Genomic DNA, 230686 nt, shown 5'->3' with positions numbered 1-230686 from the left:
GCTATTCTGGCAACTGTGTGTGCGGTGCCGGTGCCACTGCTGTTGCCACTCATGGTGGATGAAGTCCTGCTGGATGAGCCTGGCCCAACAGTCGGTTTCATCGAGCAATTTACACCGGAACAGTGGCATGGGCCGGTGCTGTTTATTACCGCGGTGTTGCTTTTCACCCTGATTCTGCGTGTGTTGTCACTGATTCTCAACGTCGCACAGTCACGTTATTTCACACTGATTGCCAAACGCATCACCTTCCGCATCCGCCATAAACTGATCAAACGCCTTGGCCGTATCGCTATCAGTGAATACGAAACCCGCGGCAGCGCTGGGATTGCCTCTCACTTTGTGACCGACATTGAGGTTATCGACAATTTTATCGGCAACACCATCAGCCGTTTTATTGTGGCAGTGCTCAGCATTTTCGGTACGGCCATTATTCTGCTATTTCTGCATTGGCAACTGGCTTTGTTAATCCTGTTTATGAACCCACTGGTCATTTATTTCACCATGGTGGTAGGCAAGCATGTCAAAGCCCTCAAGAAAAAAGAAAATTCAGCTTTTGAGATTTTTCAGCAGAGCCTGACCGAGACCCTGGATGCCGTACAGCAGATCCGCACCGCCAACCGTGAAAAACACTATCTGCGCCGGGTGATTGATAATGCCCGCGATGTGCGTCAGCATGCCTCCGAGTTTGCCTGGAAAAGTGATGCTGCCAATCGGTTTTCCTTCGTGATCTTCCTGTTTGGTTTTGATGTCTTCCGTGCTGTCAGCATGTTTATGGTGGTCTTTTCCGATCTGTCCATCGGTCAGATGTTTGCGGTATTCGGCTACCTCTGGTTCATGATGAGTCCGGTACAGGAGATCCTGAATATCCAGTATTCCTTCTATGCCGCTGGTGCCGCAGTGGGTCGACTGAATAGCCTGTTCTCAATGCGGGAAGAGGAACGCTATCCCGATAAAATCAATCCCTTTGTGCCGGGTCAGGCCAGCAGTATCCGGATTGAGGATCTGCACTTCAAATATGACGACAACAACAAAGTGCTCAACGGCGTCTCACTCAATATCAAAGCCGGTGAAAAAGTGGCGCTGGTCGGTGCCAGTGGTGCCGGTAAATCAACGCTGGTCAATGTCCTGCTGGGCTTGTATCCGGCTGACAAAGGCATGGTCTACTTCAACGATGTTGCAGTCAGTGATATCGGCCTGGAAACCGTGCGCGAACATGTTGCAACCGTTCTGCAGGCACCTGCACTCTTCAACGACAGCGTGCGTCAGAACATCACCATGGGCCGTAATTATTCTGATGAAGCGGTATGGGAAGCAATAAAGATAGCCCAACTGGAAGATGTTATTGTTGCCATGCCCAAGAAGCTTGACACCATTATCGGTCGCGCGGGGGTCAAACTTTCCGGGGGCCAGCGGCAACGTCTGGCGATTGCCAGGATGGCATTGATCAACCCTTGTGTGGTGGTGTTGGACGAGGCGACATCGGCGCTCGACAGCGAAACCGAATACCACCTGCATATGGCACTGGAGCAGTATCTACAGGACCGTACGACCATCATTATCGCTCACCGTCTCAGTGCAGTCCGCCAGGCCGATCGCGTCGTGGTGTTTGATGGCGGCGACATTATCGCCGAAGGTTCACATGACTCTCTGATTCAGCAGGATGGCCTCTATCAGAAACTCTACGCTCAACAGGTTTGAATTTTTGGATTTGATTGAACCACAGAGGACACAGAGATAGTTGGTATTGTCTGAGCCACGATGTGTGCTGCTGTATCTCTGTCCACAGATTACGCCGATTTTTCCAGTGAGACTTTCGAATCTGTGCTAATCAGCGAAATCTGCGGATAACTCTGTCAAAAGTATAGCCGAAGCCCGCGCATTCCCTGCTATTAATCTCTGTGTCTTCTGTGCCTCTGTGATGACTCACTCACAAACTCAGCGACGCTTGAGCTGCTCGACATCTCTCACAGCACCTTTGGCCGCCGAGGTGGTCAGTGCTGCATAAGCCTGCAGTGCGAGGCTGACGGTGCGTTCACGCGCTACCGGTTTCCAGGCATTTTCACCACGGGCTTCCATCTTGGCACGGCGATGAGCCAGCTCTTCATCGGTGAGATCCACATTGATTTTACGGTTCGGAATATCGATAAGGATCATATCGCCCTCTTCCACCAGACCGATATTGCCACCTTCCGCCGCTTCCGGCGAAGCGTGACCAATTGACAGGCCCGAAGTACCGCCGGAAAAACGACCATCGGTCAGCAAGGCACAGGCTTTCCCCAAACCTTTGGACTTGAGGTAACTGGTCGGATACAGCATTTCCTGCATGCCTGGACCGCCTTTGGGGCCTTCGTAGCGGATCAGAACGACATCCCCTTCTTTAATCGCGCCACCGAGAATACCGGCAACCGCAGCGTCCTGAGACTCGAAAATTCTGGCAGGACCGGAGAAAGTCAGGATTGACTCATCAACACCGGCAGTTTTGACGATGCAGCCGTCTTCAGCCAGATTGCCGTACAGAACCGCAAGACCACCATCCTGACTATAGGCATGTTCGACATCACGGATACAGCCGTTTTCACGATCCAGATCCAGTTCCGGCCAGCGGCAATCCTGGCTAAAGGCAACCTGAGTGGGGATGCCTGCCGGGCCGGCAAGATAACGCAGTAAAGCCGGTTCGTGCTGGGTCCGCTTCACATCCCACTGAGCCAGACCGTCGGCCATGGTTTTGCTATGAACCGTCGGCACATCGGTATGCAACAGTCCGCCCGCCGCCAGCTCACCCAGAATAGACACCACCCCACCGGCACGGTGCACATCTTCCATATGATACTTATTGGTTGCCGGGGCGACTTTACATAGATTCGGAATCTTGCGTGACATCCGATCGATATCGGCCATGCTGAAATCCACCTCGGCTTCATGGGCTGCCGCAAGCAGGTGCAAAACGGTATTCGTTGAGCCGCCCATCGCGATATCGAGGGCTATCGCATTTTCAAATGCGGACTTGCTGGCGATCGCACGCGGCAATACATCGTCCTCATCGTTTTCGTAATAGCGCTTGGCCAGGTCAACAATGCGGCGTCCAGCTTCCAGGAACAGCGCTTCACGATCGGCATGGGTCGCCAGTAGCGAACCATTACCCGGCAGCGACAGGCCCAACGCTTCGGTCAGACAGTTCATTGAGTTGGCAGTGAACATGCCGGAGCAGGAACCGCAGGTCGGGCAGGCGCTACGTTCGACCTGGGCGACATCTTCGTCACTGACCTTATCATCGGCCGCCTGCACCATGGCATCAACCAGATCCAGTTTGACGTCTTTACCCGCCAGCTTGGTTTTACCGGCCTCCATCGGACCGCCGGAGACAAAAATCACCGGAATATTGAGACGCATCGCCGCCATCAACATACCCGGCGTGATCTTATCGCAGTTGGAAATACACACCAGCGCATCGGCACAGTGGGCATTAACCATGTATTCCACCGAGTCGGCGATAATGTCACGTGATGGCAGACTGTAAAGCATGCCACTGTGGCCCATGGCGATACCGTCATCCACCGCAATGGTGTTGAACTCTTTGGCGACACCGCCGACGCTTTCGATTTCGCGGGCGACCAGTTGCCCCAGATCTTTCAGATGAACATGGCCCGGTACAAACTGCGTAAATGAGTTGGCAATGGCGATAATCGGTTTGTTGAAATCATCGTCTTTCATTCCCGTCGCCCGCCATAAAGCACGGGCACCCGCCATATTGCGGCCGGCAGTGGACGTTTTAGAACGATATTGAGGCATGCTGAACACTCCAAAAATCTGAAATCCAACGCGAAATGCTATGATCGCGCCTTGTTGCTAGTATCAGTTAATCGACAAATTTTACACGACACTTGGCAAGCGTGCCGAGTCTGCGATAAAAAGAAGCTTATGAACGACGCGCAACCCAATAATAACCATCAGAACCTGGCGACCACGACCAGTTGGTTTCGTACGGCTGCGCCCTATATCCACGCCCACCGCGGTGCCACATTTGTTATTGCTTTTGATGGAGAGACCATTGACAGCGACGGCTTCGATCCGCTGCTGCATGATATCGCCATTCTCAGCAGCCTGGGCATCAAACTGGTGCTGGCTTATGGCGCGCGTCCACAAATAGAGGCCCAGTGCGAGCAGCAAAACATCAATGTGCACTACCACCGGGGCTTACGTGTCACCGACGATACCAGCCTCAAGATCGCCAAGGCCGTGATTGGCAAGCTGCGTCTGGATATTGAGTCCAAACTGTCTTTTGGTCTGCCGCATACCCCGATGGCTGACGCCCGCATCCGCTGCACCAGCGGCAACCTGGTCACAGCCCGTCCTGCAGGGATCATCGATGGCATCGATCTGGGCCATACCGGCGAAGTGCGCCGTGTTGATGTTGATGGCATCAACCAGCAACTGGAACTCGGCAATATCGTACTGCTACCCCCACTGGGATTTTCATTAACTGGTGAAGTCTTCAATCTATCCTCGGAAGCCATTGCGACTGCGGTCGCAGTATCTTTGCATGCTGACAAACTGATTTTTATCGGCTCAAGTAATCGTGACTTACCGAGAGAAATGATGCTGAGTCAAGCTCGGAACAATCTAGATGCACACCCATCATTATCAGCCGCAGTCAAAGCCTGTGAGTCCGGGGTTCGTCGCGTGCATCTGTTAGACAGAGCCCAGGATGGTGCTTTGCTGCAGGAGCTGTTCAGCCGTGATGGTGCCGGCACGCTGCTGTCTGCGACTTCGTTTGAGACAACCCGCCAGGCCAGTATTGAAGATGTCGGCGGCATTCTGGAATTACTGCAGCCACTCGAGGCCAACGGCACCCTGGTGAAACGTTCAAGGGAGTTGCTGGAGCGCGAAATTGGTCATTTCACGGTGATGGAACGTGATGGCACCGTCGTCGCCTGTGCCGCGTTATATCCTTATCCTGAAAATAAGATGGCGGAACTGGCTTGTCTGGCGGTGTCCGGCAGTTATCAAAGCAAGGGCAGAGGTAAACAGCTACTGGACTCCCTGGAACAAAGCGCATTGCACGCCGGCATTGAATCGCTCTATGTACTCACCACACAGACTGCGCACTGGTTTCTCGAGCATGGTTTTAAACCCGCTGAGATTGGTGATCTGCCGGTGGCTAAACAGGCTCTTTACAATTATCAGCGTAATTCGCGGGTCTTTCGCAAACGCCTGGCCTAGCCGCCCGTTTTCTGCCCGCGATTGGCACGACGTCGATATTCCGGGAACAGAATCGGTGCGAACTCATGCAGGGCTCGCTCGTACACCCGACGCTTGAAAAACACAATTTCTTCCACCGGGGTCCAATAATCAACCCAGCGCCAGTCATCAAATTCCGGTTTTTCATGCAGGTCAAGACGGACATCGTCTTCATCACCGGTAAAACGCATCAAAAACCAGCGTTGCTTCTGGCCGATACAGAGCGGTTTATTGCCATAACGAAGATAACGCTTGGGCAAACGATAGCGCAGCCAGCCACGGGTTGCAGCGAGCAGTTCAACATGTTCCGGTGACAAACCGACTTCCTCCATCAGTTCACGGTAAGCCGCCTGTTCCGGCGTTTCATGCGCTTTTATGCCACCCTGAGGAAACTGCCATGAATCATGTTGCGCACGCTGTGCCCACAGCACCTGGTTGTCTTCATTGCAGAGTATGATCCCCACATTAGGCCTGAAGCCATCTTTATCAATCACGACGAAAGTCTCTGACTGGCTGAGCCTTTAGTTTAACTCAGCAGGTTAATCTCAATTACAGCTTAGATTAGTAAAAGCACCGTCAGGTTGCAACGCATTTTGGCTTACAATAGAGACTCATTTGCTTCAAAACGGAGACAGGTTACTCATTATGGCGTTGGCAATTTTTGATTTGGATAACACCCTGCTGGGTGGCGACAGCGACTTTTTGTGGGGGCGTTATCTTTGCGAGAACGGTATCGTCGACGAAGCGGCTTATCGCCGTGCCAACGAACATTATTACCAGCAGTATCTGGAGGGCAGTCTGGATATCTACGAATTCCTGGAATTCGTGTTTAAACCGCTGGCCAGTCACGATATGCAGACCCTGGAAGGCTGGCGTGAAGCTTATCTGGAACAGAAGATCAAACCCATCCTGCAGCCTGCAGCTGAGGCGCTGGTAGACAAACATCGCAAGCAGGGCGATACCTTGCTGATCATCACAGCAACCAACAGCTTTCTTACCACCCCGATTGCGCAGATGATGGGCATTGACAACCTGATCGCCACTGACCCTGAAATCGTCAACGGTCGTTTCAGCGGCCGTGTTGCCGGTCAGCCTTCATTTCAGCACGGAAAGGTCGAGCGTTTGCGCCAATGGCTTCAAAGCCGTGAGGAAGAACTGAATGACAGCATTTTTTACAGTGACTCGCATAATGATCTGCCCCTGCTGGAACTGGTGGATACGCCAGTAGCGGTCGACCCCGATCCGAAACTGCAGGCAGTCGCCCAACAACGCGGCTGGCAAATTCTGAGCCTCAGATGATGCAGAATTAGAGGCAGCGCCCGTTGCGGTTTATTGTTACAATTTATCGTTTTTTAATACTGATAATCAGGCCTTCAATATGGAATGGGAAGTTGTAATAGGGCTGGAAATTCATACCCAGCTTGCCACCAAAAGCAAGATTTTCTCGGGTGCGCCCACTGCTTACGGTGCCGCCCCTAACACCCAGGCTTGCGCCGTTGACCTCGGCCTGCCGGGCGTATTACCGGTACTCAATGAGCAAGCAGTGACTATGGCGATTAAATTCGGTCTGGCGGTCGATGCCGAGATTGCTGATCGCTCCGTGTTCGCCCGCAAAAATTACTTCTACCCCGACCTGCCCAAAGGCTACCAAATCAGTCAGTATGAACTACCCGTTGTCGGCAAGGGGTCAATCAGCATTGAGCTGGAAGACGGCACTGAAAAAGTCATCGGCATCACCCGTGCCCATCTGGAAGAAGATGCCGGTAAATCCCTGCATGAAGATTTTCATGGCGAAACCGGTATCGATCTGAACCGGGCGGGGACACCGTTGCTGGAAATTGTCTCTGAACCGGATATGCGCAGTGCCAAAGAAGCCGTGGCCTATATGAAAAAAATTCATTCATTGGTGCGGTACCTGGAGATCTGTGACGGCAACATGCAGGAAGGCTCTTTCCGCTGCGATGCCAATGTGTCGATTCGCCCCAAAGGCCAGGAAAAATTCGGCACCCGTACTGAACTTAAAAACATCAACTCATTCCGCAACGTTGAACGTGCCATCAATTATGAGATTGAACGCCAGATCGATGTGCTGGAAGGCGGCGGTGAGGTTATTCAGGAAACCCGTCTTTACGACGCTGATAAAAATGAAACCCGCTCCATGCGTAGCAAGGAAGAAGCGAATGACTACCGCTATTTCCCCGATCCTGACCTGTTACCATTAGTCGTCGACAAAGCACTTATCGACGCTGTCCGCGCTACATTGCCGGAACTACCAAATGAAAAACGGGATCGCTTTGTCAATGAACTGGGTCTATCGATGTACGATGCCTCAGTGCTGACCAGCAGTCGTGACCTTGCCGATTATTACGAATCCGTATTGAAAGCAACTGGCGGTAAAGACCCCAAACAATGTGCCAACTGGGTCATTGTTGAACTCTCCGGCGCCCTTAACAAAGCGGGTCTCGATATCACTGAATCACCGGTCAGTGCTGAACAACTGGCGGGTGTACTGCAACGCATTGCTGACAACACCATCTCCGGAAAAATAGCGAAAAGCGTCTTCGAGGCTTTATGGAAAGGCGAAGGTAAAGATGCTGATGCCATTATCGAAGCTCAAGGCCTGAAACAAGTAACAGACACCGGTGCCATTGAAAGTATGATCGATGAGGTACTGGCTAATAACCCGGATCAGGTACAACAATACCGCGACGGTAAGGAGCAGTTATTGGGTTATTTTGTAGGGCAGGTGATGAAAACATCCAAAGGTAAAGCAAACCCTGCTCAGGTTAATGAAATCCTGAAGAAAAAACTGGCAGGGTAATACCGATCAGGTTGAGATACAGCACAAGCCGCAGAAATAATTGCGGCTTTTTGCTTTTTTAGCACATGATATTTTGTGAACTTTTTCACATTTTTGATGGCGGACTATTTCCCCATCCGGATTGAACTGATGTAGTATCAATCGTTGGTTTAATAACGCTACTTGTTCCGGCGCAGGATGCGTCGCCTATACGGAGCCAGATTCGCTTACTCATGAAGTTTGAACAGGAACACCTCCCCGCCAAGACAGGCATTAACAAACTGCCTTCCTCCTCACCTTTGCCGGATGCAAACTGGGTCTTGGTTTTCGGTTCAGTAAATCGGTTTAATGAACGCGGATTTGCCAAAAACCTGAGAAAACGTTACCCCGACGCACAAATCATCGGCTGCACCACCTCAGGTGAAATCACCGGTGATGGCGTTTATGACGATAGCATTCATATCACTGCCATGAAATGGGAGCGGAGTACACTGCGCTTCATTTCCAAGCCGGTAAACAGCATGGAACAATCCCATGCACTGGGTGCTCAGATCGCCGGTGAGCTGAAAATGGATGATCTTAAGGGCGTTTTCGTACTCAGCGACGGTCTTAATGTGAATGGCTCCGAACTGGTGGAAGGCCTGCAGGAAGTCCTGCCTAACATTCCGATCACTGGCGGACTGGCGGGAGATGACGCCAAGTTCGCTAAAACGTTGCTGATCAATAACGATAAAATTCAAGATCGCGTTGTGATTGCGGTCGGCATCTATGGGGAAGATGCCATTGTCACCAGTGGTGCACTGGGTGGCTGGAAACCTTATGGCCCACCCCGCCAGATCACCCGTTCCAATAAAAATGTAGTCTACGAACTCGACAACAAGCCCGCCCTGCCGCTTTATAAGATGTATATCGGCTATTACGCCAATGAACTGCCCGCTTCGGGACTCAACTTTCCTTTTGCCATCATGGATGAGAAAAATGTCAACGTTATCCGTACTTTGCTGTCAGTGAATGAGAAAGATAACAGCCTGACTTTTGCCGGCAATATTGATCAGGGCGCCACGGTGCGGTTTCTCAAATCCGATCATGACAGCCTGGTAATGGGGGCCAGTGAAGCGGCACGTCAGATTCTGCAGAAAGACGTCAATATCAACGACAAGGCTTTGGCTATCTGCGTCAGTTGTGTCGGCCGTAAGCTGGTGATGGAAGCCCAGGTTGCAGATGAAGTGTTTGCCGTTCAACGTTTGCTGGGTATGCAGACCGGCATTACCGGTTTCTACTCCAATGGTGAAATCTGCTCCGGGGAAGATGATAGCCACAGTCAGTTACATAACCAGACAATGACTATCGCCTACCTCAGTGAGCACAACGCTTAGGCCAGTTCTCTTGCGGCGGCCAGCAGCGCCAGCCGGGCAATAACCCCATAGGCATAAAAGCGGTTGGGCTCGGAGTCCGGCTGTTCATTCTGATCCGGGGTAATACAGGACTGAGCAAAGGCCAGTGGCTCAAAGTGCATACCCGGCGCATTGAGGTTCTCATCTGCACCGCGGCCAGTGTGTACTCGGTAGAAACCGCCGATAACGAAGTGATCCATCATGTAAATAACCGGTTCCGCCACGGCCTGTTCATCCCCCAGCGTTTCAAAGGTGTAGACCCCTTCCTGTACCAGCACATTATCAACCACCAGTCCCTCTTTGGCTGATGACATTTTATTGCGCTGTTTACGGTTGAGATTATAGATGTCATCAGGACTTTTTACCGTCATGATACCCATGCCATAAGTCCCGGAATCGGCTTTAACGACGACAAAGGGATCCCGGTCTATATTATATTCACGATATTTACTGCGAATCGACATCAGCAAGTTATCAATATTTCGCGCCAGGCATTCCAGCCCGGCTTTCTCCTTAAAATTCACCTCGCCACATTGCAGGGTCAATGGCGAAATCAGCCAGGGGTCAATATCAATCTGCTGAGCGAATTCCTTGGCCACATTACTGTAATGACTGAAGTGATGGGACTTTTTACGTGTCGACCAGCCGGCATGAAGCGGGGGCATAATTTCCTGTTCCAGTCCTTCCAGAATCGCCGGCCGTCCTGCTGAGAGATCGTTATTCAACAACACAAGACAAGGAGAAAAATCATCCACTGCCACCCTGTTGCCTTTTCTGACCAGGGGTTCCAGCAGACATTGCTTACCGGAGGGAAGATCCACCGTCACAGGCTCGGTAATATCATCCCGCAGGCTCCCAATTCGGGCCTCCAGCCCAGCTTTCTGAAAAATGTCTCGCAGCGTTTCCAGGCTTTCCAGATAGAACAGGTTACGGGTATGGTTTTCCGCCACGATTAACACCCGTTTAGCGGTCGGACATGCTCGCTCCACGGCTGACTGGGCAGCCTGAATCGACAATGGAATAAACGACGCGTTGAGATTATTAAAACCGGCTGGAAACAGATTTGTATCCACTGGCGCCAGTTTGAAACCGGCATTTCGCAGGTCGACGGAAGCATAAAACGGTGACGGTGTTTTCAGCCATTGTTCGCGCAGCCAGGTTTCGACTTGGGTCTGTTTCTCAAGCAGATGAGACTCCAGCTGCAGCAGTGGGCCGTTGAGGGCAGTGATCAGGTGCGGAACGCCAGTGGTCATAATCTATCTCGCTGTTGAGGGATGGCAGGTTGCTTCATAAGCACTGTCTATACTGTGAGATGGGACACAGTTTGCATTTTTCAAGTGATACATACTCGTTGGTCGTTTAAATTCAGGCCATGGCGCGACGAAAACAGGCTGTTTTACATCACTAGCCTGCGGACTAAAAATCGGTTATCTTCGTTCCTCAGGGCTTAACCAAGAACTAGAATGACGACTTTATCAGGTAATGCATGACCGTGAGCGAGAACCAATCTGAATTTTCCGGCCTGAAGGTCATGGTGATTGATGACAGCAACACCATTCGTCGAACAGCAGAAACCTTATTAAAAAAAGCAGGCTGTGATGTATTGACGGCAGACAATGGTTTTGAAGCTTTGCCGATCATCAGCGCCAATCATCCTGATATTCTGTTTATTGATATTATGATGCCTCGCCTGGATGGATACCAGACCTGCGCTTTGGTGAAAAACAATCCCAAGTTCAGGGACATTCCCGTCATCATGCTTTCCAGTAAGGATGGTCTGTTTGATCGGGCAAAAGGACGTGTCGTCGGTGCAGAGCAGTATCTCACCAAACCGTTCACCAGAGATGATCTGCTGGGAGCCATCCGTAAACATTCGCTTGAAAAACACCAGGACGCTGAATAGCTTATGGCACGGATTCTAATAGCTGATGACTCACCCACGGAAGTCTACGTTTTACAGAAAATGCTGGAAAAAAACGGCCATGAGGTGCTGGTTGCCGAAGATGGCGAGCAGGCTGTGGCTCAAAGCCTCCAGCACCAGCCTGATCTGATACTCATGGATGTGGTCATGCCCAATCTGAATGGTTTTCAGGCCACCCGTAAACTGACTAAAGACCCAGAGACAAGCCACATTCCGGTCGTGATTGTGTCATCCAAAAATCAAGAAACAGACAAAATGTGGGGGCTGCGCCAGGGCGCCCGGGGTTATCTCGGTAAACCGGTGACTGAGCAGGACTTAATGCAGCAAATTAACGCGCTGTTGGGGCAGTGATCATGGCTGTATTACAGACGCCTGAAGACATCATCTCATTGCTGCATGACATGGAGCGTCGCAGCAGACAGAGAGCGGCGGGGCTGGGTCAGCAGGACCCGGCAGGACAAAGCTGGACGGCTATCGCTTTTCGTATCGGCTCACGCCATTTTGTCACCCCGCTGAATGAGACACGTGAGGTTTTTCCAGTACCTGAACAAATAACGCCGGTACCGAAGTCCCAACGCTGGGTTTTCGGTATCGTCAATCTCCGTGGTGAATTGCTGCCGGTTTTTGATCTCAATCAGTTTCTGCATGACAAAGCATTCAAACTGAATAAACGCAGCCGGATTATTGTAATTAATGACAGCGACACTATCAGTGGCGTGGCAGTGGATGAGGTATTCGGACTGAAACATTTTCAGCAGCAGCCTGCCCCCCTCCCCGCAGCAGAAACCACTGAACTCGCCCCGTATCTGACCGGGATGATTCACCAGCAGGAGATCGACTGGCAGGTGTTCAGTTTCAGGCATCTGATCAGTGACCCCCGTTTTCTCAATGCCGCCGCCTAACCATTGATATCAGGATTAAGGTTTATGACATCCACCAGCAAGCTCTTTTTCTCTTCCCTGATGCGCAGACAAAACTGGCTCAATCTGTTTTTTGTGATCGTCTTCAGTGTCGTCACCCTCGGCGGCTTGTGGCTGATAGCCAGTGGCCAGTATCAGGCTTATTACGACAATATCCTGCATCTCAGTATTGCGGTGGCGGTGGCCTTTGTATTGACGCTTGTCGCAGTGGTCAGACTCAGTTTCCCGTCAATCCGGTCACTGAAGACCGCAATGGACGAAATGGAATTGCAGAATCGCCACAACCAGGATGCCATCCTGCGGCTACTGGATGAGATGGGTGACCTGGCTGACGGTGACCTGACTGTCAGTGCCACCGTGACTGAAGATATTACCGGCGCGATTGCCGATTCGGTGAACTACACCATCGACGCCCTCCGCAGCCTGGTTGAACAGATCAACTCAACCACGCTGCAGGTGGCTTCCGCCGCGCAGGAAACCCAGGCCACTGCTTTGCACCTGACTGACGCCAGTGAACATCAGGCTCAACAGATTACTGAAGTCAGCTCGGCCATCACCCAGATGGCCGGTTCGATCGAACAGGTATCGGAAAATGCCAGTCAGTCCTCCGAAGTAGCGAAACAATCGGTATCGCTGGCGGTACAGGGTAATACTGCGGTTAAGAAAGCGATTCGGGGCATGGATACGATTCGCGAGCAGATTCAGGAAACCTCAAAACGAATTAAACGTCTGGGCGAGAGTTCGCAGCAGATCGGTGACATTGTCGAACTGATCAACGACATCGCCGAGCAAACCAATATTCTGTCTCTGAATGCTGCCATCCAGGCTGCGATGGCGGGTGAAGCCGGTCGCGGTTTTGCCGTGGTGGCGGACGAGGTTCAGCGCCTGGCTGAACGTTCCAGTAATGCGACCCGTCAGATCGATGCGCTGGTAAAAACCATTCAGAGCGATACCAGTGAAGCCATCGCCTCCATGGAGCAGAGCACCTCCGAAGTCGTCTCCGGTGCCAAACTGTCACAGGATGCCGGCACCTCACTGGAACAGATTGAAGCGGTTTCTCAGCAACTTGCCGAGCTTATCAATAACATCACCGCCAATGCCAAGCAGCAGGCCACAGCGGCTGTCAGTACCTCTGAAAATATGAACGTGATTCAGGAAATCACCATGCAGACCTCAACAGGCACAAATGAGAGTGCCGCTGCAATCGGCCGTCTGCTGGATCTTACCAATGAACTGCGTAAGTCGGTTTCCGGCTTTAAACTGCCACAGTAAAGTGACAAGGCGGGGGCACCAGCGACCATGGCTCAATTAATCAAAGGCAACTACAACGCTTTGATGTGGCTGCAAACGGAACTGCAGCAGTCACTGACACATGCCTTGAATGCCATGAATAACTTCATCGATGGTGAGGGGGACACCAAGACACTGTCCGACTGTATTGAAGCTTTGTACCAGGTCAAAGGGACGCTCGATATGGTGAATATCAGTGGTGCCGGGATGCTTGCTGATGAAATGCAGCACACCGTGATGGCCCTGCGTGATAACAAAGTGAGCAATAAGAGTCAGGCTGAAGACTCGCTGGTTCGTTCTTTGTTACTACTACCCAACTATCTCAAGTTACTGAGTGATGATTTTGAGGATCATCCCCTGTCCCTGCTCGATAGCATTAATGACCTTCGTCAAGCCCGCGGTGCGTCAGCCATAACTGAAGACTCGCTGTTCAAGCCGCTGCTGACTCAGCCACTCCCCGACAGTATTGCACCCAGCCCAAACCGGAGACTGCCTGAAATTGCGATAGAAAAGCATAAGCTGGGACATGCATTCCAAGTTATGCTGCTGAACTGGCTGCGAAAACAGGATGCAGAAAGTCTGAGGAACATGCGCGGCGTCGTTCACTATCTCCGCCTGGCCTGTCGGGAAGAAAAAACCACCTTACTCTGGTGGGCTGCCGAAGCACTTATTGAAGCCATTGAACATCAGGGACTGCAGTCTGACGCAGCGGTGAAGCAGTTACTGGGTAAACTGGTCGCACCGATAAAAACACAGTCTGAGCAGAATGAAGCGGCGTTGTTAGCGCAATTTCCAACCGATCTGGTCAATCTTCTGTTGCGCTCTGTCGCCCATGCAAACAGTCACGGTCCACAGGTCACGTTACTCAAGACCACTTTCCATCTGCATTTCTTTGACCAGAAGCAGAAAATCTATGGCATGAGCGACAATGCACTTGGCGATGCTCATCTGGCCTTACTGGAACAGTTGGACGATCTGAAAATCCAAATCAATCAACAGCAATCAGATCAAACAACCGACCATAGTCACCTCGACATGATTCTGCAGCAACTGCAGAGCATGACAGATACGCTGGCTTTGCTCGCTGAGTATGAGGCCAGCAACCTGCTTCATCATCAGGCGGAACAAATTCAGGCTTTGCTGGATGGGGGGCGTCAAGCTGACGAGATGATGTTGTCAGACATGGCGGATGCACTGTTGCAGGTCGAACAATTCCTGCAGTCCTCCACTCAGGCGGATATCAGCGATAAGCTGCGTGAAACAGTCATCAACGAATGCCTGCTGGAAATGGCCAATATCAAAGAAACCTTAACCTTGATGAGCCAAGCCCAGCGACACCCGGATGAGTTGGGAGAAACAGCGCGCCAGTTGCAACTGATCATCAGCAGTCTGGAAATGCTCAACTATCCCGAGGCTGCCCAAATACTTCGACGGGCTGGAGACAAGATTGATCAGCAAAGTGAGAGCCGCGAAGCCTTCACACCCGCACAGTTAGACCAGCTTGCCGAGATTCTGGCCTGCTGTGATATGTATATGGAAGGGATTCGTCATCATGGCTATGCTGAAAACAATTATCTTGATGATGCTGTAGAAAAGCTCGCCAACTTTGATCAGGCTGAATGGGATCAAGGTAGCTCTGTTCTCCCTGCCGAGGCACCTGCAACAGAAACAGACCCGTCACTGCAGGAGATGGATTCCTTACTTGCTGATGAAGACAGCTCCCTGCTGTTTGACAGTGAACCCGCTGATGATGTCCCTGCAGACGATTTGACAGAAAATAAAACGGCGTTATCAGAGCCGGCCTCATGGCAATTAGCTGACGGAATTGATCCTGAAATCGCTGAAGTTTTTGTTGAAGAAGCAAGAGAAGTACTGGCTGAGTTGGACACATTGATGCCTCAGTGGCTCGAGCATGATGACCCCGAGGTACTCAGTGATATCCGTCGACATTTCCACACCCTCAAGGGCAGTGGACGCATGGCTGGTGCCACGGTTATCGGTGAACTGGCATGGTCTGTAGAACAAGTATTGAACCATGTTCTGGATGGCACACGGCCGGAAACGGCTGAGGTAAAGCATCTGACCTCAGAGGCTCAGCAAATCATCCCGGCATTGCTCGAACGTTTCACCCGTGGTGATAACACGCTGCCCACAGAAGTCGAAGCGCTGCATACACTCAAAGACCGTTGTCTGGCCAATAAAATCACTGAACCAGTCAGTACGGGAGACGAGACCACCATCTCCCATCAAGATGAACACCTTTCCTGGCCAGAAACGGCTGCTGAAGAAATTGAACTTATCGACCAGGAAGAAGAACTCGTCATTATCGAACCAGACACGGATCCAACCCTGGTCGAGTTTGATCTCTCCAACTACCAGCAGACGGCGGAAACAGATAAGGAACACAAAAAACCCGACCGCTTCCACATTGAAACTGAGGTTCTCACCAGTGTAGAGCGATATATTCGATCACAAGCGAAGTCCGCTGATTCACAAACAACGCAGTATAAAACGCTCACAGGTGTTGAAAGCTATATTCAGCGCCTGCAACCGGAAACCGGCGTCGCGCGCTATTTGCGCCAACAAAAAGATGATGAGAAACCAGGTCCTGCTCCGGCGCCATCGTCGGCAAAACCATTCACTGCGGCATTCAAACCACTGACCTCTGTCGACCGCTACCTGATTAACCAGGCAAAACAAGGCTCAGCAAGCAGCGTGGATCGTTATCTCGCGATGCAGGATGCACATCTGGAGGCAGATACAGTAGCCCAGCAGGAAGACCATGAGTTGCTGCAAATTTTCGCTGCTGAAGCAGCACAACATATCCTGACCCTGCGCCAGGGACTCGAAGATATCGTTTTTTCCCGTCAAATCACCAAACCCATTCTAAGAGCCGTGCACTCCCTGAAAGGGTGCGCCAACATTGCCGGCATCAAGCCAATGGGCATCACTGCCAGTGAGCTGGATAGTGTCATGAAACAACTCCATGCTCAGGACGCGGTGCTTGACGGTGAGCAACTGCAGAATTTGAGTTTCATTGTCGAACAGTTGGATCAACTGCTGCTCAGTATCACTGAAGACCAGCCTGAACCCGACATTCGCGCCTTGTCAGCCGCTGTCAGTGAGCTCAAACCCAGCGACGAGTCCACCGCTGCCAGTCCGATCATTGATCCGGAATTTCTCGTGGTCTTCCTAGAGGAAACCGACGAGTTACTGGATGCCTACACCAGACAATTAGCGCACTGGCAGCAACAACCTGATGATCAGGACAATCTGAGGGCCCTGGATAAGACCCTCTATGACCTGGAGCAGTCAGCGCAACAAGCAGAGCAACAGCATATTGCTCGGGTTTATGCCGCTCTTTCACGGTTGATTAAGCAACAGCACCCCCAGGCGGATGGTCTCAACAACCTGCTTGAGCTGGGTTATGAGCAGTTAAATCAACATATTGAGAACCTGATTCAGAACAAACCAGACACTTCTGATTTCGACTTTTCTGCCCGTGTAGACAACTATCTTGCAGCCCAGTCAACACCACGACACACCCTGTCGGAAATGGATGTCGACGAAAATGACTTTGTCATTCCCGCAGATGTGGACCCTGAACTACTGGACGCCTTCAGTGAAGAAGCCGCTGAATTACTGACCTCCAGTGGCCAGGCCATCAAAGCCTGGCATCTGAATCATGACAGTGCGGTAGATCCGCTTCAGTTACAGCGGGATCTGCACACCCTGAAGGGGGGCGCACGACTCACTGGTATTACACCGATGGCTGATCTGACCCATCAGATGGAAGCCCTGGTGATCGCCGTCACTGACCACAAAGTCGCCGCCGATGAAGACTTCTTTGATTTGCTGCAACGTTGCCAGGACAAACTCAGTGAAATGCAGGAGCAACTGGCTCAGGGCTTATCACTGCAAACCGCCCTGTCACTGATAAAAGAAATCAGCTGGCGCACTGAAGGTGCTGTTCTGGATATTGATGACAGACCGTTACCGGAACCGGAAAAAGTCTCAAGCGCTACAGTGGTTCCTGAGCCACCTACAATGGCGCCTGAACTAGACTCATCGGTGGCGAAACCAGCATCTCAGCATGTGGAACAGGTTCGCGTGCGTGCCGATTTACTTGATTACCTGACTAACTTTGCCGGTGAAGTCAGTATCTCCCGTGACCGGGTCACCCAGCAGCATACCGCCATGCGCCAGCAATTACAGGAGATGGAAGAAACCGTCACCCGGCTGCATGATCAATTGCGCAAACTGGAGATTGAAACTGAAACCCAGATCCTGTTTCGTTATGAAGATGAGCGCCTGAAACAGGATTCAGACTTCGACCCACTGGAACTCGACCGTTTTTCAATGATCCAGCAACTATCCCGAGGCCTGACTGAGAGTGTCATCGATTTGAATGACATCAGCCGCTCGATGGATATGCTGGTTAAAGAAACCGATGCCATTTTATTACAACAGTCTCGCTTGAATGCCGACCTGCAGGCAGGTTTGATGGCTACACGGCTGTTACCTTTCAGTGCCGTCGCTCCCAGACTGGAGCGTATTGTCAGACAGACTGCGACTGAACTCGATAAAAAAGCCGACCTCATCATACGGGGTGCGGAACTGGAGATAGACAGGACCATTCTGGATCGACTGGTTGCCCCGCTGGAGCACATATTACGTAATGCCATCGCCCATGGTATTGAGGCTACCGGTGTTCGCCTCGCTAACGGTAAACCTGAGCATGGCCGATTAGAGATTGTGATCAACCGCGAGGGCTCAGAAATGGTTATCACCGTCGTCGATGACGGCCAGGGCGTGGATGTAGACAGAGTTCGTCAGAAGGCGCTGGAATCAGACCTTATCAATGATGACGACAGTCTGTCTGACGATGAACTCATCCAGCTGATTCTGACCTCCGGTTTCAGCACGGCAGATAATATCTCCCAGTTGTCCGGCCGTGGCGTTGGCATGGATGTGGTCAGTAACGAAATTCGGGGGCTCAAAGGCCGTCTTGGTATCCAGTCCCAGCGAGGCAAAGGCACAGAGTTTGTGATTCGGCTACCGCTGACGCTGTCAGTCATCCAGGCATTGCTGGTGAAAGTGCAGGACGAACAATATGCCGTGCCCTTGGGCAGCGTTAACGCCGGTGAACGGATTAGTGTCCGTGACATTAAGCTGATGCTGGGCACGCATGATCCCAAATACAGTTTCCAGGGCGAGCAGTACGACTTCATTCCACTTGCCTCTCTGCTGGACAAGCCTTTGAGCTTGCCTGCGAATCTCAAGCATCAGTTACCGCTGTTGTTGTTCCGCTCAGGGGAGATAAGGGTTGCTCTCCTGGTGGATAGTATTCTCAGTAACCGCGAAATCGTCATTAAATCTGTGGGCCGCCAGCTTGGAACTATTTCTGCGCTCAATGGCGCAACGATTCTGGGTGATGGCCGGGTCGTGTTCATTCTTGATATTCCGGCCTTGATTGAAAACGCCAGGGAGCTGCACCTCGACAATAATGATGCCGTTAACCTTGAGCGTGAATTAGCGCAAATTCAGGAGCAGGCGCCAATGGCGATGGTGGTTGACGACTCCATCACGATGCGCAAAGCCACCGGTAACCTGCTGAAACGGCTTGGCTTTGAAGTTCTCACCGCACGTGATGGCGTCGATGCGCTATCGCAATTGCATGAACAAAAACCGGATATCATTCTGCTGGATGTCGAAATGCCGCGGATGGATGGCTTTGAGTTCGCATCGATCGTCCGGAATGATGCGCAGTTCCGTCATCTACCGATTATCATGATCACTTCCCGCACCGGTCAGAAACATCGTGAGCGAGCCTTGCAGATTGGTGTTAATGCCTACCTGGGCAAGCCCTACCAGGAAGAAGAACTGGTCAGCCAGATGCAGACACTGCTGGGGCAGCAGCGTTTTCCCGGACCGCATAAGTAACCGCAGGGGCAGATATGACCGCACAACCAGAACAAGCACAGTTCGTTCACTGCATGTTAATTCCACTTCAACAGCACTATCTGCTACTGCCCAACAGCAGCATTTCGGAAGTGATACCCCGCACCGGCATCGTACAGGAACTAGCCGGCGACGCTAGCTGGCTAAGCTTTATTGACTGGCAGCAGCAGCGGCTGCCCCTGGTCTACCTGGAAACGCTATTGACCGATGGTGTTGAAACACAATCTGCCGGTAACAAACTCTGCATCATCAATGGCATCAATCCGGATGCCGACATTGAATTTTATGCCATTCCCTGCTCAGGCTCTCCGCAATTGATAACCCTTAACCAGGCAGCGTTGCATCTGACGCAGGATAGTAATAATTCACCCTATCTGCATTGTCAGATCAAAATCAGTAACAAAGTGGCACTGATTCCCAACCTCGATCAAATTGAGGCCAGTATCCGCGATCAGCAAGGCTGACTCGGTCTGCAAATTTCTCCGTGATTTGTGATCAGATCCTGCTGCTTTTTACCCGGATCATGGTTTAAGATAGCGGCATGCGATGGACTAAAACACTGTGGTTTTATCTTGCCTTTCTGGCACTGTCACCGATTGCTATGGCGGACAGCCAGGCACAGTTGGAAAAACAGCGTCAAACCTTCCAATTCGCACTGAAAGCGCTGCAGACAAATCAGGTTTCACTATTCCGACAATTCCACGAGCAGCTGGATGGCTATCCCCTGCAGGGCTATCTGCAATATCTGTATCTCCGGCACCGGCTGGAGCAGGTTTCAATAGAAGAAATAGAGACTTTTCTGGCGCAGGAAAAAGACAGCTTTTATGCAGAACGTCTGAGAGCTTTCTGGCTGGACCGACTCGCTAAACAACAACGCTGGCAGCGTTACCTGCAGTTTTATCAGGCGCCGCAATCAGCGGAACGTGAGTGCTACCGGCTACAGGCCCTGCTGGCAACCGGTCAGACAGAGAAGGCCTTCGAACTGACACCAGCGATGTGGCTGGTTCCCCATTCTCAGCACAAAGCCTGTGACCCGGTATTTTCCCGTTGGCAACAGGCTGGCTTATTGAGTGAAGACCTGCGCCACCAGCGCTTTATGCTGGCGCTGCGTGATAATCAGTTTTCCATTGCCAATTACCTGGCCCGCACAGGACCTCAGGCAAACAGAGAACTGGCCTGGGTAGCGCGCTGGAAAACCATCCACAACAATCCTATTGAATTACTCAGACAATTACCGGCGACAGCCCCGGCTGATAATACTGTCAGTCTGGCCCGAGATGAGGCGCTGTCACGCGAGATTATTGTTCATGGTCTGACCCGACTGGCGCGGCGTTCGCCTGAAAAGGCCTTCGAACAGTGGCAGCAACTACGCGATCATTATCAGTTCAGCCAGCAGGACCAGATTGAAGTACGCCGAGCTATCGGGACCTGGGCTGCTCTGAACCGTGATGACAGAGCACTGATTTACTTCGGTAATATCCCTGGCGGTGAATGGCAGGCCCGCGCAGCCATCTGGCAGCAGGACTGGCGCGCAGCGATTAAAGCTATCAAGCAGATGAATATTGACGAACAGGCTTCTACGCGCTGGCAGTACTGGCTGGGCCGCAGTCAGGCAGGCCTGGGCCAGAAGGACGCGGCCAGCGAAACTTTTGCTGCCATTGTCGGCCAGCGTGACTATTATTCTTTCCTGGCTTCCGATGAACTGGCAAAACCCTATGCTATGAATCATCGGCCAATCGCGGTCTCAGCAGCGATTCTTCAAGATTTCCGGCAACAACCGTCAGTCCAGCGTCTGCATGAGTTTTATCTGCAGGACATGATGCTGGAGGCGCGTCGGGAAGCCTATTATCAATCTCAGCGCCGGAGCGATGCCGAATTACAGATGCTGGCAACGATCACCCACGAGTGGGGCTGGCACAACCAGACCATTGCGCTGCTGGGAAAAGCGCAATACTGGGATGCACTGGACCTGCGCTTCCCGGTCATTTTCGACAAAGCCATTAATCAGGCTGGACAAAACACGGGGCTGGATCCTTCCTGGCTTCTGGCGATTGCCCGTCAGGAGAGTGCCTTCAACCCCACGGCCCGCTCCCATGCCGGTGCATTGGGTCTGATGCAACTGATGCCGGACACCGGACGACTTATTTCCAAGCTGATCAACCGGCCGTTGAAGCAACTGGAAGAACTCTATCATCCGGAACGTAACATTGAACTCGGCAGTGCCTATCTCAAACGTATGCTGGATGAAAATCAGCGTAACCCCGTGCTTGCTACTGCCGCCTACAATGCAGGTCCACATCGGGTCAGTCGCTGGTTGCCTTCTGAACGCCTGGATGCCACTATCTGGGCAGAGAATATTCCGTTCAACGAGACCCGTCACTACGTTCAGACAGTGATGAGTTACGCAGCCATTTTTGATAACCAGAGAAACCAGGCCATTAAACCGTTGTCAGAACGTATGCCTGCAATTAAACCTAAAACACCTTAGACTGTGGTTATGCAATGCTTTCTCGTCGGCGGCTGTGTCCGTGACAAACTATTGGGGTTACCGGTTAAAGATCACGACTGGGTCGTAGTCGGAGCGGATCCCCAGACCATGCTCACCCATGGCTTTCGGCCTGTGGGCAGGGATTTCCCCGTATTTCTGCATCCGCAAACCCAGGAAGAATATGCCCTCGCGCGAACCGAGCGTAAGTCCGGGCGCGGTTACCATGGTTTCAGTTTTCATGCCGCCCCGGATGTAACGCTGGAACAGGACTTGGCACGTCGTGATATAACGATTAACGCCATCGCTGAAGATGAAAACGGCAACATTATTGATCCATTTAATGGGCAACGGGATCTACAACAGCGCGTTCTGCGTCATGTCTCACCTGCCTTTGTCGAAGACCCGGTAAGAGTGCTTAGAATCGCCCGCTTTGCGGCCCGCTTTAACTTTACAATCGCAGATGAAACCAAGGACTTAATCGCTCAAATGATAGCCGATGGTGAACTGGCCTATCTGGTGCCGGAGCGCGTCTGGCAGGAATTATCCAAAGCCCTGTTAACCGATAAGCCTTCGTTGTTCTTCACCACACTGCGCGAAGTCGGTGCCCTGAAAGAGCTGTTTCCCGAAGTCGATGCCTTGTTTGGTGTCCCGCAGAATCCTAAATGGCATCCGGAAGTCGATACCGGCGTACATGTGATGATGGTGATCGACCAGGCAGCCCGACTGAGTGATGATCTTGCGGTACGATTCTCAGCCATGTGTCACGATCTGGGTAAAGGCCAGACACCGGCTGATATTCTGCCCAGCCACAAGGGGCACGAAGCGACCAGCATCAGATTGACCCGCGACTTATGTGACAGGCTGAGAGTGCCGAAAGAAACCCGTAATCTCGCCGTCAAAGTCGCTGAGTTTCATACCGATGTACATCTGTTGTTTGAACTCGATGCCGAGCGTGTACTGTATGTGCTCGAAGGCATCGACAGCTTCCGCCGTCCGGAACGCTTTCAACAATATCTGCTGGCCGGCGAGGCCGATTTCCGAGGCCGGCCTGGCTATGAAGATGCCCCCATGCCTGAGGGTAACGCTTTCCAGGCTTGTTATGAGGCTGCCGCCGCTGTATCCGCCACTGAATTTATCGAAGCCGGTCTCTCAGGTATTGCCATTGGTGAGGCGATTCGTCGAAAACGTATTGAAAAAATTGCGCAAACACTCGATGAATATCGTCCCGCAGCCTGATCCGGGTGACTGAAAAACCTGTATTAATAGGGGCTTGCATAATTACAGGGCGGCCCCATATCACGTATAATCCGATTATTTTTTCGACTTTAATTTAGGACTTATCATGAGCAGTGAACTCTCAGCCAACTGGACCAGCGTTAACGCTGCCTGCCAGCCGCTGGTCGATGCATTGATTGCCGATGCACAGGCCCTTAACCTGGAAATCAGCACACTGGATAACGGCACCCGCATCGTCGATGCCGGAATCAACTGCAAGGGCGGTCTGGAAGCCGGCCGCCGCATTGGTGAAATCTGCATGGGGGGCTTAGGCACGGCCACACTGGGTACCAACAGTGGCTTTGATAACTGGCCCTGGTCCGTCAATGTTCACGCTAAAACCCCTGTCCTGAGTTGTCTCGGCAGTCAGTATGCTGGCTGGAGTCTGTCGCATAAAAGCGAAGACAGTAAGTTTTTTGCCCTCGGTAGCGGTCCCGGCCGTGCGCTGGCTGCACGAGAAGAACTATTCAAGGAGTTCGGCTATCAGGATAAAGCCGACGCCACCGTTATCGTTCTGGAAGTCGACAGCTTTCCACCCGTCGAAGTGGCTGAAAAAGTGGCTGATAACTGCGGTATCAAAGCAGAAAACCTGACCTTTATTCTGACCCCGACCTCCAGCCTGGCCGGTGTCATGCAAATCGCGATTCGTGTGCTGGAAGTCGCCATGCATAAAGCGCATGAACTGCATTTCCCGCTGGAAAAAATCGTCGATGGTTATGGTGTCACCCCCGTCGCACCACCGGGCGGCGATTTCATGACCGCGATGGGCCGTACCAATGATGCCATTCTGTTTGGTGGCCAGGTGCATCTGTTTGTTGATGCCACGGATGAGGAAGCCAAAGCGTTAGCTGAGAAAATGCCCAGCAACACTTCTTCGGATTATGGCCGGCCCTTCGCTGAGATCTTTAAATCCTATGAATATGACTTTTTCAAAATTGATGGCAGCCTGTTCAGTCCCGGCAAAGTCATTGTCACCAATGCCAATACGGGCAAAAGTTTCACTGCAGGTGAACTGAATCACGAACTGCTTAACCAGTCATTCGGCCTGTAAATTCATGAGCGCGCGCCGCGTCGTCATTTTCAACGATACCCACGGTTGGCACAGTGATCAGTTAACCACTGCGCTGGGCCGGCTGGGTATCGAGGCGATGCTGACCGATCTGGCGGAGTGCCGTATTGACCTGGATGCGCCGACCGGTCTTTCTATACCCGGTTTTGACAATGAACTGCCGGCTGCAGCCATTGTTCGGGGAATTGCTCCCGGTTTCCTGGAGCAAATCACGCTGCGTATGGATGTACTCCATACACTGGCAGAACTCGGCGTACCCGTGCTGAACCCGGCGACTGCGATAGAACATACCGTCGATAAAGCCCGTACTTCACTTCGCCTCCACCTGGCTGGGCTTGCGACACCGCGTACCTGGGCCTGTGAAAATGCAGACAGCGCCAGAACCCTTGTTGAGCGAGAACTGGCAGCCGGTGAGTTACTGGTGATGAAACCGCTGTTCGGTTGTCAGGGCAAGGGTATTGCACTGATAGAGACACTGTCTCAGTTTGAACAACAGGCAGCGGTGGGGGGCGCTTTTTACCTGCAGCAGTATGTTGCGCCTGAAATACCCGGTGCCTGGCAGGACTGGCGTCTGCTGGTCATTGATGGTGAAGTCTGCGCCGCGATGTCACGTCGCGCCAATCACTGGATTACCAATTTTGCGCAGGGTGCCAGCTGTTTCGCAACGCCGGTTTCTGAAGAAATGCGCCAGTTAGCCATCCATGCTACTGCCGCGGTGCAGGCCGATTATGCCGGGGTTGATCTGATCCGCGGTCCTGAAGGCCAATTCACCGTGCTGGAAGTCAATAGTGTTCCGGCCTGGAAAGGTCTTTACCAGGCGACAGGTGCCGATATCGCTGGCACACTGGCCCAGGCCGTCAATCAGCGTATAACGGCGGGATTAGCCTCTAACCATGCTGTCTGAATCGGAGATAGCTGATTCCGTATTCTGGGCTTGTGAGAAAGAGGTCCGCGCGCCCAAACCAGGTAACGTCAATTGCTTCAGCGACGGCCACAATATGGCGGTTGATGACTTCATCCGCAGTGCCCGCGCCATTGCACCGGTAATGGCCCAGCCGGGACTCACCGTGGGAGCGAGAATCCTGGCTGCAATAACAGCGACCCGACAAGTGGTTGATTGTAATACCAATCTGGGCATAGTGCTGCTATTTGCCCCCCTGTGTTGCGCCGTCGAACAATCTGAGACGTTTGATGATCTGACTGACAAGCTCAGAACCACACTGCAGAACCTGACTGTGGAAGATGCCAGATTAACTTATCAGGCTATCCGAATGGCTGAGGCGGGTGGCCTGGGCCGACACCAGGAACAGGATATTAGCGGAGATCCCAGTGTTACTCTGCTGCAAGCCATGAAAATGGCTGCGGAGCGGGATCAAATAGCCTTGCAATATGTGAGCAATTTCAGCACATTATGGGAAATTGGATTGCCGGGATTGACAAGCGCGCTGAATTCTGGGGAAAGTGTTGAATGGGCAGCGGCTTTCGCGTATCTTAAGTTGTTATCAGAGCTTCCCGACAGCTTGATATGTCGCAAGCAATCTAGGGAACAGGCAATTGCAGTGACAAAAAAGGCAAAACAACTTGTTTTTGAAATGAATAAAAACAGTACGTTAAATGCTTATTCAAATCAGCTCACTGCTTGGGATAAAGAATTAAAGCAGAATGCCATTAATCCGGGAACTACCGCCGACCTTGTCGCGGCCACGCTGTTGCTTCATGCATTTCAGCGCCGGCTTTCTGCTAATCGAATTTCAGTACCATGATGCATCCAGCGGACGGCACTGAGCAGGTGATACGTTCCTTTATTACGTATAAACCCTTCCTTGCCAGCAAGGAGGGAAAAAAATGAGCCTTTTTGACAATTTTTTTGGAACAGGAAAATATAACATGCCAGTTATCGATCGCGTACTTGTAGGTGAATCCCTGGTCATCGAAGACGGTGACCTGGACAACGTCTCACACATCGACCTGATCATGGGCCCACGTGGCTCAGCAGCAGAAGATGCTTTCTGCCGCACTCTGACCGACCAGAAACAAGGTGTTAACGGTCTGTTGGCTGTAGTCACACCTAACCTGATGGTTAAACCTGCTACCGTCATGTTCAACAAAGTCACCATCAAGAACATGAAGCAAGCGGTTCAAATGTTCGGTCCTGCCCAGCGTGGTGTTTCAATGGCTGTAGCTGAGTGCGTTGAAGATGGCACCATTCCTGCCGGTGAAGCTGACGATGTCTTTATCTGCGTTGGTGTCTTCATTTCACCAACCGCTGACAGTGACGAAAAAATCCAGGATTGGAACTACCGTGCCACGAAAGAAGCAATCAAGCGTGCGGTTGCCCGTGAGCCGAAAGCGGCTGACGTCGTTGCACAATACAGATCAACTGAACACCCATTCGGTGCCAAGTAAGTTCTGAACCGTGATGGCCGCCCTTCTCTGGAAGGGCGGTTTCACTTTATTGCATCAGACGTTTCATCGTCTGCAGGTTGATAGCGCCATTATGCAACGCGCTGGCGACAAGTACGCCTGCGGCACCAGATTGTTGTGCCTTGATTAAATCGGCTTCATTGCGGATGCCGCCCGCCAGATACCACGCCACCTCCGGGGCTTTTGACCGCTGTGCCTGTAACCATTCCAAATCCGGCCCCAACTTGGATCCCACTCTGTCCAGGTTCATCAGAATCACGTTTTTCGGCCATAGTCTCGGCTCTGTGAATAAATCCGCCTTGCCCAGATTAGACTGATTTTTTCTATCGAGAGACAGAATCAAACAGGCGTCCCCTCCCCCCTGAGTCAGCATGCTTGAATCAGCCAATGTCTCACTGCCCGCCACCATGCGCAGATTATTAATCTGACTACATGCGGATAATGCCGTTAACTGCCTAATACCGCTATCAATCCAGAACTCTATCTGAGGGAACGACCGGCACAATGATTCATAGAAGTCCATGCGCTGTTTTCCCTCTTCAATCGCGTCCAGATCGGCAATGTACAGTTGCTGAAAAGGCAGACATTTCTGCAAATCACTGATGACTTCAGCAGGGGTAACTGAATTGGTTAATAAAGATTTCAGGGCGGGATATTGCTGACGGTTGCCTCCCCGGGCGTGAACGACACGACCGCCACGAATATCAATCACCGGTATAATCTGCAGCATCTGCTTCTTTCTTGTTTATAGGGTGCCATCACCGCCCGGTTGTCAGACCAAGAGGTCCTAACAGTATTGATGACGGTGTTTATCTACGAACATCTTACCAGTGGCGCATTGGCTGGTGAGACTCTTTCACCCTCACTGATGAAAGAGGGTGACGCCATGTTAACAGCGATCTGTCGTGATCTGACGGCACTGGGCTGTCAACTTACCATCATGCGTGATAGCCGTCTGCCACCCTGCAAAGCCACAGACGCCAGCCTATCTGTTTTGTCCGTCGACAGCCAACAACGTTACCGTCAGATATGGCAACAATCCCTGGATCAACATCAGCAGTTTATCGTTATTGCGCCGGAGACGGATGGTCTGCTTGAGAAACTGGTCAGACAGTTGGAAGAGAGAGATAAAGTGCACTTCGGCTGCCGGGCATCAATCATTGCCCTGTGCACTGACAAGCTTGAGTGTAGTCGATGGTTAACACAGCAAGGGGTAGTCACGCCTGAATCCGTCAAAGCGTCTGACTGGTCATATCAGGCCCGGCCCGAAGCGTCTGACTGGATTATCAAACCCAGGGATGGGGCCGGCTGTGAACAAACATTCAGGATGACCACCAATGAAATCAGATCCTATCTCAACTCACTTTCCACCGCTGAACTTGATAAGCAAATTGTTCAGCCTTTTATTGCCGGCATGGCGCTGAGTCTGAGCCTGTTTGTTACGGAAACGGATATCACCGTTTTATCGGTGAACCGTCAGCACATTAACCAATCTAACCATGCGTTAAAACTGAATCACTGCGAAGCCGGCCGTGAGGATCTCATTGAACCCGCCGCAGTTCGGCAGCTTACGCAGCAGATACATGCTACGATGCCCGGACTGTGGGGGTTTGTCGGTGTTGATCTGGTCAAAACTGCTGATGCACTCTGGCTGATTGAGATTAATCCACGGCTGACAGCTTCTTATGCCGAGTTATCGCTGATACAGACTGCGAATCCGGCACAACAGTTAATGCCCTATCTGAAAGAGGACTAAATTGAAACAACCCGGTTATTGCGGATGGGATATCGGCGGTGCACATCTTAAAGTGGCCCGCTGTGATAAAAATGGCCAACTGGAACAGGTTATTCAGCTCCCTTGTGCTTTATGGCGAGGTATTGAAGAACTGCAACTGTCGATGCAACAGGCTTTACGACGCCTCGACTGTGATCGCGATATTCATGCCATCACGATGACGGGGGAGTTGGTAGATGCTTTCCCCCACCGCCGTGCGGGGGTGAGTGCAATTATCGATAGTGTTTCGCAGATTTTGCCAGCCTCAAACTGCCAGATTTACGCTGCTGAGCAAGGTTGGTTAACGCCTGAGCAGGCTAAAATCGATTGGCAGGCTGTCGCATCAATGAACTGGATTGCCAGTGCCGATTTTGCAGCCAGTCAGGTGGAAAGCGGCTTATTCATTGATATCGGCAGTACCACCTGCGATCTCGTGCCAATTTCTTCACACCAGGTCCATCCTTTGGGCCTGACTGATCATCAGCGACAGATCAGTGGCAGCCTGGTCTATACTGGTGCCATCCGCACACCGTTAATGTCGCTGGCGACCGAAGCGCCGTTAAATGGCACCCGGGTCAGGCTTGCCGCAGAGTGGTTCGCCAGCACCGCTGACATCTGGCTATTGCTGGATAAACTCGATGGTGCTGAGATTCAGGATAGTAGCGCTGACGGCACCCCGTGGACAGCCGAGTTGTCTCGCCAGCGTCTGGCCAGAATGCTCGCTGCCGATGCCGACAATGCCAGTGCCCCAACCTGGGATCTGATAGCGCAATGGTTTGCAGAGAAACAGTTACAGCATATTACCGAGGCCTGTCTTCAAGTCATGACCCTCTATCCGCTGAACAATGACAGCCCCATAATCGGTGCCGGTGTCGGTCGCTTTATCTCAGAAATCCTGTCAGCACGCTTGAACCGGCCCTATATCGATTTTGCCAGTCTGTGTCAGTCCCAGTCTGCTGCCGCCGACCATGCACCGGCCGCCGCACTCGCCCTTCTGGCAGCGAAGCAGTTATCGTAAAATAATCAGATGAGCCAGACACTTCCACCGCTTTGTGTTGAACTGCCCTATCCTGGTGACAGCGAGCGCTATTTTCGTCAATTGCGTCAGCGTCACTGGCCGGTGATACTGGATAGCGCAAATACATCCCTGCCCGCCGGGCGCTATGACATCATCGCTGCCGACCCTTTTATTACACTCGAGTGCCGTGGCAATCAAACCCGGATTGTCAGCGCTACCGGTGCCCGGCTCAGTAACGAGGATCCTTTTCTACTGCTGGATGATCTACTCAAAAAATATCACCAGCCTCGCAGTGAATTGCCTTTTGCCGGTGGCGCTATCGGTTATTTCGGCTACGACCTGGGTCGACGCATTGAGGACTTGCCCTCAACCGCACTTGATGCAGAAGCCATCCCGGATATGGCCGTGGGAATCTATGACTGGGCTATTATCACCGATCATCAACAGCAGCGCTGCTGGCTGGCCAGCTTTGCCCAGGATCCACAAACACCAGAAAAATGGCCTGAACTGCTTGCTCAGCTGACAGATGATGAAGCGACGACAGAACAAGATAAATTATTCAGAGTCCGGGGTGAACTGCGCTGCAACCTCGATCAACAGGCATACAAACAGGCTTTTGAGCGAATTCAACATTACATTACCGAAGGCGACTGTTATCAGGTTAACCTGGCCAAGCGGTTTGAGATAGCGGCAGAGGGTGATGCCTGGTATGCCTATCAGCGCTTGAGACAAGAAAATGCAGCCCCGTTTTCTGCTTATTTCGATACCGGATCGCTAGCCATCATGAGTTCCTCTCCGGAGCGCCTGCTTCAGGTCCATGACGGGCAGGTTGAAACTAAACCGATCAAGGGTACCCGCCCCCGCCATCTGAGCGATAAGCGCAAAGATCAGGCACTCGCTGACGATTTACAAAACAGTATCAAGGATCGTGCAGAAAACCTGATGATCGTCGATTTGCTGCGTAATGATCTGGGTAAGGTCTGTAAGGCGGGCAGTATTCGTGTTCCCAGGCCGTTTGCGCTGGAAAGTTTTGCCACCGTACATCACCTGGTCAGTACGATCACCGGTACTCTGGCTGAGGATCAATCTGCTGCCACCTTGTTAAGAGCCTGCTTTCCCGGGGGCTCCATCACCGGTGCCCCCAAGCTGCGGGCTATGCAGATCATTGAAGAGCTGGAACCCAACCGCCGTGGCGTTTATTGTGGCAGCATCGGCTATATCGGTTTTGACGGTAACATGGACAGCAATATCACGATTCGCACGCTGGTGTTCAGCGACAACAGGCTGCGTTTCTGGGCCGGGGGTGGTATCGTTAAAGATTCGCAGGCTGAGGCAGAATATCAGGAAGTACATGATAAGGCTGCAGCCATGCTGCATTTAATCGAAGGCTTACGCTGATTATGCGGATTATTAAACTGGGCGGCAGCCTGTTTCATACGCCGGAATTGAGACAGTGGCTCGAGTTGCTGGACCGTGCCAGCCAAAATGAAGCCGTTGTCATCGTACCCGGTGGCGGTCCTTTTGCCGATGAAGTCCGTCATGCCCAGCGACTGCATCGTTTCAGTGACAGTGCTGCCCATCATATGGCGCTGCTGGCCATGGCACAGTTCGGTCTGCTGCTTGCCGATCTGGCGCCAAACAGTCAGGCTTTTTATTATCCCCAGCACCACGTTAGTGAACTTGAGCATGGTCTGCATGTGTGGCTGCCTGATCGTTCACTGTTGACGATGTCAGACATTGCCCACAGCTGGGACATCAGTTCTGACAGCCTGGCTTTATGGCTTTCGCAACAGCTGGAGGCCGATGAACTCATTATGATCAAGCGCTCCACCGTCGTCTCCAGTCGTATTCAGGCGCTGATTCAACATGGTGTGCTGGATAAAGGGTTCACCACCCTGTATCAGCGCCACCCTATTCACACCCAGTTATTTCATTTTCAACAACAGGCTTTATTTCCCGATAAAGGCCTGATTCTGCAATGAGTCAGCTACTGGCTGCGCACCAGGCCAACGATCTTTTATCGGCATTACTGCAGCATCAGCCTATCGATGATGTCTGCACCAAACCTTATTATCATGATTTGCTGGCCGAAGCTGAGCGTATGTTATCTGTGGATAAAGCTGCCCACATGACTGCCGACCTTGCCCCATACAGCCTGCTGGGCATGCAGCTCGCCGCCATGCACCGGGGTAATTTATTGTCAGCGGAACTGTATCCTGAACTCCGGCAGGCCGAAAGCTATACGCTTAACTGGCTAAAGTCCTGTTTTGGGATGCCCTACGGCCATTTCAGTCACGGCGGCAGTGATAATAATCTTCAGGCGCTATGGCAGGCGCGTGATAGTGCCGAAATCGATAGCAAAATCGTGTATGCCAGTCGCGCGCGGCATTACTCTGTTGATAAAGCCTGTCGCATTCTGGGACTCAAACTTGAGCTTATCGCCACTGATGCCGATGATCGGATAGATGTCTCATCCCTTGAACAGGCCTGCAGGCAGGCTGCACCAGTCGCTATTGTTCTGACAGCGGGGACCAGCCTTATCGGGGCGCTCGACCCTTTACAACCGGTGGCAGACATTGCGGCTCGCTATCAATGCTGGCTGCATCTGGATGCAGCCTGGGGCGGTGCGTTGTTAATGCTGCCGGAACAACGAGAATCACTCCATCATCTGGCACGACTCGACAGTCTGGGCTTTGACCCGCACAAGTCTCTGTTTCAGCCGCGTCCCTGTAGTGTCTATCTGAGCCGTCATCTTCCGGCAGAGCGTCGTCAGACTGACTACCTGGATTCAGCTCCCACAGGTCGTGTCACCGGCTCTTACGGTGCCGAACTGTTTCTATCTCTATGGTTAAATTTGAAAGTGCTGGGGGAGGACTGGTTCTATCAACAAACGCGGTTGCGGCTGCAACATGCCCAACGCTTTGCCACCTTGCTGGCAACGCAGCAGGTCAAAACCTGGAACGGTGGTAGCGGTATTGTCTGCTTTGCTGCTCAAGGACAGGGGTTCGATGACCTGGTTGTTGAAGGTGTGCTATCAAAGGCCAGGATTCTTCAGCAAACAGTTTACCGCGCCGTATTTGCCAGTTATCAGACCCAATCCACCACGCTGTTCAGGGCGCTACCCCTTTCTCTTTGATTTGTTTCTGCACACTGTCGAGACGTCGCAGCCAGGTTGGAATCGTGTTTAATGGTGCCGGCCACTGGTTGCTGGCCGTTAAAGCGGCCTTTCTGGTGGGATATACACCATAAACCAGTACATGCCAGGGTTTGTTATTCCGCAAACTGGTAAAGGTCGCTACATCGCCTGAAAGCGCATATTTCTCGATAAATTCCTCCACCTCAGCGGCATCCCAGGCTCCCATCAACTGGAAGGTATAATGATTCGCCTTTTGTTGCAGTATCCAGTCTTTATTGTGGATTGAGCTTGATGCTTTACTGGCTTGCTCTGGCTGCGGAGACTTCTCAGCAGCAATGACCCGTTGATCGGAACCAGCCATTGCTGATTTTTGTTCTTCAGTCTGCTCACGCCCCACCGCCTCAGTAGGTGCAGAGGATGTCACTCCGGTCTCGGTCTCGGTCTCGGTCTCGGTCTCGGTCTCGGTCTCGGTCTCGGTCTCGGTCTCGGTCTCGGTCTCGGTCTCGGTCTCGGTCTCGGTCTCGGCAACAGTCTGACCAGTCGGAGGAATCTCTGCCAGCAGATCAGCCAGTTCCTGTCTTGGATTATCCTGTGACAAGGTCTCACCCTCACCTACAATTACGGTGGCAAGCTCGTCCTCCTGAGCCAGTGGCGGCAGAATCACTTCCTCTTCGACCGACTCAGACTTATCTATCCAGCTATTGATTTGCTGCTGAAAAATCAATGCCGCGAGGATAATCAGCCCCAGTATAATCACGACAGACCAGCGACCGACTTGCCGGAACTGAGCAGGCATGGTTATCGGTAACCTGGATTTAGGCGCGGTGCCCAGTAACTGCTGGTGAGCCAGTTGATTGATCTTAGCGGGGTTGCCGGCCGACTGGCGATAAAAGCGCTGCAATTCACGACTGCTGAACGGTATTTCCCCCTGATAACCGGCAGCCTTAAGGCGTTGCAGCAGATAGGACTCAACCTCTCTGGGCTCAAGCGCCGGCATATCGAGTTTTTGCAGTGTCAGGTCAGGAACAGATGCCACGGTTGTCTGCGTGGTGATAATACCCTGCCAGAGTGGCTGTTGCTCTTCCCCCTGCCAACTGAACCAGTCAGATAACATGAGCTTAACCGGTTCCGACTGTAATTCAATATCCTCAACCAGTAAAACCGGAACGATATTAACGCGTCGCAGCTGTGCCAGACGTTGTTTTATCAACGCTTCGCAAGCCGCCTCGTCGTAGCTGGTCTCAGCCTGTAAATCAGCCAGTAGAGACTGACATTGGGAGAGCTTGCTACCGCTGGCGGGCAATAGACAAAACTGTATATCGGCAGCGGCATGGCGCTGAAGCTGAGTGAGCAGGGTGGTTTTACCCATACCCTGATCTGCCTGAAGCAAAATCGGTGTCGTGGTGGCCCGCAGCAGATGCTGTATCAACAGACGCCGCTGTTTAATATGACTGCCATCAAAAAACGCGCCGTCCGGAGTGTGCTGGGTAAACGGTGAGTGCGTTAATGCCAGCCTGTTGATATAGGCGGGTTCCGCAGACGTTGCCGTTAACTCACCCATGGCAGTCGTTCATCTCCTAGCCCTGAAAATGTGTCAGCGTTTGCTGTAACTCAGCAGGATCATAATCATCGCTGATAACCGCCTGGCCAATGCCTTTCAGCAAAACCAGACGAATGACCCCATCCTGTACTTTTTTATCAACGGCCATTAAATCCATAAACTGTTGGGCGGTCATCCCCTGAGGTCCATTGACTGGTAGGCCGGCCTGTTTAAAGATCGTTTCTATCCGGCTCAGCTCATCTGTTTGTAACCAACCCATTCTGACAGACAAATCAGCCGCCATCAGCATACCTGTCGCAATGGCTTCACCATGCAGCCAGTTTCCATAACCCATGCCCGTCTCAATCGCATGACCAAAGGTATGCCCCAGATTCAACAAGGCCCTGACGCCCTGTTCGGTCTCATCTTTGGCAACGACATCCGCCTTATCCTGGCAGGAGCGTTCAATCGCGTAGGCCAACGCTTTGGGATCGCGATCTTTGAGTTGTTCAATATTCGCTTCCAGCCATTCAAAAAAGTCGTAGTCACTGATAAGACCATACTTGATGACTTCGGCAATACCGGAGGCCAGTTGGCGGTCATCCAGGGTGTTGAGCGTGCTGGTATCAGCGATAACACATTGAGGCTGATAAAAGGCCCCTATCATATTTTTGCCCAATGGATGATTCACCGCTGTTTTACCACCGACAGAAGAGTCGACCTGTGATAACAGCGTCGTCGGTACCTGAATAAACGGCACGCCACGCTGGTAACAGGCTGCCGCAAAACCGGCCATGTCACCGATCACACCCCCGCCCAGTGCAATGATGGTGACCTGTCGCGAAAACCGCTCACTCAACAGTTTATCGTAAACCTGATTCAGCACATCCAGCGTCTTATAAGCTTCGCCATCGGGCAAAATCACGGCTTCGCAGTGATAATCAGACAGCTGACTTTTCACCTTCTCCAGATATAGCGGCGCAATGGTGTCATTGGTAACAATCAGCACCTCTTTCCGTTTGATATGTTTTTGCAGCAATGCCGGTTGTGAGAGTAAATCTTCACCTATGTAAATCGGGTAACTGCGGTCTGCCAGGGCAACGTTCAGCGTTTTCATAAGTTTGATTTAGCTTTTCCTGTTTTTTTCAGTTTCTTGATCACATCATTCACCGTGTGCTGAATCGACTGATCACTGGTTTTTAACACAATATCGGCCACATCGCGATAGAGCGGGTCGCGTTTGGCGAGCAGTTCTTCAATTTGTTTGCGTCGATCGCCGGTCTGCAGCAAAGGTCGCTTCTTATCGCGTGCGGTACGACGATAGAGCTGTTCAGGCGTGGCTGAGAGATAGATCACATGTCCACGCTGTTTCAGAAACGCACGGTTCTGTTCCGACAGGACGACACCACCACCGGTTGCCAGCACGATGTTTTCCATGCCACTCAACTCTTCTATCGCTCTGGCTTCACGTTCACGGAAACCGGCTTCACCTTCCATCTCAAAAATCCAGGAAATGGACACGCCTGTGCGTAGTTCTATCACCTTATCACTGTCATAAAACTTACGATGCAGCGCCTTGGCCAGTTGCCTGCCAATGGTAGACTTTCCTGCGCCCATGGGACCGACGAGGAATATGTTACCTGTTATCAATAGCCTGCCCTTAGATTATAGTTCATAAAAAAGCCGGATCTTCTGATCCGGCTTTTGTTGTTAGAAAGATCCTGCAGGAGATTTTAATACTGCAATCCCTCTTTCACAATTTTTGGTGTGACAAAGACCAGTAGTTCACGCTTTCGATCCTCCTTGGTCGTGTTTCGGAACAGAAAACCGACGTACGGCAGATCCCCAAAGAATGGCACCCGCTCAAGATTATCGTTTTTAGTCTGCTCATAGATACCGCCGAGCACGACTGTCTCTCCGTTATCTACCAATACCTGAGTTTTGACGCTCCGGGTATCAATACTGGGGACACCCAGAAAGACTTCACCGACCTCATCCTTACTGACTTCCAGATCCATCACAATACGGTCATCGGGGGTGATTTGCGGTGTCACATCCAGCTTCAATACAGCCTCTTTAAAGGAGACATTGGTCGCACCACTGGAAGTCGCTTCTTGATAAGGAATTTCAGTACCCTGCTCAATGGAAGCCTGCTTCTGATTGGCGGTAATAACCCGAGGAGAAGAAATGACTTCCCCTTTACCCTCTGCCTGCATTGCTGATAGTTCCAACTCCAGAATCATGCCTAGCGGCAATTTTGCCAAGGCAAGCCCGATAGAGCCGGCGGGGTTAGTCACTGGTAGGTTCACATTCAAATCATTACCCACAACACTATCAGCTCTGATTTGGTCGCTATTATTGGGATTCAGATCCAAACCATCCAAGCTGCCGGATGTTCCCGCCCCCAATGTATTACTCTGGGCAGAAGTGCCAAACCTGACACCCAATTCCTTATTAAAATCATTGTTGGCAATAACAATACGCGACTCGATCAGTACCTGTCTGACTGGTTTGTCGAGTTGTTCAATCACCTCACGAATTTCAACCAGACTGTCAGCCGTGTCCCTGATCAACATCGAGTTGGTACGCTGATCGATAGTAATATTCCCACGGGGTGACAAGAAACCTCTTTGATTGCCACCACCACTGCTACCGGAGCCACTGGAACTCAACAAAGTCGCAAGCTCAGTCGCTTTAGCAAACTTGATCTCAACAATTTCAGTGTAAAGGGGTTCCAGTTCGACCAATTGCTTCTGTGCTTCAAGTTCCTGCTTCTCGCGCGCGGCAATTTCTGCTGCCGGTGCCACCATCATCACGTTACCACTCTGGCGCATGCCGAGCCCTTTGGACTTCAGAATGATATCCAGTGCCTGATCCCAGGGCACATTTTTAAGTCGCAGTGTCAGATTACCTTTTACGGTATCGCTGGTAACCAGATTCATGCCGGTGAAGTCTGCGAGTAATTGCAGCACAGCACGTACTTCAATGTTCTGGAAATTCAAAGACAGTTTTTCACCGCTATAGCCAAACTGATCTCTTTCACCTGCCTGCGCCTGTTCGGGGAGCGGTTTGACCTCAACAACCAGTGTTTTTTCCGATTGATAGGCAAGATGCTCGTAACGCCCTGTGGTCACTAATGTCAGTTTTGAGGCATTTCCACTCGTTCCAGACTCGATATACTGAACAGGTGTGGCAAAATCAACGACATCCAGACGTCGGCGTAACTTTTCGGGTAAACCGACATTGGGTAATTCGACCACGATGTTTCCTTTATCCTCACGAACATCCATCGTGGCATTCTCATCGCTCAACTGGACGATAACACGGGCCTCGCCGTTTTCACCTCGGCGAAAATCGATATCTGTCACATCAGTCGTCATATCAGAAGCGGCGGCTGTCGATGCGCGGGCAGCCTGCGATCCCTCAATGGTAACGACTAACTGATTGCCTTGCTGACTGACAGAATAGGGAGCTTTTTGCAGCAGACTGATGACCATACGGGTTCTATCACCGGCTTCAACGGCAGAAATGCTGCGAGTCATACCGATATTGACCTGCTTGGTTCGCTCACTCAGGCGGTTTTTAACATTAGCGAAGTCAAAAACAATTCTGACAGGGTCATCAGTGGCAAAACTGTGGGGCTTTGTTTCCAATGGCTCTGAAAAAATGAGTTGTATTTTTGCTTTATTCCCCGGCAAAGAACTGTAGTTGAGCTCTCTGAGCTCATTTGCCGAAACGTTGAAGCTGAGTATCAGCAGCACTGAGAGAAGCAATCCCCACGCAGATTTGTGCACGATACCCGGAACCGACTGTCTTGTCTGCTTATTCATACTCATTCCGTCTTTGTAGGCCATGATATTCATTATTACTTAACCTCCACTGCCGCCACAGTGGTCTCTCTTTCGACAAAGCCACCATTACCATTGGGAACAATCTCCCTGAGCTCGAGGCTGGTATCACTGATAGCTGTGATCTCGCCGTAATTCAGCCCCATGTAGTTGCCCACCTGAACGCGATGGATCACACCATCAGGCGAGCGAATCAATGCCCATATCTGGTCCTGTTCCAGCGTGCCGACAAATTGCATTTCAGATAAGGCATATTGTTCCAGCACTTCTTTGCGTCGGTTCTCATCGGGGCGCAATCCGTTATCCTCGATTTCCCGGACCGGCTCTTCAGGCACATCAACCACCGTCGGGATGAATGGATCGCGTAAGTCTGCAGCGGCATAATCAAATGATTCGTAGGTCTTCATCACCGGTATCGGCGGGATGTCGGATTTTTGCTGTGCTTTGACGCGTGCGACATAGCTGTTGAGATCCTCTTTATCCTGCTGGCAACCGACGAGCGGGAGAAGAAACAGGAGAATGGCAAGAGTTTTAAATCGCTGAAGCATGGTCATATTCCTAATCACTCCCCGGAAAATCAGGACTCATCATCGAAGTAACGATAGGTTTTGGCCCTGATATCCATCGTCATCTTTCCGGTTTGCTCATTCAGCGGGCCCATTTTAATATCATGCATGGTCACAATCCTGGGTAGCGCGGCCACATCACTGACAAATTTGCCGAACTGATGATAAGTGCCGGTAACGGTCATATCCACGGGTAATTCAGCATAAAAATCGACAGCGCGCTCACCTTCGGGTTTGAATAGCTCAAATTCCAGGCCATTAATCAAACCTGTACGAGTGATATCGAGCAACAGTTCGGGCACTTCACTTTTTCTGGGTAATTGCTCCAGCATGGAAGCAAACATAACCCGCATCTCGGCCAGCTGTTCTTTGTAGGCTTCCAGATTAACGGCTTTGGCCTGCTTGGTTTCAAAGGTTTGTCTCAGCTCAACTTCTTTCTGCTCCAGGGTTTTCAGCTGTGCCTGTTTATCCTTAACGATGAAGTAATAACCACCGCCCCACACAAGCAGACAGAGAAGCAAAACAGCGACAATTTTGATGGCAACAGGCCATTCGCCACTTTCGTTGAAATCAAGCTCTGTGATTGATGACAGCTCCATGACTACTCTCCATCCTCTGCATCAGGGTTGGCTTCATTGACTTCCACGGTGAATTTGCGAATAGCATCATCGCGGCTGGATGTCCGTTTGATGACCTGCAGTCTGGATTCGCCATATTCATCGTTGGCGTCGACCTCCTGCATGAACACTGACACCCGTGCGTTGGATTGAGCCACACCATTAAAGCTGACAAGATTACCCTTGCGGGTCACCTGCTCGAGGTGCAGGCCATCCGGGACCAATCTGGGCAATGAATCAAAAACCTTAACGATCTTGGGACGGCTCTCCTGTAAATCCTGAATCACCTGCATACGGGCCAGCAATCTGGCTCGCTGAGCTTCCAGATCTTTGATCTCCTTGATTTTCTTATCGACTTTGGCAATTTCTGTTTCGAGGAAGCTGTTGCGCTGGTTCTGTTCATCGATCAGGCCATTAGCAAAAGAGACCACCAGAAACAGAATCAACGCGGCGAATATAAATGCCGCAACCAGGGCCAGATAGAACTGTTGCTGTCGTTCCTGACGACGCTCTTCACGCCATGGCAATAAGTTGATATGAGCCATTAGTCAAAACTCCTCATCGCCAATCCACAGGCAATCATCATCGAGGGAGCATCGTTGCTCAAAGCCTGTATTTTCACTCTCGAACCCAACACCATGTCAGAAAATGGATTGGCAACAGAGGTTGAGGTGCCGGTTTCATTTTCAATCATCTCCGCAACGCCTTTAATTGAGGCGCAGCCACCGGCAAGAATAATGTGGTCGATCGATTGGTATTGCGTGGATGCCGAGAAAAAGAATTGCAGGGCACGGGTCACCGTCATCGTCATTGAACGCTTGAAGGGTTCGAGCACTTTTGGCACATAATCTTCGGGCAGACTACCGTCTTTCTTGGCTTTACCTGCTTCCTGGTAAGATAAGCCGTAGTGACGCTCTATGTCCTCAGTAAGCATTTTTCCGCCGAAGGTCTGCTCTCGGGTAAATACGATTTTGCCATCAACCAGCACGTGTAATGTGGTGACTGTGGCACCGACATCTGCTACTGCAACGGTGAGCCCCTGACCATGATGCGGTAACTGCCTCGCAATCAATTCGAAAGCATTTTCCATGGTATAAGCTTCGACATCGACCAGTTTGGGTTTGAGGCCGGCCTTTTCGACGACCTCGGTACGGGCATCGACGTTTTCTCGCCTGGATGCTGCCAGCAACACATCGACAGCATCGACATCTGCAGCAGAGGTGCCCAGCACTTCAAAATCCAATCGAACTTCTTCCAGTGGATAGGGAATATAGTTTTCAGCCTCCAGCAGTACGTTTTCTTCCAATTCACGACCTGAGAGTGAGGCGGGGAAAGTGACTGTTTTAGTGATGGCTGAATTGGCTGAAACAGCGACGGCCGCTTCTTTGGCTTTGGTGCCTGAGCGCTTCACTGCTCGGCGAATGGCACCGGCAACTTCATCGCGGTTCTCGATACGGCTTTCGACAACAGCATTCACAGGGAGAGGTTCTACGGCGTAGGACTCAACGGTATACTTATCACCTTTTTTATTGAGCTCCAGTATCTTTACTACTGATGAACTGATGTCTATCCCTAGTAGCGGAGATTTTTTTCGTCCAAACATCTGTTGCCTCAATCCCAGTTGATTGTGTCGTGATCTGCTCACTTAGCACTGCTAGTTAAAGTAGTTTATTAAGATTACCCCGAATGTCAACATAAATCTCAATAAAACCAGCGCTTTGAACTCAACCACTGTTTTTCTCCCTGCCTTTATATATACTCTACTGACCTATTGATTGCGAATTTTTCATCACCATGTCCCGGATTTTCAGCACGCTTTTTAAGATTTTTGCCGCACTACTGATATTGTCTCTGATTGCTGCAGCTGTTCTTTACTTTTTTCTTGCTCCCAAATTGCCAGATACCCAGACTTTGAAACAAACCCAGTTTCAAATACCGCTGAGAATCTACAGCTCGGAAAATAAACTGATGGCGGAGTTCGGTGAAAAACGCCGGATTCCGGTCGAATACCAGGAAATTCCACAACAGATGATTGAGGCTTTTCTGGCCGCAGAGGATGATCGTTTTTATCAGCATCCCGGTGTCGATTATCAGGGCATTATCCGTGCTGTTTATTCGCTTTTGATGACTGGTGAAAAAACGCAGGGCGGTAGCACCATCACTATGCAGGTGGCACGAAATTTTTTCCTCTCCAGTGAAAAAACCTATCTGCGCAAGCTGAATGAGATCATTCTGGCACTGGAAATGGAACAGGTTCTGACTAAGGAAGAAATCCTGGCTCTCTACCTGAATAAAATCTATCTCGGCAACCGGGCTTATGGCGTCGGTGCCGCAGCCAATGTCTACTACGGCAGATCTATCAGCGAACTGACATTGCCTGAAATGGCCATGATCGCCGGTCTACCCAAAGCACCATCCCGGTTTAATCCAATCGCAAACCCGGAACGTGCCATGGTCCGGCGTAACTATGTGCTGAGAAGAATGTGGGAAGTAGGCTATATCAGCGAACAGGACTATGAAGAAGCAACACAGGCACCGGTCAGCGCGACCTATCATGGACGTGAGATTGAGGTTTATGCGCCTTATGTGGCCGAAATGGTTCGTACGCGGCTTATCGAAGAGTTCGGAGAAGACATCTATACCAGTGGTTTCAATGTGTATACCACCATCCGTGGTGACCAACAGCAGGCCGCCAACCATGCACTGCAGACTGCCCTGCTCGAATATGATCGTCGTCATGGTTACCGTGGACCCATCGCCGACATTGAGCTGGAAGACAATATAAGTGAAGACACACTGACTGAGAAACTCAATTCTTACGATAGTATTGGTCCACTCAAGCCCGCCATTGTCACGGCAATCAGCGATGACTCAGCAACGATTTTTATCAAAAAGCTGGGTTATCAGAATCTGACCCTGGGTTCGATGAAATGGGCACAGAAAAAACTCAGTACTAACAGCCGCGGCGCTGTACCTAAAAAAGTGAGCGACGTGCTGCAGCCCGGACATATCATCAGGGTAGAAAATAGAGAGAGCGAAAGCTGGCAACTGGCTCAGTTACCGGAAGCTGAAGGCGCACTGGTTGCGCTGGCACCACATGATGGCGCAGTAACGGCACTCACAGGTGGGTTTGATTATTTCAATAACAAATTCAACCGCGTCACCCAGTCCCGTCGTCAACCCGGCTCCGGCTTCAAACCGTTCATCTATTCGGCGGCACTGGAAAAAGGTTATACCGCAGCGAGTATTATCAACGATGCGCCCGTAGTGTTTGATGATCCGGGACTGGAAAATGTCTGGCGACCGGAAAATTATAGTGGTAAGTTCTTTGGCCCGACCCGCCTGCGAGAGGCACTGATCCATTCACGCAATCTGGTATCGATTCGTCTGCTGCGTGATATCGGGGCTGATTATGCCGTCGAATACGCTAAACAATTTGGCTTTGATGACACAATGCTGCACAAGAACCTGTCGCTGGCACTGGGTAGTGGCAGCGCTGCCCCCTGGGATATGGCCACTGCCTACGCAGCCTTGGCCAATGGCGGCTATAAAGTCGATCCTTATCTGATCCAGCGTGTTGAAAATGCTAACGGTGAAGTCGTTTTCCAGGCTGCCCCTAAAACCGTCTGTGAAACCTGTCAATTGACTGAGGTCACCATGGACAATGCCAGCTTTAGTGTCGCTGAGCGGGTCATGACGCCGCAAAACAACTTCATCATGAATTCTTTGCTGCGGGATGTCGTACGTTATGGGACGGGTCGCAAAGCAATGAGCCTGGGACGCAATGATTTGGCCGGTAAAACCGGGACAACCAACGATCAATTGGATGCGTGGTTTAATGGCTTCCATCCCGAGTTGGTGGCCGTAAGCTGGGTTGGTTTTGACCGTCCCCGCAGTCTCGGCCGTTATGAAACCGGTGGCCGTGCCGCGTTGCCAATGTGGATCGATTTTATGGAAGTGGCCCTGCAGGGGCTGCCAGAAGCCCCTCTGGAACAACCGATTGATATGGTCACTGTGAGAATTGACCCGGAAACAGGCCTGCTGGCACAACCCGGAGCCAGTGATGCAATCTACGAAACATTCCGCGAAGACTACGTACCAAAACAGCTTGCGCCATCTACCGGGACTGGCTATGCCGGTGATAATGGGAGTGCGCCGGTGATTGAGCTGTTCTGAGAATGCAGCAGAACCTTATCACCGGAATAATCACATAGAATGGCAGTAGCCGGGGCCGAACCGACGGCTTGTCATGCTCACGAGTGCTTAGCGAACTCGCTTGGCTAACTGACCATGCTGTAACTCCCCGCTCGGGTAGTCATCATTAAGCAGGCGAAGTTGCTGCATGGGGCTGTTGCTAATGCGTGAATGAGCCGCCCACTGCGTATAGCTGTCACCGCTATCTACTCTGACGACCTGAATTTTCAGCTCACGGGCCTTATCGAACTCATCTTCTCTGAGCGTATGCAGGCTGTTAATGGTGGACAGGAAACGGCCATCATAGTCGTTAAATTGACGGCTATTTTCAGTGGTAGCGAAAAAGATAAAGGCCTGATCGCGGAGATAGACGACGCCGATTCGCAACGGTTTATTCTGTTGAACAGTAATCCCGGTATAGCCCTCCAGACCGTGGCTGCCGATGGCCTGACCAGACCGTAAATCACTGACTTTGAGCCGTTGCTGGATAAACTGCTTAGGTGTGAGTTTACGATTGATATCGGTCGCGCCCATTTCCATAAACGCCTTACCTTCAGGCGCAATCGCCTGCAGACTATCCGGATTATTGTTGATATGCCAGCCTTCTGGAAAGGCCAGTGCAAAACGCATAGGCAGATGGTAAAACTCATTGTCCGAGCGTATACCCTGCGCTTCACTGTCACCGAAGGTCATGCCATCGATTTGCTGCAGGTAAGCTTCCCGGTTCACCTTCCCACCGCGAGCATCGATATATTGATCTGCCTCAGCCACGACCTGTTGCAGACGGGTATCGTTGTCCGGGTGGCTGGCAAACAGGCCGTGGTAACCCTGTGGCTCACGGCCCTGTTTCCGGGCTTCAGACTCAGCAAAAGTCTGCTGGTTTTTGAGTACGCTGATGACATCGATCATCGCATCGGGTGTATACCCGGCTTTGGCCAGATACTCAGCACCAAGACGATCCGACTCCAGCTCATGCTCGCGGCCATAACCACTGAGCAGCGCGCCGCCAAGAATATTGAAGACATTCTGGGATGCGGCACCACGCAGTTCCGGTAACAGGATGGCACCCAGCGTGTACCCCAGATTCGCAGCCTGGGCGGCGCTTTGCTGACGCACACCATGACGGGCAGTAACGTGACCTATCTCGTGGCCCAGCACAGCAGCCAGTTCTGCTTCAGAATTCAGGTAAGCCATCAGGCCGCGGGTGATATAGATATAACCACCAGGCAAGGCGAAAGCGTTGATGACCGGAGAGTCGAGTACGGTAAAACGGTAGACCAGATCATCGCGGTGACTGACCGCCGCCATTCTTTCACCAACAGACTGTACATAAGCCTGCAGTGCCTCATCCTCGTAACGCCCGTATTCAGCCATGATTTTGGGGTGATAGCTCCGCCCCATTTCCAGTTCAGTATCTTCACCGAACATAACGAAATCCTGTTCGCCGGTGACCGGATTAACAGCACAACCTGACAGGGCCAGAAACAACAAAGCCCCCACCAGCAGGCAGAGGCTCCGTATTCTGTCGTGTGTTGTACTGACTCGTACTGACACTAGATTCATGATCAAACCAATAAGTTTGATTCCGACAGAGATTATTTACCGTATTTCTGACGGAATTTGTCTACACGACCAGCCGTATCCAGCATTTTCTGTTTGCCGGTGTAGAACGGGTGGCATTCCGAACACACATCCAGAGTCAAGTCTGAAGTGCGTGTTGAGCGAGTTTTAAAGGTGTTACCACAGCTGCAGGTAACATTAATCTCGGTGTATTCTGGATGGATATCCGCTTTCATATCTGTACTCGTTAATGTGTGTTAGCTAAAAATCTCGCTCAAATCATCTAAGACGAGCTTCTGAACCGCGTTATTCTATAGATCATCCTGCCATCAGGCAAGTCTGATTGAGCGGATTTCAGCCTGGCTTTTGCGCAACCAGCATGGCCTGGTCTCGCCATCCCTGATTGAGATCTCCTAACAGCGACTCCTCCCGATACACCCTTAGTTTCAGACCCGCGAATAATGTCAGGAGTTCATTATCGGCTAACAGATAATCCGGGTTTGAGGGGCCGCGCTGATAAACCTTGTTCTGACAATAAGTCTGATAAAACACCAGGCCGCCCGGTCTTAACGCGGCGGTCAGTGCCGGAATCAGTTCCCTGCTGAGAAAATGACTGACGACCAGTACATCCAGGCTGTCTGGTTGGGGCACCTTGTGTTCAACATCGACGACTTGAACGCTGATTGACAAGCCACGCTCGGCGGCAATCGCTGACAATTTGTCGATCGCCACCGGTGAAATATCCCAACTCAATACATCCAGGCCGGCCTCTGCCATAAGCAGGCTGTTGGCGCCGAGACCGCAAGCCAGATCCATCGCCACACCTGAAGCTGGCAGTAAATGTCGATTTTGCTGCAATACCTCGGCCGCCTGTAAAGCGGGTGCCTCACGGTCGTGATAAATGCGATCCCATTTATCTCTGATGGTTGTCATCAGCGACGCCAGAATGCGGGGGTCAGCACGACCAGCAGGGTAAAGATTTCCAGTCGGCCCAGTAGCATCGCCATGCACAGCACCCATTTCGATGGTGCATTGATATCACCGAAATTGGCACCGACATCACCCAGACCCGGCCCCAAATTATTCAGACAGGCGGTCACTGCCGAGAAGGAAGTCACCACATCCAGCCCGGTCGACATCAAAAATAAATGCATGATGCTGAAACAGAATACGTACATCGCAAAAAAGCCCCACACTGCCCCCACCACCTTGGCTGGCAGCGCTTTACCGTTGACCTTGATCGCAAACACTGCGTTGGGATGAATCAGACGTAATACTTCACGATAGCCTTGTTTAAACAGCAGCATAATGCGAATGACCTTGATACCGCCACCGGTGGAAAACGCACAGCCGCCGATGTAACTTGCCATCAGCAGCAGGATTGGCAAAAAGCCCGGCCACAAATAATAGTCGGTGGTAGTAAAGCCTGCCGTGGTACCGATCGATACTGTCTGGAACACACCCTGATGGACCGCCGTCCATAAATCATCAAAAGTGCCGCTGAAGTAGAGGTAGCTCGAGGTCACCACCGAAATCACAGCCAGAATCGCAAGATAGGTACGAAGCTCCGAATCTTTCCAGTAATGCTTGATACTGCGATGTCGCCAGGCCAGAAAGTGCAGCGAGAAGTTCATACCTGAGATCAGCATGAAAGCGACCGTAATCATCTCAATCGTTGCGCTGTTGAAAAAGCCCATGCTGGCATCGTGCGTGGAAAAGCCGCCAATCGCGACGGTGGAAAAACTGTGCCCAATCGCATCAAACCAGCTCATGCCGGCCCAGCGGAAAGCCAGTGCGCAGGCAATGGTCAGCGACAGGTAGATGTACCAGAGCGCCTTGGCCGTTTCCGTGATCCGCGGCGTCAGCTTGGCATCTTTCATGGGGCCCGGCGTTTCAGCACGGTAGAGCTGCATGCCCCCGACGCCCAACAGAGGCAGAATCGCGACAGCAAGTACCACGATACCCATCCCGCCCAGCCACTGCAGAAACTGGCGGTAGAACAATACCGCTTTGGGCAGGGTATCAAGCCCTGTCAGCACTGTCGCTCCGGTGGTGGTCAGGCCCGACATCGACTCAAAGACCGCATCGGTAAATGACATTTTGGGCACTTCGGTCAGGAAGAATGGCAACGACCCGGACAGACCCAGCGCAATCCAGAACATCACCACAACAATAAAGCCATCACGGATTTTAAGTTCTTTACGGTGGTTACGCGCCGGCAACCAGAAACACAGACCAATGGTGAGCAGCATGATAAAAGCCGACAGGAAGGCTTGCATCGCTCCGTCCCCGTAATACCAGGACACCAATACCGGTGGCAGCATGGTCATGCTGAACAGAGACAGCAGGATCCCAAGAATGCGCTGAATAGTCAGAAATTGCATCGATTCGCTTTAGTCGGAATTTTTGTGACGATAATACGCCCACAATGACAACATCAACAATGACATGAGCCAGATTGGCCAGCGTTGCAGACTGACATAAGGTGTTTTCCCCTGTCTGGGCTGTACAGCCTGAGTCAATGTCGCCTGTTCAAACTGTGGGGTCTGGGCTTCAATCTCACCTTTGAAATTAACAAAGGCGGAAATGCCGTTGGTAGTCGCACGAACTAAAGGTCGGCCGGTCTCCAGCGCACGGCTGCGCGAAATCTGCAGGTGCTGGTGTGGTGCAAAGGAATCGCCGTACCAGGCATTATTGGTCGCATTCACCAACAGCGTGGCTTCCGGCACGGTCTGCAATACTTCCGTCGAGAACACATCCTCGTAGCAAATCGAGACACCGACTTTATGCCCGGCCGCTTGCAGCAATGGCTGTTTTTCCGGTCCCGGCACAAAGGCTGACATCGGCAGATCAAAGAAGGCGATCAGCCCGCGCAGCCACTCAAACGGCACATAATCGCCGAACGGCACCAGATGCCGCTTGTGATAGAAATCCTGCTCACTGCCCACTGACATCATACTGTTGTAATAACGAATCTTATCGTCATCACTGACCGGTAATCCCAACAGAATATCGGTCTGATGCTGCCGAGCTTCTTCGGCCAGCGGCTTGAGGTAAAAGTCTTCCAACTGATGGTAAAACGCCGGCAGGGCATTTTCCGGCCACACCACCAGGTCTGCATCCCAGTGCTGCTGGGTCAGAGTTTGATAGAGCACCAGCGTATTCACCAGTTGCTCCGGCTCCCATTTGATTTGCTGGGGAATATTGCCCTGGATAATGGCGGTGTCTATGGGCTCACCCAGCGGCTGTGTCCAGTTAATGTTTTTGAGAAATGGACCGGCTGACCAGAGTACGACCACTGGTAACAGCCATAACCATTGCCGTTGCCTAAACACCACCAGCAGCGCGCCGGCGGTCATCGCCAGTAACAGCGAGGCCCCACTGATACCGATGAGGGGGACATAGCCTGCCAGCGGCCCTTCAACCTGACTGACACCGGCTTCCAGCCAGGGAAACCCACTCAGGAACCAGCCTTTAAAAAGCTCAAAAACCAGCCAGCCGACAGGTAACAGTAACAGGGAATCTGATGCGGAAAAGGTGCCCGGACTGAGCTTTTTAAGCAGATAGCCCAACACAGCAAGATACAGCGACAGAAAAGCCACAAAAAGAAAAGTTAAAAGGCCTGCCAGAATCAGTCCGGACTGGCCAAAAACATGAATGGCGACAAAGATCCAGGAGACGCCCACACCGAACATGCCCAACCCAAACAGCCAGCCACGCCAGGCGGCCTGTTTGGCAGTGACCCCATCCCAGCTCAGGAACAGGAGCAGCAGACTGAGCAATGCCAGCGGATACAGAAAAAACGGCGCAAATGCCAACGGCATCAGGGCACCGGCGAGTAATGCCAACAGATTTCCTTTCCAGCCCTGCATGCTCAAACAGTTCCCCGTCTTATTCGGTTTCTGATTCGGTCTCTGGCTCTTCCGGCAGTATTTCCATCTTCATCAGATAAAGCCGACGGTTATCCGCCCGTAATACTGTGAACTGGAAAGAGCCGATAGTGATTTGTTCGCCGCGCTGTGGCAGATGGCCGAACTGGTTCATCACATAGCCGCCCACCGTATCGAAATCATCGTCACTCCACTGTGTATCAAAGTGCTCGTTGAATTCATCCACTGGTGTCAGCGCCTTGATGGTGTAGGTGTTTTCATTACGCTGCAGAATCGGTGTGTCATCATCAAAATCGTGCTCGTCTTCGATTTCACCGACAATCTGCTCCAACACGTTTTCAATCGTGACGATCCCGGCAACACCCCCATATTCGTCGACCACAATGGCCATATGATTACGGCGGGCGCGAAATTCACGCAGCAGCACGTTGAGACGCTTGCTTTCCGGAATAAAGACGGCCGGACGCAGCAGTTCACGCAGATCAAATTTGAAATCGCCACTACTGACCACGGCTGACAGCAGGTCTTTCGCCAGCAGAATACCAATCACGTCATCACGGTCATCATCGATCACCGGAAACCGCGAATGAGCGGTTTCAGTGACCAGTTTGAGCGTTTCTTCAGCGGGCGCATCGCGTGAAACCATGACCACCTGCGAGCGCGGGATCATGATGTCACGGGCCTGCATCTGCGAGACGCTGAGCGCGCCTTCAACAATAGATAAAGCTTCGGAATCGAGAATGTGGCGCTCGGAGGCGGAGCGGATCAGCTCGATCAATTGTTCCTGATCCTGAGGCTCCAGGAACAGGTTGCTTAATTTACGTACCCAGGACTGACTACTCGGTCGACCTTCACTCATGCGTGTTGTTCTCCCTGCCATGTATAGGGATTGATAATATTCAAGGTGTTTAAAATCTCAATTTCCAGCGCTTCCATGTGTTCGGCTTCCTCATCTTCAATATGGTCATAGCCCAACAGATGCAGACAGCCATGCACGACCATATGTGCCCAGTGGTCATTGACGGCCTTGTCTTGTTCTACCGCTTCTTTTTCCACCACCGGAGCACAGATCACCAGATCGCCGAGCAGTCTCGGATCCAGTTCTACAGGGGCCTCAAACGGGAAGGACAGCACATTGGTCGGGCCGTTTTTGCCACGATATTGCTGGTTCAGCTCCGCACTTTCCACTTCATCAACCAGACGAATACTGAGCTCACAATCCTGTTCGACTTCAGTCAATGCAGATTCAGCCCAGCGCTGGAATGCCTCTGCAGTGGGTATCTCAACCTCAGTCGCGGTTTGCAGATCCACCAGCACGGTCATGAGGGGCGATCCGCCTTGTCATAAGCCATGATGATTTTCTGGACCAGTTGATGACGCACCACATCCTTGGCCTGGAAGAAGGTAAAGCCAATACCGTCGACATCCTTCAAGACTTCAATCGCATGGCGCAGGCCGGATTTCTGATTGCCGGGCAGGTCAATCTGGGTAATGTCACCGGTAATGACCGCAGTGGAGTTATAGCCCATTCGGGTCAGGAACATCTTCATCTGCTCAATGGTAGTGTTCTGTGCTTCATCGAGAATAATAAAGGATTCATTCAGCGTGCGACCGCGCATGTAGGCAAGCGGCGCCACTTCAATGACGTTACGTTCCATCAGCTTGGCAACCCTTTCAAAGCCCAGCATTTCATACAAGGCATCAAACAAGGGCCGCAGATAGGGGTCGACTTTCTGTGCCAGATCCCCAGGCAGAAAGCCCAGTCGCTCACCTGCTTCCACTGCCGGTCTCACCAGCACGATACGACGGGCGAAATCGCGCTCCAGCGCTTCCACCGCGCAGGCGACGGCCAGGTAGGTTTTACCGGTACCGGCCGGACCGACACCAAAGTTGATGTCGTGGGTCATGATCCGGCGCAGATAGGCCTGCTGATTATCACCACGCGCCTTGATCAGGCCGCGTTTGGTTTTGATGATGACTTCTTTATCCGGCGCCGTGGCTGAGGAGGTATCCTCGCCGCCACTGTTACGGATCGCCAGATGAATCTGTTCCGGCATCAGTACATGCTGCGCCGTATCGGCATACAAATCATGAATGACGGTTTGCACCAGCAGCAGGACATCAGCCGGGCCGATGACCTGAAACTTAATCCCGCGATTATTGATCTCGACACCAAAGCCACGTTCGAGCATTCTGATGTGCTCATCCATATGGCCGCAAAGGTTGGCAAGACGGGGATTATCGGCGGGACTCAGTTCGAAGCTGACGCTATCGAGCGTATGAGTAGAGTTGGTCACAATGGAATTCCAAATGCTTATGCAGTCACGCTATCAGTTAGCAATTCACCACGCAAGGAGTTGCTGTGTGCCTCATTGATACGGACATCGACAAACTGTCCGACGAGGGAAGGATCGCCCGGGAAATTCACCACTCGGTTATTCTCGGTGCGGCCGGCCATATCACCGCCGCCACGATGGGCTTCACGTTCCACCAGAATTTTCTGGATGGTGCCGACCATGGAACGGGCATGCATGTCTTCCAGTTCACGCAGGCGGTCCTGCATGATCTGCAGACGTTCCTTTTTCACATCCTCGGGTACCGAATCGTGAAAAGCCGCTGCCGGCGTGCCGGGACGGGCGCTATAAATAAAGCTGAAAGAGTGATCGAATTCAACTTCGTTAATCAGGTCCATGGTGGCCTTGAAGTCTTCCTCGGTCTCATTGGGGAAGCCGACAATAAAGTCACTCGACATGCTGATGTCCGGACGAATTGCCTTAATCCGCTGGATTTTCTCCAGGTACTCTTTGGCGGTATGACCACGCTTCATCATGGTCAGAATGCGATCAGAACCCGACTGAACCGGCAGATGCAGATGATTGACCAGTTCCGGCACTTCAGCAAAAGCTTCAATCAGGCTGTCGGAAAACTCGACCGGATGCGAGGTGGTAAAGCGGATCCGCTCAATACCCTCAACCGCGGCGACATAATGAATCAATAGCGCCAGATCGGCGGTTTCCTCGCCTTCGATAATGCCCTGATAGGCATTGACGTTCTGGCCCAGCAAATTGATTTCGCACACGCCCTGCGCTGCCAGTTGGCGAATTTCACGCAGGATCGGGCCGACCGGACGGCTAACTTCCTCACCGCGGGTATAGGGCACGACACAGAAAGTACAGTACTTGCTGCAACCTTCCATCACCGACACAAAGGCAGTGGGACCATCGGCACGTGGCGCTGGCAGATTGTCGAACTTCTCGATTTCCGGGAAAGAGATATCAATGCTGGGCTTGCGGCTGATTTTGACCTCTTCCAGCATCGCCGGTAAGCGATGCAGGGTTTGCGGGCCGAAGATCAGGTCTACATACGGCGCACGCTGACGAATCGCCTCACCTTCCTGACTGGCGACGCAGCCACCGACCCCAATCACCAGATTGGGCTTTTTATCTTTCCAGCGCTTCCAGCGACCCAGTTGATGGAACACCTTTTCCTGCGCTTTTTCCCGAATCGAGCAGGTATTGAGCAGCAGCACATCAGCCTCTTCGGCGATGTCGGTCGGTTCCAGTTGGTGCGACGCCGCGAGCACCTCGGCCATCTTGTTCGAGTCGTACTCGTTCATCTGACAGCCGAAAGTTCGGATATAGAGTTTGCCAGCCATAAAATCGCTTACAGTCAAAGGGCGCACAGGATACTATTTTTCAGCCTTTTAGTATAGACAAGTGTTTGTTTTTACTAACAACAGCAAATATAGTGTTAAGCAATTGAATGACAAGGAAGTGAATCATGGCAATCAAGGATTGGCCTGCCGATGATCGCCCGCGTGAAAAGCTGCTCAGAGCCGGCGCGCCCAGCCTGTCGGATGCAGAGCTGCTGGCGATCTTTCTGCGCACCGGGGTCAGTGGTTTGTCCGCTGTCGATCTGGCAAGGCAATTACTGTCGGAGTTCGGTAGCCTGCGGGCTTTGCTGGAAGCCGATAAAAGCCGCTTCTGTCAGGGCCACGGCCTAGGCGAAGCCAAGTTTGTGCAATTACAGGCCGTCCTCGAAATGGGCCGGCGCCATCTGGAATCGACCTTAAGCCGCGGTGATGCTTTCACCGACTGCGCCACCACCCAGCTTTATCTGAAGCAGCGGCTGCGCCCCTATCCGTTTGAAGTGTTTGCCTGCCTGTATCTTGATAACCAGCACCGGCTTCTGCATTTTGAGGAACTGTTTCGCGGCACCATCGACGGGGCCAGCGTCTATCCTCGGGAAGTCGTGAAACAGGCGTTGCAACAAAATGCTGCAGCGGTGATTCTGGCCCACAATCACCCGTCAGGTGTCGCCGAGCCGAGTCAAGCCGATATTCAGATCACAAAGCGTATTCAGTCGGCACTGGGTTTGGTCGATATCCGGGTGTTGGACCACATTATCGTCGGCGATGGTGACACGACCTCACTGGCCCAGCAAGGTCAGTTATAAATGGCTGCTTTGTGCTGTGAGTGTCTGTTTTGCTTTGTGTTTTAACAAATACAATCCGAGTCCGCCCAACAACAGGGCAAACAAAAACAGGCCAATACTGACACCGGCCACCTGATGAAAACCGGTCTGCCAGAGTGACGCAATCACTGCCGCCAGCCAAGTGCTGTCCACCACCACCGTCATCAAAAGCAGCAATGCCGAGAGCACACAACTCCAGCCCAGGTAACATAAATAGCTACGGTTCATGTAGGCCAGTACTATCGACAGCAATAAAGTCATGCCAAAGCCCGTCATCACCCACTCGCCTCGGGCAGCAAGCTCTACAGGTAACACCCGCTCCATGAGAAAAGCCACGGCCGTGGCCGTGATCGACCCCATGGTTCCACCTAATGTCAGTCCGCGCATAATGCCACGAGTTCTGGCATAACCTGGTTGTTTTTGTCGTTTGGTCATCCAGAGTAAATTACCGGCAACAATCATCGTGCATACGCCAATTGCCAGCAGGAAATAAAGCAAACGCAAATCAAGCCCGGCGTAATTCGCCATATGCAAGCTGAACAGCAAATTGACGCCGTCAGTGAACAGGTTATGCTGCTGCGGGTTCATTGCTGTCGGGAAGCTGTCCGAAGACACCCGGTAAAATCGCTCAACGCTTCTGGCAAAGCTGCCGTTTTCCATTCCGGCAAAGCCAATAAGCGCACCTTGATCACCATAGTTCTGCATCGTAATGGTATGCACCGTCGCGTTGGCCTGTGACTCAACCTGTTTTAGCAACTGATCCAAATCGGGCATGGGTTCGGCCCGTTCAACCAGTTCAGGTTGATAGCTGGCAAAGCCCGCATCCTCCATCATTGTCTGCATGTCGCCTTGATACAGGGTGAGCATGGTGGTGACCTGAAAGATGATGCTCAGGTTAAACATAACCCCGGTCACAGCATACATCAGACCATAAGGCAGACTGATCACCCCGATCACGGTATGGATATCATTCATTTGCGATCGGGCAGTACTGTTATGTCGATACAGGAAAAAGTTTTTGACCAGGTTTTTGAGCTGAATCACCACACCGGTCATCACCAGCACTAAAAAGAAAAAGGTCACAATGCCGACAAGATACAAGCCCTGGGGCAGCTTGAGACTGAAGTGCAGTCGATTGAGAAAGTCTGCCAGCTGGAATGGCTCGGACTTTGACAGCGTCTCACCGCTGACCGGATCGACCATCAGATGCACATGATCGGCTTCATGCCCAGAGGTCTCCGGCAACGGCTCGCGCAATGGGATTTCCATCCAAAGATAGGGAGAGTGCTCACCAGGCAGATGCAACGACACGCTGTGACTGGCATCAAAATCATATTGTCCCAGCTTGTCTGCCACCACCTCATTGAGTGGTCGTTGTACCTCACTTTGAGTGAGTGGATAGTGTGGCATTGTGGCCCATCGCTGGACTTCAGGATGAAACAGTGTGATCGCACCGGACCAGAAAATAATAAACAGCGGCACCGAAATAATCAGGCCAACCCAGCCATGGGCTTCAACAGCATGACGGACAGTGCTGGCTTTCATGCAAAGACTCCAAGCATAAATGCACCGTTGATACTCAGCGAGATCAGTAACAACGGACCGCAAAACCACATGAGCCTGCCGATATGACTGGAACAATAAAAGACCGTCATTATCGCGCCCCAGAGCAGAATGCCGCCAACAAAACCGAGCAAGAGGTAGACTTCTCTATGCATTGGCAAAAGGTATGCCGTGTTAAGCATCAGACTGAGACTAAGAAACAGGCTGACAAAAAATCCCAGCAGTGTCTTAAGCCACATGGCTATCTCCCAGCAAAGCCATCAGCAGCATCAACACGGCCAATACCGGGCTTACTACAGAAAAACGGTTGCAATGCGGCATGATAATGGCCAGCAGAATCCAGACCACCATGACCACAACCATCACGATCAACCAGGCCGTCAGCCAGAGATAAATATGACTCAGCATCCATACCGCAAGCAATGTCGCAACAATGAAACTCAGCCAGGCCAGAGGCTTGGGAAGTGGGTGTGGTAATATCCGCTGTGGCTTTGCTGCACAGTAGACCGGCACACAACCCAGCCATGCCAGTTGTAAAGCAAGAATTTCTACGACCAGCAACATCTAGCTATGTTCACTCATCGTCCAGCGGTTTCTCTCTGAACACTTTGCGACCGGTAAACATGGCTGAGATCAGCCCATTACGCTCACGGCATTCAGTGATTATCACACCGAGCAGATGGAAAAAAATCAACGCTGCCAGCACAAAAAAGCCGTATTCATGGATTTCCTTGAATGGTGATCGGAAATCACGCATTGCTTTATAAGCTGCTTGGTTCACACCCACATCAGAGTAGGGTTTCACTTGATCCAGTGTCTCCGGGCTCTCCGCCACCCAGGATTTGAAATAGCTGCCAAAAGGCGGTTTATAAACATCAGTCCCACCCAGTACCAGCCCGGTGACAGCCATCGTAGTCAGCATGACAAACAGGATCGTCACCATCCAGCGCGCCAGCGGATTATGTCCCATAAAGCCGACCTCTTTACCCTGCTTCAGTCTTTCAAAGAAGGCGCGGCGTTGCTGTTTGTACTGCTGTCCCAGCGGCAGAATGGCCGACCAGCGGCTGAAGCGATTGCCGGCAAAGCCCATCACAATCCGCCACAGCAGGTTCAGCACAAACACATAGCCTACATAAACATGCCAGGTTTTCAGTAGAATTTTGCCGTCATCAGTGATGCCCAGCGCTTTACTGTTCATAATCACCAGACCGATCGCCATCAGCGTCAGCACTGCCAGTACATTAATCCAGTGAAACCAGCGGATACTACGATCCCACACTCGGTATGAAGTCAAAGATTCATGTTCTTTTGTCATTGAAAATTCCGATTTTATTTATCAACACGGCAGTATTCTCCACTCCAATTATGTAAAAACGGCGTAATATCCTGATGATGCTTTAGATGTTTTTGCCACCATGTTTTCAGATAACCCAGAACCAGTTCCGGACTTTTTTCTACTCTGGCTTTTTCACAAACTGATTTGAATTCCTCAATCACCTTGTTCATTTCCTGATCATAGGTCTCTATTTCTGGGTATTCGGTTGAGCGGAGTATGCCTTCCTCTGTTTTGTAATGAAACACCAGAAAACTTATCAAAATCTTAATCGTGGGTAACAAGTCTCTCAGCTCATGACCCTGTTGAATGAAGTAATGCAGGGTGTTGATGGTGGCCAGAACCCCGTGATGCTGCTCATCAATAATCGGTTCACCTTGTGTAAATGAATCCTGCCAGACGATATATAACGGACGTGACATGATTGACTCCTCCTGCTTGTCAGGTTTCAGTCGATTACACCGAGAAGGGATAGGCTATCGGGGGATGATATTCATAGCCTTCGACTTTAAAGTCATCCAGCGTGACCCAGGTCTCCAGATCCTGCAAGGTTTTGATTTCCGGATTGATATGGAGTTTGGGTGAAGGGAAAGGCTCACGCTTTAGCTGCACATCGCGCATCAGCTCCAACTGATCTTCGTAAATATGGGCGTTCACAATCTTATGATAAGCCTTTCCCGGTTTCAGGCCACTGATCTGTGCCATGATTTTAAGCAGGAAAAACACCTGCACCTGATTGAAGTTGAGCCCCAATGGCACATCACAGGAGCGCTGATAGGAAGTCAGGTACAAAGTATCACCCAGCACCGAAAAAGTATGGGTGTGCATGCAGGGACGCAGACACCCCATCTCAAACTCGCCAGGATTATAAAAAGTGAGGATCTCGCCTCGATCATCGATGCCCTGTTTCAGGTGATCGGCAATTTTCTGCAGTTGATCCAGGGTACTACCATCCGGTTTCTGCCAGCGGCGACCCTGCACACCATAAACCCGGCCCATATCATCCTCGCCCTGGCGATGCGGATTATTGAGCCAGTCGTCATTCTCATTGGCGTTAGCGTCCCAGGTTTTACAGCCAATCGCGCGGAAATCCGCCGCATTGTCATAACCTCTCAAATACCCCAACATCTCGGCAATGGCCGCTTTCCAATAGCTTTTGCGGGTGGTAATCAGGGGGAACTGGTTATGGGCGACATCATATTCGAGATCGGCATTGATCACCGTCAGGCAGCGTTTGCCGGTACGTTTATTTTCTACCCACTCACCTTCATCAATGATGCGTTGGCACAGTGCCAGGTACTGTTTCACAGGACTTCCCCAGTTGGTTCAAGATGCTGACGATTTTGGCATCAGCCCCGGCAGCAGACAAGCAGCAGATCAGGAAGAAAGATTGTACTTCTGCATTCGGTAGAGCAGCGTATCGCGGCTGATACCCAATAGGCGTGCAGCCTTGGAACGATTGCCAGCCGCCATTTCCAGCGCCTGCTCAATCAGATCCAGTTCTACCTGCGCCAGATCGATACCACTCGGCGGTAGTTTGAATTGATGCGCCGCGGCGGCATTCTCACCGCGCATTTCCAGCGGCAGTTGTTCCAGCTGAATGACTTGTCCGGGATTGAGCAATGTCATCCGCTGACACAAGTTTTCCAGTTCACGGACATTACCCGGCCATGCATAGCTTAGCAGGCACTGCTCGGCCTCGCGGCTGAGCCTGACCGGCCCGTTGCTGCCAGCAAACTCGCGCAGGTAATGTTTCAGCAATAAAACGATATCTTCTGCCCGAGACCTCAGTGGCGGCAAATCAATTGGCACCACCTGCAAGCGATAATACAGATCAGCCCGAAACTGACCCGATTTGACTTCAGTCGGCAAGTCGGCACTGGTCGCGGCCAGAATTCGCACGTCGGCGACGTGGAGACGATGACTACCCTGCAACTGACATTCACCGGCTTCCAGAAAACGCAGCACCTTGGCTTGTACCGATAAAGGCAAGGCATCGACTTCATCCAGGAAGACCGTCGAGCCCTCGGCAGCCAGCAGTCGGCCACGGAATGTCACCTGCCCCTCGGTATCACAGCGACCAAACAGATCGATTTCCACATCCTCGGTGGGCAGCGCAGCACAATTGATGGTGACCAGTTCCTGATCACGGCGGCGGCTTTGTTCATGCAAGGTCAGGGCAATCAGTTCCTTACCGGTGCCGGTCTCACCACTGATCAGGACACTGGCATCACTCAGGGCAATCATCGGCAAGGTTCGCAGGATATGCGTGATATCCGGGGACTGTCCCAGTATCTGCGGGAGCGTAGTCTGCTTCATGCCCTATTCGTCCTTTGCCAGCTGCGTGACCGGCGCATGAGGATTCTGTGATGAATGATGCTGATGAGCGGCACTGTCTGAATGGTGATCATGCACGCCCTCCAGCGGCCAGAGTAATGTCGCTATTGCCATCAGAATAATCAAGATGCCGGCGACTTGTCTTAATTTTTTAGAACGGGCGAGGGATGACAGCATGCCAGTAAACAGACCCGCGCCCATCACGGCAGGCAAGGTACCGGCACCGAAAGCCAGCATCACTAAACCGCCTTTGACCGGGTCCCCGGCCGTCGCGGCGACAGCGAGAGCGGCATAAACCAGACCACAAGGCAGCCAGCCCCAGACCATACCCAGTAAAAAAGCCTGTGAAAATGATCTTACCGGCAACAGTTTCTGACCAATCGGCTGCAGCAGACGCCATACCGGTGCACCCAGTTTTTCGGTGCGCGCGAATTTGGGAAACCAGCCGGCCAGATACAGGCCCATCGACACCATCACCATTACCGATAAAATCCGCAAAAACCAGTGCGCGTTGATTTGCGTCAGCGGTGAACTGAGCAGGCCAACAAGAACACCGGCCAGCCCGTAACTGAGTATGCGACCGATGTTGTAATTGAATACAAAAGGCAGCATCCGCCGCTGGCTCTCACGCACTTCCGCCGGCAAGCTCAGGGTCAGGGCACCAATCACCGACCCACACATGGCAATACAGTGAACCGTGCTGAAAAGTCCCAGCAGAAAAGCGGTGATGTAGGAACTGATAATGGCGTCCATGGTGAATCCGGCTTTAAGCAAATTCAGGCAAGGTTAGCATGCACTGAAAAACAAAGATTGTGTGATATGACACACCGGATCCGCAAATCCCGCAACTTTTGTCTGTCTATTTTTCATAGCATGGGCCAAAAAACCACGGAGAAACCCATGTTACGCAGTCAAGTTCTGCCTCTCAGCCTGCTTATCAGCACCCTGCTACCTGCCATTGCCAACGCCGAGCATGTGGCCTTGCCGGATATGTCAGTGACCACAACAGCAGGCGAACGCGTACCTTATGCCCTGCCGCAGAGCAGCCTCAGCTCAGCTGACAGTGGTGAATTATTCAAAAAACTGCCCGGCGCTAATATCAATCAGAACGGTCCGCTTACCAGCATCGTCCAGTATCGCGGCATGTATGCCGATCGGGTTAATGTACTGGTTGATGGCATGGCGCTGAGCGCTGCCGGGCCCAACCGGATGGATAGTCCTCTCGGCTATCTCCCCGCCACGCTGGTGGACAACATTTCGGTGTATCGGGGCATCGCGCCGGTCAGCAGCGGTATCGAAACTATCGGTGGTACAGTCAAAGCCGAATCAAAACAGGCTGATTACGGCAGTGGTGACAAGGTGGAAGTGCATGGCAGTCTGAACAGCCTGTATGCCAGCAATGGCGATACCCGCTCAGTCGGGGCGGTCGCCAGCCTCGCTAATCAACATCATCGCCTGCAACTGTCGGGCAGTATTGACCGTGCCCATGATCAGGAATTTGATGGCGGCGACATTATCCCGACTGAGGCCGAGCGTGACACACTGGGTCTGGCCTACGGATTCCGTCTGGATAATACCGAAATCGATTTTGATCTGAAGCATCTCGACACCGGCGAAACCGGCACCCCGGCCCTGCCGATGGATATCATGGTCATTCGCGGTGAAACCTTCAATACCGGAATTCGCCACACACTGAGTAACGGTGGTGAAATCACTGCCAGGCTGAACTATCAGGATGTCTATCACCGAATGGATAATTTCAGCCTGCGTCCACGCAATATGATGTTCCGTCAGAATGATACCGATGTGCTCGCCAAAGGCATTGAGCTGGGTTATAACCAGGGCGGCTGGGCATTTGGTTTTGATGCCGACAGTGCAGAACACAATGCCGATATTTCCGACCCGACTAATGTGATGTTCTTTGTCCATAATTTCAATGAGGTAGAGCGTGACAGGCTGAGCGCCTTTGCAGAATGGACCGGTGCCATCAATGACAATTGGCAAATGCAATCCGGTCTGCGTCTGACCCATGTCAAAATGGATGCCGGTAATGTCGACACCAATATGGGCGGTATGCCAGCGACGCTTGCCAACAACTTCAACAATAGTGACCGCAGTCAGGATGACACCCTGGCTGATATTGCCATGACCTTGACCCGCAGCCTGAGTTCATCCCTGGATCTGGAACTGGGTTTCGCCCGTAAAGAGCGAGCCCCCAGCTACCAGGAGCGCTACCTGTGGTTACCTTTGCAGGCCACATCCGGTCTCGCTGATGGTAAAACCTATGTTGGTAATGTTGAGCTTGATCCGGAAACCGCCTACCAGTTTGAGATAGGCGTTGATTGGCACACGTCTGAATTTGCTATTTCACCTCGTGTTTTCTATCACCACGTCAATGATTACATCCAGGGCGTGTCGGGTGGCCCGATGAACTCACTGGTCTTCAGTAATGTCGATGCCAAGCTTTACGGTATCGATACCAACTGGCTTTGGGCTTTGAGTGAACACTGGCAGCTTGATGGCACCGTCAGCTATGTCCGTGGCAAGCGTCGTGATACCAATGACAACCTGTACCGCATTGCACCACTGACCGCGAGAACACAACTAAGCTATATCGAACCTGACTGGCGCCTCGGTTTTGAGGCCGTGACCGTCGCGGAGCAAAACCAGGTGTCGTCTGAAAATGAAGAGGAAGCAACTTCGGGCTATGCCATTTTCAACCTGAGCGGTGAATATCAGCTGAGCCAATCTTTACAACTCCAGGGCGGTATAAACAATCTGCTCGACCACAAATATCGTAATCATCTGGGTGGTTATAATCAGGCCGGTGGCAACGAAGATATTGCTGTTGGCGAGCGTCTGCCAGGGTTGGGCCGCAGTGTCTATGTGGGCCTCAATCTGAACTGGTAATCAGGGCACCAGCTGTTCAAGTATCTGCTGATACGGCGCGAGTTGGAATACCGACTCGCGCTGCTCACCACGGTCAGTCACATAGCGAAAACTGATTTGGCCTGATGTGGACAGTTGCTGACTCAGGCTTTCGCCCGGATCAATCGGGAAATCGACGACTTCCGGCCGGCGATCCGCATGCAGAGTCTGATATTGATCGCGGTCCCAGCCCAACAGTTTCAAGACATCAGTCTGTGGCTGTCCGTTACCGCTCAAAGCCCATTCCGACGCTGACTGTTCATATTGATATACCACTTGCTGGGGCTTGGGTGCCGGCGCGCCGCAGGAGCGAAACCCCTGCTGGAGCTTGATGGGTTGATGACCATCGAGCTGCAGCACAATCAGTTCATGGCTGGCGAAACTCGCGGTCATCCGATCACTCAAAAACAAAGATCCCCAGACCTCACCGTCAGCCAGTCGCTGAATAGTCAGCAAATCACCATTTTCATGACGAATTTCGATAGCCGTGGGTTGCGCCGTGACGGACTGTCCCAGCAGCAGAAACAGGGTCAGAATCATAGCTTTCATAGCAGCCCTCCACATGTGTCTGTAAGACTGCCTGTCGCTCGAGGAGTTCGGGCTAGGCCACCACCAGCTTGAGATCAATTTTTTTCAGATGCTCTGCTTCATGTGCCAGATCCGCTTCGGTCAGTGGATGCTCCTTCAACCAGTCCTGAGGCAGCGTCAGGGTCAGCTTTTTACCCTCAATGCGCAGTTTGAGATAGGTATCGGCCCGTTCACTGCGACCACGGTTAAACACCATTGCCAGCCTCAACAAGACGGTCAGCCGTTCGGTGCTGAGTTGTAATTCATCCGGCAATTTCTTGATATGTTTTTTGGGAAAAGCGCGACGCTGACCACGCACCATCACCGACAACACCTGCTGTTCTTCACGGGAAAAGCCAGGCAGATCGGAGTGCCCCACCAGATAGGCCGAATGCTTGTGGAACTGATGATGGGAAATCGCTAGGCCCACTTCATGCAGCTTGCAGGCCCATTGCAGGCGGTGCAGCAGTTCTTCGTAATCCAGCTTCCATTCCCGCGCAACCTGTTCAAACAACTGGGTCGCCATCACCGTGACCCGTTCGGCGTGGGCTTCATCCACATCGTAGCGTCGTGCCAAAGCAACCACGGTGCGATCCCGTTCATCATCATGCTGAATCCGACCCAGCAAGTCATACAACAGCCCTTCACGCAGTGCCCCATCGGAAACGGTCATCTTTTCGATACCGAGGCGGTCAAAGGCAGCAGCCAGAATGCACAAGCCACCGGTAATGACTTTACTGCGCTCTTCGCTCAACCCCTGCAATCCGGCGGCATCGACACTGCCGGCATCGATCAGGTGTTGCACCATTTTCTGCAAGGCTTGACCGGTAATCACGCCATCATCAGCCCAGCCCTGCTCTTTACAAATATTGGCGACACAGCGAATCGTGCCTGAGGCACCGATCGCCTCGCTCCAACCGGCCTGGCGATAAGGACGCTGAATCGTACGGATTTGTCTTGCCGCGGCCAGCATCGCCCGCTGCATCGAACTGGCTGTGGTCAGCCCATCCGCAAAATATTTCTGTGAATAACTGACGCAGCCCATTTCCAGGCTTTCCCGCATCCGGCCCTGAAAGCCCTCACCGATAATAAATTCGGTACTGCCACCGCCGATATCCATCACCAGCCGGCGGCTATGATCAAAGGCCAGTGCATGGGCGACCCCCAGGTAAATCAGCCTTGCTTCCTCTTCACCGGTCACGATTTCAATCGGGTGACCCAGTGCCAGACGCGCCTGACGCAGAAAACGACGCGAGTTATGGGCAATACGTAGGGTATTAGTACCAACAACACGAACATCGCCGAACGGCAGATGGCGGATGCGTTCACCGAAACGCTCCAGGCAGGCCAGCGCCCGCTCCTGTGCTTCCAGCGACAGGTAATTATCCTTATCCAGCCCGGCGCGTAGCTGTACCATTTCGCGCAGGCGGTCGACCACCTGAAAATGGCCGTCGCGCAGGCGGGCGATAATCATATGAAAACTGTTGGAACCGAGATCGACCGCGGCGAGAACGTCGTGTGAATTCGGCTGTGGCGTAGATTCGTCTGTCATGTTCCGCCTATTCTGCCCCAGCAGCCTGATTGGAGACAATCATCTGGCAAAAAAAAGCCCGAATCAAACGATACGGGCCAAGCTGCCAGAGAGAAACTACAAGCATGAAATCAGTCGATGGGCTCACCCTTAACCACTTTTTCCGCCTTCTCAATACTGAGGTGGCGCACATCTTTACCTTCAACCAGGTAAATAATATGTTCACAAATGTTATTGGCATGGTCACCAATCCGCTCCAAGGAGCGCGCAGACCACATCATATCGACCACCCGCGAGACCTGGCGGGTATCTTCCATCATGTAGGTCATTAACTGACGCAGAATGCCCTCATATTCAGCGTCCACCTCGCGGTCTTCCTTGGCGACGCGCAGCGCCATTTCCACATCAAAACGGGCAAAAGCATCCAACGCATCCCGCAGCATGCCGCGGACATGATTACCCAGACTTTGCAATTCACGGTAATTCCGCTTAGGCCGGTCTTTTTCCGACAAGTTGATCGCCATTCTTGCGATCCGAACCGACTCATCGCCAATGCGTTCCAGATCGGTAATCGTTTTCTCGATACCGGTGACCAGACGCAAGTCGCTGGCGGTTGGCTGGCGCAGGGCGATGATCTGAATGCATTCCTCATCAATCGCGATTTCCATCTCATTGACCTGCTCGTCATAGGTAATGACTTCACGGGCCATTTCAGTATCGCCGGTCATCAGCGCTTCCATCGCATTGGCTACCTGCTGCTCCACCAGTCCGCCCATTGCCAGCACGCGGGAGCGAATATCCTGCAGTTCATTTTCGAACTGTTGCGAAATATGTTGGGAGGTATTGCTTACCATTTTCGTATCTCCTTGGCGCCGTGATTAACCGTAGCGACCAGTAATATAATCTTCAGTCTGTTTCTTAGCCGGGTTGGTAAACAACTCGTCAGTGGCGCCAAACTCAATCAGTTCACCCATGTACATAAAGGCAGTGTAATCAGACACCCGCGCGGCCTGTTGCATGTTGTGGGTCACGATGACGATAGTGTACTTCTCCTTAAGCTCATAAATGAGCTCTTCGATTTTCAGCGTCGACAGCGGGTCCAGCGCCGAAGCCGGTTCGTCGAGCAGCAGCACTTCCGGTTCGATCGCGATGGCGCGAGCAATCACCAGACGTTGCTGCTGACCACCCGACATACCCATCGCTGACTCGTGCAGACGGTCTTTAACCTCATCCCACAGCGCCGCGCCTTTCAGCGACTGCTCAACCACCTTATCCAGCGTGGCGCGGTCGTTGACGCCCTGCAAACGTAAACCATAGGCCACGTTTTCGTAAATCGACTTGGGAAATGGATTGGGTTTCTGGAACACCATCCCCACTTGACGGCGCAGATCAGCCACATTCACCGAAGGGGAGTTGATTTCCATACCATCAAGCACGAGTTGACCATCCATCTTCACCGTATCAATCAGATCGTTCATCCGGTTGAAACAGCGCAGCAGAGTCGACTTACCGCAACCACTGGGGCCGATAAAGGCGGTGACGCGGTTTTTCGGGATCTGCATGTTAATACCATGCAACGCCTGCTTGTCGCCGTAGAAAAGGTTGAAGTCTTTGACTTCCAGACAGACGGTTTCATCTGCCAGATTAACGCGTGGACCGCGTGACATTGATTCAATATCGATACCACGCGACACGTTTTTTTGTTGGTTGGCTGCTTGCATGGGTTTAACTCTCAGTTGATTTGTAGGTTTCACGCAGACGATTGCGAATACCAATCGCTGCCAGGTTCAACACGATGATAATCAGGACCAGCAGGAACGCGGTGGCATATACCAGTGGTCGTGCGGCTTCGACGTTCGGGCTCTGGAAGCCGACATCGTATATATGAAAGCCCAGGTGCATAAACTGTCTGTCCAGATGCAGATACGGGGCGATGTTATCGACAGCAAGAGCCGGGGCCAGTTTCACCACACCCACCATCATCAGTGGTGCCACCTCGCCGGCGGCACGGGCGACGGCCAGAATCAGACCGGTCATCATTGCCGGTGCGGCCATCGGCAACACGGTGCGCCACAAGGTTTCAGCTTTGGTGGCCCCCAGTGCCAGACTGCCCTCACGGATTGCACGCGGAATTCGTGACAGTCCCTCTTCGGTCGCCACGATAACCACCGGCACAGTCAGAATCGCTAGCGTCAGTGAGGCCCACAACAGGCCGGGCGAGCCGAAAGTCGGTGACGGTAATTTCGCCTGGAAGAAGATCTCATCGATGCTGCCACCGATAAAATAGACAAAGAACCCGAGACCGAATACCCCGTAAACAATCGACGGCACACCTGCCAGGTTATTCACCGCGATGCGAATCAGCCGCACAACCGGACCCTGCCTGGCATACTCTTTCAGATAAACGGCGGCGATAACACCGAAAGGTGTCACCAGAATCGACATGATGATCACCATCATCACGGTACCGAAAATGGCCGGGAAGATACCGCCTTCGGTGTTGGCTTCACGCGGCTCACCGGAGACAAATTCCCAGACATGGTGGAAATACTGGCCGAACTTCTCGCTAATGCCCATACCGTTGGGTTTATAGACGTGCACGATCTTGGCCAGCGGAATCTCGACCTCACGACCATCAGCCATCCGCACCATGATCTGATCACGGTTCATCGCTTGATACAGGTCGCTCAGTTCTTCGCGTAAGGTGGCATAGCGATCATTGAGCTGCTGTTTCTGCTCTTCCAATTCCTGGTAAGGCAGCGTGCCTTCCGGCACGTCATCCATCTGCAGGCGGCGTTTTTCCAGTCGGATTTCTTCCAGACCATGGTTAATCTGACCGATGTCGTCCTTTTCCAGCGTTTTGATCTGGCGCATCAGTTCATTGCTGCGCTCCAGCCGCTGCACAAATTCCTGGTAAGCACCCTCACCGCTGGCAACCACTTCGCCTTGCTGTTTGACGTTGACCAGATAGCCGTAGAAATTGCCCCATTCACGACGTTCGATCGCCATGATGCCCTCGGGATAACGGATATCACTGATCCAGGGGTCATTAATCCAGCGGAAATCCAACCCGAAATAGTCACGGTTACCGACTTTGAGCAGCGTCCGTTGGGCAAATTCCTGACCTTCAGGCAACTGAACACCGGACAGCGCCAGCCGGGCAGCCGGGACGGTTTCATGATCAATCCGCTCACCAATCAGGGTTTCGGCAGGCTGGCCCGGCTCCTGATAGCTCAACTCCATGATATCGGCAGGCCAGAAATGGCTCAGTCCACGCACCGCAATAAGCAATAGCAGTCCGACGACCATGACCAGACTGATGCTGACAGCGCCGGCATTGAGCCAGACCCACGGCTTGCCGCTGTTGAACCAGGTTTTGATTGATGAACGCTGAGACATTGTTTTATCCATTACAGGCTGCTGTATTTTTTACGCAAACGTTGACGGACTACTTCTGCCGCCGTGTTCAGTACGAAGGTGGCCATGAACAACACCAGCGCAGCCAGGAACAGCACCCGGTAGTGCGAGCTGTTGACTTCGGCTTCCGGCATTTCCACCGCGATATTGGCCGACAGGGCACGGAAGCCCTCGAATATATTAAAGTCCATGATGGGCGTGTTACCGGTTGCCATCAGTACGATCATGGTCTCACCGACCGCGCGGCCGAGACCAATCATTACTGCCGAGAAAATGCCCGGACTGGCGGTCAGCAAAACCACACGGGTCATGGTCTGCCAGGGCGTCGCACCCAGCGCCAGTGAGCCGATCGTCAAATGTTTAGGCACACCGAAGATGGCATCTTCAGTAATCGAGAAAATGGTCGGAATGACGGCAAAGCCCATGACGAGGCCCACCACCAGGGAGTTCCGCTGGTCAAAATCGATACCGATATCATTGAGGAACTGCGGCATATTGCCATCGAACAGCCACAGCTCAATGCTGGAACTCAGTGACATTGAAACGATACCCACCACAATCACAATCGGAATCAGAATCGCCGCTTCCCAACCGTCAGGAATCGCTTCACGCCAGCGCCGGGGCAGTTTGGTCCAGGCCCAGGCAGTGAGAATAATCATCAGCGGCAGCATAAACAGGATGGTAAACACCCCGGGCAGATTGTCCTCCACAATCGGCGCCAACCAGAGCCCGGCGAGAAAGCCCAGTATCACCGTTGGCAAGGCTTCCATGATTTCGATGGTCGGCTTGACGATAGAGCGCATCTTGGGTGACATGAAGTAAGCAGTAAAAATCGCGCCCATAATGGCCAGCGGCACCGCCACCAGCATCGCATAGAATGCCGCTTTGATGGTGCCGAAGGTCAGCGGTGTCAGACTGAATTTGGGCTCGAAGTCACTGCTGGCGGAGGAAGACTGCCAGATGTGTTCCGGCTCACTGCGGCTTTCATACCAGACTTTTTCCCATAGCGAGTGCCAGGAAATATCCGGATGTTCGTTATCGATATGAATCAGTTTCACCTGACCGTCAGCCGTCAGGCTGATCAGACCATTGGCCCGGGGCGACAGCCCTATGACTGCATCAGCACTTTCAAGCTGCGGCTCGACCAGGAGCGTGCGTTCGGCCGTGGTGTGATAAACCCCGAGTTTACCGGTGCTGTCCAGAGCCAGGAAACCTTTACGGGCCTGCTCCACCGCAATGGCAACAATGGCGGCTTGCTGGTCATTAAAGCTGCGCACATTGTGCAGAAAATAATTGTTGTCCTTGTCCCGTACCGGGAACCACTGATCAATCTGGCCATCACTACGACCCACCAGCACAGAAATACCGCCGGTCAGAAATTCCAGTGATGTGATACCGACGCCGGTCGGCACTGCTTTGACTTTTTGGACCAGTCGCGGACTCGCGATGTCCTGCACGTCATAAAAGTAAATAAAACCCTTATCATCAACGAAATAAAGTTCACGTTGATCGATATCCAGTTGCAGGTGAGTAATTCTGGCGGCACCGGTCGGGCTGATGGAGGCCGCTTTTTCTTTCAGTGTGAAGGCTGAAGGATCCAGAAAACTCGCTTCGCGGATCACCGATTTCAACACCACCCGCTGGTCAGCCGTCACTGCAGCAAACGTGGTCTGATCGTCATAACTTTGCACACTGAGCAGTTCCAGTGGCTGGCCCTGAGGGTCAACAACGACAAGCTCTTCTCCCAGAGGATATTCGATCAGCGGGATAATTTTACGTTGTGTGCCGGTGGGATAAGTAATCTTATAATCCTGGTTAAATACCAGTGCCGAACCATCTGTCATCCCATAAGCAAAGACACCCGTCACTGCTGCACCGGCCGCTGTAGAGGTAATCGCTTCGGGCCTCACCGGCAAGTCGACCTCGAGCATGGGATGACCGTTTTCAGCCTCGAAAAAGCGGGCGGTGCCATTGTCGCTCACTGACAGGGCGACATCGTTATATTCGTTCAGTGTCAGGAATTGAGTGGCGGTCTGCTCGGTCTGGTAAATCGTGCGGGTCTCGAGATCAGCGCCCTGAAACAAGGGCAGGACCACATACAACAGGTAAAAGAAAATCAGTACGATGGCAAGAATCACTGAAATGCCACCAAAACCGACGCCATATTTAGCCACTTTATCTTTGGTTTCGCGCCAGGCACGACGACGTTTGGCTATGGGTGAGTCGGCAGCCGGCAGCACGGTTTGATCATCAACGGTTTGTTCTTGCATCGAGCATTACCAGTGTTATGTGTTTTCCGAAACAATCCTCAAGCATCTGCAAGGCAAAGGCTTCAGGGTTATTATGACAGCAAAAACGCCCCGTGCTTTGACACACGGGGCGCTTCATCTGTCATATCAATACAGGCTTATTGGATTTTTTCCAGCGCCTTTTCTGCCACGCTGGCTGGCAGTGGCACGTAGCCATCTTTAACAACCACTTGCTGACCGACTTTAGACAGGACCATTTTGATGAACTCACGGTCAATCGGTGACATCGGCTTGTTAGGCGCTTTGTTCACATAAACCCACAGGAAACGGGCCATAGGGAACTGACCGCTGGCGGCATTTTCCGGCGTTGCCTCGATGAACGGTTGGCCTTCTTCTTTAGCCAGTGGCACCGCTTTCACGCCAGAGGTTTTATAACCGATACCGGAGTAACCGATACCATTCAGTGATTTGGTCACGCCCTGAACCACTGAAGCAGAACCCGGCTGCTCATTAACGCTGTTTTTGTAGTCACCTTTACACAGGGCGTTGTCTTTAAAGTAACCATAGGTACCGGATACCGAGTTACGACCATAGAGTTGAATCGCGCCCAGGTTTTCAATACCCAGTTGCCCCCAGTTGGTGACGTCTTCTGAATAACCACATTTACGGGTGGCGGAGAAAATCGCATCAACCTGTGGAATGGTCAGACCTTCAATTGGGTTGTCTTTGTGTACATAGACAGCCAGAGCGTCGATAGCGACTGGAATGGCAGTCGGTTTGTAGCCGAATTTTTCTTCAAACGCAGCCAGTTCCTTATCTTTCATCTGGCGGCTCATAGGGCCAAAGTTTGAAGTACCTTCAGTCAGAGCAGGCGGTGCAGTTGAAGAACCGGCAGCCTGAATCTGAATACTGACGTTAGGATATTCACGTTTGAATTCCTCAGCCCACAGTGTCATCAGGTTGGCCAGCGTGTCAGAACCAACGCTGGAGAGGTTACCTGAAATACCGCTGACTTTTTCATAGTCAGGCAGGTTGGCGTCAACGTCGGCAAATGTAACCGATGAGAATGCCATGGTGACGGCAGCACCCAGCAGGGCGATGTTTTTCTTGAACATGTTGTTCAGCTCCCAAGTTAAAAGAAAAATGCAACGTGTTTCACGTTTTGCGCTGGGAAAGTATGTATTTGGACTGTGACAAGGGTATGAAAGAAATGTGACAGTTGTATGACAACACGCTCAGAATCAAGCCAAGCTATTGTTAAACAGTAATTTTCTCAACCACGATGGTGGCTGGGAACCGGCATTTGAAACGCGTCCCCTGACCCAGCTCGCTGCTGATTTCGAGTCTGGCGCCGTGACGCTGCAGCACATGTTTGACGATCGCAAGCCCCAGACCGGTCCCCCCCTTGTCGTTACTGCGCCCTTTGTCAACACGGTAGAAACGTTCAGTGAGCCGTTCCAGATGGTGTTCGGCGATACCCTCACCCTCATCGGCGACTTCCAGACAGGCGCCCTCATCGTCAAGTCGCCAGCTGATATGAATCTGGCAATCCGCCGGCGTGTACTTGACGGCGTTGAACACCAGGTTGGAAATGGCGCTGCGGATTTCATCCACATCACAGACCAGCCAGCGTTCGGTATCCAGCTCAAGACTGATTTTGTGATCACGGTAATGCTCCAGTGAACGGGCATCTTCTATGATCGACTGCAGCAGTTTGCCGATATCGGTAGGGATCCGCCGCAATGCCTTTTCACCGGTCTCAAGCTGAGATAGCACCAGCAGATCTTTGATCATCAGATGCATACGCTCACTTTGCTGGCGCATTGCCGGTAAAGCAGCCCGCCACTGTTCGGGGTCGGTTTGGTCGGTGAAGGCTTCCAGATATCCGCGCAATACGGTCAGCGGGGTTTTGAGTTCATGCGAGACATTGGCCACAAAATCGCGGCGCATGCGCTGCAGCTTGATGGTTTGTGTGATGTCGCGTGCTATCAACAATCTGCCCGCCCCCATGTAACTCACCACTTTGAGTTCCAGTTGCATGGCTTCATCATGCGGTGATTTGACGGTCACCACATTACCCAACTTGAGCGGGTCTTCCAGTAAAGACTGAAATGCCGGATCGCGAATCAGATTGTTGATTCGGACGTTGTTATCTCGCGGCCAGCGTACGCCGAGCAGTTCACGCGCCGACTGATTGGCCCATTCGACTTCGCCATATTCCCCCAGCACCACGATCCCGTCGGGTAGCGCCGCCGTCGCCTGTTGGAAACGTTTCAGATAGCCGGTCAGCTTTTTCTTACGGTTGCTGTTCTGCTGGCGCATCTGCTCGATCTGACGGCAGACATCATCAATAACCCCCTCAGCACTGGGTGAACGGTTTTTCTTAGGTTTTTCCAGCCACTTTCTGAGCTTGTACCAGTTGTTCTGTAACCACAGCGCATAAATCAGGGCAGCCAGAAACATAAAAGTCATCATCTGGCCGAACAGCAGTCCACAGAAACCTGCCAGACTCAGTAGCGTCAACAGCCGCCAATTATCCCATTGCATCAGCGCCGCCGTTAATCCACTGAGAAACGATAACCTACACCACGGACCGTTTGTACCAGGTGATCATGCCCGCTGGGTTCCAGCGCTTTACGTAAACGTCGGATGTGGACATCGACGGTGCGCTCTTCGATATACACCGTGTCGCCCCAGACATAATCCAGTAACTGCGAGCGGCCGTAGGCACGCTCCGGGTTTTTCATAAAGAAATGTAGCAGACGAAACTCGGTTGGCCCCAATTCCACCCTTTTATCATTCACCGTGACACGGTGGCTTTTGGTATCCAGTACCAAATTGCTGAATTGAAGTTTCTGACCGTCTTCTGAGTCGGCGGGCTGACAGCGCCTTAACACCGCCTTGATACGGGCCATGAGCTCTGGTGGCGAGAAAGGTTTGTTGATGTAGTCATCAGCACCAACACCCAGCCCTTTGACCATGTCCTCACTCTCGCCCTTGGCAGTGAGCATAATGACAGGGATATTGGCCAGAAACTCATTGGCTCGCAGGCGGCGAATAAATTCAATGCCGTCGATCCCCGGCAGCATCCAGTCCAGCAGGATCATATCCGGCTGGTGCTGTTTCAGCGTTTCCAGCCCGGCTTCCCCGTCACCCACAGCCTCACAGGCAAAACCCGATGACTTGAGTGTGAAAGACAACATGTCCCGGATTGCAACGTCGTCCTCGACCACCAATATACTTGTTGCCATAGCCCTTTTTCCCAGTCTTTAAAATGACTGCTGCATGATACTAAGCCATTGTTACAGTTTGATAACAATAAGCTAACCCACTGATTTTAATTGCTTTACATGGGTGTAAGTCATAACTTAGCTGGCAATCCCCGACATCAGTGTGACGCTTTAGTGACAGCCAGATGACAGTCTCTCCAGCCACGATCAGGTCATCACCCCCCGGATGGTATAGAACAAAATGGCTGACAAGACGGCTGCTGACGGCACGGTAATCAGCCAGGCGGTGATAATTTTCTTCATCATATCGCGCTTGACGTAAAGGCTCTTCTTCTCTTTCTTGAGCGTTTTCTTGGCTTTTTTCAGCGTGCCTTTTTCTTCGTCAATGGCCCGATACAAATCAGTGATACGCTCATAATCGCTGACAGTTTTGTCTTTTTTCTCCATCAGCACATTGAGTTCACTGCGCAGGGCGCTGAGTAAGCGTTTTTCTTCCTTGATTTCACGCTCATCCTGTTCAATTTCGTCTTCCAGACTTTCCGCCCGTTCCAGCCATTCACGCAGGAACCCCACACCAAATACGGCGCCGATGGCAACATGGGTAGTACTGACCGGCAAACCCAGTTGACTGGCAATAATCACTGTTATCGCTGCCGCCATCGCTATAGAAAAAGCCCGCATCTGATCCAGTTCGGTGATTTCGCCGCCCACGGTACGGATAAGACGTGGCCCGTACAGTGCCAGACCCAGCGCGATACCCAAAGCACCTACGGCCATCACCCAGAATGGAATACCGGCCTCGGCAGTGATGCCACCGGTGATAATGGCATCATGAATTGCCGCCAGTGGCCCGATCGCATTCGCCACGTCATTGGCGCCGTGAGCAAAGCTCAACAAAGCCGCGGCAAAAATCAAAGGAATCGTAAACAGCACATTAACGCTGGCACGGTCATTGGTGAGCCGTGGCAAACGCTGTTTGACCGTTCGCTTGACCAGGAAATACACCAGTATGCCAATCACAAAGCCAATAATGAGTGCATCCACCATGCTGGGTTTGGAGCCGAAATCCATCCCCAGAGACAGGCTCTCATTGATAAAGCCCGTCAGACCCGGCCAGACTTTTTTCAAGCCCTTGATAACCAGATAGGTGACAAAAGCCCAGGCCATAATCGCGACATACACCGGCACCCATTTGGATGAAGCCGTGATCTTGTCATCCTGGAAGATGATGGTTTTTTTGATGGCATAAAGAAAGATAATGGCAATCACGCCGCCAATCACCGGTGAAATGACCCAGGAACTGGCAATTGCGCCCATCGTGCCCCAGTCCACAATGCTGAAACCAGCGGCGGCGATGCCGGCGCCCATGACACCGCCGACAATAGAGTGCGTCGTGGAAACCGGCGCCCGGGCAAAAGTAGCCAGGTTGAGCCACAGTGCCGCGGCCAGCAGCGCCGACATCATCGCCCAGACAAAGTCCTGCGTATTACCGCCAAAACCATTGATGTCGATGATGCCTTTCTTGACGGTGGAGACCACGTCACCCCCGGCGATAATGGCGCCGGCCGCCTCAAAAATCATTGCGATAATAATCGCACCGCCCATGGTCAGAGCTTTGGAGCCGACTGCCGGCCCCACATTGTTGGCAACATCATTGGCACCGATGTTCATCGCCATATAGGCACCAAACACGGTCGCCACGGCAAGAATCAGGCTGCTGGTGCCATCACCACTGATGTTGTAGCTGTAAACCAGCGCCAGCACCATGAACAGCAGGGCCAGGCCGATGCGCGTGAGTTCACCATGACTCTTTTTATAAGCTTGCTTTTCTAGCTGATGGATGTCTTTTATTTCCACATTAATACCGTCAGTTGCTTATCAAAAATGAGGCAATTATTGCAGCATTGTGACAACAGGCATACCCCGTAGGAGACGGATGTAACTTCACACTGCTAAGATTGTCTAGCTAAATACTGTGATGGCAAGCCCTGAAGAATGATGAAAAAATTTTTGCTTTTATGTCTGTTACTACTGGTTTCCAGCGCCCATGCGCGGACAGGATTTCTGGAAGGCCTGGGGCTGAGCCAGTCTGATGATGTCCCGCCACTGGTCGAAGAAGCCTTCCAGTTCAGCGCTGAAGTCAATGATGCCAACATCGTCATTGCACGCTGGCAGGTGATGGAGGGCAATTACCTCTACCGCGATAAATTACGTTTCGATATCGTCGGCAACGACAACGTCCACCTTGGCAACTTCATTTTGCCACCGGGTGAAAATAAAAACGATGAGACCTTCGGACTGGTCCAGGTTTACCATCACGATCTGGCACTCAAGCTGCCATTGGATCGCCCTCAGGCCGCACAGCAAGTGACACTCAAAGCCTATTTTCAGGGCTGCTCTGAAACGTTTGGTATTTGTTACCCGCCCAGTGTGCAACAGGTCAACCTCACCCTGCCGGTCGCAACAGAATCAAGCACCGAGCCGCTTACGCCTGTTCCAGCTGCCGAATCATCCAATTCAGCTGGTCACCCCCTCAGCGAACAGGATCGGCTGGCACAACGTCTGGCCGAGGACAATCTTATTCAGATTTTTATCGGCTTTCTGGGGTTGGGGCTGTTGTTAACTTTTACGCCCTGCGTGCTGCCAATGATTCCTATCCTGTCCAGTGTCATTGTCGGCGAAGGCGAGAAGATTACCACTCGCCGTGCTTTTGCTCTGTCTCTCATTTATGTACTGGCAATGTCAGTGACCTATACGGCTGCCGGTATACTCACCGGTCTACTCGGTGAAAACCTGCAGAGCCTGTTCCAGAATGCCTGGGTTATCAGCAGCTTCAGTCTGCTGTTTGTTCTACTCGCTATGTCAATGTTTGGTTTATACGACCTGCAGTTGCCTCATGCACTACAACACCGGCTGCATCAGCTGACTCATCGCCAGCAGGGTGGCAGCTTTATTGGTGTCGCCGTGATGGGTCTGCTGTCAGCGCTGATAGTGGGTCCCTGCCTGGCACCGCCACTGGCTGCCGCACTGATATTTATCGGTCAGCATGCTGACCCCTTCCTGGGCGGGCTGGCATTGTTCGCACTGAGTATCGGCATGGGCATACCGCTGCTGATTATCGGCACCTCTGCCGGTTCACTGCTACCACGAGCGGGGGACTGGATGAATGTGATCAAAGCCATCTTCGGTGTGTTGCTGCTGGGCCTCGCTATCTGGATGCTGGAACGTATTCTGCCCGGCTGGCTGACGCTGCTCTTGTGGGGTGGCCTGCTGATTGTCACCGCCGTCTACATGGGTGCACTCAACAGTCTGCAGATAGATGCCAGCGGCTGGAGCAAGCTTTACAAGGGTCTGGGGCTGATTCTGCTAATTTATGGTTCGCTGTTGATGGTCGGAGGAGCCAGTGGCAGTCAGAACCTCTGGCAGCCACTGCAGCTGACCGCAGCCAGCCCTTCAGTAACGGCGTCTCAACCTACTCAACTGATATTCAGTAGGGTAAATAATCTCAATGAGTTGCATAACCGACTGCAAAACACACAAAAGCCGGTCATGCTCGATTTCTACGCCGACTGGTGTACCGACTGTAAAACTATGGAAAAAACGACCTTCCGGGACCCGGCCGTGGTAGCGGCACTCGACGACTATCTTCTACTCAAGCTGGATATGACTGACAATACCGAAGCTCATCAGGCCATGCTTAAAGCCCTGAAGGTCTTCGGACCGCCCACCATGCTGTTTTACAACGCTGACGGCGAGGAGTGGCGGGATTACCGTTTAGTGGGCCATGTCAGCGCAGAAAAAATGCTGGAGCATCTGTCAAGCCTGCCCTGATGACAAGATCATGAAAATTTCAAGAAAGCAGCCATTTCGACGAAAATAGCGACAAAAGTCTGCCTTTTGTCCTGCTCAACTGGACATTAACCCCTTGCTGGTGCACAATTCGGCCTAATTGAATTTTGACCGCTTTGTAAGGATCGTCATGGCGAATATTCTTGTGCTGAACGGCCCCAATCTCAATCTGCTGGGGACGCGCGAGCCAGAACATTATGGTGCAGAGACCCTCGCTGATATCGAGGACCGTCTGCGCAGCATGGCGACGGAAGCCGGTCACCAGTTGGATTTTTTTCAGAGCAACGCTGAACATGCCCTTGTCGACAAACTGCATGAAAGCCGCCAGAACACCGACTTCATCCTGATAAATCCAGCCGCTTTTACTCACACCAGTGTGGCGCTTCGCGATGCTTTGGCCGCCATTGCCATACCGTTTATTGAAGTACACATCTCCAATGTTCACGCCCGCGAGTCATTCAGACAACATTCCTATCTGTCTGATATCGCCAGAGGCGTGATCTGCGGACTGGGTGCGCAGGGTTATGAACTGGCTCTGCAAGCCGCCATCAAACAACTCAACTGATAACTATTATTAAAGGTTAACGCATGGATATTCGCAAAATTAAGAAACTCATCGATCTTATTCAGGAATCCGATGTCGCCGAGATTGAAATTTCCGAAGGCGAAGAATCAGTACGCATCAGCCGTAATAGCTCCGTTGCTCCCCATTATGCCCCACCCGCTGCACCGCCACAGGTAGCGATGCCTGCCGCAGCGCCGGCACCCGCAGCCGCCGCTGAAACCGCAGCACAATCAGCGGCTTCTGAAGCCAAAGCGAATGAAGCCAATGCCGTACGCTCACCGATGGTGGGTACCTTCTACCGTTCTTCCTCGCCGGAAGCCGCCGCTTTTGTTGAAGTCGGCCAGAAAGTCGCCGCCGGTGACGTTATCTGTATTATCGAAGCCATGAAAATGTTCAACCAGATCGAAGCCGATCGTAGCGGTACCGTCACGGCTATCCTGGTCGAAAACGGTCATCCGGTTGAATTCGATGAGCCTCTGATCGTTATAGAATAACGGCCCGCCGCTCTCGGCACACTGCTCATCCTGAACTGTGGATTTGAACAAAATATGATCGATAAAATTGTTATTGCCAACCGGGGCGAAATTGCCCTGCGTATTCTTCGCGCGTGCTGGGAACTGGGTATAAAAACCGTAGCAGTTCACTCCAGTGTGGACCGCGATCTCAAACATGTGTTGCTGGCAGACGAAAGTGTCTGTATTGGCCCGGCCCCATCCAGTGACAGCTATCTGAATGTGCCGGCGATTATCAGTGCTGCTGAAATCACCGATGCCACCGCGATTCATCCGGGCTATGGTTTTCTCTCAGAGAATGCCGATTTCGCTGAAAGGGTCGAAGAAAGCGGCTTTATTTTCATTGGCCCACGTGCTGAGACCATTCGCCTCATGGGTGACAAAGTTTCTGCCATCAAAGCCATGAAAGAGGCTGGTGTGCCCTGTGTGCCCGGCTCTGACGGCCCGCTGGGCAACGATGATGCCACCAATCTGCGCCTGGCCCGTGAAATCGGCTACCCGATTATCATCAAAGCAGCCGGTGGTGGTGGCGGCCGCGGCATGCGGGAAGTGCACAGTGAAGCCCACCTGCTCAATGCCATTGCCCTGACCAAAAGCGAGGCCCGTGCCGCTTTCGGTAACGATATGGTCTACATGGAAAAATTCCTGGAGAACCCGCGCCACATCGAGTTCCAGGTATTGGCCGATCAGCATGGTAATGCCATCCACCTGGGTGAACGTGACTGCTCGATGCAGCGTCGCCACCAGAAAGTTGTGGAAGAATCACCGGCGCCGGGCATCACCCAGGAAATGCGTGACCGCATGGGTGCGATTTGTGCTGAAGCCTGTGTTCGCATCGGCTACCGTGGTGCCGGTACTTTCGAATTCCTGTATCAGGACGGCGAATTTTACTTCATTGAAATGAATACCCGTATCCAGGTGGAACATCCGGTCACTGAACGCGTCACCGATATTGACCTGGTTGCAGAACAGATCCGCATCGCTGCTGGTGAACCGCTGTCGATTAAACAGGATGATGTGGTGATGCGCGGTCATGCCATCGAGTGTCGTATTAATGCGGAAGATCCCCGTACCTTTATGCCCAGTCCGGGCAAGATCACGCATTATCATGCACCGGGCGGTGCCGGGATCCGTATGGACTCCCATATCTACAGCGGCTACAAAGTGCCACCCAACTATGATTCTCTGATTGGCAAACTGATTGCCTATGGTAAGGATCGTGATTCGGCGATTGCCCGCATGCAGACCGCGCTTAAAGAGATAGGCATTGAGGGCATCAAGACCAATGTCGAATTGCAACGTGACATCATGGACGACACCCACTTCCAGACTGGTGGCACCAACATCCACTACCTTGAAAAGAAACTGGGACTCTGATGGCCTGGGTTCAGTTTATCTGCCATACCGCTCCCGACAGCGCTGAAGCCCTATCTGAAGCATTGAGTGAGTGTGGCGCGGCAGCGGTGACCTTTGAGGATGATGCCGACCAGCCCATCTATGAACCGGATCCGGGTGAAACGCCCCTATGGGCCGATACCCGGTTGACCGCACTGTTTGACGCTGAAACCTCAGAACAATCTGTGCTCGATATGCTGACCACGCTGTTGCCGGAAGTGCCCAGGTTTCGTGTCGAGGCGGTCGAAGACAAGGACTGGGAACGGGAATGGATGGCCAATTTCCAGCCCATTCAGTTTGGCGACAGGCTCTGGATTGTTCCCAGCTGGCACAAAGCGCCGGATGAACAGGCTGTCAATATTCTGCTGGATCCGGGGCTGGCTTTCGGCACCGGTACGCATGCGACCACCGCCTTATGTCTGAACTGGCTGGATCAGGCCGATTTAAAAGGCAAATTTGTGATTGATTACGGCTGTGGCAGTGGCATCCTGGCAATCGCAGCAGCCTTACTGGGCGCTGAACGTGTGATTGGCGTCGACACCGACCCGCAGGCGCTGGAAGCCACGCGAGAGAATGCCCGTCGTAACGGCGTCGAAATCGAGGCTTACCTGCCGGGCAACTGCCCGGATGAACCCTGTGATCTGCTGCTGGCCAATATCCTTGCCGGCCCCCTGCAGAACCTGGCACCGCGCTTTGCCAACCTCTGCAAACCCGATACCCAGCTGGTGCTTTCGGGCATTCTGCAAAGCCAGGCAGATGAGGTTGCTGAAAGCTACGCACCCTGGTTCACGATGCAGCCAGCGGTAAGCCGTGAAGACTGGGTCAGACTGACCGGAGTCAGACATGCCATCTGAACTGATGATCGGCCCCTACAGCCTGCCCAACCGGCTTTTTCTGGCCCCCATGGCAGGCGTGACAGATCGCCCCTTCCGTCAGCTCTGCAGACGTTTGGGCGCAGGCATGGCCGTTTCCGAGATGATCACGGCCAACAAAGCCCTGTGGGCAAGTAAGAAATCTTTATTGCGGGCCAATCATGAAGGTGAACCGGAACCGCGTAGCGTCCAGATAGCCGGCGCCGATCCGCAAATGCTGGCGGAAGCGGCCCGGCACAATGTCGGCGAAGGCGCACACATCATCGACATCAACATGGGCTGCCCGGCGAAAAAGGTCTGCAATGTGATGGCCGGCTCTGCGCTGCTGCAGAATGAAAAGCTGGTCGCAGAGATTGTGACATCCGTGGTCAGTGCGGTGGATGTCCCGGTCACATTGAAAATACGCACCGGCTGGGATCGTGATAACCGCAATGGCGTCAGGATTGCCCGTATCGCCGAAGAGGCAGGTATTCAGGCACTGGCGGTGCACGGCCGTACCCGGGCTGATGCTTACAAAGGCGACGCTGAGTACGACACCATTGCAGAGATTAAATCCCGCGTTTCGATACCGGTGATTGCCAATGGCGATATTGATTCGCCGCAGAAAGCGGCAGCAGTATTGCAACAAACCGGGGCTGACGGCCTGATGATCGGTCGTGGTGCACAGGGTAATCCGTGGATATTTCGCCAGATCCTGCATTTTCTGGACCATGGCACGCTGCTACCCGATCCCGAAGTCACTGAAATTAAACAGGTCTTGATTGAGCACCTGCAAAACCTGTACGATTTTTACGGTGATTACACCGGTGTTCGCATGGCACGCAAACACATCGCCTGGTATAGCAAAGGCCTTCGCAATGGTAATGCTTTCCGCCAGGCAATGAATCAGTTTGAGCAGCCGCCACAACAGCTGCGATTCACCCGCGAATTTTTTGAGCAACTAGAACAACAACAGGACTCTCAAGCCGCATGACTAAACCATTAGCCAAAGATCCATCGACTTGCGCTGAATTGGGTGTTGCGGCCGAGCATACGACAGCACCACTCAGTGACTGCGTCTCCCAGGCCCTGGCTGACTACTTCGAGCAACTCGAAGGTCACCCTGCGGCCAACCTGTATGACATGCTGATGACCGAAGTCGAAGTGCCGTTATTGAAAGCGACACTGGCACACACTCATGGTAATCAAAGCCGGGCGGCCGAAATTCTCGGTATCAACCGCGGCACCCTGCGTAAAAAACTCAAGCTCTACGGCTTGTAAACACACATTTTCTTTAGCCTGGAACTTCTTTTTGATGAATAAGATCAAACGTGCTCTATTGAGCGTCTCCGACAAGACTGGTGTGCTTGAGCTGGCACAGGAACTGAACCGACTTGGTGTCGAGCTGCTGTCCACCGGCGGCACCGCCAAGTTGCTGAGTGAGGCCGGCCTGCCAGTCAAGGAAGTCTCTGAACATACCGGTTTCCCGGAAATGATGGCGGGACGTATCAAAACGCTGCATCCCAAAATCCATGGTGGTCTGCTGGGCCGTCGCGGTACCGATGATACTGTCATGCAACAACATGACATTGCGCCCATCGATCTGGTGGTCGTCAACCTGTATCCATTCGAAGCGACCATCGCCCGCGATGATTGCACGCTGCCCATGGCAATCGAAAATATTGATATCGGCGGTCCTACCATGCTGCGGGCTGCGGCAAAGAACCATGCCGATGTGACGGTACTGATCGACCCTGCCGATTACAGCCGCGTCCTTGAACAAATTGAAGCCAATGGCGGGGTCGATGATGCGACCCGTTTTGATCTGGCAGTGAAGACCTTCGAGCACACCGCGCATTACGACGGTGCGATTGCTAATTATCTGGGTAAACGGTCCGATAACGGGTATATGAATACTTTTCCGCGCACCTTCAACAGCCAGTTTAGCAAGAAGCAAACTATGCGCTACGGCGAAAACCCGCACCAGAAAGCGGCCTTTTATGTTGAAGGCGAACTGGAAAGTGGCACCATCAGCGCAGCAGTTCAGTTGCAGGGCAAAGAACTCTCCTACAACAATATCGCCGATACCGATGCCGCGCTGGAGTGTGTCAAAGCATTCCCGGAGTCGCCGGCCTGCGTGATCGTCAAGCATGCCAACCCCTGTGGCGTTGCTACCGCTGACAGCCTGCTGGCCGCTTACGACCTGGCCTTCCAGACTGACCCCACCTCGGCGTTTGGCGGCATTATCGCCTTCAACCGGCCACTGGATGCCGATACCGCCAAAGCCATTATAGAGCGTCAGTTCGTCGAGGTGATCATTGCCCCTTCAGTGGCAGAGGATGCCAGGGCAGTGGTGGCACAAAAAGCGAATGTGCGCCTGCTTGCCTGTGGTGAATTTGCTGAAAACCCGGCTGATAGTCTTGATTTCAAACGGGTTAATGGCGGCCTGCTGGTTCAGGATCGCGATGATGCGCTGGTGCACACCGATGAACTGAAAGTGGTAACAGAGACCGCACCGACCGATGAGCAAATGCAGGATCTGCTGTTTGCCTGGCGTGTGGCCAAGTTCGTCAAATCCAATGCTATTGTCTATGCCAAAAACCAACAGACCGTCGGTATCGGTGCCGGTCAGATGAGCCGTGTAGTGAGTAGTCGTATCGCTGGAATCAAAGCAGAAGACGCCGGTCTGGTGGTACCCGGTGCCGTGATGGCATCTGATGCCTTCTTCCCATTCCGTGACGGTCTTGATGCCGCTGCTGAAGCCGGCATTACAGCCGTGATTCAACCCGGTGGTTCAATGCGTGATGATGAAGTCATTGCCGCTGCCGATGAACACGGCATCGCTATGGTCTTCACAGGCATGCGCCACTTCAGACATTAACAGGCCAGCGGACAGTGGATCGGGTTCAGGCGCAGCGTTTTTTCCAGACGCATAACCACGAACGCATCCAACGTCTGCTTCAACTGGCACCGGCAAGGCACCGCCTGGTTCTGGAACTGCTGCCATTTCTGTTTCATCTCAATGCCAAACTACTGCCGGGGTATATTGACGAAGATACCCCGGCCGGTCTGATTGACTACCGGCCCGGCAAAATCACGCTGGATAGCGTCCGGCAACTTGAAAAAAATTTCCGTTACCGACAAAAGGCACTGCGACGCTATCCACTTCGTGGCCTCTATCTTATTCAACCGCACAGCCTGTTGCGTTACCCCAAGCATCCCCGATTCGGTCTGTGGCTGTTACACACTGATCTGCTCAAAGAAAATCAGCGTGCGCAGCTACAGCAAAAAGTCGACGCCGTTGCTCTCTGGGCGCGTGAAAACGGTATAGAACTCGATACCAAGCTATTGTCGGAAGCAGCTGTCGCCCGTGGTGCTCTGACAGCCTGGGAACGCGATCAACTCTACAGCGCCGGTCTGGTGCTGGCCGGCAGTCAGCCATACTGGTGGCTGACCAGTCCCGAAGAAGACCGGAACTATAGTGCCTCTGTCGAAAATATACGATCCCAACGTCTGCTCAGCCCGGTCAGCCTGATTGATTTTGGCGCTGTCGGCAGGTTTGATGCTCATAGCCTGTTTTATCAAGCCCGCAGTGTGATTAATGACAGCCTGCATGACGGTAACCAAGCGCTGTCACTGGCTTACCTGCGTCGCTGCCTGACAGCCCCTGATGATGCCGCACTGTCATCACGGTTAAAACAACAGATGTATCAGCAACAGACTGACACCGGCCGCATGGACCCGGGCTATCTCAAGTTGCTTTGCCTGCAACAGCAAACCGACTGGACTGAATGGCAACGTCTTTTTTATCTCGGCCAACCTGAGAGGCTGAGCAAACCGATCAGACAAGCCACACATCCCTGGCGGCGTCAGTTTATGGAAAATCGGGTCAGTGAATGGGGCTGGGATGCAGACAAGCTGAAACAGCTCGATGACAGTATTGATGACATTCTCCGTATAGATCACGATTACCAGGCTCTGGGTCGTTTGAGTGCCGAAGTAATCAACCTGCTCGCGGCGTTTTGCCATGAACAGCAGTTGGACGCAACTGAGGCTCTGCAGCAATTGAAGACCGGCCATCGTCTGCGCTATATGCCTGCCGTGAATCAGGTCGCGCTACTGCCTGCGCCGCTGAGACCGGACTCGGGGAACGAAAGTCTTTTCCTCACCCGTTTTCGTGATCACAATCAATGGTGTTTAAGTCGTCAGGCGATGCTGGCGCCGGGCGATGCCAAGCTATTTGAACATGAACACCTGCTGCAGGTATTGGCTTATGGGGTAGGGAACCGACTGATGAGCCGCAGCAACTGGCTCAGTGTTAATGATCAGCACGGAAAAGTCTCCACCAAGCTTGTCGTTGAGCTGTGTCAGCAACTCTGCCGCAGTCAACTGCCCGGGCTGGAACTCAATTTTGACGCTATCAATGCGGCTGAACAAGACCGGCTTGACAGCATCAATCTGTTTATCAATCTTGAGGCAGAAGCCGGAGACAAGCTCTCACAGCAAGGCCTGCAGTTATCAAGCAGACTCAACGACCCACTGAATTACAGCAGTTACCACCAGAGCCTGGTGACCTCACTGGAAGGCTTGCTAATTAGCCGTCTCGGTGCCTGCTACAGCTTTCAATTCCGAGGGCCACTGGCCGTCATGGCATTTCTGGAACACATGCTGGCCTGGCAACCGGATACCGACACGAGTTGGCACCGTTGGTGTCCGACACCGGTTTTCGGTCAAACTATCAGCCTGCGCCTGGATGATCTGATGAATCAAGTTATCAGCCATTACCACCGTTACCCAGACAGCGGCCGGTTTGTTCTGTCCATGGCTGACCGCCTCTACAGCCTGCAATGGCAACAACAACAGATTAATCTGCTCAAACAGCCGCTGTCACAGGACCTCTTGCAAACCCTGGCCAGTCGGCGTGACGGATTTGAAGCAGTCAGACTGGATCGCTATCTGGACAGGGACAGCCTGTTCAATAGCCTGCTGCAGTTCCAGTCACCGCAACGGATAAATGTGTTTATCTATCTCGAAAATAACACCATTACCTGTTATCTGCTGGATGAGTTCGCCAACCTGATTAAACTACCGTATCAGCATCTGACAGAGGCCACGCTGGTCGCCCACCTGCAACTGTTTCTGTCAGAAATTCGCCAACGCAATCAAGTCCCGCAACTGCGGTTTTATCATCTTAACCGGCAACACGCTCAATGGCGTGCCAGTCCAGTGGCCGTCACCAAGCAGGTCAGTACTTATCTGCCGGTCAAAGTCGCCATGAGCAGCACTGCCAACGATGCCCACTGCAGCATTATCTGCGGGCCCCAGCAGTTTGAAGGCACTGCCGATGATCCGGCATTGTTTGATCGGGTACGCCAACTGGTGCTGAACCTGCGAAGCCGTCATTCGCAATATCCGGTGTATCTCAATAGTCTTCAGTTTGCTGATGGTCGTTACTATCCAGCCGCTGTCTACATGCAGCAAAAACAACGCCTGGAGCAGCTTTTTAACCCTGTGTGAATCAGACGCAGCCGGTTTTTTGCTGTCTGCAGGCCAGCATAATTTGGGTATACTGTCGGTTTCTAGAGCAACGACAGAGCAAAGCATGATCAAAGTCGGAATTGTTGGCGGCACCGGTTACACCGGCGTGGAATTGCTGAGACTATTAGCCAACCATCCAGAAGTATCGCTGGAAGTCATCACTTCGCGCAGTGAGGCTGGCATGGCGGTCAGTGAATTATTCCCCAACCTGCGTGGCCATATCGATCTGACTTTCAGTGAGCCCGACCCGGCCGTGCTGGCCCAATGCGACGTGGTGTTTTTCGCCACTCCCCATACTGTGGCTATGGCGCTGGTGCCGGAGTTGATCAAACGCGATACCCGGGTGATAGATCTGTCAGCCGACTTTCGTCTCAAAGACCAGGCCGTCTGGGAACAATGGTACAACACGCCGCATACCTGTCCGGAACTGTTCGACAAAGCTGTTTACGGGCTGCCGGAACTCAACCGTGATCAGATTCGCACAGCCCAGCTTGTGGCTGTGCCCGGCTGTTATCCCACCGCGACGGAACTGGGTTTCCTGCCCCTGCTGGAAGCCGGCCTGATTAATCCCAAACAGCTTATCGCCGATGCCAAAACCGGTGTCAGCGGTGCCGGCCGCAAAGCCGTTATTCCGATGCTGATGGCGGAAACCAGTGGCAGCTTCAAGGCTTACGGCGTTTCCGGTCATCGACATCTGCCGGAGATCAAAGAAATACTGTCCGCCCATTGCGGTGAAGACGTGGATCTGACTTTTATCCCCCATCTGGTCCCGATGGTACGGGGTATTCATGCCACGCTGTACGGCAGACTTAATCAGGACGCGGATCTACAGACTTTATTTGAAGATCGCTACCGCGATGAGCCGTTTGTCGATGTGATGCCGGCAGGCAGTATGCCGGAAACCCGCAGTGTGAACGGCTCCAATGTCTGTCGTCTTGCGGTACATCAGCCACAGGGCAGCGATACCGTGGTGGTGCTGTCAGTTATCGACAATCTGGTCAAAGGTGCCTCGGGTCAGGCGATACATAACATGAATATCATGTTCGGTCTGAACGAAACTACCGGCATTAACGTTATCGCGACCATGCCCTGATGCTGGATCGTCCCTACGTTATTCATCACCGGCGCCCCTATCGCTGCCTTGTGCTGGCGGTGTTGGGTATTGTGCTGACTGCTGCAGCGATTCTGTTCTGGGGTCAGCAATGGCAGCAGAAACAACTTCAAAACCTGTCAGGGTTGAAGTCTCAGCATCAACAGATGCTGGCGGAGAATCAGCGGTTAACAGAAGAGAACCGCCAGTTGCAGGAGCAACTGATGGACATCAATCAAATGCAGGCGCTGCAGCAGGCTACTGATTCGCAATTGCAGACGGAATTGCAGTTATTGCAGGACAGGGTGATCGAACTCAATAAGGAACTGCTGTTCTATCAAAATATCACTCAAGGCGATGCCAGCAGTGAATTACAGGTGCGTGAACTGCATCTTCGGGCTGTCACTGACGACGCCACAGCCTATCTGTACCGGATTGTTCTGACTCAGGGTAAGCGAATCACCAAGTCCATTAAAGGTGATGTACTGATTACACTGAATCTGAAAGGAGACGGTGAAGCCCAGTCGCGACTGGTGGAGACCCAGGCGCTCAATATACGGCATGTGCAAGTGCTTGAAGGCACATTGAAATTAGCAGAGAATGAAACACCGGACAGTATTCGGGTCATGCTGAGACAGTCCGATAAAACCCTGACCGAGCGGACATTCAAGTGGGAAGTCACCACCTCCCCGGCATCATGAGGTAAATCATGTTCAACAAAAATAAAGCCAAGAAAAAGAAATCGACCAGTCGCATTGATACTTTGATCGGTCGGCACACACATATCAGAGGCGACATCAGTTTCAGTGGTGGCCTGCGCGTTGACGGCTCCATTGAAGGCAATATCAATGCTACCGGTGATGACACCTCGGTGCTGACGCTTAGTGATCACGGCAGTATTGATGGCGAAATCCGGGTGCCCAATATCATCATTAACGGCCAGGTCAATGGCAATGTGTTTGTGTCCAACCATGTGGAACTGGCACCCAAAGCCCGCATTAACGGTAATCTCTACTACCGTTTGCTGGAGATGGCGATGGGAAGTGAAGTGAACGGTCACTTAATCCGTGCCCAGGAAGAAGACACCGATATCCTGCAATTGGAGCATGAAGTGTTTGAAGAAGGTGCCGAATTTCATCTGGAACAGAAAGCAGAATCCTGATTGATTTTGCCTAAATCTTGACTAATTTAGTCAGAATTTGGATAATATTTGACCAGTAACTAAGCTAATTTTGGAGTGACTATATGACCAGCGAAATGCCCAGCCCTATTATCTTTACCGAGGCAGCGGCAGCTAAGGTCAGCGAATTGATCGCTGAAGAAGGCAACGATCAACTGAAACTGCGCGTATTCATCACTGGCGGTGGCTGCTCCGGCTTCCAGTATGGCTTTACTTTTGAAGAAGACGTCAGCGAAGAAGACACCCAGGTTGAAAAAGGCGGTGTCACCCTGCTGATTGACCCTGCCAGCTACCAGTATCTGGTTGGCGCGGAGATTGACTTTACTGATGGCATTGAAGGTTCACAGTTTGTCATCCGTAACCCGAATGCCACCACGACCTGCGGCTGTGGTTCCTCATTCTCACCCTGATACCCGGTCTGACAACAGACAATAAACCGGTGCGGCCTGACCTCACCGGTTTTTTTGTGCCAGCTGCCAGCAAATTGTGTGTCAGGCCATGGTTGGTTATGCTTGATTCAGGTCGCAGACGGAGAGACTGATGTTTTCCAAATGGCAATGGCTGTTAACCCAGCTGGGTAGAAAGTTATGGCTGCGTTCAGCGCTGTTCGCCTTACTGGCGGTATTCACCGCATTGATTGCCATCCCGGTCGAGCTCTTTATCAAAGACCCCTTCCCCTTCAGTATCGGTGCCGAATCTGTCGGCCAGATCCTCAATATCCTGGCTTCCAGCATGCTGGCCGTGACCACCTTCTCGCTGAGCGTGATGGTCTCTGCTTATACGGCTGCCAGTTCCAGCGCAACACCCCGCGCCACCAAACTGGTACGTCAGGACTCGACCACGCAGAATGTGCTGGCGACCTTTATCGGCTCCTTCCTGTTCAGTCTGGTCGGCATTATTGCCCTCAGTACCGATCTCTATGGTGATAACGGCCGCTTGATCCTGTTTGCCGTCACTATCGGCGTGGTAGTGATTATTGTGGTGACCATGTTGCGCTGGATTGAACATCTATCGATGCTGGGCCGGCTGGGTGAGACCACCAACCGGGTTGAGGAAGCCGCCAGTCGAGCAATACAACAACGCATCGATTACCCCTGTCTGGGGGCACGCCGACTCGACTGGGACAAGCTGCCCAACTACTTTGACAGGCAGATCTATCCGGCGCAGACCGGTTATATACAGCATATTGATATCAGCAGACTCAATCACTACGGTGAGCAGTATGATTCTGAAATTTCAGTGCTGACCGAGCCCGGTCAATTTATTCATCCGGCAGAAGCCATCGCCAGTTTTGAAGGTGAACTCACTGAAGAGATTGAAAATGCAGTCCGTTCCGCCTTTACCGTGGGCAATGAACGCTCCTTTGATCAGGATCCCCGTTTCGGTCTTTCCGTGCTGGCAGAGATCGCTTCCCGTGCGTTGTCGCCTGCCGTCAATGATCCGGGTACAGCCATTGATGTGATCAGCCGCACGGTACGGCTGTTATCACCCTGGCGAGAGCATGTACGCATAGAAGATGATGACGAAAAAATCGTCTATCCCCATGTTCGCGTTTCAGAAATTCAACTGGAAGGACTGTTTGAAGATGTGTTTTTGCCGATTGCCCGTGATGGTGCCGGCATGATCGAGATTCAGCTTCGTCTGCAGCGGACCCTGCTGGCGCTCAAGCGCCTCTGTCCCGACTGTTTTGCAGAGCAGGTTGAGCTCCATTCCAGACTGGCTTATGAGCGCGCTGAAATAGCACTCCAGCTGAATGCTGAAAAAACACGGCTCAAGCAAGTCGTCGACAAAATTCAGCAAAACTAATCAACGTCCATCACCGCTGTTTACATTAAAGTGCTGGCCCCCTAAAATGAATGAACGTTCATTCATTTTGAGTCTACTATGACGCAGCCCTCCCCCAAGGACAAACAGGAATTAATACTGCAGGCGACGCTGGAAATGCTATCGAGCAATGGCTTTCATGGTTTTTCGATGAAGCAGCTGGCCAACCGGGCCGGTGTTGCGACCGGGACGATCTACCTCTATTTCAAGGACCGTGAAGCGCTCATTGCCGAACTGCACAGTCGCATTATCGAAGCCTTTGCCGAAGCCGCTTTTGCCGATCACGATGGTGCCTTATCCCTAAAACAACGCTATCAGCGAATTTGCGCCAATATTTGGCATTTCTGCATCAATAACCGCGCAATTACCCTCAGCAAGGCACAGTTTGATCACCTGCCCACCGAGATCTTACGCAGCCAACGTCAGGCTGCCTGGCAGCAGTTCCAGCCCCTGCGCGACCTGTTTGCAGAAGGTCGGAGGCAGAAGCTGATCAAGGACTTACCTGATGATGTGCTCGGCAGCCTGAGTTTTGAACCCTATATGTACATGGCCAGTCAGCAATTGTTGGGCGTAATACAGGTGGATCAGACACAGTTGAATCAGATTATGGATGCATCCTGGGATGCAATTGCTACCGGTGCCGAGCAGGTCCGGAATTAGGAGAATGCAATGACTTTTAGTTTGAGAATGCCCCTGCTGATGACGTTGCTGGGGGCTTTACTACTCTCCGGCTGCGAACAGCAGGCTGAAACGCAGTCCAGCACACAAAAGCGGCCGCCAGCGGCGGTGAATGTGATGACACTGGCGCCACAGGCGGTCACCCTGACCAGTTCATTGCCGGCCCGCACCGTGGCCTACCGTAAAGCTGATGTCAGACCACAGGTGAGCGGCATCATCGAAAAGCGCCTGTTTGAGGAAGGCTCACAAATTGAAGCCGGCCAGCAACTGTATCAGATTGATCCTGCCTTGTTTGAGGCGGAACTGGCTAATGCCCGCGCCGAGCTTGCCCGCGCCGAAGCCGCTCTGAAAACCGCCGAAGCACGGAAAAGTCGTTATCAGAATCTGCTCGATGATAATGCTATCAGCCGCCAGGAGTATGATGACGCACTGGCGACTTTCCAGCAGGCCGAAGCCGAAATACAAGTTCGCCGGGCGATGCTCAAAACTGCCCAGACCAACCTCGATTACACCCGTGTCAATGCGCCGATCTCAGGCCGCATCGGCAAGTCCAATGTCACCGAAGGGGCACTGGTCACGGCACAGCAGTCAGAGGTGTTGGCGACCCTGCATCAACTGGATCCGATTTATATCGATATCTCCCAGCCTTCCCGTGCCCTGCTGGATCTGCGAAAAAAAGTCATTGATCGCGAGATTAACCAACAGTCAGCACCCACCGTGACACTGACTCTGGAAGACGGCAGCGTCTACCCGCATAAGGGCAAGCTGCAATTTGCCGAGGTCGATGTCGATCCCTCTACCGGTGATGTGGTGTTACGGGCGATCATGCCCAACCCGGATCAACTGCTACTGCCGGGCATGTTTGTCCGCGCAGAAATTACCGAAGGCCAGATCGATGCAGCCATTCTGGCGCCGCAAAAAGCAGTCAGCTTTAATCGTGAAGGCAAAGCGACCGCGTTTGTCGTGACTCAGAATAATAAGGTCGCGTCACGCGAACTGAATGTGGGTCGCGCGATTGACGGTCACTGGCTGGTCAAGTCCGGACTCAGTGACGGTGATCAAGTGATTGTGGCCGGGCTGCAGAAAATCGCGCCAGGCGCCAGGGTCAACATTGACCAACAGCTTGAGCAAACGCGAGTAGGCGGAGACTGATTATGGCGCGGTTTTTTATTGATCGTCCGGTTTTTGCCTGGGTTATCGCGATCCTGATCATGCTGTCCGGCTTACTGGCCATCTTTCAGTTGCCGGTCTCACAATACCCGGAAGTAGCACCGCCCTCGGTGGAAATACGTACCACCTATCCGGGTGCTTCAGCGGCGACAGTGGAAGATTCAGTGATACAGGTTCTGGAGCAGAATCTGACCGGTATCGACAATGTGTTGTACATGTCAGCCACCAGCGATTCCACTGGCATCGGTCAACTTACCATCACCTTTGAGGCTGGCACCGACCCGGATATTGCCCAGGTCCAGGTTCAGAACAAATTACAGTCTGCGATGCCGCTGCTGCCGCAGGAAGTTCAGGAGCAGGGCATTCGCGTGACTAAATCCAGCACCGGCTTTCTCATGGTGCTGGGCTTTGTATCTGCTGACGGTAGTATGGATCGCTACGATATCGCCGATTATGTTGGCGCCAACATTCAGGATCCGCTGAGCCGGGTCAACGGCGTCGGCCGGATTCAAATCTTCGGTTCACAGTATGCGATGCGGATCTGGCTCAATCCCCAGCAACTCAATCATTACAAGCTGACTACCGGTGATGTCGTGCTGGCGATCCGCGCTCAGAATGCCCAGATTGCCGCCGGTGAATTAGGCGGTTCGCCCGCGGTGGCTGATCAGCAGTTCAATGCCAATATCGTGGTTCAGACCCGGCTGGAAACACCGGAAGAGTTCAGCAATATTATCCTCAGGGTGAATCAGGATGGTTCCCGTGTCCGTCTGGGCGATGTCGCCCGGGTAGAACTGGGCGGTGAGAATTACCAGTACGAAACCGAATATAACAAGCAACCCGCTGCCGGTATTGGTATCAGCCTTGCCTCCGGCGCCAATGCGCTGGACACAGCAGCCAATGTCCGTGAGCGAATCAGCCAGTTAGACGACTTCTTCCCGCAAGGGCTGGAAGTCGTCTATCCCTATGACACTACCCCCTTTGTCAAACTGTCGATTGAGAGTGTGGTGCACACCCTGCTGGAAGCTATCGTACTGGTATTCCTGGTCATGTATCTGTTCCTGCAGAATTTCCGCGCTACGCTGATTCCCACCATCACCGTGCCGATCGTGCTTTTAGGCACATTCGCTGTGCTCTATGCCTTCGGTTATTCCATCAATACGCTGACCATGTTCGCGATGGTGCTGGCGATCGGTTTGCTGGTCGATGATGCCATTGTGGTAGTGGAAAACGTAGAGCGGGTCATGCACGAAGACCGCCTGTCGCCCAGAGAGGCAACACGTAAGTCGATGGATCAGATCACAGGCGCTTTAGTCGGTATTGCCCTGGTGGTATCGGCCGTGTTTATTCCGATGGCATTTTTCGGCGGTTCCACCGGTGTCATATACCGACAGTTTTCGATTGCTGTGGTCTCCGCCATGGCTCTGTCGGTCCTGGTGGCGCTGACGCTAACCCCCGCGCTGTGTGCAGCATTTCTCAAACCTAGTAATGAAGAACCAGAGGATCGCAAAGGCTTTTTCGGCTGGTTCAATCGCAATTTCAACCGCGCTTCGCATAGCTATCAGCGCAGTGTTGAGCACATGATTGGTCGAAGTGGCCGTTATATGCTGATTTATGTCGTGATAGTTGCGGTACTGGCGGTTCTGTTTACCCGGTTGCCCGGCTCTTTCCTGCCGGAAGAGGATCAGGGACTGATGTTCAACCAGATGGTGTTACCCCCCAACGCATCGATGGAGCGCTCTATTGAGGTAATGAACAAAGTCGAAGACTTTTATCTGGAACAGGAAAAAGACAATGTCGAGTCAGTATTCTCAGTGATTGGCTTCAGCTTCGGGGGGCGTGGTCAGAACAACGGCCTTGCCTTTATCAATATGAAAGACTGGAATGAGCGCACAGAACCCGAGCAGCACGTGCAGCAGGTGGCAGCCAGAGCAAATGCGTATTTTGCCGGCCTCAAAAATGCGATGGCTTTTGCTATTGCCCCCCCGCCTATCCGTGAACTGGGCAACGCCAGTGGTTTTGAAATGCAACTGCAGGATCTGGGTGGACTGGGTCATAAGGCCCTGATGGATGCGCGCAGTCAGTTACTGCAACTGGCAGCGCAGGAGCCGATGCTGACCGGCGTTCGCCATAATGGTCAGGACGATACACCGCAATTCAAACTGGATGTCGATCACACCAAAGCAGCCGCCTTTGGCGTCGATCTAAGCGATATCAACAATACCTTCAGCACCGCCTGGGCCTCAAGCTACGTCAATGACTTCATTGATCAAGGGCGTATCAAACGTGTCTACGTACAGGGCGATGCACCCTATCGGATGATGCCGGATGATGTGGGTGAATGGTATGTGCGTAATGATAACAATGAAATGGTATCACTGGCTTCGTTGACTGAAAGTCGCTGGATTTACGGCTCACCCCGGTTGGAGCGCTACAATGGCGTGTCTTCTGTCAACATTCAGGGTGAAGGTGCGCCCGGTGTCAGCTCAGGCGTTGCCATGCAGATTATGGAGAGACTGGTGTCGCAGTTACCTGAAGGCATTGGTTTCGAGTGGACCGGGCTGTCTTTACAGGAGCGCCAGTCCGGTGATCAAGCACCGCTACTCTACGCCGTGTCGATTCTGGTCGTCTTCCTCTGCCTGGCCGCCCTTTATGAAAGCTGGTCGGTCCCCTTCTCGGTCATGCTGGTGGTGCCACTCGGGGTGTTGGGGGCCGTTCTCTTTGCCTTGCTGCGCGACCTGTCCAATGATGTGTTTTTCCAGGTTGGGCTGCTGACGACGATTGGCCTGTCATCCAGAAACGCGATACTTATCGTCGAGTTCGCCAAATCTCTTTATGAGAAAGGCATGTCTCTCAACGAGGCGACGCTGGAAGCAGTGCGGATGCGGCTACGACCGATACTGATGACCTCACTGACCTTTATGCTGGGGGTCACACCACTGATGATTGCCGCCGGGGCCGGCTCCGCCAGTCAAAATGCGATTGGCACCGGCGTCTTCGGTGGTATTTTTACTGCGACAGTGCTGGCGGTATTCTTCATTCCGGTCTTCTTTGTGGTGGTCTTCAGCCTGGCCGAGCGACTCAGCCGCAAGCAAAACGACAGTGAAAGCGCAGAGGAGATAAGGGCATGAACAATATCACCAGACTCAGCGCAGCAGCCTGCCTGATGCTGCTTGCATCGGCCTGCTCAATGATCCCGGATTATCAGCGGCCGGAACCGGTTATTGACCTGGCGCAACAGACACACAGCGATACTGACAGCATGGTTGTGGCCGAACTCGGCTGGCAGGACTTTTACCGCGATAGTGCACTGCAACAATTGATTGAGATGGCATTGACGCAGAATCAAGCGCTAAAGGTAGACGCGCTGAGCGTGCAGCAACTGCAGCAGCAGTATCGGATACAGCGAGCGGCTCGCTTGCCTGCTGTCGATGCTCAGGGTGAAGCCAGCCGTAGCCGGACACCCGAATCTCTGAGTTTTGCAGGCAGAAGCGGTATCACTGAACAGTACAGCGTTGGCCTGGGTATAACCAGCTGGGAAATCGACTTTTTCGGCCGAATTGAAAGTCTTTCTGAATCCGCCCTGCAGCAATATTTTGCCAGTCGCACTGCACGAGACAGTGCCCAGCTCAGTCTGATTGCCGAAGTGGCTGACAGCTGGTTCAGCTGGCAGGCCGCGGAAGCGCAGACAGCACTGGCAACTGAAACCCGACAGGCACGTGAAGAGAGTTATCAGCTAATAAACAAACGCTTTGCTAATGGCCTCGCCTCCGAGCTGGATCTGAGACAGGCGGAAACCGCCGTGCATGAAGCTCGGATCCTTGAGGCGCAGTACCGCCAGCAGGCCAATCAGTTCTTTACCAGCCTCCAACTGTTAACAGGACAGAACCTGGATAAATCCCAGTGGCAGTCTGAATGGGGAAAAATCGGTCAGTTGCAGGATTTACCTGTCGACCTGGCTTCTGATGTGCTGTTGACACGTCCCGATGTATTGCAGGCGGAATATCAGATTAAGTCGGCCAATGCCGATATCGGTGCGGCACGCGCCGCCTTTTTCCCACGGATCAGTCTGACTGCCAGTCTGGGTCTTGCTGGCAGTACTCCGGCCCAGCTCAGTGACAGCGGCAGCCGCCAGTGGCAGATTGCACCACAGTTCACGCTACCTTTACTGGACTGGGGTGTGAACCAGGCCAATCTGGATGTCGCAGAATTACAGAAAGACATTACTATTGCCCAGTATCAGCAAGTGATACAGCAGGCCTTCAAAGAAGTCCGCGATGAAATGGAGGCCCGGATCACACTGGATGACCAGCTAAAAGCACAGCAGGATCTGACTAAGGCCACACAGCGCAGCCTGGCACTCGCCCGGTCCCGCTTCAATGCCGGCGTTGACAGCTATCTCGATGTGCTGGATGCACAGCGCAGCGCGATTAACAGTCAATTGAACCTGATTGATATTGATCTACAGCGACTGCGAAACCAGTTAACGCTGTTTAAAGCATTGGGTGGGGGCCTTTATGCTGATTCGGCAGAACTGTGAATTCAAAGGTTTGTTCTGATGAGAAATTTCTATTAATCTGGCACTGCATTACACAACAACAAGGAGAGAATAATGGGAGTAGAAGTAGGTGGGTTATTAGGTCTTATCTGGCTGATTATTGTTATCTGGGCCATTATCAAGGTAGCAAACAGTCCGGCCGGCGGCGGCGCTAAAGCATTGTGGATTTTGATTTTGCTGCTGTTCCCATTAGTTGGCCTGATTATCTGGTTCTTCCTTGGACCCAAGGGCTGAACCGGGCAACGAAAAAAGGGGCTTTACGCCCCTTTTTATTGTCTGGCTGTCAGGCCAGATGTTCCTTCAACAACCCGGGCTGACGCGCGGGGGTAAAGATTTCGATCCAGTAGCCATCCGGATCCTGTATGAAAGCAATACCCTTCATTTTTCCATCATTGGGCTTTTTCACAAACGGCACCCCCATTTTCTCGAAACGCTCGCAGGCCGCATCAATATCCGACACGGCGAAACCAATATGGCCGAAACCGCGCGGATCACTGTTGCCATTGTGATAACTGACTTCGTCCTTGTCTTCATCGCCCCAGTTATGGGTCAGTTCCAGCATCGCCGGCATGGCAAAGGTCTGCTTGATTCTCTCTTCATTGTCCTCAGAAATAGCTTCGGCCTGCTCCGGTGACAAAGCCGCCATAAAATAGAGCGTGAATTCCATCGCCGGGAAATCAAAGCGTTTAACCAGGGTCATGCCCATGACTTCACTGTAAAATTTCAGCGTGCGCTCGGGATCTTTAATCCGAAACATGGTTTGGTTGAACACAAAGTCATGGGTGGCTGGATCGTGGGTTTCACTCAGCCCCATGGCCTCGTCAAAATGTCTGCTCATATTTCTCTCCTTTTTGGTTTATCGCTTCGGCATCATCGCAACGGTGATTACAGCCAGCCTTTTCGCTTGAAATAGAAATAAGGCGCCATACCCGCAGCCACCATAAGACCGATAGCCAGCGGATAGCCGTATTGCCAGTCAAGCTCAGGCATGAACTCGAAATTCATGCCGTAGATACTGGCAATCAGCGTTGGCGGCAGGAAGACCACAGCGGCAATCGAAAAGGTTTTGATGATCTGCGCCTGACGGATGTTGATAAAACCCTGGGTTGAATCCATCAGAAAGTTGATTTTGTCGAACAGGAAACTGGTGTGGGTCATCAGTGTTTCCAGATCGCGACCGATTTCATAGAGCGTATCGCGCTGCTGCGATGGCTCCCGTAAATGCCGCAGCATAAACGAGATATCACGCTGGGTATCCATCAGACACAGGCGGATTTTGCCGTTACTGTCTTCCAGACGTGCCAGCTGACTGATAGCGGCTTCAAGATCGGCGGCTTCATCTTCCAGCACGGCGTGGCTGACCCGCTCCAGCTGATGATGAATATCCTCGATATTATCGGCGTGGTTTTCCACTTTCTGCTCAAACAGGGTCACCAGCAGTTCCGTCGGTGTTTCACAGCTGACCTGACCGCGACGGGCACGCATTCTCAGCAGGCGGAAATCACTGAGTTCACCGTCGCGAATTGCGATCAGTCGCTCGGGCTGCAGTACAAAGGCGACTGAAACCGTATGATGGCGACCTTCGGCCATGCCCAGAAACAGGGTATGCAGGTGGAGACCATCCTGATCGGTAAAACAGCGCGCCGAGGCTTCGATTTCCTCGACATCATCGACGTCCGGCAGCTCATCACTGAACAGTTTCGCCAGTAACGCACGCTCCTGCTCGTCCGGTTCAAGCGCATCAATCCAGTCCGCTGCCAGCAACTGGCTCTCCAGCCGCGACTCATCCAGTGGGATTTCCTGAATCAATCCATGCTCAATCTGATACAGACGTAACATTACAACTCCTGTCGGCGGTCAAAAGCTCAGCTTAGCGAGCTTATGTGATGTTTTGACGATCCTCAGCAGCTGTTATCGCAAAATAACGTCGGCTTTCCTGTCTGACGACGCCGGATAACAACAGAATACCTATCAGGTTGGGAATTGCCATGAGGCCGTTCATCAAATCAGAAAAATTCCAGACAAAGCTGAGCTCACGGGTGGCCCCGACCATCACCACCAATACAAACACCATCCGGAACACGATAATCGCGCGTTCATTGAACAGATACTCAATCGCTTTCTCGCCATAATAGCTCCAGCCTATCAGGGTGGAAAAAGCAAACAAAGCCGTTGCCACAGCAACGATTATCGTCCCAGTCTCACCCAGTGTTTGCGCAAAACTCAGACTGGTCAGAATGCCTGCACTAACCCCTTCGCGCCAGACATCGGCGGTGAGAATCACCAGTGCCGTGGCAGTGCAGACAACCAGGGTATCAATAAAAGTCTGGGTCATGGATACCAGCGCCTGTTTGACCGGGTCGCCGGTTCTGGCCGCCGCCGCGGCGATCGGTGCTGACCCCAGCCCGGATTCGTTGGAAAACACGCCGCGAGCCACCCCGTAACGAATCGCAGCTGCCACTGCCGCGCCGGCAAAACCACCACCGGCTGCGATGGGATTAAAGGCATGCCAGAAGATAAGACCGAATGCCTCTGGCACCTCACTGGCATTCATGGCAATAACCACCAGTGCCGCACCCAGATAAGTCACAATCATGAAGGGGACCAGCATCGAAGTGAAACGGCCAATCGAACGAATCCCGCCGATGAGTACCAGGCCGGTCAGTGCCATCAGGATGCCGCCGGTGAGCCAGTCAGCCATACCGAAGACTTCTTTCAATACCGCTGCCGCTGAGTTGGCCTGAGTCATATTGCCGATACCGAAAGCGGCACAGGCGGTGAACACGGCAAACAGCCAGCCCAGCCAGGGCAAACCTGCGCCCTTGGAAATGTAATACATCGGCCCGCCGCGCATGCCATTCTCGCCCTGTTCCCGGTATTTTACAGCCAGCAGCGCCTCGGCATATTTGGTCGCCATGCCCACCAGGCCGGTCACCCACATCCAGAATACAGCGCCGGGACCACCCAGCGTAATGGCGGTGGCTACACCGACGATATTGCCGATACCGACCGTGGCGGCAAGTGCGGTCGTCAACGCGGCAAAATGGCTGATATCGCCATGTCCTTTGAGATCCCTGTCAAAAACAAGTTTGAAAGCATGACCCAGGGCCCGGAACTGCAAGCCTTTGAGTATGAAAGTGAGATAGACGCCGGTGCCGACCAGCAGGATCAACATAGGTGGTCCCCAGACCCAGCCAGACAGGGTGGAGACCCATTGCGACAGCGTTTCCATAGCGTTTTCCTAAAGCGAGTACTGACTGAACTTATGTCAGTTGGCAGGCAGTGTCAAACTAGGGCGGCCAGCTGTAATGAGAAACTTATTGCGATGCAGAAAATGGAAATTAACCTGAAACCCTTTGTATACTTGTCCATGGCCTGCTCTACCGCCACTAATGGGCACAATTCTGGGCACAAATATTCAATATTGGTAAACAGTTTTAGCGGATAATAGTCATGATCATGACTGTTCTTTAGATGGCTCTAAACCAGTCAATTATTGAGCGGAATCTCTCAAATTGCTCCTCATCGAAGAGTGAGTCAGAAAATCCCTGCTTTACCTCATCACATGTATTTTTGTCATAACAGATACATGCTACAAAAGAATCACCTTGCTCTATATCCGTGGCATCAAATAACAGATCAAAAGCAATTAGATCTGAGATAGTGACCTGAGCTTTCCATATATGCTTAGGCATTGACTGAAGTAACAAACGATTCCTTTCCGCAGCACTCACACTTGAATTATTGAAAATATCCGTTTTAATTTCATTGATTGTTGATGCAAAAATGTCCCAAACAATATTTCTTCCAACAAATATCTGCTTCAAAAGTGAATCTATTTCAATCGCAAGGTCATGTATCTCACTGAAAGGTATTCTTATTTTCGGATTCAGTGGAACCAAAAGTAAGTCTGGGACAGCTCTAGCATTTTTAATAGTTGGTTGTCCATAACCTGAAGAAAGAGACCAGACATCTTTTATCAGCTGACCATTATTGACCCTCACCGATTGACCGTCATTTAACATACGTGAGAATGGTCCGACTTGATCGTCATGGACATAAAGTTTGTCTATGGCCGTGGCCTTCAAGTTAAAGTCTGCTCCTTGAAGACTTTTGGGATGAGCCGCATCATTCAGACTGTAACCAGTGACTGCAACAGCGTGTTTACCAATAAACTGCTGATGATCATCAACGATCCAAAAACCTAGAATTATTGGTATTTTTGCCTTGAGGTAAGCATATATAGTCCCGATAGTAATATGCTCATTTCCCGCTGCTACGTGATAAGGTTCAAGCCCAACATTTTTAATAGCTCTAGCCATCTCAATCGCATCTAATCCATTCGATGGAAAAGCTCTACTGTTTCTGGTCAAAGTTTCAGTAGCTGAATCTGTGATTTCAGAGGGTGAGGGTATTTTGTGGTGAAATAAAATTCCAGTACCTTGAAAAGCTGACCATAAAGCACTGGTTGCGCATGCTGCCACCACAGTATCTTGCTCTTGATAAGCTAGACTGTGTTTTACGCGTAGCTCCATGCCAAATAAGTTGGCACTGTACTCGCGTGTAATCGGGAAATAGCGTCTATTATCGTGTGGATATATCGTCAAGCAAGTTCTCCCTATAATAGTCCTTGGCAACGGCTTTAGGACTATAAACCCAAGATAATTATCTTGAAGAATTTTGGGAGTTAACTCGTTTTCAGTATTTTCAGGAGAGGTTATTAGACTATTGAAGCTTGCGTGTTCGAAAGTATTTCTAAAAAAATGTAATCTCGCACATCGCCGGTTATATCCTTGAAAACAGCGGACATAATACTTTATGAAGTCTTCTAAGTAGTCATGATCAACATATTCAGTTTCACAAACAATAGTTTTCGCACCAATGTTGCCAAAATAGCCATCTAGAAATGTTGTATGTGATTTGTTGAGTACAGTCTGAGTTGAAGCCTCAGTGTGAGCTGACAGTATTGCGACAAGATTGTCGATCGAGTATTTGTGAACCTCAAACACTAGTCATCCTTGCCTAGCATAGCTTCTAAACAAAACTATAGAGTGTATGGCTTTAACAGTGTATCTCTGTCAACAGAGCGTTGACGCTGAAGATCAGATGCAACCTCACGAGCACGCTCTAATACCTCACGGATCTGAGCTTGCTTTTCGTCAGTAAATTTATTCTGTGTATGTTGTTTCATATGTCTATTGTCGGCCGCTCCCCGCATTTCTTCCTCCATGTGAATACAGCACACAAAATCTTGCGTTATAAAGCCTACAAGTAAAATGCCGAGTATTATCTAACAATCTCGTCACATAAATCAAATCTCTCATAAGTGCAATTAAGATGTCAAAATCTTATAGAAGTTCAATGCGGTTAAATTTTTAATTGAACGCTCAATAATCAAACTTATACACCGAATGACTCCGTCATATGAGTTAGTTTTGCAGTTAGCTCATAACTGTACTTATAGCCTTGAGGCATTTTTTTTGCGCTAGGACCCGCGAAATTGACCCGATTTGCTCTATGAGCATTAATAAAACTATAAACCACTTCAGCAGCTTTTACTGGAGCAACCAGCTCGGCATCAATCAACTTGAAGGGCTTGTTCTTTTTCAGACAGATCTTCAGTGTCTCTCTCGTACCAGTTTTGGGTTCGCCCCAGTAAATAATTATGGTTGCATCCGAGTCTTCTACGTTAGCAACTGTGCGTCCACGATATCCCTGCGAATGATGTCTCTTCAGAACATACCTAGGATCCAAGGGCCCATCTTCTGCTTGGCCATCTTTGGGGCACCAGCCATCTATTTCAGCCCCTAGAGAAAGAGCAGCATCGAGCGCTCCCCGATCTACGCCAGTTTGACCACCTGATATGACAGTAATGCTTTTTGTCACCTTTTGCCTCCAAACGCTTTCATACAATGCCTTATGTTCGGACGTTTTTCCGGGCTTCCCTCGCGCGCGTGCGCGTATCTGTCCGATAGCTTGATTATTTCCATATATTGAAGGTCTCACAAAACTCTAGGGCCATCATTCTCCTATGCTCAGTCCAGTTAGAATATTCTTCCGAAATATAAGCATTACCAGAGAGAATCCTATAAGCCTTTACTTTAAGTGCTTCGAACTCAGCATTTACGTCTTCATCGGATGGTTCTTCTGGGTAGCAGCCGCTCCAAGCATCATCCCAGGATAATCGTTCCAAATTAATCCCTTTAACAATGCTTATGGCCTCTTCCCGGAGTTCATTCAATTGCTCTTCATTGAAGGAAAAATCGCCTTTAGTTATCCCAGCATCTAGCTGATAGTTATCCAACTCGGCCAGTATCTTTTCAAAAGATGGAGCTGATGATGGGCCAGTCGAGGCTTTATTTTCCTTCGTCATTACTTTATTCCCTACAAAAGTGATGGAGCTCATACCAGCCAAACCAGCTAAAGGGTCTTTAGCCAGTTTAGCTGGTGGTAGTATGCTATGAAAAGAAAACTGCCGGGTTAATTGAATATTCAGGCAATGGCGGTCTACCACCCATCTTTCCGATCGTTCTAATCTCAACACTAAGCCAGTTCTCATCCATTAAGATCTCGCATGCAGCCTCAACTTGCTGACGATCTTTTAGTCCATGCCACTGTTTGTCATAAACAGTCTTCGCAGTGAACCGATCGGGCAATAGCTTTTGAATGATCTTCTTCGACAATGTCATTGCAGCTTCATGTTCTGGACTCTCTGCCATTGCGTAAATACGCCTGGCATGACTTTCAAGATAATTGCACCATTCGACTGCTAATTCTGCGGATGACGCTGAAATATCCCCTGTGACTTTTCCATCAGCCAACTCAATACAGTGAAAAATCATTGCGAGGCTTGGCATTAACGAGCGGTATTTTCCGAGATGCTCAAGCATGAGGGGGTTATCCTCATTCTCGATTTTTTTAGTTTGCAACTCAGTGAGCCAATCATTGAATATTGATTGTGCATCGCTATCGAAGCGAAAATAAGGACGCCCATCATAATCATCCTGAGTTGCCCCGCATTGGCAAAAGTCCATTTCGGCTAACTTCAGCAGCAAATCATAAACACGTTGCTTTTGCTCCCTATTGGGCTTGCTATCCACCAGAACCCATCCCTTTGGCACATCAGGATAAACTGCAAGCTGAAGGCGTTGCATAAGGCCATCATTGTTACCTTTCAAAGCCTGATAAAGATAACGCTTCAACTTATCTGGCTGAATACCTCCCAATAGGCTGATGCAGATATTCTTGGCATCAGTCAGGCCTCGCGTGATTTTTATATCGGTATAGCTACCATTGCCATTCCAGCCTTCAAGATAATAAGCCCGCTCATCAGCATGATCCTCCCTATCCCACCGAGCGAGCAGTCCAGTAAGCTCATCACGAAAGACAAGAACTCCACCTTCATTTTCGTTTTGCAGCAAGGTCATCGCCTGGATGCTGGTTTCGTTCGTTTTGAATAAACGACGAGATGGCTCTGGGTTCTCAGATTTTTTCATCTGAGCGTATTCATGCTTCAAAGCTGCAACCAAATCTGGGTCTATAATGCCCGTTTTGCCTTTACCTTTTGCTAAATCAGTTAGGCGCTTTTCAATGTCCTTCAGTGCAGCATCATGAAACAATTTATCTGCTTCAAATTCAGACGTCTTCAACTCAAACTCTTCACCGTATATAGCTTGCACTTTGTCTAGCAAACCCATGGGCTCGGACATGCTTGGCGACTTGAGGACAACCGAAGGCCTCCCTATACACGCACCCCAGACATTGGGAATCACCTCCCAGTCATCACATTGTTTGGGCCTGACCGCACATCCGCTTCCAATCACACTGCTTATCACAACAATCGCTGACACAGTGGCGAAGTCTGCTGGGGTTTGCATCCTATAACTAACATCAGTAAGCCACGCCCTCAGAGACTCAGGAATAAGCTCCGGCAGCATTGGCAGAACATCAGGGACTTTAGTAGCAATGGGGTTTGGTCTACCCAACTCATGACCGATTGGCATCGATAGGCTTTCATCAAAAGCATTCATGCAGCTACCTCACCTAATTGGTTCAGCCAATAATCATTCCAATCACTACCAGCCTCATGAGATAAAAATGTCGGGATACTGACCTGGGCTCTCACCAAAAGTGCTGCTTCATTGGCTGCTTTTTGTCCTGCTCCTGATTTATCGTTATCACCAGCAATAATAATCCTCGTCTCGGGATAAGCCTTTCTCAGCACTTCCGCAACTGGTTTCAAATTGCCTGCATTAAATGCTACGACAACACTACAGTCTGGTGTGTAATGGCTATAGAGCGTTACCCCTGTCGCGTAGCCTTCACAGATTACAATGGCGTTATTACCTGACCAAATTTGATAGAAATGGCCTGTAATAGCTCCACCAGCCAGAAATTGTTTCTGACCTGCCTCACTGATGAACTGCAAGCTATGTATGTCTCCAGCAATATCCATAACAGGCAGAACCAACCGGTTCTGTTTATCACGCCATGGCATTAACCTGGGCTCTATAAATTTTGACTTCAGATAGGGATGATCAGCAGTAGCATATTCACAATCATCAAGTATCGACTCAGCTGTTTCCCTTGCCCTTAGATTGGCCTCATGCTTGGGAGTATCGTTACTGTTGATAGCAGTCGAGGGTATAAAAATATTTGGTGTTCCTGTTGGTGCGTTATACCCATATTGCTTGGCAAAGAAAAACAGGGTTCCTAGCCCAATAGCCCCATCAACAGATAAGCTATTCCATACTGATTTAGCGTCCCTGGGGTGGTAACTTATTCCTGTGCTGCTCCATGCATTCCATGTATCGAAATCCCCACCCGCTGACTTCCATGCCGCGGTGACTTTTAACCATTCATCACGAGGCAGATCAGCCGGTATATGAGATAATGCTCTTAGGATTTCTATCCAGGAATCTATTTGTAAGCCTGATTTGGGGAGATCACCGTGGCAGCGGTGCTCTCCCATACTGTTCATCAACATCATCTCTCCCTCAAGCTCCCCGACTGTTTTTGATTTGCTGTTCAAGCCAAGCATCAATCTCAGACTCAATCCATCCAACAGCTTTTGCTCCAACAGATATGGGCTTGGGAAAACTCGGGTCGAAGTCTCCAGGTCTTTTAGGGTTAGGTTTCAATTTCGCGTAAATTCCTGAGCGTGATAGCCCAGTTTTGTTTTCAAGCTGTTTACGACGAAGGATTCGAATAGATTCACTTAGTTTGTTTGCCATTATTCACGTACTCCAGAAGAAGGTAGTGCTCTCCGGCTTGCTCCGGAAAACGGCTGTATTCTTGAATTTTTTCTTGTGAATAAATAGCTGGGAAGGTTGCAATAAACCTACCCCCAAAAGTGGTGGGAGGGGGGGGTAGGTTATAAACTTATGAGTGAATAGGATTTGGAGGCTAGTTTATGCAAACCATTTATTAGCAACGGTTTAGAGGATGGCAGGTTTATCAGTAGGTGTCTTAGGGGATCCCCCTTCAGTCTGCCAATTAGCTACGTAAGAAACACGCTCGATAGCTTCATTGCTCACGTTACCATTGTAGACTAGTCCAAATTCTTTACAGTTTTGGTTCAACCAGTCAGCCATTGCGGCTTTTGGTGACTTACCGGACATCAAATTTTGATCTTCCATGGCCTCCCAAGCTCTGATAGCTGCAGCTAACCTTCCAGAGTAACGAGGATGATTGGGATCGAGGTATGCAACAGTAGCCGCTTTCTGTGGGAAAAAGAACCCATCTTTAATGCCTCGATTTCTTAGCCAGGCTGAAATATCATCAAACTTGACAGTCGTTTTTGACCAGTTTGGATTTAACTTGATGAATGCGCCATTTTCATGCCTTTCATCATCACCTGCCAAAAAGTCAGGGTTTGGCTTACTGTATCCACTCTCTACTTGAGCTATCAGAGCCTGAAAGTCTGCTTCAGTAAATGGTCGTGAATCATAGAAAAGCGCCGCTTCGAGCTTCCCGCTTGATATAGCTCTTATCAATGCTTTGTATGCAGTATTTACCCGGGAAATACCGTTGCTTTCCGTAACTCCACTCTCTGGATCTCTGAAGTATGCAGCTTCATCATTTGAAAAAACGACTGTGTTTGGTTCTTCACCGGCCATCAATGCAGCTACCTGCTCAACAGTCAGAGGATCAACCAATCCCCAGAAAGATCCTATTTCTCTGAAATATCGCTCTTTCATAACTCATGCTCAAATATCTAGAGGTGGTAGCGATCTAACGATCTTCATCGTTTCCAAGCTGACAGTAATGACCCTTAAGAACAGCTCTAACGGATAACGGGGATTATCCATGGTCTCGATAGCCCAGTCATTAGCATCATTGACGATATCGCTTGCCTTGTCTGTCTTTACGGACTGTCTTTCCACTACCCAATCCAAGGCAGGTTTACCGTTGACCACATAGTCGTAGGCCTCCAAAGGAATACCCGTTACCGTTATCTTGTTGTTGTAATGCAGGGTCGTTTTGTCTTTATTTTTACCGTATTTCATTTTCTCAACACGGTAATTTTCAGCCTCGCCACCTCCAGTAACTTTTGCTGAATAAGGCTCAACAGTTTCGTAGTTCAAATGAAGTTTGGCGAGATCACGTCCTGCTTTTGAGAAAGCCCAGAAATCTTCTACTTTTTTTACAGTAGGGATTCTTGGTAACTCCTTGCTTAAATTATCAGCAAAACGATCACGATAATCCTCCGAGTGAAGCAGACCATAGATATAGTAGAAAAGGTCCTCTTTCGTGATCCGCTCATCTGAATATCTGGACTGGAAGTAGCTCAAGCCCTCATCTGTCAGAGCATCTTTCCGCTTATAGACTTTCTCTTGAGATTGCACGCGTGAATGTTCAAATAATTCTCCATGAGGCTCATCAAATAATGAGCCCTGGACTTGGCCACCCTCTATTATCAAATCTTTCCGAGATTTATTTCTAGTCTCCTCGTAGAGGTATAGTGGGAAGCATTGCCCCTTGGCTATCATCTCCAAGTCGGGAAGCAAATTAGAGGCTAGAGCTGAGAATCCTTTGTTAGCTCCTCTACCTGTTACGCATATGACTATATTTTCACACTGCTTTTCTGGAAAAATAGACTTCATTGAATAGAAGCTGTGATTGAAAACCTTCGATCCGTAGTGCCACAACTTGGTATACGGCCTATAAAGAGAGATTCCTAAGTCTTTCGGTTCTAACAACTGTTTTTCTAGTCGTTTAAAGACAGGTATCCAACTTGATCCGCCCCAACTAATTTGCGATTGATCATGGGTTACAAATTTTTGAGGATCAATGCTTTCTTTCGAATTGTTGAGTGCTTGTTTATATCTATCAATCTCATCATTAAAAAAACTGATCATCCGCTTACAGTTATTTAATAATTCCGATTTTGAATAATTAAAAACCCATGCATCCCTACTACTTACAACTCCATTTGAGTAGAGCTTAAAAATTTTGCTGCTACTATCTTTTTGTTTAGATCCCAAAGTCATGTGCTGCTCAAATGAATCATCTCTTTGGCTGATCCAGTCACCATGTTCATCTGGCAAAATACTCATGAAATCTATTGAAGAAATGCTTCCATACTCTCTAATTAATTCAAGTTTTTCCTCTCTCTTCAAATAGTCGCCAAGCTCTTTATATTTCAAAAACTTTTCGGCTTTCGCTTGCTTATTTTTAACAAACAAACAAATAGCCGCCGGCTCTCTACTACCCGAATCAAAGATTTTCCCGCCTTCCTTTCTGGACTCCTCACCAGATGTCCGTTGATTACCCCTAAGATTAAATATGTAAATCTGATCAAACTCTTCATGCAGACATTTTCTCATTCCGTCCGCAGCCACGCTCTCAATAAAACTGGCACTGACCACAAAGCCAATTACTCCAGAATCACCTATTCGATCAGATGCCCACCTGATCGCTCTCACAAACGAATTATATGAGGCTCTTTTACCCCCTGCTTTTGAGGAGTTAGCCACATAAGTCTCAGATATTCTTCTATCAAGTCCATCGTACTTGATCGCTTCAGTTCCATCCCCAGCTTTTTTTTGTCCTGCTGAATAGGGTGGATTACCAATTATTACTTTAATATCCAGGGCTTTTTGACGCTTCCTTCGAGCACTATTGTCCTCTAAAAGCACATCAACTAAGTCTTCTTTTTCATACATCTGGAAGGTATCCGTTAAACAGATCCCTTCGAAAGGACGATATTCACCACCAATAATACTGTGGTACACGGCTTCAATGTTGATGGCTGCAATGTAATAGGCCAATAAAACAATCTCATTGGCATGAATCTCACCACCATACTTATGCCTGAGCTCATCAGCATCAATCAAGCCGCTCTGCATCAAGCGAGTAATAAATGAGCCTGTACCTGTAAATGGGTCAATGATATGAACCCCTTTGCCACCCAGAGTTTGGCCAAACTCTGATTGCAGCACGTCGTTTACACTGTGGATGATGAAGTCCACAACTTCGACTGGGGTATACACAATACCTAAACGCTCTGTCATGCGTGGAAAAGCGTTTCGGAAGAACTTGTCATACAGTTCAACGACAATCTTTTGTTTGCCTGCTGCGTTATCAATCCCTTCGGCTCTGAGTTTTACACTTTCATAGAAGGCCTGAAGGGTTTCTGCTTCTTTGCCGATGTGATGATCATGTAATGCATCTAATACCGATTGCATGGCCTGAGACATCGGGTTTTGCTCAGCAAAACTGTAGCCTTCAAAAAGTGCATCAAATACAGGTTTAGTCACTAAGTGCTGTGCCAGCATTTCGATAATTTCTTCATCGTTGATGCTGTCATTCAGATCATCACGAAGCTCTTCAGCAAAAGCCTCGAAGGCCGCTCGCTCTTCCTTGTTATCAGCGTTTTCGAGAATGCCTCTAATGCGGTCTATGTGTGTTCGAGCGATCTTGGCAATGTCATTCGCCCACTCTTCCCAATGGCCGCGATTACCTACTTTCTGAACCAACTTGGCATATATAGCCTTTTCTACTTCACCAATCTCAAATTGCAGTTCGCCTTGATCTTGTTGAGGCTTTTTGGTTTTGGTCCCAATGTTAAAGCCTCCTTGCCCTGTTTGCCGTTTGGTTTTGCCTTTGGTTTTTTTCTGTTTCTTTTCTACTTTGTCAGTAATGGCCACAACTTCCATCTTACTGGTGTCTTGGCCAATCAAATCCAGCTTATTGACCATCGCATCAAAGCGATCATCATGGGAGCGTAGAGCCTGCAAGACCTGCCACACTACTCTGTATGTTTTGTTATCGTTCAATGCTTCGTGTGCTTCTACTCCTGCGGGAATAACCACAGGCATGATCACATACCCACGTTCTTTACCCGGCGCGTTACGCATGACACGACCAACGGACTGAACAACATCAACTTGGGAGTTTCTGGGAGTAAGGAAAAGCACAGCATCGAGCGCGGGAACATCTACCCCCTCAGAGAGGCAGCGGACATTACTTAGAATGCGGCATGTTTCTTCTGGTGGCTCTGCTTTCAACCACTCTAGCTTGGCCTCTTTCTCACTCGCATTCATGCTGCCGTCTACATGCTCACTCTGACATTTGAGCTTATAGGAGGCTGCTTCTTCGTCTGACTCTTGGTAGGCATCAACAACAGCCTGGAACATGTTGGCAATTTGTTTCGAGCTCACTTTGTGAGTACGTGAGCCTTTGCTGAGTTCGATTACCTGACAGAAGGCTACTGCCCTCTTCATAGCATTAGCGTCGAGCTTTAAGTCCTCTTCCAGGCCTTGTTTTGATAAGGCCTTCCAACAACCGATGATCTTGGCCGCATCATCAACCTTCAATTGATTGTCTTCATCCTTGAGTAAAGACTGGATTCGACGGCTTACATGGCTTTCCTCGATGGATAGCACGATTACCTTGTAATCTACCAATAGACCCCGTTTTACAGCCTCAGAGAAGGTGATTACATAGAGATCTTTACCATAGAGCTTTTCATTATCCATGGAACATAAGGTCACGCCTTCAATTTCTTTCGCGACTTCACCATAAATGCGAGGAGTGGCCGTCATATAAAGGCGCTTTTTAGCTCTGATATAAGAGTTATCATGCACACGGACAAAAGCACTCTCGTCTTCATCATCAAAGGTTGCGCCTGTAGTCCGGTGTGCCTCATCACAAATGATCAGATCAAAGTCGCCAAGGTCATGCTCATGCTGCGCTTTGCTAATAACGTCTATCGAATGATAGGTGCTGAAGACAACACTCATATGCTGAGCATCATGTCGCTTATCAATCTCACTGGCGAGTCGAGATGGCTCTGTAGTCGATGGGTAGCGTAGCTCATGGGTGAAGGTCTGAACGGTATCGTCAGATTGCTTACGTTTTTTCCCTACATCACTATCTGAACATACCGCAAAGCTATGCAATAGCGTTGTGCTTTGTTGTGTCCACTCTGTCAGAGTTTGGGATAGCAAAGACAGACTTGGGACTAAAAACAATACTCGCTTACCTTTGCCAGCCAACTCCTCTGCAATTTTCAAACTGGTAAAAGTCTTGCCTGTACCACAAGCCATAATCAGCTTGCCTCTATCGGCATTCTCTAGGCCTCGCTTGACGGAGTTTAATGCAGTTTCCTGATGTGGTCTTAGGGGAAATTTGGGCTTTAATTCAGGGATGGCTTTATATTGATATGTGGACCAGTCAATCTGACTATTTTCTAGATCATGGAGATCAATTTTACTCACGGGGGGTTGTTGGTCACGAATAGCCTCTTCAGCATGTTCTGACCAATGATTTGTCGTGCTGACAATTATCCTATGTGTAAATGGTTTTTTACCTGATGCAGTAAAAAAGCTATCAATATCCCGCTTTTGTAATTTGTAATCTTCTGCGTACAACTTACATTGAATAGCGTGATATTCATCCGTGCCTGCAGTTTTAGCAACAAGATCGATTCCTGTATCACGACCATCTAGACCCTGGCTTTTTGCCCAATCAGCATATGTCCAAACTTCACTGTATAAATCTCGGTAACTTGCCTCATTTCTAAGGTAGCAGATCATTAACTCTTCAAAGTAAGTCCCTTTCTCACGCTCTGTTACCGCTGCTGTTCTGTATGAATCTAAAATTTCTCTGAGTGCTGACATGCTAGGCTCTGCCTTTAAGATTATTTTTTAGCTCTAAATTACAAAATCACATACTAGGAGGGTTGTTTCCTCGGCCACCGCCTGATGGATTACCCGTAGTGCTGGGCCAATTTGGATTGTCGTCATCACCATCATCATCAGCTGGAGCCTCAATTCTTGCTTCCATGTAATAGCTTGGCTTTTGCCCAAATGCATCTACACGAATATTTTCTGTTCCGATTATTTTGCTGATTGTCGGTTTTAACTCGCTTAGCCTCTGATAAACCGCATCACAAATAGCTTTGTTGGCATATTGTCGAATTAATACCCTAATTGAAATTGAAGTACCTCTGAATCTCGACTCATTCAATTTGACCTCAACATCATGCTCATAAAGATTTCGCATGTATTTAATGTCGTTCTCCACTATTGAGCGAACCAGAGCTTGCATGACGTCCTTGTGTGTCTTTGAAATGATTATTCTGCAATCCCCCATCATTTCAGTGAGCTCAGCATTATTTAGTTCAGGGTATATTCTGCGCATGAATAGATCCCTGTAGAACTCATCATCCTTACGAGTAATGTTGTTAATGAGTAATAAGTAGTTGTATGGTGTCTCTTGAACAAAAGAATGGAAGCATCCTGGCTGCACATTTTCGATAATGTTTTTCAATGATTCGTTGATCATGTTTCCTCCTTGAATAAGTTCATTTGTTTATTGCCAGAATCATACCTTAGTAACGACTATGCTTAGTCGGCTAGCTTATGATTGTCTCGCAAACCTGCCTAGTATAACTTTTCGTCCTTCCTCAATTTGACTGTCTACAAAATTGGCCCACCACTGCAGCATGTCTCGCCGCTGATCGGCATACTGGGCTTTGTTATATACACCACGAATGCCTTTGGTTTCATGTGCCAGGCACTTTTCAATCCAGTCTGAATTGAACCCTGCTTCATGAAGGTGAGTCGATGCTGTGCGTCTGAAGTCATGAATAACAAATTGTCGAATGTCCAGATCAAGGGTGCGAATAGCATGATTCAGCGTGGTATCCGATATGTGTCTGTTTAGAGAGTTTCGGCTCGGGAAGACCCAATCTGATCCAGACGAAAGTTGTTTCAGTTCTTTCAGCATCTCGACAGCTTGAGCAGCCAAGGGCACGATCTGGGCCTTGTCTTTTTTCATGCGTTCTGCCGGGATAAGCCACTCCGCCTTATCAAAATCGATCTCATCCCAAGTCGCCTCTGTTAGTTGTGTTTTGCGCACCATAGTGAGTACGAGTAAATGCAGGGCTAGCTTGTTTGCTCTTCGCATTCCCGATTGATAGATGGCTCTGATGAGCCGTCCTATTTCATCTGTTGATAATGCCACATCACGACTTTTCGCCTGTGCAATGAACCGCCCCTCTATCGCGGCAGCAGGATTGAATTGGGTCTTTTGTCTGGCAATGGCGTATGAAAACAGACGTTTGAGGATATTACGGGTCTGCAATGCCATTTGATCAGAGCCGCGGTTTTTGATCGCATCTGTTATCGAAAGGATGTCATTTACGCTGACCTCGTTGATTTGCATGTCGCCAATCACTGGGTAAACATCTTTTTTCAACACCCTCAATGTTCCTGCGTGACGCTTGTTATTGGGTTTTACAATCTCTTCATACCACTTTGACGCAAATGCTAGAACAGTATTCTCAACCTGTTGCTCTGCATCTTTTTGACGTGCTTTTTCAACGGTGTCCAAACACCATCTAGAAATAAACGCTTCACCCAGCTCCTTTACGGTGGGGGAATGATGGTCAGGTATCAGATCGCCTCTTTTTAGTGACATTGGTGAGAGGCCACGCTTCACAAGGACTTTGCATTCATCACGCCATGAACGCGCTTCAGACAGGCTAAACGCAGGATAATGTCCCAGCATCACCTTTTCCTGTTTTCCCAACAACCTATAGCGCAGCCGCCAAACCTTGGCCCCTTTGGGTGTCACCTCCAGAAACAAGCCGGCTTCATCAGCTACCTGATAAACCTTATCCTTGGGTTTTAGGTTCTTTATTTTTGTATCTGACAAGGCCATTTCACACTCCGCTTGAAAAGTGTGCCCAGATTTTTTCAAACCTTACAAGCTCGAAACAGATCTATTTTTATCTATAAAACAATGACATGCCTGCTTAAGCGAGGCATTCAATTGGATTTAAAGCTAACTTTTCAGCCTGATCTGGGCACAAGAATGTGCCCAGATTTCTGTCAATCCGACAGAAAATATCAATATGGGCACATCCATGGGCACAATACTATGCGGATTCATGAGGAATAATCAAGAACAATATGGAACCGTTAACCCTTGGTATAGCTGGAGTTAACAAATTAGAGAGGAATTATCCGGAACTGCTAGGAAGCGATTTTATTTACCGATGCAGAAACTGGAAAAGATATGGTCCAGCAGGTCTTCGGTGGTAAAAGTGCCGGTGATTTCGCCCAGTGCATTCTGAGCCTGACGCAGCTCTTCCGCCAGCAGCTCACCGGCGCCCATACCGGCCAGACAGTCGTAGCCATTTACAATCGCCTGACGCGCCCGTGACAGGGCATCAAGATGACGTCGACGGGCGATAAATACCCCCTCTTCTTCCGGGTGAAAACCGACGGCTTTGAACAGATGCTGTCTGAGCAACTCCATACCTTCACCGGTTTTGGCCGACAGGAAAATAGTCGGCATGCCATCTTCCACTGTTTCGCTGACCTGATGGCCGCTACGGTCAATCTTGTTACGGATGACCGTCAATGGTTTATCGGCGGGCATCTCTTCCAGAATCTTTCGATCCTGCCTTGTCATGCCATGGTTGTCGTCGATAATCAGCAGAATGTGATCAGCCTGCGCCAGTTCATTCTGGGTGCGGCGTATGCCTTCCAGTTCGACCACATCGGTGGTGGCCTCATGCAGTCCTGCCGTATCAGAAATACGCAGCGGCATCCCCTGCAGATGAATCTGCTCACGCAATACATCACGGGTGGTGCCGGCCACATCGGTGACGATGGCAGCATCGTGTCCAGCCAGCTGATTGTGCAGACTGGATTTACCGGCATTGGGCTGGCCCGCCAGTACCACGCTGATGCCTTCACGCAGCAGACGACCCTGACGGGCACTGCCGGTAATGCCATCGAGGGTTTTCAGCAGGTCCTGTAATTGTTGATCAACCTGCGCTTCAGCCAGAAAATCGATTTCCTCATCGGCAAAATCAATCGAGGCTTCGACGTACATCCGCAGATGTGTCAGTTCTTCCAGAAAGGCATTAATACGGTTGGAGAAATCGCCCTGCAGTGAACGAACCGCACTGCGCGCCGCCTGTTCGGTTGAGCTTTCAATCAGATCGGCCACGGCCTCAGCCTGCGCCAGATCCATTTTGTTATTGAGAAATGCCCGTTCAGAGAATTCGCCGGGCCGGGCCATGCGGGCCCCAAGTTCGATGGCGCGCTGGCAGAGCTGATCCATGACCAGTGGACTGCCGTGCCCCTGCAGTTCCACTACATCTTCACCGGTAAAAGAGGCCGGGCCGGGAAAATACAGCGCGATGCCGCTATCAATCAGATCGCCAGACTTATCCCGGAAACGGGTGAACTGCGCATAGCGCGGCTGGGGCAATTTACCGCAGATAGCCTGGACGATTTCTGCGGCCTGTTTGCCTGAAATCCGCACCACGCCCACGCCACCACGCCCGGGCGCGGTGGCGACTGCGACAATCGTTTCCATACCGGCTTAGAGTGCCCCCATCTTACGGGTTATATACCACTGCTGGGCAATCGACAGCAGGTTGTTGACCAGCCAGTACAGCACCAGACCGGCCGGGAAGAAGGCAAAGAATACGGTGAAGACCAGCGGGAAGATCTTCATCATCATCGCCTGCGCCGGATCCTGCGGTGCCGGATTCAGCTTTTGCTGGAACCACATTGACAGGCCGAACAGGACTGGCAAGACGAAGTATGGATCCATGGCCGTCAGGTCGTTAATCCAGAGCATAAAATCAGCCTGACGCAGCTCGATGCTTTCCACCAGTACCCAGTAGAAAGCCAGGAATACCGGCATCTGTACCAGGATAGGCAGACAACCGCCAAGGGGATTGATCTTCTCGGTACGATACAGATCCATCATCGCCTGGTTAAATTTCTGCTTGTCATCGCCGTAGCGTTCTTTCAGCTGTGCCAGTTTCGGCGTCAGTTTACGCATACCGGCCATGGAACGGTAACTGGCCGCGGACAACTTGAAGAAAGCCAGTTTGATCAACACGGTCAGCAAAACAATCGACCAACCCCAGTTGCCGGTCAGCTTGTGCAGCCATTCCATCACCCAGAACAGCGGTTCGGAAATAATGGTCAGGATGCCGTAATCGACGGTCAAAGGCAGGTTTTCAGCGACCTTTTCCAGGCGCTCATGTTTTTTCGGACCGAGATAAAGCCCGTAATCAGCCTGTGCCTGTTGACCCGCTTCAGCACTGATTACCGGCATGCGCACACCGGCGACATAGTTGCTGTTGTTAATGGAACGACCGTAGAAACCGAGTTCCGCCTCCTGTGGCGGTACAATGGCACCCACAAAATAATGCTGAATCATCGCCGCCCAGCCGTTGTTGACGCTGCGGTTATACGGCGCTTCTTCCAGTTCGTCGAAATCGACTTTCTGATATTCATTGCCTTCGCTGGAGAAAACGGCACCGGTATAGGTATAAATGAACATGGAGCCATCATCGCTGCGATTGCGGTTCAGCTGAGCATAGGGATAAGCCGAGAAGCCGTCCGCTGACTGATTGTTGACCTGATAATCGACTTCAACCAAGTAGCTGTCACGTTTGAAGGTATAGGTCTTAATAACCTGCAGACCGGCCTCATTCTCCCAGTACAGCGGCACCTTGATTTCATCCTGACCTTCCTGCAGAACGTATTCATCTTTCTCAGCACGGTATTCCGCATAATGAGTCGGCGCATCGCCTTCAGCACGCAGACCTGACTGGGTTACAAAGAAATGACTGGCAGTATCGTTAAGAAACTGTACCGGGGTATCAGGTTGATCAGAGCTGACGGCATATTCAAGCAGGGCCAGTTCGCGAATATCGCCACCCTGAGTACTGATTTTCAGGTCGATGACATCGGTTTTGACATGCACTTTTTCAGTGACTGCCGAGGCTTCGGGCGTAGTGGGTACATCAGGCATTGATTCTGCTGTCGGTGCAGGCAGATCCGGCAAATCCGCTTCGGCGTCAGTTGCTGGGCCGTTTGCGGTTTCAGCCGCTTGTTCGGCCGCTTGCTGCTGAGGTCGGACATAGTCATTCTGCCAGGCTTCCCACAACAACAGGGAGACGATGAGCAGGCCGAAAATAAATAGCGTTCTGAGATTATCCATTGTGATTCTTTGTTTTTAAGTCGGGAACGGGATCCACACCACCCTCATGCCAGGGGTGACAACGAGACAGGCGACGCAAACCGAGCCAGACGCCGCGGAGGGCGCCATGTCGCTCAATGGCATCAATCATATACTGTGAACAGGTAGGCTGGAAGCGACAGTGCATACCGACAAACGGGCTCAACAAGAGCTTATAGCCTCGAACGAAGCTGATCAGGATTTTTGCCATTGCGCCACCACTGTTAACCAATGTCGCTCCAATGCTGCCCAGATTTGTGCGCTGTCCCGCTGGTCCACGCCAGGCCGTGACAACACCACAATGTCGATGTTGGAGAATGCGGATTGGTGCTGTCGGAATGACTCGCGAATAATCCGCTTCAAGCGGTTGCGGTGGCTGGCGAGCTTGACGTGTTTCTTAGCTATGGCCAGCCCCAGTCGGGGATGTCCGACTGAATTTTCAACCGTTAGTACCGTCAGTCCGCCCCCTCCGATGCGTTTTCCCTGACGGAATACCCGAGAAAAGTCTCCCGGGCGATTCATTCTCATGGCTCGGCTGAATGAGGCCAAGTCATGCCCTCCTGGAGAGGTCAGAGGGATTAAACTGACAGTTTTGCGCGGCCTTTGGCGCGACGAGCGTTGATAACGCGACGACCACCAACAGTTTTCATGCGGGCACGGAAACCGTGAGTGCGCTTGCGCTTCAGATTGCTAGGTTGAAAAGTACGTTTCATTTCACCAACTCCAGAACTAGTGTTTATTTCGCTGCCCGCGGCTTTAACAAACGCTAAAACCGGCCAGGCAAAAAGACACGGGATTATAAAGTTTCGAAGGTGATCAAGTCAAACCAGAATCACTGATTAATATAACTGTGATTTAACTTGCCAAACCAAACGCAGAAAGATAACTTTAGTGGTCCTGCGCCGGACGCTATACTATAGCAGACATAGGTCGTCTGCGCCTCTGTATTTTTGACTAAGCGATTGATAATCAAGGAGTTCATGTGTCCTCACCCCTTTGGGAAAAATGCCTGTCCCATCTCGAAGGTGATCTTTCGGCACAACAGCTGAACACATGGCTCCGGCCTCTGCAGGCCATCGAAACCGAAGATAGTTTGCGCTTACTCGCGCCAAATCCCTACGTCAAAGCCTGGGTACAGGAACAGCTGGAACAGCAAATCAATAGCCTGATCCACAATCTGAGTCAGGGCCTGATTGCGCGGGTAGCGATTGAAGTCGGCACCGTGCCGGCTGAAGAAATCAAACCGCGCCGCAACACCGCGCCGGTCAGCGAAATCGTCACACCGCAAGCCGAAAACAAAGAGCCGGCTAAAACCGAGCCCGCTATCGGCAGCCCGATGAATCCGCTGTTCACCTTTGATAATTATGTCGAAGGTAAGTCCAATCAGATTGCCCGCGCTGCCTCATTACATGTTGCCGAAGCCCCCGGCACCAGCGGCTATAACCCGTTATTTCTGTATGGCGGTACCGGTCTGGGCAAAACCCACCTGATGCTGGCTGTGGGTAACAAAATCAAACAGAATAATCCCAAGGCACGGGTCATTTACCTGTCTTCCGAGCGTTTTGTGCAGGACATGATCACGGCACTGCGCAACAACGCCATTGATCAGTTCAAGGCCCACTACCGCAGTGCCGATGCCCTGCTTATCGACGATATCCAGTTTTTCGCCAAAAAAGAGCGTTCGCAGGAAGAGTTTTTCTACACCTTTAATAGCCTGCTGGAAGGCCAGCGTCAGATCATCCTGACCTGTGACCGCTTCCCCAAAGAAGTAGAAAACCTGGACGAACGTCTGCAATCGCGACTGGGCTGGGGGCTTACAGTCGCTATCGAACCGCCGGAGCTGGAAACCCGGGTTGCCATTCTGATTAAAAAAGCGCATCAGAACCTCATCACCCTGCCGGAAGACGTGGCTTTCTTTATCGCCAAACGCATCAAGTCTAACGTGCGTGATCTGGAAGGCGCCTTGCAGCGTGTCCTCGCTTTCTCGCGCTTTACCAACCAGCCGCTATCCATCGATATGGCGCAGGAAGCGCTCAAGGATCTGCTGGCCCTGCATCAGAAACTGGTGACATTGGAGAGCATTCAGAAAACAGTCGCTGAATATTTCAAAGTGCGCGTTTCTGATCTGCTGTCAAAAAAACGTACCCGCTCCATTGCCCGTCCACGCCAGGTTGCCATGGCACTGGCTAAGGAACTGACCAGCCACAGTCTGCCGGAAATCGGTGACGCCTTCGGCGGTCGTGATCACACCACGGTATTGCACGCGACGCGCAAAGTAGCAGAACTGCGCGAATCAGATAACCGCGTCGAGGAAGATTACCGTAATCTTTTACGAACCCTGTCGAGTTAATCAATCACGGACCCTGAGAGAATCATCATGGAATTCACTGTCAGCCAAGAAACCCTCGTCCGGCCACTGCAGCTGGTGTGCAGTATTGTTGAACGGCGTGCGACCCTGCCTATTTTGTCCAACGTGCTGCTACGGACGCATGGCAACCAGCTGTCGATGACCAGTACCGATATGGAACTGGAAATGATCGCGACGCTGCCGGTCTCGGTGGAAGCCGAAGGCAAAACCACGGTATCCGCGCGCAAGCTGCTCGACATTGTCCGCGCCCTGCCCGGCAATGCCACCATCAGCTTTAATGCCTCTGACAACAAGGCCCTGGTCAAAGCCGGTAAAAGCCGTTTCTCGCTGGCGACCCTGTCCAGCGATGACTTCCCGGACAGCGAAGGCGCCAACTACGTCGATGAAATCGCCCTGCCGCAGACTGCACTGAAAGCCCTGATTGATGAAACCAGCTTTGCGATGGCCAGCCAGGACGTGCGTTATTACCTCAATGGCCTGTTGCTGGAACGCGATGGCACAACGCTACGCGCCGTGGCTACCGACGGTCACCGTCTGGCGCTTGGCAGCCTGACCACGGCCAATCCGGTAGAAGAAAAAAACAGTGTGATCGTGCCGCGTAAAGCCATAATCGAACTGGGCCGTCTGCTCAATGACACCGATGATGAAGTGAAACTCGCTTTCAGTAATCAGCAGATTAAAGTAGAACTGCCCGATATTCACTTCACCTCGAAGCTGATTGACGGCCAGTTCCCCAACTACGAACGGGTGCTGCCACTGGGCGGCGACAAGGAAGTGCTGGCCGATCGTGATGAACTGAAACAGGCGCTGTCACGTGCCGCCATTCTGTCCAATGACAAACACCGTAGCGTGCGGATCAATCTCGATACCGATCAGCTCAAGGCCACGGTGACCAACCAGGAGCAGGAATCAGCGGAAGAGGAAATCAGCGTCGACTACAAAGGCACGCCGCTGGAAATCGCCTTTAATAACGCCTACCTGCTGGATCTGCTTAATGCGATGCCCGATGACAAGGTCAAAATCACGTTTACCGATGAAACCAGCAGTGCATTGGTCACGCCTGCCGATCCACAGTTTGAGCGGCAGTATGTTGTCATGCCGATGAGGTTATAAGGAAAAGACTCGACTCCTCGACGCATTCGCTGTCGAGGAGTCTGCTCTGTATTTCAGAAACAAGCCTGAGCAGCTTGCAGTGACTTTGTGCCTGATTTTTAGTATGGTTTTCTCAAGGACTCAACCTAGGTTTTGCTTTTCAGGGATCGAGAAAATTGCCGTTATTCTCCTCAAACTCTTACAGCTTCACACCAATCTCTCATCCGTGTCGCAATCCTGGCTCAGACATTACTGTCTCTGAGACGGCAAGAGCACAATACGCATCATCCCCATATTTAGCACCAGCAAAGTTAGTCAATGCCTATGAACTGGTATCGAACACGATCAGGAAAGATTCAAGTTATGCCCAATCTGTCTCATCGCACAATAACCTTAATGCTGCCCCTCGTCATAACGCTGCTCTTCATCAATATTTCTCTGGCAGGCACGGAGTCGTCGAGTAAACAACTTGTTAAGCAACTGATTGACAGGGATCCGGAGTATCAGGCGTGGGCGAGCCGATATCAGCCCAAACGTCCAGGCACAGATATGGTGAATTTCGAGCAGGTTCAGGATGGGGTGACACTCGACAACGCCCCCATCACGCGAGTCTGGCTGGAATTCAAGCCCGGAACGGAAAATGATCCGGTCCCCGTCTACCGCTATGTGATCAAGCCGGTAAAAAACATCACTGCAGAGGAGATTATCGAGCGTCAGGCGGGCATGTTTATGGATCAGCATGCTGACTTCCCGGTTGGACAGTGGTTGCCCGATTATCCCGTCTGGCCCAGGAAAGCCTTTCCGGCAAAAGTGCCCGATAAAGTCACCGAGGGTGCCATCATCACTGATTGGCATTATTGTGCCGATTGCTTCGAAGCCCGCCACTCCTCTGAGGCAATGAGAACACAAATTCTCCAATGGATGAGAGAGGGGCGCAGTGACAAAATTGAAGATGCCCTGAATGTTGAACGTATCAGGTTCGGCTCTGAAGCAGCTTACACTCAAGCTATGGTCGAGAGCTACCAAAAAAATGATCCCTCAATCACACTTGAATCGCTGCAAGAAAGGTGGGGGGCGATCTCTGTGACTCTGGGCGTCGTTACCGGCACACAAACAATCGAAAAAGAACGAACCATTCTCGCGTGTCGCCTTGCCGCTCTCGAAAAGACCGGGGAAGACCGCCAAGCTACTCCAGAAACAGTGCCGTCAGAAAAACAACGTGCTGTTAAGCAACTGATTGACAGTGACCCCGGGTATCAGGCTTGGGAGGCGCGTTATCAGCCGAAAAGCGCCGGCAACGACCTGGTGAACTTCGAGCAGGTTCAGGATGGCGTTTCACTCGAAAACGCGCCCATTGTGCGCGTATGGCTGGAGTTCAAGCCCGGTACTGAATATGACGCAGTACCGCCTGTCTATCGCTATGTGATCAAGCCGGTAAAAAACATCACTGCGCAAGAGATTATCCAGCGTCAGGCGGGGATGTTTATGGATCAGCATGCAAGGTTCCCGGTTGCACCTTGGTCACCCGATATCCCTTACTTTTATATGAAATCCTTTCCGGCAAAAGTGCCTGACACAGTCACCGATGGCGCCGTTATCACGGATTGGCAGTATTGTCCCGATTGCTTCTATGGCACGCATTCCTCCCAGCCGATGAGAACAAAACATATCCAATGGATGCGAAAGAAGCGCTGTGACTTGGTCGACAATGCGCGGAATGTGGAGCTCATCAAATTCGGCTCTGAAGCCGCTTATGTTCAGGCTAAGGTCGATACTTATCAGAAAGACGATCCCTCAGTCACGGTCACACTTGAATCGCTGAAAGAGCGGTGGGGGGATTTCTCTATGAGCCTCGGCGTGATTACGGGAGAGCAGGAGATCCAAAAAGAACAAGCCATTCTCAAACGCCGCATTGTATCTGTCCAAAATGCGGGAGCGGCGCATGCCGCTTTTCTTGAAGATGAGTATTACCCTCTCAGCTTCGATGGCTGGGCAACCTCACAAGGCTGCCTCCAGGAAACAAAGGGCGATACTTATGACCGAATGCCTAACCCCAACGAGGTGATTGATCACAACATCCGTTACCTTGAATGTCGAAGCAAGGCCCTGGAGACCTTCGACCTGGCAGGCTATCAGCAGGCCTATACCGCTCTGAATCAAAAAGAAGAACAACTTCTGGATGAGGCCGGGCTTGTTTATGATTATGTTCGTAAACCAGCAAAAACCGTCATCACGCCAGAAAAGATGATGGATCAGGCTATTTCCGATATTGAATATGCTGCAGAAATGATTGACGAGGCACAGTATCAGATTGATTCGGACGCGGAACGGAGAGCGGAACGACAAAAACGCAAAGCGGAACACGAAGCCTGGTCCCGGGCGCACTGGGCCAATACCCTGAACTCGATTCAGCAAAGTAACCAGATTATCGCTGATCGCCTCAACGCCACGGATCGCATGATTGCCCAGACCAGAGCAATGAATAACTACAGCTCGGGGACTACTTATAGCGACTCATCCAATGCCCGTCGCAGCGTCGATAAGGCAAGACAAAATGTGGCAAAAGCAAAAAGCCGTGCCCAACAGGCCAGTGAGAGCGCTGCTCAAGCCCGTCAGAAAGCCCTGTCACAACCAGCAAAAGTAGCATCCACTCAGTCTGATACGTCGGCATCATCAACAGCGCAGCAGGCGAAACCTGAGCCTGAAAAACAGCCAAACAGAATGATCGGCAGTGGCCGTGACTACGAGATGTACGGCACTACCGAGGTCTACCACCCATACGATACCGCTGTGGACCTGGCTAAAACCAACCTCAGGAACAAGGCTGCCAAGTTCTGTAACAGCAGCTATAAAGCCGACATTACATGGGGTGAAACCAACTGCAAGAAAAGCGAGCATGCAGACACCTATCAATGCTCCGTCGGCGGGCTGATTAATTGCTGGGAACAGCGATGTGACAGTGAATTCTGTGGGACTAGAAATTAGCTGTAGCCATTAAAAAAAAGCCCCTTTTCAGGGGATTTTTAATAAACTTACAGTCACTAATGACTATGTCATCAGTGTTTCAACTCACCCAATACTACTTTGTTCTCGGTGACTTTCTGCACCACGTTGGAATAGTAATCATCACGGAACTCATTGATGACGTGGGAGGCTTTTTCCTGTTCAACGCCACTGCCGAGTAAGACTTCTTCAGTCAACCGCAGACTGGTTTCAAGTGTTTCCGATACCGTGGTACTGGCGCCCAGCGTGATCAAATCTGCACAATGGCGGCGATCCCGGGCGCGGGCATGAATCGGCATATCAGGATAAAACTGCCGCACCTGTGATACCAATCTATCAACCTGCCCCGGATCATCCAGCGTCACTACAATCATCTTGGCATGGTCGGCGCCTGCTGCCTGCAGTACTTTAACTTTACTGGCATCACCGAAGAACACCGGGAAACCCTGGGAACGAGCCTCTTTGACCCGATGCTGTTTCATATCAAGCGCGATATAAGGTACGCCAGCCGCACCCAGCAAGGTGCCCACGCGCGCGCCGACTCGGCCGAAACCGGCCAGAATCACATGTTCCTCACTGGCCTCGACGAACTCAGCATAGTCTTCCTCTTCAGTCGGTGCCGGTGTGTAAAAGCGAATTAGCAGGCTGTTTGTGAGCTTGACGACAAAGGGTGTTAACACCATTGTCAATGCAATCACCAGCGTCAGAATATCGCCAATTGCCTTTTCCAGCACGCCTGAAGCGGCGGCAAAGCCGAACAGCACAAAACCGAATTCACCACTTTGCGACAACAAAGTCCCGGTCTGCAGAGAAATATCGTGACGGGCACCGGAAATGCGGGCCAGCATGTAGACCACCGCCGCTTTCAGTACCATCAGCCCGATGGTCATCGCAATAATGTTAGCCAGTTGGTCCCATAACAGACTGAAATCGATACCCATACCGACCGTCATAAAGAACAGCCCCAGCAAAATGCCACGGAAAGGCAGAATATCGGCCTCAATCTGGTGCCGATAGTGGGATTCCGCCAGCATCACCCCAGCCAGGAAGGCACCCAGCGCCATGGAAAAGCCGACCGCTTCCATAATCCAGGCGACACCAAGCACCAGCAGCACGGCGACTGCAATAAACACTTCCGGATCCTGACTGGCAACAATCCGCTCCAGAATCGGATTGAGCAGATAACGTCCGGCAAACAGCAACGCGATAATTACCAGTACCGCATACAGCGGTTTCAGGCTGGGTTCCATCACCTCGGCATTACCGCCGGCAGCAAAATACGACACCAGCGCCAATAATGGCACCACAGCGATATCCTGCAGCAGTAGCACTGAAAACGACATCCGTCCCATAACGGTAGAAATACCGCCACGCTCAGACAGCAGCTTAAGACAGAACGCCGTGGAAGAGAGCGCCAGACCGAAACCGACGATGATCGCGCTCTGATTGGAAACACCCAGCCAGATGGCGATTCCGTATATCAATCCGGCTGTGATCAAAACCTGACCCAGGCCAAGCCCGATCACCATTTTGCGCATCTGCCACAGCTTATCGGGCTTGAGTTCAATACCCAGCAGGAAAAGCAGAAAGATAACACCAAATTCAGCTAAATGGCGGATATCCTCTACTTCAGTGATCACGCCAAAACCCCAAGGTCCCAGTACAACACCGGCAGTCAAATAGCCCAGAATGGCACCAAGCCGAATCTTGTGGAATATGGGGATAATAACGACTGTCGCCAGCAACAGCGCCAGAATATCAATCAGGTAATGTCCGCCCGCCTCTTGCACTGGTTTATCTCCTACTTGATGCGGGTGGCAGTTTGATCCAGCATCAGATCAAGTCCGGTTTTGTATGTCTCTGCGGCAGCCTGCGGTTTACCCTGCTCCGTCAGCACTTCAGCGAGTACTTGATAGGTTTCACCACGAGGACCATGAGTAAGACTCTGACGCAGGTATTCTTCCGCTTTGGTCCATAGAGAGTTAGCTTTAGCCAGACGGCCAAGCGTTAACAACAACCAGGGATTATCACGGTGGTGCTTGAGCCATTTTTCCGCGAGCGCCAGACGTTTAAGCAAATCACCTTGCTGAAGCCGACCATACTGATAGACCAGCGCATCACTCCACGCTTTACGCAGATATTGCTCAATCAGATTGATAGCCTGCTCGACTTCTCCTTGCCTGATCAGGCCCTCGACGTAGGGTTCGAGTAGCGCTTCGGACTGACGCTGGCGCACCGGCGATTTCTCCCAGACCGATTCCATCTTGCGCCATTCCTCACGTTCCAGCGCCGCTTCCATCTGACCCACAGCCGCATCGAGGCTAAGCGCCTGCACTTCATTGTTTTCCAGCACGTGACGCTTGCGAAGGTCAGGCAATACAGACTGAACGTCCTGCCACTGATCCATATCCTGATACAGCGACTGTAGCAGCTGAAGCACATAGGGATGCTTGGGTGCCATTTCCCGCAGATGCTGCAGGGTGGCCAGTGCCTGCTCTTTCTGGCCGGCTGAAATCTGTAGCTCAGCCTGCACCACCCCGACCGCAATATCCGCGCCTTCTGTGGTTTCATGGGCCAGTCGCAGGTAAGTATCTCGACGATCCGCGGCATTCTGTTTCTGCGCGGCCCGGGCACCGGCCAGATAGTGCAATAGCGGTGTCTCGCTATTGCTGGCATGGCGTATCAATATGCGTTCCGCTTCGCTCCAGCGGCCTTCTTCCAGCGTAATCAGACCCCGGGTCAATGCGCGGTTAGCCCGTTTATGCCGTTGGGTTTCCTTCCAATTAGCGAGTTTACCGGGGGATTGTTTAACCAACACCAGACTACGCAGCAACAAATAACCCGCCACCAGCAACAGGATAAAAACGGCAGAGAACACCACCAGCGAGGTTTCCAGACTCCAGCTGCCATATTGCAGCAGCACAAACCCCGGCTCGAAATCCGCCGCCCAGATCACGGCGGCACCAAAGGCAAGCGCGAGGGCAACGACGAGCAGGATTTTCATTGCTGATACTCCTCAAGCCAATTCAGGGAACCGGAAATAGTCGGAATACTGATATTAATCTGTGCATCCTGCAGCTTCTTGAGAGTATTGAGCAGGGCATCGCGCTGTTCACCGGTAAAGTATTGCTGCAACCAGTCAATGGCCGTCTGCAGACTATGCTGATAATTGTCGTTATCGGCATTCAGCAGGGCCAGTCGGGCGCTCTCCAGCTGCAAGCGCAGATTCTGATACAGAAAATAACGCTGCTCGGGCACCAATACTGCCGCTTCGCCGGTTTGATCATGACGAATCACAACCAGTGAACGCATTTGCTGCCAGATATCATCCAGCGCCTGTTTCCAGCCCGCGTCCGACTCTGTAGCAGATGGCATGCTCTGAGACTCATCAAATTCCACTTCCGGGCCTTTTTTCACGCGCAGGGTCTGCACATGATTGGCTGCTGTCTGTAACTTGATGGCAATGCCAGCAGCATCAATATCGGCAAGCGCTTCGAGATCCATCACCTCTTCAGCGATCAGTGCCCGCAAAGGGTGTAAGCGATAGTCTGACATCGCCTGAATCTGTTTATCCGCCATCTCCAGCGCACGAATTGCGCCGTCAACATCATGTGCCAGCAGCGCCCGCTGATTGGCGACATTAAGCAGGTATTCAATTTCCTGCAGAGCCCAGGTTCTTTTGAGCTCTTCGCTGGTCAGTGTCTCGCGGGAAATAAATTCATCCAGCTTGTCGGACTGAGCCTGAAGCTGTTCGTTCAGTGCGATGAGCTCACGCTGCTGTTCACTACTGGCCGACTGCACGGTGGTCAGCGCATCATTGAAACTGCTGAAGCGCTCGGCCTGTTGTTGCTGATCGCGAGTAATTTGCTGATATAGCCAGCCGCCCCCGGCGAGCATCAGTAGAAACAGAATGATCAGTGCAATCCAGACTGGCTTATGGCTTTGGGTCACCGCTTTTTCATCTGCGGCGAGCGTCGCATCCTGAACGTTATCGTCGATTTGCTGCTTATTTTCATTGTTTGCCATGCTGTTTATCCATTTCAATCAATGTATTTAACACCGCCGTATCACTGGCATCGGCACTGACTTCGACCCACCTGAAACCGAGTGAACGGGCATGGTCCCTGATTCGTTCGCTGACCACCAGCAGCGGCTTACAGAACAACTCGGCGCGAAACTCAGCCAGAATCCGACACAGGTTATCCAGTCCGGCCACGCTGGTGCTTATCAATTTATCTGCGTACATCGCAGCAATGCAGGCTTGCCGACCATGTTCCGTCATTGTTCTACAATAAACTTCTACATAAGTAATACTAGCACCTCTGTCAGTCAGAGTATCAGCAAGCCGTTCCCGACCGCCAACGCCTCTGACAATCAACACCTGTTTGCCTTGTATATTCTGCATTGCAGACATCTGTAGCAGACCTTCACTACCGTTGGATATCGCGGGCTGACAATCGACCGTCAAACCGGCTTCACGCATCGCACTGGCAGTGCCATCCCCGACCGCAGCGAGCCGCAGTTGGGGCGGTAAATCCTGCTGCCAGCCTTGAATAAAGCTATTCACCGCATTTCGACTGACGAAAATTAACCAGTCGGTCTGCTCCAGGTGCAACGGGCCCCAACGCGCTCGAGGCACCGGGAGAATGCTGATAACGGGAAAACGAATCGCCTCGCCACCGGCTTGTTGAATCAGCTCAATCAGGTTGTCAGCTTGTGCCTGGGGTCGGGTCACCAGAATTCTCTGGCCGGCCAGCGGTTTGTCAGTCACCATAAACGTCGCTGAGGATTTTGTCTGCGCCCTGCGCCAGCAGCATTTCCGCGACGGCCACACCAATCGCATCGGCATCGGCGGCAGGACCGCGTTTTTCAGCATAAAGCGTATGAGTACCGTCGGGTCTGCCAACCAGGCCACGCAGCCAGACTTCGTCACCCTCCAGCATTGCATACCCTGCAATCGGCACCTGACACCCGCCCGCAAGCCGGCGATTGAGCGCGCGTTCGGCCGTCACTGTAATTGCGGTCAGCCTGTCATGCAGCGGCGCAATGAGGGCATTCATTTCTTCATCCTCAATACGCGTCTCAATACCCAGAGCCCCTTGTCCGATCGCGGGCAAACTCTGTTCCGGGGTCATCGCGTTACGAATGCGGTCATGGAAACCCAGTCGTTGCAAACCAGCCATCGCCAGAATAATTGCATCAAACTGACCTTCATCCAGCTTTCGCAGGCGGGTGTTGACGTTACCCCGCAACGGTAAGACTTCCAAATCGGGACGACGGGTCCGAGCCTGACATTCACGGCGCAGGCTGGATGTCCCCAGTCGGGCCCCCTGAGGCAGATCATCAATACTGTCGTAGTGGTTGGACACAAACGCATCATGCGGTTCTTCACGCTGGCAGATGACCGGTAGATGCAGACCGTCAGGAAACTCGACCGGAACATCTTTCATGGAGTGCACAGCAATGTCTGCACGCCCTTCCAGCATGCCCTGCTCCAGTTCTTTGACGAACAGACCTTTACCACCGACCTTGGCCAGGGGGGTATCAAGCAGTACGTCACCTCGGGTTTTCATCGCCACCAATTCGACCTCAATATGGTCATGCAACTCCAGCAGACGACTTTTGACATGCTCTGCCTGCCACATGGCGAGCGGACTGTTCCGAGTGGCAATTCTTACGGTTTTTTTCGTCATTAATCTCGTCTTTTACACTTTGATAGACACAAAATCACCGTTGATTCTAGCACTTTGACACCATCCCGCCCCAATAAGCACGTTATAATGTCGCCCTGTTTCCCAAACACGATCAAGATTTATCATGAGCACTGCCAACAAGAAACTCTCTTCCGCACGCCTGACCCAGCCCACCGATAAATTCGTTGAGGAATTTACTGCCTCGGTCAGTTTTGACCAGCGCCTGTTCCGTCAGGATATTCGTGGCTCCATCGCTCATGCCACCATGCTCAGTGAGGTCGGCGTTCTGACCGCAGAAGAACGGGACCAGATCACCCAAGGCCTGCAGCAGATCGAACAGGAAATCGAAAACGGCGAGTTCGAATGGTCGGTAGCACAGGAAGATGTGCATATGAACATCGAAGCGCGACTGATTGCGCTGATTGGCGAAGTCGGTAAGAAACTGCACACCGGCCGCTCACGCAATGATCAGGTAGCGACCGACGTAAGGCTCTATCTTCGCGATATGATCGAACCGATTCGCGCTGAACTTAACCGGTTACAGGACGCGCTGCTCGATGTCGCCGAGCGCGAGGCTGAGACCATCATGCCCGGCTTTACGCACCTGCAGACTGCGCAGCCGGTGACTTTCGGTCACCATATGCTGGCCTGGTATGAAATGCTGGTGCGTGACGCCGAGCGTCTGGATGATTGCGAAAAACGGGTCAATACCATGCCACTGGGCGCGGCCGCCCTGGCCGGAACCACTTTCCCGATTGATCGCTTAATGACTGCGAACCTGCTCGGCTTTGATCGTATCTGCCAGAACTCGCTGGATGCCGTCAGTGATCGTGACTTCGCCATTGAGTTCAACAGCTTTGCCTCAATCCTGATGATGCATTTGTCGCGCTTTTCAGAAGAACTGATTATCTGGTCCTCGGCCCAGTTTGATTATGTCGATCTGGGCGATGCTTTCTGTACCGGTTCCTCCATCATGCCGCAGAAGAAAAATCCGGATGTCCCTGAACTGATTCGCGGTAAGACCAGCCGCGTTTACGGCAATATGTTTAACCTGCTGACGCTGATGAAAAACCAGCCACTGGCCTACAACAAAGATAATCAGGAAGACAAAGAACCGCTGTTTGATACCATCGACACGCTGCTGGGCTCCCTAAGAGTCTATGCCGATATGATGACGGCGATCAGTGTTAAGGCCGACAATATGCGCGAATCCGCACTGCGCGGTTATGCCACAGCCACCGATCTCGCTGATTACCTGGTAAGAAAAGGCACGCCCTTCCGTGATGCTCATGAGGTGGTTGGCCTGTCTGTGGCTTATGGCCTCAAACATAAAAAAGATCTGTCAGCGATGAGCCTGGAAGAACTACAACAGTTCTCCAGTCAGATTGAAGCTGACGTCTTTGATGTGCTGACGCTGGAAGGATCAGTTGCGGCCAGGAACCATCTCGGTGGTACTGCACCGGAACAAGTTCGGGCAGCGATACAAAAAGCGCGATCGAAACGTGGCGTTGATCCAAGTTAAGGCGAACGGCTCATATTAATAAACTCTGATGGCGTGATACTAAACCGCTTCTTGAAGGCTGCGATGAAATTTGACGGATGATTGTAACCGGCAAGATAAGCCGCTTCTCCGATGCTTTTCCCTTCCATAATCAGCGCTTTTTTAGCCATATCCAAGCGTCTTTGACGACAGTAACTGTTCACTGTTACCCCATAAGCTGATTTAAATTTACGCTGCAGGGTGCTGATGCTCAGGCCCATAGAGCCAGCCATATCATTCAGAGATAGCGGTTGAAGTAACATGTCATCAATCTTCTGCTTCAACTTTTTATGGCTTGCGGACTCGGCTATGCGTGACTTTGTCGTGGGCGTTGAAAATGCCGGTTTCGCTTCCAACTCCTGCATGCAGCAAGCCAACAGGTCGATGCTGATCGATTCAGCTCTCAGCCGTTCACGGAGGGATGCTTCTTCGTTAATGGCCATCAAGCGGCGAGCCAAGTCAATAATCTGTGCTGAAGGCTGCCAATAATGGAATGCTGCATGCTGTGCAAACAGCCTGGCAAGGCGCTGTTTTTCAGAAGGGATATTGGCCCGCTTTTCCAGCCAGTGGCGTTCTGCAAACAAGTTTACTTTGCAAACACGCATACCTTTTCGAAAATGACGAATCAGCACTTCTGGCTGATTGATAATAATCACCGAGCATTCCACCGGCACATCAGGGTTGTTACCCAGTTGATAATTCCGCTGGCCGATTGAAAAGTCCACTTGCCCTTCAAATACAATATTAAAGCTAAGCGCCGCGGGCAGTTCTACAAAGGAAGTGAAGTCCTGCATTTCCACTAGTTTGCCACCATGTACGGCCAGGCCATCACAATTGAGGTTGTGATGAAAAACACCTTCCAGTACCACATCATCATGGGTCTGATTTGAGACCGCTGAATAACGGCTGAACCAATGCCTCAGATCCGAAGATTTAATGGGTTTTTCTGTTCTGTTCATCTCCACCTCACTCACCCTCTTTGATTGCCATAAGGAATCGAACACCGACTCCCCTCAGCATGGTTTTGCAGGATCGCCCGAAGGCAAAAGTTCCCCTTTTCATACATCACGCCGGTATTGAATAACAAATTGACGATTCTCAATAACAGTTTGTAACGAATGTATCTGGCTCAAGACATATAATGATAACGATTTGCATTTGCAAGTAAAGACCTGCGCAATGATTTGTCATCGGACAGTGGCTGGAACCTCTGTCATTGCCAGTATCAGAGATGAAACGAGGATAGATTTATATGAAAAAAATATTTTTGGCGGCCGCCATTTCTGCCTGCCTGAGCTCCATGGCTACGGCAGATGAAACCACTCTGGCCTCAGACACTAACCAACCGCAACCTATCATTCTGAATGACATTGTTGTCAGTGGTGAAAAACAGGACAGAACCCTCAAAAACACCACCTCTTCGGTCACCGTCATTGAGAACGAAGCGCTGAAATCAACGCAGTATCAGAATCTTCGGGACGTGATCTCTGTCGTGCCTAACGTGGTGGTACAAACCGGGGTCGTTCCCAACGTCCGTGGTATCACCGGTAATGGTGGCGCTGGAGGTTTTAACTCTATCAGTGGTGGCGCCAATGCCCGTTTCATCACCCTGGTTGATGGGGTGGCTCAACCTTTTGTTGCAGACTTTACCGGTGACTCAGGACTGTGGGACATTGAACAGATAGAAGTTTACCGTGGTCCGCAGTCCACCAATAATGGTCGGAACAGTATTGCCGGCGCCATGTACATCCAGACGGCTGACCCAACCTTTGACTGGGAAGGCAAACTCCGACTCGGTTATCGTAACAAGGACCAATATATCGACAAGGCCGTTGTATTATCAGGGCCGATTATTGACAACACGCTCGCTTTTCGTTTCTCCGGTCAAGTCATCGACGGCCAGACCATTACCAGCAATGAAGCCTATGACACCAACCCGACCGATATCGATCTCAATGAGCTTGATACCGAACAGGGCCGCCTCAAGTTCCTTTGGTTACCCACCGATGATCTGGAACTGATGTTTACTCATGCCAAATACAACGAAGAAGGTGATGCCGGACGACGTTATTTTGAAGACACCAGCACCGATGGTTACTACAAAACCTTCTTTCGTGACATGGACACTGAAACCGACACCACCAGCATTGATATGCATTATCAGTTAAACGATTCAACTTCATTTGATGTGCTGTTAGCGGTGATGGATTACGAGTTTGGATTTAAAAGCTATCAGGCGAATCCGGCTCAAACTCAGTTCCTGTTATTTGAAGATCGTAATAAAACTTTTGATGTAAAAATCAACTTTGGTGAGGGCAGTCATGCACTGAACGGTTTTGTCGGTTTTGATTATTTTGAGCGTGAACAGGACATTGCCAGTACAGGCGCCTACGTCTATGGTGGTGAAGATGAGTCCGACTCCAAAGCGCTCTATGGAGAGATCAACTTTGGTCTGACAGACAGGCTGGTTCTCACTGGTGGTTTGCGTTACCAGAATGAGTCGCAGGAACGTGATTTTGTTTATACGGGAACACCTTACAGGCTGACAGAGGACAACACCATCTTATTGCCTAAGCTGGCACTGCAGTATGACCTCACCGACAATACCCTGATCGGCGTCAGCGCCCGTAAAGGCTATAACTCCGCTGGTGGTGCCCTGGATACCACAGATGACTATTACTACTATGATGAAGAGGAGGTCAACACATACGAACTCTTCAGCCGCAGTGAATTTGATGATGGTCGTTATTTGCTTCGCGCCAATCTCTTCTTTAATGACTTTGACGGCTATCAGGGGCAGAATTCTCTGCGTCGTATCGTCAATGTCGACAAAGTAGAAACTTACGGTGCAGAAATCGAGGGTACCGCCTGGGTAACTGATGATCTGGAGTTGCAGCTTGGCCTCGGTCTACTGCATACCGAGGTCAAGGAGGGTGGTATCAACTATACTGGTGTGGACGGCAACGAGCTGAATTCGGCGCCCGAAACCACAGCTAATCTGGCTGCGACTTACTACGTCAATGACAACTTCAATCTGGGCGGCAATATCCAATACACCGGTGGCTACTATGGCGATGTGGAAAACACCGAAGAACGTGAAGTCGGTGGCTTCTCACTGATCAACCTGCGTGCCAGCTACCGGGTCGGTGATCTGGAGCTCGCCGCTTTTGTGAATAACATTACGGACAAGCGCGCCCGCCGTCTACGAGAGCCGGCCAATCCACCACGTACTCCGCTGCCTTATGCCGATTTTGTAGAACCTCGCCATGTTGGTATCTCGGCAACCTACACCTTCCTGTAAGACTGGTGATGTACCTGAAGTGAGCAGTCGGCTTAGGTCGACTGCTTGATATCTATGGAAATAAATCATGTCTGTTTATTTTTACCTTGCACTGTTGTTGTCAATGGGCGGCAGTGTATTGATTTATCTGGGATCTCGACATCAGCTCTGGTTGTCACATCAGTTACCTGCCAGGCCGTTACAGTGGATGGGGTTTAGCCTGATTGGGCTCAGCCTGATTCTCTTGCTTGGCGAAATGCAGGCGGTTGCGGCTGTTTTTCTCGTGCTGATCTGGGTGATGCTTCTACTGGTGCTATTTCCATACCTTGGCGCTGCTAAATCACTTAGGAACCGCAACAATGGCTAAACAACAAACGTTGCACAATGACTGGTTATCCAAGACAGTTGCCGGGCTGATTCTCGGATTCACTGCTGCACTGGGACTCAGCGGCGTGCTCCTGCTGATAGTATCTGAGATGAACAGAAGTGCCAGCGCACAGTTGGTCATGTGGTTATTATCACCAATGTGGCTCACTTTGCTCAGCACCGTTTATCTTTTCCGCAACGGTCTCCGGGCCTGGGGCTGGCTAGCCTTACTGAATCTGATGGTCTATGCCCTCTTTTTCCTGATTAAATCCCTTTCATAGGCCATGCAATGAAAGTTAACGCAAACATCATTAAGACTTACAAGTCCCTACATACCTGGACCGGTATTATCAGTGGCATGGCACTCTTCATCGCCTTTTATGCCGGTGCGCTGACCATATTCAAGGAACCAATCAGTCAATGGGCCACACCTCCCACTGTCAGTGCCACTCAGCTTGAGATGGATGAAGTACCAGCGTTTATTGCCACCATCGTCAAGCTGGCACCGGAGGCGGGTAAAAGCATACGGCTCAATCTGGATCCAGCAGAACATGGGACACATCAATTCACCTGGATAAAAGAAGATGAAAAAGCCGGTGAGCATGATACTTCTGGTCAGCACCATTTCACTGCCCGAATCAATAACGATGAAGAGGTCGTTACACAAGAAATTTTCCCAGCTCCCGTGGCGCAATTTATCGACACCCTTCACCGCGTTGTCGGTCTGCCCGTCGACAGTGATGCCAATCGTTGGATTATGGGAGTCTTTGCTGGTTTATATACACTCGCACTGGTATCAGGTCTGGTGATCCTGTTACCCATCCTGGTGAAAGAGCTTTTTGCATTTCGGCTCGGCCGCAAGCCTAAGCGCGTCTGGCTTGATGCGCATAATGTGGTCGGTGTCAGCAGTTTGCCTTTTCATATCATCATGGCGCTGACCGCCTTTGTGTTTGCTTATCACGATCTACTGTATGGCGCACAGAATGCAGTGATTCATGATGGTAAGTTACGTGATGCGTTATTTTCGAGCGCTCCCAGACCTCAACCCGATCAATCCACTGATCCGGCACAAATGCTCTCACCTCATGTTTTGCTCAACACGACAACAACGATCTCGCCAGACTTCAAACCCTACCAGCTTGAGTACGCAGGTATTACAACGCCCAGGGCTAGTGTTCGGATCTGGGGACACAATGACAATGCAATTGCTCCACGTGCGCCGGGTGGTTTTATCGCCATCAACCCCTATACAGGTGAAGTGCAGTCTACAGACTACCTGCCGGGTAAGCAGGGCGCTGGGATGACGACAGTAAGTAGCTTCTTTGCCCTGCATTTTGCAACCTATGGTGGTGAGCCGGTGCGTTGGATGTATTTTTTCCTTGGCCTCGCGGGTGCGTGGCTGTTTTATAGCGGTAACCTGCTTTGGGTAGAAAACCGACGCAAAAGGCAACGACCTGACGGTAAAATTTTCAGCCAGCGCAAGGATGTCAGTGCTATGGCAGCACTAACGGTAGGGGTTTGTCTGGGCAGCGTTTGTGGTATTTCTCTGATGCTGGCGGCCAGCAAGTGGTTGAGTATGCAAATCGACAACCTTCTAATGATAGAGCAGTGGATCTACTACAGCATATTCTTCGCCTCTATTGGCTGGGCGTTTCTACGTGGCGCTGCGAGGGCATTGGTTGACCTGTTACACCTCAGTGCCATCCTGACATTCTTGATTCCACTGACAAGTCTTCTGGGGCTGACATTCCCAGCAACAGGTCTATGGATGCATCAGGCTCCCCCCATGCTTGCTGTAGACATCACCGCATTCGCCCTTGGCTGCAGCTTTCTGATGTTAGCTCGCGCAACTTCAAACCGGGTTTACGGCACTGTTTCTACAGACAGTGTGTGGTCCTATAACCCCCGCCGATACAAAGTCAACTCATCAGAAAACTCAATCAACTATTGAATTCCTATATGGTAATAATTATTATTTGCGTTATTGATCTATAAATTTGGGATTGACGATGATTGCAATAATTTACGGCTCCACAACCGGCAACACCTCCGATGCCGCGGTTAAAATCCAGGATATTCTCGGTGAAGAAGAAGTCGAGTTGTTTGATGTGAAAGATGTCGGGCTCGATGCACTGGAATATTTCGATAATATTATCTTCGCTATCCCTACCTGGGATTATGGTGAAGTGCAGACTGACTGGCAGGATGTCTGGGATGATATTGACGAGGTCGACTTCAGCGACAAGACCGTAGCTTTCTTGGGTATGGGTGATCAGTTTGCCTATGCTGAATGGTTCCAGGATGCGATGGGTATGCTGCATGACAAAGTGAAAGCTCGCGGGGCCACAATCATCGGCCACTGGCCGGTAGCAGGTTATGAATTTGATGAGTCCAAGGCACTGACCGAGGATAAACAGCACTTTGTGGGTCTGGCGCTGGATGAAGACTGCCAGCCGGGCATGACTGAACAGCGTCTGAATGACTGGTGTGAGATTGTCAAAGCCGGTTTCATGGCGCCAGCCTGATCATCTCAGTGACAAAAAAGGCTGATGGCCCTCTCATCAGCCTTTTTTATTAGTAAGAATTAGTAAAAATCAGACTTTCGCTGCAAACAGTGGCGGGCAGATCGTTTTAAGCAGCACAGGGCGACGACTTAGAATCATTGCTACAGTGAACGCGGTTACCGCCAGCAGCATAACCCAGACCAGAACAGCCATCGTCGGATGATCAGCGCGTAAACAACACAGCGCCGACAGCAACAGGAAAAACCAGCCTGTTGTTTTCAGGCGCTTGCTGTTGGGCAGTGTTTTGCTGGCAGGAAACACCTGCTGCCAATGGGTTTCATAAGCCAATGCCAGCCAGCCCATACTCAACAGCGCAGTTACCGCGGCAGTGATTAACCATATTGTCTCAGTCATAGGCGTTCACCTGCTTGTTACGGTTCAACGATTTTTCCATCTTCTGTTTTTGTAGCGAGATTGGCGCACGCAGCTTGGCAGCGGCATAAAGCGCAATCAGCGCTGTTGCCAGCAGACTCATATCAACGCCCGCGACGGCCCAATAAGTATCGGTAAACACGGTTTTAATCAAATGGTCCCCGGTGGTAATCCAGTTCAAACCAACGGCACTGAGACTTAACAGTGCTATCACCATGGACTGTTCCCGCCAGGCCGGGTTATGCCTTGCCTTGGCCACCGGCGAACTGCGCCACGCAGCATGCAGGAAGGCCAGCCCCCATGCCCACCAGAAGACAGTCTGTTCCCACTGACCTTTACCCGCCAGCTCGGCAGGCAAAATACGGTTGGCCACCAGCATACTGACTGCGGCAATGACCATACCGGTCACCGTGGTCACAGCCATAGCATCAACGATACGGCAGCCCTGGCTGCCCGTTTTGGCATGCTTGCCTTTGCGTTTTTCGACAAAGAGCACAAACCCGGTAGCAATACAAATCGCACCGAGCAGACCACCAAACACATAGAGCCAACGCAGCAACCAGTGCTCAAAATGTTGCAGATGCAGACCGGTCAGAAACTCATCAATCGAGGCCACGACGCTGCGCGGCGGCTCTTCACGAATGACCTCGCCGGTGCTGGCTTTGAAATGGATGCCCTCACCCACCAGCGCGACACGGTCACTGCCGGCACGGTAGATGCTGACATAGCTGTTCTCATCACCGATATGGTCCATAAACAGATAGCCGACCTCTCCCGGCATGTCGCGCTCCGCCCAGCGGCGCTTGGCCTCCGCAACCATCGCATCAACCGATGCCAGCGGTGCGGCCACACCGGATTCTTCATGCGGCAAGCCGGTGCGTTCGGCTTCCAGTTTTTCGTGCTGTTCATGCAAAGGTTTTAGGGTGGTGTGCGACAAAGGCAGATAAATATTGGCCGCAAAAATTACCAAAGCCGTGAAAGCAAAGAAGAAATGGAAGGGTAAGGCCACTACCCCGGTAACATTATGCAAATCGAGGCTGCTGCGAAATACGTGTTTCCAGGGGCGGAAAGTGAAGAATTCACGGAACAGTTTACGGTGAATAATCACCCCGGTCACCAGCGCTGCCAGCATCACCAGTGCTGCCACACCGACGATCCAGTAACCGAGCATGTTCCACCTCAGATGCAGGTTGTAATGCATCGGGTAAAACCATTCGCTGCCGATTTTGAGCGCGTTATCGCTCAGGGTTTCCCCCGTGGTGGGATTGACCGTGGCCCAGCCATGGACATGTAAATGATCATCTGCGGGATCTTTGGGCTCATTGGGAATGCCGAATTCGCCGCCAATACGCAACACCGGATCACGGTGTGTGGTATAGGCGTAGAGTGATTTCAGCGGCATGGTATCAGGATCGGGCAAGTCGCCAATCACCCGTTGCTGTGTCGCGGCCATATCGGTCGGATGCGGCTTCATCTCATCAAAGACCGGTTTCAGCACCTCATCAAAAGAGGGCATCGGCTGTGGTTCAAAACGGGTATCGGGAATGGCCCAGCGATCGATTTCCCGATCAAACACGGACAGCGCACCGAAGAAAAAGCAGATCATCAGCACAAAACCGAGTACCAGGCCCAGCCAGGTGTGGACCCAACCCATGGACATACGTAAAGAATTAAACATCGTCGCGCTCCTAACTGACCAGGCTGTTTTGCAGCATTATGGCAATCGACATCATCACCGCAGCACCACCAGCCAGCACCAGCCACACCCGAAGCATGCTGGCAGCGGCAAATGCCCACAGGAAAAGCGCCAGAAAAATCAGGAAGGCAACCAGCGTCATGCCGGTTTCTGCCTCGTGGTAATCAATGCCCAGGGTCACCATCGTCGTGATAGCGAGCGCCGACAGGCCCCAGGTGAAAGCGTAGCCGCCAAGAAAGGCGGCGATAATGCGGTTTGTGTTCTGCAAAGCAGTCTGCGAAATCATGGTAAAGCCTCATTCCGAACAACAGGGCCTGAGTGACCAAATGTGAATAAGACGCATTATACCTATCTGTTTTATTAACGCCCAGTCAATTGGCGGAATCCATCAAAATAGATTATTAAATTATGCTCTGATGTAAAAAAACAGCGGCCCAGGGCCGCTGTATTATCAAGGTTTGAGACTAAGCTTAACGTCCTAAAAATCGAGTGCGTAGCCCAGTGTTATAACCCGACCGCGTCCCTTGAAATTACGGGTGTCTGAGCCGTAATTGGTCTGCGAGGAATAGCTGAAATAATCTTTATTCAGCAGGTTACTGACGGCAAGATTGACTGTACCTTTACCCAGTTCATAGCCCAGCGATGCATCGATCAAGGCATAACCATTGAAGTCCTCATCATCGGCATCATTAAAGCTGCGGTCAAAGTTATAACTGGCCTGAATAAAAGAGCTCAGCTTGGGTGTCCAGTCCGCGCTCCAGCTCGCCAGCAGGCGGTTGGGCGGAATATTGGAGCCATTCAAATCGGCATCGACCCGGCCATCATTATCACTGTCAAAGCGACCGCGGATGTAGGAATACGCCAGGTTCAAATAATGATCCTTATTGGCCTGCAAACCCAGGCTGGCCTCAACGCCCTCAATCTCGGTTTTTTGTCTGCGGATAAAGTATTCGGTGTTATCGGCATTGGCTTCCAGGCGGGAGCCCAGATCGGAATCCGACTCGTAATAGCTGATTTCAAAATCAACCGGTGCCCAGTCAATACGCACACCGATTTCCTTGTTGGTCGTCAGGATCGGCTTCAAATCCAGCAGGGATTCCACACTCAGTCCGGGGGTACCAATACCGCGCAAAACACGGCCAACATCGGGCATGCCAAAACCTTCCGAATAGTTGGCAAAGACACTGAGCCATGAGGTCGGGGAAACGACCGCGCCGCCATTAAACAGGGTTTCATTAAAGTCCGGCTTGCCCCCCTGCACTGTCACCCCGCCTTTACCGAACACGGTCTGGAAGGTGTCGATGTCCAGCTCAGCATGTTCATAGCGGGCACCGGCATGTAACACCAGATAATCCACCGGCTTGAACTGAGCCTGCAGGAACGGGGCATAGTTTTTATACACGACTTCCGGCACATAGACCCGGTCAGTCATGGCCAGACGCTGCAATGAACTGTCTTCCAGCAAATCGAGGCCAGTGGTCAGTTTCAGCTTGTCATCAAACAGGTCGTCCTTGACCAGGGTGAATTTCGCGCCGTTTTTATCGGACTCGATTTGGGTTTGATCAATGCTGTCCGGTGCCAGAACCGGGTCGGTAAAGCTGCCGGAAGCCAGCGCTCCATACAGTGCTTCAAACTCCTGACGGTAAGCCTGGGCGGTAAATTCCATGCCCGCCAGATCGTAATGCTGGTATTTAACACTGGTCGTCAGCACCCGGTTACGTGGCGCCTCGCCGATCGGTGTGCCCCTGCGTGAAGTGGTGGGAATGCCCGCCGCCTTGTTGCCATCCACACTGACATAATCATTGCCGCCTTTGATCTGGTAGCGGTTCAGGGTGAACTCCAGATTCTGATTATCATCGAACCAGTAACCCAGCTTGGCAAACACGTCATAGCTCTGCGAATTCATAATATCGCCCTGGACGTTATCGACTCCGATTTCAGTGCCATCGGCATCCAGAAACACGCCCTGGCGCTCATAGCTCAGACCCAGCGTATATTCGAAATCATTTTTACTGCCACGCAGGCTGTAATCCGCCCGGTAACCCATGGTTTCATCACCGAACTCGCCAGTAGGTGAGCTCATTTGGATATTGGCATGCTGTTTCAGCGTATCGCTGCTGGGGCGGCGGGTAATAAAGTTGATAATGCCGCCGGTGGCGCCGAGGCCGTGAATGGCATTGGCGCCGTGAATCACTTCAATGCGCTCGACCATTGCCATATCTATGGTGTGGCCATCACGTTGACCGTCACGCAGGGGATTACTCTGCGGCACGCCATCAATCAGAAATAAGGGAGAACGACCGCGAAAAGTTTCACCACTGCTGGTCAGCTTCTGACGGCTGGGCGAAAACGCCGGCAGCAGTCGGCTGAGGATCTGAGAAGTGTCACTGCTCATTTCCATCTGTTTTTCAATCTGCTCACGGTCGATCACCGTCAATACCTGGGCAGAATCTTCCAACCGGGTCTCAGCGCGGGTTGAAGTGATGACCATCTCATCCAGCTCTACCGTGTTCATATCACGCGACCCGGGACTAACATTAGCAGCCGACTGTTTAACAATGGTGTAACTGCCATTAGCCAGTTGCTTTGGGCTCAAGTCCTTGTCACTGAGCAAACTGTCGAGCAAAGCATCAGGGGCATAGTTGCCTTTGTACTGGGGTGTGGTCAGTCCCTGCACGACCTCTGGCGCAAACGACACAGTAATGCCGCTTTGGACTGAAAACTGTACCAGGGCCGACTCCAGCGAACCGGCATCGATATTAAAGCTCTTCTGAGTGACCGCAGTGTCGGCATGAGCCGCCGTGCTGAGCACTGCGCCGCTCATCAGACTAGTGCTGACAATCCCGACCACCAGCAGACGGCGACTCAGGAGTTTCAAGGGATATTTCTGGACACGTTGTTTCATTGCATTGCCTGTTAATTGAAAAATTTTGACGTCGACTTGCAACGCCTCTATCTAACAGGCCGAACGAGATTGAAAATCAACAACCCCTGTTTACATTTTTTTCAGCAGCTGAAACTCAGCCTGCTTCCACCCGGGCCCAGAATCGTGTCAGATAACGCACTTTTACCGGCAGGGTGCTACTGAGATTTTCCAGTACAGCGCGGGTATCGTTCAAATGAAAAGCGCCGGATATCCGATAATCAGCCACCTTTTCATCACAACTCAGCGCGCCTTTGTGATAGCGCTTGAGTTCATCGACAAAATCAGCCAACCGCCAGTCGCTGACAATCAGCAAACCCTGTACCCAGGCATCGGCATTGGCTGGAATCGCAGTGACAGCACTGTATTGTTGTTCAGTGAAGTCAGCCTGTCTGCCGGCTTGCAGCGACAGACTGTCATTCGCATCAGCAGCTGATAATGACACTGCATGTTCAAACACTTTGACCCGGGTGCGGCGCTGGTCACTACTGACACTGAAACGGGTACCCAGTGCCTGCACCTCACCATGCGGGCTTGTCACGATAAAAGGCCGCTGATGTTGATCATTAGCCGTACTGACCATCACTTCACCGCGATACAAAAACACTTCGCGTTTTTCAGGGCTGAAACGCACATCCAGTGCCGAGTCGGTATTGAGATGAAGTTGGCTGCCATCGGCCAGGGTAATATCACGGCGCTGCCCCACAGCAGTACGGTAATCGGCAGCCAGGCTGAGCACCCGGCTTTTTTGTTGCCAGGCCGCACCCGCTCCACCGACTGTCATGACCACCATCAAGGCTTTGATCATCTCCCGGCGTGAACGGCGGGCTTTCTCCAGTGTTTCGGGGCGGATGTCCCGGGGCAGTCCCCGAAAGCGTTTTTGTAGTTGCTGAATCCGGCGCCAGGCCAACACATGCCTGGAGTCGGCCTCCAGCCATTGTTTATGGGCGTCGTGCAGCGGGTCGTCGGCGGCCGCAGATTTAAGATCGACATACCAGGTAGCGGCGGCTTCCAGGATATCGGCATCAAGCTTCATGGCGTTATTCATCCACTAACAGCAGGCACTGGGTCATGGCACGGATAAAATGTTTCCGCACCGTGTTGACGGAAACACCAAGGCGGCGACTGATCTCCGCATAGGACAAACCATCGAGCTGCGCCATCAGAAAGATCTGCCGGCCCCGTTCACTCATGCTGTCCAGCATCTGGTCGATTTCCATCAGCGTCTCAAGGATGCTGTGCTGTAGCTCGGGTGAAATAGCATGTTGTTCCGGCTGTAGCTGCAAGGCGTCCACATAGGCCTTTTCCACACTGCGGCGGCGGAACAAGTCCACCAGCAAGCCACGGGCAATGCTGCTCAGGTAAGCTTTGGGCGCGTGCAAATCTCCGGCACGCCCCTGAACCAGTAACTTGATAAAGGTTTCCTGGGTCAGATCCCGGGCCTGCTCATCACAGTCCAGGCGGCTTTTGATCCAGTGCCACAGCCAGCTGTGATGCTGTAGATATAGGTTTTCCAGGTTTTGCTGTGTCATCCAGTAAAAACAAATAGTTACGATTGCTAATGAGATACATTATCGTTTAAATGTTCATTTGGCAACCTGTTCTGTGTGGGGAAACACTGCAAGCTCAATCAGGGGGGTGTATTTAGTGCTTGCCAGCAGGAAATATCAGCCGCCGCTGACACCGCAACGACTGATGACCGGGGTTGCCCTCAGCCTGAATCCGGGCAATTTGCCTGTGCTGAGCATTGCCATGTACAGGGCAATGGCAGCGTGTTAATTTGACCGACAGCTTATTTGCAATGGAGCCGTTATGAGCAGACTTTATGGTGAGAAACACCGCGAATTTCAGGATCTTTTCGACAGCAGAGATATGGCTGACCGGGTCGAAGAACTGGCTGTGATTACAGAGATTTCCGAAGAGGCTGCGGCGTTTATAGAACAGCGGGATATGTTCTTCCTGTCCACAGTCGATCATCAGGGCCGTCCCACGGTTTCCTACAAAGGCGGTGAAGCCGGTGCCTTTGTTCGTGTGGTCGATGAGCATACCCTGGCTTTCCCGAGCTTTGACGGCAATGGCATGTATTTCTCGATGGGCAATATCGACGGCCATGCCGAAGTGGGCATGTTGTTTATTGACTTTGAAAAACCGCATCGCATCCGGGTGCAGGGCAAGGCCAGCGTGTCTGCCGATGATCCTCTGCTCCCTAGCTGGAAAGAAGCGGAATTGGTGGTGCGGGTCAGAGTGAGTGAACTATGGCAGAACTGCCCGCGCTACATCCACCGCTATCAGAAAGTGAAGGACTCGCATTACGTCCCCAAAGCTGACTGCGAAACGCCGGTTGCTGCCTGGAAACGGGTGGATGAAGTCAACGATGTATTGAGTGACAAAGACCGTGAAAAGGTTGAAAAATCAGGCGGTACAATGCCTATCGAGGAGTGGATGAGTTACGTACAGTCAGGCGATGAAAAAGCCTGATTCATTCACTTACAACCCGCAGCTTGGTGGCGATAAAGTCTTTATGCGAGACATGAAGCAGACTGGCGAGCTTACGAATGACATGCTGTTCAATCGCATCGATATGCTCATCAGCATTAGCGAGTTGCCATAATGATTCGATCAATTCGATCTTCTCTTCATGGTCGAACTCACTATTGATCGCTGAGGTAAAACGGTAAAAGTCAGTGGATTGCAGCAAAGCCGCTTCAGCTTGTTCGATCAGTGCTTCCGCCTTTTCAGCAGATAGATTAAAACGCTCGCTGACAAGCTGTCTGAGCATCGCGATTTCAGCGTCATGCCGCTCATCATCCACGGCAATAATTTCGATCATCAGCGCCACCGCCGCCAACAGCTTGGTATGACCCTGATCAGACATCAGGGCCTGACTGTCCTCTCCAAAGGTATTACCCAGCATCTGTTTTAATTTTTCAATCATAATCACTCCTCAGCCTGACCGACCCGACTGACAATCAAAAGTTCATTTCAACAAAGTGTCAGACACGATAACGGCCGCCTGATAGCGCGGTTTACCGTAGCCCAGCATGCGGTTGAATTCCTTATGTGTAACCGGGATATAGCCGCTGTCAGTGAGGCTTTTGTTATCGTCCAAATCTACATCCGGGTCGTGAAAATAAACAAAAGTATCTGATATCGACACCACAAGCACCCAATGCGGGGATTTACTCTCGTTAAGCCGGTAGGAGCTGATCAAAACCAGCGCCAGCGCGCCCTGATCCAGAGAATGTTTGAGCAGTGCAGTATCGACGGTACATTGTAGTTGCTGGATTTCAGAACTGCTGATTTGCTCGATGAAGTCCTGATGCACGCATTCAATCACCGCCTTTTTGTCTTCACTTCGCACGCCACCGACAAAGGGAATCAAGTCAGAATTCGTGACCAGGGTGGTATTGAGCCCGCGACGGTAGGCCGCTAATGCCAGGCCCTGCGGACTGCAGCCACCATGGCCGGAAGTCATAAAGATGGTGGTGGCTTCTCGCCAGAGCTGGAATTCCAGACGCCGGTCCAGCACAAGAGGCGCATCATAGGTTTTCATCGCCATCATCAGGCAGGCCGGACCACAGGTGAAGTCGGTGGTCTGGGAGTAATGCGCGACCTCAGGGTGGGTAATTTCAGGCTGGTGGTGCAGCACCTTCATCATTCTGAGGGCGTCGGCATGGTCCTCATAGAAATCGGTGACGATATCGAAAGGCTGATAATCCAGCTTTTCATACAGACGGATAGCCCCATGGTTGTCAGGACGGACTTCCAGCCTCAGGAAGCTACGGCCATCATCCAACGCCTGGGTTTCGGCTTCCTGCATCAGCCTGGCGGCGATACCGGCCTTGCGATAACGGGCATCCACCGCCAGCGAATAGACCCGGCCCAGGGAGGTACCCTTTGAATAAAGCAGCAATACATAACCGACCAGTTGCTGGTCAACAAGCGCCACCAGCAACAGACTGTGGCCTTTTTCGATCATCCAGCGAAAGCTGCGGCGGGAAATCCTGTCTGTGTCGAAACAGGCATTTTCCAGCTTATTCAGCGCATCGACATCATCCAGTGTCGCTTCGCGAATATCGATCTCAGCGTCCGTTGTTGTGGTTTGCATTCTCAGTTAATCCGTCCAGTGCCATCTCTATCACCTGACGGCCACGGAACAGCACCAGTTCCTGCCATTGTGCTTCATCCGGGCAGAAAAAGTCCTGCATCGCATGTTTAACATCCAGGGTTTTATCATCCGACCAGTCCATTTTGCCGGACTGCTGCAGCTTCTGATCGTCGGACAGGACCTTGAGCATCTGCTGATTGCCGAAACTACCGAATTCCAGTGTCAAATAGCAGACATGTTCACCCTGACTGTGCCAGAAATAGTCATGCAGCCCCAGTTTTGTACCGGAACTGGAATTACCCAGCGAAGGTTCCGTGACGGTGGCACCGAACAGTTCCACAGCATAATCATGGGCTTTGCTATCCACTGGATGATCACAAATCAGCTCACCGTAACCATAGGGACCCAGGCCACTGTGAATATCAATCACCATGACTTGTTTACGGTTAGCCGGCTTGATTTGCGCTACCAACTGCTCCACCACCTGACGTGACCAACTGGGCTCTTTTCCGCCGTAATAGGGCATATCCGGTTTTTCATACTGCCCCTCTGACAGCAGGTCGAATTGCTGACGGTTTTGCGCAATCGTCGCTATGTCAGTTTTGCCTTGCTGTAATTCAGCCCAGATTTCGGTGGCTTTGGAAACTGGCAGCTTGCTATTGAAGTCAACAAAGTTGCGATTGACATCAATGCCCTGCTCGTCATTTCGACTGGCCCAGGCAAATCCCCAGGGATTCAGCGCATGCACCAGCACCACACAGACATCGGAAGGCAGACGACGGTGACGGGACACGAAGTCGGACTGAATCGCCGAGCCCACGCCACCCTCAACACCGTGGATGCCCGATACCAGCACCAGGACTTTATCGGCTTTGAGATTCCCGGCCCAGGCGATGTCACAGAACAGTTTTTCGTTTTTCGGCCCCTTCAGCGGGTGCGGCAGATTGGTCAGCTTTTCCACGATCGAACTGGTTTCGACATGGCTGATAAACTTATCGCGAGCCCCCGCATAACGTTGGGAAAAAACACTCAAAACGGCATCTGCATACATGGCAACGGGCCTCCTGTGCAAAAATTTTTCGCGAAGAATATGTGAGTTTGCTCATTTTGACCAGCAAATAAAATCCTTCGCAAAAATTTTTAACACATGCAGATTAAATTGACTTTATCATTCGTTTTTAAACACCACGCTGGCGCAGGAGGAAGCAACAGCACACTATGACTAAGCATCTGATAATAGTCGAAAATATTGATGACTGGAGTCCCTATTTCCCCAGTGAGCAGGTCATTGCGGTCGATGATTACCTGCAATCTCCCCCGCCGCGCAGCGACAGCCGTGCGCAGATTCTCAACCTTTGCCGCAGCCTCGACTATCTGAGTCGCGGCTATTATTGCTCTATGGTGGCCGAAGCCCGCGGCCATCGGGTCCTGCCCGGACTGCGCACCATCAACGATTTATCGCGCAAAAGTCTTTACGCTTATGACCTGTCCGATCTGTCGGCACAACTGGACAAACAACTGGCCTCCACGGATCAGACTGAACGCTTTGTGCTCAAAATTTACTTCGGCCAGACGCCGGTGACTTCACTGCAGAAACTGGCGCGGCAGATTTTTGAACAATTCCCCTGCCCGATTCTGGATGTTGAGTTCAGCTTTAACGGCCACTGGACCATTACCCGCATCAAGGCCAGTGCCATTAACAAACTGAGCGAGCAGGAACAGGATTTCTTTGCCGAAGCGCTGGATAACTTCAGTCATCGCCTGTGGCGCAAGCCATCCAAACGTCGCCAGTACCGATACGATATGGCGATTTTGCATAATCCCAAGGAAGAAATGCCGCCCAGCAATATGGCGGCGCTGAAGAAGTTCATCAGCAGTGGTCGACGCATCGGCATTGATGTCGAGCTGATTACGCCGCGCGAATACATCCGCCTGGCTGAATATGACGCCCTGTTTATCCGTGAAACCACGGCGACGCATAACCACACCTACAAATTTGCCCGCCGCGCTGAGAGTGAAGGACTGGTGGTGATTGATGATCCGACTTCCATCATTCGCTGCACCAATAAAATTTATCTGAAAGAACTGCTGGCCGCCAATGATCTGCCGATGCCGGAATCGCATCTGCTGTATAGGAATGATCATGCGGGGCTGGATGCATTGTGTGAAACCGCCACCTTCCCGCTGGTGATGAAAATCCCAGACGGGGCCTTTTCCCGCGGTGTGATTAAGGTCAACAATGCCGACGATCTGCGCCGTGAAGCCCCGGCCTTCTTCCAGCAGTCAGCGATTATTCTGCTGCAGGAATATATGTACACCGATTATGACTGGCGGATTGGTGTCTTCAACAACAAACCGATTTATGCCTGCCAGTATTTTATGAGCAAAGGCCACTGGCAGATCTACAACCACAACACCAAAAAAGGCACTGACAGCGGTAAGTCTGCGGCGATACCGGTCAGCGAAGTACCGGAAAAAGTGATTCGAATCGCCACCAAGGCTGCCAAGCTGATTGGCAATGGGCTCTATGGCATTGATATCAAGCAGAGCGGCAACCGCATTGTGGTGATCGAAATCAATGACAATCCCAGCATCGACAGCGGTGTCGAAGATGAATACCTGGGTATGGCGCTGTATGACGATATCATGCGTGAGTTTTTGCGACGGCTGGAAGAACGAAAGTCTGGCAGCCGTTAGCTTCAGCGTCTTTTACTGACGCTACAAACTGGAGTGGATTGCAGCGTCGCTACGCTCCTCGCAATGACCCGCAGGGAATGTTACATCCACACTTCAGAAGTCAGGACTTGTCTTTGCACTCCAACGCCTGAGCGTCTTCACCAGCAATTCCGTCATCGCGAGGCAAAAAGCCGAAGCGATCCAGTCCCAAGTTTCAATGACCGGACTGGATTGCCGCGTCGCTGCGCTCCTCGCAATGACCTGAATGGGATGTAAATCCACACTTCAGAAGTCGGGGCTTGTCAATGCGCCCCAGCGCCTAAGCGTCTTCACCAGCAATTCCGTCATCGCGAGGCAGAAAGCCGAAGCGATCCAGTCCCAGGTTTCAATCGCCGGACTGCATTGCCACGTCGCTGCGCTCCTCGCAATGACGGGCTACCGGAGTAGCACAATCAGAAACGGTAACTGGCTCCGACATGCAGGTAACGCTTTTCACCGACGAAGTAACGATAGTCACCACCGCCGCCACCGCCAAAGTCAGCCCGCTCTGCGTACTCGGTGTTGAATACGTTCTTGAGTCGACCGTAAAGGGTGAAGTCTGCGGTGACATCATGCGAGACAAACAGATTGAACACGTCATGTCCTTCATACTTAAAAGTATTGGCATCGTTCAGGTAATACTCGCTCATATGCTCCCATTCCAGTTCTGCACGGGTTTGCGGGGTCGCGTTCCATCCCAGACGGACATTAGCGATACGCTTGGGTGCTGTAACCAAGTAACCACCGCTCTCAATATCAGAACTCGGCTTATCGAAGTCATACTCATGCTTGGCAAAAGCGACATTGGCTGCGATATCAAACTCATCATTAAAGAACGGATAAAACACACCCAATTCCAGACCGGTATGCTGGGTTTTACCATTAGGTACATTTTGATTTTCGGTATCGGTGAAGAAATAATCGCGCTTTTTCATATGGTAAGCGGTAACTTCATACTGCAGACCGTCACCCACTTTGCGCACACCCACTTCGATACTATCGATAGTTTCAGAATCGGCACTTCCGGTTTGTGATGGTTCGATTTGCGCCCGATACAAATCCGTAGTCTGAGGAGCACGAGTACCACGGGAATAATTGATAAAAGCCGCAGTATCGTCAGTCAGTTGCTGAACAACGCCCAGTTTCGGACTGAAATTACTGAAGGTGTCGACATCACTGTCAGGACGTAAATAGCGGTTACTACCTGCCAGAGTCCTAGTAGCGGTATTGTTGCTATAATCGTAACGCGTGTATTCATAACGCAGCCCGGCAGTTACCCGAGTATCCTCCAATACTTGCCACTCCGTATGAATATAGGGTGCAATGACGGTAGCATCTACATCATAGTCATAGTGTACTCCGGGAATGAAAACACCAAATGGTGGGGCCGGGTTGTATTGGATTTCAGTCAGTTCACCTTCTGTGTACTCGAAATCTGTCCCAAAAATCAGTTTGTGACCACCGTCTAGTTCTTTGGTGTAAGAAGACAATAAACCAACGCTACTATGCTTGTTTTTCTCAGTCGCCTGCCCCGGCAGAAAGTGCATCAGAAATTCCATTTCTGTATGACGTAGATATGGTGTCAGTGTAAACCGGGATGAGTCACTGAGTTCGCGAATCCACTCAGTAGACAAGCGGTAGGACTTGGCATCACGATAGGCTGCTGGATCCGGATTAGTGCGCGACAGGCTCTCATCTTCATAGGCCTGATAGCCTTCAATGTAAGGCGTTGTTTCCTGATTCAGATTGGTATAGCTGAACAAGGTTTTAAAGCTATCAACGTCGCCGAAGTAGTCATGACGTAAGGTCACTTTTTGCTGGTCATAGCCAGAATCACTGGCATAACCGCCGTCGGTCGTACCCAGTACATTGACCCGGTAACCATGATTACCCACCGTGTCGCTGACTGTTGCTTTGGCCGTGTAGAGATCATTAGGACCGATGGATAAATCAATTTCCCGTTCCAATTCCAGTGAAGGCGCTCGAGACAGGACATTGACCAGACCATGCACCGCGTTGGAGCCATAAAAGGCACTGCCCGGACCACGGACAATTTCGATCCCGCCTGCCTGCTCGTAATTCACCTCAAACAGCCCGTTCACATTGGCGAAGCCAGCGGCACGAAGGGGAATGCCGTCTTCTAAGTAAAGAAAAGAACCGGCCCCGGCACCACCGGTCAAAACCGGCGAACGAATTGAAGTCAGGTGCTCCTGACCGTTGCCCTCCTGGATATTGACGCCGCTGACACGGTTGGCGATTTCACTGATGTGATCAGGGCGAACCAGTTCAATCTCCTGTTCGGAAACCCTGCCGGTATTACCTGCTTGCTCCAGTATAGGTGTCTCAGAACGCGTACCGGTAACGACCATTTCGTCCAGGCTGACATTATCATCCGCAACAGCAACGCCTGCAGTTGAGGTCAGAGCGGCAGCCAGCATAAGGGATATTTTTTTTCTGGTAGACATATTTCTCTCATGAATATCGTGGTTATTATGTGGATGTATTTTCTCATGCCTGAATCCCTCGAAACCTCAGGAAAATCCTTAAATACATTGAAAAGATATTCCTAAAACCCCACTTAGTGATTTGAATCAATTTCAGGTGTATAAGTCCGTTTATGGAATACAAAGACTATTACAAGATACTGGGTGTCAATCGCGATGCGTCGCAGGATGACATCAAAAAGGCCTATCGCCGTCTCGCCAGGAAATATCATCCCGATGTGAGCAAAGAGGCCGATGCTGAAGACAAGTTCAAGGAAGTCGGCGAAGCTTATGAAGTGCTGCGTGATGCACAGAAGCGTGCGCAATACGATCAATTCGGCAGTAACTACCGTCATGGCCAATCCTTCACGCCCCCACCGGGTTGGGAAGAAAATATGGGCGGTTTCGCCGGTGGTGGTAACTTCAGCAGCTTCTTCGAGAACCTGTTCGGGGGCATGGGCGGCATGGGCGGTGCCGGCATGGGCGATAATTTCTTTGCCAAAGGTGAAGATGTTAACGCCAAGATCACGATTTCACTGGAAGATGCGTTTAATGGTGCCACCAAAACTATCCGCCGTCCCGCCGGTGCCAGTCAGGGTGGCACCATTAACGTAAAAATCCCGGCCGGCATTGCCTCGGGTAAAAAAATCCGCCTTAGTGGTCAGGGCAAAGCCGGGATGGGCAGCAAGCCGGGTGATCTTTATCTGGAAGTGCAGATTGCGCCACACAAACACTACCGGTTGGAAGGTAAGGATGTGTATCTGGATCTGCCCCTGGCACCCTGGGAAGCTGCGCTGGGGGCCAAAGTGACTGTGCCGACCCTGGCCGGCAAGATCAGTCTCACCATTCCCGCTGGTACCCGCAGCGGTCAGAAAATGCGGCTTAAAGGGCGTGGTTTGCCTGGCAAAGAACCCGGTGACGAGTTCGTTGTATTGCAGATCATGACGCCCCCCGCAGACAGCGACAAAGCCAAGAAACTTTACATGCAGATGGCGGAAGAAATGGCCTTCAACCCGCGAGATGCACTGGAACAAGTCTGATAAGGAGGTTTAGATGACCAAGAATCTCAAATCCCTCTTAGTCTGGCTGGCTGGCCTGACTTTAATTGCTCAAGTTGCCAGTGCCGCACTGCCGCTGGACTGGTTTGCCAGCGAGGGAAAAATGCCAACGCTGGCCCCAATGCTGGATCGCTCCAAACCTGCCGTGGTGAATATAGCGACCCGCAGTCAGGTGCGGGTGCAGGATAACCCACTGTTAAACGATCCTTTCTTCCGTCATTTCTTTAATTTGCCGGATCAACCCCGTGTCAGACCTCGGCAGAGCCTGGGGTCGGGCGTCATCATTGATGCCCGAGAGGGGCTGGTGATTACCAACAACCACGTGATTCGCGGTGCGGATGAAATTACAGTTTCGCTGAATGATGGTCGAAACTTCCAGGCTGAAATCGTCGGCACCGATCCGGCCACCGATGTAGCGCTTATCAAAATTCCATCGGAAAACTTGTCGGCCTTGCCTCTGGCGGACTCAGAATCCCTGCGGGTCGGTGACTTTGTGGTCGCCATCGGCAACCCGTTTGGCCTGGGTCAGACCGTGACATCCGGTATTGTCAGTGCCCTCGGTCGTAGCGGTCTGGGCATTGAAGGCTACGAAAACTTTATCCAGACTGATGCCTCAATAAACCCCGGTAACTCCGGCGGTGCGCTGGTCAATCTGCGTGGTGAACTGGTGGGGATTAACACCGCCATCTTCTCCCCGGGGCAGAATCCGGGCAATGTCGGTATCGGCTTTGCCATTCCCAGCAACCTGGTGAAACAGATCAGCGATCAACTGCTGGAGTTTGGTGAGGTACGCCGCGCTTATCTGGGTGTGCAGATGCAGGACATCACACCGGAACTGGCCAATGCGTTCAATATCGATCAACAGGAAGGTGCCGTGGTAACGCATGTCGTTCCCAACTCGGCCGCTGATGAGGCGGGTCTGCGGGTCGGCGACATAATCACCGCGGTGGATGGTGCCCGTCTGGCGAATGCAGACAGTTTACGTAACACCATTGGCCTGATGGTCGTCGGTCAGGAAGTTGAATTATCGATCATTCGTGATGGCGACAAGAAAAAGCTGACTGCCGAGGTCAAGCAAACCCGGCAAACTGAAGCTAATGGCACAGTGCACCCAAAATTGTCCGGCGCCACCTTCGGAGATATTGAAGAGGGCTCGCCATACTATGGCCGGGTTGAGGGGGTTGTCATTTATTCGGTCAAGCGTGGCAGTCCGGCCTGGAATGCCGGTCTGCGAGCTGAAGACCTGATTACTTCAGTCAATCGTCAGCCAGTGAAGAGCCTGGCTGCTTTCAAACCGATGGTGCAGAATGCCGACCAGTTACTGCTGAATATTGTCCGTGGTCGTCAGGCCATGTTCTTGTTGCTGAAGTAAATGTTATCGAGAGCCGGCTGAAGTCAGCCGGCTTTCTCGACCGTTTGCTGATTTGATGCAACCAGTTTCTTTAATTCAACAAAGGCCGTTGAAAGCGCTGAAATTATAAACAGCGTGAACAGATAAAAACTCACACTGTAGACGATACTGGCTAAGGTGCTGGCACTCGTCAGCAATATCTTAGTAATGAATAGATACAGAAAAAATGATGTCAGTAGCGGATAAATCACAACAATCATGATGAGTTGAAAGACATTGCCATTCGACAGTGTCCACACCGACTTGATATCGGGTCGTTCCCCAACCGCTGTTCCCGGAAATACCAGGCTTAAACGTGCCAGAAGGTAAAATCCTGGCAAGATAACCAACGTGAAAACCAGGAATATACCTGAGATCAGACCGACGTTTCTTACTACTGACGACAGCGCCTGCCACAGCACTCCTCCCGCCAAGTGCGCTGATGCAGCCAGAAAATAAATTGCGAGGGTCCAGCCCAGGAAACGGGTTTCCCTAGCTGTCCATACAAATTCGACAGCTTGATCTGGCTGATCTTTCATGATCACCAACCGATGACAACAGCTGGCATAGGGCACAAAAATCAGCAAACTCAAGAGGAAAAAACCAAAAGCCAGTAGATTATTATCTTCAAAGAAGATGGCAGGAAAAGAATCCAAAGCCGCCAATAATAAAATTGGTAAGCCCAGTGTTTTTAAAAGTTTTTTGTGTCTCTGCAAAACAATGTTTGCAGACTGTCTGATAATACCGACCACCGCCAGTTGAGCGGAATCTTTCTTTCGTTCTCGATCCATGAGTCTGATCCAGTTTGTAAAAAAGTCCTTATCTTGTGGAATTTATCCTCTTTTAACTCACAAGTCACGTTCCAAATTCAGTCGCTGGCTGGATACAAACACGCCGTTTGAGAACAACTGCCAGTCAACGGTAATTTGATCATCGTTTTCAATCTCTATTTCAGAAAAGACCTCGACGTAGCGGGTACCTGTCTGTTTCCCCTGCAAGCTTCGCCTTTCCCGTTCACTGGCACTGATGAAACCGTCACTGATTCTCAGTGAGTACAAACTGCCCTTATTCATCAGGTAGACAGACTCACTCTCTATAAAGCTATTCCGGTAGGTTTTTCTCATTGAGATCAGAAACAGGGCGGTGTTGGATTGCTTAACGTCAGCTTCGACTTCCGCTTCCCGGTACAAGGGTTCAGGCGCCTCTTTATCACCCTCACAGAGAATCTCGGAAAGGGTCCCTTCCCATTCGCCCTGCAGGTTTCTGACAATATCAAGTGCCGGTTCATCACCCTGGACCGCTATCCGCTTTGCCGTGTCAGTGAAATAAGCCTCGCCCATCTGCAGATAAGTCGGCGAAGACTCAAAGCACTGATATGCCTGTATAGCCGGGGATAAAAACAGGATTGCCAGCAAGCCGGCACAGCGAATCGGGAACATGAGGCCCTCCTGTGAACCAATATTCCTGTGACAACTAAAAAACCGATTTATCCGCAGGGCTGTTGCGGGTGACCTGTGGAGCTTATAAGCTGGGGTGGAAGCTGACATCTGCAGTCTACAAGTCCTGGCAACGTTGCCCGGACATCATCTGACAAAGGAGCGCACATGTCGAATACGCAAAAGGCCATTTCCGCTACATTTCAACAGGTGGTCGATCGCAATCCGGGCGAACCGGAATTTCACCAGGCGCTGATGGAGGTGCTTGAGACGCTATCACCGGTCATGGAGAAACATCCGGAATATGCCAAAAACAAAATCATTGAGCGGCTGTGCGAACCAGAGCGGCAGATTATTTTCCGTGTGCCCTGGGAGGATGATAACGGTGAAGTACAGATCAACCGCGGCTTTCGGGTCGGCTTTAACAGTGCGCTTGGCCCCTACAAGGGTGGCCTGCGTTTTCATCCCAGTGTCACGCTGGGCACGATCAAGTTTCTGGCCTTTGAACAAACCTTTAAAAATGCCCTGACTGGCTTGCCGATCGGCAGTGGCAAGGGCGGTTCGGACTTTGATCCCAAAGATAAATCCGAGAATGAGATCATGCGCTTCTGTCAGAGCTTTATGACTGGTCTCTATCGACACCTCGGGGAAACTACCGACGTGCCGGCTGGGGATATTGGTGTCGGCACACGCGAGATCGGTTACCTGTTTGGTCAATACAAACGCATCACCCAGCGCTACGAATCCGGGGTCATCACCGGCAAAAGCCCGCAGTGGGGGGGCACCTGGATTCGACAGAAATCGACCGGTTACGGCGCGGTGTTCTTTTGTGAAAACATGATCAATGCCGTCCATAACGAAGACATCAAAGACAAGGTGGCCGTGGTATCGGGCTCTGGGAATGTTGCCACTTACGCGATAGAAAAGCTGCGTGTGCTGGGGGCAAAAGTGATCGCCTGCTCTGATTCCAGCGGGGTCATCATTGATCGCAACGGGATTGATGTAGACACCGTGATTCATATCAAGGAAGTCGAACGCGCCCGCCTCAAAACCTATCTCGACTTTCATCATGATGCCGAATACCTGGATGCCGGTAATATCTGGGACATTCCCTGCGATATCGCGATGCCCTGTGCAACGCAGAATGAATTGCAGGAAAAGGATGCCCAGACACTGGCTGATAACGGCTGCATTGCCGTCTGCGAAGGTGCCAATATGCCCTGCACCCCGGAAGCGATTGAAGTACTCAAGCAGAACGGCATTGCCTTTGGACCGGGTAAAGCAGCCAATGCTGGTGGCGTCGCTTCATCCGCACTGGAAATGCAGCATAACGCCACCCACGGCTCCGGTTTTGAGTACAGCGAAGAGCGGCTGCATGAAATCATGAACCAGATCCACCGGGTCTGCTGTGAGACTGCCGATGAGTTTGGCAGACCGCATGACTATGTGCTGGGTTCCAATATCGCCGGTTTCCGCAGAGTTGCCAATGCGATGCTGGCTTTTGGCATTATCTGAGTTTGCCTGGCCTGGCCTATGAGTCAAAGCGACTCCCACCTATTTCGGAACCAGTTTGACTTAAAAAGAAAAGGCCCCGGAAACGGGGCCTTTGAAAGTTTAGAAGTGGTAATAGGCATTGGCAGTGACATTACGTCTCTCACCGTAGCCACAGTCTAAGCCATCGCCCCGACACCAGGAGACATATTCCTCATCGGTCAGGTTTTTGGCATCAACAGTAAAATCCCAGTTTTTGTAACTGTAACCAATCATCGCGTCGTATAAGGTTTCTGAAGGGAGAGTCAGTGCGCTATCACCACTCACATTGTCACCAACGTACCTGACGCCAGCACCGATACGCCAGTTACTGTTCAGGTAGTACTTATTCCACCAGGAGGCGACTTTCTCGGAAACATAACTTAAACGCTCACCGGTTTCGCCGTTATCGGCATTCAGATCGGTATAGCTGAACTGCGTTTCAAACTGGTTCCAGCGTTTATTGACCTGCAATTCCCAGCCATCAATGGTGGCGCCGGTCTGCTCAACACCATCAGGATCACCACCAGAGCTAGGAACAACACGCTCGTTTTCTATGATATCGAAATAAGCTGCAGTGATTGCCAAAGTCTTATCATTGGATAAGTATTTCAAACCATACTCACGTTGAGTCCCTGTCGTTGGTTTCAATGTACTTCCCTGGGTAGTACCAAGGTTCATTGTAAAAGCTTCTGAGTAACTGGCATAGGGAGATACACCATTATCAAAGCGGTACATCACCCCAATACGACCGGTTGTCTCATTCTCATCACTGGTGACATTGTCGCCCACCTCAGCCAACAGAGTATTTTTGGCCCAGTCACGACGCAGCGCCGCAGAGATCACCACTGGACCAATTTCCATGTGATCTGCAATATAAAAACCAACCTGTCTAATCTGATTATCGTCAGGATCAGTCGGATTGAGAGCACTCGGATCAAAGTTGCCGTAGACCGGATTATAAAGGTTGATTGGGGTTCCCAGTGCTGAAGCTTGGTTCTCCGTTTCCCAGACTGCATCCTGACGATCCAGACCAATCGCCACCGTGTGGTTAGTGACGCCTAAATCAAACTCACCCTGCAGACGCGCATCCAGATTGAAAATCCGTGTATGTCGATCAGCCGTTGTTATAAAACGGCCAATATTTCCAGCAGCGTCAATACCTGGAAAACGCGAATCAGGCGCAGTCGTATAATGCTCTCTGGTGAAAGTACTGGATTCTGAGTATCGGGCCGTGGTCGAGAAAGACCAATTATCGGTGAAGCTGTGATCAAACATCAGCGTCACTTCGGTTTTCTCACGGTCATATTTATCCCAGCCCGGCTCACCGACAAAGGTTTCTGATCCGACATAGCCCAGCGGGCCACGGTCGAGCGTACCGGACTGCGGCAGGAACTGTGCAGACACCTGGCCTTTATTCATCTGACGGTTAAACAACACGGTAAAGCTGGTATCGTCAGTCGGTTTCCAGGTCAAAGACGGTGCGATAAAAAAGCCGTCATCATCGACATAATCGACTTGGGTCTGGCTGTCTCGCTCAAGACCGACAACACGGTAGAGCAATTTACCATCTTCCGTCGCTGGGCCGGTCACATCAAACGCCAGTTGCTTGCGATGGAAAGAACCATACTGTGCCCAGATTTCTCCCTGCTGCTGTTCCTTAGGCAACTTGGACACCGAGTTCACAATACCGCCCAGTTCACCCTGACCATACAGCACTGAGGAGGGCCCTTTAAGTACTTCAATGCTTTCCAGTGCATAAACGTTGGGACGGACGGTGTTGTAAAAGCCATACAGTTGACGCAGACCATCGACGTACTGGGAAGGATCAATACCGCGGATTTTGGCAGAGTCGCCCCGGGTATCGAGTCCGAATGCACCAGCATAAACCCCAGAACTGTAAAGCAATGCATCCTGAATCGTCTTGGCCCCGGTATCTTTAATAAAGTTCTGATCAATAATTTCAATGGAGTACGGGGTGTCTTGAATTGGGACATTCAACTTGCCGACTTGCGGTTGTGCTTCCAGTTCAATGTAGCCGTTTTTATCGATTTCACCCGTGGTGACTTCCACTCTGGGTAGTTGAACCGATTTCTCTTCCGAGTCTGTATCGGCCTGCACATTGAGACTGGCAAACATTACCAGTGGCAAAACAGCCAGTCGAAAAGCCGGTGCCAATTGACCAGCTGGCTGGGAGGATGATGTCATTGCTATACCCTTACTATTTAACTAAATGAGAATAATTTGTGTTCGCGATATTAGGTAAGAGTGTAACAATTGTCAATTTTGTCTTGATTATTTCATGGACTGATTACGTCGATTATGGCCTCTGTTAGGCTTGAAACCAGGCATAGCTTTTGTCTTTATAGACATGACTCCATGTCATTTTCTTACAGGAGTTCCACCCTAGACGCGAATGAAATAATCATGGCGACTATCTAATAAGCAAGGCGGTATCGATTCGTTCATTATGCAAAGGCACTATTTAACCCCTTGATATGTGATGTTTTTTATCGTAGTTTTTTGAATAAGGTGATTTTCTATGGCTGGTGAAAGCCTGCTCAAGGTTTTCAGGGCCGGGAGGATAGTTTGATGATGAACTCAGAAGCACGTTCACTCATTTATTTGGGGAACAGCGAACTCCCGGAGGCTATTTTCGATGCCTTGAAATCAAATGGGTGGCAGGTCTGCGCGGTCAGTGATTTTGATCAGGCAAGAAAGATCATCAGCAACAGCAACCTGCATGTTGGACTAGTCGAACTCTCCTGCAAACAGTCCGAGGCTTATCTCCGACAGATAGAAAATTTACTCCGACAATATGTGAAAATTGAATGGATTGCGTTGGTTCATACCGAATATGAATCGCTTCCCAGCAGGCTCCGGCAGATCATTGTTGATTGTTTTCTTGATTTCCACACTATGCCATTGGCTACTCAATATCTCCTGGCTAATATTGGGCATGCCTATGGTATGTCCAGAATGAAATGGGACAACCTTTCTTGTCCGGATGATATTGAAGAAACTGAAAAAGAAATGGTCGGCAGCAGCCCGGAAATACTGAATCTCTTCAGTAAAATCCGTAAAGTGGCTAATGTTTCAGCCCCTGTTTTGATCACCGGTGAAAGCGGCACCGGCAAGGAACTGACCGCGCATGCCATTCACGAGCGCTCCAAGTTCAAGGATGGCCCTTTCATTACCGTCAATTGCGGTGCTATTCCGCTATCACTGATCCAGTCAGAGCTATTCGGCTACGAAAAAGGCGCTTTTACCGGCGCTCACCAGCGCAAGATCGGGCACTTTGAGGCAGCAGATGGCGGCACTATCTTTCTTGATGAGGTCGGCGACCTGCCGCTGGATCAACAAATTAACCTACTGCGCTTCCTTCAGGAAGGGACTATTCAGCGTGTCGGCAGCAACCAGCCAGTCCCCATCAATACCCGTGTCATCGCAGCTACGCATGTCGATCTGAATCATGCGGTTAAATCCGGCAAGCTGCGCGAAGATTTATTTTACCGGCTGAATGTGCTGCAACTGAGAACCCCGCCACTTCGCGAGAGACAGGGCGATATCGAGCTACTGGCCAATTATTTCTTCAAAAAGTTCTCTCATGAAAAAAGCAGTAATGTCAGAGGCTTCTCTCAATCCTGCCTGGCTGTGATGCGTGACTACGCCTGGGAAGGTAACGTGCGTGAACTGGTTAATCGTATCCGGCACGCCATGGTGATGTGCGAGAACCGCCTGATTTCTGCTGAAGACCTGGGCATAGACCAGAAATCTCATTACTTCCACTTCCTGAGCCTGAAAGAGGTCAGGGACAGAGCTGAAAAAGAAGCCATCAACAATGCGCTGCACCGTCTGCAGAAAAATGTCACGCTGGTAGCAAGAACACTTGGCGTCTCCCGGGTAACGCTTTACCGCTTGATTGAAAAACACGGTATCAACCTGGCTGACTAAGACACACCAGTCCATAAAACGCTTCTCTTCACAACTTTTATGCTACCCAGGCAGGTTGCGCTTTCATGATTAAATTTTTTCAAAATCATGACTCCATGATGACTGTAAAGAGATCTTTACACGCTAAAAAAACCCGAAATCCTATTATTTAACAGTCAGTTAATGAATCATCCCCCGCATTATAGCTGTTTCATAAAGTTTACAATCCCCGCTTCTGTCCTCCGCCCAAAAATTTAAATTATTCATATTTTTCAATCACTTAAAAACCAGGCACGATCTATGTAACAGCCTTTGCACATGGTGTGAATTTCACTGGCATGGATTATATGAAACAAACAGGCTTACCACTCAGTTTTGCCCTCCTGCTGATCATCAGCAGCAGTGGCCTGCAGGCTGAAGAAGGTCGCTACGCCAGTGCTAACGGTCACCCATTCGAAGATTTTGTCGTCGATACCGCCGGAGGTCTGACTGACTCAGAGATGGCAAATATGCGGGCACAGGGCTTCCAGATGCCCCCCGTCGAAATCGGCGTCATTCTCTGGGATGAGGTAGACAGTATCACCAGACCGAAAGCACAACTGACAAATACAGATGGCACGATTACCGTCACGGTTGAATGACATGAAGAAAATAAACAACGTTTATGCAGTCATTGATGCCGCGGTCATTATTGCCCTCCTGGCAATAGCCTCATCAGTACAGGCTGAGCCCGGCGATATCATCATCATTCGCGATGTCCCTGCCCAGCGCTGGGATGTCAATCGTCATACCGGCCAGCCAACTGTGATCAACCCCTCCCCGGTCAGAGAAACCGGCAGCCTGAACAGCACCCTCAACAACATGGGCTTGCAGGAACTGACTGATCAGCAATTTTCCGGTATCACATCGAATGTCAATGATTCGATATCCCCGATTAACACCCAGTTCACCAGCACCCTGACCAAAGAGTTAGGGGGTCACGGCAGCGGCGGCAGCAGTGTCGGCGGACATATGGGCGCGATTAACGGCATGACTTCCGGCATCGGAGGCAGTATTTCCGGCAGTGTCGGCGGTGCCACGCGTAATCTCGGCAATGATATTCGTGGTGCCTTATCGGACACCTTACCAGGTAGATAACCATGAAGCTTTTACCTATCAGTCTCCTGTTTGCTTCATTGCTGCCAAGCTTACCGGTCGCCATCGCTGATGATGCATCGATGGGCCTGCCTTATGCCATCAACAACAGCATGATCGACGGTAACGCGCTCAGTGGAGCCCGGGGCCGCAATGTTGTGAATATGGCTGCCGGTGAGGCCAACGCCCAGCAAAACGCTGCGGCGATTGCACTCAATCCCAATGGCGTTGCCAATGTTGGCCTCTTTTCACAGCAGAACCTACATCAGAATTCCAGCACGGTACCCGGTTTATCGGTCTCCGGTATTGGCGGTAATGCCTTTACCAATACGGTCGGTGCCTTATCGATTAACCAGACCAGTGGTTCGGGCAATGCCCAGGTCAATGGGATGGCTATCGGTATCGGGCTGGATGTCAACGTCATGTCGGAAAGCATGCTTTCCAACATGTCGACCGGGGCTGGACTGGCAGCCCACGAACCAGACGGGGGGACCCGAAGCGCCACTATCGCAGATAGTGCCTTCACCGGTTCTCGCGGGCTGGTGCAAGTTAACCAGTCAGCCGGGTCGGGCAATAGCACGGCCAACCACTTTGTTCTCGAATTCGATTTGGGAACGAAATAAATAGTGATTAAAAGGAGAAAGTCATGAAATTTGCAACTAAATACACCCCCATTGCCGTCGCGTTGGCGGCGCTGGCTGCGGGGCCCGCAATGGCCGATGGTACAGCCGATCTCACTCTGCTGGTTGATGCCAAGGTCAACGCCCGGGCTGATCTGGGACTGAGCGTGTCGGAATACAAAAACGATACCGAAGTCACCGTCGAAAAAACCTCTGACACTGATCGTTATATTGATGTCAAAGGAGATATCGACGTTGAAGGTACGATTCCCGTTGGCAGCAGCTCTGCTTCGCTGACCAGTCAGAATCAGAACAACTATGAAAACACCAACATTGATGACGGTCATGGTGATTTCCTGGTGGATAACAAAGCTGAGTCTGTTGAAAATGGTCTGCAAGGTGCGAGTGGTAATATCGGTCTGAACATCTCTGCCGGTACCAACAATGCACAGGACAACAGCGCAGCGTTATCCAAAGTGGATGCTGAGTTTGTGTTTGCTGCTGCTGACTCTATTTCCAACCAGAATGCAGAACGTAACACCTATGCCTACAAAGGCAATCAGTTTGATGCCACCCTGGGTGGAAACACACTGCGTGATGCCAGCGGTAATATTGCCGTCAACATCGCCGCCGGTAACAGTAATCTGCAAGCCAACTCACTCGCTGCCTCTGTTAACACCAGCGGCACCATGGCAGAAGCCACTGTTTCCAGTCAGCAAACCCTGGATCACAACGTCACCCATCAACAAGGTTACCTGGACAAAAAATATGACACTGTCAATGTGACCATGGTCGGTGGACTCATTGGTGGTTACAAAGGCACTTCAGACCAGATTGGTGATGTCTATCCAGACATCTGGACTGGTGACACCCACCCAGACGGTATTCAAGTAGGCCATTTTGATCTTGATACCAATACGCAAGGTGGCTCTGACCTCAATGATGATGGGGGTGCGCTGGCATTCAACGAAGAAGGCAAAATCCTACTCGGTGGTGTGTTCACCGGTCAGGTTGTGACTGCCAACTGGATTGTTCGTCCGCATGAAAACAATGCCACCCTGAGTGGTAATGCGCTACGCGGCGCCAGCGGTAACATCGGGGTCAATATCACCGCAGGTACCAACAACCTGCAAGGCAACCATTTGTCTATCGCTGCAGCGACTGGCGGACCGGGTGCTGGTGGCGGCGGTGGTGGCGAACAATAAGGAAATCGAACCCCTATTGGGTTTGATGCCACCCATGAATCTCCGGCTCCGTTTGGAGCCGGAGTTTTCCTGGAGACCGTCGCAATGCAAGTGATTAAAAGCACCTTATTGCTGTTGGGCGCATCCGGCCTGTGGCTGACGATGTCCTTCAGTAGTGCCGCGAATATTCAGTTCAGCGGTGTCGTCCCCGGCACCATGATCAATAAAAACATTATCAGTATGCGTGAGCAGCATTTCGTCAATATGGTGCCGCAGCAGACTGACTTCAGTTGTGGTGCCGCCGCACTGGCAACCATCCTGAACTATGCCTATAACTTCGAATTAACCGAAGCCGATGTCATTGAAGGCATGCTCAAGGTCAGCGACCCGCAACTGGTGCAAAGCAAGGGGTTTTCTTTACTGGATATTAAGCACTACGTAGAAACCCTGGGGCTGCGCGGACGCGGATACTCGGTCAATCCAGACATCCTGGACCGCATCAAAATCCCCACTATCGCTTTGCTGGATATCAGGGGTTACAAGCACTTTGTGGTGCTTAAAACCGCGACTCAAGACAAGGTATATATCGCTGATCCGGCCCTGGGCAACAGGGTCATGGACAGGCAGGACTTTATTGATGGTTGGAACAAAGTCACTTTCGCCGTCATTGGCGATGGTTTTGACCGCGACACCATTCTGTTACGTCCCAGGGAACCACTGACCGCAAGAAGTACGGTTGATACATGGCGACCGCTGACTGATGCGGAGTTGCTCGAGTTCGGGTTTTATCGATCCGAGTTGTTCTGATGCCTGCCTGAACATGCATTGTCGCTGACGGAAAGGCTCGGCAATCAGTATGGAGAAAGGACAAATGAGAATCATGATAAGTACGGACGGCAAGGAGAGCTCTCCGCCAACCAGCCAGGAAGGCCTTCCCGCAACCCGGCGCTTTAAACCGAAAGCCGTCGCGTTATCCGCCGCCCTGATTTTCTGCATCACAGCGCCCCATCATGCCTATGCCGAACTCCCTGAAATGGGGGTTTTTGCTAACGCCCACGAGCTTTCAGATGATGTGCTGGGAGAAACGCGCGGTAAATTCGTATCAGGCGGCCAGATCATGACTTTTGGGGTGCAGATGATGACTGAATGGATTACCTCATCGGGTGAGGTGATCAATGCCAGCGGCAGACTCGCAATCAGTATGGGGCAGGGTCAGCCCAGAGTCAGTTTTGAACCCGTGATTAACGTTCACCAGGTACAGGTAAACCAGGTTGCAGTCTCTCAAGGCACCAATGTTGTCAGCGGCAGCAAAGGGCTCGATAGTGTGACGGGGGTGGTTCAGAGTATTCAGGTCGCGGGCAATGCGAATGGTATCGGTAATTCCATCGGTGTTTCTGTCAGGCGATACAACGGTGGTCATGGCGTTAACACATCGAATTCACCTGGAAACCTGAACGTAATTACACCTTCAGGTAATGCAGCCAGCGTCTCATTGGCTAACAATGGATTATCTGTTGCCGTCGACGTCGTTGACCAGGGTCAGGCACAGCAGGCGATTCGGAGCATCTCCCAGGGCAATGGACAGGTCATGCAGTCAGTCCGTCTGGGCGGCAGCCTGAATCAAATTCGCAACATGATTAACCTGGATATTCAGACCCGGATTGATCGAACAGGCCCGAATCTGAATCAGCAGCAGGTGCTATCGTCCCTGCGCCAGTTATCTCCCACACTGAATTTCTAGCATGGCTTAACTGATGATGAATAAGCACTCAAATCCGTCGATCAATAAACCCATACAAGCTGTTTGACAGCTATCGCAATGGGATAACCAGCCAGGAGCCTGTCATGACTGAGACATCATTTCCTCACCGCACCCTTAGCCTCTGTATCGGTCTGGCCCTGGCCTCACCGATACAGGCGGCTACCGATGAAGAAGTTGCGGCGTTGCAGCAGCAAGTTAAGGAAATACAGCATCGTTATGAACAACAAAATGCGGTGCTCAGAGCCATGGCGGTTAAGATACAACAGTTGGAGCAAGAGTCTAAGCCACGTTCGGTGAAGGTCGGCGGCAATACGCCACCTCAGCCTGGCACTTCCGCCGAACAGGGTGAGCCGCAAGCGACCACTCAGCAGGCGCAGACTGAAGGAGAGGTGGTCAAAGAAGCCCCGGCCTCACGCAGTGCCGAAGCGGTCTACCGCGAACAGCACACCCTGTTTGACCGCAAATTCACCATCGAACCCGGTCTGAGCTATTCACACTCAGACAGAAGAGACTTGTTCCTTAACGGTTTTCTCGCTCTGGATGCCATATTCCTCGGCGATTTGAGCCTGGACAGAATTAAGGCCGATACCTGGACCTTCGATCTTACCGGCCGTTACAGCTACAGTGATCGTCTGCAATTTGATGTCAATGTCCCCTACCTCTATCGTGATTCATCATTCTCAACAGTAGGGGCAGGCTTTGCTACCAACTCGGTTGCCGAAGACGATGTCTCAAACGGCGATCTGGGCGATATCAGCTTCGGTGCTTTCTACCGTCTGTTCCAGGAGCAGGGCTCACGACCTGATACTGTCGTCAGCTTACGCGTTAAAGCACCGACCGGTAAGGATCCCTACGGTATTAAATTCGTCACCGTCTCCGACAGTGGTGATAATCTGACCATACCGACGGAGTTGCCGACCGGTAATGGTGTCTGGTCTATCACGCCGGGCATCAGCTTTATCAAAACGACTGATCCGGCAATATTGTTCGCCAATCTGTCCTATACCTATCACTTTGAGCGTTCATTCAGTGATATCAGTACTGACCCGGAGACGCATACCAGCGCAGATGTTGATCTGGGTGACAGTTTTGCAATCGGCGCTGGTTTTGCTTTTGCACTCAATGAAAACCTCAGCGCAAGCATGTCTTATTCGCACCGTATTACCCGCGAAACCAGTATTAAACAACGGGGGCAGTCTGAAGTGAGCGTCAACGGCAGCGATGCCAGCGCCGGCCTGCTGAACTTCGGTCTCAGTTATGGCCTGGCCGATAACCTGACGATGTCGGCCAGTGTCGGTATTGGCATCACTCCGGATGCACCGGATGTCACTGTAAGCGTGCGCTTCCCCTATAACTTCTGATGATCGTCTCAGACAAAGCCGCCCTCTCTGATGAACCCGACTTTGTCTTATTATCAGTGAACATAGGCATCCACCCTTCTGTCTTATAGTTACAGGCTCTCGCATGTTACGGTGAAGTAACTGTTGAGCTCAAAAAAACGAACAGGAGGCGCAATATGGAGACTTACCTGCATCGTTCTCATCATGCCCATCTGGATTCACGCCGGGTGGGATTTTTCCGCCCTTTCCTCTGGCTGGCCAAAGGGGCCGGGGATCTGGGCAAATACCCAAAAATCAGCTTCGCTCATGGCTTGATAGTGGCGGCAGTGTTTTGGCTTGCCCTACTGGTCACCAGCATGCACGTTTATGCACTGGCCGCAGTGGTGTCCGGCTTTATGCTGATCGGCCCTATCATGGCGGCAGGCCTCTGTGAGATTTCCCGTCGCCTGGAGAACAAACAACCAGTCAGTTTTGATCAGTCTCTAAGCGGTCTGAGCCGAAACCAACCGGCATTGTTCCGCTTTGCCGGCTTTCTGCTGGGTTTCAGCCTGCTCTGGTTTGTCATCTCGGCGCTGGTATTAATGGCAACGCTCGGTGAAGTGGCACCGCCGCTGGACAGAACGATGTGGGGCGATTTCTTTGCCTTTGCATCGCCAATGCAATCAGCACTCTATCTGATTGTTGGCGGTCTGCTGGCAGCCATCGTTTTTGCCCTGTCGGTTGTTGCCATTCCGGCCATTATCGACAGCAATATTAAAGCACTGGATGCCGCTTTTATCAGTGTTCGAGTTGTGTCTGACAACCTGCTGACCATGATGCTTTGGGCCGGTCTGCTGGCCCTGTTTACCGGTGTCGGGATAGCCACTTTTATGATCGGCATGATTGTGATTTTCCCGTTGCTGGGTCATGCCAGCTGGCATGCCTACCGGGATCTGGTGAATAACACAGAATAATGGTGACAAAGCCCCGCTGCCCTGTTTCAGCGCATCGGGGCTTTAATCTCATCAGCTAAGATCCACAAAAGGGTTAAAGGCCACCTCCCAGTAATAGCCTTCCGGATCCTGAAAATAGCCGGAATAACCGCCCCAGAATACCTGCTGACCGGGTTTTATTAACCTGGCACCGGCGTTGACTGCCTGATCCAGCACGGCATCGACTGCCTCCGGGCTGCTGACATTGTGTGCCAGTGTGAAACTACCCTGACCTGTCATGGCTTCAGCGGGAATGCCAATATCTTCAGCCAGCGCTGTTTTGGGATATAAGCTCAGCCAGGTGCCTGCGAGTTCAAAAAAGCTCACGTCGGCACTGTCGAAATCAAATTGTGGTAGCTCAAGACCATCACGATAAAAAGCGGTTGCCGCCGTTAAATCTTCCACCCCAAGCGTAATTATGCTGATTTTCGCTTTCATATGAATAGTTACCCCTGCCGTGCATTGTAGAGTCTGCCACCTTGATTCATATAAGTCCGAAGCACAGCCGAAGCCTTATCCCGGTGCACGCCACTCAACACTTTTATCCCTCTGTCTTCCAGTGCCTGCCTCCAGTCATCCGGTTTTGGACCTTCATCAAAACCGATGGCACGGACGTCGGCATCAGTCGCACCCGATATCACCTGCCTCACCCCGGACCAGGGTATGGCACCGAAACACATGGCGCAGGGCTCACAGCTGGTTACCAGGCACAAATCCGGCTTTCCGGCCCCCAGGTCATAGCTGCCACGGCTTTGCTGAGCCATGGATAACGCGACCATTTCCGCATGGAGGATAGACAGATTCTTGGATGGCACCAGGTTGACACCGAGGGCCACCAGCTTGCCGCTATCAATCTCAAACACCCCAGCAGCAAATGGACCGCCGCTGTCATATTGGATATTCAGACGGGACAGATCGATAACAAAATCCATCTGAGTCTCAATATCCGTGGTGGTCTGATACGTCTGCTGATATCGCAGCACCCAATTGGGCAGTTCAAACTGGATCGACGTTTCCATCTTATCTCCACACAGGTTCAACATAGATGCGCTCACTCTAGCATGTTCGGCGCCATCAGGAAGGCCCCTGCTCCCGTGCATTAAGCGACACTTTTTTCATGTTTTACAAACTTTTACATTGCTTAACACAAACTTTCCCGGCACAGGATTAGTGTATTAATCGTGACCATTTGTGTAGAGCGAGGTAAACGCGATGCGACATCTCAACAAATCAAAAATCCTGGCCATCAGCCTGATGTCAGGTTTAATGCTGGCCCTTGCCGCCAATCCCGCCAAAGCCGGTGATCTCAGCATCGGTATTGGTCTCAATTTAGGCTACCCGGGTTATTACAACAGCTACTATCCCGACCGCTATGTGATTCATTACCGTGATTATGACCGGCATCACCATCATCACTATTATCATGACAGGAAAAATCACGACAAGCATTATCGCGGTCATACCAAACATCACTACCGTCATCATGACCGTCACTCATACCGGCATCATGACCGCTATGACAGAGACTACCGACATCATCGTTATTACCGGTAGGCAGACAGGGTGACACGGATGTCATCCTAAGTTTGCTGCTCCAGCAACCATTTCGCTATTGAAAGCTGTTCCAGCCAGTCGTCTCTGATTTCCCTGTAACCGGACTGTCCGGAAAAGGCACTGGAACAAACCACGTCGGGAGACACTGTCTCCAGTAAACCCAGACTCTGAATCAACTGCGCCCGGTCACTGAAAGGCAGTAAACCCGGCCTCAGTCCGGTATCACTCCAGTACAAAGTATCACCGGTGAAAAGCACTGTGCGGCCTTCATCTGCCTTGGCAAGAAAACAGCAACTGCCCGGCGTGTGACCCGGGGTCGGGATCACCTCCAAATCGTCCAACAGCCATTGCCGCTGTGTAAAAACGATATCCGGCTGACAAACCTCGGCAAATTCATCGTATTCTGCCTCATGACCACCAAGCTGGGCAGCGTACAACGCCCGGATTTGACCTATTGATGGCCCAACCTCATCGCGGTGACTGAGCAGTTGATAGCGCACACCGCCCTGACTTGCCATCTGCTCAATATCACTTTGCTGGCCGGTGTTATAAAACAACACATTGCCCGCTTCCCGCGTCCATAAATAGGCATGCGTGGTCAGGCCGGGAAACGGGTGCTCAACAGCGGTTTCCCAGAGATCGGACAGAATCTGTTTCATCATGCCCCTCCTTATGTCTGGAGCACGTGCTCAGTTTAACGGATTTTAATCACTGCTAAGCAACTTCCGGCAGACGACGCTGCCAGCCGTCTGGAAGCGCCTGTACCAGCACACGACGGGCCCTGTGCCAAAAGCCGGACAGCAATAGCAGAGACATACCAATGACCACCCCGACATAAGCAAAACTGTCACCGGCCAGGCCATAGGTATCAAGTAACTGGGTCAATGCCGCCAGCACATATATCAGGGAAGAAACCATAAAAGCGCGCCGGTCGATAACCAGCGAAATCACGGTCAATACCAGGTAAAGCAGTAACACGATGCCCAGATCCAGAGGAGTCTGATTACCTTCAAATATGCCGAGGTTGCTGAAAATCGGGTGCACTATCAGTGGGGCTGCCGTGAGGTGCAGCCAGAAAGCGACATCGGAACGACCACTGATACGTTTCGGATCTTTCGCATCCCACACCATGGCCAGCAGAAAGATAGCGATGCCGCCAACAAACATCAGACTATTCAGATGATCCCGCAGGGCAGGCAACATATAAATCAGGCCTGCCAGCACAAAAGCCACCGCCGCCGCGGCACCGGCAGCCACTGTGATGGGCACATGGAAACGGGTCCAGTGCAACCACGCTGCGATAGTCGCGCCCAAACCGGCCAGCATAAAGGCCTTTTCATCGGGAAATCCAAACAACAGCACAATCGCAGTAAACACATTGGCAACAAACGTGACCAGCAAGACAATGGCCGGCAGGGCCATTTTACGTTTGCGTACAAAAAACTCGGCCAGCCCCCAGGATAAAGCCGCGACCACAGCAGCTGACAGGGCCGCGCTGGTCCCCTGAATTACCCACCCCGCAGAGAGCAATAGCAACAGGCAGGCAATCACCACGAATATATCGTTAAAGCTGGTGATCAGCCGGAAGTCTTCCTCATCTGCAGCATGCGTGTTATCACGCTCAGCAATAAAGTCACGGAACTGCGCCACGGAAGGGCGACTGAAAATCCCTTTCTCGACCGCCTGCTCCAAATCATCATCGGTATACATACCCAGCCTCGCTTTTGATTCGCTTCATCATCGGGTTTTGCTGCCGTTAGGTCGGCCCGATGGATTGAGACAGCATACAGCTATGGATTCGCTTATCCCACCCACCTTTTCTGTAGAACGGCTTTACTCATACAACTGACTCCGGCTCTACTCCTGGTATTTTTATTTGTTGAGCTGATACTGCACAGTAGTTGCAGCAGCCTAATATTGACCTTATCCCACTGGGTGACACTATATGTGCGGTGTTCCCGACCGCACACTTCACGTCAGACTATGCTTCTTTATTCGCCAGTTTTCTAATGTTATCGAAATCAGTGAATTTGATGGCAAGGTCGCGACTTTCCCCGGCCCGATTTATACCCCCATCAATAAAAGCTAGTGAACCGAGCGCGCGGTTTTGAGGCTGGCTGCCAGTCTCAGTCCGAACGCCACCAGCAGCAGTAACACCAGGGGCAGATAATGTCCGTTTTGCAGTGTGCCCTTACCATAGGTTTCCAGAAAGATAAGCCAGACCAGGTACATGCCGGTGGTATGCAGACGATGCCAGTTTTTCGGACCGAGCCAGCGCCGTGGCGGATCAAAAGACGTGATCGTCATCGCCAGGATAAACACATAGGTCAGGCTGGCCAGTACAATCTCAAGCTGATTCAACTTCGCCAGTGAGTCCTGCGGGTAATGTATCATCAGCAGGATCAGAAACAGCAGATGCACAAAATGCGACAGGGCAAACGACAGCCCGATATAACGGCGGTTATCCAACAGGTATCTTGCCCAGCCGGATTTAAACAACCGGTACAGACTGGATGCGGTAAAGGCCAGCACGAAAAGGCAAACCGAAGTCCGTGCCGTTCCCCGCACCATGGCGCGAATGCCTTCTTCACTGAAGCCCAGCCAGACAAAGCTGCTGACTGACATCACGCTGATAACGATCAGCACGAGGCCGGTGATGCGCCATTGGGAGAGTGAAATCATGCTCGCTTCCTGCAGTAAGAGAGTTATGCCTGTTCTCTAGACTAGGCAGCGCGTGAAGGACTGTAAATACCCAACAAGTAGGAAGGACTCTGAAACTTTAAATACTGCTGTTGAGATGATTAATAAAATTCTGCTGGGACCGGTTAGGCTGATTACTCTCTCGCATTACTATCATCAAGGATTTGCTGAGAGCACCTTGAGCTACCGGCACAGCACAGAGTGAGCCTTGAGTGACCTCATCAATCACTGAAGATGCCGGGACTAGTGAAACGCCCATACCTGCTTTTACTGCCTGCTTAACGGCTTCGGTACTGCCAAGCTGCATTGATGTTCTGGGGACTTTCAAATGGCCGGTAAACTTTTCACTGAGGATTCGCCCTGTTCCAGTTCCTATCTCGCCGCCTATCAAACTGAAATGCTGGAGCTGCTCTAGGCTTATTTCCTTAAGTTTTCCCAGAGAGTTTTGAGGAGAGGTGATAAATACCAATGGCTCAACCTTCCATAACTTTGTAATAAAACCTGCCTCAGGTTGCCACCACTCCACAACAGCAATATCGAGCTCAAAGTTGACCATTTTCCTGACGATGTTTGGGTTATTATCAATCATCAACTCAATATGAGACGCTCCCTGCTTATCAAGGTAAGCGCTTATTGGCGGCTGCAGCATATATATGCCAATATTCGAGCTCGCCCCTACCCGGATAGAATCTTTTGCGATAGCTTCAATCGCCTGTTGATTCAGGTTCAGAATGGAGTCAATAAAAGGCATTAAACGCTTTGCGGCCTCAGTGGGATGACAAGCGGTTTTATTTCTGTTTATAAGCGCTACCCCCAGTTGTTGCTCCAACTTGGAAATATGAAGCGAGACGGTAGGCTGTGAAATTGAGAGTGTTTCTGCCGCCGCTTGAAAGCCCTTTTCAGCGATGACCGCTCTCAGCGTCTTTAACCATTGTGGATTCAACATAGTTCGGTCTGTGGTTCGACGACATTAATCGCATCTTGAGGGTGTTCACCATTCAATGCCTGGAGAATGTTCTCCGCCGCTCGCAGTTCTATTTGCAGTCGCACACGCTTCACTGCAGAACCAATATGCGCTGTGAATAGCGTGTTGGGTTGAGCTAATAGAGCGGGATCAATAGATTTGGGACGCTCACCAATCGCCCAGTCTTCCATTTCAAATACATCGGCTGCATACCCACCGAGCTGACCTGACTCCAGCATTTCCAGTACGGCCTGCTCGGAAATCACTGAGCCTCTACAGGGGTTTATGATATAAGCCCCCTGCTTCATGGTTCGCAACTTTTCGCTGTCTATCAGGTGGTAAGTCTCTTCATTCAGTGCCAATGCCAGAACGATCACGTCTGATTGTTTCAACAAATCATCAAGTTCAACAAATGAGACTGCGAGTGATTTTTCTTGATCTTCGGGCAGCCTGGACTGGTCAGTGTAAAGGAGCTCAGCCTCCCAACCAGTCAGTCTGGAAGCTATGGCTTTACCAATGGCTCCCATACCAATCACACCGATGGTGGCCCCCGCCACCCCCATGCCGTAGAAAATAGGTTGCCACCCTGAGAACTGGCCACTGCGAACATGGATATCGGCCGCCCGAACGTTACGCATTAGCCCAGTCATCAATGCGATAGTGAGTTCCGCGGTCGGGACCGTTAACAAATCCGGTACCACCGTAAACCAGACGCCATGTTCCTGGCAGGCCTGTACATCAAAATTGTCGTAACCTTTTAAAGCTGCACCTATCACCCTGAGATTGGGGCAAGCTTGAAGAAACGCTGCATCTACACTATCCGGCATGAACGCCATCATCGCATCAGCCTCCGAAACACGTTTCAACAACTCGGTATTGCTCAGAGAGGCTTCTGACTGGTTACTGATCACATCACAATGCTCAGACAAATAATCCAGCGTTTGCTGATGCACTTTATGCGTTATCACAAGCTTTGGTTTCATTATCTATCCTTTACTTAAAAGACTTGCGTAGATATCCGCTGAGGGCATCAACCAGAGTGACCATAACCAGAATAACGATCATGATGGCCATGACTTCCTGATATTGCATGATTCTGAGCGAGCCCATCAGTTCAAAGCCGATCCCGCCGGCTCCGACCATGCCCATCACTGTAGAAGCCCTGAAGTTGTATTCCCAGCGGTAGATGGAAATATCCACCATCTGTGACAGCACCTGTGGTAAAACGGCGTGATAAAGCACTTGCATACGACTTGCCCCACTCGCGACTGCAGCCTCTATGGGGGCTTCATCCACATGCTCTATGGCCTCAGCAAAAAACTTACCGACCATACCCACCGAGTGCAGTCCCAGCGCAAGTACGCCCGGCAAAGTGCCAAAGCCAACCGCTGCCACAAAAATAATGCCCATAATCAACTCGGGGACTGAGCGCAGTGTATTCAGCGTAATTCGCGCCAATTGATAAATAACCGCATGGGGTGTTGTGTTCCTGGCAGCAAGAAACGCGATGAATAATGAGAGAACCACGGCAATTGCAGTACCTGCAACACTCATTGCCAGCGTATCCAGCAAGGGCTTTAACCAGCTGGAAAAGTTTGTGAAATCGGGGGGGAATGACTCCCCCGCCAAAGTCACAATCGCCGGAACGCCATTGGCGAGCGTGTCCACATCAAGCAGGTTGACGTACCAGCAGGCAAGCAGAATCAACGCAAACAGGATTAGGCCATGCTTTACTTTTTGCAGCCAGGACTGCTGATATTGAGTCAGCATTTCCGAGTAGCTTTGCTGGCCGTTCAATGCAGAGTTATCACTCATTGTTTATCACATCTTCGCCAAGTCGAGTTTTAACAGGCTGCCCATTTCACGAATGACGTCATAATCTGCATCCGTTACGGCGGCAAACCCCTCTGCTTTAAAGTTCTTGAGCACTTCAGGGTCATCCAGATTAATAAATGCTGCTTTTATCTTTTGTTTAAGCTCATCATTCAGATCTGAACGCATAGCCCATGGGTACTGCGGATAATCCTTGCTGTAACCAACCACTTTGATATCAGCTTTATCAATCAGGCCTCTGCTCAACAGCGAGTTGAATATGACCTCAGACAGACCGCCGGCATCAGCATTGCCGTTTGCCACATTAACCGCGACGGCATCATGAGAACCCAGAAAATGTTCTTCATAGTCGGTTTTAGCGGTGAGACCCTTTTGCTGCAGAATAGACTTTGGAATCAGGTGACTTGATGTCGAAGCTCTGTCGCCGTAGGCCATTTTCTTACCATCAATATCCTCATAACTTTCAATACCCGCATCAGCATTGGCAATGACGACAGAGCGATACGTCGGCTTGCCATCTTTAACTAATGCCGCAAAAGGCTCGATTTCACTTTTGGTTTTTGCCAGTACATAAGACAAAGGGCCAAAATAGGCCATATCAATACGCCCAAAACGCATCGCCTCGATCATTGATGAATAATCGGTCGTCACAATCAGTTCGATATCTTTGCCCAACTTGTTCTCTAGGTATGACTTCAAAGGTTGATTGCGTTTGATAATTTGTGAGGCATTCTCATCCGGCAGTAAGGCCACTTTGAGCATGTCAGGATCGGCATCAGCAGCGATAGAGGTCGTTGCTGTCAGTAACATGCTCGCGGCAAGGGCAAGTTGTTTAATCAGTTTCATAATGGAACTCCATCAGGTTGAGGTTAGATTAACGAGCGGACGCGTCTCAAAGGCATCCTCTTGGTTATTGGAAAGTTCAGACTTTTTGCTGGCGTAAATTCGGGATAAATACGATTCATCGAGATGTGTGGGGTCGGCATCAAAAACAACCTCCGCATTTGCCAAGCCGATAATCCGATCGGCAAATTGACGGGCAAATTCCAATTGGTGCAACGAGACAACGGCAGTAATGCCGTCTTCTTCACAAATACGCTTCAGTAAATCGAGGATTTTTTGAGCTGTGGCTGGATCCAGACTGGCGATCGGCTCATCGGCCAGAATAATATCTGGCTGCTGGGCCAGAGCTCGGGCAATACCGACTCGCTGCTGCTGCCCCCCGGAAAGCTGGTCTACACGAGTCATCGCTTTATCTGCTAAGCCCACGCGTTCCAGGCATTGCAGTGCTATGTCCAGATCCGCTTTTGGTAAAGGCAGTAAACTACGGAAAAAACCATGGTTAGCCAATCGTCCTGTCAGCACATTCTGTAAAGCGGTCTGCCTGAGTATCAGTTGGTGCTGCTGGAAAACCATCGCCGTTTTCCGGCGATGTTGTCGCAAGCGCTTTTCAGAACTTAAATCCCCCTGGCTGGAGGAGATAACCCTGCCTGAAGTGGGTTTCACAAGATGGTTGAGAGCGCGTAACAACGAAGATTTACCGGCACCTGAAAGCCCCAGCAAAACCACAAACTCACCGTTGAAAAACGACAAGGTGGTGTCTTTCAGAGCCACGATACTATTGCTGTATCGGACCCCCAGGTTTTCAATCTTGAGAATGGGTGCTTTGTCTTCTTGTGCATGCATCAACATTACCTTTCTCTATTTATCGTGGTGATGTATTACGAATGTTGATTGCATGCTAAGCAGATCAAATGACGACTGAATGACAAGCAAATGACAGTTTTAAGTCAATTAGCGCAGATTGCTTGAAGTGGCTTTTACAAGTTTTGAGCTCTCAGTAGACGGCATGACATAATGCGAACAAAAGCGGTCTTAATCAGAGCTTCCGCGCCATGCAAAAAATAAGAGGTTATTCCCATGAAAGGTAGTCAGAAAGTTATTGATTTGCTCAACAACCTGCTCGCGGGGGAACTGACTGCAATGGACCAGTACTTCATTCACTCCAGAATGTATGAAGACTGGGGCCTGACCCGCCTCTACAACCGCATTGCCCACGAAATGCAGGACGAAACCGATCACGCCGACCAGATGATCAAACGCATCCTGTTTCTGGAAGGCATGCCCAACCTGGCGCATCGTGAACCGCTGAATGTCGGCCACACTGTAACCGAGATGCTGCAGAATGACCTTGATTTGGAGTATGCCGTCGTCGACAACCTGCGTAACGGCATCGCCCTGTGTGAAGAAGAAGGCGACTATGACACCCGCCAGTTGCTGCTAAAACAACTGGAGGACACCGAGCTGGATCATACCCACTGGCTGGAACAGCAGCTGGGTCTGATTAAGAAAATGGGACTGGAAAATTACCTGCAGGCGATGACACTGGCTGAAGCTTAATTAAGCTATCACCTAACTCTCAGACCTTAACCTTGTAGTTGAGGTCTTTAGCTTCATCCCCTGTCATGCCTCGAAATCCCCATTGATGAGGTTGCTGCTCCTTGATGGTGATTTCGACATCAACGGGTGCCAGAGAAAGCTGGCTTTCCAATTCTGAAAACAATGCCTTAATCAAAGCCTTCTGAGTCTCGGCTTTACGTCCCGCCATCATATTGATTTCAATCACGGTGTAAGCATCTGTTCTGCCACCAGGATAATAAAAGTCTTGCCTGTCGAGCGGTATGAAGCGATGCGCCCGCTTATCTTCCGGCATGCCCAGCACGTTTTGCATGCAACCATGAATCACATCCGAAAGCTGCGCTTTGATGGGGTTCAGTTTTTCTTTTATGCCATAAATAACAATCATCGGCTTTCTCTTCATTTATCCTTGATTAAGAACGCGTCCCTGATTAGCTTCCAAAAATCTGTTGTTGCTGTGCTCTGACAAACAAAGACAGAGGTCAGTGTTACTGACATGTCATGCCGACATCTCATCCCGTAACTTATTGTAAAACTGTCTATTTTTCTGGTACTGCTCAAATGACATCATATGACTGTTGTACTGATATTCGATGCTGTCGATGATCTGTTCAACCTTACCCGCGTAATCAAAGTCAGCGCTGGCATATGGATTTACCCAGTTGGGATCACCCGGTTCGCGCCCCAGGTTTGCAAGGCCAACGGCAAACACCATGTGGGTAGGCACATCGAGTATAGATTTTCCTTCGGTGGCTTTCTCCCAGGCCTTTTTGAAAGAAGCCGGCGCATTCTCTGGTGGAAATGCAAAGGAATGCGCTGCACCGGTTGTCAGTAAGCCGTCATTATTGAAGTCCCGCTGTGATCCTGGGGCCAGTAGCAGATTAGCGGCCCCCTCATTGGTTAACGTTCCAACTTGTATCGGTTGAGCCAGAGAATGTACTTTTCGGAGCACTTCCCGCTCAGAGGGAGATAAGTCTCTCAATGCTTGTTTAGCGTCAGCATGATTCGCTGTTTTTGCCAGGATCTGCTCAAACGTATTAATCTCGTCTGCTGAAACCTGTCTTCGCTGCATCAGCTCCAACGCTTTAGCAGAGAAATCGGCAACGTTTGCCGTGTTGACGGCAGAACTTGTCACTGGTTCTGCATAGTTAGTCCCGGTAATCGCCATTGTTGCTCCTTGCTGCTTCTGTTTTGTCTTACATCAGCAATCTCCATACCAGCTGGAGAAATGGCTATTTGAACAGTACAGCCGCCCCAGTGGCTGAGCTACAGACAGGATAAAATGACAGGATGTCGCAGTTTGGGCTGGAATAAAGCCGGTCCAAGCTAATTGGCTGATCAGGCTTTCTTTACAAACTCTGACTTCAGCTTCATCGCACCGATACCGTCGATCTTGCAATCGATATCATGATCGCCGCCCACCAGGCGGATATTTTTAACCTTGGTGCCAACTTTCACCACCGCGGATGCCCCTTTCACTTTCAGGTCTTTAATCACTGTCACCGTGTCGCCGTCTGCCAACACATTACCGTTGGAATCCAGCACTTTGTCTTCCGACTCTTCAGTTGGACTTTCCCCTGCCTGCCACTCATGGGCACACTCGGGGCAGATCAGCATCGCTTGATCCTGATAGGTATATTCAGAACCACAGTTGGGGCAGTTGGGGAGATCGCTCATTGATGTTCGCTGTTTTAGTTTGGAAGGGTGTTTATTGTAGCCGAGTCAGCCTTATTGAGCTTGATTGCTTGGCTGAGGCTACCTTATCCATCTGTTTCGTCTTGCTGGCGAGTCAGGGAAGAGGGAGCGCTTTTCGTCCCGTTTTATTGCCGCCAAAAATTGAGTTTGATTGATGGGAGAAGTGCTCGAGTGTTTGAGCGTAGCGACAAATTCATCGGGAATGAATTTGGACGCCGGAGGCGCCCGAAGGGTGAGCGACAGGGAAGTCGCGAATCAATTTTCGACCACGCCATCAAACAAGCTCAATTTTTGGATGAAGGCAATATCGGGTGCCTTTTTCTTTGGTTCGTTTCTTTTGGGCAAACAAAAGAAATGAACGCCCCGCGGCAGCGTGTGAAGTGAGAAAGTTATCTAACTCTTGGGGCTTTTAATAAAGCCTGAAAGCCAAGAAAGATAGTTTTCTGTTTCAGGCATTAAGCCTTGCTCTTCAGGTGAGGAAAAATCAGCATGCCGAATAGAGTAAGTTGATGGAATTAATTTTTCTTGATCTCTAAGTTTCTTCCCATAAACCTCAAGATCTTCGGCGATTGTCTTGCTAAAAAAGATGACATCATTGATGTAACTCATGATGCCATCAATTGCATCCGAGTATTCTTTTTGCCTGTCACCAGATGGCATCTCTAAACCAAAATAATAGTACGCAAACTTCTCACCACTCAACTGACTCACTCTGAATTGATCAATCAGAAGTCGTCTTTTGTTCATCATATTCTTGAGTCCAGAAAATGATGCTTCAAGAAAAGCAGCTGCGCTCAATGCTCTACTCTCAGTATCTACTGCATTAAATAGAGTATGGTTTAGTATTTGAATTGGAAAAGGTGGTGTATCAAAATCCTGCAAATCAGCTATGAAATGAAAAGTTTCACCTGAACTTAAACTATTGGTCTTTCGTTTTTCCTCAAAACCTTCAAACCTTTCTAAATCCGTCTTGAATTGATCGTAGATTGGTTTAATCAATTGTTTTTTTACCGTCAAGGCCATGTTAGCAGTTGTAAAAGCAGCCATTATTGCTGAATTCACATTTCTAAGCTCTGTTTCTAATGCTTCTTTCCGCTTACTTTTTAGAATAACTTTTTGAGCGGCTGTGGCACCGAAATAGGCACCCGCAGCTGATGCGAGTGAGGCTGCACCAAAACTTGAGTTCAAAAAACTCCATATGTGCACTGAAAAGAGTCTAACTATCCAGTCAAAAGCGGGCTGAGCAAATTCCATCTCGCTATCCTCTATCTACTTCTTCTTTACCGGCCTCTTCCACCCCTCAACCGTCTTCTGCTTAGAAACAGTCAAAGTTAGCGCATCACCCGGCGCGTCCTTCCGAATCGTAGACCCAGCTCCAATAGTCGCCCCATCCTCAACCGTCACAGGCGCAACCAGCTGCGTATCCGATCCCACAAACACCCGATCACCAATCACAGTACGGTGCTTATTGGCACCATCGTAATTGCAGGTAATGGTACCCGCCCCGATATTCACATCGGCGCCCATATCGGTATCACCGATATAACTGAGGTGATTGACCTTGGAACCCAGTCCAATATTGGCGTTTTTGACTTCAACAAAGTTACCGATCTTGGCCTTGGCTGCCAGCACAGAACCCGGACGCAGACGGGCATAAGGACCGACAGCACAGCCTGAACCCACTTCAGCATTTTCAATAATGCTGTTGGGCAGGATTTCAGCGCCTTCATGGATCACGCTGTTGATAATGATGCAGTTGGCACCGATCTGGACGTTATTAGCGATGGTGTTGCTGCCTTCAAAAATGACGTTGATATCGACGGTGATGTCCTGACCGGCATTGAGTTCACCGCGGATATCAACACGGGCCGGGTCGCGGAAAGTGACACCCGCCATCATCAGATCTGTCGCCCGTTTCTGCTGGTAGTAGCTTTCCAGTTCGGCCAGTTGAACGCGGTTATTAACACCGGCGACTTCCATTTCATCTTCACAGATAACCGAGTCAATTTCGATGCCCTGCTCAACGGCCTTGGCAATCAGGTCGGTGAGGTAATATTCGCTCTGGGCATTGTTGTTATCCAGCTGTGCCAGCGCTTCATCCAGCCATTTAGCTGGAATGCACATGATGCCGGTATTCACTTCATTGATGAGCTTTGTTTCCTCATCAGCATCTTTCTCTTCAGTGATGCGCAGCATCTTGTCATCAAAGTCACGCACGATGCGGCCATAACCGGTGGGGTTATCCAGCAGCGCGGTCAGGACTTTGAGGCTGTTTTTATCACCTTCATGGATCAGCGCTTCCAGCGTCTCGACTTCAATCATCGGTACATCACCGTAAAGCACCAGCACCTGATCCGATTTCTGGAAAAAGGCTTTGGCCTGCTCTACCGCGTGGCCGGTGCCTTTCTGTTCATGCTGCATTACGGTATTAATGCCCTGTGCTTCCAGATACGGCACGACTTCATCTGCGCCATTGCCACAGACGACAGCCAGTTCAGTAGGGTTGAGCAGTTTGGCGGTATCGACCACGTGTTGCAGTAAGGGCTTGCCTCCCAGGGTATGCATGACCTTGGGCTTGCTGGATTTCATGCGGGTGCCTTTACCGGCGGCGAGAATGATGATGGATAGTGACATAGGTGATTGGTGGTCTTAATTCAAAAAAGCATTCTAGCAGATTGCCTTTGTCGATCAGTAATTGAACCATTGAGGACATCGAGAAAGAATAAAACTGTCATTGCAATGAGCTTGCGACGAAGCAATCTATTTGAATCTGGGACTGGATTGCTTCGTCGTGCCTCCTCGCAATGACGTGCATGGCGTAGAGTTCAGTGAAATCAATTATCGTCCTACTCTTTGTCATCGCGAGGCTTTGCCGTGGCGATCCAGGCGCTGATTTACGCACTGGAAAGATTGCTTCGTCGTGCCTCCTCGCAATGACGTGTATCGCGTAGAGTTCGGTGAAATCAATTATCGTCCTGCGCTTTGTCATCGCGAGGCTTTGCCGCGGCGATCCAGTCCCGCATTGTGGCAATGCGAAGATTGCTTCGTCGTGCTTCCTCGAAATGACGTGTATCGCGTAGAGTTCGGTGAAATCAACTATCGTCCGGCGCTTTGTCATCGCGAGGCTTCTTCGTGGCGATCCAGGCTCTGATTTACGCACTGGAAAGATTGCTTCGTCGTTCCTCCTCGCAATGACGTGTATCGCGTAGAGTGCGGTGAAATCAATTATCGTCCGGCGCTTTGTCATCGCGAGGCTTTGCCGTGGCGATCCAGTCCCGGGTTGTGGCAATGGGAACATTGCTTCGTCGCAAGCTCCTCGCAATGACGTTAAATACCGACCAGCATTTTATTCTTCTCTGTGCCCTCTGTGCCTCTGTGGTTAATTCCTACGGGCAAAAAAAAAAGGCCGTCCGAAGACAGCCTTTTTTGTTTGGTGCGGCTTGGGATTAACGTCCCTTGCCTTTTCTGGCACGCTCAATAGCACGCAACTGCGCCATGGCTTCAACCAGCTCGCGTTGAGCTTCGGCAAAGTCACGTTTGTCAGTTTTGTCATGCAGCGCTTTTTCTGCTTCCTGTTTTGCTTGCAGGGCAGCCGCTTCATCGACATCCGCTGCACGCAGCGCAGTATCAGCCAGTACCGTCACGACGTGAGGCTGAACTTCCAGCATGCCGCTTGAGACATAAAACTGCTCTTCTTCACCGTTGTCTTTCAACACACGGACTTCGCCCGGCTTGAGCTTGGTCAACATTGGCGTGTGACGTGGGTAAATACCCACTTCACCTTCCACTGCTGAGGCAAATACTGCTTCCGCCAGACCTGAGAAGATCTCCTGTTCAGCGCTTACGATGTCGACATGAATAGTCATGGCCATGCTTTACCTCCCAGGGGATTAGAGCTTCTTGGCTTTCTCGACGGCTTCTTCGATGCTACCTACCATATAGAACGCTTGTTCCGGCAGAGAGTCATAGTCACCATTCAGGATGCCTTGGAAGCCAGCAATCGTGTCTTTCAGAGAAACGTATTTACCAGGGGCACCGGTAAAGACTTCTGCAACGAAGAACGGTTGTGACAGGAAGCGCTGAATCTTACGCGCACGGGATACAGTCAGTTTGTCTTCTTCAGACAGTTCGTCCATACCCAGGATCGCGATGATGTCTTTCAGCTCTTTATAACGTTGCAGGGTACCCTGAACGCCACGCGCCACATCATAGTGCTCGTTACCCACAACTAGTGGGTCCAGCTGACGTGAAGTCGAATCCAGCGGGTCAATCGCAGGATAGATACCCAGCTCGGCGATAGAACGTGACAGTACAACGGTCGCGTCCAAGTGAGCGAAGGTGGTCGCTGGAGACGGGTCAGTCAAGTCATCCGCAGGTACGTATACCGCTTGGATAGAAGTGATAGAACCGACTTTGGTTGAGGTGATACGTTCCTGCAGTACACCCATTTCTTCCGCCAGGGTCGGCTGGTAACCTACCGCTGATGGCATACGACCCAGCAGCGCTGATACTTCGGTACCGGCTAGGGTGTAACGATAGATGTTATCTACGAAGAACAGAACGTCACGACCTTCGTCACGGAAAAATTCGGCCATGGTCAGACCGGTCAGCGCCACACGCAGACGGTTACCAGGTGGCTCATTCATCTGACCGTAAACCAGCGATACCTTGTCGATAACGTTGGAGTCAGTCATTTCGTGGTAGAAGTCGTTACCTTCACGAGTACGTTCACCAACACCGGCGAATACAGAGTAACCACTGTGCTCGATCGCGATGTTACGGATCAGTTCCATCATGTTGACGGTTTTACCTACACCGGCACCACCGAACAGACCGACTTTACCACCCTTGGCGAACGGACAGACCAGGTCGATAACCTTGATACCGGTTTCCAGCAGTTCGTTACTGGCAGCCAGTTCATCAAAGCTCGGTGCTTTGCGGTGGATACCCCAACGCTCTTCTTCACCGATATCGCCTTTTTCGTCGATAGGGTTACCCAGGACGTCCATGATACGACCCAAAGTTTTTTGACCAACCGGTACGCTGATCGCTTTACCGGTGTTGGATACAGCCAGGTCACGTTTCAGACCATCGGAGGTACCCATGGCGATAGCACGAACCACGCCGTCACCCAGTTGCTGCTGAACTTCCAGCGTCAGACCAGTCTCTTCGACGGTCAGGGCGTCGTATACTTTTGGCAGGCTGTCGCGTGGAAACTCCACGTCAACGACCGCGCCGATAATTTGTACAATCTTTCCAGAGCTCATCTCGCTTCCTCTTAATATCTATTCAGTTATACCGCAGCGGCACCTGCAACAATCTCGGAGATCTCTTGCGTAATCGCAGCTTGTCGAGCTTTGTTGTAAACCAGTTGCAAGTCATCGATAAGGTCACCAGCGTTGTCGGTCGCGTTTTTCATCGCGATCATTCGAGAAGCCTGTTCGCAGGCAATATTCTCAACTACGCCCTGGTAAACCAGTGACTCGATGTAACGGACCAGCAGGTTGTCCAGTACTTCTTTGGCATCCGGTTCGTAAATGTAGTCCCAGTGATGAGACAGCTCTTCGCTCGGCTTTTCAGGCTTGGCAGGCAGCAAACGCAGGATTTTGTCTTCCTGTGTCATGGTATTCACGAATTCGTTGTATACCAGGTAGAGGCTGTCGATGCGTCCTTCGTTGTACGCATCCAGCATGACCTTGACCGTGCCGACCAGATCGTGAGCGCGGGGCGCATCACCAAGCTGGGCGGTTTGGCTGACCAGGTTGACCGGCAGTCTTTTGAAGAAGCTGGAAGCTTTCTGACCAATAGTGCAGACATCCACTTCCATACCCTTGTCCGATTTCGCTCTGATATCTTTCAGAACGGATTTGAACAGGTTGTTGTTCAGACCGCCACACAGTCCGCGATCAGATGAGATGATAATGTAACCCACGCGTTTGGTTTCTTCGCGATCCTGCAGGTACGGATGTTTGTACTCAGGATGCGCGAAGGCCAGATGCTGGATCACGTTATAAATCTTGTCTGAATAAGGACGTGTCGCTGCCATGCGATCTTGAGCCTTACGCATTTTACTCGCGGCAACCATCTCCATCGCAGAGGTGATCTTCTGCGTGTTTTTGATGCTGCCGATTTGAGTCCGTATCTCTTTACCGCTAGCCATGACTTATGCTCCGATTACCAGCTACCGGTTTTTTTAAAGCTCTCGATTGCTGTGCGCATCTGGCCAGCAATGTCGTCATTAAAGTCACCGGTGTCGTTAATTTTCGCCATCAGGTCAGCGTGGTTTGATTTCATGTTGGACAACAGGGCCGCTTCAAAAGAACCGACTTTGTCGACTTCAACATCATCAATGAAACCTTCATTCGCTGCGAACAGAGAAATCGCCATTTCAGCTACTGACAGAGGTTGATATTGCTTCTGCTTCATCAGCTCGGTAACACGTTGACCACGGTTGATCTGGGCACGTGTGGCTTCGTCCAGGTCAGAAGCAAACTGAGCAAAGGCTGCGAGTTCACGGTACTGAGCCAGGTCAAGACGAATACCGCCACCGAGTTTCTTGATGATCTTGGTCTGCGCTGAACCACCGACACGAGATACCGACAGACCCGCGTTAATCGCAGGACGGATACCTGAGTTGAACAGGTCAGTTTCCAGGAAGATCTGACCGTCAGTAATCGAGATTACGTTGGTCGGTACGAATGCAGATACGTCACCCGCCTGGGTTTCGATGATAGGCAGTGCAGTCAGAGAACCGGTTTTGCCTTTCACTTCACCGTTGGTGATTTTCTCAACGTAGTCGGCATTAACACGGGCCGCACGTTCCAGCAGACGAGAGTGGAGGTAGAAAACGTCACCAGGATAAGCTTCACGACCTGGTGGACGACGCAGCAGCAGAGATACCTGACGGTAAGCCCAGGCTTGTTTGGTCAGGTCATCATAGATGATCAGTGCGTCTTCACCTTTATCACGGAAGTATTCACCCATCGCGCAACCCGCGTATGGAGCGATGTACTGCAGTGCAGCAGAGTCAGAGGCAGAAGCCGCAACGATGATAGTGTGATCCAGGGCACCGTGTTCTTCCAGCTTACGAACCACGTTCGCAATAGAAGAAGCTTTCTGACCAATCGCGACGTAGATACATTTAACGCCGGTATTCTTCTGGTTGATGATAGCGTCGATCGCAATCGCGGTTTTACCGGTCTGGCGGTCACCGATGATCAACTCACGCTGGCCACGACCTACTGGAATCATCGCATCGATAGATTTCAGACCGGTCTGGATTGGCTGGTCGACTGATTGACGGGCGATAACGCCAGGAGCGACTTTCTCGATAGGAGAATTGCTTTCGGCTTTGATGTCGCCTTTACCGTCGATTGGGGCACCCAGTGAGTTAACAACACGACCCAGCATGGCTTCGCCAGTCGGGACTTCCAGGATACGACCGGTACATTTAACCTTGTCGCCTTCTGTAATGTGTTGGTAGTCACCCAGTATAACCGCACCGACAGAGTCGCGTTCCAGGTTAAGGGCCATACCGAATGTATTACCAGGGAATTCCAGCATTTCCCCTGACATGACATCGGCTAAGCCGTGAATACGGACGATACCGTCGGTGACACCGACTACGGTACCTTCTGTGCGCGCTTCAGTGGCCCCTTCAAAGCTTTCGATACGCTTTTTGATCAGGTCACTGATTTCTGCTGAATTCAGTTGCATCTCTGTTTCCTCTATAACGGGCCGCTTATGTAATAGCGTTGGCCAGTCTGTTCAGTTTACCCAAGGCAGAACCATCGATTACCAGGTCTCCTGCACGAATGATTGCACCGCCAAGCAGGCTTTCATCGATGCTGGTGTTGAGCGTGACATCACGACCCAGACGCTGTTTCAGCGCGGCAGAAATTTTGTCTGCCTGTTCCTGAGTCAGCTCACGCGCCGAAATCACATCGGCTGTCATCGATTTTTCTGCTTCTGCACGGAGTGCTTCGAAGAGAACGGTAATGTCTGTCAAAAGCAACAGACGGTTGTTTTCTGCCAGCAACAACAGGAAGTTTTTGGCATCGGCTGTCATCAGGTCACCGGCGATATCTGCCAGCACCTGAACAGCCTGCTCGTCACTTACTGCCGGGCTAGTGATTATGGATTGCATTTCTGGTTCGGCAACGCATTGCGCCAGAACCGCAAGCAGGTCAGACCACGCCTTCAACTCGCCTTTTTCCTGCGCGATCGCAAAGACCGCGTTGGCATAGGGACGAGCGATGGTTATTGCTTCTGCCATCCTAAATTCCTCTAGATTCGGCTAACCAATTCGTCGAGCAAATCGGTGTGGGCCTTTTCATCAATTTCACGGCCAAGAATTTTGCTGGCACCAGCCAGTGCAATACCGCCGACCTGAGCTTTCAGCTCGTCGCGGGCACGGTTTGCTTCCTGATCAATCTCTGCCTTGGCAGAGTTCAGGATTCGCTCACCTTCAACACGGGCATTGCTCTTGGACTCGTCCACAATTTCGTTACCACGCTTTTGCGCCTGAGAAACGATTTCGCTCGCTTGCTCTTTGGCTTCATGGATCACTTGTTGTGCACGCTTTTCCGCCAGTTCCTGCTCGTGACGACCACGTTCTGCAGCAGCCAGACCATCGGCAATTTTCTTTTTGCGCTCTTCCAGCGCTTGCATGATAGGTGGCCATACATATTTCATGCAGAAGGCGACGAAAACCGCGAAAGCGATAATCTGGCCTATGATGGTTGCATTGATATTCATGCCTGTACCTCTATGTTTACCGCAATGGGGGACGGAATAATATTAACCAGCCACCGCGAACAGTACGTACATAGCCAAACCAACTGCGATCATAGGTACCGCGTCAACCAGACCCGCAACCAGGAAGAATTGAGTACGCAGCATTGGAACCAGTTCAGGTTGACGAGCTGCAGCTTCCAGGAAACGACCGCCCAGCAGACCAACACCGATAGCCGCACCCAGTGCGCCCAGGCCGATCATCAGAGCACCAGCAATGTAAACTAAACCCATATCCATTTTTTTCTCCTACAAAAAGTAAAGACTAAAAATAAAAAGTTAAAACCCAACAAACATCAGTGATGTTCTTGATGTGCCATATCCAGATAAACCGTTGTCAGCACCATGAAGATGAATGCTTGCAGCGTGATAATCAGAATATGGAAAATCGCCCAGCCAATCTGCAACAGACCGGCAAAAGAACCCATAACCAGACCGGCACCATACATGGTCGCGATCAGGATAAAGACCATCTCACCGGCGTACATGTTACCGAACAGACGAAGGCCCAGTGAGAAAGGTTTTGAAAGCAGCGTGACGGTTTCCAGCACGGTGTTGATAGGCAGCGCCCATTTACCGAATGGTTGCAGCGTCAATTCGCCGATAAAGCCGCCCGTGCCTTTGATCTTGAAACTGTAGTACAGCATCAGCATGAACACGAAAATCGCCATACCGAGTGTCGCATTCGGATCGGTAGTCGGGACGATTTTGAAATAGACATGATGCGGATCAACACCGAAAATCGCGCCCGCAGACTGCATCACGATTTGTGGAATGACGTCGACCGGAATCAGGTCCATCAGGTTCATCAGGAAGACCCAGACAAAGATGGTCAGGGCTAAGGGAGCTACAAGGTTGTTTTTACCACCGGAGAAGGAACCTCTCACGGTGTCATCGATGAAGTCGATGATCATTTCTGCAAAATTTTGTGTGGCGGTGGGGATGCCGGCGGAGACTTTCTTGGCGACGCTGCGGAAGAACCACATCATCAGTGTACCCAGGAGAATAGACATAAACATGGTGTCGACGTTAATCGACCAGAATCCCATGTTAGCGGCTTCTCCCGAGGACATTGCAAAGCCCCATTCGCCTGTTGGTGCCCAGACACCGGGCTCAATTTCTGTTTGTTTCTGACCAAAGGTCAGATTCTGAAGGTGATGCTTGATGTATTCTGATGTAGTAATTTCACTAGCCATGTTCGGTTTCAAGCCCGGTTCGTATTTCCCAAAAACAACATCAGTTGTGTCAGCGTGAACGCCAGCAGCAGTGGCAGGGCCTCAAGCCCCAGTGCTCCCAGTCCGCCGGCAAACATCATTATCGTTACCAGCCATCGTTCAGCCACACATCTGTATGCGCTACTCAAATTTTTCTCGGCATCCGCGCGGGCCGTTATCACGGCGCGTTTGATATGCCATAACATCAGCAAGGTATTGAAAATCGCGATCAGCGCTCCATATATCGAAGCAAGGACCGGTTCAGTACCCCACCAGGCGGTAAAAACGGCGATAGCAATCAGCATCACAATTTGCCACGTTAAGACACGCTTTAGCGGCGCAGTTCTGGCCAACTGTTCCATTTTTACCTGTGGAAGTGGAATTTGCCTTAAGCAAATCAGGGCATTATAAAGACACCGCGCGGAGGCGGTCAATGAAATTCTCGTCTTTACTTGATGCGTTTGATGAGTTTTTTCAATTCATCCACATTGCGATAGTTAATGACCAGTCTGCCTTTGCCGCTGGCGTTGTGTTTGATACTGAAAGCGGAGTCCAGTTTCTGCTTGATACTGTCTTCCAACTGCTGAATCTCTTCCAGGTCGTCTTGCGACTGTTTTTGCGCCGGTTTTTTCGGATTCTGCACCCGACGGATTAGTTGTTCAGCCTCTCTGACCGACAGCCCTTTTTCAACAATCTGTCCGGCCACTTCACTCTGAAGTTCAGCTTCCAGCGCCAGCAAGGCACGGGCATGACCCATTTCCAGATCGCAATTCTCTACCAGTTTTTTGACATCTTCATTAAGGTTTCGCAGCCGCAAAAGATTGGTGACTGCGGTGCGGGATTTGCCCACGGCTTCCGCAGCCTGCTGATGCGTCATCTCGAATTCTTCACGCAGACGGAACAAGGCATTGGCTTCTTCCATCGGGTTCAGATTTTCACGCTGGATGTTTTCAATCAGCGCCATCGCGATCGCACTGCGATCGGAGACGTCGCGCACCAGCACCGGCACTTCCACCAGCCCTGCCATGCGGGAGGCACGCCAACGACGCTCACCAGCGACAATCTCATATTTATCATCGCCAATGGGGCGGACCACAATCGGCTGTACCAGTCCCTGGGCACGGATAGAGTCGGCCAGCTCTTCCAGTGACTCCTGAGACATATCGACACGAGGCTGATATTTACCGGGCTGAATCATATCCAGAGGAAAATGCTGCAGACTATCATCCAGGCTCGCTTTTTCTTCCTGGTTTACATCTGCCAGCAGCGCGTCCAGCCCTCTGCCCAGTCCTCGTTTCTTTGTCGCCATGCCTATACCCTGTTAATTCGATTTTTGCTTTTTCTCTCGCCGCATAAACTCGCTGGCCAGTGCCATATAAGCTATCGAGCCACGGGAGCCACGATCATAAGCCAGCACCGGCATACCATGGCTGGGTGCTTCCGCCAGGCGCACATTCCGTGGAATGATCGAATGAAAAACCTTATCCCGGAAATGATTAATCAACTGCCTCGAGACCTGGTTGGCCAGGTTATTGCGGGCATCAAACATGGTGCGCAACAGGCCGGTGATGTCGAGCTGGGGGTTGGCACGCTGCTTGACCCGCTCAATGGTTCGCAGCAGCGATGACAGACCTTCCAGCGCATAGTATTCACACTGGATCGGGATCAGCACTCCCTGCGAGGCGACCAGCGCATTAACGGTTAGCATACTCAATGAAGGCGGGCAGTCAATCAGTATATAGTCGTATTTCTCGCGGGTTGACTCCAGCGCGATACGTAATCGATGTTCACGCAGTTTGATTTCCAGCAGTTCTACTTCGGCCGCCACCAAATCGGAATTGGTAGGCATCACATCAAAACCCAGGCCTTCCGGGCTGAGGATGGTATCCGCCGCCCGGGCTTCCGCCATAATGACATCGTAACTGCTGTTATTAATGTCGTTCTTATCCAGGCCGCAACCCGTGGTGGCGTTACCCTGGGGGTCGAGATCGATCATCAGGACTTTTTTGCCATACTCGGCCAGTGACGCTGCCAAATTCACCGTGGTGGTGGTTTTGCCAACCCCGCCCTTCTGGTTGGTCACTGCGAATATGTTTCCCATTCTCAACCTTCGTTTTTGATTAGTCTCACCAGATGTCGCTCGCCTTCACACTCCGGCACATCAAGCGACACCACATCCTGTAGCCGGAACGCATCGGAATCAAACTGCAATTCCTCGTTCGGGTAGACGCCTTTCATCAGCACCAGCCGGCCGTTTTGCTCACAGTGCTGGCCTGCCAGCTTGATAATATCGTCAACCGTGGCAAAGGCGCGAGCAGTGATAATAGCAAATTTGGGTAAAGATACCTGTTCCACTCGGCCATGCACAACCGTGACATTGTGCAGGCCCAGTTCGGCCTTGACCTGCTGCAGAAAACGGGTCTTTTTGGAATTGCTGTCCAACAGCGTGACCGCGCAATCAGGCCGGACGATGGCCGCCGGGATACCGGGCAGGCCGCCGCCGGTGCCGACATCAAGCAGACTCGGCGCATCCAGATAAGGCAATACAGAGAGACTATCAAGAATATGGCGGGACAGCATCTGTGCCGGGTCCCGCACCGAGGTCAGGTTATATACCTTGTTCCATTTCACCAGTAGCGCGACATAATCGAGCTGCTGCTGTTTTTGGGCTTCACTCAGGTCGATCGATAGCGCTGCACAGCCCTGGTCGAGCTGTGCTTTTAAATCCAACGTCATTAACTGGCTTCGCTCAGGCCGCTGCGTTTCAGATGCACCAGCAGCAGGGATACGGCTGCCGGGGTGACGCCGGAGATACGGGCAGCCTGACCCAGGTTGGCAGGACGCGCGTTTTCCAGTTTCTCACGCACCTCGTTGGAGAGGCCGCGGACGTTTTTATAGTCCATATCTAACGGCAGAGCGGTGTTTTCATTGCGCTGGACGCGTTCAATCTCATTCTGCTGGCGATTGATATAGCCGGAATACTTGGCCTGAATCACGACCTGTTCTGCGACTTCCTCAGACACATCCTGCTCACGCTGCATCAGTTCCAGCAACGCCGCATAGTCGACTTTGGGCCGACGCAGCAGATCTTTGGCCGTGGTGACCTTGGTCAGCTTTTCGCCAAGGATAGCTTCGGCTTTGGCCTGATCCATTTTTTCCGGCACAAACTTGAAACTGTCGAGGTGGGCGTTTTCTTTTTCCACCGCTTCCAGCTTGGCGTTGAAGACAGACCAGCGCGCATCATCGACAATGCCCAGTTGACGGCCAATCGGCGTCAGGCGCATATCGGCATTATCTTCACGCAGCATCAGGCGGTATTCGGCACGGCTGGTAAACATGCGGTAGGGCTCACGGGTACCGGCGGTAATCAAATCATCGATCAGTACACCGATATAGGCTTCATCACGGCGTGGATACCAGCCTTCCAGACCCCGCGCCTGCAGGCCGGCATTAAGACCGGCAATCAAGCCCTGGGCACCGGCTTCTTCATAACCGGTGGTGCCGTTGATCTGGCCGGCGAAGAACAAACCGTCCATATGCTTGGTTTCCAGCGTCGGCTTCAGGTCACGGGGATCAAAAAAGTCATATTCAATCGCATAGCCCGGGCGGGTGATATGGGCGTTTTCCAGGCCTTTCATAGAGCGTACGATCTGGTACTGCACATCAAACGGCAGACTGGTGGAAATGCCATTGGGATAAACCTCGCCACACTCCAAGCCTTCCGGTTCCAGGAATATCTGATGTGAAGCACGATCGGCGAAACGCACCACCTTGTCTTCAATCGATGGACAGTAGCGCGGGCCGATACCTTCGATTTCACCGCTGTACATCGGTGAGCGATCCAGGTTGTTACGGATCACATCATGGGTCTGCTCATTGGTGTGGGTGATGTAGCAGGAAATCTGGGCCGGATGATGCTCACGTTGACCCAGGAAAGAGAATACCGGGGTCGGATCATCACCGGGCTGCTCAGTCAGCTGGGAAAAGTCGATACTGCTGGTCGCAATCCGCGGCGGTGTACCGGTTTTCAGCCGATCCACCCGGAACGGCAGCGCACGCAGACGCTGTGACAAAGCAATCGAAGCCGGATCACCGGCGCGACCGCCCTGGTGATTCTGCATGCCGATATGAATCAAACCACCCAGGAAGGTGCCGACGGTCAGCACCACCGCTTTGGCAGAGAAACGCAGACCAACCTGCGTGACCACACCGACTACGCGATCGTTTTCCACTACCAGATCATCAACCGCTTGCTGGAAGATATACAGGTTAGGCTGGTTTTCCAGATAGGCGCGGACTGCCGCTTTATAACGAACGCGGTCGGCCTGGGCACGGGTAGCCCTGACCGCCGGGCCTTTGCTGGAGTTCAGAGTACGGAACTGAATACCGCCACGATCAGCCGCCTGCGCCATGATACCGCCGAGGGCGTCAATTTCCTTGACCAGGTGGCCTTTGCCAATACCACCGATGGCCGGGTTGCAGCTCATCTGTCCCAGAGTCTCGATATTCTGGGTCAGCAGCAGGGTTTTTACGCCCTGACGGGCGGAAGCCAGCGCGGCCTCAGTCCCGGCGTGACCGCCACCGACAACAATGACATCATAATGATCCTGGTAACTCATAGCGCACCAAACAAGCTTGAAAATAAAGATGTAAATTTTAACATGCTGTTAATAATGTTTGCCTAATATTCAAACATTTAAAACATTCATTCAGGGTCAACATGGAAAAAAACCGCGGTTTGAAACGTCTGTTTTTTGCACTGATTTATTCCTGGCAGGGTCTGCGTTCTGCTCTCAAACATGAAGAAGCCTTCAGACAGGAATTTCTCGCTTTTGTCGCGCTCACCGCGTTGAGTTTTTACCTGGATGTCACCGCCATGGAGCGTCTGCTGATGATCAGCACCCTGGTGCTGGTGATGATAGTGGAAATACTGAACTCAGCGATTGAGACCACTGTGGACCGTGTCAGCTATGACAAACATAAACTCTCAGGCCGCGCCAAGGATTACGGCTCTTTCGCTGTACTGATGTCGATATTGATTGCCACTGCGACCTGGCTGACGATACTGCTGACTTAAGCCTGTCGCCGGTAGGCCCAGATCATCATCGCCACACCGCCGATTATCATCGGCAGACAGAGGATCTGCCCCATCGTCAGCCAGCCAAAGGCAATGTAGCCATACTGCGGATCCGGAATTCGGACAAACTCCACAATATAGCGGAACACACCATAGCCCAGCAGGAACAGACCGGAAACCGCGGCCCGCGGCCTTGGCTTGGCGGAATAAAGCCAGAGAATAATAAACAGTAAAAGACCTTCCAGTGCCGCCTGATACAACTGGGACGGATGTCTGGGCAAAGGTCCGGCGCCCGGAAACACCATGGCCCATGGCACATCACTAACCCGGCCCCAGAGCTCACCATTAATGAAATTGCCAATCCGGCCCAACATCAGGCCAATCGGCACCATCGGCGCGATAAAGTCACTGATTTCAAAAAAACCTTTGCCGGTTTTACGGCCGAAATACCAGAATGCCACTAACACACCGATCAGACCGCCATGAAATGACATGCCGCCCTGCCAGATTTTCAACAGGTTAAGCGGATTGTCGAGATTGGCGGCCAGATCATAAAACAAGGCATAACCAAGACGCCCGCCAAGGATGACACCCAAAGCACCATAAAACAGCAGGTCCTCCAATTGACCATGCTGCCAATCATGACGTGCAGCCCGGTAACGCCCCAACAACCAGACAAAAGTAAAGCCCAGCAGGTACATCAGGCCGTACCAGTGGATAGCCAAAGGCCCAAGGTTAAGCGCCACCGGGTCGATTTGTGGGTAGGTCATACCAATCCCTTTGAATGAAAGTGCGGCTATCTTAGCAACTAAATGATGGCAAATCTAAGTCCGTTAGCCCTGTTTCCGCACCAGTTTGGACCGAGGCCTTTATAGCCTGCACCAAAATGATCCTGTAAGCTGAACTAAAACACAGCAAATGTGGAATAGATCACTGTTTTTTCAATGGTTTATAAACTTGGCATGCTATCTGCTCAACCTGTTGCAGTCTGAATACACAGTGTTGCAAATAATCAACGCCGGAATTCAAACGACTAAACAATAAAATGTTAAACCGAGGAGTTAAACCATGAAACTGAGTAAGATTTCAGCACTTTGCTTTGCAGCTACCACCCTGTTTGCTGCTTCATCAGCAATGGCTTGGGAAAGTGAAGACGGCGCCCATTCAACCAGTGCTTCCGTAGCACTTTCATCCGACTATCGCTTCCGCGGTATCAGCTTTTCCGATAACAAACCTGCTATCTCTGGCAGCTTCGATTATGCACACACATCAGGTTTCTACACCGGTGTATGGGCAACCAGTAACTCAGGTGATGGCGAAATCAACATCTACGGCGGTTACGGCAATGAGTTTGGCGAATCTGGCGTATCCTACGATGTAGGCGTTCTGCGCTATATCTTCCCTGGTGCCAGTGAATTCAACAACAACGAATTTTACGCAGGCCTGGGCTACAGCTACTTCTCTCTGGGTTACGCTTTTGATCCCGACTGGGAAGGTAACGATGAAGCCGCTCACTATTTCAGCGTCGGCTTTGACTATGACCTGCCAGCTGGCTTTGGTTTCTCAGCTTCTTACGGTGTAACCAGCTTTGACAGCGATCTTGAAGACATCGTTGGCGAAAGCAGCTACTCAGACTACTCTATCAGCCTGAGCAAAAGCCTGGTGGGCTTCGATTGGACGCTGTCCTACATCGGCGTAGATAGCGATGGTGAAGCCGTCTATTCAGATCCAGGTTCATACGGCGGTCTGGATGACAGCAGCACAGACGACACTCTGATGTTCTCTGTCAGCAAATCATTCTAAGTCTTCTCTCAGCTACCCCCTCGATGTTGAGGGGGTAGATTTTCTACAGAAGGAAACTAGCTTATGAAACAAGTTGTAGCGATTATCAAGCCCTTCAAGCTTGATGATGTCCGGGAGTCTCTCTCCGAAATCGGCGTGCAAGGCTTGACCGTTTCAGAGGTGAAAGGTTTTGGACGTCAGAAAGGCCACACTGAGCTGTATCGTGGTGCCGAGTATGTCGTTGATTTCCTGCCCAAACTGAAACTGGAAATTGCCGTCGACGACGACATCGTCGAACAAGTGATCGAAGCCATCATCAAAGGTGCCAACACCGGTAAAATTGGTGACGGCAAGATCTTCGTTTACCCATTAGAGCAAGTGGTTCGGATTCGCACAGGCGAAACCGGTCCTGATGCCCTGTAAGCTTGAGGAGTAGATAATATGGAAAACGAAATCTTCCAACTCCAATATGCATTGGACACCTTCTACTTCCTGATTAGTGGTGCCTTTGTTATGTGGATGGCCGCCGGCTTCGCGATGCTGGAAGCAGGTCTGGTCCGTTCTAAAAACACAACTGAAATCTTAACCAAGAACGTGATGCTGTTTGCGATTGCGTGTACTGCTTATCTCGTTGTTGGTTATGACATCATGTATGGCGGTGGTATCTTCCTCGACGGTATTGTGGGTGACGGTGTCACCGGTGCTGAAGAGCCAGCGACTTATGCGCCATCAGCCGACTTCTTCTTCCAAGTGGTCTTCGTGGCAACAGCCATGTCTATCGTCTCCGGTGCGGTCGCTGAACGTATGAAACTGTGGGCTTTTGCCGCGTTTGCTGTGGTAATGACCGCGTTCATCTACCCACTGGAAGGTTCTTGGACCTGGGGTGGTGCTGATGTCTTCGGCATGTACAACCTGGGCGACCTGGGCTTCTCTGACTTTGCCGGTTCCGGTATTGTTCACATGGCAGGTGCTGCTGCTGCACTGGCTGGCGTGATTCTGCTGGGTGCCCGTAAAGGCAAATACGGTCCTAACGGTGAAATTCACCCGATCCCTGGTGCAAACCTGCCTATGGCTACGCTGGGTACCTTTATCCTGTGGCTGGGTTGGTTCGGCTTCAACGGTGGTTCGGTGCTGGCGACAGCCTCTGTCGAAAGTGCCAATGCCGTTGCCGTGGTCTTCATGAACACCAATGCTGCTGCGGCAGGTGGTGTGATTGCTGCCCTGATCGTGGCCAAACTGATGTTCGGTAAAGCGGACCTCACCATGATTCTGAACGGTGCCCTGGCTGGTCTGGTAGCTATCACTGCCGGTCCTGACACCCCAACCCCGCTGATGGCGACCATCATCGGTGCAATCGGTGGTGTTATCGTGGTCTTCTCTATCGTCCTGCTGGATAAAATCAAAATTGATGATCCGGTCGGTGCGATCTCAGTCCACGGTACCGTCGGTCTGTGGGGTCTGTTAGCAGTACCTCTGACTAACGATGGTGTCAGCTTCTCCGGTCAGTTGATCGGTGCAGCCACTATCTTTGTCTGGGTATTTGTTGCCAGCTTCATCGTCTGGTCTATCCTCAAAGTGGTCATGGGTCTCCGTGTCACTGAGGAAGAAGAGTATGAAGGTGTTGACTATGTTGAATGTGGTATGGAAGCGTACCCTGAATTCACCAACACCGGTAAGTAACTGAGTTACATACTCCGAAGAAGGGGGACAGGTTTCGACCTGTCCCTCTTTTTTTATGTCAGATGATTTTATTCAGCGTGATAGGGGGCACTGAGACGGTGAACGGATTCCACCAGTCGCGCCATATTGTCAGGGTTCACAGTGGGGTGAATGCCATGGCCAAGATTAAATACATGCCCGGTATTACCCTTGCCATAGGACGCCAGAATAGTGGCCACTTCCTGCTCAACCCGATCAGGCGATGCATACAACACGCAGGGGTCCATATTACCCTGTAGGGTGACCTTGTCACCGACGCGGCGACGCGCCTCGCCAATATCGGTAGTCCAGTCCAGTCCCACGCCATTGACACCGGTTTCAGCCATCCACTCCAGCCACTGACCACCACCTTTGGTAAACATCGTGATCGGGACTACACGCCCTTCCGACTGGCGTTGTAAACCCGAGACAATCTTGTGCATATAGTTGAGGGAGAATTCTCGATACACGGCTGGACTCAGCGTCCCGCCCCAGGTATCAAACAGCATAATGGCCTGGGCACCGGCATTGATCTGCGCGTTCAGATAGGCAGTGACCGAATCAGCGAGCACATCGAGTAAAGCATGCATCTGCACCGGCGCATCAAACAGCATACCTTTGACCTTGGCAAAATCCTTACTGCCACCGCCTTCGACCATATAACAGGCCAAAGTCCAGGGGCTGCCGCTGAAACCAATCAGTGGCACTTTGCCATCAATTTCGCGGCGGGTCAGACGGATCGCGTCCATCACATACCCCAGACTGTCTTCCATATCGGGCACCGTCAGGTTTTTAATGTCAGCTGCGGACCGAATCGTGCTGGAAAATTTGGGGCCTTCGCCAGCAACGAAGTGCAGGCCCAAACCCATCGCATCGGGTATGGTCAGAATATCGGAGAAGATAATGGCGGCATCCAGATCGTAACGACGGAGTGGTTGCAGGGTCACCTCGCAGGCCATTTCCGGCGTGCTGCAGAGCGTCATGAAGTCACCGGCCTTTTTCCTGACTTCACGATACTCCGGCAGATAGCGACCCGCCTGGCGCATGACCCAGACCGGGGTCCGGTCCACAGGTTGTTTAAGCAAGGCTCGCAGATAACGATCGTTTTTCAGTTCCGCCACGTTTTATTCCCGGTGTTAAGGCTACAGATACAAAAAAGGCTTGATCATACAGGATTCATCATCCCGGTATGAACAAGCCTTTAGTAGCCTGCTTAAAGCTTAAGTTCAGACGTCGAGGTAATCGAGAATACCTTCAGCTGCCTGACGGCCTTCCCAGACCGCCGTCACCACCAGATCCGAACCACGCACCATATCACCACCGGCGAAGATTTTCGGGTTGCTTGTCTGGTATGCATGGCCACCATCTGCCGGCGCTACCACGCGACCGCCGTCATCAATACTGACGTTGAATTTCTCGAACCATGGTGCCGGGCTCGGACGGAAACCGAAAGCAATGACGACGGCATCCGCTGGAATGACTTCTTCACTGCCAGCAACGGGTTCAGGACGGCGACGACCACGCTCATCCGGTTCACCCAGAGCTGTTGTTACGACTTTAACGCCGGTGACTTTGCCGTTTTCACCGATGATTTCCACCGGCTGGCGGTTCCACAGGAACTGAACACCTTCTTCACGGGCATTGTTCACTTCGCGGCGTGAACCGGGCATGTTTTCCTCGTCACGGCGATAAGCACAGGTGACGCTGGTCGCGCCCTGACGAATTGCAGTACGGTTACAGTCCATCGCGGTATCACCACCACCCAGTACCACGACATTTTTGCCTTTCAGGCTGACGTAGTTATCAGATGGCAGATCCAGCAGGAATTTGTTGTTGGCAACGAGATAAGGCAGTGCTTCATAAACGCCGTCCATATCTTCGCCCGGGAAACCACCTTTCATGTAGGTGTAAGTACCCATGCCCAGGAAGACCGCATCGTACTCATCAATCAGTGTCTGGAAATCAACGTCTTTACCCACTTCCGTATTCAGACGGAACTCAACGCCCATACCTTCCAGCACTTCACGACGGCGTTTAACGACGGCTTTTTCCAGCTTAAATTCAGGAATACCGAAGGTCAGCAGACCGCCAATTTCCGGGTAACGATCATAAACCACTGGTGTCACACCGTTACGCACCAGTACGTCAGCTGCACCGAGACCGGCAGGACCGGCACCGATAACCGCTACCTTTTTGCCGGTAGATACAACGTTGGACAGATCCGGACGCCAGCCTTTTTCCAGCGCGGTGTCAGTGATGTATTTTTCCACCGAACCGATAGTCACGGCACCAAAGCCATCATTCAGGGTACAGGCGCCTTCACACAGACGATCCTGCGGGCAGACACGGCCGCAGATTTCCGGCAGCGTGTTGGTCGCGTGCGACAATTCCGCCGCTTCCTCCAGATTGCCCTCACTGACCAGTTTCAGCCAGTTGGGAATGTAGTTGTGAACCGGACATTTCCATTCACAGTACGGGTTACCACACTCCAGACAGCGATCGGCCTGTTCGGCCGAAGACTGATCATCAAAATCGCCGTAAATCTCACCGAACTCCTGAACGCGCACTTTGGCATCGAGTTTTTTCGGGTCGACACGACCTACATCTAAAAATTGAAACGTATTTTTTGCCATGATTTCTTATCTACGCTGAGTCCTTAAGCTGCTTTGGTTGCCAGTTTGAGCAGACCATCCATTGCAGCGGCTTTGGGTTTGACCATCCAGAACTCTTTCAGGCGTTGTTCAAACGCATCCAGAATCTGATGACCCCAGGCACTGCCGGTTTCACGGACATGATCTTCAATCATGCCTTTGAGGAACAGTGCCAGCTCGGAGGTCTCAGCTGTATCAATTCTGACCAGTTCAACCAGTTCATCGTTATAACGTTCAGCAAAGCTGTTATCGCTGTCGAGAACAAAGGCCAAACCACCTGTCATACCGGCACCGAAGTTGAGGCCGGTTTCACCGAGCACCGTGATCACACCACCGGTCATATATTCACAACCATGGTCACCAATACCTTCAACCACCGCTGAGGCACCGGAGTTACGTACCGCGAAACGCTCACCGGCACGGCCGGCGGCATACAAGGCACCACCTGTCGCGCCATAAAGGCAGGTGTTACCCATGATGCTGGCTTCATGACTCTGGTACTCGCTTTCCGGTGACGGATAAATGACCAGTTTACCGTCCGCCATGCTCTTACCGACATAATCGTTGGCATCACCTTCCAGATACATTTCCAGGCCGCCGGCATTGAACACACCGAAGCTCTGGCCGGCTGAACCGTTCAGACGCAGGCGAATCGGCTTGTCAGTCATACCGTAGTTACCGTGCACTCTGGCGATTTCACCAGACAGGCGGGCACCGATGGAGCGGTTGACGTTACGAACCACGTAGCTGAATTCACCACCGGTTTTGTTAACGATGGTGTCTTTGATCTCGGCGACCATCTGCTCGGCCAGTTCACCTTTGTCATAAGGCTCGTTTTTCGGCTCCAGGCAGAACTTGGGCTTGTCAGCCGGTACACCGGCATCCGACAGCAGCGGTGACAGGTCCAGTTTCTGCTGCTTGCTGGTCTCACCCGGCAGCAGTTCCAGCAGGTCGGTACGACCAATCAGGTCCTGCAGACTGGAGACACCCAGTGCCGCCAACCATTCCTGCGTTTCACGGGCCACGAACTGGAAGTAGTTCATCACCATTTGCGGCAGTCCGATAAAGTGCTTGGTACGCAGTTTCTCATTCTGAGTAGCAACACCAGTCGCACAGTTATTCAGGTGACAGATCCGCAGATATTTACAACCCAGCGCCACCATTGGACCCGTACCGAAGCCGAAGCTTTCCGCACCGAGAATCGCGGCTTTAACCACGTCCAGACCGGTTTTCAGACCGCCATCTGTCTGCAGGCGGACTTTGTCACGCAGATCGTTGGCTCGCAGGGTTTGATGCGCTTCTGACAGGCCCAGCTCCCACGGACCACCGGCATATTTGACTGAGGTCAGCGGGCTGGCACCGGTACCACCATCGTAACCAGAGATGGTAATCAGATCAGCATAGGCCTTGGCGACACCGGCTGCTACCGTACCGACACCAGCCTGTGAGACCAGCTTGACGGAGACCAGTGCCTGCGGATTGACCTGTTTCAGGTCGAAAATCAGCTGTGCCAGATCTTCAATCGAGTAGATATCATGATGCGGCGGCGGTGAAATCAGCGTCACGCCCGGGACCGAGTGACGCAGGCTGGCAATCATCTGATTGACTTTCTTGCCTGGTAGCTGACCACCTTCGCCCGGTTTGGCGCCCTGGGCAATCTTGATCTGCAGGACCTCGGCATTCACCAGATAATGCGGGGTCACACCGAAACGGCCGGAAGCGATCTGTTTGATTTTGGAGACGCGCTCGTTACCGAAACGATCCGGATCTTCACCCCCCTCACCGGAGTTGGAACGACCACCCAGTCGGTTCATCGCAATCGCCAGCGCTTCGTGCGCTTCAGGCGAGAGCGCGCCCAGTGACATACCGGCGCTGTCAAAGCGTTGCAGAATGGCGCTGACATCTTCCACTTGATCCATTGCCAGTGGCTGATCAGCCAGTTTGACCTTCATCAGGTCACGCAGCACCATCGGATCGCGTTCATTGACCAGCGAGGCATAGGCTTTGTAATCATCGTAACTGCCACCCTGTACCGCTTTTTGCAGTGTCGCAATGACATCCGGGTTATAGGCGTGATACTCACCACCGTGAATGAATTTCAGCAGACCGCCCTGACCGCGTTTCTTACGCTGATTCCAAGCCAGTTTGGCCAGTTTCTCATCGTCCGCCTGCAGTTCGGCAAAGCCGGTACCGCTGATACGGCTGGTGGTGGAGGTAAAGCATTTATCGACCACATCGTCATGCAAACCGACAATTTCGAACAGTTGGGCACCACGGTAACTGGCAATGGTTGAAATACCCATTTTCGAGGTGATCTTGAACAGACCTTTGTTGATGCCTTTACGGTAACGACGGCATAACTCGGCGCGCTCAAGCTCTTTGATTTCGCCGCTGTGAATCATGTCGTTCAGGCAGGCGTAGGCAAGGTATGGGTAAATACCGGTCGCACCGTAGCCCAGCAGGACACCGAAGTGGTGCGAGTCACGCGCAGTAGCCGTCTCGACGATCAGGTTGGCATCACAACGCAGCCCCGCTTTGATCAGACGGTGATGCACCGCGCCGGTCGCCAGCAAGGCATGAATCGGCAAAGTCTCTTTTGTGATATCACGGTCGGACAGCACGATAACCACCGTACCATCAGCGACGGCCTTCTGAGCCTTGTCACACAGGGCATCAACGGCAGCTTCAAGCCCGATAGCCGGGTCGTAGTTCAGCGACAAGATGACAGATTTGTATTCGTCGTTATGGTCACCCAGTGCCAGTAATTGACGGAACTGGCTTTCAGACAGGACCGGCGAATCAACGACCACACGCTGAGCATGATCTTCGCCTTCCTCGAACATATTACGTTCTTCACCGAAACAGGTTTCCAGTGACATCACGATGTTTTCGCGCAGCGGGTCGATCGGCGGATTAGTGACCTGTGCAAACTGCTGACGGAAATAGTCATACAGTGAACGAATCTGCGTCGACATGACCGGGAACGGGGTGTCATCACCCATGGAGCCGACGGCTTCCTGACCAGCCTCACCCAGCACGCGGATTACCTGATCGCGCTCTTCAAAGGTGATGTTGAACAGTTTTTCGTAGGTCTCGTATTCGTTGCCTTCGATAGTCGGACCGGTTTCGTCATCGTCCGCATCTTTCAAGCGCTGCAGATTGTTGTCCAGCCACTCGCGATAAGGCTGCGCCGACTTCAGTTTGTTGTCGATATCTTCCGGCATCAACAGTTCGCCGGTGTGGGTATCCACAGCCAGCATCTGACCGGGTTTCAGACGGCCTTTGGCCACCACGTCCTGTGGCTGGTAGTTCCAGACACCGACTTCTGATGCCAGGGTTATATGACGATCTTTGGTAATGATGTAGCGCGCCGGACGCAGACCATTACGATCCAGAGTACAGGCGGCATAGCGACCATCGGTCATGACCACGCCAGCGGGACCATCCCAGGGCTCCATGTGCATGGAGTTGTAGTCATAGAAAGCACGCAGGTCTTCATCAATGGTTGGATCGTTCTGCCAGGCTGGCGGAATCACCAGACGCATGGCACGGAACAGGCTGACACCGCCGGCAAGCAGTGCTTCCAGCATATTGTCCATGCTGGAGGAGTCAGAACCGGTGGTACCCACCAGCGGACGGATTTCTTCCATGTCCTCAATCAGCGGGGTAGCAAATTTGGCACCACGCGCCAGCGCCCAGTTGCGGTTACCCTGCACGGTGTTGATTTCACCATTGTGCGCCAGCATGCGGAACGGCTGCGCCAGGCGCCACTGCGGCGTGGTGTTGGTAGAAAAACGCTGGTGGAAAATCACAATCGAGGTTTCCATGCGCTTATCGTTCAGGTCTTTGTAGAAAACCGGCAGATAAGAAGGCATGACTAAACCTTTGTACGACACCACGTGCGAAGACAGACTGGAGATATAGAAGTCTTCATCATTGGTGACTGCTTTTTCTGCCAGACGACGGGCGATGTACAACTGACGCTCAAAGTCAGCTTCGCTCATCCCTTCAGGCGCATTAACAAACACCTGACGCATCACCGGCAGCGATTCCAGCGCCTGTTGACCACAGGCAGATTCGGGGTCGACCGGTACATCACGCCAACCGAGGACTTCCAGACCTTTAAAGGCCAGTTTCTCGTTGATGATCCGCTGGGCAGACTGGGCTTTGGATTCATCATGGGACAGGAAGATCATGCCCACAGCATATAAAGAGGCCAGTTGATAGCCCTGTTCATGGGCAATTGCCTGGAAGAAGCTGTCTGGTTTTTTCAGCAACAGACCACAACCATCACCGGTTTTGCCGTCAGCACCAATGGCGCCACGGTGGGTCAGATTACCCAGGGCTTCAATCGCTGTTTCCAAAAGCCAGTGGCTGGCCTTGTCATCCATTTGGGCGATTAAGCCGAAACCACAGTTGTCCTTTTCAAATTGCGGTCTGTAGAGACCTTGATTCATTTCTGTTGGCTGACTCACGTCACGTACCTTCTCTTAGTTTAGCGCCGTCACTGCTCCCCCGGCGGAAGTCCGTCGGTGTTGGATTCGACGACGAGGGGCGTTGACCAATTACGGCAGAAAGGATCGACTATTATAGCGATCCATGCCGCCTCGTTCAATTGTTCCATTACTCGATGAGACAGTTTTTAAGGCGCTAAATTTTCCTATTTTCAATAAAATAGCTAAAATGCACTGTTTTTCTATTCGAGACTGACAACGATCATGGAAAAACCACTAGTGGGCGTGGTGATGGGCAGTAACAGTGACTGGCCCGTCATGGAAAAAGCCGTCGAACAACTGGAAGCCTTTGGTGTGCCCTATGAGGCCAAAGTCATCTCTGCACACCGAACCCCGGATCTGCTGACCGACTATGCTGCCAGTGCGCACAATCGCGGCCTGGCCTGCATCATTGCCGGCGCTGGCGGTGCTGCCCATCTGCCAGGCATGCTGGCGGCCGGTACCACCGTGCCCGTACTCGGCGTGCCAGTGCCCTCAAAATATTTAAAAGGTCAGGATTCCCTGCTCTCCATTGTTCAGATGCCTAAAGGCATTCCGGTCGCCACTTTTGCCATCGGCGAAGCAGGCGCGGCCAACGCGGCGTTGTTTGCGATTGCCCAGCTTGCCGTCAATGACAAGGCACTGAGCGACAAACTCCTTAAATTCCGCGAAGCCCAGCATCAGCAAGTGCTGGACATGACGCTGCCTCCACAATAACGTGGAACTATCCTCGGCACTGTCAGGCGCTAAGTGGCCAGGTGCTGATTCAGACATCAGTCCGGTAATCACCGGTCCGTTTGCAAGAGGTTGATTATGAATTCTCAGATTTTACCCGGTGCGACATTAGGCATGCTTGGCGGCGGCCAGTTGGGTCGTATGTTCACCACAGCGGCTCAGACCATGGGTTATAAAGTGGTTGTGCTGGATCCGGATAAACAGAGCCCGGCTGGCCTCATTGCTGACAAACATATCTGCGCGGCATACGATGATGAGGCTGCACTGAAAGAGATGGCGGATCTGTGTGCGGCTGTCACCACCGAGTTTGAAAATATTCCTGCGCAGACACTGGCTTTTCTGGAACAACACACCAGCGTTCGCCCTTCATCGAAAGCGCTGTCCCAGACCCAGAATCGCAACGTGGAGAAACAGTTCATTGCCTCACTGGGCATCACCACTGCGCCGTTTTTACCCATCCTTCGTCGTGAAGATATTGCAGCCGCCAGGGACAAAATACAGTTCCCTGCCATTCTGAAAATTGCCACCTTCGGTTATGACGGTAAGGGGCAGTTTCCCTGTGACAGCCTGGATGATGTCTATGAAGCTTATGACTCGCTGGGTGAAAAAGAATGTGTGCTGGAGCAACGGATTCCGCTGGATCGGGAAATCTCGGTCGTGCTGGCACGAAGCGAGACCGGCAGCATTACTACGTTCCCGGTGGCGGAGAATATCCACGTCAATGGCATTCTGCATTCCACTATGGTGCCTGCCAGCGTGTCCGCCGAACAGGTACAGTCAGCCATTCAGAAAGCCAATGAAATCGCTCGAGGCCTTGGCTACATCGGCACCCTAGCCGTTGAGTTTTTCGTCTCAACCGATGGCGAGATTATTGCCAATGAGATTGCACCGCGACCGCATAATTCCGGCCACTACACACTGGACGCCTGCCACACTTCCCAATTTGAACAACAGGTCAGAATGCTCTGTGGCCTGCCTGCCGGTGACTGCGATTTGGTTAGCCCGGTCGTCATGATCAACATCCTGGGCGATGTCTGGGGAAGCAGTGAACCCCATTGGGAAAGCCTACTGGCCGAGTCTAACGTTAAGCTGCATCTCTACGGCAAGCAGGAAGCGCGTAAAGGCCGCAAGATGGGCCATTTCAATGTGCTGGCAGCTGATACCGAAACCGCGTTGGAACAAGCCAACCGGCTATTCGACGCCCTTCAGGGCGAGTGAGCAGGGAGATGACTAATAAAGTCAGCATTGTTTATTGCACCCAGTGTCGCTGGTTGCTGCGTGCCGGCTGGATGGCGCAGGAGCTGTTGTCGACCTTTGATGAAGAGTTGGATGAGCTCAGTCTGAAACCGGGCACCGGCGGCATTTTTGAAGTCTATGCCAATGACCAGCTGGTATGGTCACGCAAGCAGGAAGGCCGCTTCCCTGAAATCACCGAACTCAAACAACGGGTGCGGGATCAGATTGCACCGGAGCGTGATTTGGGCCATATCGACCGAAAGAAACCCTAATCTAACGGTTGAAAAAGCCGGGCAGGTCAAAGCGCCCGGCTTTTTGTTTACTCTACTTTTTCGCTGAAATCGCAGTCCTTCTGCGGACAGACTTTTTCCGTGCCCCGACTCTTGGTCGTTTTCACTGTCAGAATCGGCCAGTTACATTTCGGACAGGGTTCTTTCAGCGGTTCATTCCACAACGCATAATCACAGGTCGGATATTCCGAGCAGGAGTAAAACACCTTGCCGCGACGTGATTTGCGGGTCAGAATCTCGCCTTTCTCGCACTGCGGACATTGAACACCGGTATTTTTGGGCTGCTCCAACGATTCGATGTGCTTGCACTTGGGATAGCTGGAACAGCCGATGAATTTGCCATATTTACCGGTGCGGATCCACAAGTCGGAATCACATTTCGGACATTTGCGGCCTTCCACCACTTCCGGCTCATTACTGGTTTCTTCACCATCGATATTACGGGTGTAATCGCACTCCGGATAACCGGTACACCCGATAAAACGACCGCTGCGCCCCAGGCGACTGGACAATTTTTTACCACATTTGGGGCAGTCTTCATCCAGTATTTCCTGGGTGACATCACTGCGCTGAACTTCCTTATCCTTGGTTTCCACCTGATCTTTGAACGGCGCCCAGAATTTGGTGAGTAGCGGGATCCATTCTTCCTCGCCCCGGGCCACGGCATCAAGCTCATCTTCCAGTTCGGCCGTGAAGTTGTAGTCGACATATTTGGTGAAATGCTGGACCAGAAACTTACCCACAACGCGGCCGACATCAGTCGGGTGAAAGCGTTTGTTGACCAGTTCCACATACTCGCGCTGTAACAGCGTCGAGATGATGCTGGCATAGGTCGAAGGACGACCAATGTCGTGTTCTTCCAGCGCCCTCACCAGACTGGCTTCACTAAACCGGGGAGGTGGCTCGGTGAAGTGCTGTTCTGGACGGATGGCTTTCAATGCGACCACCTGACCGACTTCCATCGGCGGCAGCAGATTTTCATCTTTATCGGTTTTAGCGGTGTCGTCCTTACCTTCCAGGTAAACACTCATGAACCCGGGATTGACGACCGTCGACCCGGTGGCGCGGAAGGTATTGCCCTTGCCACAGCCCAGGTCCACAGCAACAGTATTTAATGTGGCATGCACCATCTGACAGGCCATGGTGCGCTGCCAGATCAAGGTATAAAGCTTGAGCTGATCAGCCGACAGATAGGCCTTCATGTCCTCGGGGGTACGAAGCACGGAAGTCGGACGAATCGCCTCGTGCGCCTCCTGCGCGTTTTTGGACTTGGTTTTGTATTCCTGGGGTTTGCCCGGCACCATTTTCTTGCCGTACTTTTCAGCAATAAAGTCCCGGATTTCATTGATCGCTTCGGCAGCGAGCGAGACCGAGTCAGTACGCATATAGGTAATCAGACCCACCGCGCCTTCGCCCGTGTCAACACCCTCATAGAGCTGCTGGGCGATACTCATGGTGCGCTGGGCACCGAAACCCAGTTTCCTGGAAGCTTCCTGCTGCAGGGTCGAGGTGGTAAACGGCGCAGCCGGATTACGACGGCGTTGTTTCTTCTCGACGTTGGTTACCAGCAGTTTGCCTTCCGCCGCTTTGTTCAGCTTGCTGACCACATCGGAAGATTGTTTTTCGTTGTCGATGCTGAACTGGCTTAGCTTTTCATTGGCAAAATGAGTCAGCTTGGCCTGAAAAGCCTTGTCCTCGGCGGCGGCATCGGCTTCAATGGTCCAGTATTCTCTGGGCTTGAAGGCTTCGATTTCCAGCTCACGCTCAACAATCATGCGCAGCGCGGGGCTTTGCACCCGACCCGCTGACAGGCCGCGACGCACTTTTTTCCAAAGTAGTGGCGACAGGGTGAAGCCCACCAGATAGTCCAGCGCCCGTCGAGCCTGCTGGGCATTGACCAGATCCATCGACAGCTCACGGGGATGGGCGACCGCATCATTCACGGCCTGCTTGGTGATTTCATGGAAAACGACGCGATGCGTTTCTTTATCTTTGAGCGCCCCGCGCTTCTTCAACAGTTCGTACAGGTGCCATGAAATCGCTTCCCCCTCGCGATCCGGATCCGTTGCGAGATAGAGAGCATCGGCTTTTTTCATGGCCTTGGCTATCGCATCAACATGCTTACTGTTACGGTCGATGACCTGGTATTTCATCGCAAAGTTATTCGCCGGATCGACCGCGCCTTCCTTGGGAAGTAAGTCGCGGACGTGACCATAAGAAGCCAGCACCTCGACATCTTTCCCCAGGTATTTTTTAATGGTCTTCGCCTTGGCCGGCGATTCGACGATAACTAATTTCTTTCCCATATTCACCCGTACTCGTGCAAGCTTGTGTTGCTGTTTACGTGCTATTGATTATGGTCACAGCACATAAAACAAAGCCCGCTGATTTGCGGGCAGATAATGTTCATTAATGTTTGGCGTGTATTTAATGGATCACCGCCTCCATGTCCTCAAACACCAGATCTTCCATCCAGGCAAAAGCCACTTCCCTGCCCGGCTGGTAAAACAGTACCATCAGTACCACCCATTTGAGCTGATCGAGGTCTATTTCGTCGGTTTCCAGCGCCAGCACCCGTTCAATAACAACTTCGCGAGTTTCGACATCAAGAACGCCAACCTGTTCCAGAAACAGCAGATAACCACGGCATTCGACGTCAAGGCGTTCGACTTCCTTATCACTGAAAACACGCATGCTGGCATCGCGGTTCAGTGGCCGTTCGCCGACAACGGTCATGTTTTCGAGCCATTCCAGGGCTTTGTGGATTTCCAGTTCCTGAAAACCGACACGTTCTAGTTCCAGTTCCAGGGTGTCTTTGTCGGGTTTTTGGCTCTCTTCGGTGTCGATGTAGTTCTCAAACAGATACAGCAACACATCAAGGATATTTTCTTTCATTCGATTCTCTATTGAAGGAGGGACTGGTTTTTCACAAACCCGTTCGTACGTATCGTCCGCCCGGCAATGACGTTACCTCGCCTTCTAATTCCAGTAATAACAGCATGGATGAAACCGCATCGGCCGTCAATCCGCTGTTTTCAATCAGCTTGTCTATAGGAATGGGATCAAATCCCAGATGTTCAAATAAAATCCGGTAATCACCGTCTTTTTCATGTGAAGACGATGCTTCAGCTTCAATTTCAGTTTCCGGCGCACTCACCCTGGCTAATGCGCCCAGTTCTTCCAGAATATCGTCAGCGGTTTCCACCAGCTTGGCACCTTCACGGATTAACTCATGACAGCCTCGTGACAAAGGGTTATGGATCGAGCCTGGAATCGCAAACACTTCACGCGCCTGCTCCATCGCCATTCTGGCAGTAATGAGTGAACCGCTCTTGAGCGCCGCCTCCACAATCAGCGTACCCAGTGACAGACCACTGATAATGCGGTTACGCCGCGGGAACAACTCGGGTCTCGGCGAGGTGCCTAAAGGATATTCCGATACCATCGCACCCTGCTCCACAATCTGGTGTGCCAGCTCCCGGTGCTGTGCCGGATAAACCCGATCCAGACCAGTCGCTACCACGGCAATGGTTTTACCCCCCGCTGCCAACGCACCCTGATGCGCCACACCATCAATGCCTGTAGCCAGCCCGGAAGTAATCGTGAGACCACCTGACGCCAGATAACGAGAGAAATCATAAGCCGTATTCCGGCCTGAGGGTGTCGGGCTCCGACTGCCAACCACCGCCAGTTGCCATTGACTCAGAAGCGATACATCACCCTGTACATAAAGCATCATCGGCGGATCGGTGATTTCCCTGAGTAAAGGCGGGTAACGCTTGTCCTCTATGGTGATGAGATGCCGGTCGTCATGATCGAGCCAGGCCATGTCTGCTTCAACCTGCTGCCAGTCGGGGTGGCGAATGCCATCCAGTACTTTTTCACTGAGGCCGCTTAGATGTCTGGACTGATTCAGTACAGATTCGGGGCTGCCGTGTTGCTGTAACAACCTGGTCAAGGTGACCGGCCCCAGTCCCGGTACACGTTGCAGCGCTATCCAACAAGCTATTTTATCCTGCTTGCCGGCTTTCATTGAATGAACACCTCAGGACGCGCTTTTAACCTTATCAAACAGATTGATGGCTTGTGTTGCTTTCATCACGATAGCGTAACTGACCTTCTCATAAGTCTTGAACACCATTGCCTCACCAGCATGTTCATCGGGGAGAGTCACGACATCATCCGGCTCCTGGCTGACCTGGTCACGAATTGATTCACCCGCTTTATACAACGAGAGAACATGCCCGGTTTCCAGTCCATTACGGGCACCCAGATTGATGACAACAATCTGATATTGACCCACCTGCGATACACCGTCAAACACCGAAATAATGCGACCGTTAAGCACCGCATCAGGAGAACGCGGAATAAAGTTAAGATCGTAATCGTCCCCCTCCACTTCCAGCAGCCGATCCCCGATCTGTACTTCACGATTGGTATAGGTGAGATCTACCTTGGCCGGGTCCCCGGGCGTGACCACCACGGCATCACCGGTATAAATGGCTTCATAGCCAAGCACTTCAGCGGTGTCCGGGTCGGTGTAGACCTTGCCGCCACGAAAAATGCTGTAATCGTTAACATCATCATTCTGAACGCCACGGACATAAACATGGTCACCGGAACCGGAGATCAGACGCTCGTCAGCACTGGCCACCACATAAGGTGCATTGTCGAGCACTTCTGCCCCCACCACTTTGGGTTTGCTCAAAAAAGGACCAATGGCAGAGAGAGGAATCGTGGGGATAGGCTTATCTATTATGGTTTCGCGTACTTCCGGTGACAGTTTAACCGTGCGCTGACCACGGTTTATCTCCAGCATCGGCCGGCCATCACGCCACACCAGTGACAGTTCGTCACCAGGGTAAATCAGATGCGGGTTTTCGATTTGAGGGTTAACGTACCAGATGTCTGGCCAATGCCAGGGATATTTGAGGAACATACCGGAAATGTCCCACAGGGTGTCACCTTTTTTAACAACATAGCGTTGTGGATGATCAGGGTTAAGTTCGACATCGTTTGCTATCAGCGGCAGGCTTACCATCACAAAAAACAGGCTTAAGACAATGCGTCGTATCATCGAGCTATCCTCATGGCTTCAACGTTACCCTGATCCGTTAGTTGAGTAACAACAGCCATAGTGTGTTATAAGCGTAGTCAGTAATCAAGCTGTTGGGCAACTTTAGGCTTTTTCCGCAGTCTTTCAAGAAACTCGTTGACTGCGCCCTGGCACGGTTTTTCACCTAGGAGTCGAAAATGAAAACGTTATCCTTAACTTTGCTGGGTTTGACCACCCTGTTTTCAACCGCAGCAGCGATGGCTGCCGGAGATCCCCAGATTGGTAAAGCCAAGTCGGCGGTTTGCGCCAGTTGCCATGGTGCGGACGGCATCGCACTGATGCCGACCTACCCCAACCTGGCAGGTCAGAACGAGGCATATCTGGTTTCAGCGCTCAAGGCTTATCGCAGTAAAGAACGTCAAGGTGGCAATGCGGCGCTCATGCATGCGATGGCAGCGAATCTGTCGGATGAGGATATTGCCAATCTGGCCGCTTATTATGCCAGTCTCAAATAATTAAACATCCAGCTATGACATAGCATCGGCGGCCCAGGCCGCCTTTTTATTGGGCCTTTATTTTCCAAGTCGTCACCACCAGATTAAAATAGACTGATTCACACAGCACTCTGTTAAACAGAACAGAAACAGGTACAACATGGCTATTTTGAATATTTTGCACTACCCCGACCCGCGACTCCGCAACAAGGCGGCACCGGTTGAAGCGGTCACCGACGAGATTCGTCAGCTTGCCGATGACATGCTGGAAACCATGTACGAAGCCCCGGGTATCGGCCTGGCAGCAATCCAGGTCAATGTTCAGAAGCGATTGATCGTCATTGATATCTCCGAAGATAAGAGCGAACCGCTGATTCTGATTAATCCTGAAGTGGTTGCCGCTGAAGGCGAACGGGAATTCGAAGAGGGTTGCCTGTCAGTGCCGGAAGCCTATGAAGCCGTAACCCGGGCCGATCGGATAACGGTTACAGCACTGAGTCGTGATGGTGACAAAATGGAATTTGATGCAGAAGGCCTGCTGGCTACCTGCATACAACATGAAATCGATCACCTGGACGGCAAACTGTTTGTCGACTATCTGAGCAATCTGAAGCGCCAGCGGATCCGGAAAAAGCTGGAAAAGCACCAGAAACAAAAACTATAAGGACAAGCCACCACGCATGCGGATACTTTTTGCCGGTACGCCGGATTTTGCTGCTGAGTGCTTAAAAGCACTGCTTAACAGTGAACATGAAATCTGTGCCGTTTATACCCAGCCTGATCGCCCTGCCGGCCGCGGCCGTAAACTGACGCCCAGTCCGGTCAAACAACTGGCGCTGGAACATAAGCTGCCGGTTGAGCAACCACTTAATTTCAAATCCGAAGACAGCCTGCAAACACTCGCCGGCTATGAAGCCGACTTGATGATCGTCGTTGCCTACGGCCTTCTGTTACCGCAAAAAGTGCTGGATACCCCCAAACTCGGCTGCATTAATGTGCATGCTTCACTGTTACCTCGCTGGCGCGGTGCGGCGCCCATCCAGCGTGCGATACTGGCCGGTGACACCGAAAGCGGTGTCGGCATTATGAAAATGGAAGCCGGACTGGACACTGGTCCGGTGTTACTGGAAGCGCGCTGTCCCATTAATGAATCAGATACCGCCCAGGATTTACATGATCGTCTGGCCGCACTGGGCGCTGAGACTTTGCTACAAAGCCTGGATAATATTGAATCTCGGTTGAAACAAGCTCAGCCCCAGGATGAAAGCCTGTCTACTTACGCCAGAAAACTGGATAAACAGGAAGCCCTGATCGACTGGCAGCGTCCTGCAGCAGAGCTTCTGCGTCAAATTAACGCGTTCAATCCCTGGCCGGTGGCACAGACACAATGGCAGGGTGACACGATGCGGATCTGGCGCGCACAGCTGGGAGATCGTCTCCGTAGCGGCCAACCCGGTGAAATTATCGCCGTAAGCAAACAGGGGCTCGATGTGCAGACCACTGACGGTATTCTCCGCATCACGCAGTTACAACTGCCGGGTAAACGGGCCATGCAGGTGCAGGACTTTCTCAATGCCAACACTATCGATGTAGGAGATGTCCTTGGCTAAAGCGTCCGCCCGCAGTGTTGCCGCCCGGATACTGGTCGGGGTGATGTCAGAACAGCGCTCGCTCACTGCGGTGCTGGCTGAGCACATCAAACAGGTCGAAGAACGCGATCGCGGTTTTTGTCAGCAACTCTGCTATGGCGTGATTCGCTGGCAGCCTCGCTTAACTCTGATTGCCAACAAACTTTTGAAAAAACCGCTGAAGAGCAAAGACGCTGATATCCTTGCCCTGTTGTTGATTGGTCTTTATCAGCTACGAGAATTAAAAACGCCGCCCCACGCCGCGATATCTGAAACTGTCAATGCCGCCAAACAACTGGGTAAACAATGGGCTGGTGGGCTGCTTAATGCCTGCCTGCGTAACTACCAGCGTCAGCAAAACGATATCGATGCTGCTGTTGAGACAAACGCGCATGCGCGCTTTGCTCACCCAAGATGGTTATTAGAACGTTACCAGCTGGACTGGCCCGAGCAGTGGCAACAGATTTGTGAGGCCAATAATCAGCAACCACCCATGATGCTGCGTGTAAACAGGCAGCAATGTGATCGCGATCATTATCTGCGGTTACTCGCTGAGGAGGGCATTGAAGCCCAGGCACTGGATACCGGCAATACCGCCATCTTGCTGGCTAACCCTTGTGACGTGCATAAACTGCCAGGATTCTTTGACGGCATGGCCTCGGTACAGGATGGCGCCGCCCAGCGGGTGGCAGAACTGCTCGCTATTCAGCCGGGCCAGCGAGTTCTGGATGCCTGCGCCGCACCCGGAGGCAAAACCGGTCACATACTGGAGCAGGCGCCTGAGAACGAGGTCATTGCTCTGGATATCTCTGACAAACGCCTGCAAGCTATCGCCGACAACCTGTCACGGCTTAATCTGTCTGCTTCGCTGGTTGCGACTGATGCGGCTGATACCGGCCTCTGGTGGGATGGTGAAGCTTTTGATCGCATTCTGGTTGATGCGCCCTGCACCGGCAGTGGTGTGATTCGGCGTCATCCCGATATCAAACTGCTGCGAAGGCCTGAGGACATAGACCAGCTGGCCGAGACACAAAAGCAATTGCTGGATAATCTGTGGCCGTTGCTGAAACCGGGCGGCCTGATGGTTTACACTACCTGCTCTGCCTTCAAACAAGAGAACGAGCAGCAAATTGAAGCGTTTCTGCAACGACATCCGGATGCCGCCGAAGTCAGGCCAGACAGGCCCCCGGCGCAGCCACGCCCGTTTGGCTTCCAACGACTGCCCGGCGACGATGTCATGGACGGCTTTTATTATGCCTGCCTGCAACGCCACTAAACGCTGGTTATGTTTTACAGCCATCCTGTTACTGGGCTTCAGTAGCCTGGCACACGCCACTATTTTCAGCGTCAACAATCCCAGAGTCGATCAAATAGGCAACGGCTATGTGCTCAATGCCCAAATTGACTACCCGCTGACGCCTCGGGTAATTGAAGCCCTGCATAATGGTGTGCCCATAACGTTTTTTCAAGAATTGAAACTGGTTGAGAGTATTCCCATTCTGGGCCGTTTCTGGCAATGGGAAACCAACTTGTGGCAGAGTCGCCTGCACTATGAGCTGCGCTACCATGCTTTGTCCGAACAATACGTACTGAAAGCGCTGGAAACTGATGACCAGCAGAACTTCCCTCATCTTGAAGGGGCACTACAGGCTCTGGGGCAGATTCATGATCTGAGCCTGCCGCCTGAATATACTCATAACGTCGATGATCTGTTGCTGCTGATTCGCAGTGGTCTCGATCTGAGCGCATTACCCACTCCAATGCGGCCCGGCGCGATGATTTCCAGCAAATGGCAGTTAACCAGTCCCTGGGTCAGAGCGGTATGGCCTTAGCCTTTATCAAGCGCCTCAGCTCAGGAACGGCTCCTTATTTCTCTCTGGCTTTGCTGTTGCTGGCGATGGCCGGACTGCTCAGCGTCGCCACCCAGGACAGCTCCAGACTCAACGATTTGTTTCTGGTCATTTTTGGTATTGGGTTGCTGTGCCTGTTGTTGCTGGCCGCGATTCTGGCTCGCAGCATGTACCGTCTCTACCGCGATTTCAAGCGTCACGAGGCCGGTTCCCGGCTCACCGTCAGACTGGTCAGCCTGTTTGTTTTGCTGATCCTGGTCGCCACCACCATTGTTTACGGTTTCTCGATGCATTTCCTGCACCGGGGTATCAACAGCTGGTTTGATGTCAAAATTGAGCAGGCCCTGAATGACTCACTGGAACTGAGTCGCACTTCTTTTGGCATCCGGATGCGTACCCTGCTGCGTCAGACCCGGATGATGGCCGGCGTGCTCAGTGAGTTACCGGATTCCGAGCTGTCACACAGCCTGCGTGATCTGAATAACCTGAGCGGCGCATTGGAAGTCAGTATCTGGGGTCTGGATGGCACACCGGTCGCCTCGAGTATTGAAACACCTACTATCATGGTGCCTGACCGCCCCAATGACAGCATCATCAGCCAGCTGCTGCAGGGTGAAGATTATATCGGCCTCGATCCAACCGAAAATGACGATCTGCGGTTACGCGCAACGGTACGGATCCCACGTCAGTCAGTGCTGGCCGAAGAGCGCATGCTCAATGTGCTTTTCCCTATCAATGATCGCCTCAGTGATCTGGGTGAAACCGTGCAGGCCGCCTACACTGATTACAAGGAACTCAGCTATCTGCGTAAACCCCTGATCACGGTCTTCACCTTAAGTCTCAGCCTGATTGTATTTCTTACCATTCTGGTGTCGATCTGGTTCGCAGTCTGGATTTCACGACGGATAGTCGAACCGCTGCAGGGACTTGCCGAAGGTACCCAGGCGGTCGCCTCCGGTAACTACAACATGCAGCTCACTGCTTCCGGCCATGATGAAATCGGTTTTCTGGTGCGGTCTTTCAACCAGATGACACAGCGTCTGACCCAGGCCCGAAATGCCTCGCAGCGCAGTCATCGTCTGCTGGAACAACAAACCAGTTATCTGACTACAGTTCTGGGCAGTCTCTCCAGCGGCGTCGTCACCGTCGACAAACGTCTGTATCTGCATACGGCCAACAATGCCAGCAGTAAAATTCTGGGCATCAACCTGCAGCAGCGGCTTGAGAGTCCACTGTCAAAGCTGGCCGGACTCAACCACAATATGCAGACCTTCTGCCAGATGATTGAAAGCTGTGCCGGCAAAGGAATGAATTGGGAACAACAGATTGAGTTGCAGAAACCCAAGGGTAATCAGACACTGATTTGTCACGGCACCCGATTGCCTAACGAGGCCGGCTGGGTGATCGTATTTGAAGATATCACCGCCCTGTTACAAGCCCAGCGGCATGCTGCCTGGGGCGAGGTGGCACGACGACTGGCCCATGAGATCAAAAATCCGCTGACCCCGATTCAACTGTCTGCGGAGCGGCTGCAACGCAAATATACTTCGCTGGTTCCGGCTGAACAGAGTGAAGGACTGAATAAACTGACCGACACCATCGTTCAGCAGGTGGAAGCGATGAAGGAGATGGTCAACGAGTTCTCTGAATACGCCCGTACGCCCGCACTGCAGATGCAGTGGCACGCCATCGGTGTGTTGATTCGGGAAGTACTGACCATGTATCAGAGCAACCCCAACCACCAGTTTGCCTTACTCAACAGCCGGGAAGAGATTCGCATCCGGGTCGATGCCAATCGTTTCCGTCAGGTCATGCACAACCTGTTGAAAAACGCCATTGAAGCCTGCGAAGATGCGGGCTTGCCGGTCGATATCGTCATCAGCTATCACCCGGTTGAGAGCCTGCAGCGGGAGTGGCTGGAAATCCATCTGCGCGATCATGGTCCCGGCATTCCTGAAGACATCATTGATAAACTGTTCGAACCTTATGCGACCACCAAGCATAAGGGCACCGGGCTGGGTCTGGCGATTGTTAAAAAGATTATTGAAGAACATGGCGGCGATGTCTGGGCAGAGAATCACGGTTCAGAAGGAACCAGTATAATTATCAGATTACCACTGGAGGATCATCACTTGTGAGTGCTGATAAACCCTTGATTCTGGTTGTCGACGATGAGCCCGATATTCGGGAGCTGATTAAAGACATTCTGGAAGACGAAAACTATCAGGTCCAAATCGCCGCCAACGGCGAGGAGGCGAAAACGGCATTCAACCGGCAACTGCCGGACCTGGTGCTATTAGATATCTGGATGCCTGATATCGATGGCATCACTCTGCTGAAAGAGTTTAAGGAACAGAACAAAACCGTCACCATTGTCATGATGTCGGGTCACGGCACCATCGAAACCGCGGTTGAGGCGACCCGCCTGGGTGCGGCCGATTTTATTGAGAAACCGTTGTCGATGGCCAAGTTGCTGCGTGGCGTGGAAATGGCTTTGGAAAATCGGGCCAAACAAGTAGCGATTCAGCGTGAAATGTCGCAGGTGCCGGTGGGTAAAAGCAACCAGATGAGTTTGCTGCGCGAGCAGGTAGAGCGCATCGCCGAACATGATATGCCCATCATGCTGGTTGGCGAACCGGGTGCCGGCAAGCACTGTTTCGCACATTATCTGCACAGTCTCGGCAACTACGCGGATGGCAAATTTATTGAACTCAGCCCGGAAAGTTTTCCGCTCGACAGCCTCAAAATCAAATCGCTGGCACGCGGTAATTGCCTCTACATCAATGACCTGGCCCTGCTCAGTGATGAAGCTCAGGCTTTACTGCTGCACTTGTTGGAAAGCAAACAGCTGGGCGAATGTCAGTTGGTGTGTGCGACCCAGTACTCGTTGCAGAAATCGGTTGAAAATGATGACTTCCTCGACAGCCTGCTTTACCAGCTCAACAGTATCACGCTGGTAGTGCCACCACTGAACGAGCATATTGAGGACATTCCCGAGCTGGTGCATCACTTTGTCGACTTGCAGACGACCCAGGCTGGCATGCCCTACCGCCGCTTTAGCGTCGCAGCCCAGAACCGGCTACGCAATCATGACTGGCCCGGCAACGTGCTTGAATTGAAAAATGTCATTCAGCGGCTTCTGGTATTGGGTGACGGTGATGATATTGATGTGGCGGATATCGAGCAGGCGCTGGAAACTGAAGCAGAGGCCGCCGCCGAAGGCGATGAAACTATCAATTTCGATCTGCCGCTGCGTGAGGCCCGTGAACAGTTCGAACGTATTTATCTGCTGCGCAAATTGCAGGAAACTGACGGTAACGTCGGTAAAGCGGCGAAACTCGCCGGCATGGAAAGAACGCATCTCTACCGCAAATTACGCTCTCTGGGTATCGATACCAAGCAAATCTAGGAAGGCACGATGAAAATTCTTATTCTGGGTGCGGGACAAGTCGGTGCATCGGTCGCGGCCACGCTGGCACGCGAGGACGATGATGTTACGTTGGTAGATACCAACAACAGCAACCTGCTGAAACTGCAGGATCACTACGATATTCAGACCATTCAGGGCGAAGCCTCGCATCCGGACGTGCTGGCACGTGCCGGTGCTGAGGATGCCGACTTGATTCTCGCCGTAACCAACAGCGATGAAACCAATATGGTCGCCTGTCAGATCTGTCATACGCTGTATAACACGCCCACCAAGATTGCCCGTATCCGCAATACCGGTTATCTGTCGACACCGCAGATTTTCGATAAGGAAAACCCGCAGGCGATACCCATCGATATGCTGATCAGCCCTGAGCAGATCGTGACTGAATACATTCAGCGTTTGATCAGCCACCCCAATGCGCTGCAGGTGCTGGATTTCTCTGAAGGCCGGGTGCAGCTGGTTGCCGTCAGAGCCGTTAATGGCGGGCCGCTGGTGGGTCATCCACTGCGCGACCTGAAACGCCATATTCCCAAAACTGAAACCCGGGTCGCGGCGATTTTCCGTGAAGGCAGACCGATTACCCCGACCGGCGATACCGTGATTCAGGTTGACGACGAAGTTTTCTTTATTGCTGCCAGTAAGGATATCCGCGCCGTGATGGGCGAACTGGGCCGGCTGGAAAAACCCTATCGCCGCATTATGCTGGCCGGCGGTGGCAATATCGGTGCCCGCCTCGCCAAAGCACTGGAAAAGCAATATCAAATCAAGCTGATTGAAGCCAATCCTGAGCGCGCCGAATACCTGTCGGAAGAACTGGCGGATACCATCGTACTGCTTGGCGACGTCGCCAATGAAGAGCTGCTGCTGGAAGAGGAAATCGACAAGGTCGACCTGTTCTGCGCCCTCACCAATGACGATGAGGCCAACATCCTGTCATCCATGCTCGCCAAGCGGCTGGGGGCGACCAAGGTGTTGTCCCTGATCAACCGCGCCGCCTATGTGGATCTGGTGGAAAGCGGCAGTATTGATATCGCGCTATCGCCGCAGCAGGCCACTATCGGCAGTCTGCTGGCACATATCCGCCGCGGTGATATTGTGGCGGTGCACTCGCTGCGACGTGGCGCTGCAGAAGCGCTGGAAGCCATAGCTCACGGAGACAGCAGCTCCTCGATGGTAGTGGGTCGCCGTATCGATGAGATTGACCTGCCACCGGGCACCACCATTGGCGCTATTGTGCGCGGGGAGGAAGTCATCGTCGCCCACCATGATACGATTATCGAATCCGAAGACCATGTGATCCTGTTCCTGGTCAATAAGCGCTATATTAAAGAAGTGGAACGCCTGTTCCAGGTTGGCTTTACCTTCTTCTAGAGGCGAGATGGAATCGAATCTGCAAAATTGCTTTCTGGTGGCAATGCCGGCGCTGAACGATACCTTTTTCTATCGCTCAGTCGTCTATCTTTGCGAGCATGACCAGAACGGGGCCATGGGGCTGATTATCAACCGCCCCACCAAGGTCATGCTGGAAGAGTTGTTGTCGCATCTCAAGATTGAAAACGACAGCGACTACATCAAAAATACCCCCGTCCTGTTCGGCGGTCCGGTGCAGAAAGGCCAGGGTATGGTCATTCACGACCAGGCTGAGGCCGGCTGGAAGTCCAGTCTAAAGCTCACTGACAATATTTTCCTGACCACCTCCACCGACATTCTGGAAGCGATAGGTACCGAGCAGGGACCGGAACATGCCCTGGTTACCCTGGGCTATGCCGGCTGGGGCGCCGGTCAGCTGGAGCAGGAACTGGCGGATAACAGCTGGCTCACGGTACCGGCCAACCAGGATCTCCTGTTCGATACACCGGCCGATGAGCGCTGGCAGGCCGCCGCCCGCTTGCTGGGCATTGATATCAACCTAATGTCCAACAGCAGCGGCCACGCATGACTACAGCCAGAACCATTCTAGGTTTTGACTTCGGCATGAAAAATATCGGTATTGCCGTCGGCCAGGAACTGACCCGAACCGCCAATCCGCTGACAGCGATCAAAGCCCGTGACGGTATTCCTGACTGGGATCAGATAGCTAAGCTGCTCAGTGAATGGCAACCGGCCTTATTAATTGTGGGACTGCCGCTCAATATGGACGGCACCGAGCAGGAAATGACCGCAGCAGCGCGCCGCTTCGGTAATCGCCTGCACGGACGCTTTCAGCTGCCGGTAGAATGGCAGGATGAACGACTCAGCACCTATGAGGCACTGGATCATCTCGGGATCCGCAGTAAAATGGACTCTCGACAGCGTAGCGACGTCGATCAGTTATCGGCACAACTCATCCTTCAATCATGGCTGAATCAACAATGACCACCGCACTCACTCAAACACAGGTTCAGGATCTGCTGAAAAACATGGCCGCAGATATCGATAAGCGACTCGGCGACCGCCATCCGCTCCTAATCGGTATTCATACCGGCGGGGTCTGGGTTGCCAGGGCACTGCAGGACATTCTGGGACCGGAATTCTTTGAGGCCTCTCTCGGCACCCTGAACATTGCCTATTATCGCGATGATTTCACCCGCATCGGCATGCATCCGCAGGTCACTCCTTCCGACCTGCCTTTCAGTGTCGACGGTCGCCACCTGCTACTGGTTGATGATGTGCTGCATAGCGGCCGCACCACCCGTGCCGCCCTCAATGAGATCTTCGACTACGGCCGCCCCGCCAGCGTCACCCTGGCGGTGTTGATTGAACGCAATGGCCGTGAACTGCCGATTCAACCGGATATCATCGGTAAATCGCTGGAGCTGGATAAAGATCAGCAAATCAAACTGGTCAATAAGGATGGGCTGCAACTGGAATACCGCACCAAGGGAGTGGTGAATGAAGAATAACCAACTGACCGACAGCGGCCAGCTGCGCCACTTCCTGACCATCGAAGGACTGAAAAAGCCGCTGCTGACCGAAATCATGGATCGTGCCGAACAGTTCTCCGGCATTACGCACCGTCAGGTCAAAAAAGTGCCGATCCTGCGCGGTAAAACCATTGTTAACCTGTTTTTTGAGAACTCGACCCGCACCCGTTCGACCTTTGAGCTGGCCGCCAAACGCCTGTCAGCCGATGTGATGAATTTCAATATCAGTACCTCGGCCACCTCCAAAGGCGAAAGCCTGCTGGATACCCTGCATAACCTGGAATCGATGCACACCGACATGTTCGTGGTGCGGCACAACCAGAGCGGCGCGGCTGAATTCATCGCGCAGCATGTCGCCCCCCATGTCAGCGTCATCAACGCCGGTGATGGCTGTCATGCCCACCCTACCCAGGCGATGCTGGATATGTTTACCATCCGCCGCCATAAGCAGGAATTTCACAATCTGCGGGTGGCGATTGTCGGCGACATTCTGCATTCGCGGGTGGCCCGCTCCCAGATTCAGGCTCTGGCCACCTTGGGGGTCGGAGAAATCCGGGTAATAGGCCCCAAAACCCTGCTGCCCGCCGACTGCCAGACTCTGGGCGTGCATGTCTATCACGATATGGAAGCCGGGCTGGAAGGCGTGGATGTCATCATCATGCTGCGGCTGCAGCTCGAGCGAATGCAGGGCGCTTTGCTGCCCAGCGCACGCGAATATTTCCACTGCTTCGGCCTCACCGAAGATAAGCTGAAACTCGCTAAACCCGATGCCATCGTCATGCATCCCGGCCCGATTAACCGCGGCGTTGAAATTGCTTCCAGCGTGGCTGACGGACCCCAGTCGGTGATTCTGGAACAGGTCACCCATGGTATTGCGATTCGCATGGCCGTGATGTCAATGGCGCTGGGCGCGCAGTCAGAACAAAACGAGATACCTGCATGAAGATCCGTATAAAAAACGGCCGCGTCATCGATCCGGCCAGTCAGCTTGATGCCCGCCAGGATGTGTTTATCAGTGACGGCAAAATTGTCGCTATCGGCGACTATCTTGATGGCTTCAGCGCCGATCGTGTCATAGATGCCACCGGACTGATGGTCATCCCGGGTCTGATTGATTTGAGCGTCAGGCTGCGCGAGCCGGGTCAGGAACATACCGCGACCATTCAGTCCGAGACTGCAGCGGCAGCGGCTGGTGGTGTCACTACGGTCTGTGTACCACCGGATACCGCTCCGGTCATTGATAATCCAGCCGTCGTCGAACTGATTGAAGATCGTGCCAAAAAAGCAGGCCGCACCATGGTGCTGAGCATGGGGGCGATGACACAGAATCTTGAGGGCGAACTGCTGGCAGAAATGGCGCGTCTTAAAGACGCCGGCTGTATCGGCATCAGCAACGGACTGTCAGCAATCAAAAACAGCGTGATTCAACAGCGGGCGATGGCCTATGGCGCTACGCTGGATATGACCCTGTTTCTTAATGCTGCGGATCCCTGGCTGCAACAACAGGGCTGCGTGCACGAAGGCGCGGTCAGCTCGCGACTGGGTTTGGGCGGTATCCCGGAAAGCGCGGAAATTATCGGTGTCAGCCGAGATTTAATCCTGATTGAGCAAACCGGAGTACGTGCTCACTTTCATAATTTATCCAGTGGTAAAGCGGTCAAACTGATTCGCGACGCACAGAACCGGGGGCTGCCGGTCACCGCCGATGTCAGTGCCCACCACCTGCATTTATCCGAGCATGACCTGGGTAATTACGACGCCCTGAGTCATGTGTTGCCGCCGCTACGCAGTATTCGTGACCGCGAGCAGTTGCAACAGGGCGTGCGAGACGGTGTCATTGCCGCCATCTCCTCGCATCATCAGCCACTGGATCGCGATGACAAGCTGGGTCCCTTCGCCGAAACCCAACCTGGCATCTCAGGACTTGAGACCCTGCTGTCTCTGACTCTCAAGCTGGTGGAAGATGATGAAATCGAACTCCAGCGCGCGATCGCCGCGTTGACCTGTAATCCGGCCGATATTCTAGGCATCGATGCCGGTCAGCTGAAAACCGGGGCGGTCGCCGATATCTGTCTGGTGGACCCCGATTCTGAGTTTGAGTGCCAGCCGCTGAATTTTGTCAGTGCCGGTAAAAACAGCCCCTTTGCCGGTTGGCTGTTCAATCACCAGGTCAGCCATACGCTGTTTCACGGCCGGCTGGTTTATGAACGAGATTAAAAGGACATTGATATGCTGAAAACCCGCCTCCTGAGCCTGACAGCGATGGGTCTGCTGAGTCTGCTACTGACTGCGTGCAGCCCGGAAGTTGGCAGCGACAAGTGGTGTCAGAATATGGAGTCCAAGCCTAAAGGGGACTGGACCGCCAACGAAGCGACCGATTACGCCAAGCACTGCCTGTTCAAAACTGATGACTCATAAAATCTATGCCTTTGATTTTGATGGCGTGATCTGTGACAGCGCCATCGAGACCGGCACTGCCGGCTGGCTGGTGGCACGCAAGCTGTGGTCCGATATGCCGGAGACCATGCCGGCAGGGTTGATGCCACAGTTTCGCACTGTCAGACCGGTGATGGAAACCGGCTACGAAGCCACCCTGATCATGCGTCTGCTGTACGAGGGCATGTCGACAGAGATGTTGATGGACGCCTTTCATCACCAGATTGAAGCCCTGTTGCTGCGCGATCAGCTGAATATCGATGAACTCAAGGAAGTCTTCGGTACCACCCGTGATGAATGGATCGCCCAAGACTTCGTCAGCTGGATTGAGATGAATCCGCTTTTTGACGGCATTGCCGACAAATTGAATCAAATCGACTCCGATAACTGCTTTATCATTACCACCAAGCAGGAACGTTTTGTCGATCATATTCTCAGTGCCAACCAGATTTCATTCCCACTTGAGCAAATCTACGGTCTGGATCGTAATCTGAGCAAACAGCAAATCCTGACTGATCTGAGCCTGGAGCGGCCTGAAGACGAGATTCTGTTTATCGAAGACCGCTTGCCCACCCTGATTAATGTCATCACCGATGACCGCCTGGACAAGGTCAGGCTGTTCCTTGCCGACTGGGGCTACAATACGGCTGAGGATCGCGACAGCGCGGCCAGTATCAAGCGAATTAAAACCATCAGCCTCGCTGATATTCACGCTTTATAGGCTTTACCGAAACCACCGCCACCCGGCGTGCAGATTTCGATCTGATCACCGGCCTTGAGTTCGACCTGATCGCAGGCTGCCAGTGTCTTATCAGCACCATTGGCACGGATAAGCCGGTTAACACCGCAGTGACCGGCTTCACCGCCGTCCAGGCCAAAGGCCGGGAACCGGCGGCCATTGGAGAGAATACTGACCGTCACCGGTTCCAGGAAAGCCAGGCGCCTTATCGCCCCATCGCCGCCATGCCAGCGGCCCTGACCACCGGAACCTTTCCAGATTTCGTGCTTGATGATTCGAACCGGGTAACGGCTTTCCAACACCTCGGGATCAGTGAGCCTGGAATTGGTCATCAGGCTCTGCACCACCGGGCTACCGTCAAAACCATCGATTAACTCACCCTGTTCATCAAAGATGCCACCGGCACCGCTGCCGCCCGCCAGGGTTTCGTAGTACTGTTGACGTGCATTACCGAAAGTCAGGTTATTCATGGTCGGCTGCGCCGACGCCATCACGCCCAGCGCGCCGTAAAGGGCATTGGTGATACAGGTCGAGGTTTCGACATTACCGGCGACGACCGAGGCCGGATACACCGGGTTGAGCATACAACCTTCAGGAATCATCAGGCTAAGCGGCTTCAGACAACCGACATTGAGCGGAATCTCATCATCCACCAGGGTCCGGAACACATACAATACAGCGGCAATAGCGACCGCTTTGGGCGCATTAAAGTTATTCTTCTGCTGAGCACTGGTACCGCTGAAATCGATCTCGGCCCGGCGCCGTTGTTTATCCACCCGAATGGCGACCTGAATGTTGCTGCCATTATCAAGCTGAACCCTGAACTCACCATCATGCAGCCGATCGATGACCTTTCTGACAGCCTGCTCGGCATTATCCTGCACATGCTGCATATAGGCCTGTACCACTTCCAGGCCATACTCAGTGCAGAGTTTCTGCAGTTCCTGTACGCCTTTTTCATTGGCGGCGATTTGTGCCCGACAATCGGCCAGATTCTGAGCAATATTCCGCGCCGGATACTTGCCCTGCTGCAGCAAATCGACCAGCGCCTGTTCACGCAGTTCACCGCCTGATACCAGCTTGAAGTTACTGATACAGATGCCCTCTTCCTCAATATGCACTGAGAAAGGCGGGATCGAACCCGGCGTCAGACCACCGATATCGGCATGGTGACCACGGCTGCCGACGTAAAACAGCGGGCTGCTGTGTCCCTCGACGAACACCGGGGTAATGACGGTCATGTCCGGCAGATGAGTACCGCCATAATAGGGATCATTCAATAAAAAGACGTCACCGGCTTCTATCGTGTCGCGATTAGCCTCGATCACCGATTTAATGCTTTCCCCCATTGACCCTAGGTGCACCGGCACATGCGGAGCATTAGCGATCAGATGACCTTCGGCATCAAACAAAGCACAGGAAAAATCCAGCCGCTCCTTGATATTAACTGACATGGCGGTATTCTGCAGTTGCAGCCCCATCTGTTCGGCAATGTTCATAAACAGATTATTGAACACTTCCAGCATCACCGGATCCACCTCAGTGACTATCTTTTCATGCGTCTGTGACTGCTGAATCTGCCTCAGCAGAAGATGCTGACGGGCGCTGACCTCGGCCTGCCAGCCGGGCTCAATCACCGTCGTAGCATTCGACTCGGTCAGAATGGCCGGGCCCAGAATCTTATCGCCCGCCTGCAAAAGCGCCCGTTCAATCAGTGGCGCTTCATGCCACTCGCCCTGGCTGAAAAACCGAACGGTATCGGTCACGGGAATATCCCTTGCCTGATACAGCGTTGAAACCGTTTCCTCAGGCGCCGTCGATTGCAACAGCGCTTCAACCGAAATCGCTTCGACTATCAGGGTTTTATCCGGCTGCAGGAAGGAAAAACGCTGCTGATAAGCCTGCCTGAAAGCGGCTGTGATGGATTCCATCTCTCCAGCAGGGACTATTATCGCGGTATCACTACCCTGATAACGGACATGCAGGCGCTGATTGACGCGCAGCTCGCCGGCATCAGCATACTGCTGACTCAAGTCCTGCTGTGCTTGCTCACTCAAGTCGGCTAATTCCGACTCAATCTCTACCAGATTCGACTCGTTCAGTGCCAGATCGAGACTTTTCTCCCGGATCAGACTCTGGTCAGCAAGCCCCATACCATAGGCACTGAGCACACCGGCAAAAGGATGAATCAGAATCTGTGTCATGCCCAGGGCTTCAGCCACCAGGCAGGCATGCTGGGCGCCGGCGCCACCGAAACACTGCATCAGATAACGGGTCACATCATAGCCGCGCGCCACTGAGATTTTTTTGATCGCATTGGCCATCTGCTGCACCGCAATTCGGATAAAGCCCTCGGCGACCTGTTCCGCATCCAGTCCGGTCTGCTCCGCCAACTCGGCAAAGCCCTGCGCCACGACCTTCTTATCCAGCGGCTGATTGGCATCGGGACCAAATACATGGGGGAAGAAACCGGGCTGGATTTTGCCCAGCATCAGGTTGGCGTCGGTGACCGTCAGCGGACCGCCACGGCGATAACAGGCCGGTCCGGGATTGGCACCGGCACTGTCAGGGCCGACGCGAAAACGGGCGCCATCGTAGTGCAATACCGACCCGCCACCGGCTGCCACAGTATGAATACGCATCATCGGCGCACGCATTCTGATGCCGGCAACCTGGGTTTCAAACTCGCGCTCGAATTCACCGGCATAATGCGACACATCGGTGGAAGTACCGCCCATATCAAAGCCGATAACCTGCTTAAAACCGGCTTTTTCAGCGGTTTTAGCCATACCCACTATGCCGCCGGCAGGTCCCGACAGAATCGCGTCCTTGCCCTGAAACTGATCGGCACCGGTGAGCCCACCCGAAGATTGCATAAAATACAGTGGCACACCCGGCATTTGCCGCGAAACCTGATCCACATAACGCCGCAGAATGGGTGACAGGTAGGCATCGACCACGGTGGTATCACCGCGGCTGACAAATTTGATCATGGGCGTGACTTCATGCGAACAGCTTATCTGTTCATAACCGATAGCCCGGGCCAGCTTTTTGGCGATGATTTCATGTTGCTGAAAGCGATAGCCATGCAGAAAAACAATGGCAATGCTGCGATAACCGGCCGCAAACAACTCGGTGAGCTGATGTTCAAGCCTGGTTTGATTAAGCGGCGTCAGAACCTCACCGTCATGGCCCGTCCGCTCCTGCGCTTCCACCACGGTCTGATAAAGACGTTCAGGTAACTGAATATGCCGGTCAAACAGGCGTGGACGGTTTTGATAGGCAATGGCCAGTGCATCACGAAAACCGGCCGTTGTGATCAAGGCCACCCGCTCTCCCTTGCGTTCAAGCAGGGCGTTGGTGGCCACCGTCGTGCCCATCTTGACGGCACTGACCTGAGCGGCCGGTATCAGTTCATCTTCAGCCAGCCCCAAAAAATGGCGAATCCCAGCCACAGCGGCGTCCTGATACTGTTCCGGGTTATCCGACAGCAGTTTATGCGTCTCAATGCCACCATCCGGGCGCTGCGCGACGATATCTGTAAAGGTACCCCCGCGGTCAATCCAGAACTGCCATTTTTGTTCAGATAAAGCCATCGGACCCGCTTTAAGCAAAAAGCCGATTATAACGGCTATGCAGCCATCAGGTCAGGTAGCTCTCATCTGCTTTTAAACCATCAGTTGCTTATTTTAACCAGTCGTTGTGGTATCAAATAAACAAGCGATTGTAGTGTCTCCCAACGCTATTTAACTCAGGGGCAGCTGATATTGCCATTGGTCTCAATTGAGCCTGTAATGGTATAGGCGCCAACGATATAACAGGTGACGAGGTTTGATGTATTACCTGTACCCGAGAGGTTATTGATCGTCACACCAGAGAGTAGGTATGTACGCAAAGTTGCGGCGGTGCCGCCTATGTTCAGGCTATTATTAGAAAAGTCGATATTGGCGTTATTATCGACAAAGCTTATAACATGAGCAGATGAGCCATTGGCGATAACGTTGATATTGTTATTGCGTATGGTGACATTGCGGCTACTCCTTACATCTAGAATAGCGGCTGTACTGATACTCACCTCTGAGGTGAGCGTGTTGTTCAGAATTTTGACGTTGTCTTTACCCTCGATTCTGGCGATTATTGATGAACTTGAATTTGTTATTTTGGCTTTCACACCGATAAGACTGCTGTTATCAGCCATATCAAAAAACCGATTTGCGCCACTGCCACTGCCTGAAATGCCTGCACCTGAGAGACTAGCTGATGGTGTGGTAATGTTGACGCTTCTTCCTGAAGGGGTTTTGACCTTAAGGTTGGCACTGCCTAAAATCTGCTGCCCTTGCTGAACTGTCGTGAGAGTGTTTACCCCGGTGTAATCACCGTTCAGGATGACCGTCGTGTTTTCACCCGCGTTAGCAATAGCGGTACTGAAATTATTGCCATTAACGCTGTCATCAAACAGCACGATGCGTTTACCATCGGCGGTTTCGCGAATCTTTTCTGGCGAGCCATAGCTGCCTGCCTGGCTGACCACATCGACATCGCGGACAACAGGATCTGTCATCCGTTGCTCCATGGCTGTCAGCGCTCGACCTGATCTAGCCTTTGTGCCCCCCAATGGAATGCTGAGTCGCAACATGGCAAAACGCTGGCTGCCACGTGGATCGTCATGCTGGTATTCCAGCCCCAGCGATAAACGCGAACCTCTCGACAAGAAAGGTAAAGCATTGAATTTCATTTCCAGTCGAGCGCGCGGCCCCTGGATGGTGTCTGCCCGGCTGTCGGTAAACCGGTAGCCACCGGCATAGATACGTAATTGCTTGTCGTCTTCAGGAGTAAATACCGGAATACGCCAACCGATTTCAGCATCGTAACCGCTCATGGAGCGCTCTTCACCGGCACGATAGGTGATGGCAGTGCCGGAAAAGTCAGCAGTACCTAAACTCTCCTCAAAGTAGCTGGTTTCTCCTACGGGGATATAGGCATTGGCACGTAAGTCCCAATCCATTGATAGTGCTTCTACCCCTATGGTGACTTGATTGAAAAAATTGTCATAGGGGCTTTTACGACGGTCAAAATAACCATAGCCACCGAGGTTCCAGCCATTGTCCAGCATGTGCCGAAAACCCACACCGATGTTGCCTTCATAGCTGTCATCGTTATCCATTCGACCGCGCAGATTGGCAAACAGCAGGCTGTCGTTGTTTTGCCACAGCGGGATGAGTAAATCTGCTTCACCCAGGCTGCGCTGATTACCGAGTTTGCCTTCGAAGTCGATGCGTGGTTGCCACTTTTCCGTTGAGGGTGCTGTTTCAGCCTGGACCGTTGAGCAGGCGGCAAGGCTGGCAGTAAGCATGAGAGAGAGAAAAGTTTTGTTCATCCACGTTCCTTACTTTTAAATTTTCATTTGTTGCTGGCTGAACATGAACAAAGGTTGAGTGAGAGTTGCATCCATGCTCTTCGCAGTGCATTATCGATGTGTAATGCAGCATATTTCTCTTTTTCGCCGAAAATCCTGACAAAGTTTGGATATATCAAAGATTTTTCAAACCACTAGGATTGTCATTCGGCTTGAACAAACGGCTTAACAACAAGCTGCAATGTTTTTTAATGTTAAGGCATGCATGTTAAGTAAAGAGCCGCTGCCGTGGTAGTCACTGATCAGTGACACTTTTGACTTTGAATAATGAAGTAACCTCATGGAAGATTTTCAAAAACAGGCCATTCACCAACTTTGGGATGAGATGGCTGCCAGCAGTGCCTCCCGTTCACTGGACATGCTCGATACCACACTGGATAGACTCGCCAAACTGGTTGACGCCCAGCAAGCCTACTGGATAGGTAGTTTGCGTATTGATGCCATTGCCGATACGGATCCGGCTTCAGGCTGGCGGGCAAGGCATAACTACTATCTCAAACATACTGCCAAGCGAGAGGCTGTTCGCAAGGAACATTATCGCCGTCTCGAGCGTGGACAGGTTGATCCAAGCATTCTTGCCAATCTCAAGAATGCCGGTACCTTCAGGATCAATATCAAACACGAGATGGTGCCGCCGGAATGGTTTGAGTCGGAGATTTATAAAAAACTGTTTGTACCTTTTGATATTCGCGATGTGATCTTTGTTGCCACACCGATCAGTCCTGATGTGGAATCATGGATGATATTTGAGCGCGGCGGCAAGGATTGGCAGTGGTT

At 51.6% G+C, this 230686-nt stretch carries 207 protein-coding genes (2 of these 207 running past the window's edge); 92 read left to right on the top strand and 115 right to left on the bottom strand.

Features of this window, described 5'->3' with window-relative positions:
* On the top strand, positions 1–1698 hold the 3' portion of the coding sequence (locus OMQ46_RS09175; RefSeq protein ID WP_266236454.1) for an ABC transporter ATP-binding protein. Its footprint begins 87 nt before the window's first position; the window shows 1698 of its 1785 coding nt (coding positions 88–1785); the start codon falls outside the window, past its left edge; it ends in the stop codon at positions 1696–1698.
* A gap of 237 nt (positions 1699–1935) precedes the next feature.
* Here OMQ46_RS09175 and ilvD read toward each other — a convergent pair whose 3' ends face one another.
* On the bottom strand, positions 1936–3789 hold the full coding sequence (gene ilvD, locus OMQ46_RS09170) for a dihydroxy-acid dehydratase (protein WP_266236453.1): 1854 nt from the start codon (positions 3787–3789) through the stop codon (positions 1936–1938).
* 129 nt (positions 3790–3918) lie between these two features.
* Between ilvD and argA the strand changes: the two genes are divergently transcribed.
* Complete coding sequence (gene argA / locus OMQ46_RS09165) at positions 3919–5220, top strand: amino-acid N-acetyltransferase (protein WP_266236452.1); 1302 nt, start codon at positions 3919–3921, stop codon at positions 5218–5220.
* On the opposite strand, the gene OMQ46_RS09160 is transcribed toward argA, so the two are convergent.
* Positions 5217–5732, bottom strand: coding sequence for an RNA pyrophosphohydrolase (locus OMQ46_RS09160; RefSeq protein ID WP_266236451.1), 516 nt, complete (start codon positions 5730–5732; stop codon positions 5217–5219). The two genes, argA and OMQ46_RS09160, sit on opposite strands and share 4 nt — an antisense overlap.
* Positions 5733–5883: 151 nt before the next feature.
* On the opposite strand from OMQ46_RS09160, the gene OMQ46_RS09155 reads away from it, so the two are divergent.
* The 3 genes from OMQ46_RS09155 to OMQ46_RS09145 all read left to right on the top strand — a co-directional run bounded on the left by OMQ46_RS09155 (position 5884) and on the right by OMQ46_RS09145 (position 9414).
* Positions 5884–6537, top strand: coding sequence for an HAD family hydrolase (locus tag OMQ46_RS09155; RefSeq protein WP_266236450.1), 654 nt, complete (start codon positions 5884–5886; stop codon positions 6535–6537).
* Positions 6538–6616: 79 nt separating this feature from the next.
* Positions 6617–8059 carry an Asp-tRNA(Asn)/Glu-tRNA(Gln) amidotransferase subunit GatB gene (gatB, locus tag OMQ46_RS09150; RefSeq protein ID WP_266236449.1) on the top strand — a complete coding sequence of 481 codons (1443 nt, stop codon included), beginning with the start codon at positions 6617–6619 and terminating at the stop codon, positions 8057–8059.
* 212 nt (positions 8060–8271) lie between these two features.
* Positions 8272–9414: an FIST signal transduction protein gene (locus OMQ46_RS09145; RefSeq protein ID WP_266236448.1), complete on the top strand. Its 1143-nt coding sequence runs from the start codon at positions 8272–8274 to the stop codon at positions 9412–9414.
* Here the strand turns inward: OMQ46_RS09145 and gshA are convergent.
* On the bottom strand, positions 9411–10685 hold the full coding sequence (gene gshA / locus OMQ46_RS09140; protein ID WP_266236447.1) for a glutamate--cysteine ligase: 1275 nt from the start codon (positions 10683–10685) through the stop codon (positions 9411–9413). The two genes, OMQ46_RS09145 and gshA, sit on opposite strands and share 4 nt — an antisense overlap.
* Before the next feature lie 239 nt (positions 10686–10924).
* On the opposite strand from gshA, the gene pilG reads away from it, so the two are divergent.
* The 12 genes from pilG (at position 10925) to fae (ending at position 26762) form a co-directional block, all read left to right on the top strand.
* Positions 10925–11335 (top strand): twitching motility response regulator PilG, encoded by a 411-nt coding sequence (pilG, locus tag OMQ46_RS09135; protein ID WP_416234834.1) that lies wholly within the window; start codon positions 10925–10927, stop codon positions 11333–11335.
* 3 nt (positions 11336–11338) lie between these two features.
* Positions 11339–11704, top strand: coding sequence for a twitching motility response regulator PilH (gene pilH, locus OMQ46_RS09130; RefSeq protein WP_266236445.1), 366 nt, complete (start codon positions 11339–11341; stop codon positions 11702–11704).
* Between the two features lie 2 nt (positions 11705–11706).
* The gene (locus OMQ46_RS09125; RefSeq protein ID WP_266236444.1) at positions 11707–12255 is read left to right on the top strand and encodes a chemotaxis protein CheW; all 549 of its coding nucleotides are present in this window, start codon (positions 11707–11709) and stop codon (positions 12253–12255) included.
* Positions 12256–12279: 24 nt separating this feature from the next.
* On the top strand, positions 12280–13545 hold the full coding sequence (locus OMQ46_RS09120; protein WP_323135152.1) for a methyl-accepting chemotaxis protein: 1266 nt from the start codon (positions 12280–12282) through the stop codon (positions 13543–13545).
* 27 nt (positions 13546–13572) lie between these two features.
* Positions 13573–19506: an Hpt domain-containing protein gene (locus OMQ46_RS09115; protein ID WP_266236443.1), complete on the top strand. Its 5934-nt coding sequence runs from the start codon at positions 13573–13575 to the stop codon at positions 19504–19506.
* 14 nt (positions 19507–19520) lie between these two features.
* Positions 19521–19988, top strand: a complete 468-nt coding sequence (locus OMQ46_RS09110) for a chemotaxis protein CheW (protein ID WP_266236442.1) — start codon at positions 19521–19523, stop codon at positions 19986–19988.
* A gap of 77 nt (positions 19989–20065) precedes the next feature.
* On the top strand, positions 20066–22012 hold the full coding sequence (locus OMQ46_RS09105) for a transglycosylase SLT domain-containing protein (RefSeq protein ID WP_266236441.1): 1947 nt from the start codon (positions 20066–20068) through the stop codon (positions 22010–22012).
* Positions 22013–22021: 9 nt separating this feature from the next.
* Positions 22022–23248 carry a multifunctional CCA addition/repair protein gene (locus OMQ46_RS09100; protein ID WP_266236440.1) on the top strand — a complete coding sequence of 409 codons (1227 nt, stop codon included), beginning with the start codon at positions 22022–22024 and terminating at the stop codon, positions 23246–23248.
* A gap of 106 nt (positions 23249–23354) precedes the next feature.
* Positions 23355–24338, top strand: a complete 984-nt coding sequence (gene mch / locus OMQ46_RS09095) for a methenyltetrahydromethanopterin cyclohydrolase (RefSeq protein WP_266236439.1) — start codon at positions 23355–23357, stop codon at positions 24336–24338.
* A gap of 4 nt (positions 24339–24342) precedes the next feature.
* Positions 24343–25260 carry an ATP-grasp domain-containing protein gene (locus tag OMQ46_RS09090; RefSeq protein ID WP_266236438.1) on the top strand — a complete coding sequence of 306 codons (918 nt, stop codon included), beginning with the start codon at positions 24343–24345 and terminating at the stop codon, positions 25258–25260.
* Positions 25250–26119, top strand: a complete 870-nt coding sequence (locus OMQ46_RS09085) for a triphosphoribosyl-dephospho-CoA synthase (protein WP_266236437.1) — start codon at positions 25250–25252, stop codon at positions 26117–26119. The genes OMQ46_RS09090 and OMQ46_RS09085 overlap by 11 nt, the downstream gene beginning before the upstream one ends.
* Positions 26120–26243: 124 nt before the next feature.
* Positions 26244–26762, top strand: a complete 519-nt coding sequence (gene fae, locus OMQ46_RS09080; protein WP_266236436.1) for a formaldehyde-activating enzyme — start codon at positions 26244–26246, stop codon at positions 26760–26762.
* Positions 26763–26808: 46 nt separating this feature from the next.
* Here the strand turns inward: fae and OMQ46_RS09075 are convergent, their stop codons facing one another.
* On the bottom strand, positions 26809–27510 hold the full coding sequence (locus OMQ46_RS09075; RefSeq protein ID WP_266236435.1) for a HisA/HisF-related TIM barrel protein: 702 nt from the start codon (positions 27508–27510) through the stop codon (positions 26809–26811).
* Positions 27511–27579: 69 nt separating this feature from the next.
* Here OMQ46_RS09075 and OMQ46_RS09070 point away from each other — a divergent pair, with 69 nt between their 5' ends.
* Genes OMQ46_RS09070 through OMQ46_RS09050 form a run of 5 tightly spaced genes read left to right on the top strand, consistent with a single transcriptional unit; the run spans position 27580 to position 32708 of the window.
* On the top strand, positions 27580–28536 hold the full coding sequence (locus tag OMQ46_RS09070) for an ATP-grasp domain-containing protein (protein WP_266236434.1): 957 nt from the start codon (positions 27580–27582) through the stop codon (positions 28534–28536).
* Between the two features lies 1 nt (position 28537).
* Positions 28538–29572, top strand: coding sequence for a hydantoinase/oxoprolinase family protein (locus tag OMQ46_RS09065; RefSeq protein ID WP_266236433.1), 1035 nt, complete (start codon positions 28538–28540; stop codon positions 29570–29572).
* A gap of 9 nt (positions 29573–29581) precedes the next feature.
* Positions 29582–30970 (top strand): aminodeoxychorismate synthase component I, encoded by a 1389-nt coding sequence (gene pabB, locus OMQ46_RS09060; RefSeq protein ID WP_266236432.1) that lies wholly within the window; start codon positions 29582–29584, stop codon positions 30968–30970.
* 2 nt (positions 30971–30972) lie between these two features.
* A complete protein-coding gene (locus OMQ46_RS09055; protein WP_266236431.1) occupies positions 30973–31554 on the top strand; it encodes a delta 1-pyrroline-5-carboxylate synthetase in 582 nt (193 codons plus the stop codon).
* Positions 31551–32708, top strand: a complete 1158-nt coding sequence (locus OMQ46_RS09050; protein ID WP_266236430.1) for a pyridoxal phosphate-dependent decarboxylase family protein — start codon at positions 31551–31553, stop codon at positions 32706–32708. The genes OMQ46_RS09055 and OMQ46_RS09050 overlap by 4 nt, the downstream gene beginning before the upstream one ends.
* Here OMQ46_RS09050 and OMQ46_RS09045 read toward each other — a convergent pair.
* The 8 genes from OMQ46_RS09045 to OMQ46_RS09010 form a co-directional block, all read right to left on the bottom strand.
* On the bottom strand, positions 32683–34269 hold the full coding sequence (locus OMQ46_RS09045; RefSeq protein WP_266236429.1) for an SPOR domain-containing protein: 1587 nt from the start codon (positions 34267–34269) through the stop codon (positions 32683–32685). The genes OMQ46_RS09050 and OMQ46_RS09045 overlap by 26 nt on opposite strands.
* Positions 34270–34285: 16 nt before the next feature.
* A complete protein-coding gene (gene aroB, locus OMQ46_RS09040) occupies positions 34286–35365 on the bottom strand; it encodes a 3-dehydroquinate synthase (protein ID WP_266236428.1) in 1080 nt (359 codons plus the stop codon).
* Positions 35362–35898, bottom strand: coding sequence for a shikimate kinase AroK (gene aroK / locus OMQ46_RS09035; RefSeq protein ID WP_323135151.1), 537 nt, complete (start codon positions 35896–35898; stop codon positions 35362–35364). The genes aroB and aroK overlap by 4 nt, the downstream gene beginning before the upstream one ends.
* 83 nt (positions 35899–35981) lie before the next feature.
* Complete coding sequence (gene pilQ, locus OMQ46_RS09030; RefSeq protein WP_266236427.1) at positions 35982–38078, bottom strand: type IV pilus secretin PilQ; 2097 nt, start codon at positions 38076–38078, stop codon at positions 35982–35984.
* Positions 38079–38113: 35 nt separating this feature from the next.
* Entirely contained in the window at positions 38114–38644 is a 531-nt protein-coding gene (locus OMQ46_RS09025; RefSeq protein WP_266236426.1) for a pilus assembly protein PilP, read from the bottom strand.
* Between the two features lie 29 nt (positions 38645–38673).
* The gene (locus OMQ46_RS09020; protein WP_266236425.1) at positions 38674–39261 is read right to left on the bottom strand and encodes a type 4a pilus biogenesis protein PilO; all 588 of its coding nucleotides are present in this window, start codon (positions 39259–39261) and stop codon (positions 38674–38676) included.
* 2 nt (positions 39262–39263) lie between these two features.
* Positions 39264–39824 carry a PilN domain-containing protein gene (locus OMQ46_RS09015; protein ID WP_266236424.1) on the bottom strand — a complete coding sequence of 187 codons (561 nt, stop codon included), beginning with the start codon at positions 39822–39824 and terminating at the stop codon, positions 39264–39266.
* Positions 39824–40882: a pilus assembly protein PilM gene (locus OMQ46_RS09010; RefSeq protein ID WP_266236423.1), complete on the bottom strand. Its 1059-nt coding sequence runs from the start codon at positions 40880–40882 to the stop codon at positions 39824–39826. The genes OMQ46_RS09015 and OMQ46_RS09010 overlap by 1 nt, the downstream gene beginning before the upstream one ends.
* A gap of 365 nt (positions 40883–41247) precedes the next feature.
* Between OMQ46_RS09010 and OMQ46_RS09005 the strand changes: the two genes are divergently transcribed.
* Positions 41248–43455 (top strand): penicillin-binding protein 1A, encoded by a 2208-nt coding sequence (locus tag OMQ46_RS09005; protein WP_266236422.1) that lies wholly within the window; start codon positions 41248–41250, stop codon positions 43453–43455.
* Between the two features lie 87 nt (positions 43456–43542).
* Here the strand turns inward: OMQ46_RS09005 and OMQ46_RS09000 are convergent, their stop codons facing one another.
* The 9 genes from OMQ46_RS09000 to miaB all read right to left on the bottom strand — a co-directional run bounded on the left by OMQ46_RS09000 (position 43543) and on the right by miaB (position 52578).
* Positions 43543–45036 (bottom strand): M48 family metalloprotease, encoded by a 1494-nt coding sequence (locus tag OMQ46_RS09000; RefSeq protein ID WP_266236421.1) that lies wholly within the window; start codon positions 45034–45036, stop codon positions 43543–43545.
* Positions 45037–45068: 32 nt separating this feature from the next.
* Positions 45069–45269, bottom strand: coding sequence for a 50S ribosomal protein L31 (gene rpmE, locus OMQ46_RS08995; RefSeq protein ID WP_266236420.1), 201 nt, complete (start codon positions 45267–45269; stop codon positions 45069–45071).
* Between the two features lie 118 nt (positions 45270–45387).
* Positions 45388–45966 (bottom strand): class I SAM-dependent methyltransferase, encoded by a 579-nt coding sequence (locus OMQ46_RS08990; RefSeq protein WP_266236419.1) that lies wholly within the window; start codon positions 45964–45966, stop codon positions 45388–45390.
* Entirely contained in the window at positions 45966–47417 is a 1452-nt protein-coding gene (locus OMQ46_RS08985; protein ID WP_266236418.1) for a TrkH family potassium uptake protein, read from the bottom strand. The genes OMQ46_RS08990 and OMQ46_RS08985 overlap by 1 nt, the downstream gene beginning before the upstream one ends.
* Before the next feature lie 9 nt (positions 47418–47426).
* Positions 47427–48905, bottom strand: a complete 1479-nt coding sequence (lnt, locus tag OMQ46_RS08980; protein WP_266236417.1) for an apolipoprotein N-acyltransferase — start codon at positions 48903–48905, stop codon at positions 47427–47429.
* Between the two features lie 19 nt (positions 48906–48924).
* The gene (locus OMQ46_RS08975) at positions 48925–49782 is read right to left on the bottom strand and encodes an HlyC/CorC family transporter (RefSeq protein WP_266236416.1); all 858 of its coding nucleotides are present in this window, start codon (positions 49780–49782) and stop codon (positions 48925–48927) included.
* Complete coding sequence (gene ybeY / locus OMQ46_RS08970) at positions 49779–50246, bottom strand: rRNA maturation RNase YbeY (protein WP_266236415.1); 468 nt, start codon at positions 50244–50246, stop codon at positions 49779–49781. The genes OMQ46_RS08975 and ybeY overlap by 4 nt, the downstream gene beginning before the upstream one ends.
* Entirely contained in the window at positions 50243–51115 is an 873-nt protein-coding gene (locus OMQ46_RS08965) for a PhoH family protein (protein WP_416234839.1), read from the bottom strand. The genes ybeY and OMQ46_RS08965 overlap by 4 nt, the downstream gene beginning before the upstream one ends.
* Before the next feature lie 122 nt (positions 51116–51237).
* Positions 51238–52578 (bottom strand): tRNA (N6-isopentenyl adenosine(37)-C2)-methylthiotransferase MiaB, encoded by a 1341-nt coding sequence (gene miaB, locus OMQ46_RS08960; protein WP_266236413.1) that lies wholly within the window; start codon positions 52576–52578, stop codon positions 51238–51240.
* Positions 52579–52703: 125 nt separating this feature from the next.
* Between miaB and radC the strand changes: the two genes are divergently transcribed.
* The gene (radC, locus tag OMQ46_RS08955; RefSeq protein ID WP_266236412.1) at positions 52704–53378 is read left to right on the top strand and encodes a RadC family protein; all 675 of its coding nucleotides are present in this window, start codon (positions 52704–52706) and stop codon (positions 53376–53378) included.
* Here the strand turns inward: radC and OMQ46_RS08950 are convergent.
* From OMQ46_RS08950 to OMQ46_RS08920, 7 genes are all read right to left on the bottom strand, one after another.
* On the bottom strand, positions 53373–54941 hold the full coding sequence (locus OMQ46_RS08950) for a PepSY-associated TM helix domain-containing protein (protein WP_266236411.1): 1569 nt from the start codon (positions 54939–54941) through the stop codon (positions 53373–53375). The genes radC and OMQ46_RS08950 overlap by 6 nt on opposite strands.
* A gap of 246 nt (positions 54942–55187) precedes the next feature.
* The gene (locus OMQ46_RS08945) at positions 55188–55523 is read right to left on the bottom strand and encodes a hypothetical protein (protein ID WP_266236410.1); all 336 of its coding nucleotides are present in this window, start codon (positions 55521–55523) and stop codon (positions 55188–55190) included.
* A gap of 10 nt (positions 55524–55533) precedes the next feature.
* Complete coding sequence (locus OMQ46_RS08940; protein WP_266236409.1) at positions 55534–56274, bottom strand: cytochrome b/b6 domain-containing protein; 741 nt, start codon at positions 56272–56274, stop codon at positions 55534–55536.
* A gap of 14 nt (positions 56275–56288) precedes the next feature.
* The gene (locus tag OMQ46_RS08935) at positions 56289–56714 is read right to left on the bottom strand and encodes a bacteriohemerythrin (RefSeq protein WP_266236408.1); all 426 of its coding nucleotides are present in this window, start codon (positions 56712–56714) and stop codon (positions 56289–56291) included.
* A gap of 34 nt (positions 56715–56748) precedes the next feature.
* Positions 56749–57600, bottom strand: a complete 852-nt coding sequence (locus tag OMQ46_RS08930; protein ID WP_266236407.1) for a thymidylate synthase — start codon at positions 57598–57600, stop codon at positions 56749–56751.
* 69 nt (positions 57601–57669) lie between these two features.
* Positions 57670–58611: a sigma 54-interacting transcriptional regulator gene (locus OMQ46_RS08925; protein ID WP_266236406.1), complete on the bottom strand. Its 942-nt coding sequence runs from the start codon at positions 58609–58611 to the stop codon at positions 57670–57672.
* A gap of 3 nt (positions 58612–58614) precedes the next feature.
* Positions 58615–59382: a sulfite exporter TauE/SafE family protein gene (locus OMQ46_RS08920; RefSeq protein WP_266236405.1), complete on the bottom strand. Its 768-nt coding sequence runs from the start codon at positions 59380–59382 to the stop codon at positions 58615–58617.
* Positions 59383–59529: 147 nt separating this feature from the next.
* Between OMQ46_RS08920 and OMQ46_RS08915 the strand changes: the two genes are divergently transcribed.
* Entirely contained in the window at positions 59530–61539 is a 2010-nt protein-coding gene (locus OMQ46_RS08915; RefSeq protein ID WP_266236404.1) for a TonB-dependent receptor, read from the top strand.
* Here OMQ46_RS08915 and OMQ46_RS08910 read toward each other — a convergent pair whose 3' ends face one another.
* The 10 genes from OMQ46_RS08910 to OMQ46_RS08865 form a co-directional block, all read right to left on the bottom strand.
* Positions 61540–62106 (bottom strand): hypothetical protein, encoded by a 567-nt coding sequence (locus OMQ46_RS08910; RefSeq protein ID WP_266236403.1) that lies wholly within the window; start codon positions 62104–62106, stop codon positions 61540–61542.
* Positions 62107–62158: 52 nt separating this feature from the next.
* Positions 62159–63676, bottom strand: coding sequence for an exopolyphosphatase (gene ppx, locus OMQ46_RS08905; RefSeq protein ID WP_266236402.1), 1518 nt, complete (start codon positions 63674–63676; stop codon positions 62159–62161).
* Positions 63677–63786: 110 nt separating this feature from the next.
* Positions 63787–64509 (bottom strand): phosphate signaling complex protein PhoU, encoded by a 723-nt coding sequence (gene phoU / locus OMQ46_RS08900; protein ID WP_266236401.1) that lies wholly within the window; start codon positions 64507–64509, stop codon positions 63787–63789.
* 24 nt (positions 64510–64533) lie between these two features.
* Complete coding sequence (gene pstB / locus OMQ46_RS08895; protein ID WP_323135150.1) at positions 64534–65376, bottom strand: phosphate ABC transporter ATP-binding protein PstB; 843 nt, start codon at positions 65374–65376, stop codon at positions 64534–64536.
* 4 nt (positions 65377–65380) lie between these two features.
* Positions 65381–67066: a phosphate ABC transporter permease PstA gene (gene pstA, locus OMQ46_RS08890; RefSeq protein WP_266236400.1), complete on the bottom strand. Its 1686-nt coding sequence runs from the start codon at positions 67064–67066 to the stop codon at positions 65381–65383.
* Complete coding sequence (locus OMQ46_RS08885) at positions 67066–69342, bottom strand: ABC transporter permease subunit (RefSeq protein ID WP_266236399.1); 2277 nt, start codon at positions 69340–69342, stop codon at positions 67066–67068. Before OMQ46_RS08885 ends, pstA begins: the two co-directional genes overlap by 1 nt.
* A gap of 137 nt (positions 69343–69479) precedes the next feature.
* Complete coding sequence (locus tag OMQ46_RS08880; protein ID WP_266236398.1) at positions 69480–70436, bottom strand: PstS family phosphate ABC transporter substrate-binding protein; 957 nt, start codon at positions 70434–70436, stop codon at positions 69480–69482.
* A 142-nt stretch (positions 70437–70578) separates the two neighbouring features.
* The gene (gene phoR, locus OMQ46_RS08875; protein ID WP_266236397.1) at positions 70579–71868 is read right to left on the bottom strand and encodes a phosphate regulon sensor histidine kinase PhoR; all 1290 of its coding nucleotides are present in this window, start codon (positions 71866–71868) and stop codon (positions 70579–70581) included.
* 11 nt (positions 71869–71879) lie between these two features.
* Positions 71880–72572 carry a phosphate regulon transcriptional regulator PhoB gene (phoB, locus tag OMQ46_RS08870; RefSeq protein ID WP_266236396.1) on the bottom strand — a complete coding sequence of 231 codons (693 nt, stop codon included), beginning with the start codon at positions 72570–72572 and terminating at the stop codon, positions 71880–71882.
* Positions 72573–72758: 186 nt separating this feature from the next.
* Positions 72759–74408, bottom strand: a complete 1650-nt coding sequence (locus OMQ46_RS08865; RefSeq protein WP_266236395.1) for an inorganic phosphate transporter — start codon at positions 74406–74408, stop codon at positions 72759–72761.
* Between the two features lie 138 nt (positions 74409–74546).
* Here OMQ46_RS08865 and dsbD point away from each other — a divergent pair, with 138 nt between their 5' ends.
* The 19 genes from dsbD (at position 74547) to OMQ46_RS08770 (ending at position 95992) form a co-directional block, all read left to right on the top strand.
* A complete protein-coding gene (gene dsbD, locus OMQ46_RS08860; RefSeq protein WP_266236394.1) occupies positions 74547–76382 on the top strand; it encodes a protein-disulfide reductase DsbD in 1836 nt (611 codons plus the stop codon).
* A gap of 148 nt (positions 76383–76530) precedes the next feature.
* Complete coding sequence (aroQ, locus tag OMQ46_RS08855; RefSeq protein ID WP_266236393.1) at positions 76531–76965, top strand: type II 3-dehydroquinate dehydratase; 435 nt, start codon at positions 76531–76533, stop codon at positions 76963–76965.
* A 23-nt stretch (positions 76966–76988) separates the two neighbouring features.
* Positions 76989–77459 (top strand): acetyl-CoA carboxylase biotin carboxyl carrier protein, encoded by a 471-nt coding sequence (gene accB, locus OMQ46_RS08850; RefSeq protein WP_266236392.1) that lies wholly within the window; start codon positions 76989–76991, stop codon positions 77457–77459.
* Between the two features lie 54 nt (positions 77460–77513).
* Positions 77514–78854: an acetyl-CoA carboxylase biotin carboxylase subunit gene (accC, locus tag OMQ46_RS08845; RefSeq protein ID WP_266236391.1), complete on the top strand. Its 1341-nt coding sequence runs from the start codon at positions 77514–77516 to the stop codon at positions 78852–78854.
* Positions 78854–79726 carry a 50S ribosomal protein L11 methyltransferase gene (prmA, locus tag OMQ46_RS08840; RefSeq protein WP_266236390.1) on the top strand — a complete coding sequence of 291 codons (873 nt, stop codon included), beginning with the start codon at positions 78854–78856 and terminating at the stop codon, positions 79724–79726. Before accC ends, prmA begins: the two co-directional genes overlap by 1 nt.
* Positions 79716–80717 (top strand): tRNA dihydrouridine synthase DusB, encoded by a 1002-nt coding sequence (dusB, locus tag OMQ46_RS08835; protein ID WP_266236389.1) that lies wholly within the window; start codon positions 79716–79718, stop codon positions 80715–80717. Before prmA ends, dusB begins: the two co-directional genes overlap by 11 nt.
* Positions 80714–81004 carry a DNA-binding transcriptional regulator Fis gene (gene fis, locus OMQ46_RS08830; protein WP_266236388.1) on the top strand — a complete coding sequence of 97 codons (291 nt, stop codon included), beginning with the start codon at positions 80714–80716 and terminating at the stop codon, positions 81002–81004. Before dusB ends, fis begins: the two co-directional genes overlap by 4 nt.
* Before the next feature lie 34 nt (positions 81005–81038).
* A complete protein-coding gene (purH, locus tag OMQ46_RS08825) occupies positions 81039–82604 on the top strand; it encodes a bifunctional phosphoribosylaminoimidazolecarboxamide formyltransferase/IMP cyclohydrolase (protein WP_266236387.1) in 1566 nt (521 codons plus the stop codon).
* Between the two features lie 14 nt (positions 82605–82618).
* Positions 82619–85240, top strand: a complete 2622-nt coding sequence (locus OMQ46_RS08820) for a class I adenylate cyclase (RefSeq protein ID WP_266236386.1) — start codon at positions 82619–82621, stop codon at positions 85238–85240.
* Positions 85241–85325: 85 nt separating this feature from the next.
* Positions 85326–86354 carry an N-acetyl-gamma-glutamyl-phosphate reductase gene (argC, locus tag OMQ46_RS08815; RefSeq protein ID WP_266236385.1) on the top strand — a complete coding sequence of 343 codons (1029 nt, stop codon included), beginning with the start codon at positions 85326–85328 and terminating at the stop codon, positions 86352–86354.
* The gene (locus OMQ46_RS08810; protein WP_266236384.1) at positions 86354–87052 is read left to right on the top strand and encodes a DUF6776 family protein; all 699 of its coding nucleotides are present in this window, start codon (positions 86354–86356) and stop codon (positions 87050–87052) included. The genes argC and OMQ46_RS08810 overlap by 1 nt, the downstream gene beginning before the upstream one ends.
* Positions 87053–87060: 8 nt before the next feature.
* Positions 87061–87513, top strand: coding sequence for a bactofilin family protein (locus OMQ46_RS08805; protein WP_266236383.1), 453 nt, complete (start codon positions 87061–87063; stop codon positions 87511–87513).
* Positions 87514–87596: 83 nt separating this feature from the next.
* Positions 87597–87941: an iron-sulfur cluster insertion protein ErpA gene (gene erpA / locus OMQ46_RS08800; RefSeq protein ID WP_266236382.1), complete on the top strand. Its 345-nt coding sequence runs from the start codon at positions 87597–87599 to the stop codon at positions 87939–87941.
* Positions 87942–88071: 130 nt separating this feature from the next.
* Positions 88072–89337 carry a DUF2254 domain-containing protein gene (locus tag OMQ46_RS08795; protein WP_266236381.1) on the top strand — a complete coding sequence of 422 codons (1266 nt, stop codon included), beginning with the start codon at positions 88072–88074 and terminating at the stop codon, positions 89335–89337.
* A gap of 78 nt (positions 89338–89415) precedes the next feature.
* A complete protein-coding gene (locus OMQ46_RS08790; protein WP_266236380.1) occupies positions 89416–90015 on the top strand; it encodes a TetR/AcrR family transcriptional regulator in 600 nt (199 codons plus the stop codon).
* A gap of 9 nt (positions 90016–90024) precedes the next feature.
* A complete protein-coding gene (locus OMQ46_RS08785) occupies positions 90025–91185 on the top strand; it encodes an efflux RND transporter periplasmic adaptor subunit (protein WP_266236379.1) in 1161 nt (386 codons plus the stop codon).
* Between the two features lie 2 nt (positions 91186–91187).
* The gene (locus OMQ46_RS08780; protein ID WP_266236378.1) at positions 91188–94331 is read left to right on the top strand and encodes an efflux RND transporter permease subunit; all 3144 of its coding nucleotides are present in this window, start codon (positions 91188–91190) and stop codon (positions 94329–94331) included.
* Positions 94328–95740, top strand: a complete 1413-nt coding sequence (locus OMQ46_RS08775) for an efflux transporter outer membrane subunit (protein ID WP_266236377.1) — start codon at positions 94328–94330, stop codon at positions 95738–95740. The genes OMQ46_RS08780 and OMQ46_RS08775 overlap by 4 nt, the downstream gene beginning before the upstream one ends.
* Before the next feature lie 72 nt (positions 95741–95812).
* Positions 95813–95992: a PLDc N-terminal domain-containing protein gene (locus OMQ46_RS08770; RefSeq protein ID WP_266236376.1), complete on the top strand. Its 180-nt coding sequence runs from the start codon at positions 95813–95815 to the stop codon at positions 95990–95992.
* A 49-nt stretch (positions 95993–96041) separates the two neighbouring features.
* Here the strand turns inward: OMQ46_RS08770 and gloA are convergent, their stop codons facing one another.
* From gloA to rpmH, 18 genes are all read right to left on the bottom strand, one after another.
* Entirely contained in the window at positions 96042–96596 is a 555-nt protein-coding gene (gene gloA / locus OMQ46_RS08765) for a lactoylglutathione lyase (protein ID WP_266236375.1), read from the bottom strand.
* A 47-nt stretch (positions 96597–96643) separates the two neighbouring features.
* Entirely contained in the window at positions 96644–97597 is a 954-nt protein-coding gene (corA, locus tag OMQ46_RS08760) for a magnesium/cobalt transporter CorA (RefSeq protein WP_266236374.1), read from the bottom strand.
* Positions 97598–97637: 40 nt separating this feature from the next.
* The gene (locus tag OMQ46_RS08755) at positions 97638–98990 is read right to left on the bottom strand and encodes an alanine/glycine:cation symporter family protein (protein WP_266236373.1); all 1353 of its coding nucleotides are present in this window, start codon (positions 98988–98990) and stop codon (positions 97638–97640) included.
* A 238-nt stretch (positions 98991–99228) separates the two neighbouring features.
* Positions 99229–100767 carry a hypothetical protein gene (locus OMQ46_RS08750; protein ID WP_266236372.1) on the bottom strand — a complete coding sequence of 513 codons (1539 nt, stop codon included), beginning with the start codon at positions 100765–100767 and terminating at the stop codon, positions 99229–99231.
* A gap of 391 nt (positions 100768–101158) precedes the next feature.
* Positions 101159–101644, bottom strand: a complete 486-nt coding sequence (locus tag OMQ46_RS08745; protein ID WP_266236371.1) for a putative molybdenum carrier protein — start codon at positions 101642–101644, stop codon at positions 101159–101161.
* Positions 101645–101738: 94 nt separating this feature from the next.
* Complete coding sequence (locus tag OMQ46_RS08740; protein ID WP_266236370.1) at positions 101739–102272, bottom strand: hypothetical protein; 534 nt, start codon at positions 102270–102272, stop codon at positions 101739–101741.
* Positions 102217–103788, bottom strand: coding sequence for a YfjI family protein (locus OMQ46_RS08735; RefSeq protein WP_266236369.1), 1572 nt, complete (start codon positions 103786–103788; stop codon positions 102217–102219). Before OMQ46_RS08735 ends, OMQ46_RS08740 begins: the two co-directional genes overlap by 56 nt.
* On the bottom strand, positions 103785–104747 hold the full coding sequence (locus tag OMQ46_RS08730) for a toprim domain-containing protein (protein WP_266236368.1): 963 nt from the start codon (positions 104745–104747) through the stop codon (positions 103785–103787). The genes OMQ46_RS08735 and OMQ46_RS08730 overlap by 4 nt, the downstream gene beginning before the upstream one ends.
* Positions 104748–104754: 7 nt before the next feature.
* Positions 104755–104991: a helix-turn-helix transcriptional regulator gene (locus OMQ46_RS08725; protein ID WP_266236367.1), complete on the bottom strand. Its 237-nt coding sequence runs from the start codon at positions 104989–104991 to the stop codon at positions 104755–104757.
* 204 nt (positions 104992–105195) lie between these two features.
* Positions 105196–105957: a hypothetical protein gene (locus tag OMQ46_RS08720; RefSeq protein ID WP_266236366.1), complete on the bottom strand. Its 762-nt coding sequence runs from the start codon at positions 105955–105957 to the stop codon at positions 105196–105198.
* A 9-nt stretch (positions 105958–105966) separates the two neighbouring features.
* The gene (locus tag OMQ46_RS08715) at positions 105967–110883 is read right to left on the bottom strand and encodes a DEAD/DEAH box helicase (protein ID WP_266236365.1); all 4917 of its coding nucleotides are present in this window, start codon (positions 110881–110883) and stop codon (positions 105967–105969) included.
* A 46-nt stretch (positions 110884–110929) separates the two neighbouring features.
* Positions 110930–111550 (bottom strand): hypothetical protein, encoded by a 621-nt coding sequence (locus OMQ46_RS08710; protein WP_266236364.1) that lies wholly within the window; start codon positions 111548–111550, stop codon positions 110930–110932.
* Positions 111551–111625: 75 nt separating this feature from the next.
* Positions 111626–112930 carry a tyrosine-type recombinase/integrase gene (locus OMQ46_RS08705; RefSeq protein ID WP_266236363.1) on the bottom strand — a complete coding sequence of 435 codons (1305 nt, stop codon included), beginning with the start codon at positions 112928–112930 and terminating at the stop codon, positions 111626–111628.
* A 327-nt stretch (positions 112931–113257) separates the two neighbouring features.
* On the bottom strand, positions 113258–114601 hold the full coding sequence (gene mnmE / locus OMQ46_RS08700) for a tRNA uridine-5-carboxymethylaminomethyl(34) synthesis GTPase MnmE (RefSeq protein WP_266236362.1): 1344 nt from the start codon (positions 114599–114601) through the stop codon (positions 113258–113260).
* A gap of 6 nt (positions 114602–114607) precedes the next feature.
* Complete coding sequence (yidC, locus tag OMQ46_RS08695; protein ID WP_266236361.1) at positions 114608–116245, bottom strand: membrane protein insertase YidC; 1638 nt, start codon at positions 116243–116245, stop codon at positions 114608–114610.
* Positions 116238–116474 (bottom strand): membrane protein insertion efficiency factor YidD, encoded by a 237-nt coding sequence (gene yidD, locus OMQ46_RS08690; protein WP_266236360.1) that lies wholly within the window; start codon positions 116472–116474, stop codon positions 116238–116240. Before yidD ends, yidC begins: the two co-directional genes overlap by 8 nt.
* Positions 116459–116812 carry a ribonuclease P protein component gene (gene rnpA, locus OMQ46_RS08685; protein ID WP_266236359.1) on the bottom strand — a complete coding sequence of 118 codons (354 nt, stop codon included), beginning with the start codon at positions 116810–116812 and terminating at the stop codon, positions 116459–116461. Before rnpA ends, yidD begins: the two co-directional genes overlap by 16 nt.
* 29 nt (positions 116813–116841) lie before the next feature.
* Positions 116842–116976, bottom strand: a complete 135-nt coding sequence (gene rpmH, locus OMQ46_RS08680; RefSeq protein ID WP_036311011.1) for a 50S ribosomal protein L34 — start codon at positions 116974–116976, stop codon at positions 116842–116844.
* A 269-nt stretch (positions 116977–117245) separates the two neighbouring features.
* On the opposite strand from rpmH, the gene dnaA reads away from it, so the two are divergent.
* A complete protein-coding gene (gene dnaA, locus OMQ46_RS08675) occupies positions 117246–118613 on the top strand; it encodes a chromosomal replication initiator protein DnaA (protein ID WP_266236358.1) in 1368 nt (455 codons plus the stop codon).
* Between the two features lie 27 nt (positions 118614–118640).
* The gene (dnaN, locus tag OMQ46_RS08670; protein ID WP_266236357.1) at positions 118641–119744 is read left to right on the top strand and encodes a DNA polymerase III subunit beta; all 1104 of its coding nucleotides are present in this window, start codon (positions 118641–118643) and stop codon (positions 119742–119744) included.
* A 372-nt stretch (positions 119745–120116) separates the two neighbouring features.
* Here dnaN and OMQ46_RS08665 read toward each other — a convergent pair whose 3' ends face one another.
* Entirely contained in the window at positions 120117–120464 is a 348-nt protein-coding gene (locus tag OMQ46_RS08665; protein ID WP_266236356.1) for a hypothetical protein, read from the bottom strand.
* Between the two features lie 69 nt (positions 120465–120533).
* On the opposite strand from OMQ46_RS08665, the gene OMQ46_RS08660 reads away from it, so the two are divergent.
* The gene (locus OMQ46_RS08660; protein WP_266236355.1) at positions 120534–122708 is read left to right on the top strand and encodes a hypothetical protein; all 2175 of its coding nucleotides are present in this window, start codon (positions 120534–120536) and stop codon (positions 122706–122708) included.
* Between the two features lie 71 nt (positions 122709–122779).
* Here the strand turns inward: OMQ46_RS08660 and OMQ46_RS08655 are convergent, their stop codons facing one another.
* From OMQ46_RS08655 to hemC, 5 genes are read right to left on the bottom strand one after another with little or no spacing between them, the layout of a single operon-like run.
* Positions 122780–124516, bottom strand: a complete 1737-nt coding sequence (locus OMQ46_RS08655) for a monovalent cation:proton antiporter-2 (CPA2) family protein (protein ID WP_266236354.1) — start codon at positions 124514–124516, stop codon at positions 122780–122782.
* Between the two features lie 11 nt (positions 124517–124527).
* Positions 124528–125730 (bottom strand): heme biosynthesis HemY N-terminal domain-containing protein, encoded by a 1203-nt coding sequence (locus OMQ46_RS08650; RefSeq protein WP_266236353.1) that lies wholly within the window; start codon positions 125728–125730, stop codon positions 124528–124530.
* Positions 125727–126752: a uroporphyrinogen-III C-methyltransferase gene (locus OMQ46_RS08645; protein ID WP_266236352.1), complete on the bottom strand. Its 1026-nt coding sequence runs from the start codon at positions 126750–126752 to the stop codon at positions 125727–125729. The genes OMQ46_RS08650 and OMQ46_RS08645 overlap by 4 nt, the downstream gene beginning before the upstream one ends.
* The gene (locus OMQ46_RS08640; protein WP_266236351.1) at positions 126739–127500 is read right to left on the bottom strand and encodes a uroporphyrinogen-III synthase; all 762 of its coding nucleotides are present in this window, start codon (positions 127498–127500) and stop codon (positions 126739–126741) included. Before OMQ46_RS08640 ends, OMQ46_RS08645 begins: the two co-directional genes overlap by 14 nt.
* A complete protein-coding gene (gene hemC, locus OMQ46_RS08635; protein ID WP_266236350.1) occupies positions 127490–128419 on the bottom strand; it encodes a hydroxymethylbilane synthase in 930 nt (309 codons plus the stop codon). The genes OMQ46_RS08640 and hemC overlap by 11 nt, the downstream gene beginning before the upstream one ends.
* A 124-nt stretch (positions 128420–128543) precedes the next feature.
* Here hemC and argH point away from each other — a divergent pair, with 124 nt between their 5' ends.
* Complete coding sequence (gene argH, locus OMQ46_RS08630) at positions 128544–129941, top strand: argininosuccinate lyase (RefSeq protein ID WP_266236348.1); 1398 nt, start codon at positions 128544–128546, stop codon at positions 129939–129941.
* On the opposite strand, the gene OMQ46_RS08625 is transcribed toward argH, so the two are convergent.
* The gene (locus OMQ46_RS08625; protein ID WP_266236347.1) at positions 129938–130963 is read right to left on the bottom strand and encodes a helix-turn-helix transcriptional regulator; all 1026 of its coding nucleotides are present in this window, start codon (positions 130961–130963) and stop codon (positions 129938–129940) included. The genes argH and OMQ46_RS08625 overlap by 4 nt on opposite strands.
* Positions 130964–131211: 248 nt before the next feature.
* On the opposite strand from OMQ46_RS08625, the gene OMQ46_RS08620 reads away from it, so the two are divergent.
* From OMQ46_RS08620 to fldB, 5 genes are all read left to right on the top strand, one after another.
* Entirely contained in the window at positions 131212–133260 is a 2049-nt protein-coding gene (locus tag OMQ46_RS08620; protein WP_266236346.1) for a TonB-dependent receptor, read from the top strand.
* A 67-nt stretch (positions 133261–133327) separates the two neighbouring features.
* A complete protein-coding gene (locus OMQ46_RS08615) occupies positions 133328–133606 on the top strand; it encodes a hypothetical protein (protein WP_266236345.1) in 279 nt (92 codons plus the stop codon).
* The gene (locus OMQ46_RS08610; RefSeq protein WP_266236344.1) at positions 133599–133886 is read left to right on the top strand and encodes a hypothetical protein; all 288 of its coding nucleotides are present in this window, start codon (positions 133599–133601) and stop codon (positions 133884–133886) included. Before OMQ46_RS08615 ends, OMQ46_RS08610 begins: the two co-directional genes overlap by 8 nt.
* A gap of 8 nt (positions 133887–133894) precedes the next feature.
* Complete coding sequence (locus tag OMQ46_RS08605; protein ID WP_266236343.1) at positions 133895–135556, top strand: PepSY-associated TM helix domain-containing protein; 1662 nt, start codon at positions 133895–133897, stop codon at positions 135554–135556.
* A gap of 58 nt (positions 135557–135614) precedes the next feature.
* Positions 135615–136130, top strand: coding sequence for a flavodoxin FldB (fldB, locus tag OMQ46_RS08600; protein ID WP_266236342.1), 516 nt, complete (start codon positions 135615–135617; stop codon positions 136128–136130).
* 69 nt (positions 136131–136199) lie between these two features.
* On the opposite strand, the gene OMQ46_RS08595 is transcribed toward fldB, so the two are convergent.
* The 6 genes from OMQ46_RS08595 to OMQ46_RS08570 all read right to left on the bottom strand — a co-directional run bounded on the left by OMQ46_RS08595 (position 136200) and on the right by OMQ46_RS08570 (position 142692).
* Positions 136200–136523: a DUF3325 domain-containing protein gene (locus tag OMQ46_RS08595; RefSeq protein ID WP_266236341.1), complete on the bottom strand. Its 324-nt coding sequence runs from the start codon at positions 136521–136523 to the stop codon at positions 136200–136202.
* Complete coding sequence (locus OMQ46_RS08590) at positions 136516–138219, bottom strand: PepSY-associated TM helix domain-containing protein (protein ID WP_266236340.1); 1704 nt, start codon at positions 138217–138219, stop codon at positions 136516–136518. The genes OMQ46_RS08595 and OMQ46_RS08590 overlap by 8 nt, the downstream gene beginning before the upstream one ends.
* Before the next feature lie 10 nt (positions 138220–138229).
* Positions 138230–138523, bottom strand: a complete 294-nt coding sequence (locus OMQ46_RS08585; protein WP_266236339.1) for an iron uptake protein — start codon at positions 138521–138523, stop codon at positions 138230–138232.
* Positions 138524–138715: 192 nt separating this feature from the next.
* Positions 138716–141142 carry a TonB-dependent receptor domain-containing protein gene (locus OMQ46_RS08580; RefSeq protein ID WP_266236337.1) on the bottom strand — a complete coding sequence of 809 codons (2427 nt, stop codon included), beginning with the start codon at positions 141140–141142 and terminating at the stop codon, positions 138716–138718.
* 115 nt (positions 141143–141257) lie between these two features.
* Positions 141258–142208: a FecR domain-containing protein gene (locus tag OMQ46_RS08575; protein WP_266236334.1), complete on the bottom strand. Its 951-nt coding sequence runs from the start codon at positions 142206–142208 to the stop codon at positions 141258–141260.
* Positions 142201–142692, bottom strand: a complete 492-nt coding sequence (locus OMQ46_RS08570; RefSeq protein WP_266236333.1) for a sigma-70 family RNA polymerase sigma factor — start codon at positions 142690–142692, stop codon at positions 142201–142203. Before OMQ46_RS08570 ends, OMQ46_RS08575 begins: the two co-directional genes overlap by 8 nt.
* A gap of 280 nt (positions 142693–142972) precedes the next feature.
* On the opposite strand from OMQ46_RS08570, the gene OMQ46_RS08565 reads away from it, so the two are divergent.
* A complete protein-coding gene (locus tag OMQ46_RS08565; protein WP_266236332.1) occupies positions 142973–143638 on the top strand; it encodes a pyridoxamine 5'-phosphate oxidase family protein in 666 nt (221 codons plus the stop codon).
* Position 143639: 1 nt separating this feature from the next.
* Here the strand turns inward: OMQ46_RS08565 and OMQ46_RS08560 are convergent, their stop codons facing one another.
* From OMQ46_RS08560 to OMQ46_RS08550, 3 genes are read right to left on the bottom strand one after another with little or no spacing between them, the layout of a single operon-like run.
* Positions 143640–144095 carry a TerB family tellurite resistance protein gene (locus OMQ46_RS08560; protein ID WP_266236331.1) on the bottom strand — a complete coding sequence of 152 codons (456 nt, stop codon included), beginning with the start codon at positions 144093–144095 and terminating at the stop codon, positions 143640–143642.
* 42 nt (positions 144096–144137) lie between these two features.
* Complete coding sequence (locus OMQ46_RS08555; protein WP_266236330.1) at positions 144138–145268, bottom strand: GNAT family N-acetyltransferase/peptidase C39 family protein; 1131 nt, start codon at positions 145266–145268, stop codon at positions 144138–144140.
* Positions 145243–146319 (bottom strand): DUF2817 domain-containing protein, encoded by a 1077-nt coding sequence (locus OMQ46_RS08550; RefSeq protein WP_266236329.1) that lies wholly within the window; start codon positions 146317–146319, stop codon positions 145243–145245. The genes OMQ46_RS08555 and OMQ46_RS08550 overlap by 26 nt, the downstream gene beginning before the upstream one ends.
* Positions 146320–146486: 167 nt before the next feature.
* On the opposite strand from OMQ46_RS08550, the gene OMQ46_RS08545 reads away from it, so the two are divergent.
* Entirely contained in the window at positions 146487–147965 is a 1479-nt protein-coding gene (locus OMQ46_RS08545) for a RimK family protein (protein ID WP_266236328.1), read from the top strand.
* 431 nt (positions 147966–148396) lie between these two features.
* Here the strand turns inward: OMQ46_RS08545 and OMQ46_RS08540 are convergent, their stop codons facing one another.
* Complete coding sequence (locus tag OMQ46_RS08540) at positions 148397–150448, bottom strand: TonB-dependent receptor (RefSeq protein ID WP_266236327.1); 2052 nt, start codon at positions 150446–150448, stop codon at positions 148397–148399.
* Positions 150449–150600: 152 nt separating this feature from the next.
* Here OMQ46_RS08540 and OMQ46_RS08535 point away from each other — a divergent pair, with 152 nt between their 5' ends.
* Entirely contained in the window at positions 150601–151506 is a 906-nt protein-coding gene (locus OMQ46_RS08535; protein WP_266236326.1) for a DnaJ C-terminal domain-containing protein, read from the top strand.
* A 13-nt stretch (positions 151507–151519) separates the two neighbouring features.
* Positions 151520–152896, top strand: a complete 1377-nt coding sequence (locus OMQ46_RS08530) for a DegQ family serine endoprotease (RefSeq protein ID WP_266236325.1) — start codon at positions 151520–151522, stop codon at positions 152894–152896.
* A 23-nt stretch (positions 152897–152919) separates the two neighbouring features.
* On the opposite strand, the gene OMQ46_RS08525 is transcribed toward OMQ46_RS08530, so the two are convergent.
* Positions 152920–153705 (bottom strand): hypothetical protein, encoded by a 786-nt coding sequence (locus OMQ46_RS08525; protein WP_266236324.1) that lies wholly within the window; start codon positions 153703–153705, stop codon positions 152920–152922.
* A gap of 57 nt (positions 153706–153762) precedes the next feature.
* Positions 153763–154353 (bottom strand): hypothetical protein, encoded by a 591-nt coding sequence (locus OMQ46_RS08520; protein WP_266236323.1) that lies wholly within the window; start codon positions 154351–154353, stop codon positions 153763–153765.
* A gap of 165 nt (positions 154354–154518) precedes the next feature.
* On the opposite strand from OMQ46_RS08520, the gene gdhA reads away from it, so the two are divergent.
* Positions 154519–155865: an NADP-specific glutamate dehydrogenase gene (gene gdhA / locus OMQ46_RS08515; RefSeq protein ID WP_266236322.1), complete on the top strand. Its 1347-nt coding sequence runs from the start codon at positions 154519–154521 to the stop codon at positions 155863–155865.
* 99 nt (positions 155866–155964) lie between these two features.
* On the opposite strand, the gene OMQ46_RS08510 is transcribed toward gdhA, so the two are convergent.
* On the bottom strand, positions 155965–158088 hold the full coding sequence (locus tag OMQ46_RS08510) for a TonB-dependent siderophore receptor (RefSeq protein WP_266236321.1): 2124 nt from the start codon (positions 158086–158088) through the stop codon (positions 155965–155967).
* Positions 158089–158472: 384 nt separating this feature from the next.
* On the opposite strand from OMQ46_RS08510, the gene OMQ46_RS08505 reads away from it, so the two are divergent.
* The 9 genes from OMQ46_RS08505 to OMQ46_RS08465 all read left to right on the top strand — a co-directional run bounded on the left by OMQ46_RS08505 (position 158473) and on the right by OMQ46_RS08465 (position 166806).
* Positions 158473–159834 (top strand): sigma-54 dependent transcriptional regulator, encoded by a 1362-nt coding sequence (locus OMQ46_RS08505; RefSeq protein WP_266236320.1) that lies wholly within the window; start codon positions 158473–158475, stop codon positions 159832–159834.
* 326 nt (positions 159835–160160) lie between these two features.
* Positions 160161–160454 carry a hypothetical protein gene (locus OMQ46_RS08500; protein ID WP_266236319.1) on the top strand — a complete coding sequence of 98 codons (294 nt, stop codon included), beginning with the start codon at positions 160161–160163 and terminating at the stop codon, positions 160452–160454.
* Position 160455: 1 nt separating this feature from the next.
* Positions 160456–160950: a hypothetical protein gene (locus OMQ46_RS08495; RefSeq protein WP_266236318.1), complete on the top strand. Its 495-nt coding sequence runs from the start codon at positions 160456–160458 to the stop codon at positions 160948–160950.
* A 2-nt stretch (positions 160951–160952) separates the two neighbouring features.
* On the top strand, positions 160953–161570 hold the full coding sequence (locus OMQ46_RS08490) for a hypothetical protein (protein ID WP_266236317.1): 618 nt from the start codon (positions 160953–160955) through the stop codon (positions 161568–161570).
* 23 nt (positions 161571–161593) lie between these two features.
* On the top strand, positions 161594–162772 hold the full coding sequence (locus OMQ46_RS08485; protein WP_266236316.1) for a hypothetical protein: 1179 nt from the start codon (positions 161594–161596) through the stop codon (positions 162770–162772).
* A gap of 84 nt (positions 162773–162856) precedes the next feature.
* Positions 162857–163558 carry a C39 family peptidase gene (locus OMQ46_RS08480; protein ID WP_266236315.1) on the top strand — a complete coding sequence of 234 codons (702 nt, stop codon included), beginning with the start codon at positions 162857–162859 and terminating at the stop codon, positions 163556–163558.
* Between the two features lie 64 nt (positions 163559–163622).
* The gene (locus OMQ46_RS08475; RefSeq protein WP_266236314.1) at positions 163623–164492 is read left to right on the top strand and encodes a hypothetical protein; all 870 of its coding nucleotides are present in this window, start codon (positions 163623–163625) and stop codon (positions 164490–164492) included.
* Positions 164493–164596: 104 nt separating this feature from the next.
* Entirely contained in the window at positions 164597–165874 is a 1278-nt protein-coding gene (locus OMQ46_RS08470; RefSeq protein ID WP_266236313.1) for a transporter, read from the top strand.
* Between the two features lie 155 nt (positions 165875–166029).
* Entirely contained in the window at positions 166030–166806 is a 777-nt protein-coding gene (locus OMQ46_RS08465) for a DUF2189 domain-containing protein (RefSeq protein ID WP_266236312.1), read from the top strand.
* Between the two features lie 51 nt (positions 166807–166857).
* Here OMQ46_RS08465 and OMQ46_RS08460 read toward each other — a convergent pair whose 3' ends face one another.
* On the bottom strand, positions 166858–167262 hold the full coding sequence (locus OMQ46_RS08460; RefSeq protein ID WP_266236311.1) for a VOC family protein: 405 nt from the start codon (positions 167260–167262) through the stop codon (positions 166858–166860).
* 8 nt (positions 167263–167270) lie between these two features.
* Complete coding sequence (locus OMQ46_RS08455; protein WP_266236310.1) at positions 167271–167843, bottom strand: nucleoside deaminase; 573 nt, start codon at positions 167841–167843, stop codon at positions 167271–167273.
* A 193-nt stretch (positions 167844–168036) separates the two neighbouring features.
* Here OMQ46_RS08455 and OMQ46_RS08450 point away from each other — a divergent pair, with 193 nt between their 5' ends.
* Entirely contained in the window at positions 168037–168378 is a 342-nt protein-coding gene (locus OMQ46_RS08450; protein WP_266236309.1) for a hypothetical protein, read from the top strand.
* Between the two features lie 26 nt (positions 168379–168404).
* Here the strand turns inward: OMQ46_RS08450 and OMQ46_RS08445 are convergent, their stop codons facing one another.
* The 8 genes from OMQ46_RS08445 to phnC all read right to left on the bottom strand — a co-directional run bounded on the left by OMQ46_RS08445 (position 168405) and on the right by phnC (position 175561).
* Positions 168405–169040: an MBL fold metallo-hydrolase gene (locus tag OMQ46_RS08445; protein WP_266236308.1), complete on the bottom strand. Its 636-nt coding sequence runs from the start codon at positions 169038–169040 to the stop codon at positions 168405–168407.
* Positions 169041–169092: 52 nt separating this feature from the next.
* On the bottom strand, positions 169093–170088 hold the full coding sequence (locus OMQ46_RS08440) for a hypothetical protein (protein WP_266236307.1): 996 nt from the start codon (positions 170086–170088) through the stop codon (positions 169093–169095).
* Between the two features lie 375 nt (positions 170089–170463).
* Positions 170464–171060: a ferric reductase-like transmembrane domain-containing protein gene (locus OMQ46_RS08435; protein ID WP_266236306.1), complete on the bottom strand. Its 597-nt coding sequence runs from the start codon at positions 171058–171060 to the stop codon at positions 170464–170466.
* 97 nt (positions 171061–171157) lie between these two features.
* Complete coding sequence (locus tag OMQ46_RS08430) at positions 171158–172024, bottom strand: LysR family transcriptional regulator (RefSeq protein WP_266236305.1); 867 nt, start codon at positions 172022–172024, stop codon at positions 171158–171160.
* Positions 172018–173025, bottom strand: a complete 1008-nt coding sequence (locus OMQ46_RS08425; RefSeq protein ID WP_266236304.1) for a phosphonate dehydrogenase — start codon at positions 173023–173025, stop codon at positions 172018–172020. The genes OMQ46_RS08430 and OMQ46_RS08425 overlap by 7 nt, the downstream gene beginning before the upstream one ends.
* Positions 173026–173035: 10 nt before the next feature.
* The gene (phnE, locus tag OMQ46_RS08420) at positions 173036–173812 is read right to left on the bottom strand and encodes a phosphonate ABC transporter, permease protein PhnE (RefSeq protein WP_266236504.1); all 777 of its coding nucleotides are present in this window, start codon (positions 173810–173812) and stop codon (positions 173036–173038) included.
* A 51-nt stretch (positions 173813–173863) separates the two neighbouring features.
* Complete coding sequence (gene phnD, locus OMQ46_RS08415) at positions 173864–174712, bottom strand: phosphate/phosphite/phosphonate ABC transporter substrate-binding protein (RefSeq protein ID WP_266236503.1); 849 nt, start codon at positions 174710–174712, stop codon at positions 173864–173866.
* Positions 174713–174733: 21 nt separating this feature from the next.
* Positions 174734–175561: a phosphonate ABC transporter ATP-binding protein gene (phnC, locus tag OMQ46_RS08410; RefSeq protein WP_416234838.1), complete on the bottom strand. Its 828-nt coding sequence runs from the start codon at positions 175559–175561 to the stop codon at positions 174734–174736.
* 234 nt (positions 175562–175795) lie between these two features.
* Here phnC and bfr point away from each other — a divergent pair, with 234 nt between their 5' ends.
* Positions 175796–176275 carry a bacterioferritin gene (gene bfr / locus OMQ46_RS08405; RefSeq protein WP_266236303.1) on the top strand — a complete coding sequence of 160 codons (480 nt, stop codon included), beginning with the start codon at positions 175796–175798 and terminating at the stop codon, positions 176273–176275.
* Positions 176276–176294: 19 nt separating this feature from the next.
* Here the strand turns inward: bfr and OMQ46_RS08400 are convergent, their stop codons facing one another.
* The 19 genes from OMQ46_RS08400 to mnmG all read right to left on the bottom strand — a co-directional run bounded on the left by OMQ46_RS08400 (position 176295) and on the right by mnmG (position 192614).
* The gene (locus OMQ46_RS08400) at positions 176295–176681 is read right to left on the bottom strand and encodes a tautomerase family protein (protein WP_266236302.1); all 387 of its coding nucleotides are present in this window, start codon (positions 176679–176681) and stop codon (positions 176295–176297) included.
* A gap of 111 nt (positions 176682–176792) precedes the next feature.
* Complete coding sequence (locus OMQ46_RS08395) at positions 176793–177461, bottom strand: hypothetical protein (protein ID WP_266236301.1); 669 nt, start codon at positions 177459–177461, stop codon at positions 176793–176795.
* A 170-nt stretch (positions 177462–177631) separates the two neighbouring features.
* Entirely contained in the window at positions 177632–177970 is a 339-nt protein-coding gene (locus OMQ46_RS08390; RefSeq protein WP_266236300.1) for a zinc ribbon domain-containing protein YjdM, read from the bottom strand.
* A 411-nt stretch (positions 177971–178381) separates the two neighbouring features.
* Positions 178382–179242, bottom strand: a complete 861-nt coding sequence (locus OMQ46_RS08385) for a hypothetical protein (protein WP_266236299.1) — start codon at positions 179240–179242, stop codon at positions 178382–178384.
* Between the two features lie 15 nt (positions 179243–179257).
* The gene (gene glmU, locus OMQ46_RS08380) at positions 179258–180622 is read right to left on the bottom strand and encodes a bifunctional UDP-N-acetylglucosamine diphosphorylase/glucosamine-1-phosphate N-acetyltransferase GlmU (RefSeq protein WP_266236298.1); all 1365 of its coding nucleotides are present in this window, start codon (positions 180620–180622) and stop codon (positions 179258–179260) included.
* A gap of 97 nt (positions 180623–180719) precedes the next feature.
* Positions 180720–181235 (bottom strand): hypothetical protein, encoded by a 516-nt coding sequence (locus tag OMQ46_RS08375; protein WP_266236297.1) that lies wholly within the window; start codon positions 181233–181235, stop codon positions 180720–180722.
* Between the two features lie 199 nt (positions 181236–181434).
* Positions 181435–181860 carry a F0F1 ATP synthase subunit epsilon gene (locus OMQ46_RS08370; RefSeq protein ID WP_266236296.1) on the bottom strand — a complete coding sequence of 142 codons (426 nt, stop codon included), beginning with the start codon at positions 181858–181860 and terminating at the stop codon, positions 181435–181437.
* Between the two features lie 18 nt (positions 181861–181878).
* The gene (gene atpD, locus OMQ46_RS08365) at positions 181879–183255 is read right to left on the bottom strand and encodes a F0F1 ATP synthase subunit beta (protein ID WP_266236295.1); all 1377 of its coding nucleotides are present in this window, start codon (positions 183253–183255) and stop codon (positions 181879–181881) included.
* Between the two features lie 26 nt (positions 183256–183281).
* On the bottom strand, positions 183282–184148 hold the full coding sequence (gene atpG, locus OMQ46_RS08360; protein WP_266236294.1) for a F0F1 ATP synthase subunit gamma: 867 nt from the start codon (positions 184146–184148) through the stop codon (positions 183282–183284).
* A 14-nt stretch (positions 184149–184162) separates the two neighbouring features.
* Positions 184163–185704: a F0F1 ATP synthase subunit alpha gene (atpA, locus tag OMQ46_RS08355; protein ID WP_266236293.1), complete on the bottom strand. Its 1542-nt coding sequence runs from the start codon at positions 185702–185704 to the stop codon at positions 184163–184165.
* 25 nt (positions 185705–185729) lie between these two features.
* Positions 185730–186263 carry a F0F1 ATP synthase subunit delta gene (locus OMQ46_RS08350; protein WP_266236292.1) on the bottom strand — a complete coding sequence of 178 codons (534 nt, stop codon included), beginning with the start codon at positions 186261–186263 and terminating at the stop codon, positions 185730–185732.
* Positions 186264–186274: 11 nt separating this feature from the next.
* Positions 186275–186745 (bottom strand): F0F1 ATP synthase subunit B, encoded by a 471-nt coding sequence (locus OMQ46_RS08345; protein WP_266236291.1) that lies wholly within the window; start codon positions 186743–186745, stop codon positions 186275–186277.
* Positions 186746–186787: 42 nt separating this feature from the next.
* Positions 186788–187021: a F0F1 ATP synthase subunit C gene (gene atpE / locus OMQ46_RS08340; RefSeq protein ID WP_007144166.1), complete on the bottom strand. Its 234-nt coding sequence runs from the start codon at positions 187019–187021 to the stop codon at positions 186788–186790.
* Positions 187022–187077: 56 nt separating this feature from the next.
* A complete protein-coding gene (gene atpB, locus OMQ46_RS08335; protein WP_266236290.1) occupies positions 187078–187977 on the bottom strand; it encodes a F0F1 ATP synthase subunit A in 900 nt (299 codons plus the stop codon).
* 8 nt (positions 187978–187985) lie between these two features.
* Positions 187986–188357, bottom strand: a complete 372-nt coding sequence (locus tag OMQ46_RS08330; RefSeq protein ID WP_266236289.1) for an ATP synthase subunit I — start codon at positions 188355–188357, stop codon at positions 187986–187988.
* 86 nt (positions 188358–188443) lie between these two features.
* Positions 188444–189304: a ParB/RepB/Spo0J family partition protein gene (locus tag OMQ46_RS08325; protein ID WP_266236288.1), complete on the bottom strand. Its 861-nt coding sequence runs from the start codon at positions 189302–189304 to the stop codon at positions 188444–188446.
* A gap of 12 nt (positions 189305–189316) precedes the next feature.
* Positions 189317–190096, bottom strand: coding sequence for a ParA family protein (locus OMQ46_RS08320; protein ID WP_266236287.1), 780 nt, complete (start codon positions 190094–190096; stop codon positions 189317–189319).
* 2 nt (positions 190097–190098) lie between these two features.
* Positions 190099–190731, bottom strand: coding sequence for a 16S rRNA (guanine(527)-N(7))-methyltransferase RsmG (gene rsmG, locus OMQ46_RS08315; protein WP_266236286.1), 633 nt, complete (start codon positions 190729–190731; stop codon positions 190099–190101).
* Positions 190731–192614, bottom strand: a complete 1884-nt coding sequence (gene mnmG, locus OMQ46_RS08310) for a tRNA uridine-5-carboxymethylaminomethyl(34) synthesis enzyme MnmG (RefSeq protein WP_266236285.1) — start codon at positions 192612–192614, stop codon at positions 190731–190733. The genes rsmG and mnmG overlap by 1 nt, the downstream gene beginning before the upstream one ends.
* A 101-nt stretch (positions 192615–192715) precedes the next feature.
* On the opposite strand from mnmG, the gene OMQ46_RS08305 reads away from it, so the two are divergent.
* Positions 192716–193072 (top strand): diacylglycerol kinase, encoded by a 357-nt coding sequence (locus OMQ46_RS08305; protein WP_266236284.1) that lies wholly within the window; start codon positions 192716–192718, stop codon positions 193070–193072.
* Here the strand turns inward: OMQ46_RS08305 and lgt are convergent.
* Positions 193069–193842: a prolipoprotein diacylglyceryl transferase gene (gene lgt, locus OMQ46_RS08300; protein ID WP_266236283.1), complete on the bottom strand. Its 774-nt coding sequence runs from the start codon at positions 193840–193842 to the stop codon at positions 193069–193071. The genes OMQ46_RS08305 and lgt overlap by 4 nt on opposite strands.
* A 298-nt stretch (positions 193843–194140) precedes the next feature.
* Here lgt and OMQ46_RS08295 point away from each other — a divergent pair, with 298 nt between their 5' ends.
* The 3 genes from OMQ46_RS08295 to OMQ46_RS08285 all read left to right on the top strand — a co-directional run bounded on the left by OMQ46_RS08295 (position 194141) and on the right by OMQ46_RS08285 (position 196534).
* A complete protein-coding gene (locus tag OMQ46_RS08295; protein ID WP_266236282.1) occupies positions 194141–194875 on the top strand; it encodes a TorF family putative porin in 735 nt (244 codons plus the stop codon).
* A gap of 63 nt (positions 194876–194938) precedes the next feature.
* Positions 194939–195277, top strand: coding sequence for a P-II family nitrogen regulator (locus tag OMQ46_RS08290; protein WP_007144177.1), 339 nt, complete (start codon positions 194939–194941; stop codon positions 195275–195277).
* Positions 195278–195295: 18 nt separating this feature from the next.
* On the top strand, positions 195296–196534 hold the full coding sequence (locus OMQ46_RS08285; RefSeq protein WP_266236281.1) for an ammonium transporter: 1239 nt from the start codon (positions 195296–195298) through the stop codon (positions 196532–196534).
* Positions 196535–196602: 68 nt separating this feature from the next.
* Here OMQ46_RS08285 and hemE read toward each other — a convergent pair whose 3' ends face one another.
* From hemE to gltB, 3 genes are all read right to left on the bottom strand, one after another.
* Positions 196603–197673 (bottom strand): uroporphyrinogen decarboxylase, encoded by a 1071-nt coding sequence (hemE, locus tag OMQ46_RS08280; protein ID WP_266236280.1) that lies wholly within the window; start codon positions 197671–197673, stop codon positions 196603–196605.
* Positions 197674–197778: 105 nt separating this feature from the next.
* Positions 197779–199185, bottom strand: a complete 1407-nt coding sequence (locus tag OMQ46_RS08275; protein WP_266236279.1) for an FAD-dependent oxidoreductase — start codon at positions 199183–199185, stop codon at positions 197779–197781.
* Positions 199186–199208: 23 nt separating this feature from the next.
* The gene (gltB, locus tag OMQ46_RS08270) at positions 199209–203660 is read right to left on the bottom strand and encodes a glutamate synthase large subunit (protein ID WP_266236502.1); all 4452 of its coding nucleotides are present in this window, start codon (positions 203658–203660) and stop codon (positions 199209–199211) included.
* A gap of 261 nt (positions 203661–203921) precedes the next feature.
* On the opposite strand from gltB, the gene purE reads away from it, so the two are divergent.
* The 3 genes from purE to OMQ46_RS08255 all read left to right on the top strand — a co-directional run bounded on the left by purE (position 203922) and on the right by OMQ46_RS08255 (position 205939).
* On the top strand, positions 203922–204413 hold the full coding sequence (gene purE, locus OMQ46_RS08265; RefSeq protein ID WP_266236278.1) for a 5-(carboxyamino)imidazole ribonucleotide mutase: 492 nt from the start codon (positions 203922–203924) through the stop codon (positions 204411–204413).
* 96 nt (positions 204414–204509) lie between these two features.
* Positions 204510–205649: a 5-(carboxyamino)imidazole ribonucleotide synthase gene (locus OMQ46_RS08260; RefSeq protein ID WP_266236277.1), complete on the top strand. Its 1140-nt coding sequence runs from the start codon at positions 204510–204512 to the stop codon at positions 205647–205649.
* Between the two features lie 8 nt (positions 205650–205657).
* Positions 205658–205939: a SelT/SelW/SelH family protein gene (locus OMQ46_RS08255; protein ID WP_266236276.1), complete on the top strand. Its 282-nt coding sequence runs from the start codon at positions 205658–205660 to the stop codon at positions 205937–205939.
* Positions 205940–205986: 47 nt separating this feature from the next.
* Here the strand turns inward: OMQ46_RS08255 and topA are convergent, their stop codons facing one another.
* The 4 genes from topA to OMQ46_RS08235 all read right to left on the bottom strand — a co-directional run bounded on the left by topA (position 205987) and on the right by OMQ46_RS08235 (position 211034).
* Positions 205987–208263, bottom strand: coding sequence for a type I DNA topoisomerase (gene topA, locus OMQ46_RS08250; protein ID WP_266236275.1), 2277 nt, complete (start codon positions 208261–208263; stop codon positions 205987–205989).
* Positions 208264–208384: 121 nt separating this feature from the next.
* Entirely contained in the window at positions 208385–208852 is a 468-nt protein-coding gene (locus tag OMQ46_RS08245) for a DUF494 domain-containing protein (RefSeq protein ID WP_323135148.1), read from the bottom strand.
* A 31-nt stretch (positions 208853–208883) separates the two neighbouring features.
* On the bottom strand, positions 208884–209990 hold the full coding sequence (dprA, locus tag OMQ46_RS08240) for a DNA-processing protein DprA (RefSeq protein WP_266236274.1): 1107 nt from the start codon (positions 209988–209990) through the stop codon (positions 208884–208886).
* A gap of 12 nt (positions 209991–210002) precedes the next feature.
* Entirely contained in the window at positions 210003–211034 is a 1032-nt protein-coding gene (locus OMQ46_RS08235) for a LysM peptidoglycan-binding domain-containing protein (protein ID WP_266236273.1), read from the bottom strand.
* Between the two features lie 176 nt (positions 211035–211210).
* Between OMQ46_RS08235 and OMQ46_RS08230 the strand changes: the two genes are divergently transcribed.
* The 15 genes from OMQ46_RS08230 (at position 211211) to OMQ46_RS08160 (ending at position 224475) form a co-directional block, all read left to right on the top strand.
* A complete protein-coding gene (locus OMQ46_RS08230; protein WP_266236272.1) occupies positions 211211–211528 on the top strand; it encodes a c-type cytochrome in 318 nt (105 codons plus the stop codon).
* Positions 211529–211667: 139 nt separating this feature from the next.
* Positions 211668–212171 (top strand): peptide deformylase, encoded by a 504-nt coding sequence (gene def, locus OMQ46_RS08225; protein WP_266236271.1) that lies wholly within the window; start codon positions 211668–211670, stop codon positions 212169–212171.
* 16 nt (positions 212172–212187) lie between these two features.
* A complete protein-coding gene (fmt, locus tag OMQ46_RS08220) occupies positions 212188–213117 on the top strand; it encodes a methionyl-tRNA formyltransferase (RefSeq protein ID WP_266236270.1) in 930 nt (309 codons plus the stop codon).
* A complete protein-coding gene (gene rsmB / locus OMQ46_RS08215) occupies positions 213110–214411 on the top strand; it encodes a 16S rRNA (cytosine(967)-C(5))-methyltransferase RsmB (protein WP_266236269.1) in 1302 nt (433 codons plus the stop codon). Before fmt ends, rsmB begins: the two co-directional genes overlap by 8 nt.
* Positions 214389–214967, top strand: coding sequence for a DUF4390 domain-containing protein (locus OMQ46_RS08210; RefSeq protein WP_266236268.1), 579 nt, complete (start codon positions 214389–214391; stop codon positions 214965–214967). The genes rsmB and OMQ46_RS08210 overlap by 23 nt, the downstream gene beginning before the upstream one ends.
* A complete protein-coding gene (locus OMQ46_RS08205) occupies positions 214925–217123 on the top strand; it encodes a sensor histidine kinase (RefSeq protein ID WP_266236267.1) in 2199 nt (732 codons plus the stop codon). Before OMQ46_RS08210 ends, OMQ46_RS08205 begins: the two co-directional genes overlap by 43 nt.
* A complete protein-coding gene (locus OMQ46_RS08200; protein WP_266236266.1) occupies positions 217120–218394 on the top strand; it encodes a sigma-54-dependent transcriptional regulator in 1275 nt (424 codons plus the stop codon). The genes OMQ46_RS08205 and OMQ46_RS08200 overlap by 4 nt, the downstream gene beginning before the upstream one ends.
* Before the next feature lie 9 nt (positions 218395–218403).
* Positions 218404–219786 (top strand): Trk system potassium transporter TrkA, encoded by a 1383-nt coding sequence (gene trkA, locus OMQ46_RS08195; protein WP_266236265.1) that lies wholly within the window; start codon positions 218404–218406, stop codon positions 219784–219786.
* A gap of 7 nt (positions 219787–219793) precedes the next feature.
* Complete coding sequence (locus OMQ46_RS08190; RefSeq protein WP_266236264.1) at positions 219794–220354, top strand: YqgE/AlgH family protein; 561 nt, start codon at positions 219794–219796, stop codon at positions 220352–220354.
* Complete coding sequence (gene ruvX / locus OMQ46_RS08185) at positions 220351–220770, top strand: Holliday junction resolvase RuvX (RefSeq protein ID WP_266236263.1); 420 nt, start codon at positions 220351–220353, stop codon at positions 220768–220770. Before OMQ46_RS08190 ends, ruvX begins: the two co-directional genes overlap by 4 nt.
* Positions 220767–221297, top strand: coding sequence for a bifunctional pyr operon transcriptional regulator/uracil phosphoribosyltransferase PyrR (gene pyrR, locus OMQ46_RS08180; RefSeq protein ID WP_416234837.1), 531 nt, complete (start codon positions 220767–220769; stop codon positions 221295–221297). Before ruvX ends, pyrR begins: the two co-directional genes overlap by 4 nt.
* On the top strand, positions 221287–222261 hold the full coding sequence (locus tag OMQ46_RS08175) for an aspartate carbamoyltransferase catalytic subunit (RefSeq protein WP_266236261.1): 975 nt from the start codon (positions 221287–221289) through the stop codon (positions 222259–222261). The genes pyrR and OMQ46_RS08175 overlap by 11 nt, the downstream gene beginning before the upstream one ends.
* Positions 222258–223535, top strand: a complete 1278-nt coding sequence (locus OMQ46_RS08170) for a dihydroorotase (RefSeq protein ID WP_266236260.1) — start codon at positions 222258–222260, stop codon at positions 223533–223535. Before OMQ46_RS08175 ends, OMQ46_RS08170 begins: the two co-directional genes overlap by 4 nt.
* 12 nt (positions 223536–223547) lie before the next feature.
* On the top strand, positions 223548–223736 hold the full coding sequence (locus OMQ46_RS08165; RefSeq protein WP_266236259.1) for a DUF3012 domain-containing protein: 189 nt from the start codon (positions 223548–223550) through the stop codon (positions 223734–223736).
* A complete protein-coding gene (locus tag OMQ46_RS08160) occupies positions 223726–224475 on the top strand; it encodes an HAD family hydrolase (protein WP_266236258.1) in 750 nt (249 codons plus the stop codon). The genes OMQ46_RS08165 and OMQ46_RS08160 overlap by 11 nt, the downstream gene beginning before the upstream one ends.
* Here the strand turns inward: OMQ46_RS08160 and OMQ46_RS08155 are convergent.
* Both OMQ46_RS08155 and OMQ46_RS08150 read right to left on the bottom strand, forming a co-directional pair.
* The gene (locus OMQ46_RS08155) at positions 224463–228089 is read right to left on the bottom strand and encodes a hydantoinase B/oxoprolinase family protein (protein WP_266236257.1); all 3627 of its coding nucleotides are present in this window, start codon (positions 228087–228089) and stop codon (positions 224463–224465) included. The genes OMQ46_RS08160 and OMQ46_RS08155 overlap by 13 nt on opposite strands.
* Positions 228090–228244: 155 nt before the next feature.
* Positions 228245–229870 (bottom strand): inverse autotransporter beta domain-containing protein, encoded by a 1626-nt coding sequence (locus OMQ46_RS08150; protein WP_266236256.1) that lies wholly within the window; start codon positions 229868–229870, stop codon positions 228245–228247.
* Between the two features lie 319 nt (positions 229871–230189).
* On the opposite strand from OMQ46_RS08150, the gene OMQ46_RS08145 reads away from it, so the two are divergent.
* A protein-coding gene (locus OMQ46_RS08145) for a response regulator transcription factor (RefSeq protein WP_266236255.1) crosses the window boundary here: on the top strand, positions 230190–230686 show its 5' portion. It continues 289 nt past the right edge of the window; the window shows 497 of its 786 coding nt (coding positions 1–497); the start codon lies at positions 230190–230192; the stop codon falls past the right edge of the window.

The organism is Methylophaga sp. OBS1 (genome assembly GCF_026319365.1).
This window is presented reverse-complemented; position numbering and strand designations above follow the sequence as displayed.

What these genes read in the sequence shown, in the direction of transcription:
- yidC (WP_266236361.1), bottom strand. Translation starts at nt 116,245, where the DNA reads ATGGATAATCTCAGAACGCTATTTATTTTCGGCCTGCTCATCGTCTCC.
- mch (WP_266236439.1), top strand. Translation starts at nt 23,355, where the DNA reads ATGAGCAGTGAACTCTCAGCCAACTGGACCAGCGTTAACGCTGCCTGC.
- OMQ46_RS08390 (WP_266236300.1), bottom strand. Translation starts at nt 177,970, where the DNA reads ATGAGCGATCTCCCCAACTGCCCCAACTGTGGTTCTGAATATACCTAT.
- OMQ46_RS08565 (WP_266236332.1), top strand. Translation starts at nt 142,973, where the DNA reads ATGAGCAGACTTTATGGTGAGAAACACCGCGAATTTCAGGATCTTTTC.
- OMQ46_RS08510 (WP_266236321.1), bottom strand. Translation starts at nt 158,088, where the DNA reads ATGACATCATCCTCCCAGCCAGCTGGTCAATTGGCACCGGCTTTTCGA.
- pilH (WP_266236445.1), top strand. Translation starts at nt 11,339, where the DNA reads ATGGCACGGATTCTAATAGCTGATGACTCACCCACGGAAGTCTACGTT.
- aroB (WP_266236428.1), bottom strand. Translation starts at nt 35,365, where the DNA reads ATGAAAACGCTGAACGTTGCCCTGGCAGACCGCAGTTACCCGATTTAC.
- phoR (WP_266236397.1), bottom strand. Translation starts at nt 71,868, where the DNA reads ATGCAATGGGATAATTGGCGGCTGTTGACGCTACTGAGTCTGGCAGGT.
- rpmH (WP_036311011.1), bottom strand. Translation starts at nt 116,976, where the DNA reads ATGAAACGTACTTTTCAACCTAGCAATCTGAAGCGCAAGCGCACTCAC.
- OMQ46_RS08940 (WP_266236409.1), bottom strand. Translation starts at nt 56,274, where the DNA reads ATGACAAAAGAACATGAATCTTTGACTTCATACCGAGTGTGGGATCGT.
- OMQ46_RS08400 (WP_266236302.1), bottom strand. Translation starts at nt 176,681, where the DNA reads ATGATTGTTATTTATGGCATAAAAGAAAAACTGAACCCCATCAAAGCG.
- OMQ46_RS08395 (WP_266236301.1), bottom strand. Translation starts at nt 177,461, where the DNA reads ATGGCGATTACCGGGACTAACTATGCAGAACCAGTGACAAGTTCTGCC.
- OMQ46_RS08595 (WP_266236341.1), bottom strand. Translation starts at nt 136,523, where the DNA reads ATGACTGAGACAATATGGTTAATCACTGCCGCGGTAACTGCGCTGTTG.
- radC (WP_266236412.1), top strand. Translation starts at nt 52,704, where the DNA reads ATGGCAATCAAGGATTGGCCTGCCGATGATCGCCCGCGTGAAAAGCTG.
- OMQ46_RS09050 (WP_266236430.1), top strand. Translation starts at nt 31,551, where the DNA reads ATGAGTCAGCTACTGGCTGCGCACCAGGCCAACGATCTTTTATCGGCA.
- OMQ46_RS08570 (WP_266236333.1), bottom strand. Translation starts at nt 142,692, where the DNA reads ATGACACAGCAAAACCTGGAAAACCTATATCTACAGCATCACAGCTGG.
- OMQ46_RS08150 (WP_266236256.1), bottom strand. Translation starts at nt 229,870, where the DNA reads ATGAACAAAACTTTTCTCTCTCTCATGCTTACTGCCAGCCTTGCCGCC.
- OMQ46_RS08295 (WP_266236282.1), top strand. Translation starts at nt 194,141, where the DNA reads ATGAAACTGAGTAAGATTTCAGCACTTTGCTTTGCAGCTACCACCCTG.
- OMQ46_RS08490 (WP_266236317.1), top strand. Translation starts at nt 160,953, where the DNA reads ATGAAGCTTTTACCTATCAGTCTCCTGTTTGCTTCATTGCTGCCAAGC.
- OMQ46_RS08555 (WP_266236330.1), bottom strand. Translation starts at nt 145,268, where the DNA reads ATGCAAACCACAACAACGGACGCTGAGATCGATATTCGCGAAGCGACA.
- OMQ46_RS08880 (WP_266236398.1), bottom strand. Translation starts at nt 70,436, where the DNA reads ATGTTCAAGAAAAACATCGCCCTGCTGGGTGCTGCCGTCACCATGGCA.
- OMQ46_RS08950 (WP_266236411.1), bottom strand. Translation starts at nt 54,941, where the DNA reads ATGAAAGCCAGCACTGTCCGTCATGCTGTTGAAGCCCATGGCTGGGTT.
- OMQ46_RS09020 (WP_266236425.1), bottom strand. Translation starts at nt 39,261, where the DNA reads ATGGAGCTGTCATCAATCACAGAGCTTGATTTCAACGAAAGTGGCGAA.
- OMQ46_RS08810 (WP_266236384.1), top strand. Translation starts at nt 86,354, where the DNA reads ATGCTGGATCGTCCCTACGTTATTCATCACCGGCGCCCCTATCGCTGC.
- OMQ46_RS08285 (WP_266236281.1), top strand. Translation starts at nt 195,296, where the DNA reads ATGGAAAACGAAATCTTCCAACTCCAATATGCATTGGACACCTTCTAC.
- OMQ46_RS08725 (WP_266236367.1), bottom strand. Translation starts at nt 104,991, where the DNA reads ATGGCAAACAAACTAAGTGAATCTATTCGAATCCTTCGTCGTAAACAG.
- OMQ46_RS08525 (WP_266236324.1), bottom strand. Translation starts at nt 153,705, where the DNA reads ATGGATCGAGAACGAAAGAAAGATTCCGCTCAACTGGCGGTGGTCGGT.
- OMQ46_RS08495 (WP_266236318.1), top strand. Translation starts at nt 160,456, where the DNA reads ATGAAGAAAATAAACAACGTTTATGCAGTCATTGATGCCGCGGTCATT.
- OMQ46_RS09110 (WP_266236442.1), top strand. Translation starts at nt 19,521, where the DNA reads ATGACCGCACAACCAGAACAAGCACAGTTCGTTCACTGCATGTTAATT.
- OMQ46_RS08650 (WP_266236353.1), bottom strand. Translation starts at nt 125,730, where the DNA reads ATGAAAATCCTGCTCGTCGTTGCCCTCGCGCTTGCCTTTGGTGCCGCC.
- OMQ46_RS08640 (WP_266236351.1), bottom strand. Translation starts at nt 127,500, where the DNA reads ATGGTGACTGACAAACCGCTGGCCGGCCAGAGAATTCTGGTGACCCGA.
- hemC (WP_266236350.1), bottom strand. Translation starts at nt 128,419, where the DNA reads ATGACGAAAAAAACCGTAAGAATTGCCACTCGGAACAGTCCGCTCGCC.
- OMQ46_RS08425 (WP_266236304.1), bottom strand. Translation starts at nt 173,025, where the DNA reads ATGAAACCAAAGCTTGTGATAACGCATAAAGTGCATCAGCAAACGCTG.
- pabB (WP_266236432.1), top strand. Translation starts at nt 29,582, where the DNA reads ATGAGCCAGACACTTCCACCGCTTTGTGTTGAACTGCCCTATCCTGGT.
- atpB (WP_266236290.1), bottom strand. Translation starts at nt 187,977, where the DNA reads ATGGCTAGTGAAATTACTACATCAGAATACATCAAGCATCACCTTCAG.
- aroQ (WP_266236393.1), top strand. Translation starts at nt 76,531, where the DNA reads ATGGCGAATATTCTTGTGCTGAACGGCCCCAATCTCAATCTGCTGGGG.
- corA (WP_266236374.1), bottom strand. Translation starts at nt 97,597, where the DNA reads ATGTTACGTCTGTATCAGATTGAGCATGGATTGATTCAGGAAATCCCA.
- OMQ46_RS08230 (WP_266236272.1), top strand. Translation starts at nt 211,211, where the DNA reads ATGAAAACGTTATCCTTAACTTTGCTGGGTTTGACCACCCTGTTTTCA.
- trkA (WP_266236265.1), top strand. Translation starts at nt 218,404, where the DNA reads ATGAAAATTCTTATTCTGGGTGCGGGACAAGTCGGTGCATCGGTCGCG.
- OMQ46_RS08205 (WP_266236267.1), top strand. Translation starts at nt 214,925, where the DNA reads ATGGCAGTTAACCAGTCCCTGGGTCAGAGCGGTATGGCCTTAGCCTTT.
- gltB (WP_266236502.1), bottom strand. Translation starts at nt 203,660, where the DNA reads ATGAATCAAGGTCTCTACAGACCGCAATTTGAAAAGGACAACTGTGGT.
- atpA (WP_266236293.1), bottom strand. Translation starts at nt 185,704, where the DNA reads ATGCAACTGAATTCAGCAGAAATCAGTGACCTGATCAAAAAGCGTATC.
- OMQ46_RS08605 (WP_266236343.1), top strand. Translation starts at nt 133,895, where the DNA reads ATGAAAGTTAACGCAAACATCATTAAGACTTACAAGTCCCTACATACC.
- OMQ46_RS08990 (WP_266236419.1), bottom strand. Translation starts at nt 45,966, where the DNA reads ATGACAACCATCAGAGATAAATGGGATCGCATTTATCACGACCGTGAG.
- OMQ46_RS08260 (WP_266236277.1), top strand. Translation starts at nt 204,510, where the DNA reads ATGAATTCTCAGATTTTACCCGGTGCGACATTAGGCATGCTTGGCGGC.
- OMQ46_RS09155 (WP_266236450.1), top strand. Translation starts at nt 5,884, where the DNA reads ATGGCGTTGGCAATTTTTGATTTGGATAACACCCTGCTGGGTGGCGAC.
- OMQ46_RS08520 (WP_266236323.1), bottom strand. Translation starts at nt 154,353, where the DNA reads ATGTTCCCGATTCGCTGTGCCGGCTTGCTGGCAATCCTGTTTTTATCC.
- fis (WP_266236388.1), top strand. Translation starts at nt 80,714, where the DNA reads ATGACTAAACCATTAGCCAAAGATCCATCGACTTGCGCTGAATTGGGT.
- OMQ46_RS08445 (WP_266236308.1), bottom strand. Translation starts at nt 169,040, where the DNA reads ATGATGAAACAGATTCTGTCCGATCTCTGGGAAACCGCTGTTGAGCAC.
- fldB (WP_266236342.1), top strand. Translation starts at nt 135,615, where the DNA reads ATGATTGCAATAATTTACGGCTCCACAACCGGCAACACCTCCGATGCC.
- fmt (WP_266236270.1), top strand. Translation starts at nt 212,188, where the DNA reads ATGCGGATACTTTTTGCCGGTACGCCGGATTTTGCTGCTGAGTGCTTA.
- OMQ46_RS09120 (WP_323135152.1), top strand. Translation starts at nt 12,280, where the DNA reads ATGACATCCACCAGCAAGCTCTTTTTCTCTTCCCTGATGCGCAGACAA.
- OMQ46_RS08985 (WP_266236418.1), bottom strand. Translation starts at nt 47,417, where the DNA reads ATGCAATTTCTGACTATTCAGCGCATTCTTGGGATCCTGCTGTCTCTG.
- OMQ46_RS09075 (WP_266236435.1), bottom strand. Translation starts at nt 27,510, where the DNA reads ATGCTGCAGATTATACCGGTGATTGATATTCGTGGCGGTCGTGTCGTT.
- OMQ46_RS09090 (WP_266236438.1), top strand. Translation starts at nt 24,343, where the DNA reads ATGAGCGCGCGCCGCGTCGTCATTTTCAACGATACCCACGGTTGGCAC.
- OMQ46_RS08450 (WP_266236309.1), top strand. Translation starts at nt 168,037, where the DNA reads ATGCGACATCTCAACAAATCAAAAATCCTGGCCATCAGCCTGATGTCA.
- OMQ46_RS08505 (WP_266236320.1), top strand. Translation starts at nt 158,473, where the DNA reads ATGATGAACTCAGAAGCACGTTCACTCATTTATTTGGGGAACAGCGAA.
- OMQ46_RS09045 (WP_266236429.1), bottom strand. Translation starts at nt 34,269, where the DNA reads ATGGGTGAGTTAACGGCAACGTCTGCGGAACCCGCCTATATCAACAGG.
- dprA (WP_266236274.1), bottom strand. Translation starts at nt 209,990, where the DNA reads ATGAAAGCCGGCAAGCAGGATAAAATAGCTTGTTGGATAGCGCTGCAA.
- OMQ46_RS08915 (WP_266236404.1), top strand. Translation starts at nt 59,530, where the DNA reads ATGTTACGCAGTCAAGTTCTGCCTCTCAGCCTGCTTATCAGCACCCTG.
- atpD (WP_266236295.1), bottom strand. Translation starts at nt 183,255, where the DNA reads ATGAGCTCTGGAAAGATTGTACAAATTATCGGCGCGGTCGTTGACGTG.
- OMQ46_RS08945 (WP_266236410.1), bottom strand. Translation starts at nt 55,523, where the DNA reads ATGTTGCTGGTCGTAGAAATTCTTGCTTTACAACTGGCATGGCTGGGT.
- OMQ46_RS08590 (WP_266236340.1), bottom strand. Translation starts at nt 138,219, where the DNA reads ATGTTTAATTCTTTACGTATGTCCATGGGTTGGGTCCACACCTGGCTG.
- OMQ46_RS08710 (WP_266236364.1), bottom strand. Translation starts at nt 111,550, where the DNA reads ATGATCAACGAATCATTGAAAAACATTATCGAAAATGTGCAGCCAGGA.
- OMQ46_RS08735 (WP_266236369.1), bottom strand. Translation starts at nt 103,788, where the DNA reads ATGAATGCTTTTGATGAAAGCCTATCGATGCCAATCGGTCATGAGTTG.
- fae (WP_266236436.1), top strand. Translation starts at nt 26,244, where the DNA reads ATGCCAGTTATCGATCGCGTACTTGTAGGTGAATCCCTGGTCATCGAA.
- ilvD (WP_266236453.1), bottom strand. Translation starts at nt 3,789, where the DNA reads ATGCCTCAATATCGTTCTAAAACGTCCACTGCCGGCCGCAATATGGCG.
- argC (WP_266236385.1), top strand. Translation starts at nt 85,326, where the DNA reads ATGATCAAAGTCGGAATTGTTGGCGGCACCGGTTACACCGGCGTGGAA.
- OMQ46_RS08325 (WP_266236288.1), bottom strand. Translation starts at nt 189,304, where the DNA reads ATGGCGACAAAGAAACGAGGACTGGGCAGAGGGCTGGACGCGCTGCTG.
- OMQ46_RS08155 (WP_266236257.1), bottom strand. Translation starts at nt 228,089, where the DNA reads ATGGCTTTATCTGAACAAAAATGGCAGTTCTGGATTGACCGCGGGGGT.
- OMQ46_RS09125 (WP_266236444.1), top strand. Translation starts at nt 11,707, where the DNA reads ATGGCTGTATTACAGACGCCTGAAGACATCATCTCATTGCTGCATGAC.
- dusB (WP_266236389.1), top strand. Translation starts at nt 79,716, where the DNA reads ATGCCATCTGAACTGATGATCGGCCCCTACAGCCTGCCCAACCGGCTT.
- OMQ46_RS08615 (WP_266236345.1), top strand. Translation starts at nt 133,328, where the DNA reads ATGTCTGTTTATTTTTACCTTGCACTGTTGTTGTCAATGGGCGGCAGT.
- OMQ46_RS08170 (WP_266236260.1), top strand. Translation starts at nt 222,258, where the DNA reads ATGAAGATCCGTATAAAAAACGGCCGCGTCATCGATCCGGCCAGTCAG.
- pyrR (WP_416234837.1), top strand. Translation starts at nt 220,767, where the DNA reads ATGACCACCGCACTCACTCAAACACAGGTTCAGGATCTGCTGAAAAAC.
- OMQ46_RS08795 (WP_266236381.1), top strand. Translation starts at nt 88,072, where the DNA reads ATGTTTTCCAAATGGCAATGGCTGTTAACCCAGCTGGGTAGAAAGTTA.
- OMQ46_RS08775 (WP_266236377.1), top strand. Translation starts at nt 94,328, where the DNA reads ATGAACAATATCACCAGACTCAGCGCAGCAGCCTGCCTGATGCTGCTT.
- OMQ46_RS09055 (WP_266236431.1), top strand. Translation starts at nt 30,973, where the DNA reads ATGCGGATTATTAAACTGGGCGGCAGCCTGTTTCATACGCCGGAATTG.
- accB (WP_266236392.1), top strand. Translation starts at nt 76,989, where the DNA reads ATGGATATTCGCAAAATTAAGAAACTCATCGATCTTATTCAGGAATCC.
- OMQ46_RS08920 (WP_266236405.1), bottom strand. Translation starts at nt 59,382, where the DNA reads ATGGACGCCATTATCAGTTCCTACATCACCGCTTTTCTGCTGGGACTT.
- OMQ46_RS09115 (WP_266236443.1), top strand. Translation starts at nt 13,573, where the DNA reads ATGGCTCAATTAATCAAAGGCAACTACAACGCTTTGATGTGGCTGCAA.
- OMQ46_RS08160 (WP_266236258.1), top strand. Translation starts at nt 223,726, where the DNA reads ATGACTCATAAAATCTATGCCTTTGATTTTGATGGCGTGATCTGTGAC.
- OMQ46_RS08330 (WP_266236289.1), bottom strand. Translation starts at nt 188,357, where the DNA reads ATGGAACAGTTGGCCAGAACTGCGCCGCTAAAGCGTGTCTTAACGTGG.
- OMQ46_RS08275 (WP_266236279.1), bottom strand. Translation starts at nt 199,185, where the DNA reads ATGGCAAAAAATACGTTTCAATTTTTAGATGTAGGTCGTGTCGACCCG.
- OMQ46_RS08320 (WP_266236287.1), bottom strand. Translation starts at nt 190,096, where the DNA reads ATGGGAAACATATTCGCAGTGACCAACCAGAAGGGCGGGGTTGGCAAA.
- OMQ46_RS08545 (WP_266236328.1), top strand. Translation starts at nt 146,487, where the DNA reads ATGACTAAGCATCTGATAATAGTCGAAAATATTGATGACTGGAGTCCC.
- purH (WP_266236387.1), top strand. Translation starts at nt 81,039, where the DNA reads ATGAATAAGATCAAACGTGCTCTATTGAGCGTCTCCGACAAGACTGGT.
- atpE (WP_007144166.1), bottom strand. Translation starts at nt 187,021, where the DNA reads ATGGATATGGGTTTAGTTTACATTGCTGGTGCTCTGATGATCGGCCTG.
- OMQ46_RS08210 (WP_266236268.1), top strand. Translation starts at nt 214,389, where the DNA reads ATGCCTGCCTGCAACGCCACTAAACGCTGGTTATGTTTTACAGCCATC.
- phoB (WP_266236396.1), bottom strand. Translation starts at nt 72,572, where the DNA reads ATGGCAACAAGTATATTGGTGGTCGAGGACGACGTTGCAATCCGGGAC.
- dnaN (WP_266236357.1), top strand. Translation starts at nt 118,641, where the DNA reads ATGGAATTCACTGTCAGCCAAGAAACCCTCGTCCGGCCACTGCAGCTG.
- OMQ46_RS08575 (WP_266236334.1), bottom strand. Translation starts at nt 142,208, where the DNA reads ATGAATAACGCCATGAAGCTTGATGCCGATATCCTGGAAGCCGCCGCT.
- OMQ46_RS08305 (WP_266236284.1), top strand. Translation starts at nt 192,716, where the DNA reads ATGGAAAAAAACCGCGGTTTGAAACGTCTGTTTTTTGCACTGATTTAT.
- OMQ46_RS09070 (WP_266236434.1), top strand. Translation starts at nt 27,580, where the DNA reads ATGACGGTGTTTATCTACGAACATCTTACCAGTGGCGCATTGGCTGGT.
- OMQ46_RS08550 (WP_266236329.1), bottom strand. Translation starts at nt 146,319, where the DNA reads ATGTATGCAGATGCCGTTTTGAGTGTTTTTTCCCAACGTTATGCGGGG.
- ruvX (WP_266236263.1), top strand. Translation starts at nt 220,351, where the DNA reads ATGACTACAGCCAGAACCATTCTAGGTTTTGACTTCGGCATGAAAAAT.
- OMQ46_RS08910 (WP_266236403.1), bottom strand. Translation starts at nt 62,106, where the DNA reads ATGAAAGCTATGATTCTGACCCTGTTTCTGCTGCTGGGACAGTCCGTC.
- OMQ46_RS08885 (WP_266236399.1), bottom strand. Translation starts at nt 69,342, where the DNA reads ATGCAAGAACAAACCGTTGATGATCAAACCGTGCTGCCGGCTGCCGAC.
- argH (WP_266236348.1), top strand. Translation starts at nt 128,544, where the DNA reads ATGAGCACTGCCAACAAGAAACTCTCTTCCGCACGCCTGACCCAGCCC.
- OMQ46_RS08245 (WP_323135148.1), bottom strand. Translation starts at nt 208,852, where the DNA reads ATGAAAGAAAATATCCTTGATGTGTTGCTGTATCTGTTTGAGAACTAC.
- lnt (WP_266236417.1), bottom strand. Translation starts at nt 48,905, where the DNA reads ATGCAGGGCTGGAAAGGAAATCTGTTGGCATTACTCGCCGGTGCCCTG.
- OMQ46_RS08785 (WP_266236379.1), top strand. Translation starts at nt 90,025, where the DNA reads ATGACTTTTAGTTTGAGAATGCCCCTGCTGATGACGTTGCTGGGGGCT.
- OMQ46_RS08350 (WP_266236292.1), bottom strand. Translation starts at nt 186,263, where the DNA reads ATGGCAGAAGCAATAACCATCGCTCGTCCCTATGCCAACGCGGTCTTT.
- OMQ46_RS08235 (WP_266236273.1), bottom strand. Translation starts at nt 211,034, where the DNA reads ATGATACGACGCATTGTCTTAAGCCTGTTTTTTGTGATGGTAAGCCTG.
- OMQ46_RS08460 (WP_266236311.1), bottom strand. Translation starts at nt 167,262, where the DNA reads ATGAAAGCGAAAATCAGCATAATTACGCTTGGGGTGGAAGATTTAACG.
- OMQ46_RS08500 (WP_266236319.1), top strand. Translation starts at nt 160,161, where the DNA reads ATGAAACAAACAGGCTTACCACTCAGTTTTGCCCTCCTGCTGATCATC.
- OMQ46_RS08805 (WP_266236383.1), top strand. Translation starts at nt 87,061, where the DNA reads ATGTTCAACAAAAATAAAGCCAAGAAAAAGAAATCGACCAGTCGCATT.
- lgt (WP_266236283.1), bottom strand. Translation starts at nt 193,842, where the DNA reads ATGACCTACCCACAAATCGACCCGGTGGCGCTTAACCTTGGGCCTTTG.
- OMQ46_RS09105 (WP_266236441.1), top strand. Translation starts at nt 20,066, where the DNA reads ATGCGATGGACTAAAACACTGTGGTTTTATCTTGCCTTTCTGGCACTG.
- pstA (WP_266236400.1), bottom strand. Translation starts at nt 67,066, where the DNA reads ATGGATAAAACAATGTCTCAGCGTTCATCAATCAAAACCTGGTTCAAC.
- OMQ46_RS08440 (WP_266236307.1), bottom strand. Translation starts at nt 170,088, where the DNA reads ATGTATACCGATGATGATTTGGAGCAGGCGGTCGAGAAAGGGATTTTC.
- OMQ46_RS08290 (WP_007144177.1), top strand. Translation starts at nt 194,939, where the DNA reads ATGAAACAAGTTGTAGCGATTATCAAGCCCTTCAAGCTTGATGATGTC.
- argA (WP_266236452.1), top strand. Translation starts at nt 3,919, where the DNA reads ATGAACGACGCGCAACCCAATAATAACCATCAGAACCTGGCGACCACG.
- bfr (WP_266236303.1), top strand. Translation starts at nt 175,796, where the DNA reads ATGAAAGGTAGTCAGAAAGTTATTGATTTGCTCAACAACCTGCTCGCG.
- prmA (WP_266236390.1), top strand. Translation starts at nt 78,854, where the DNA reads ATGGCCTGGGTTCAGTTTATCTGCCATACCGCTCCCGACAGCGCTGAA.
- miaB (WP_266236413.1), bottom strand. Translation starts at nt 52,578, where the DNA reads ATGGCTGGCAAACTCTATATCCGAACTTTCGGCTGTCAGATGAACGAG.
- gatB (WP_266236449.1), top strand. Translation starts at nt 6,617, where the DNA reads ATGGAATGGGAAGTTGTAATAGGGCTGGAAATTCATACCCAGCTTGCC.
- OMQ46_RS08530 (WP_266236325.1), top strand. Translation starts at nt 151,520, where the DNA reads ATGACCAAGAATCTCAAATCCCTCTTAGTCTGGCTGGCTGGCCTGACT.
- OMQ46_RS08665 (WP_266236356.1), bottom strand. Translation starts at nt 120,464, where the DNA reads ATGCTGATCCATAAACATGCCCGCCTGACGCTCGATAATCTCCTCTGC.
- atpG (WP_266236294.1), bottom strand. Translation starts at nt 184,148, where the DNA reads ATGGCTAGCGGTAAAGAGATACGGACTCAAATCGGCAGCATCAAAAAC.
- OMQ46_RS09005 (WP_266236422.1), top strand. Translation starts at nt 41,248, where the DNA reads ATGGCGGAGTTCGGTGAAAAACGCCGGATTCCGGTCGAATACCAGGAA.
- purE (WP_266236278.1), top strand. Translation starts at nt 203,922, where the DNA reads ATGGAAAAACCACTAGTGGGCGTGGTGATGGGCAGTAACAGTGACTGG.
- OMQ46_RS08470 (WP_266236313.1), top strand. Translation starts at nt 164,597, where the DNA reads ATGACTGAGACATCATTTCCTCACCGCACCCTTAGCCTCTGTATCGGT.
- OMQ46_RS08585 (WP_266236339.1), bottom strand. Translation starts at nt 138,523, where the DNA reads ATGATTTCGCAGACTGCTTTGCAGAACACAAACCGCATTATCGCCGCC.
- erpA (WP_266236382.1), top strand. Translation starts at nt 87,597, where the DNA reads ATGACCAGCGAAATGCCCAGCCCTATTATCTTTACCGAGGCAGCGGCA.
- OMQ46_RS08790 (WP_266236380.1), top strand. Translation starts at nt 89,416, where the DNA reads ATGACGCAGCCCTCCCCCAAGGACAAACAGGAATTAATACTGCAGGCG.
- OMQ46_RS09100 (WP_266236440.1), top strand. Translation starts at nt 22,022, where the DNA reads ATGCAATGCTTTCTCGTCGGCGGCTGTGTCCGTGACAAACTATTGGGG.
- OMQ46_RS08480 (WP_266236315.1), top strand. Translation starts at nt 162,857, where the DNA reads ATGCAAGTGATTAAAAGCACCTTATTGCTGTTGGGCGCATCCGGCCTG.
- OMQ46_RS08925 (WP_266236406.1), bottom strand. Translation starts at nt 58,611, where the DNA reads ATGAAGCAGACTACGCTCCCGCAGATACTGGGACAGTCCCCGGATATC.
- dsbD (WP_266236394.1), top strand. Translation starts at nt 74,547, where the DNA reads ATGATGAAAAAATTTTTGCTTTTATGTCTGTTACTACTGGTTTCCAGC.
- OMQ46_RS09010 (WP_266236423.1), bottom strand. Translation starts at nt 40,882, where the DNA reads ATGTTTGGACGAAAAAAATCTCCGCTACTAGGGATAGACATCAGTTCA.
- OMQ46_RS08375 (WP_266236297.1), bottom strand. Translation starts at nt 181,235, where the DNA reads ATGACAAAGCGCCGGACGATAATTGATTTCACCGCACTCTACGCGATA.
- ppx (WP_266236402.1), bottom strand. Translation starts at nt 63,676, where the DNA reads ATGACAGACGAATCTACGCCACAGCCGAATTCACACGACGTTCTCGCC.
- OMQ46_RS08370 (WP_266236296.1), bottom strand. Translation starts at nt 181,860, where the DNA reads ATGGCCATGACTATTCATGTCGACATCGTAAGCGCTGAACAGGAGATC.
- OMQ46_RS08455 (WP_266236310.1), bottom strand. Translation starts at nt 167,843, where the DNA reads ATGGAAACGTCGATCCAGTTTGAACTGCCCAATTGGGTGCTGCGATAT.
- OMQ46_RS08430 (WP_266236305.1), bottom strand. Translation starts at nt 172,024, where the DNA reads ATGTTGAATCCACAATGGTTAAAGACGCTGAGAGCGGTCATCGCTGAA.
- OMQ46_RS08610 (WP_266236344.1), top strand. Translation starts at nt 133,599, where the DNA reads ATGGCTAAACAACAAACGTTGCACAATGACTGGTTATCCAAGACAGTT.
- OMQ46_RS08345 (WP_266236291.1), bottom strand. Translation starts at nt 186,745, where the DNA reads ATGAATATCAATGCAACCATCATAGGCCAGATTATCGCTTTCGCGGTT.
- OMQ46_RS09145 (WP_266236448.1), top strand. Translation starts at nt 8,272, where the DNA reads ATGAAGTTTGAACAGGAACACCTCCCCGCCAAGACAGGCATTAACAAA.
- OMQ46_RS08730 (WP_266236368.1), bottom strand. Translation starts at nt 104,747, where the DNA reads ATGATGTTGATGAACAGTATGGGAGAGCACCGCTGCCACGGTGATCTC.
- OMQ46_RS08770 (WP_266236376.1), top strand. Translation starts at nt 95,813, where the DNA reads ATGGGAGTAGAAGTAGGTGGGTTATTAGGTCTTATCTGGCTGATTATT.
- rsmG (WP_266236286.1), bottom strand. Translation starts at nt 190,731, where the DNA reads ATGACGTTGGATTTAAAAGCACAGCTCGACCAGGGCTGTGCAGCGCTA.
- pstB (WP_323135150.1), bottom strand. Translation starts at nt 65,376, where the DNA reads ATGCAAGCAGCCAACCAACAAAAAAACGTGTCGCGTGGTATCGATATT.
- mnmE (WP_266236362.1), bottom strand. Translation starts at nt 114,601, where the DNA reads ATGGAAACGATTGTCGCAGTCGCCACCGCGCCCGGGCGTGGTGGCGTG.
- OMQ46_RS09025 (WP_266236426.1), bottom strand. Translation starts at nt 38,644, where the DNA reads ATGCTTCAGCGATTTAAAACTCTTGCCATTCTCCTGTTTCTTCTCCCG.
- pilQ (WP_266236427.1), bottom strand. Translation starts at nt 38,078, where the DNA reads ATGAATAAGCAGACAAGACAGTCGGTTCCGGGTATCGTGCACAAATCT.
- OMQ46_RS08780 (WP_266236378.1), top strand. Translation starts at nt 91,188, where the DNA reads ATGGCGCGGTTTTTTATTGATCGTCCGGTTTTTGCCTGGGTTATCGCG.
- glmU (WP_266236298.1), bottom strand. Translation starts at nt 180,622, where the DNA reads ATGTCACTATCCATCATCATTCTCGCCGCCGGTAAAGGCACCCGCATG.
- topA (WP_266236275.1), bottom strand. Translation starts at nt 208,263, where the DNA reads ATGGGAAAGAAATTAGTTATCGTCGAATCGCCGGCCAAGGCGAAGACC.
- OMQ46_RS08620 (WP_266236346.1), top strand. Translation starts at nt 131,212, where the DNA reads ATGAAAAAAATATTTTTGGCGGCCGCCATTTCTGCCTGCCTGAGCTCC.
- OMQ46_RS08385 (WP_266236299.1), bottom strand. Translation starts at nt 179,242, where the DNA reads ATGGAATTTGCTCAGCCCGCTTTTGACTGGATAGTTAGACTCTTTTCA.
- OMQ46_RS08165 (WP_266236259.1), top strand. Translation starts at nt 223,548, where the DNA reads ATGCTGAAAACCCGCCTCCTGAGCCTGACAGCGATGGGTCTGCTGAGT.
- OMQ46_RS08935 (WP_266236408.1), bottom strand. Translation starts at nt 56,714, where the DNA reads ATGTCACGTCCGTTATATATCGTCTGGCAGGATTCATTTACACAAGGT.
- OMQ46_RS08705 (WP_266236363.1), bottom strand. Translation starts at nt 112,930, where the DNA reads ATGGCCTTGTCAGATACAAAAATAAAGAACCTAAAACCCAAGGATAAG.
- mnmG (WP_266236285.1), bottom strand. Translation starts at nt 192,614, where the DNA reads ATGAGTTACCAGGATCATTATGATGTCATTGTTGTCGGTGGCGGTCAC.
- OMQ46_RS08755 (WP_266236373.1), bottom strand. Translation starts at nt 98,990, where the DNA reads ATGGAAACGCTGTCGCAATGGGTCTCCACCCTGTCTGGCTGGGTCTGG.
- def (WP_266236271.1), top strand. Translation starts at nt 211,668, where the DNA reads ATGGCTATTTTGAATATTTTGCACTACCCCGACCCGCGACTCCGCAAC.
- OMQ46_RS09085 (WP_266236437.1), top strand. Translation starts at nt 25,250, where the DNA reads ATGCTGTCTGAATCGGAGATAGCTGATTCCGTATTCTGGGCTTGTGAG.
- OMQ46_RS08715 (WP_266236365.1), bottom strand. Translation starts at nt 110,883, where the DNA reads ATGTCAGCACTCAGAGAAATTTTAGATTCATACAGAACAGCAGCGGTA.
- phoU (WP_266236401.1), bottom strand. Translation starts at nt 64,509, where the DNA reads ATGGTAAGCAATACCTCCCAACATATTTCGCAACAGTTCGAAAATGAA.
- OMQ46_RS08435 (WP_266236306.1), bottom strand. Translation starts at nt 171,060, where the DNA reads ATGATTTCACTCTCCCAATGGCGCATCACCGGCCTCGTGCTGATCGTT.
- gdhA (WP_266236322.1), top strand. Translation starts at nt 154,519, where the DNA reads ATGTCGAATACGCAAAAGGCCATTTCCGCTACATTTCAACAGGTGGTC.
- OMQ46_RS08175 (WP_266236261.1), top strand. Translation starts at nt 221,287, where the DNA reads ATGAAGAATAACCAACTGACCGACAGCGGCCAGCTGCGCCACTTCCTG.
- OMQ46_RS08720 (WP_266236366.1), bottom strand. Translation starts at nt 105,957, where the DNA reads ATGAAAGAGCGATATTTCAGAGAAATAGGATCTTTCTGGGGATTGGTT.
- OMQ46_RS08465 (WP_266236312.1), top strand. Translation starts at nt 166,030, where the DNA reads ATGGAGACTTACCTGCATCGTTCTCATCATGCCCATCTGGATTCACGC.
- OMQ46_RS08580 (WP_266236337.1), bottom strand. Translation starts at nt 141,142, where the DNA reads ATGAAACAACGTGTCCAGAAATATCCCTTGAAACTCCTGAGTCGCCGT.
- OMQ46_RS08975 (WP_266236416.1), bottom strand. Translation starts at nt 49,782, where the DNA reads ATGAGTGAAGGTCGACCGAGTAGTCAGTCCTGGGTACGTAAATTAAGC.
- ybeY (WP_266236415.1), bottom strand. Translation starts at nt 50,246, where the DNA reads ATGACCGTGCTGGTGGATCTGCAAACCGCGACTGAGGTTGAGATACCC.
- OMQ46_RS08485 (WP_266236316.1), top strand. Translation starts at nt 161,594, where the DNA reads ATGAAATTTGCAACTAAATACACCCCCATTGCCGTCGCGTTGGCGGCG.
- OMQ46_RS08560 (WP_266236331.1), bottom strand. Translation starts at nt 144,095, where the DNA reads ATGATTGAAAAATTAAAACAGATGCTGGGTAATACCTTTGGAGAGGAC.
- phnC (WP_416234838.1), bottom strand. Translation starts at nt 175,561, where the DNA reads ATGCATGCACAAGAAGACAAAGCACCCATTCTCAAGATTGAAAACCTG.
- phnE (WP_266236504.1), bottom strand. Translation starts at nt 173,812, where the DNA reads ATGCTGACTCAATATCAGCAGTCCTGGCTGCAAAAAGTAAAGCATGGC.
- OMQ46_RS08645 (WP_266236352.1), bottom strand. Translation starts at nt 126,752, where the DNA reads ATGGCAAACAATGAAAATAAGCAGCAAATCGACGATAACGTTCAGGAT.
- gloA (WP_266236375.1), bottom strand. Translation starts at nt 96,596, where the DNA reads ATGAGCAGACATTTTGACGAGGCCATGGGGCTGAGTGAAACCCACGAT.
- accC (WP_266236391.1), top strand. Translation starts at nt 77,514, where the DNA reads ATGATCGATAAAATTGTTATTGCCAACCGGGGCGAAATTGCCCTGCGT.
- yidD (WP_266236360.1), bottom strand. Translation starts at nt 116,474, where the DNA reads ATGGCAAAAATCCTGATCAGCTTCGTTCGAGGCTATAAGCTCTTGTTG.
- OMQ46_RS08540 (WP_266236327.1), bottom strand. Translation starts at nt 150,448, where the DNA reads ATGTCTACCAGAAAAAAAATATCCCTTATGCTGGCTGCCGCTCTGACC.
- OMQ46_RS09000 (WP_266236421.1), bottom strand. Translation starts at nt 45,036, where the DNA reads ATGAATCTAGTGTCAGTACGAGTCAGTACAACACACGACAGAATACGG.
- gshA (WP_266236447.1), bottom strand. Translation starts at nt 10,685, where the DNA reads ATGACCACTGGCGTTCCGCACCTGATCACTGCCCTCAACGGCCCACTG.
- OMQ46_RS08475 (WP_266236314.1), top strand. Translation starts at nt 163,623, where the DNA reads ATGAGAATCATGATAAGTACGGACGGCAAGGAGAGCTCTCCGCCAACC.
- OMQ46_RS08965 (WP_416234839.1), bottom strand. Translation starts at nt 51,115, where the DNA reads ATGCTCGAACGTGGCTTTGGTGTCGAGATCAATAATCGCGGGATTAAG.
- OMQ46_RS08255 (WP_266236276.1), top strand. Translation starts at nt 205,658, where the DNA reads ATGACTAATAAAGTCAGCATTGTTTATTGCACCCAGTGTCGCTGGTTG.
- OMQ46_RS09015 (WP_266236424.1), bottom strand. Translation starts at nt 39,824, where the DNA reads ATGGCTCATATCAACTTATTGCCATGGCGTGAAGAGCGTCGTCAGGAA.
- rpmE (WP_266236420.1), bottom strand. Translation starts at nt 45,269, where the DNA reads ATGAAAGCGGATATCCATCCAGAATACACCGAGATTAATGTTACCTGC.
- OMQ46_RS08535 (WP_266236326.1), top strand. Translation starts at nt 150,601, where the DNA reads ATGGAATACAAAGACTATTACAAGATACTGGGTGTCAATCGCGATGCG.
- OMQ46_RS08190 (WP_266236264.1), top strand. Translation starts at nt 219,794, where the DNA reads ATGGAATCGAATCTGCAAAATTGCTTTCTGGTGGCAATGCCGGCGCTG.